This window comes from Streptomyces sp. x-19 (genome assembly GCF_046549115.1).
GTDB classification, from domain to species: Bacteria; Actinomycetota; Actinomycetes; order Streptomycetales; family Streptomycetaceae; genus Streptomyces; species Streptomyces albulus_C.
This window is the reverse complement of record NZ_JAJPWK010000003.1, coordinates 111679-336896: the sequence shown is the minus strand read 5'-3', so window position 1 is coordinate 336896 and position 225218 is coordinate 111679. Positions and strand designations below refer to the sequence as shown.

The following is a 225218-nucleotide window of genomic DNA, read 5'->3' as shown; positions in this document are numbered from 1 at the left end:
GCCCTGCCCTGACCCGCACCACCCCCACCCCACCCCGCACCACCCCACCCAGGAGAAGCCCCCGCATGACCACCACCGTCCTCGCCGCCGGCAACCACTTCATCCGCCCCGGCCTCTTCAGCGCCGCCGTACGCGCCGCGGCCGGGGACACCCCACTGGACATACGCGAGATCCAATTCGGCTGGCCACACACCCCCTTCGGCCCGGTCGCCGAAGTCACCGAGGCATCCGGCACCGAAGACGACATGATCCAGGCCCTCCAAGGCATCGAGATCTGCGTCACCGAACACGGCCCGCTCACCGAACGCATCCTCGCCAACTGCCCCGACCTCAAGCTCTTCTGCACCAGCCGCGGCGGCCCCGTCAACGCCAACCTCGCCGCCGCCACCCGCCACGGCGTCGCCGTCTGCAACGCCCCCGGCCGCAACGCCACCGCCACCGCCGAACACACCCTCACCCTGCTGCTGGCCGCCGCCCGCGGCGTCGGCGACACCCACACCGACCTCCGCCGCGGCATCTGGCGCGGCGACTACTACGACTACGACAACTGCGGCATCGAGATCGACGGCACCACCATCGGCCTCATCGGCTTCGGCGCCATCGGCAGCCGCGTCGCCAAGGTCCTGCACGCCATGGGCGCCCACGTCCTCGTCCACGACCCCTACGTCCGCCCCGAAGCCCTCGCCGGCCTCGCCGAACAGGTCCCCCTCGACGCACTCCTCACCCGCTCCCGCATCGTCTCCCTGCACGCCCGCGTCACCCCCGAGACCACCGGCATGATCGGACCCGCCCAACTCGCCGCCATGCCCCACGGCTCGGTCCTGATCAACTGCGCCCGCGGCGCCCTCCTCGACTACGACGCGGTCTGCGACGCCCTGGAATCCGGGCAACTCGCCGGCGCCGGCTTCGACGTCTTCCCCGAAGAACCCGTCCCCGCCCACTCCCGCCTCCTGACCGCCCCCGGCGTCGTCCTCACCCCGCACATCGCCGGCGGCAGCCAACAGGTCGCCCACAAGGCCGCCGCGATCGTCGCCGGCGACGTCGGCCGCTACCTCCGCGGCGAACCCCTCCACCACCAGGCCAACGCCTGACCCGCACAACGACGGGACGGCCCGCCTCGAAAGGCGGGCCGTCCCGTCGTCACGCTTCCAGATGCGCCGCTCAGCGCCGCCGCACCAACGGGAACGGCAGCGTCTCCCGGATCGACAGACCCGTCAGGAACATCACCAGCCGGTCCACGCCGATACCCAGACCACCGGTCGGCGGCATCGCGTACTCCAGGGCCTGGAGGAAGTCCTCGTCCAGCTCCATCGCCTCCGGGTCACCGCCGGCCGCCAGCAGCGACTGCGCCGTGAGCCGCCGCCGCTGCTCGACCGGATCCGTCAACTCCGAATAGGCCGTGCCCAGTTCGGTGCCGAACGCCACCAGGTCCCAGCGCTCCGCCAGCCGCGGATCGACCCGGTGCTGACGCGTCAACGGCGAAACATCGGTGGGGAAGTCCTTGTAGAACGTCGGCAGCGTCGTCTTCTCCTCCACCAACCGCTCGTACATCTCCAACACGACGTCGCCGCGACCCATCTCCGGCTTCACCGGCACCGACGACGCCTGGCACAACCGCCGCAGCACCGCGGGATCGGTGTCCGCGTCGACCTCCTCGCCCAGCGCCTCGGAGATCGCCCCGTACACCGTCTTCACCGGCCAGATCCCCGAGATGTCGTGCTCGACCAGGCGCCCGTTCTTGTCCGCCTTCCGCGCCGTCGCACTGCCGAACGCGGCCACCGCCGCACCCTGGATCAGCTCCCGGGTCAGGTTCAGCATCACGTCGTAGTCGGCGAACGCCTGGTACGCCTCCAACATCGTGAACTCGGGATTGTGCTTGTACGAGATGCCCTCGTTGCGGAACGTCCGCCCCATCTCGAAGACCTTCTCCATGCCACCCACACAGAGCCGCTTGAGGTACAGCTCCGGCGCGATCCGCAGGTACAGGTCCAGGTCGTAGGCGTTGATGTGGGTGTGGAACGGACGGGCGTTCGCCCCACCGTGGATCTGCTGCAACATCGGCGTCTCGACCTCCAGGTAACCCCGGTCGATCAGCCCCTGCCGCAACGCCTGCACCGCCGTGCTCCGCGCCCGCACCGTCTCCCGCGCATCCGGCGACACGACCAGGTCCACGTACCGCTGCCGCACCCGCGCCTCCGGGTCGGACAGCCCCCGCCGCTTGTCCGGCAACGGACGCAGACACTTCGCGGTCAACCGCCACCGCGTCACGAACACCGTCAACTCACCGCGGTCACTGGTGCCGACCTCACCCTCGGCCTCCACGTGGTCACCGAGGTCCACGTCCGCACCGAAGCGGTCCAACAGCTCACCGGCCGCGTCCCGGGTCAACGCGATCTGCAGATCGCCCGACCAGTCCCGCAACTCCGCGAACAACACACCACCGTGATCCCGGACCAGCAGCACCCGCCCGGCGACCGTCACCGTCTTGCCGGTGCGCTCACCAGCCGCCAGCGCCCGGTACTCCTCACGCACCTGACCGAGCGTGTGCGTCCGCTGCACCCCGACCGGGTACGGGTCGGTACCCGCCTGGCGCAGCCGCTCCAGCTTCTGATGCCGCACCCGCACCTGCTCCGGCAGCGCGGCCAACTCCCGCTCCCGCCGCTCCTCCTCGGTCGCCGGCGCGGCCTGCACCAGACCCAACTCGTCCAACGACGGCAGCCCCGCGGTGCTCGCCGGCGCCAACACCCGCTTCTTGTGGCCCTTGCCCCACAGTTTGCCCAGGCTCGGCACCGCCACGAAACCCTCGGCGATGCCCGACGCCATACCGATCCGCGCCAGCGCACCGGCATCCGCGTAGCACAGGAACCGCGGGTACCACTCCGGGTGGTACTTCGAGTTCGACCGGTACAGCGCCTCCAACTGCCACCAGCGGGAGAAGAACAGCAGCAACCGCCGCCACACCTTCAACACCGGACCCGCACCGATCCGCGCGCCCTCCTCGAAGGCCGACCGGAACACCGCGAAGTTCAACGAGATCCGCCGCACCCCCAGCGCCCCGGCCTGCGCGCACAGCTGCGCGACCATGAACTCCATCACGCCGTTCGGCGCACTGCGGTCGCGCCGCATCACGTCCAGCGAGATGCCGTCCTTGCCCCACGGCACGAACGACAACAGCGCGATCATGTTCCCGTCGCCGTCGAACGCCTCGGCCAACAGGCACTCGCCGTCCTGCCCGTCCCCGAGCCGGTCCAGCGCCATCGAGAAGCCACGCTCGGTCTCGGTGTCCCGCCACGCGTCCGCCCGGTGGATGACCTCCTGCATCTCCGCATCGGTCAACTCCGCGTGCCGCCGCACCCGGAACGTCGCCCCGGTCCGCTCGACCCGGTTGACCGCCTGACGGGTGCCCCGCATGTCCCGGCCGTCCAGATCGAACTCCGAAACGTGCAGGATCGCCTCGTCACCGAGCTGCAACGCACCCAGCCCGGCCCGCGCGAACGCCTTGGCACCGTCCTCGCTCGCCCCCATGACCGCCGGCTGCCAGCCGTACCGACCCGCGACTTCCAGCCACGCGTCGATCGCCGGCGCCCACGCCTCCCGGTCACCGACCGGGTCACCACTGGCCAGACAGACACCGGCCTCCACGCGGTACGTCACCGCGGCCTTGCCACTGGGGGAGAAGACCACCGCCTTGTCCCGGCGGGTGGCGAAGTAACCCAGCGAATCCTGACTGCCGTACTTCGACAGCAACGCCCGGATCCGGTCCTCCTCGTCACCGTGCAGCGCCGCTTCCATCCGCTGCGAACGGAACAGCGCGGCGGCGGCGTTGAGCAGCGCCAGCGCGCCCAGCAGCCCGAGCAGCGTGCCGATCCAGTGCGGCGGGTGACCCTCCACGATCCGGCCGCCGACCAGCCCACCACAGACGCGGTTGGCCGCCCACAGCAGGCGATTGCCGCCACCGGCCTCCAACGAACCCGGTGCCAACGACACCACGCCCCAGCCGACCAGCACCGCGGCCACAAGACCACCGGCCAGCACCAGCGCGGCCCGCAGGAACGCACCGCGCCGAGTGATCGCGTAGAACTCCCGGTGCGAGACGAGCAGCAGCACCAGCGCCCCGGCGCACAGCGCCAGCGAGAAGCCGAACTCCCAGAACCCGGCCGCCAGGAACAGCGCGTCGGCGAGGACGTTCAGCACCATGTACGCGGCCACGAACCACAGCGCCACCCGTTTGCGCGCGGTCATCGCCGCGGCCAGGAGGAAGAGGAACGCGGCGTAGGCGAAGTTCGGCGCCACCGGGATCGTGAGCGTGTCCAGCCAGTAGATCACCGAGTGGAGCGTGCGCCGAAGGGGCCCGATCAGCGCCGTCAGGGCACAGAAGAGCCCCAGCAAGCTGAAGATGATGGCGAAGCCATTGGGGACGCGGCGCCGGAAGCGCAGCCACCCCGTGAGTTGATCCTGGTCCTGCACGGTGCTCATTCCGTCACATTAGGCTCTGAAAAGGGGTCGGCAGTCCGACACGAGGCGCGTGCTCCGCCTCCGGCCCACTGCCGCTGTGACCGGCCGACCATCGAGGCTCCGGCCCGCCCCCTCTGTTGTCTGTCCCTCACAGGGAGGGTTCGGTGACCCGTCACGGAGTCACCCACCTGGACCTTGCCATAACGCCGGCGTAAGTCCGAGTCCGGGCGTGCGATACGCGTCAGAATCGAGGTCCGCCCGGACGGCCGTACCCCGACCCACGGTGAACCGCAGCCCGTAGTCCTTGGTGAAGAAGCGTCCGCCACCGGAGTCCACGCCGTTCAACTCGGCCTGGAGGGTCACCTTGGTGCCCGGCTTCCACTCCTGCTCCGGCCGCCAGATGATCCGGTCCTTGCCTTGGACCGACTTCCAGGTCCACGCACCCGTCGTCCGGTTGTCGGTGGTCACGGTCAGTCGCCGCTCCACCGTCGCCCGGTCCCGCACCGGAAAGGCGAAGGTCAGGGTGATCGGATCATGGACGCCCACCACCTCGCCGTGCGGCCGCGGGGCGATCGTCAGCCGGTTCCGCTTGGCCACCTTCCCGGTGGTCAGCGACTCCTTGGCCTCATCGGTGGCACCCTGCGGATTCTTGGTCCGGGCGAGCACCGAGTACTTGGTGTCCGGCGCGGCCTTCGCCCGCGACGTCCACACCGTCCCGCCCGCACTGAACCCGCCGACGAGCTGCCGGCCCCGGGGATCGGTCACCGTCACCTCGGTCAGCACCCCGCCGGCCGCACTCACCCGCAGCCGGTCACCGGCCTGCACCGTCGGTTGCCCGCCGGCCGAACCGAGCCCCACCTTCACCGGCTGCTCCACACTCGCCGAGGCCCGGGTCGCGTCGCAGGCCGCGAGCGCGCCGACGCCGAGCACCGGCATCAGCGCGAGGGCGACGCACAACGACCGGGAGGGCCGGAACGGCCGGGCGGGGCTCAGGCTCATGAGCGGACTTTCCGTCGGTGTGTGGGAGGCGGCGGCAATGTCGGCCGCTAAGACGGCCAATCGCCACACTCCGTTGCGAGGAGTGAGGTGATCCATGCCACTTCTTTACCGACCCGTGGAACCGCCGTCACACACGCCGCTCCCGCATCAGCGGAGACGGGGCCGAGGCATCCCGACACCCCTCGACCATCCACCCGGGTGACCGCTCGGTGACCCGCAGTGATCACCCGTTCGGGCCACCACGTCGCGAACCGGGCATACCTCGAAATGCGCCAAACTGGCCACCGCTCGCCGTCCGTTCGGGCGGTCGTCGAGGAGGTGTGGTGTCCATGGCTGTCTCCATCTCGGTCATCCTCTTGCTGGTGATCCTGATCGTGATCTTCCTGCGCAGCGGCAAGCTGAAGCTCTCGCACGCCATCGTCTGCGGACTGCTCGGCTTCTACCTGGCCGGCAGCAGCCTCGCTCCGGACATCCACCACGGCCTCGCCAACGCCGCCGAGGTCGTCAGCAGCGTCCGCCCGTGACCCCGCCGCACCGCGTCAACACCCCGCTACACTGAGTGAGAATCCCGGGAACGATTAACTCTCCGTAATCGTTGCCGAACAGGGAAGAGGCAAGCGGGCGCCGGAGGCCGGACGGCGGCTCACCGGAGTGAGAAGACCCCCAGCGCATTGGCCACCGGTCGTTCCTTGCCGTCCGTGGGGTGGTTGCGCACCCCGACCTCGCCGTAGCGGTCCTCGGTGACGAACGTCGAGGAGCCGCCGCCGTCCAGGTCCGTCGCGTCGCGGGCGCCCAGCCGTGCCATCAGCCCCGCCAGTTCGCGGACCGTCAGGCCGGTCTGGTGCCGGCCCTTCTCGCCGTCCAGGGCCATCAGCAGCAGGGTGCGTCCGTGGTGCGCGATGCCGGCGGAGGTGCGCATGGTGACGGCGGTGGTGTCCAGGCCGGCCGTGGGGCGCCCGTCGCGCAGCACCGGGAAGCCGCCGACCGCGCAGCGCAGCCGCCCCGGGCGGTGGCCGACGAGCCGGTGGCTGATCCGGACCCGCTCGCCGAGGTGCAGCGCGCGCAAGCGTCGTGCGCCCCCCTCGCGGCCGACCAGCACCACCGAGCCCGGCGCGATCGTGCCCGCACCCGGGCGCCGGGCGGTCTTGACCACCCGGCCGTGGCGGACGGTGACCTCGGCGGTGGCGGTGTCGCAGCCCGCCCCGCGGTCGGTGTCGGTGCCGCAGACCGCCCGTTCCCGGGACACCCCGCCCCACCGGGCGGTGTACGCGCCGATGCCGCCCTGCGGCAGGGCGTACTGGTTCAGCCCGCGCAACGGCCAGTCGCCCGCGGCGCTGCGGACGGTGCCGCGCAGGGCCAGCCGGTCCAGTCGGGCCCGGCGGTCGTAGCCGATGCCGAGCACGTCCTCCGTGTTTGCGCCGGGGGGCAGTGGTGGGCCGAAGCGTTGGCCGTCGGGCACCGCGCCCTTCAGCGCCCGTCCCGAGGAGACCTCTGGGCCGACCGACGAGCCGGTGACCGCCACCCCGGGGTGCTGGGCCTCGCTGATGTTGAAGAAGTCGCCGTTGACCGCCGCGACCGCCTCCTGGTCCCCGGCCAGTTCGGACACCGGGGCCCGGGCGGCCACCGCGGCCGGATGGAGCAGGTCCACGGAGACCTCGGGGTGGGACAGGTCGACGGACAGCAGGTGGCCGCGGGCGGTGCCGCGGGGCAGTTCCAGTCGGAACCCTGAGTAGGTGACCCCGGGGGCCAGCCGCACCGGTGCGGTGCGGCTGAGGTGCGTGCCCCGCGTGACGGGGGAGGGGGCGGGTGCGGCGAGGTCGGCGGCCGCCGCCCGGGCCGTGCCCGCCACCGTGCCACCCACCAGGACGCCCCAGGCGACTGCGCCCGCCGTCACTGCGCGGATCGTGACCGTCCGGATGGTTCCCAACCGCTGCTTCACGACAGCCCCCTGACGTTGCGTCAACTGTTTCAGGTGGTGGCAGCGCTCACTATGGACCGCGGATGGCGGGATTCCGAACATCCGCGGAACGGTGCCGTGTCGCCCGCCGGGCCGGGGCGACCGGTTCGGCCCGGCGGGCGGCGGCCCTTTGCGCCGTCGGAGGTCGGCGCCGTCAGAAGTCGGCCAGGTCCTGCCAGAAGTTCGCGCCCTTGACCAGCTCCATGTAGTGGGCCCAGTCCCAGTACTGTCCGGGGTCGGTGTGGTCGGTGCCCGGGACCTCGACGTGCCCGATGATGTGCTCGCGGTCCTTGGGGATGTCGTAGCGCTCGCAGATGGCGGCGGTCAGCAGGGCCGAGCGGGCGTAGAGCGTCTCGGTGAACCACTTCGGTTCGTCGATCCACCCCTCGTGCTCGATGCCGATGCTGCGGGTGTTGTAGCCCCAGTTGCCGGCGTGCCAGGCGACGTCCCGTTCGCGGACGCACTGGGCGGTGTAGCCGTCCGAGGATCGGACGACGTAGTGCGCGGCGGCCTTGTGCGCGGGGTCCTGGAAGAGTCGCAGGGTGTCCGCGAAGGTCTCCTGCGTCACGTGGATGACGACGGTGTCGATCGGGTACTGCGTGGGGCGGTTGGCGGCGGTGTAGTTGGCGGCGTCGGCCGGGGTCCAGTGCACGGGCGGGTAGCCGAAGGGCCGTGCCCGCCGCCTGTGCGGTGTGGCGGCGCCGGCCTTGGTGAGGGGGGTGAGGGCGGCGGCTGCGGCGAGTGCGGCGGCGCCGGTGAGCAGCCGCCGGCGGGCCGGGAAGTGCTGGTCGGGTTCCATGCGAACTCCTGACAAGGACCGAGGGGGTCGCGTACATGTCACGCACGTGCCGGTGCGTTCATCATGCGCAACGGCGCGCGTGCTGCCAAGGGAATGGCCGGCGTGTCAATGGCTTGACCAAAGAAGGCCCGCGGCGGGTGACCTGCGCCCAACGCCCCTGATCGGCCGCAACGCACGTCACCCGGGTGCCGCGCCGCGCCGCGACCCCGACGGAGGGTCAGTGCTGCGGGCGGCACCCGGGTGACGGGGCGTCCGGCCGGTCGCTCAGTGTCCGATCTCGACGTCCTCCAGGACACCCAGCGCGTCGGGCACCAGCACCGCCGCGGAGTAGTAGGCGCTGACCAGGTACTTGATGACGGCCTGGTCGTTGATGCCCATGAACCGGACGGACAGGCCCGGTCGGTACTCGTCCGGGATGCCGGTCTGGTGGAGGCCGACCACGCCCTGGTTCTCCTCGCCGACGCGCAGGGCCAGGATCGAGCTGGTCTGGTCGGGGTTGATCGGGATCTTGTTGCAGGGCAGCAGCGGGATGCCGCGCCAGGCGCGCACCGGCGTCCCCTCGATCTCCGCGGTCGCCGGGTAGATGCCGCGGGCGTTCCACTCCCGCCCGATGGCCGCGATGGTCCGTGGATGCGCCAGCAGGAACTGCGTCTTGCGGCGCCGGGAGATCAGCTCGTCGAGGTCGTCGGGGGTGGGCGGGCCGCTGTGGGTGTGGATGCGCTGCTTGAGGTCGGCGTTGTGCAGCAGGCCGAACTCGCGGTTGTTGACCATCTCGTGTTCCTGGCGCTCGCGCAGCGCCTCCACGGTGAGTCGCAGCTGCTGGTCCAGCTGGTTCATCGGGTCGTTGTAGAGGTCGGCCACCCGCGAGTGGATCTTCAACACGGTCTGCGCGACGCTCAGTTCGTACTCCCGCGGCGCCCGCTCGTAGTCCACGAAGGTGCCCGGCAGCGCCGGCTCGCCGACGTGTCCCGCGGCCAATTCGATGGCCGCCTCGCCGTGCTTGTTCTGGGCCGGGACGAGTGCGGTGCGGACGTTCTCGACGTGCTCGCGCAGCGCCGCCGAACGGCCCAGCACCTCTTCGTAGTCGCCACGGGAGAGGGTGAGGACGGTGCCGCGGGTTGCCGCGCGCAGGGTGAACTCCCACTCGGCGTCCGGCGCCAGCAGTGCGGCGTCGCCGGCCGCGTCACCGCCGGCGAGGACCGCGGTCACCGTGTCGTCGCCGTACTTGCCGGTGCCGATCCGTTCGACTTTGCCGTGCGCGATCAGGATGACCTGGTCGGTGGTGGTGCCCTTGGTGGCGAGGACGTCGCCGGGGGCGACGTCCCGCTGGGTGAACCGCCCGGCGAGCTCCTGGAGCGTGGGGTCGTCGGTGAAGCCTCGAAGCGGTGCCAGTTCGCGCAACTCCTGCGGAATGACGCGGACCTCGGAGCCCTCGGTGACGAATTCGACCTCGCCGTCGCCCAGGGTGTGGGTCAGGCGGCGGTTGACGCGGTAGGTGCCACCGGAGACCTGCGTCCACGGCAGGATCCGCAGCAGCCACCGCGAGGAGATCCCCTGCATCTGCGGCGGGGTCTTGGTCGTGGTCGCCAGATTGCGGGCGGCCGCGGTGTCCAGGCTGGACCGGTGCTCCTCGGAGCCGGCGGTCTGCGGGCCGGACGTGGGGTCCACGGATGTGGTCATGCGGGGGGTCACCTGTTCCGATCGGTGCGTAAAGCGTGGAAGGCAAAACGCGGTGAAAAGCGCGGGAAATTACTCAGTGAGGCGGTGGGGCGGGCGGCACTGCCGGACCGTGCGGTGCGGCAGCCGCCCTCCGGGGATTTCCCGCTCAACGCCCGATTTCTACGTCTTCGAGGACGCCCAGGGCGTCGGGGACGAGGACGGCCGCGGAATAGTAGGCGCTGACGAGATAGTTCGAGACGGCCTTGTCGTCGATGCCCATGAAGCGCACCGAAAGGCTCGGCTCGTACTCGTCGGGAATTCCGCTGCGGTGCAGTCCGACGACGCCCTGCTTGTCCTCGCCGGTGCGCATCAGCAGCACCGAACTGGTGCCGTGCTCCGTCACCGGGATCTTGTTGCAGGGGAAGATCGGCACTCCGCGCCAGGACGGCAGTGAGTGGCCGTTGAAGTCCACCGCGTCCGGGTAGAGTCCGCGGGCGCTGCACTCCCGGCCGATCGCGGCGATCGCCTTGGGGTGGGCCAGCAGGAAGCCCGGGTCCTTCCAGACCGTCGCGAGCAGGTCGTCGAGGTCGTCGGGGGTGGGCGGGCCGCTGCGGGTGTGGATGCGCTGGGTCAGGGCGGCGTTGTGCAGCAGCCCGAACTCGCGGTTGTTGATCATCTCGTGTTCCTGGCGCTCACGCAGCGCCTGCACGGTGAGCTTGAGCTGTTCCACGACCTGGTTCATCGGGTCGCTGTAGAGGTCGCCGACCCGGGTGTGGGAGCGCAGGACGGTCTGCGCGACGCTGAGTTCGTACTCCCGGGGCTTGCGCTCGTAGTCGACGAACGTGCTGGACAGGGCTGGTTCGCCGTGGTGGCCGGAGGCGAGGGCGAGCGGGGGCTCGCCGCCGGTGCCGGCCGGCGGCGCGGACCGGTGGCCGTCGGACGCGAGGTGGTCGCGCAGGGCCGGCGAGCGGCCGATGACCTCGTGGGCGTCCTGGCGTGCCAGGGCCATCACCGTCACCCGGGTCACCGCCCGGTAGCTGAACTCCCACTCCCCGCCGGCGCCGTCGAGCGCGGCGTCGCCGAGGTGGTCGCCGCCGGCCAGGGCTTCGAGGACGGTCTCGTCGCCGTACTTGCTGGTGCCGACCCGGTCGACCCGGCCGTGCGCGATCAGCACGACCCGGTCGTGCGGCGCACCGGCCTGGGCGATCAACTCGCCGGGAGCGTATTCGTGTTGGGCGAACCTCTCGCCGAGCGCCGAGAGCACCTCGGTGTCGGTGAAGTCCCGCAGGGCGGGCAGTTCGCGCAGCTCGTCGGGGATGATCGTGACCGCGTTGCCGTCGATGTCGAAGTCGATCCGCCCGTCGCCGACGGTGTACGCCAGGCGTCGGTTGACACGGTACGTACCGCCTGAGACCTGGACCCAGGGCAGCAGCCGCAGCAGCCAGCGGGAGGTGATCCCCTGCATCTGCGGCGCGGTCTTGGTGGTCGTCGCCAAATTCCGTGCAGCGGCCGTACTCAGGCTGGAAATTTGGCTCTCTTCGGCGCTTCCGGTCAGCGTTTCGCCGGCAATCGTCACCATGTCACCTATCTCGTCGAGGCTGCGGCGTGGAACACCGGGCAGAACTCAACGAAGGCCCCCCGGCAGCTCGCCGCCGCCTCGAAGATAGCGGCGTTGATTTTATCGACACAATCGCTCGATTGGGTGGCATGGAATTGACTTTCCATGGAAAGGGTTTAGATCTTTCGGTACTGGGCAAAGTGTGCCGGGGCGATGATCACGGACGGTGCGTCAGCCGCCCAGCAGCGCCGCTCCGTCGGTCAGCGTCGCCGCCAGCCGCTCCCAGGCGTCGCCGTCCCGCTCCCGCGCCGGATGTGCCGCGCCGCGGGCCGTCCCCCAGCGGCGCGCCACCGCCGCCGGATCCTCGCCCAGCAGCAACCCGGCCGCCTGCGCCGCCGCCCCCAGCGCGACGAGTTCGTCCGCCTCCGGTACCACCACGGGACGGCCCGAGAGCCGTCGCACGGTCTCCCGCCAGGCATGTCCGCGGGCCCCGCCGCCGATCAGCAGGAGCGGCGCGTCGGGCGCGGCGTCCACTCCTGGCAGCCGGTCCAGGGCCCGCAGCAGCGTGAACACCGCGCCGTCGTAGGCGGCCTGGAGCAGTTGGCCGGCGGTGGTGTCGTGGCGCAGCCCGTGCAGCAGGCCCGTGGCGTGCGGGAGGTTGGGGGTGCGCTCGCCGTCGAGGAAGGGCAGCAACACGGCGCCGCCGCCCGGCTCCACGGCCTCCCGGTCACGGCCGAGCAGCGCCGCCACCCGGTCCACCGCGAGGGTGCAGTTGAGCGTGCAGGCCAGTGGCAGCCAGTCGCCGCGGGCGTCGGCGAAGCCGGCGACGGTGCCGGTGGGGTCGGCGGGGCGGCGGGTCGTCACCGCGTACGCCGTCCCGGAGGTCCCCAGGCTCAGCACCGGCTGCCCCGGCCGCAGGCCGAGGCCGAGCGCCGCGGCCATGTTGTCGCCCGTCCCGGCGGCCACCAACGCGCCGTGCGGCAGCGGCAGTTCATCGGTGCGCACGGTGCCCGCCGCCTCGCCGGGGAGCGCCACCCGCGGCAGCATCGACGGGGCCAGTCCGACCCGGTCCAGGACTTCCGCGTCGTACGTGCCGGTGGCCGTCGCCCACCAGCCCGTTCCCGAGGCGTCGCCGCGATCGGTGACCGCCTGGCCCGTCAGCCGCTCGACGAGGTAGTCGTGCGGCAGGCGGACGGCGGCGGTGGCGGCCGCGGCGGCCGGCTCGTGGGCGCGCAGCCAGGCCCACTTGGCGACGGTGAACGCCGGGCCCGGTACGCTGCCGATCCGCTCCGCCCAGGCCGCCGGGCCGCCGCCCTCCGCGATCAGCCGGGCGCTCTCGGGGGCCGGGCGGACGTCGTTCCACAGCAGGGCCGGGCGGACCGGCTCGCCGGCCGCGTCCAGGGTCACCAGGCCGTGCTGTTGGCCGGCGACCGAGACCGCGGACGCCTGCCGGGCGGCCGCACCACACTGGGCCAGTGCCTCGCCCAGCGCCCGCCACCACTGCCGGGGGTCGCTCTCCTTGGCCGCCCCGCCGCTGACCGTGTGCGGTGCCTGACCGCGGGCCAGTACCCGTCCGGTCTCCGCGTCCACCACCAGCGTCTTGGTCGACTGCGTCGAGCTGTCCACCCCGACGACCAGGGGTCCGGCCGACTGTGCGCCCATCGAGCACTCTCCCTCGGCGGCCGGTGGTACGGGCCCTGCCCCCGGGGCTCCCGGCCGCTTGGGGCCCCGGTGCGCTGCCGCATAGTAATGCGCGCAGCGCCGGTCCCGGGCGGCCTGTGGACGACACGCGCGGCGCGCGCCGGCCGGTCGCGGTCAGCCGCCGAACAGCTTGCGCAGGAAGCGGACCTCCGCGGTCCGTTGGGCGCCGCCGCCGCTCTCGTGGGCGTTGAACCGCCACACCTCCAACTGCTTTTCGCCCGCATAGTGGTGGTGGGCGGCGAACCCGGTGGAGGGCGGCACGACCTCGTCCCGCAGGGCGGTGCCGAAGAGCGCCGGGGCGGTGGCGCGGACCGCGAAGTTCAGGCCGTCGAAGTGGTCGAGGGTGTGCAGCGCGGTGTCGACGTGGTCGCGCTGGCCCGCGAAGTAGCGGGCCAGTTCGCCGTACGGGCCCTGGTCGGTGATGTCCAGGGCCCGCCGGACGTGCGTGAGGAACGGCACGTCGATCAGGGCCCCCGCCAGACCGGGGACCAGGCCCGCCACGGCCAGGGCGAGGCCGCCGCCCTGGCTGCCGCCGGCGACCACGATCCGGGCGGCGTCCACCGCGGGGTGTCCGTGGGCGACCTCGACGGCCCGTACGGCGTCGGTGATCAGCCGCCGGTAGTAGTAGGTGTCGGGGTCCAGCAGGCCCTGGGTGAGCTTGCCCGGTACGCCCGGGTGGGCGATGCCCACCGGGTCCGGGGTCTCGCCGGGGCGGTTGGGGCCGCTCTGGCCACGGGTGTCCATGACCAGCGTGGCGTATCCGGCCGACGGCCACAGCAGCCAGTCGTGCGGGAACATCCGGCCGCCGCCGTAGCCGAGGTACTGCACCACGCACGGCAGGGGGCCGGCCGCCGCGCGCGGGCGCAGGAACCAGCCGCGGATGCGGTGCCCGCCGAAGCCGGCGAAATCCAGGTCGTCGACGTGGAGTTGGGTCAGTCCGTCGTCGAGCGGGGTGAAGCGGGGGGCGAGGTCGTGGGCCCGGGCCTCGTCGAGGGTCCGGTGCCAGAACGCGTCGAAGCCCGGGGGCTCGGGCAGGGGAGGGCGGTAGCGGCGGAGTTCGTCCAGGGGAAGGTCGGTGAACATGGCGCACCTCCGGGCAGTGAGGCGTACACGTCGGGCACGTTAGGGTCTGTCCGGGCGATCAGGATCGGGAGCCGTCCGTCCGGGCCACGGGTCGCCAACGGTGCCCACGGGGCGGAGGGTTCGCCCCGGAACGGTCCGGATCGGTCGCCGCGTCCCTGACCCCCACCAAAGAAGCGACATTTCCGCCATGAGCTTTCCCCCGCCTCCGCCGTCCAACCAACCGCCGCACCAGCCGCCCCCGGGCGGGCCGGGCGGCTACGGCCCGCCGTACGGCGGCTATGGGCCCGGCGGGCAGCAGCCGGCGCCGGGCGGGTACGGTCCGGGTGGCCACGGACCGGCGGCGCCCCAGCCCGGGCAGCCGCCGGCCGGCCCCTACGGCGCCCCTGCCGGCGGCTTCGGCCCGCCCGGGGCCGGCGGTCCGGGTGGTTGGCAGCAGCCGCCCGCCCCGCCCTCCGGCGGCGGCAACGGCACCACCATCGCGCTGATCATCGGCGCCGGCGTGCTGATCGTGGCGCTCGTCGTCGGCGGCGTCATATGGGCCACCAACGGCGGCGGCGGGCGCAACCAGGCCCGGCCGGGCACCGGCACCACCGCCAGTCCCACCCCGGCCTCCTCGGACTCCGGGCTGCCGACGCCGTCCCCTTCGGCCTCCGCGACCCCCACCGGCCCCGAGAGCACCGCGTCCGCGCCCTCGGGACGCGGCGTCGCCTTCTACGCCCTGAAGACCGGCGACTGCTTCGACATGCCGCCGGGCGGGAACGGCGGCAACAACGAGTCGGCGCCCTGCACCGGCCCGCACGACGCCGAGGTCGTCTTCCTCTACACCCTGCCGCGCGGCCTGACCACCGAGAACGAGATCAAGGACAAGGCGTCCACGCTGTGCTCCTCGGAGCTCCAGGACAAGGCGTCCAAACAGCCCGCCGGGACCGCCGGGGGCACCTACGTGCAGTTCCCCAGTGCCCAGGGCTACAAGCTGGGCATCAAGACCGTGGTGTGCAGCCTGACGGGCAACCGCAGCGGTACCAAGAAGCTCACCCGGCCGTTGACCTGACCCGGGACGGGACCGGGAGCCGGACACCGGGCTGCGGGACGGGCGTCACGGTGCCGGGCGGAGCGGCGCTCCGGTCACCGGCCCCGGCGCGTCGGGCCCGTCCGGACCGCCCGTCCCGTTCACCTCGGCCGCCGCCGGGTCCAGCACGCGTGACAGGAACGCCCGGGTCCGCTCGTGCCGGGGAGCGCCCACCACCCGTTCCGGGGCGCCCTCCTCGACGATCAGCCCGCCGTCCATGAAGACCACCCGGTCGGCGACCTCCCGGGCGAAGCCCATCTCGTGCGTGACGACCAGCATCGTCATCCCGTCCCGCGCCAGCGAGCGCATCACCGCCAGCACGTCGCCGACCAGTTCGGGGTCGAGCGCGGAGGTCGGCTCGTCGAAGAGCATCAGCTCCGGAGCCATCGCCAGCGCACGGGCGATGGCGACCCGTTGTTGCTGACCGCCGGACAACTGCGCCGGATAGGCGGCGGCCTTGTCGCCCAGGCCGACCCGGGCCAGTTGGTCACGGGCGACCCGCTCGGCCGCGGCCCGGTCGCGGCGCAGCACCCGGCGCTGGGCGATGGTCAGGTTCTCCAACGCGGTCAGGTGCGGGAAGAGGTTGAAGGACTGGAAGACCATGCCGATCCTGCGACGCACCCGGTCGATGTCGACGTCCGGGTCGGTGACCTCGGTGCCGGCGACCGTGATCCGGCCGGCGCTCGGCTCCTCCAGCAGGTTCACGCACCGCAGCAGCGTCGACTTCCCGGACCCCGACGGCCCGATGACGCAGACCACCTCGCCGCGCGCCACCGAGAAGTCGATCCCGCGCAGCACCTCCACCGCGCCGAACGCCTTGTGCAGTCCGCGCACCTCGATGGCGTTGCCGCCCCCGACGTCGGTCATCCCGTGCCCCTCCCCGCCAGCCCCGCCACCGGTCGTCGCGCCATCCGTCCGCGCCCCCGTCCCGTCACCGGGCCCGCGCCGTGCGGGCCTCCAACCGGCGGACCACCTGGCCCAGCGGAAGGGTGATCACCAGGTAGAGCAGCCCGGCGATCAGCACCGGGGTGAGGCTCTTGTGCTCGTTCAGCGCGTCCCGCCCGAAGTTGGCCAGCTCGAACTGGGAGAGCGACAGGCCCAGCAGATACACCAGCGAGGAGTCCTTCGTCAGCAGGATCAGCTCGTTGGTCAACGGTGGCAGCACGATCCGGAACGCCTGCGGAATGACGATCGAGACCATCGCCCGGCCCTGCGACATGCCCAGCGAACGCGCGGCCTCCGTCTGGCCCTTGGGCACCGCCCGGATGCCGGCCCGGATGGTCTCCGCCATGTAGGCCGCGCCCACCAGACCCAGCGACAGCATCACGGTGACGCCCTGGTCGAGCGCGACCTGGAACGCCAGCGGCACCCCGAAGCCGAGCGCGATGAACACCAGGAGCGCGGGGATCCCGCGGAAGAACTCGATGTAGGTCACCGCGAGCCAGCGGTACGGCGGCACCGACGACAGTCGCATCAGGGCGAGCAACAGCCCGAGGGCGAGCCCGAACCCGAAACCCAGCAGGGTGTACCGCACGGTGTTGACCAGTGCGGTGGTCACGATGTCCGGGAACAGTGCCTTGGCGACGGAGAGGTCGAAGAACGCCGAGCCCAGCCGGCGCCAGTCGGCGGCCAGCGCGAGCACGGCCGCCGCGGCGAGCAGCACGCCGTACTGCACGCCGCGGACGAGCCGGGCCCGGCGCCGCTTGGACGGGCGGCGGGGCATCAGCCGAACCACTTGCGGTGGATCCGGTCGTAGCTGCCGTCCTTCTTCGCCCGGGCGAGGACCGCGTTGATGCGTTGCCGCAGCGCGTCGTTGCCCTTCCGCACGCCGAACCCGTAGCGCTCGCCGGTGTCGAACTCGGTCGCGACCCGGGTGTCCTGGTTGTGCTTCACGTAGTCGAGGAGCACGCCGTTGTCGTTGATCCCGGCGGCCACCTGGCCGGACTTCACGGCGGTCAGCAGCAGCCCGACGTCCTCGAACTCGACCAGTTCGACGCCCTGTGCGTGGGCCTTGGCGTAGACGGCGCCGGTCGTCGCCTTCTGGTAGCCGAGCTTCCTGCCCCGGAGGTCCTCGATCTTCTTCAGCGGGCTGCCGCGCTTCACCAGCAGTGCCTGGGTGGCGTCGAAGTACGGGTCGGAGAAGTCCATGACCTTCTTCCGGGCCGGGGTGATGGTCATGCCCGCGGCGGCCAGGTCGCACTTGCGGATGGCGAAGTCCTGCCCGGTCTCGATGCCTTCGAAGGGGGTGTTGATGATCTGTTGGGTGGCGCCCAGGTCCTTGGCCACCAGGTCCACCAGGTCGACGTCGAAGCCGACGACCTTGCCGTCGCGCGTCACCTGGAACGGGGCGTAGGGGAGGTGGGTGCAGGTCAGGAGCGTTCCGGGGCGGACCAGTTCCGGGCCCCGGCCCTCGCCGGCGGGTGCGGTGCTGGTGCAGCCCGCCAGGAGGGCGGTGGCCGCGACGGCGGCCAGAAGGGGCAACGCGGAGCGAGCGGTCACAGGGCCTCCAGGAGTGCCGTGACGATCAACCGGGCCGGGGGAGCAGCGAGTTGGCCTGCATCCTGCCATCGGCCGGGGGTGTTGTCGCCGGTGCGTCCGTTGCGGCTGGGTAACGCCCGCGCGGGCGGCGGCCGGCTCAGCGCAGGGTCCAGAGCCAGCCGAGCGGGGTCAGGCCCAACGTCCGGGCCACCGAACGGGAGGCGCGGTTGGTGCCGCCGGCGTTGTAGAAGAGCGCCTCCGGCCAACGGGCGGTGCCGGTCGGCCGCCGTCCGTTGCCCGTCGTGCTGCGGTCGGGTCAGCGGCCCAGTGCGGTCGCGAGTGCGGCGATGGCGTCCGGACCCACCCGGCAGCAGCCGCCGATCAGTCGGGCGCCGGCCGCGACCCAGCCGGCCACCCGGTCCGCGCGGAAGGTCGGGCTGCCGCGCCAGGCCCGCGCCGCGGCGTCCCACTGCTCACCGCTGTTGGGGTAGACCACCACCGGCTTGCCGGTGACCCGGGCCGCGATCTCCACCGCCCGGTCCGCGTCGTCCGGCGCGCAGCAGTTGACCCCGACCGCGATCACCTCGTCCGCGTCCGCCGCTGCGGCGAACGCCTCGGCCAACGGCTGCCCGGCACGCGTGCGGTCGCCGGCGACGCTGAACGACAGGTAGGCCGGGACGCCGAGGCCGCGGACGGCCCGCAGCAGGGCCTGTGCCTCGTCCGCGTCCGGCACCGTCTCCAGGGCCAGCACGTCCGGCCGGGCGGCGGCCAGCACCTCCAGGCGCGGCCGGTGGAAGCGCTCCAGCGCGTCCACGGACAGGCCGTACCGGCCGCGGTACTCGGAGCCGTCCGCCAGCATCGCGCCGTACGGCCCCGCCGACGCGGCGACGTAGAGCGGCCCGGCGACCCCGCCGGCGTGCGCGCGGGCGGCCGCCTCGCGGGCGAGTTCGACGCTGCGGCGCAGCAGTTCGGCGGTCTCCTGCGGGCCGGTGCCGCGCCGGGCGAAGCCCTCGAAGGTGGCCTGGTAGCTGGCGGTGAGGGCGACCCGGGCGCCGGCCCGGTAGTAGGCGAGGTGGGCCCGCACCACCGCCTCGGGTTCCTCGGCGAGCAGCCGGGCCGACCACAGCGCGTCGCTCAGGTCGTGGCCGTCGGCCTCCAGTTGGTTGGAGAGTCCGCCGTCGAGGACGACCGGTCCGGCGGCGAGCGCCGCGGCGAACGTCGGTGCCGGTGGCTGGGGCGTCGGGCCGGTCATGGGGACCACTTCTCCTTGTTGCGGTGCGCGGCTACTCGGGCCGGACCGCCTGGATGTCCAGCTCGACCCGGATGGTAGCGCCGATCGCGGCGATGCCCCTGGCCAGCATCTTGCGCCAGTCCAGGGTGAAGTCCTCGCGGTGCAGTTCGGTGACGGCCTGGCACGCGGTGCGGGTCTCGCCCGCGATGCCGGTGCCGATGCCCAGGTAGCGGGTGTCCAGATGGATGGTGCGGCTGACGCCGTGCAGGTGGAGCACGCCCTGCACCGCCCACCGGCCGCCGCCCTTGTGGACGAACCGTTCGCCGGAGAACTGGAGGTGGGGGAAGCGGGCCACGTCCAGGAACTCCGCCGACCGCAGATGGTCGTCGCGCATCCGCACGCCGGTGTCGATGCTCGCCGCGTCGATGGTGACCTCGACCCGGGAGTCCTGCATCCGCTCACCGATCCACAGTCCGCCCTCGAAGACGTTGAACCGGCCGTGGATCTCGGCCAGTCCGATGTGCCGGGCGGTGAAGCGGAGGGCGCTGTGGTCGGGGTCGAGCCGCCACTGGCCGGGGCCGGGCAACGGCAGCGCCGGCGCCAACTCCAACGTGACCGGGCGGGGCGCGGTCCGTCCGCCCGCCACCACCTCGGCCTCGAAGCGGGCCGGGCGGAAGCCGTCGGAGGTGGCCACCAGCCGGTAGCCACCGGGCGGCAGGGTCACGGTCAGCCGGCCGTTGGGGTCGGTCCGGCCGGCCGTCGCCTCCTGGCCGCCGGCGTCGCGGACCGAGATCGCCACCCCGGCCATGGGGAGGCCGACGGGATCGTTGACGCACAGGTCCAGCGCGCCCGCCCCGCGGGGCAGGGGCGGCTGGGCGGTGTGCGGCGAGCGGTCGCGCAGGCGGTGCAGGAAGGCGAGCGGCATGGCAGGACGGGGCCCCATCAGTCGGATCAGTCGGATCGGTCGCATCGGTCGGGCGCCGGACAGCGCGCGAGCGGGTACGCGCGCTGCCGCGGGCGGGCGCACGCGGACGCACGGGGATGCGGCCGCGGAATGAATCGCACGAAAAGGGTGCGGATTCGGTTCCATCCTGTCATTGGTGGCGACCCGAAATGACCACAAGCTGTCAAGGTCAGATCAAAGGTGACCTTTCTCGCACTGTGGGGGGATTCCCCCGGCGTCACCCCTCCGGTGGCTCCACCGCGAGGCAGGCCAACGCCGCCACCGGGTCGTCGGCCGCGGGACCGGCCGGCGCCCACCGCCCGCCCTCCTTGCGGAACGGCCACCACCGTCCGTCGCGCCCGAAGCGGAGTTGGACGTCCCCGCCGACGACCGTCCAGCGGTTGCCGGCGGCCCGTAGGCGCGACCGGGACGCCGCGTCCTCCCAGGCCGCCGCCACCTGCTCGGACAACCGGGAGACCACCTCGGGTGCCGGCGTCCACTCCTCCTCCAGGGCGGCCAGCCCGGCCGCACCGCCCGCCCGCCACGCCCGCACGGCCAGTGCCAGGCCCCGGGCACTACGCCCCGAACCCTCCGCCAGCCGCGCCTGCACCGCGCTTCCGGGCCCGGCGGCGGCCAGCCGCACCGCGTCCTGAGCGGGCGTCAGCGAGGGCGCCGCAGGGCCGTCGACGGACCCGGGGGAGAGCGCCGCCGTCAGCAGCCGGTGGGCGCGCGCCGCCGCGTCCCCGATCAGGAACTCCAGCGCGTCCGCCGCCACTCCGGGCGCCGGCGGGGTGCCGCTGCCGAGTGCCGGTGCCGGGCCGGGGACCGCGACCGGCGGCGGTGGCGGGGGCAGCGGCGGCAGGGCGTCCCGTGCCGCGTACGCCTCGGCCGCGGGGACGCCGGCCGCGTCCCCGCCGACGGCGTCCGCCGGGCCCGCCACCGCCTCGGCTCGGGCCGCGCTGCGCCGTTGGAGCTCGTCCAGCAGCTCCGTCTCGCCCCGGCCGCGCAACAGCAGCAGCACGAACGGGTCCTGGTCCAGCAGCCGGGCCACCTGGTAGCACAGCGCCGCCGAGTGCGCACAGTGGTCCCACGCCTCGCAGGCGCACTCCGGCTCCAGGTCCCCGATGCCCGGCAGGAGTTCGACCCCGGCCGCCGCCGCGTCCTCCACCAGGACCGGCGGCATGTCGCGGTCCAGCAGGGCCGCGAGATGCCCGGCCCGGTCCGCGATGACGTCCAACAGCCGGTCCCAATCCGTTCCGGACAACTGCTGGAGCAGCACGTCGGAGCGGTGCCGGGTGTGGTCGCGGTCCTGGACGACGGCGGTGATCCGGCCGGGGCGCACGGAGACCGCGCCGACCGCCCCGGCGCGGGCGTGCCGGCGGCCCAGCTTCAGCTGCGCCCCGTCCAGCGCGGTGTCCTCCAGGGCCTTCAGCCACGCCTGCCCCCACCAGGTCTGCGCGAAGCCGCGGCCGCCCGCCACCGGGAGCGCGGCGAACGTCCGTTCCGGCCCCGACCCGCCACTCCCGTATCCCGCGTCGCCGTCCACCACGTCCCCGTCCCCGTCCCTCTCCGCCACGTTCCCGCCCGTTCCGTCCCGATCGGTGCTGTCCCCGGCCGGCTCGCGCCCGTGCACCGGTGCGTGCGGCCACCCGTTCGCCCCGTTCACCGCTGGTTCCCGCGCAACGCCACCAGGTCCGCCAGCTCGGCGTCGCTGAGTTCGGTCAGTGCCGCCTCCCCGGAGCCGAGCACCGCGTCCGCCAACCGCTGTTTGCGGGTGAGAAGTGCGGCGATCCGGTCCTCGACCGTGCCCTCGGTGACCATCCGGTGGACCTGCACCGGCTGGGTCTGGCCGATGCGGTAGGCCCGGTCGGTGGCCTGCGCCTCGACCGCCGGGTTCCACCAGCGGTCGAAGTGCACGACGTGCGCCGCCCGGGTCAGGTTCAGGCCGGTGCCCGCCGCCTTCAAGGACAGCAGGAACACCGGCACCGCACCGTCCTGGAACCGCCGCACCATCTCCTCCCGTTGGGCGACCGGCGTCCCGCCGTGCAGCAGCTGGGCCGACACCCCGCGCGCCGCCAGGTGCGCCGCCAACAGCCGCGCCATTCCCACGTACTGGGTGAACACCAACACGCTGGCGCCCTCGGCGAGGATCGTGTCCAGCAACTCGTCGAGCAGTTCCGTCTTCCCCGACCGGCCGGCGAACCGCGCGGCCCCGGCGTCCGGCGCGCCGGGCGGTTCCTTGAGGTAGTGCGCGGGGTGGTTGCAGACCTGCTTGAGCGCGGTGAGCAGCTTCACCACCAGGCCGCGTCGGGCGAGCCCGTCCGTCCCGGCGATCTCGCCGAGCCCCTCGCGCACCACCGCTTCGTACAGTGCGGCCTGTTCGGCGGTGAGCGCCACCGCCCGGTCGGTCTCCGTCTTGGGCGGCAGCTCCGGGGCGATCCCCGGATCGGACTTGCGCCGGCGCAACAGGAACGGCCGCACCAGCCGGGCCAGTCGGTCCGCCGCCGCGGCCGCCTCCGGGGTGCCCGCCGCGTCGCCCTCGATCCACTGCGCGTGCCGCTGCCGGAACCGGCCCAACGACCCCAACAGTCCCGGCGTCGTCCAGTCCAGGATGGCCCACAGCTCCGACAGGTTGTTCTCCACCGGCGTCCCGGTCAGCGCCACCCGGGCCTTGGCGGGCAGGGTGCGCAGCGCCCGGGCGGTCGCCGAGAAGGGGTTCTTGACGTGCTGCGCCTCGTCGGCGACGACCAGCCCCCAGCCGGCCCCCGCCAAGGTGGCGGCGTCCAGTCGCATCGTCCCGTAGGTGGTGAGGACGAACTCCCCGTCGGTGAGGTCCGCCAGGCTGCGCTGCCCGCCGTGGAAGCGGCGCACCGGCGTCCCCGGCGCGAACTTCTCGATCTCCCGCTGCCAGTTGCCCATCAGGGAGGTGGGGCAGACGACGAGCGTGGGCCCGGCCGACTCCGCAGCGCCCTGCCGGTGCAGGTGCAGGGCGATCAGGGTGAGGGTCTTGCCCAGGCCCATGTCGTCGGCCAGGCAGCCGCCGAGGCCGAGCGACGTCATCCGGTGCAGCCATCCCAGACCGCGCACCTGGTAGTCGCGCAGGGTGGCGGTGAGCCCGGGGGGCGGCCCGACGGCCGGGTCCGGCGCACCCTCCGGGTCGGCCAGCCGGTCGCGGAGCCGGGCGAGCCAGCCGGACGCCTGGACCACCACCTGGCTGCCGTCCTCGTCCTGGGTGCTGCCGGTGAGTGCGGCACCCAGCGCATCGAGCGGGGTGACCGCGCGGTCCTTGCGGTCCCGGGCGGCGCGCACCGCCTCCGGGTCCACCAGGACCCACCGATCGCGCAGCCGCACCAGGGGGCGTCGGTCCTCGGCGAGCCGGTCCAGCTCCGCCCGGTCGATCTCCTGGTCGCCGATGGCGAACCGCCAGCTGAAGGCGAGCAGCGCATCGGCCGAGACCAGCGACGGCACCCCGTCGGACGTGCGCCCGGCCGCTTCCGGCCCGTCCGGCGGCCCCACCACGGCGCGCGTGGTGAGCGTCCGCGTCAACTCCCGCGGCCAGTGCACCCGCACCCCGGTGGCGGCCAGCGCGACGGCCGCCGGACCGAGCAACTCGGCGACCTCCTCGTCCGCCAACTCCAGGGCGTCGGGCACCGCCGCCGACAGCAGCGGCGTCAACGGCGCCCAGGCGGCGGCCGCCCGGCGCAGCGTCAACAGGGCCTCGGTCCGGGCCCGAGGCCCGAACGCCTGCCCCGCCGGGGCCGTGCCCGCCCACACCTCGGCGGCGTCCGCGACGACCGTCGGATCGGCCGCGTCGTGCACCTGGACGACGGCGGTGAACGTGGCCGCGGGCGCTGCGGCCCCGCCGGCCTCCAACCCGTGCGCCTCCACCCGCAGCGAGATCCGCACCCCGGCGTCGTGTCCGGCGGCGATCTCCGCGGCCCAGGCGCGCCGTTCCGGGACGTGCTGCGGGGCGGACGCGGCGAAGGCGGGCCCACCGGCGGCCAGTTCCGCCGCGGGGGTGCGGGGCAGCCCGTCGGCGACCGCGTCCAGGAAGGCCCGCACCAGGTGCTCGGGGGACGGCAGCCGCACCGGATCGGTGCCGGGGACCGGGGCGGCGTGGGCGTGCGGCGGCATCGCGGCGGCCAGTCCGCGCAGCCGCGCCACGTCGTCCGGGTCGAGGGGACCGGACCGCCAGGTGTCGTGGTCGGTGGGGCTGAGGCCCGGCAGCAGGCGTCCGCGGGCGGCGACGTGGAGCGCGAGCAGGGCGGCGGCGCCCCAGAAGGCCGCGGCCGGATGGGCGTGCCGGACGTCGCGTATCCGGGTGAGCAGGGGGAGCGCGGCGGCGACCGGCAGGACCAGGGCCGGCACCGTGCGCACGGTGATGCCGTCGTTGTCCGCCGGCCCGGTGGGGAGGGCGACGGGCAGCTGCTCCCGTACCACCGGGCCGTGGACGGCGGCCTCCGGGACGGGGTCGCCGTCCGGGCGCCAGAAGGCGATCCGCCCGAGCCGCGGCGGATCCGACGGCAGGAAGAGCGCCGCGCAACGGGACAGCTCGGTGAGCGGAACGGGCGTGACCGCGGGGTGGGAAGCCACTGGGGCGCGTACTCCTCAAATTTGACTACTGGAGCGTGGAGCGCCCGAGGGTACAGCACGCTCCGGCCCGTCAGGGAACCTCCGACGCCGAACCGGCGTTCAATGGGATACGACAGAGCGGCGCGCGCCGCGGAAAGGGCGTGAAGGATGTCCACACAGGCGAAGGTCGCGATCGGCGGCGTCGCGGTGGGAGTGCTCCTGCTGTGGCTGCTGCCCTTCTGGGCGGCCGTCTTGGTGATGGTCGGAATCCCGGCCGTCGCGTACCTGACGCTCGACCCCTCCCAGCGGCGCCGGCTGCGCCGCGCCAGCCGCAACCAGCTCGGCCGCTGAGCCGGCGGCCCCGGCCGGCGCCCGCCCCCTGGAGCGGCCCGGCCGGCCCGGCCGTCAGGCGGGGCGGGGCGCCAGGCCGTCCAACGACGCCAGCAGCGCCGGAAGTTCCGGGCCCCGCCCCACCGGATGCACCTGCCCGGGCTCGTCGTCCAACAGGACGAACGCGATGTCGTCGGTGCGCGCCACCATGCTCCACCCCGGCCCGTCGACCCGCAGCGTGCGGGCCTCGCCGGCGGCGAACGACGACCGGACCCGGCCGGGCGGCGGCGGGTCGGCGAGATAGCCGCGGGCCTGCGCCAACACCCGTCGCACGCCCTGATGCCGTTCCTCGCCGGGCTCCGCGAAGGTGATCTCCTCGTCCTCGACCTGGCTCCGCCACGTCGCCCACTGGAGCGCTATCTCGTCCGCGCCCAGCCGGCGCTGGGCGGGGCCCCAGTCCGTCGCGTCCGGCGGCGCCAGCGGCGTCCGGTCGCTCTCCTGCGGCCCGGGGTCGTGCGGCTGCGGCACCCCGGGTGTCGACACCGCCAGGGCCAGCGGCCACCCGGGCAGCGCCACGACGATGCCGTCCTCACCGGGCGACAGGTCGTACTCCATGCCGCAGTCCCAGGACGCGATCGCACAGGCCACCAGGGACACGTCCTCGGTGACCACGGTCCAGCGCGCCCCCGTGCCGTCCTGGCCGAGGACCAGCCCGTAGCCCTCGGCATAGGGTTCGAGACCGAGCCCCGCACACACCTCGGGATAGTCGTCGCCGAGCACGCTCGGGAACTGCGCGGGCGTCAGCAGCACCGCCGTCAAGATGAACAGTTGGTCGCTCAACTGCTCCCCGTCGGCGTTCTCGGTCGTCGGCACGCCCGGCCTCCTCGCATTGCGGTCCGCACTTTCGCCGCGCACCTTAATTGGCCGGGTACGACCTTGTCACCAGCCGTACGCTGCGACGATGCGCCGCCACGGGGCGTCGCCGGCCCACCGGACCACGACCCGTCAGGGCAACGGCAACCCCAGGAGGTCATGGGCGACCTCCCGCGGTGACTGCGCCCGCTCCCGCGCCAGGGCGAGCACCGCCCGGCAGGCGAGCTCGTGGACGCCGAAGGCCAGCGCCTCCGGCGACACCCACTCCGCCGCCTGCGCGCTGCGCTCCTCGTCGTCCTCGACGTCCGCCGCCACGTAGCACGCCGCCGCCTCGAAGAGGTTGTGCGGACGCGGCGGCGCCGGCCGCGCGCCGCGGTGGAACACCGTCCGACGCCGGCCGCCGGCAGGTCTGTCGTCGGTGCGTCTGCCGGGGTGCAGCACCCCGGCCAAGTCGCGCATGAATCCGGTCATCTGGCCCCCCGGCCCTCGTCCTTCACCGTCGTAGGAGTGTGCCCGCGGCCCGTAGTGTGGGAACTTCGGCGGAGCGAAGGGACGGACAACAGGTGCGGCGCTACGACTGGTTGACGGAGATCCGACGGCTCGATCCGGAGCGCGACTTCGCGCGGATCTACCAGATCACCGCCGCACACGAATTCCCCTGGGACGTCACCCGCGCGCTGGAACTCGCGCTCTACCGCACCTACGCGGTGCCGAGCATCGGGCGGCTGCTCGCCGAGACCGCCGAACTGACGGACCGCGCGCAGAAGCGCTACGACGACACCGCCCTGCTCCTGGACACCGTCGTGGAGCACGGCTTCGACGCCACCGACGGGCGGACCGCGATCCGCCGCATCAACCAGATGCACCGCAGCTACGACATCAGCAACGACGACATGCGCTACGTCCTGTGCACCTTCGTGGTGGTGCCGATCCGCTGGATCGAACGGTACGGCTGGCGGCGGCTGAGCGAGCACGAGAAGCGCGCCATCGCCGCGTACTACCGCACCCTCGGCCGCCACCTGGGCATCGGCGACATCCCGCAGACCCACCAGGAGTTCACCGAACGCCTCGACGCCTACGAGGCGGAGCACTTCGCCTGGGACCCCGGTGCCCGCCGGGTGGCCGACGCCTCCCTGGACCTGATGGCCGGTTGGTACGGCCCGCTCGCCCCGGTGGTGCGCGGCGCGAGCCTGGCCCTCCTGGACGACGCGCTGCTGGACGCCTTCCGCTACGACCGGCCCCGGCCCGCCGTGCGGACGGCGGTGCACACGGCCCTGAAGCTGCGCGCCAAGGCCGTGCGGCTGCTCCCGCCGCGCCGCGCCCCCCACTTCGCCCGGCAGAACCCGGAGATCAAGTGCTACCCGAACGGCTACCGGGTCGCCGAGCTCGGGACCTTCCCCGCGTCCCGGCGGGCGGGCGGCTGCCCCGTCCACCCGTCGGACGGCGACGCGCCCGCCCAGGGGGACCCGGCGGCGTCCTGAGGCGGGGCGGCCCGCCGACGGCGCCACCGGCGCACCGGGTGTGCCGGCCCCTCACCCCTGGCGGACCGCCAACGCCAGATAGCGGTCGTCCTCGTCGACGTACCGCACGAGGTCCCAGCCGCTGTCGGCCAGGAGGGGACGCAGGTTGGGCTCGGCCCGCAGGTCGTCAGGGGTGAGCGGATGCCCCTTGCGTGCCGCGAGGGCCGCCCGCCCTACGGGGTGGAAGAGCGCGAGCCGGCCACCGGGGCGGACCACCCTGGCCAGTTCGGCCAGTCCGGCCGCGGAGTCGGCGAGATGCGAGACCAACCCGGCGGCGAACACGGCGTCCAGTGCGGCGGGCGGGAGCGGCAGCCGGGTCACGTCGGCGAGCAACAGGCCCGCGCAGGCGTCGCGCCCGGCCCGCACGGCGGCCGCCAGCATCTCCGGGGTGAGGTCGGCGCCCAGCACCGTCCCGTCGGGTCCCACGGCCGTTCTGAGCGCCGTCAGGGCGCGTCCGGTGCCGCAGCCGGCGTCCAGCACCCGCTGGCCCTCCTGCAGCCCCAGGGCGGCCACCCCGCCGGCGTAAGCGGGCCCGTCGTCGGGGAACTTGGCGTCCCAGCCGGCGGCACGGGCGCCGAAGAACGCGCGGACGTCGTGCGGACGGCTGGTCTGGGGGCCGGTCATCGGTCTCCTTCGGGTGCGGTGGGACGGGCCAGCGGAGCGGTGACGGCGTACAGGGCGCCCGCGACGAGCAGGGCGGCCACCACCCCGAGGTTCATGGCTCCGAGCGTGCCATGAGCGGCGGCATCGGTGAGCAGGAAGCCCACGGCCCGGGCGAGGTGCGGATCGGCGGAGGTCACCAGGCCGAGTCCGACGACGGTGGCGACGGCGAGTGCGAGCACCGCGGGCCACCTGACGCCGGGCGCGGCGGCCGGCCCGGCACCAGGGCGGCCCGTCCGCCACCGCTCCACCAGGAACACCGCCGTCCAGGCGGCCATCGCCACCCCGACGACGGACAGGAACGCCTGGAACGTGGCGAAGAAACTCGGCGAGACGAACAGCACGTACCAGCCGCCGACGGCCATCAACACCCCGTCCACCAGCACCGCGAGGTGCCGGCGGACCGGCACGCCCAGGGCCAGCAGCGACATCCCCGAGCTGTAGATGTCCATGATCGCCCCGGACGCGAACCCCCCGATGGCGGTGAGCAGGTACGGCACCAGGAACCAGGTCGGCAGCGCCGCCGCGAGCGCGCCCACGGGGTCGGCGGCGGCCGCGGCGGCCAGCTCCGGGTCGCCGGCGTTCAGCATGACCCCGAAGACCAGCAACACCACCGGGGCGAGCACCCCGCCCAGCGTCGTCCAGCCGGTGATCGCCCGACCACTGCTGCCGCGGGGCAGGTAACGGCTGTAGTCCGCACCGCAGTTGACCCACCCGAGACCCAGGAGGGTCATCGCGAAGAGCACGCCCCCGACGGCCGTGCCCAGACCGCCCGGCCGGCCCGCCAACAGGGCGGACGGGTGGATCCGGCCGGCCATCAACACCAGATAGGCCGCGGTCATCACGGTGATGGCGGCGGTCAGGTACTTCTGCACCCTCATGATCAACGCGTGCCCGTAGACGCCCACGACCACCACCGCGACGGCGGTCACCGAGAAGCACAGCGCCTGCGCCCCGGTGGTCGGCGTCCGCCCGTCGGCCCGGGCGAAGGCCGCCGGCGAGACGCGGGCCAGGATCACCGCGCCGCCCAGGGAGGAGAGCGCCACCAGCACGGTCTCCCAACCGACGTTGGAGACGTAACTGAACAGCGTGGGAAGCTTGTTGCCCTGACGCCCGAACACGGTCCGCCCGATGGCCATCGTGGGCGCCCCGGTCCGTGTCCCGGCCACCGAGACCAGGCCGACCAGGACGAACGACAGCACGTAGCCGACGGTCCCGGTGACCACCGCCTGCCAGGCGTTGAGGCCGATCCCCATGACGTAGATCCCGTAGGCGACGGACAGCAGCGACAGCCCGGAGGCGGCCCACGGCCAGAACAGGGAGCGGGGCGTGCCGTGCCGCTCGGCCTCCGGCACCGGATCGAGGCCGTTGCGTTCGACGGTGGCGGCCGACGGACGCGCCGCCACGGACGCGGCGGGCCGCTCCGGCGACCGCGGTGCCTGCTGCTGCGTCATGGGCACATGATCCCCCATGGCCGGCGGGCGCGGGCAGGCACGTACGGGGAAGCGGGAGATGGCGCACCGGACGGCCGGACGGCACCGGATGCGGCAGCAGGGCACGGGCGCGCCACCGTCCGGAAAGCACCTCGATCGCCGATCCCGTGGCGGCTTTGTCGAATGCGAGGAAATCCCGATCAGCGGAGGGTACGGTCCTCGCCATGGATTTCCGGACGGCACCCGGTGCCGCCGCCGGCCCCATCGTTGTGCCCTGGATCCACACACCCGCGCCGTGCGGGACCTCGCACCCTGGAGGAGACGGCCGATGAACGCCGTACAAGGGACCCCGGAGGACATAGTCCCCCGCCCCGCCCCCGATGTGGCCCTGAAGATCTTAGTCGCGGGCGGTTTCGGGGTCGGCAAGACGACCCTGGTGGGCGCCGTCAGCGAGATCCGTCCGCTGCGCACCGAGGAGCGCCTCAGCGAGGTGGGCCACGCGGTCGACGACACGGGGGCGGTGGCGGACAAGACCACCACCACGGTGGCGATGGACTTCGGTCGCATCACCATCAGGGAGGGCCTCTCCCTCTACCTCTTCGGCACCCCGGGACAGGACCGCTTCTGGTTCCTTTGGGACGACCTCTCGGAGGGCGCCCTGGGGGCCGTGGTGCTGGCCGATACCCGACGGCTGCCGGACTGCTTTCCGGCCGTCGACTACTTCGAGCGCCGCGCCCTGCCGTTCGTGGTGGCGGTCAACTGCTTCCCGGAGGCCGGGTCCTACGGGGCCGACGAGGTCTCCCGCGCCCTGGACCTGGACCGCGGCACGCCCGTCGTCCTCTGTGACGCCCGGGACCGCGACTCGGGCAAGGAGGTGCTGGTCCGGCTGGTCGAACACGCCGGGCGGAGGCACACCACCCGGCAACTGGGGTCGGTGGGTTGACGGGCCGGGGCGGGGGAGCGGACGGCGCGGCACGCGACCGGCGCACCGGCGGCGCCCGCCGCTCAGTCCGCGAGCGCGGCGACCGCGACGGCCCGGTCGATCCGGACCCGCACCAGTAGCTCCCCGGGCACGCCGTTGCGGGCGCCGTACTCCTCGGCACGGTCCTCGCCCATGTAGCGGGCCGCGATCCGGGTCGCCCAGTGCCGGACGTCGGACAACTCCTCGCTCAGCGCCGCCGTGCCCTGCACGACGACGAACGAGAACGGCGGCCGTTCGTCGTCCACGCACAGCGCCACCCTGCCGTCACGGGCGAGATTGCGGCCCTTGACGGTGTCCCTGCCGGTGTTGAACACCAGGTCGTCGCCGTCCATGAGGAACCACACCGGGGCGACGTGCGGACTGCCGTCGGCCCGCACGGTCGACAATTTTCCGGTTCGCGTACCCGCGGAGAGGAACGCGAGCCGCTCGTCCTTCGTCATTGTGTGTGCCATGCCGCCATCCTCGCCGCCGGCACGAACCGGAGGCGGGTGGCACGCCGGGGTGCGGAGCCGCTTGCCGAGACGGCGGAGGTGGGACAGGCTGGCACGGCGGCTCGCCAACAGGCTGCGAACTACCGTCCGGCCACACTGCGGACGGGGATACGGGGAGGAACGGGCATGGCACTGAGCAGCGGACTCGACTGGCTGCTGGACGACCTGACCAAGCGGGTGGAGCAGGTGCGGCACGCCTTGGTGCTGTCCAACGACGGGTTGGTGACCGGCGCGAGCCAGGCGCTGGAGCGGGAGGACGCCGAACACCTCGCGGCGGTCGCCTCCGGGCTGCACAGCCTCGCGAAGGGGTCGGGCCTCCACTTCGGCGTCGGGCGGGTGCGCCAGACCATGGTGGAGTTCGACGACGGGATGCTGTTCGTGACGGCGGCGGGGGACGGCAGCTGCCTGTGCGTGCTCGCCGGCGCCGACTCCGACATGGGCCAGATCGCGTACGAGATGACGCTGTTGGTCAACCGCGTCGGCGAGCACCTGGGCGTCGCGGCCCGCCGGCCGGAGAGTTATCCACAGGCTCGACAGCAGCTTTGACGCGTGGTCACCGCCCGCGGCTATGGTCGTAACCGTCAGTGATCGACGGCGATCGAGTCGCAGGGGGAAGCACCATGATGATGACAGTGATGCACGACGGACGACAGACGCTCTCGACGGCGCGCGCCGCGCAGGAGCTGGAGCTGCGGACCGGCGAGTGCGAACTCGCCACCCAGCTCGGGGAGGTCCGTACGGTCCCGGCCGGGACCGCGGGTCGGCCGGGAAGCAGCGGACCGCCCGGCCGGCTCCGGGTGCCGGCGGAGGAGATCGTCCGGCTCCGGGCCGAACCGGACTTCCCCGAGGCGCTCCGCGCCCGACTCCGCACCGTCACCACCAATGAGGCGGCCGCCCTGCTGGGCATCGGCCCGGGCCGGGCCCTGCGGCTCACCCGCGCCGGCTGCGTGAGCCCCGTCCGCTTCTACGTGAACCGCTTCGGCGCGGTGGTCTGGCTCTACCTCGCCTCGGAGATCTCCGACTTCGCCGACCGCGAGCCGGAGCTGTTGCAGGGCAACACCCCCGCCGCGATGCGGGTGATGCTCACCAACGGGCAGGACTGGCGGGGCCGCCAGTGGCGCAGCCGCCGGGTCGCCCAGCTGTTGGGGCGGACCGACGATCCCTGGGAAGCGGCCGCGGTGATCGCCGCCGTCCTCCCGCCGGAGGAACGGGCCTCGGTCGCCGAGGACCCGCTGGAGCGTGCCCTGCTGCGCCGCCTCCGGCCGACGCTCGCCTCCGTGACCACGGCGACGCCAGCGGCCCGCGAGTCCTACGAACGGGTCCTGGCGGCAGAGGAGTTCGACGAGGTCCTGTGGTACCGCGTCAATCTCTCCCGCGCTCTGGAGTCCGCCCGCCGCGAGGATCCAGGGCGGGTCCGCCCGGCGCCCGCCGGGCGGACCGACCGCCCTTCCGACCTGCGGAACAGCCCCTCCTGGCTGCCACGGCCGCGCAGCCTCTCCCGGCAGGCTTAGCCGTCCTCACCCTCAGGCTTCTCCGGTGCTCCCGTGGTCCGACAGCACGGCGCGCGCGATCGTCGACAGGACCAGGGCCCGGTCCTCGCCGACGACGAGCCAGCCCTTGTCCAGCAGGGATTGCAGCAACGGTCGGGCCTCGTCGCCCAACGCATCCGCCACTTCGTCATCCGTGGCCGGCATACCGGCTCCGAGGCGGCGGGCGACGTGGCGGACGACGGTCTCCTCCGCTGCGGTGAGGGTGAAGTCCATGAGGCGAGCGTACGGGGGTGCCGCGGCCGCCGGGTACGCCCCTGTCCGTCGCCGAGCGCGTGGAAGAGGGTCGCTGGGCGGTCGGTTCCGGAGAGCGGTGCGATGGTCGTTCTCCGTGTCCGTCCGGAGAAGGGGAAGCCGGTCCCCGGGTGGCACGGGTCGGAGGTGTGCCAGAGCCTCGTTCAGCTGCGGGCGGTGTTCGGCCGGGAGCCGGCGGGCATGCGCGGGGTGATCGGCCGGCCGGTGGCCGCCGCCGGGGAAGCGGAGGCGGGCACCCAGCGGCGCGCGGCGTAGGACCGGCGCCCACGTCGCGCGCCGTCAGGCGACGTCGTCTGCTGACGGTCAGTTGCTGTAGACGTTCCCGACGCTGAAGTCGGCGTTGCTGAAGGGCGAGTCGGTGTCGTCCGCGCTGGCCGTGGCGGCGCCGGCCAGTACCGCGGCGGCAGCCAGGGCGACGGCAGCGATGACGATGCGTATCCGCATGATGTGCTCCTCTTGCTCTTGGGAGAGACCTTGCACCTTCACGATTGCAGCGGCGGCGAGGGCGCACTCGATGTGTTGGTCCATTGGTGCCTGCGGCGGTCCTCAGGGCAGATACGGAGCGCGAGGCACGCTGTGCGTGCCGGGCCTCGTCGTCGGCTCGCCCCGGCGCTTGCCGGGGAGCGCCTCAGGGCCCGCCGGCCAGCGCGGCGGCGTTGACCGGCGAGGTCCGAACGGCTCGAAGGGGTCGCGTCCACCGCGGTACCCGCCAGCTCCGGAGCGGCCACCGTGCTCGTCGGCCAGGATCGTGGCGGCGGAGCCGGTTCCTGGGCGGCCGCCGGGACGACCGGGCGGGCGCCCGCGGCCGGCGGCCGAGCCGGGCCGGCCTGCTACGAGGTCCTCTCCGGAGCGGTCGCTTCTCCGGAACCGTCCATGTGGCGCGGGCCGTAGGGGCGCAACAGGCCCTCCTGTACGACCGAGACCAACAGGCGCCCGGCGCGGTCGTAGATGCGGCCGCGGGCCAGGCCCCGGCCGCCGGTGGCGACGGGGGACTCCTGGTCGTAGAGGAACCACTCGTCCGCCCGGAAGGGGCGGTGGAACCACATCGCGTGATCGAGGGAGGCCATGTCGAAGCCACGCGGGCCCCACAGGGGTTCGATCGGGATGCGGACGGCATCCAACAACGTCATGTCGCTGGCGTAGGTCAACGCGCAGGTGTGCACCAGCGGATCGTCGCCGAGCGGTCCGACGGCGCGCATCCAGACGGCGCTGCGCGCATCCGCGCCCTCGATCTCCTCCGGTGTCCAGCGCAGTCGGTCGACGTAGCGGATGTCGAACGGCTGCCGGCGGGCCATCCGCTCCAGCGCCTCGGGCAGACCGCCCAGGTGCGTGCGGACCTCTTCCGCGACGTTCGGCAGTTCTTCCGGGTCGGGCACGGCCCGGCGCATCGGCAGTTGGTGTTCGAAGCCGGGTTCCGGCTTGTGGAAGGAGGCGGTCAGATTGAAGATCGTGCGGCCCTGTTGGACGGCGACGACGCGACGGGTGGTGAAGGACCGCCCGTCGCGGACCCGCTCGACCTGGTACACGATCGGCACCCCCGGCCGGCCCGGCCGGAGGAAGTACGCGTGCAGCGAGTGGACCGGCCGGTCCCCTTCCGTGGTCCGGCCGGCGGCCACCAGCGCCTGGCCGGCGACCTGCCCGCCGAAGACCCGCTGCAGGCTCTCCTGCGGGCTCCGGCCGCGGAAGATGTTCACCTCGATCTGTTCCAGGTCCAGCAGATCGACCAGCTTCTCGGCCGGATTCGTCATGACCGGTGGCCCTCCGTCGTCTCCTCCGGCGACCTCGGTCGACGCCGCCGCCTCACAGCTGTCCCACATCGGTGACCCGGACCACGGCGCGCCCCTCCTCGTCGGAGGCGGCCAGGTCGACCTCGGCCGAGATGCCCCAGTCGTGGTCGCCGTTCGGGTCGGCGAAAGTCTGCCGCACCTTCCACAGCCCGTGCGCGCTGTCCTCCTCGATCTGGAGGAGCTTCGGCCCGCGCGCGTCCGGGCCGGTGCCCAGCTCGTCGTACTCGTCCCAGTACGCGTCCATCGCGTCGCCCCAGGCGTCGGCGTCCCAGCCGGAGTCGGCGTCCAGTTCGCCGAGTTCCTCGACGTTGTCCAGGGCCGCCAGCTCCACCCGACGGAACATCGCGTTGCGGACCAGCACCCGGAAGGCCCGTGCGTTGGCGGTGACCGGCCGCACCTGATCGGCGCGTTCGGCCGCCTCCTCCGCGGTCTCCTCCGCGGGGTTGGCCAGCTGCTCCCACTCGTCCAGCAGACTGGAGTCGACCTGGCGGACCATCTCGCCGAGCCAGGCGACGATGTCCTGGAAGTCCTCCGACTTCAGGTCGTCCGGCACGGTGTGGTCCAGTGCCTTGTACGCGCTGGCCAGGTAGCGCAGCACGATGCCCTCGGTGCGCGCCAGCTCGTAGAAGGAGGTGAACTCCGTGAAGGTCATGGCCCGTTCGTACATGTCGCGGATGACCGACTTCGGCGACAGCGGGTGGTCGCCGACCCACGGGTGGCTCTTGCGGTAGAGGTTGTAGGCGTGCGACAGCAGCTCGTCCAGCGGCTTGGGGTACTCGACGTCCATGAGGCGCTCCATGCGCTCCTCGTACTCGACGCCGTCCGCCTTCATCTGGGCGACCGCCTCGCCGCGCGCCTTGTTCTGCTGGGCGGCCAGGATCTGCCGGGGGTCGTCCAGCGTCGACTCCACCACCGAGACCATGTCCAGCGCGTACGACGGCGACTCGGGGTCGAGCAGGTCGAACGCGGCCAGGGCGAACGTCGACAGCGGCTGGTTGAGCGCGAAGTCCTGTTGGAGGTCGACGGTGAGTCGGACGATCCGGCCCTCCGCGTCCGGCTCCGGGAGCCGCTCGACGATGCCGCCGTCCACGAGGGAGCGGTAGATCGCGATGGCCCGTCGGATGTGCCGCAGCTGGTTCCGGCGCGGCTCGTGGTTGTCCTCCAGCAGCCGGCGCATCGCCTCGAAGGCGTTGCCCGGCCGGGCGATCACCGACAGCAGCATGGTGTGCGTCACCCGGAAACGGGAGGTCAGCGGCTCGGGGTCGGAGGCGATCAGCTTCTCGAAGGTGTTCTCGCCCCAGTTGACGAAGCCCTCCGGCGCCTTCTTGCGGACCACCTTGCGGCGCTTCTTCGGATCGTCGCCGGCCTTCGCCAGCGCCTTCTCGTTCTCCACGACGTGTTCCGGGGCCTGGGCGACCACGAAGCCTGCGGTGTCGAAGCCGGCCCGCCCGGCGCGGCCCGCGATCTGGTGGAACTCCCGCGCCCGCAGTGTCCGCACCCGCTGCCCGTCGTACTTCGTGAGGGCCGTGAACAGCACGGTGCGGATGGGGACGTTGACGCCCACGCCGAGCGTGTCGGTGCCGCAGATCACCTTCAGCAGGCCCGCCTGGGCCAGCTTCTCCACCAGCCGGCGGTACTTCGGCAGCATGCCGGCGTGGTGGACGCCGATGCCGTGCCGGACGTACCGGGAGAGGTTGCGCCCGAACTTCGTGGTGAACCGGAAGTTCCCGATCAGCTTGGCGATCTCGTCCTTCTCGGCGCGGGTGCACATGTTGATGCTCATCAGCGCCTGCGCCCGCTCCACGGCGGCGGCCTGGGTGAAGTGCACGATGTAGACCGGCGACTGGCGGGTCTCCAGCAGCTCGGTCAGCGTCTCGGTCAGCGCCGTGGTGCGGTACTCGTACGACAGCGGCACCGGCCGGGTCGCGGAGCGCACCACCGAGGTGGGCCGCCCGGTGCGCCGGGTCAGGTCCTCCTCGAAGCGCGACATGTCGCCGAGCGTCGCCGACATCAGGACGAACTGTGCCTGCGGCAGCTCCAGCAGCGGGATCTGCCAGGCCCAGCCGCGGTCCGGCTCGGCGTAGAAGTGGAACTCGTCCATCACGACCTGGCCGATGTCGGCGTGCCGGCCGTCACGCAGCGCGATGGAGGCGAGCACCTCGGCGGTGCAGCAGATCACCGGGGCGTCGGAGTTGACCGACGCGTCGCCGGTGAGCATGCCGACGTTCTCGGTGCCGAACAGCTTGCACAGGTCGAAGAACTTCTCCGAGACCAGCGCCTTGATGGGCGCGGTGTAGAAGGTGACCTGGTCATTGGCGAGTGCGGTGAAGTGCGCGCCGGCCGCCACCAGGCTCTTGCCGGAGCCGGTGGGGGTGGACAGGACGACGTTCGCCCCCGAGACCACTTCGATCAGCGCCTCCTCCTGGGCAGGGTAGAGCGTGATGCCCTGCTGTTCGGCCCAGCTCGAAAAGGCTTCGAAGAGGGCGTCGGGGTCGGCGTTGTTCGGCAGCTGATCGATGAGGGTCACGCCCCCCATACTGCCTGCCTTCGGCCCGGATCCGAGAACCGGTGCTCCGGATGGAGATCAACTGGAGACCAACGGGCACCGCGGGGGCCCGGCCCGCGCCCTCGCAAGCCGGCCCGGGCGCACGGGGCGAGCGGCCGTGCGCGGAGCGTTCCCGGCGTGTCCCGCGCCGGGCCGAGGTGCTGGCACCCGCTCCACCCGCTGCCCGCGTGGAGATCATCTGACGCTACGCTGAGTCGCCGACCGGGCGTCAGACGCGCAGAACAAGGGGTGGGGAACAACAATGATGGGACCGGCGCACTCGCTGTCGGGAGCCGCGGCCTGGCTGGGGGTGGGGGCGGCGGCCTACGGCGCCGGCTCCCCGATGCCCTGGCCGGTACTGGTCAGCGGTGCGCTGATCTGCGCCGGGGCCGCGCTGGCACCCGACCTCGACCACAAGGCCGCCACCATCTCGCGCGCCTTCGGGCCGCTGTCGCGGTGGCTGTGCGAGGTGGTCGACGCGCTCTCGCACGCCGCCTACAAGGCGACCAAGATGCGTGGCGACTCGCACCGCTCGGGCGGGCACCGGACGCTGACCCACACCTGGCTGTGGGCGGTGCTGGTCGGTGGCGGCATGTCGCTGCTGGCGATGGAGGGCGGGCGCTGGGCGGTGCTCGGCATCCTCTTCGTGCACATGGTGCTCGCCATCGAGGGGTTGCTGTGGCGGGCGGCCCGGGTCTCCAGCGACGTGCTGGTGTGGCTGCTCGGCGCCGCGTCGGCCTGGATCCTGGCCCAGACCATGGACCAGCCGGGCAACGGCGCGAACTGGCTCTTCGGCGAGCCGGGGCAGGAGTACCTCTGGCTGGGGCTGCCGATCATGCTGGGGGCGCTGGTGCACGACATCGGCGACGCCCTGACCGTCTCGGGCTGCCCGATACTGTGGCCCATCCCGATCGGCCGGAAGCGCTGGTACGCGCTGGGCACCCCCAAGCCGATGCGGTTCCGGGCCGGCAGCTGGGTGGAGCTGAAGGTGCTGATGCCGGCGTTCATGCTGCTGGGCGGCATCGGGGCGCTGGGGGCGCTGGGCTACATCTGATCCGTGCGGGCGGACCGGGCCGCCGCCCGGCCCGCCCCCAGATCACCGGTGGCGCCCCGCTGACGAGAGCGGGGCGCCACCGTGCGTTCCGCGGCGGTTCAGCCGTGCCACGACCGCCACAGGGCCGCGTAGGCGCCGCCGGCCGAGACCAGTTCCCGGTGGCTGCCCAGTTCGCTGATCCGGCCGTCCTCGACGACCGCGATGACGTCGGCGTCGTGGGCGGTGTGCAGCCGGTGGGCGATCGCGACGACCGTCCGCCCGTCCAGGACCTTGCCCAGCGACCGTTCCAAGTGGCGCGCGGCGCGCGGGTCCAGGAGCGACGTCGCCTCGTCCAGCACCAGGGTGTGCGGATCGGCCAGCACCAGCCGCGCCAGCGCGGTCTGTTGGGCCTGGGCCGGGGACAGGGCCGTGCCGCCGGAGCCGACCTCGGTGTCCAGACCGCCGGGCAGGGCCCGGGCCCAGTCGTCCGCGTCCACCGCGCCCAGCGCCGCCCAGAGTTCGGCGTCGGCCGCGTCCGTACGGGCCAGGAGCAGGTTGTCCCGCAGTGTGCCGACGAAGACGTGGTGCTCCTGGTTGACCAGGGCGACGTGCTCCCGGACGCGTTCGGCGGGCATCGCGGAGAGTTCGGCGCCGCCGAGCGAGACCGAGCCGGACCGCGGTCCGTAGATGCCGGCCAGCAGCCGGCCCAGGGTGGACTTCCCGGCGCCGGACGGGCCGACCAGCGCCACCCGGCTGCCGGGGCGGACGTTCAGCGAGACCTGGCGCAGGACGTCGACGCCGGCGCGGTAGCCGAAGCTGACGTCCTGCGCGCGCACGTCCCGGCCGCCCGGCACCACCGAGGCGTCGGCGGGCTCCGGTTCGATCTCGCGCACGCCGACGAGCCGGGCGAGCGACACCTGGGCCACCTGGAGCTCGTCGTACCAGCGCAGGACGAGGTTGACCGGTTCGGTGAGCATCTGGGCCAGCAGCGCGCCGGTCGTCAGCTGCCCCGGGGTGAGCCAGCCGTGCAGCACGAACACCCCGCCGAGCACGACGACCGCGCCGAGCACCAGTACGTGCGTGACGTTGATGACCGGGAAGAGCACCGAGCGCAGGAAGAGGGTGTACCGCTCCCACTGGGTCCAGGTGCGGATCCGGTGCTCGGACAGGGTGATCCGGCGGGCGCCCAGGCGGTGCGCCTCGATGGTGCGGCCGGCGTCCACGGACTCGGTGAGGACCGCGGAGACCGCGGCGTAGCCGGCGGCCTCGGAGCGGTAGGCGGCCGGCGCGCGCTTGAAGTACCAGCGGCAGCCGACCAGCAGCACCGGCAGGGCGAGCAGCACGGACAGCGCGAGCGGCGGTGCGGTGACGGTGAGCCCGCCGATCAGCAGGCCGGCCCAGACCACGCCGATCGAGAGCTGCGGCACGGCCTCCCGCATGGCCTCGGCGAGCCGGTCGATGTCGGTGGTGATCCTCGACAGCAGGTCGCCGGTGCCGGCCCGTTCCAGGACGCCGGGCGGCAGGGCCACCGACCTGACCAGGAAGTCCTCCCGAAGGTCCGCCAGCATCCGTTCGCCGAGCATCGCGCCGCGCAGCCGGACCATGCGGACGAAGACCGTCTGCACGACCAGGGCGAGGGCGAACAGGCCCAGGGTGCGGCCGAGTTGGATGCTTCCGCCGTGGCCCGCCGAGAGGTCCTCGACCAGCCCGCCGAGGAGGTAGGGCCCGACCATCGAGGCGATCACCGCGACGGCGTTGACGGTGATCAGGACGGTGAAGTCCCGGCGGTGCCGGCGGAACAGCTCGGCCACGTAGGCGCGCACCGTGGCCGGCGAGCCCACCGGCAGGGTGGCGGTGGTGCGGACCGGGTGGGGATCGTGCTCCGGCGGGGCCAGGCCGATCATGCGGTCTCCTCGGGGGTGCGGTGGGGGGCGGTGCGGCCTTCCGGCGTGCCGCGGACGGCGTCCGGTTCGCGGGTGACGACGGCGCGGTACTCGGGGTGGGTGTTCAGCAGTTCGCGGTGCGGGGCCTCGCCGGCGACCTTGCCCTCCTGGAGGAACACCACCTGGTCGGCGCGGTCCAGGAGCAGCGGACTGGCGGTGAGCACCACGGTGGTGCGGCCCGCTCGGACGTCCCGCAGGCCGTCGGCGACCCGGGCCTCGGTGTGGGCGTCGACGGCGCTGGTCGGTTCGTCCAGGACCAGCACCTCGGGGTCGGCGACCAGCGACCGGGCCAGGGCCAGCCGCTGGCGTTGGCCGCCGGAGAGGGACCGGCCGCGTTCGGTGATGTGGGTGTGCAGGGGGTCGTCGGAGTCGTCGGCGGACGCCCGGGCCAACGCGGCCAGCACGTCGGTGCATTGGGCGGCGTCGAGGGCCTCGGTCTCGGTCACCCGACCGGAGGAGGGGACGTCGAGGAGTTCCCCGAGCGTGCCGGAGAGCAGGACCGGGTCCTTGTCCTGGACGAGGACGGCCCTGCGGGCGGTGTCACGCGGCAGGTCGTCCAGCGGGGTGTTGCCGAGGACGACGGAGAGCGGTCGGTCCGGGGCCGCGGGCGGGCTGCCGGGCGGGGTGCCGTCCGGCGGGTGGCCGCCGAGGCGCTCGGCGAGCAGGCCCGCCGCGTCCGGGTCGCCGCACACCACCGCGGTCAGCCGGCCGGCCCGCGCGGTCAGGCCGCTCATGGGGTCGTGCAGGTCACCGGCCGGCGGTCGCGGGTCGGGCAGGCGCCCGCACGTCGGGCGGCTCAGCGCCAGGACGCGTGCCGTGCGTCCCGCCGACGGCAGGGAGAAGGACCAGGCCATCGTGATCTCTTCGAAGTGGCGCAGCGGGTAGAGCAGGAAGGCCACCGCACCGTAGAGGGTGACCAGTTCGCCGACGGTGATCCGGCCGGCGAGCGCGAGCCGGACGCCGTCCCAGACCACCGCGATCAGCAGCAGGCCCGGCAGCGCGACCTGCACCGCGGAGATCAGCGACCACATGCGGGCACTGCGCACGGCGGCCCGGCGGACCTCCTGGGAGGCGCTGCGGTAGCGGCCGAGGAAGAGGTCCTCGCCGCCGATGCCGCGCAGCACCCGCAGGCCGGCGACGGTGTCGGAGGCGAGTTCGGTGGCGCGGCCGGCCTTCTCGCGCTGGTCGTCCGCCCGTCGGGTGGCCGGCGGCAGCAGCGGCAGGACGGCCAGCGCCAACAGGGGCGTGCCGAGGGCCACCACGAAGCCGAGCTGCGGTTGGTAGACGACGAGGGCCAGGCAGACGCCGACCGACGCCACCAGGGCCGCGCCGAACCGCGACAGCGTCTCGACGAACCAGCCGATGCGTTCCAGGTCGCCGGTGCTGACGGCGACGACCTCACCGGCCGCCACCCGTCGGGTCATCGCCCCGCCGAGTTCCGCGGTCTTGCGGGAGAGCAGCTGCTGCATCCGGGCCACCGTGACGATCCAGTTGGCCACGGCCGACCGGTGCAACATGATGTCGCTGACCGCGACCAGCGCGCCGAGCAGCATCAACAGGCCGCCCGCCAGCATCAGCCGGGTGCCGTGGCCGTCCACCGCGGCCTGCACGGCCAGGCCCACCGGCAGGGGGAACGAGGCCATCGCGCCCATGTGCAGCAGCCCCCAGCACAGGGACTGGGCCTGTCCGCCGAGCTGTTGCCGGCACAGCCACAGGAGGAATCGGCCGCCCGTACGGACGTCCGGGACGCCGGGGTCGGGATGGGGGAGGTCGCGAATGCGCATGATGTCCAAGGAGTTGTCGCGGGAGGTGGGGGGTGGGCCGCGCGCCGGGCGGGCCGCAGGAGGGGCGGGCGGGTCGTTGGCGGGGGCGGGGGGGGGAGGTGGCACGCCGCCCGGGCAGGCCGGAGTGCCCTCGCGCCCCTCGGTGACGGCCTCGGCGCGAGCGGAGGCACACGGAAGGTTCGCGCGCCGGCCGGCCCGGCTTCAAACGGTTTTTCCGCAGAAAGCCGGTCAAGCCGACGCACCTTCCGTGCCTAGCACATCGCAGGGCCGGGGCGAGGGACCGTCAGGGCGCGGTGGGAGCATGGACGTCATGCGAACAACGGGTGGTGCGGTGCGGGCGGCGGCGGTGGCCGCGGCGGTGACGGTCCTTCTGGCGGGCTGCGGTGCGGGCGGCGCGTCGGGCATGGACGGTGGTGACGGCGGCGCCAAGGGGGACGGGGCCGGCGCGCGCAAGCACCCCGGCGGACCGCCCGGTGGGGCGTCGGCGGCCACCCACCTCGACGCCGTCCCCGGGGTGGGCGGTGCCCTGCGGTCCCGGATCCCGGCCGACTCCCGGCAGGTCGTCGCGGTGTACGGCGCCGGGGTGAACTCCCCGGACGCGACGGTGGTGCTGTACGAGAAGGGTGCCGCCGGCTGGGAGAGCAAGGGGAGTTGGCCGGCGCACAACGGCCGGCGCGGCTGGACGGCGGACCACCACGAGGACGACCAGCGCAGCCCGATCGGAGTCTTCCGGCTGACCGACGCCGGTGGGGTGCTCCCCGATCCGGGGGCCCGGCTGCCCTACACGCACTCGGCGGCCTTCACCCCGCCCTCGTACTGGTCGAAGAACACCCGGCACGACTTCGACTACGTGGTGGCGATCGACTACAACCGGGTGCCGGGGACGTCCCCGCTGGACCCCACCCGCCCCCAGGGGCGGTCCAAGGGCGGCGGTGTGTGGCTCCACCTGGACCACGGGACCGGGACGTCGGCCTGCGTGAGCGTGGCCAAGTCCGCGATGGCGACGCTGTTGCGCGCACTCGACCCGGCGCGGCACCCGGTCGTGGTGATGGGGGACCGGGCGCACCTCGCCGGCTGAAACCGGGGGCGGCGGGCGATCCGTGAGCGGGGGCGGGACGGGGGCGAGGTGCCTCCTTGGATCAAGCTCCAAGATTCTTACGGAAGTTGCACCGCCTCTTTCGGGAGGAACGTCTACCGGCCATAGTGACGGACCGCGGAAATCCTCTTCCGTATCCCAGAATCCGTCCATGGAGGAGTGCCCGTGCCGCACGCCACCGGAAGTCTCGCCCGCCGCGCCGGGCGCCTGCTGCGCAAAAGCCTGTTCGTCCAGGTGCTGCTCGCCCTGTTGCTCGGTGTCCTGGTCGGACGCCTCTGGCCGCAGGCGGGCAGTTCGCTCCAACCGTTGGGCGACGGCTTCGTCCGCCTCATCAAGGCGGTCATCGCCCCGCTCGTCTTCTGCGTCGTCGTCGCCGGCATCACCAAGGCCGGTGACCTCAGGTCCTTCGGTCGGATCGGCGTCAAGGCCCTGATCTGGTTCGAGGTCGCGACCAGTGTTGCCCTGGTCGTGGGCCTGCTGGCGGGCAACGTCTTCAGCCCCGGAGCCGGGATGCACGTCGATCCGGCCTCCCTCGACAAGGGCGCGGTGGACGCCACGACCGGTGGCGGGAAACTGCCCTCCGCGGGCCAGTTCATCCTGGAGGCGCTGCCGAACAGCGCGGTCGGCGCGTTCGCCGAGAACTCCCTGCTCCAGGTCCTGGTGCTGGCCTGCCTGGTGGGCGCGGCGCTGCTGCACCTCGGCCAGCAGCGCGTGCCCCAACTGCTGCCGCTGATCGAGCAGGTGCAGGACGTGGTCTTCACCATCGTCGGCTACCTCATGAAGCTCGCCCCGCTCGCGGTCTTCGGCGCCACCGCCCACCTCGTCGGCCAGTACGGGCTGGGCGCCATGTCGACCTACGGCAAGTTGATCGCGGTCTGCTATGGGGTCGCCCTGGTCTTCCTCGTGCTGCTGGGGCTCGCCCTCAAGGCCGTCACCGGGCTCAGCCTCTGGAAGTTCGTCCGCTACACCCGGGAGGAACTGCTGCTGGCGCTGGGCACCGGCTCCAGCGAGACGGTGATGCCGCGGATGATGCAGAAGCTGCGGGCCGCCGGCTGCCGGGACGACGCGGTCGGCCTGGTGCTGCCCACCGGTTACTCCTTCAACCTCGACGGCGCGTCCATCTACCTGTCCATCGGGACGCTCTTCATCGCCCAGGCCATCGGCGTGCACCTCTCGCTCGGCCAGCAGATCACCGTGGTCCTGGTGCTGATGCTGACCAGCAAGGGCATGGCGGGCGTGCCCGGTTCGGCGTTCCTGGCGCTGTCGGCGACCGCCTCCGCGCTGGGCGTCATTCCGGCCGCGGCGGTCGCCCTGCTGCTCGGTGTCGACCGGATCATGGACTCCATGCGGGTGGCGACCAACCTGCTGGGCAACTGCGTCGCGGTGTTCGTGGTGTCCCGCTGGGAGGGCGCACTGGACCGGGTGACGGCCACGCAGGTGCTGGCCGGCGCGGTCCCGGCCGGGCCGCAGCAGCCGCCGGCGGCCACCGCCCCCGCGGAGGCGGCGGAGGCGGACGGCACGCCCGTCGCGCCCGGCGAGAAGTGAGCCGCGGGGCCCGGTGGCGGACGGCCTGCCACCGGGCCCCGGACGGCGCCTCAGGGGCGCGCCCCGGCTACTGAGCGGGCCTGTCCGAATCCATCCCCGGACGGGCCTTCCGCCACAGCCCCCGGGTGAAGTCCGGGATCTCCTGCGGTGCGCCCTGCGCCTTGATCGAGCGGTCGCTCAGCGGCAGCGGGGCGGACCAGGTGGCCGCGTCGTACACGTCGAAGTCCGGTACCAGGCCCAGCCGCAGGCACTGGGTGAGTCGGAAGACCAACATGTAGTCCATGCCGCCGTGGCCGCCGGGCGGGTTGGCGTGCTCCTTCCACAACCAGTGGTCCCACTGGGCGTACTTCCCGAAGTCGCCCCATTCGTCGTTGCTCTGGTCCGGCTCCAGGTAGATCCGCTCGGGATAGTCCTCGAAGAGCCCCTTGGTCCCGCCGAGGCTGTTGATCCGGCTGTACGGGTGCGGGGTGGAGACGTCGTGCTCCAGCCGGATCACCCGGCCCTTGGCGGTCTGCACCAGGCTGATCGTGCGGTCGCTCTCGACGTACGACTCCTTCCAACTGGGGTCGCCGGCGGGCATGTGCTGCTTGCGGTAGGCGGCCAGCCCCAGCGCCGGCGTGCCGAAGCTGGAGATCCGCACCACCCGGTCCCCGCGGTTGACGTCCATGTAGTTGGCGACCGGGCCGAAGCCGTGGTTCGGGTAGAGGTCGCCGCGCAGCCGGGTGTGCCACAGTCGGCGCCAGGGCCCCTCGTAGTACGTCGGGTCGAACATCAGGCCGCGCAGGTCGTGGACGTACGCCCCGGCGCCGTGCAGCAGTTCGCCGAAGAGGCCGGCGTGCGCCATCCGCAGCACCCGCATCTCGTTTCTGCCGTAGCAGCAGTTCTCCAACTGGAGGCAGTGTCTGCGGGTCCGTTCGGAGAGGTCCACCAACTCCCACAGCTGGTCCAGGCGCAGCGCCAGGGGGCATTCGGTGCCGACGTGCTTACCGTTGAGCATGGCGGTCTTCGCCATCTCGAAGTGCCAGTCCCAGGGCGTCGCCGCGTAGACGAAGTCGACGTCGGTGCGCTTGCAGAGGTTCGCGAAGTCGTGGTCGCCGTTGGTGTAGACGGCGGGTGCGGGCTGGCCGGCCTTGGTGACCTTCGCCGCGGCCTTGGCGACCTTGTCCTTCACCGGGTCGCAGAGCGCGACGACCCGCACGTCCGGCATGGCCAGGAACAGGTCGATCATGCTGCCGCCCCGGTTGCCGAGGCCGATGATGCCGACGCGGACCGTGCTGCGCGGCTCGAAGGGCACCCCGATCATGGTCTTGCCGCGCCGCTCGGGGGCCGCGGCGGGCTCCGTGCCCGTCGCGGGTGCCTGGGGTGCGGCCGCGGCCGCCGGTGAGGTGCCCAGACCGGTGAGTCCGAGTCCGGCGCCGGCCGCGCCGGCGGTCCACAGCACCGAACGGCGGCTGGGCCCGGACTCGTTGGGCTCGTGGTTCTGCGGTGTTGCCTCGTGCATCGGTCCTCCAAAGGAGCGGATCGTACGCGGGACAGTCGTGAACCTCGGTGAGGACCCTGACGGTTGGGTGGCCTGGGGCACAAGAGGGCCCATTGGACTCTTGGTGCGCGTACTTGGACTCTTCGTACACCTCGGGTGCCACCGGGACGTGGTGCCCCGCCCGCCCGTGCCGGTGTCTTTCGCAAGAGCCTGAAAAGCCTTGCCGAAGACCTTGACGTGTCCACGCACGAAACGGCAGGCTCCGAAGCGGAATCCCCCCATGGCGGCCTGGCGCGTGGCTGCTCTCGTGGGCGCGGTCCCCGTGCCCCATGACGAAGGAGCCGCAACAGTGCAACGACGAAGGAGCCGCGACCACGCAGCGACGGGGCGGCCGCACCACCGGCGCCGCACCCGGGTGCGGGGCGGAGCGCTGGGCGGACTGCTGGCCGCCGTCGGCCTCACCGCCCTCGCCCCCTGGCCCGTACAGGCCACCCCGCCCGGCGACCGGACCGTCACCGCCACCCTCTTCGAGTGGAAGTACGCCGACGTCGCCCGGGCCTGCACCGCCCAACTGGGCCCGGCCGGCTACGGCTACGTCGAGGTCTCACCCGCCTCCGAGCACATCCAGGGCGACCAGTGGTGGACCTCGTACCAGCCGGTCAGCTACAAGATCGCCGGCCGGCTCGGCGACCGCGCCGCGTTCGCCGCGATGGTCGGCAGCTGCCACGCCGCCGGCGTCAAGGTCATCGCCGACGCCGTCGTCAACCACATGGCCGCCGGCTCCGGCACCGGCACCGGCGGCACCCAGTACACCAAGTACACCTACCCCGGCACCTACCAGGACTGGGACTTCCACGGCTGCCGCCGGAGCATCTCCGACTACACCAACCGCGACGACGTCCAGAACTGCGAACTGGTCGGGCTCGCCGACCTCGACACCGGCAGCGACTACGTCCGCAGCACCATCGCCCGGTACCTCGACGACCTGCGGTCGCTGGGCGTGGACGGCTTCCGGATCGACGCCGCCAAGCACATCGCCGCCAGCGACCTCGCCGCCATCAAGGGCAAGATGAAGGACCCGGGGTACTGGGTGCAGGAGGTCATCTACGGCGCCGGCGAGGCGGTCCAACCCGACGAGTACACCGGCACCGGCGACGTCGACGAGTTCCGCTACGGCACCCACCTCAAGAGCGCCTTCCAGGGCCGCAACCTCGCCCAGCTCAAGTCCGTCGCCGACGGCAAGCTCGGCAGCGACCGGGCCCGCACGTTCGTCGACAACTGGGACACCGAGCGCAACGGCTCCACGCTGACCTACAAGGACGGCGCGACCTACGCCCTCGCCAACGTCTTCATGCTCGCCTCGCCCTACGGCTCCCCGAACGTCTACTCCGGCTACCAGTGGACCGACAAGGACGCCGGACCGCCGGCCTCCGGCAGCTCCGCCTGGACCGGCGAACACGCCAAGCGCGAGATCACCGGCATGGTCGGCTTCCGCAACGCGGTGGGGTCGGCGGAGCTGACCGACTGGTGGGACAACGGGGGCGACGCGATCGCCTTCGGGCGCGGCTCCGCCGGGTTCGTCGCCCTCAACGCCGGGGACGGGGCGGTGAACCGGACGTTCACCACGTCGTTGCCGGCCGGGACGTACTGCGACGTGGTCGCCGCGGACCCGTCGGCGTGCGACGGGCACACGGTGACCGTGGGGGGCGACGGGCAGACGCAGCTCACCGTGCCCGCCCACGGCGCGGTGGCCCTGCACGTCGCCCGCTGACGGCCGCCCGTCCCGACGGGCCGGGCGGCCGGACGCGCCGCCTCACGTGCCGTACGGAATCGAGGGGTTGCCGGGGCGCGTCGCCCATTCCAACGCCAGGAGGGCCGAGCGGTAGCCCCGACCCCCGGTGGCGTGGTCCATGCCGATCTCGCAGGTGCGGTTCGCCGAGAGGTGGGCGTCGAAGGGGCGGGCGGTGACCTCGGCGGCCTCCTTCGCGGTGGCCGACTCGGTCAGTTCCCGGTGGAGCAGACCGCGGTCGCCGGCGAAGGCGCAGCACCCCGCGTCGTCCGGGACGACCACCTCGCGGGCGCACGCCTCGGCGACCCGCCGCAGCCGGTCCTCGTCCCCCAAGTGCTGCATGGAGCAGGTGGGGTGGAGGACGGCGGAGCCGAGGGTGCGGTGGACCTCCAGGCGGGGGAGGAGGTCCGCGGCCCACACGACGGAGTCGACGACCGTGAGCGCGGCGTGCAGCGAGCGGTTGAACGGGGTCAGGTACGGCACCACCTCGCGGGCCAGGCCGAGCGTGCAGGACGACGCGTCCACGATCAGCGGCAGCCGCCCGCCGGCGGTCCAGCGCCAGGCCGCCTCGACGATCCGGTTGGCCATGCGCCGGTTGCCCCGCTCGTAGCCCTTGGAGTGCCAGATGGTGGCGCAGCAGGTGCCGGCGACGTCCGACGGGATCCACACCGGGCGGTCGGCGCGGCGGGCCAGCGCCACCACCGCCTCGGAGAGGGACGGCCCGTGGTGGTCGGCGGGCGCGCCGAAGATGCGGTTCACGCAGGCCGGGTAATAGACGGCGGCCGCGCCGGTCCGGCGGGTCGCGGGCGGTCGCCGGGCCGCCGGACCGGGGATCTGCGGCAGCCACTCCGGCACCAGGTCGGGCCGGATCGCCCTGCGGGCGGCGCCCGTCGCCCGGGCCAGCAGCCGGTCGTCGAGCCGGGGCGCGACGGCCAGCGCCAACCGGGCCGCCCGCTCGACGGCGGCGAAGTGCCGGGCGGCCCGCTCGGCGATCCGTTCCTCGCGCGGGGAGTGCCGCCGGTGCCGGAAGTCCTTCATCAGCGCGCCGGTGTCGATACCGACCGGGCAGGCCAGTTGGCAGGTGGAGTCGCCGGCGCAGGTGTCCACCGCCTCGTAGCCGTAGGCGGCCAGCAGCGCGTCGTTGACCGGTGAGCGGGGTGGCTGGCGCAGCATCTCGCGGCGCAGCACGATGCGTTGGCGGGGCGTGGTGGTCAGGTCCTCGCTGGGGCAGGTCGGTTCGCAGAAGCCGCACTCGATGCACGGATCGGCGACCGCTTCGATCTGGGGGATGGTCTTCAGGCCGCGCAGGTGCGCCCGCGGGTCGCGGTCGAGCAGGACCCGCGGGGCGAGGATGCCCCGGGGGTCGACGATCTCCTTGATCCGCCACATCAACTCCGTGGCGCGCGGGCCCCATTCGAGTTCCAGGAACGGTGCGATGTTCCGGCCGGTGGCGTGCTCCGCCTTCAGCGAGCCGTCGAAGCGCTCGACGGTCAGCCGGCAGAAGTCGTCCATGAAGGCGGCGTAGCGGGTGACGTCCTCGGGGTCGGCGGCGTCGAAGGCGAGCAGGAAGTGCAGGTTGCCGTGGGCGGCGTGGCCGGCGACCGCCGCGTCGAAGCCGTGCCGGGCCTGGAGCTCCAGCAGCGCGGTGCAGGCGTCGGCGAGCCGGGCCGGCGGGACCGCGAAGTCCTCGGTGATCAGGGTCGTGCCGGCCGGCCGGGAGCCGCCCACGGCGGTGACGAACGCCTTGCGGGCCTTCCAGTAGCCGCCGATCACGGCCGGGTCCCGGGTGACGGCGTTGCTGACCGACGGCACGGGGGCGATGAGCGTCAGCTCCGCCGGCACCCGCGCCGCCGCCTCCTCGTGGGCCCGCTGCGCCGCCTCGTCGGGCGCCCGGAACTCCACCAGCAGGGCGGCGGTCTCCTTGGGCAGCTCCGCCCAGTCGGCGGGGACGCCGGGCACGCTGACCGAGGCGCGCAGGGTGTTGCCGTCCATGAGTTCCACGGCCCGCGCGCCGGCCTCGGTGAAGCGCGGGACGGCGGCGGCCGCGGCGGCGAGGCCGGGGAAGAACAGCAGGGCGGTGGAGGTGTGCCGGTCCAGCGGCACGGTCCGGAAGACCGTCTCGGCGAGGAAGCCGAGCGTCCCCTCGGAGCCGACCATCAGCCCGCGCAGGATCTCCACCGGGGTCCGCCCGTCGAGGAGGGCGTCCAGGCGGTAGCCGTTGGTGTTCTTGAGCGCGTACTTGGCGCGGATCCGGGCGACCAGGTCCGGGTCCGCCTCGATCTCCGCCTTCAGGGCCAGCAGTTCGGTGCACAGCACCGGTTCGGACCGGGCCAGTCGGACGTCGGCGTCCGGGCGGGCGGTGTCGACGACGGTGCCGGACGGCAGCACGAAGGTCAGCGACTCCAGCGTCCGGTAGGAGTTGTGGGTGGTGCCGGCGGTCATCCCGGAGGCGTTGTTGGCGACCACGCCGCCCACCGTGCAGGCGACGGCGCTGGCCGGGTCGGGTCCCAGCAGCCGGCCGTGCCGGGCGAGGGCGGCGTTGGCCCGCAGCACGGTGGTGCCGGGCCGGATGCGGGCCCGGGCGCCGTCGTCCAGCACCTCGATGCCGGCCCAGTGGCGACGCACGTCGACGAGGACGTCCTCGCCCTGCGCCTGGCCGTTGAGGGAGGTCCCGGCGGCCCGGAACACCACGTGCCGGCCGTGCGCGCGGGCGTAGGAGAAGACCGCGGCGACGTCCTCGACGGTCTCGGCGAGGACCACGACCTGCGGGACGAACCGGTAGGGGCTGGCGTCGGAGGCGTAGCGCACCAGGTCGGAGACGGTGTGCCGGACCTTGTCCGGGCCGAGCAGGGCGAGCAGGTCGCCGCGCAGCGGCTCGGGGGTGCCGGCCGCCAACCGCTCGGGCACCCGGTCCGGCGCGGGGTGGGTGGTGCGGGGCCGCAGGGCTTCGGGCGTGGGCTCCAGCAGGGGCACGGTCACCTCCGGTTGGCTGCGCGACGGCCCGTCGGATCAGGCCGGTGCGGCAGAGCGGTGCGGTTCCCCCGGTCCGTCGACGAGGGTGGCGAGCAGGCCGCCGAGCAGCTCGCGCTGGGCGGCGGTCAGGGGTGCCAGGATCTCCTCCGCGGCGGCCCGACGGGCGCCGCGCAACGCCCGCAGCGCGGACCGGCCGGTGTCGGTCAGCTCGATCCGCACCACCCGGCGGTTGGTCGGATCGGGCACCCGGCGCACGGCGCCGTTCGACTCCAGCGCGTCCACCAGCGTGGTCACCGCCCGGGGCACCACCTCCAGCCGCTCGGCCAGGTCGGCCATCCGGGGCGGGGCGTCGTGGCAGTGGCCCACGATCCGCAGCAGCCGGGACTGGGCCGGGGTGAAGGGGATGTCCAGGTGGGCCATGTGGCGCTTCTGGGCGCGCTGCATCCGGCGGGTGAGTCGCACCAGTTGTTCGGCGACGTTGGCCTCGTTCGCGCTGGCCGACGGCTCGGGGGAGGGCATGACCACAGGGTACAGGACAAGATTCATTGTGAGTCTAGGTAACAATGAGCTAAGCTCGGCAAAGTTTCCGTCCTCCCGGCCGCCCACCCCCCTTCGAAGGAGCCCATGCGTCCCGAAGAACCGAACTGGACCCCGCCCCCCAAGGACCCCGACGCCCCGGTCCAGCTGCGGCGGATCCTCGCGCTGTTCCGCCCCTACCGCGGCCGCCTCGCCCTGGTCGGCCTGCTCGTCGCCGCCTCCTCGCTGGTCTCGGTGGCCTCCCCGTTCCTCCTCCGCGAGATCCTCGACGTCGCCATACCCGGCCGGCGCACCGGCCTGCTGACCCTCCTCGCGCTCGGCATGATCGCCACCGCGGTCACCACCAGCGTCTTCGGCGTCCTGCAGACCCTGGTCTCCACCACCGTCGGCCAGCGGGTCATGCACGACCTGCGCACCGCCGTCTACGCCAAGCTCCAGCGGATGCCGCTGGCGTTCTTCACCCGCACCCGCACCGGTGAGGTCCAGTCCCGGATCGCCAACGACATCGGCGGCATGCAGGCGACCGTCACGTCCACCGCGACCTCCCTGGTCTCCAACCTGACCTCGGTCGTCGCCACCGTCGTGGCCATGGTCGCCCTCGACTGGCGGCTCACCGTCGTCTCGCTGCTGCTGCTCCCGCTGTTCGTCTGGATCAGCCGCCGGGTCGGCAACGAGCGCAAGAAGATCACCACCAAGCGGCAGAAGCAGATGGCCGCGATGTCCGCGATGGTCACCGAATCCCTCTCGGTCAGCGGCGTCCTGCTCGGCCGGACCATGGGCCGCGCCGACTCCCTCACCAAGAACTTCGCCGACGAGTCCGAGCGCCTGGTCGACCTGGAGGTCCGCGCCAACATGGCCGGCCGCTGGCGGATGGCCACCATCGGCATCGTCATGGCCGCCATGCCCGCGCTCATCTACTGGGCGGCCGGCCTGGTCCTCCAACTCGGCGGCCCGGCCTTCTCCCTCGGCACCCTGGTCGCCTTCGTCTCCCTCCAGCAGGGCCTGCTGCGGCCCACCGTCTCGCTGCTGACCACCGGCGTTCAGATGCAGACCTCCCTCGCGCTCTTCCAGCGCATCTTCGAGTACCTCGACCTGCCGGTCGACATCACCGAGCCCGCCGCCCCGGTCCGCCTGCCCGCCCCGCGCGGCGAGATCCGCTTCGAGTCGGTGTCCTTCGCCTACGACCCGGAGGCCGCCCCCACCCTCGACGGCGTCGACCTGACCGTCCCGGCCGGCAGCAGCCTCGCCGTCGTCGGCTCGACCGGCAGCGGCAAGACCACCCTGAGCTACCTCGTCCCGCGCCTGTACGACGTCACCGGCGGCCGGGTCACGCTCGACGGCACCGACGTCCGCGACCTCGACTTCGACACCCTCGCCCGCGCGGTCGGCGTGGTCTCCCAGGAGACCTACCTCTTCCACGCCTCGGTCGCCGAGAACCTGCGCTTCGCCAAGCCCGACGCCACCGACGAGGAGATCGAACGCGCCGCCCGGACCGCCCAGATCCACGACCACATCGCGGCCCTCCCCGACGGCTACGACACCGTCGTCGGCGAACGCGGCTACCGCTTCTCCGGCGGCGAGAAGCAGCGCCTGGCCCTCGCCCGCACCATCCTGCGCGACCCGCCGGTGCTCGTCCTCGACGAGGCCACCAGCGCCCTGGACACCCGCACCGAACACGCCGTCCAGCAGGCCGTCGACGCGCTCTCCGCCGGCCGCACCACCGTCACCATCGCGCACCGGCTCTCCACCGTCCGCGACGCCGACCAGATCGTGGTCCTGGACGGCGGCCGGATCGCCGAACGCGGCACCCACGACGAACTGCTGGCCGCCGACGGCCGCTACGCCGCCCTGGTCCGCCGCGACACGCACCAGGTCGCGATCGACGCCCCGACCGGCACCCCGGACGACGGCCGCGCCCCCGAGGTCCTGGTCTGACCGGACCCCTCGCGGCGCGGCCGGCTCGCCCCGCCCGGAGCACGGTCCGGGCGGGCCTCAGAGCGCGGCCGGATCGACCGCCCGGGCCATCACCCGGTACCCCTCGTCGCCCGGGTGCTTGAAGTCCCCGCTGTCGTAGGCGGACCGCAGCGCCTGCGGGTCGGCCGGATCCGCCAGCGCCGCCGCGAAGTCGGCCACCGCGTCGAACGCGCCCGCCGTCCGGATCCACGCGTTGACCGCCCGGCGCTTCGCCTCCGCGCCCGGCGTGTGGTACTCCGACCCCTTGAACGGCAGGATCGTCCCCCCGACGACCCGCACGCCGGCCGCGTGCGCCCGCACGATCAACTCCCGGTATCCCGCCGCGAGTTGCTCCACCGCGTTGTCCGGGTTGGGCTTGTACGTCGGCAGGTCGACCTCGCTGAAGCCGATGTCGTTCAGCCCGACCAGCACCACCACCGAGCGCACGCCCGGCTGCGCCAGCACGTCGCGCTCGAAGCGCGCCCCGGCCGACTCGCCGAACCACGGCGAGTCGTTCAGCAGCAGGTTCCCGCCGATGCCCAGGTTGAGGACGCGCAGCGGACGGCCCTCGGCCGCCAACCGCTCGGCCAGCGCGTCCGAGTACCGCCGGTCGGCGTCGACGCTCGACCCGAAGCCGTCGGTGAGCGAGTCGCCGAAGAGCACCACGGCGTCCCGCCGCGCCGGGCCGTCGTCCGCCAACTCCACCGCGGCCAGGTAGTACCAGGACACCGACGTCTCCCCGAAGACCGCCGGGTCCACCTCCCCCAACTGCGCGCCGGCGGCCCGGTACGCGGTGGCCCACGCCTGCGCGTGGAAGGTGGCCGGTCCGGTCGGCCCGGCGAAGTGCAGCGAGACGGTCAACGACTCCAGCGCCGCCACGCTCACCTCCGCCGCGTCGCTGTGGACCTCGCCGCCGGCCGGGATCCGCACCGACGCCGCCCCGTCGAAGGTCAGCGGACGCACCGACCCGGGCGCCACCGCCGCCCCGGCGCCGGACCGGGCGATGCTCGCGCCGGACACCTCCAGCGGCGCGGTCCCGTACCGGTTGGAGAGCCTGATCCGGGCCCGGGTCCCGGAGCCGGTGACCCGCACGGTCTGCCGCACGGTCTGGTCGGCGAACCCCTCCTCGGCCCAGTTCTCGTGGAAGCCCACGCTCGGCCGCTGCACGGCGGTGGCCCAACCTGCGCTCCAGGCAAGGGAGTTGTCGTTGCTGTTCATAGGGGTGGACTGCCTCTCGGTCATCTGCTCGGTGGCGACGACCAGGAGTCTGCCGACCGGCGCGCGGGCCACCCAGACACCCGTCGGTGGTACCCACCGGATGCCTACCAACGCCGGGGTCACCCTCCGCGGCGGCCGCCCGCCGCTACCCGGCGCCCCCGAGCTCCGCACCCGCCCCGACCAGCACCACCTCCAGCGTCCGCGGACCGTGCACCCCCTCCACCCGGTCCAACTCGATGTCGCTGGTGGCGGACGGCCCCGAGATCCACGTCAACGGGCGCCGCGGGGACAGCCGCGGTAGCGCCTGAGGGACCGAGTCGACGACCTGGTCGGCCACCCGCACCACGCAGACGTGGTGGTCCGGGACCAGGGTGATCCGGCGCCGCCCCTGGTCCGGGCCGCCGTCCAGGACCAGCGTGCCGGTCTCCGCGACGGCCACCGCACACCCCGTCACCACGCTGTCCACCGCGTCGAGGTCCCGTGCGGTGTCCGCGGCCCGGTCCGGTACGACGCTGACGTCGGCGGCGGACAACCAACGCGGATCCAGCCCGGGCGGAACCACCACCGTCCGCGCCCCGCGCGCCGCCAACAACCGGCCGATCAACGCCGGCAGCTCGGCGGGCGCACAGCGGTGCACCAGCGCCCGGTAGTCCGCGAGGTTCACCGCGAGCAGCTCCACGGTCTCCTCCGGCGTCCGGGCCCCGTGCACCCGGCGGTAGTCGCGGGGCACCGGCGGATCGTAGGGGCCCTCGCCGCGCGGCACGTCGGCCAGCGCCCGCCGCACCCGCGCCAACACCACGTCCCTGCTGCTCACGTGCGACCTCCTCGCTCGGGCCCGGCGGCGCCGCCCCGGGTGCGTTGCCACCAGTCGCGGAACGATTCCGCGGGCACCGCCGGCAGCGCCCGGGTGTCGGACCAGGCGCGGCCCGGCCCCGGCAGCCGGCGCGGATGCAACCGACGGGTCCGCGCGGCCAGGCGCATCCCGCCGCGCAGCGCGCCCGGATGGTCGAAGGCCCAGGCGGCGGCGCGCATCGCGGCCCGCTCCGCCGCGTGCCCCTTGGCGGGTTTGAGCACCACCCGGGCCCCGTGCCGGGTGACCGGGCCGCCCTCCACCACCCGCTCCCGCAGGTGCACCAGCACCTCGGGGATGTCGATCGCCACCGGGCACACCTCGTAGCACGCCCCGCACAGCGACGAGGCGTACGGCAACGACTGCTCCAACGGGCCTGCCACACCGCGCAGTTGAGGGGTGAGGATGGCGCCGATCGGACCGGGGTAGGGCGATCCGTAGGCGTGTCCGCCGGCCCGCTCGTACACCGGGCAGACGTTCAGGCAGGCCGAGCAGCGGATACAGCGCAGCGCCTGCCGGCCCACGGTGTCCGCCAGGGTGTCGGTCCGCCCGTTGTCGAGCAGCACGAGGTGGAAGGTCCGCGGCCCGTCGCCGTCCGTCGTCCCGGTCCAGGTGGTGGTGTACGGGTTCATCCGCTCGGCCGTCGACGAGCGCGGCAGCAGTTGGAGGAAGACCTCCAGGTCCTGCCAGGTCGGCACGGTCTTCTCGATCCCGACGACCGAGATCAGGGTCTCCGGCAGGGTCAGGCACATCCGGCCGTTGCCCTCGGACTCCACGACCACCAGGGTGCCGGACTCGGCGACCATGAAGTTGGCGCCGGAGATGCCCACCTTGGCGGTGAGGAACTTCTCCCGCAGGTGCAGCCGGGCCGCCTCCGCCAGTGCGGCGGGGGAGTCGGACAGCCCCTCGGGCGCCGGGCGGCCCCACTTGCCCATCTCCCGGCGGAAGACGTCCCGGATCTCGGCGCGGTTGCGGTGGATCGCCGGCACCAGGATGTGCGACGGCAGGTCGTCACCGAGCTGCACGATCAGCTCCGCCAGGTCCGTCTCGTACGCCCGGATGCCGGCGTCGGCCAGCGCTTCGTTGAGGCCGATCTCCTGGGTGGCCATCGACTTGACCTTGACGACCTCGCGCTCACCGGTCTCCCGGACCAGCCGGGCCACGATCCGGTTGGCCTCGTCGGCGTCCGCCGCCCAGTGCACCCGGCCGCCCGCGGCGACCACGGACTCCTCCAACTGCTCCAGATAGTGGTCGAGGTGACGGAGCGTCCGGTCCTTGATCGCGGCGCCCGCGGCCCGCAGCTGCGCCCAGTCGTCCAACTCGGCCACCGCCCTGGCCCGCTTGTCGCGGATGGTGTGGGTGGCGTGGGCGAGGTTGGCCCGCAGCCGGGTGTCGCGGGTGGAGACGGCCGCCGCCCGGGGGAACGCCGGCATGCCCAGGAAACTTCGGCTCATCGCGCACCGCCTCGATCGCCGTCGCCCGGGAGCGCGGGGCCGGTCGGCCCCGCGTCGGCCTCCGTGCTGGCCAGGATCTCCGCGAGGTGCACCGGGCGGACCGTCGAACCCTGCCGGGCGAGCATGCCCCCGACGTGCAGCAGACAGGAGTTGTCGACCGTGCACAGTGCCTGCGCACCGGTCCCGGTCACCGCACGGACCTTGTCGGCGCCCATCGCGGCCGACACCGCCGGGTTCTTCACCGCGAACGTCCCGCCGAACCCGCAGCACTCCTCGGCGCCCGGCAGCTCCTTCAGCGTCAGCCCGCGCACCCGCTCCAGCAGCCGCCGCGGCCGGTCGCCGAGCCCGAGCACCCGCAGCCCGTGGCAGGTGGGGTGGTAGGTGACGGTGTGCGGGTAGTACGCGCCGACGTCGGTCACCCCCAACACGTCCACCAGGAACTCCGTCAGCTCGTACGTCTTGGGCACGGCCCGCGCCGCGGCCTCGGCCAGCTCCCGGCCGCGCCCCTCCGCCGCGGCCTTCGCCGCGATCCGCGGGAAGTTGTCGCGCACCATCGCGGCGCAGGAACCGGACGGGGTCACCACGTACGCGTGGTCCGCGAACGCCCGGTCGAAGCGGCGCACCAGCGGCTCGGTGGCGTGCCGGTACCCGGTGTTGAACTGCGGCTGCCCGCAGCAGCTCTGCGCGGCCGGGAAGTCGACGTCGACGCCCAGCCGTTCCAGCAGCGTCACCACCGCCCGCCCGGTCCGTGGCCGGAGCGTGTCGTTGATGCAGGTGACGAACAGTGCTACCCGCACGGTGCCTCCTCCTCGCGGTCCCCTCCCGGCGCGCCGCCGACCCGACGGCGTCCCCGGGTGTTGCGGTCGTGTTGCCGGCGCATGGCCACCGCCTTTCGGAGTGCCGACGGCCGGACTTCGCGCGCCAAGTCCCTGGCGGCCGACCGCCTCGCCGGTACATGATCACCTGTCGGATCATCCTGCCCCAGCGACGGGCCCAGGAGAAGGACCGGAAGTGGAGGACCATGTCGAGCACACCGCCCATAACCGAGGACCGGGCACCCGAGGGTGACCACCGGCCGTCGCAGCTGCGGCAACTGGCCGCCGCGTCCGTCGGCAACACCGTCGAGTGGTACGACTGGTACGCCTACTCCTTCCTGGCGGTCTACTTCGCCGACCAGGTCTTCCCCAAGAGCGCCGGGAACTCCCTGGTGCCGCTGCTGTCCTCCTTCGCGGTCTTCGCCGTCGGCTTCTTCATGCGCCCGGTCGGCGGGCTGCTGATGGGGGCCGTCGCCGACCGGCGCGGCCGGCGCGCCGCACTGACCCTCACCATCTTGCTGATGGGCGGCGGCAGCCTGCTGGTCGCGCTCACCCCCACCTACGCGGCGACCGGCGTGCTCGCGCCGGTCGTGCTGGTCATCGCCCGCCTGGTGCAGGGCCTTTCGGTGGGCGGCGAGTTCGCCGCGTCCACCACGTTCCTGGTGGAGTCCGCCGGACCGGGCCGCCGCGGCCTGTTCTCCAGCTTCCAGTACGTCTCCACCACCCTCGGCCAACTGCTCGCCTCCGGCACCGGAGCGCTGCTCGCCGCGCTGCTCACCGAGCACCAGATGGGCCAGTGGGGGTGGCGGATCGCGTTCCTCATCGGTGCCCTGCTGAGCCTGCTCGGGCTGTGGATCCGGCGCGGCGCCCGGGAGACCCTGCCACAGGCCCCCGACGCCGACCCGACGGCACGCCCCGCCGCCACCGAGCAGCACACCGCCCGCCCCGGCCTCTTCGAGGGCCTGCGCCGCTACCCGCGGCAGTCGCTCCTGATCTGCGGCATCACCGCCGGCGGCACCATCGCCTACTACACCTGGACGACCTACCTGCCCACCTACGCCCAGGTCAACGCCGGTTTCGACAAGGGCGAAGCGCTGACCGTCGGCACCCTGTCGCTGGTCTTCTTCGCGCTGATCCAGCCGCTCGGCGGGCTGCTCTCGGACCGGATCGGACGCAAGCCGCTGCTGCTCACCTTCGCGCTGGGCTTCGCGGTGCTGGCCGTGCCGCTGCTCCACCTGGTCACCGACTCCTTCGCCGCACTGCTGCTGGTGCAGTGCGCGGGCATGGTGCTGCTCACCGGCTACACCTCGATCGCCGCCGCGGTGAACGCCGAGGTCTTCCCGGCCCGGGTGCGGGCCGCCGGCATCGGCTTCCCGTACTCGCTGACCGTCGCGCTCTTCGGCGGCACCGCCCCGTACGTCGGCACCTGGTTCAAGCAGGCCGGCCACCCGGACCTCTTCCCCTGGTACGTCGCGGTGCTGTGCCTGGTGTCGTTCTTCGTCTACCTGGTGCTGCCGGAGACCGCCCGCCGGCCCCTGGACGGGTAGCCGCCGGCGGCGAACCGGGCGACCCGCCCGGGCACGCGGAAGGCGCCGCCCCCCTGGGACGAGGGGAGCGGCGCCTGGTGGTGCTGCAAGTCCGTCAGACGAGCCAGCCCACGAAGTGGACGATGCCGGCAAGCAGGCTGGTGAGGAAGTTCATCTGGCTCTGTCTCCTAGCGAATTGCGTTGTGGGACCAACTCTCCGGCCCAGCAAGGGATGTCAGCCGGAGGCGCCGTGACGGTCTGCAGCCCGTCGCTTGCGCCCCGTAAGCATCACCCGCCGCCGGGGGAACGGGGAAGCCGTTCCGTGCTCGACCACGCTTTTCGGCGAACACTCGATCCGGCGTTCGTTTGTTCCCATGCGTGCGGGGGATTGCGGCGGGCTTCGGGGCACTTCGGCTGTCGGACAAGGCGCCCGGGCGCGGCGCCGTCCCGGAGGGGCCACCGCCGGTCCGGTTCCGGGGTGCGCGGCCCACCGGCGCCGCCCCGGTGGAAGACTGGCGGTACGCGCCCGACCGGGTGCGGTGCGGGCACGTCGGACCACGGACGCGGGGAGACGCAGATGGCTGACAGACAACAGGGCCGGGAGGGCGCTCCGGGGCGGCCCCAGCGCCGGCCGGTCGTCGCGCTGTACGAGCGGATGGTGGAGGCCATCCGGGGCGGCGCCTACCCGCCGGGATCCACCCTGCCGACCGAGCCCCGGCTGGCCGCCGAGTTGGGGGTGAGCCGGCCGGCGCTGCGGGAGGCGTTGATCCTGCTCCAGGAGGACGGCGTGATCACCGTGCGGCGCGGGGTGGGGCGCACCGTCAACCACCACCTTCCGCCGCGCGGCTTCGAGTTCCTCAAGCCGGTCGAGGCGCTGCTCGGCGAGGGGCGTCAGGTGGTGACGGCGCCGCTGGCCCGCACCCGCGAGGAGCCGACCGACTTCTCCACCCAGCACCTGGTCCTGCCGGCCCACGGTGAAGTGCGCTTCTGGGAGAGCGTGATCGAGGTCGGCGGACTCCCGGCCTGCCTGACCCAGGAGTGGGCCGCGGACGAGACGGTGGCGCAGCTGCTGCCGGACGCCGTGGCGGCGTTCGACGGGCCCGCCGCCCGGACCTCGTCGATGCTGGGCCTGCTCCTGGACGCCGGCCGCGGACTGCCGCTGACCGGCAGCAGCACCATCGTGGCGACGACGCTCGGCCGGCAGCGCGGCGCCCAGCTCGGGCGTTCCGCCGACACCCCCGGAGTGCTGGTCACCCAGGTCGTCCGGCTCGACCGCACACCGCTGCTGGCGGCCAAGCACATGCTGCCGCCGGGCGCCCCGGCCCTGCCGGTGTGGCAGGCGCGCTGAGCGGCGCGCGAGGCCCGCACCCCACCCGGCGCCGGCGTGCGCCGGCCGGCTCCCGGCCGTCCGGCGCTGCGGTGGCGGCTCACCCCCGCCCTGTCCCGGGAGCCTGTCCGACAAGGTGAGGTCGCGTCCCCCGGCCTTCCGGAGCCTCGGCGGCACGGCCGGCCGCGGCGGACCGCGCCGGTCCGGCCGGCGCCTCCGCCAGAAGCCGGCGGATCTCGCGGACCGCGGCGCGCCCCGCCCGGTTGGCGCCGATGGTGCTGGCGGACGGCCCGTAGCCGACGAGGTGCACCCGGGGGTCCCGCACGACCCGGGTCCCGGCCATCCGGATCCCGCCGCCGGCCTCCCGCAGCCGGAGCGGCGCGAGGTGGTCGACGGCGGCCCGGAACCCGGTCGCGTAGAGCAGCACGTCGGCCGCGACGGTCCGCCCGTCGTCCCAGGCCACGCCGTCCGGGGTGACCCGTGCGAAGAGCGGCAGCCGGTCCAGGACGCCGCTCTCCCGGGCGTGCCGGACGGCCTCGGTCATCGGCAGTCCGGTCACGCTCACCACACTGCGCGGCGGCAGCCCCTGCCGGACCCGCTCGGCCACCAGCGCGACCGCCGCCCGACCCTCGTCCGCGCCGAACGGCCCGGAGCGGAACACCGGCGGCCGCCGGGTCACCCAGGTCGTCGCCGTCGCGACCGGCGCGATCTCGGTCAGCTGCTGGACGGCCGAGGTGCCGCCGCCGACCACCACCACCCGGGCGCCGCGGAACTCCGCCGGACCGCGGTACTGCGCGCTGTGCAGCTGCCGCCCGCGGAAGTCTTGCTGGCCGGGGAAGCGCGGCCAGAACGGCCGGTCCCAGGTCCCGGTCGCGTTGATCACCGCCCGCGCCGCGTAGTCGCCCCGCGAGGTCTCCACCCGCAGCCGCCCGTCATCGCCGTCCCGGACCGCGGTGACGCTCACCGGCCGGTGCACCCGCAGCCCGAACCGCCGCTCGTAGGCGGCGAAGTAGCCGCCGATCACCTCCGCCGACGGTCGCGCCGGATCGGCGTCGGTCAGCGTCATGCCGGGTAGCGCGTGCATGCCGTGCACCTTGTCGTAGGTCAGCGTCGGCCACCGGAACTGCCAGGCACCGCCCGGCTGCGGGGAGTGGTCGAACACCACGAAGTCCACGTCCGGGCGGTAGCCGGTGCGCCGCAGGTGGAAGGCGGCGGCCAGGCCGGCCTGACCGGCGCCGATCACCACGACCTCGATGTCCCGCACCCCGAAGTAGTTCATGCTTCTACTAACTCGGGGTGGGGGCGGGATCTTCCCACCGACCCCGAGCCGCCCGCGCCGCTCAGCGCCCGCCCGCGATCAGCAGCGGCGCCCCGCCGGGGGCCGAGGCCGGCCGGCCGTTCGCCGCCGGCACCCCGGCCAGCGGGGCCGGCCCGGCGTCCAGCAGCCCCCGCGCGGCGAGCTCCGGCCGAACGCCCTCGCCGAACCAGTACGCCTCCTCCAGGTGCGGGTACCCGGACAGCACGAAGTGCTCGATGCCGAGCGCGTGGTACTCCTCGATCCGGTCCGCCACCTCCGCGTGACTGCCGACCAGCGCGGTCCCCGCGCCGCCCCGCACCAGTCCCACGCCCGCCCACAGGTTGGGCGAGATCTCCAGCTTGTCCCGGGAGCCGCCGTGCAGCGCGAGCATCCGCTGCTGCCCGACGGACTCGCTCTTGCCCAGCGCCTGTTGGGCGGCGGCGACGGTGTCCGGGTCGAGGTCGTCCAGCAGCCGGTTCGCCGTTGCCCACGCCTCCTTCGCGGTGTCCCGCGAGAGGGTGTGCAGCCGGATCCCGAACCGGACCGTGCGGCCCTCCCGCTCGGCCAGGCCCCGAATCCAGTCGATCTTCTGCCGCACCTGCTCCGGCGGCTCGCCCCAGGTCAGATAGACGTCGACGTTCCGCGCGGCCACCGGCCCGGCCGCCGCCGACGACCCGCCGAAGAACACCTCCGGCAGCGGGTCCGGCGGCAGGGCCGTCAGCCCGCCCTCGACCTGGTAGTGCGCGCCGTCGAAGTCGAACGGCCGGCCGCTCCACACCCCCCGCACGACCTGGAGGAACTCGTCCGTCCTGGCGTACCGCTGGTCGTGGTCGAGGTGGTCCCCGAACCGCTTCTGCTCGGTCGAGTCCCCGCCGGTGACCACGTTCAGCAGCAGCCGCCCCCGCGAGACCCGCTGGAACGTGGCGGCCATCTGCGCGGCCAGCACCGGCGAGATCACCCCCGGCCGGAACGCCACCAGGAACTTCAGTCGCTCGGTGACCTGAGTCAGCGCCATCGTCGTCAGCCAGGCGTCCTCGCACCACGTGCCGGTCGGGGTGAGCACCGCCTCGAACCCCAACTGCTCGGCGGCCTTGGCGATCTGCGCCAGATACTCGACGTCCGGGGCGCGCACCCCGCTCACCGGGGTGATCCGTTCCCGCCGGACGCCCCCGTCGGTGTACGCGTGCCGGTCGACCAGGGTCCGGCCGTCCCCGCCGGTCGGCAGGAACCAGTGCAGGTGTACGGACATGTCAGTGGGCCTTTCCGTAGGTGCGCGGCGCCGTGCCCGAAGGCGGCAGACCGCCGTTGAACCGGGGATCGACCAACTCCCCGAAGTCGAACGAGCGCGGGATCAGCTTCAACGCGGCGAACGCGTCCACGATCCGCTGCTCGGAGGCGATGGCGGCCTTGTCCACGGCCACCGGCACCGCCGTCCCCCTCGTCCGCTTGACCGCGTCCAGTGCCACCTCCTCCGGCAGCCCGGTCGCCTTCGCCCACGCCTTCGCCCAGTCCGCCGGATGCTTGAACACCCAGTCCTGGGCCCGCCGCAGCCGCGCCGTGTAGTCCTTCAGAGCCCCCGCCTTCGCCCTGTCGTCCAGTGCGGCGGGCGCCGCGACCTGGAAGCTCAGGCCGTTCACCAACCCTTGACCGGTCGTCAGAATGCGGGCGCCGGACTGGTCGAGCGCCTGCGAGGTGTACGGGTCCCACACCGCCCAGGCATCCACCTTGCCCCGCGTGAAGGCGGCCAGTGCGTCCGCCGGTTGGAGGTAGTTGAGCGTGACGTCCTTCGGGCTCAGTCCCGCCGCCTTCAGTGACGCGACCAACTGGTAGTTGGCCGAACTGCCCTGCGCCACCGCGATCGACTTGCCCTTCAGCTCCGCCGGGCTCTTCAGCGGCGAGTCCTTCTTCACCAGGATCGCCTCGCCGTCCGACCGGCTGTGCGACCCCGCGATCACCTTGATCTTCGAATGCGCGGCCCCGGCGAAGACGGGGGGCGTGTTGCCGACCGCGCCGACGTCCACCGCCCCCGCGTTGACGGCCTCCAGCAGTGGCGGCCCCGAGGTGAACGTCGACCACTTGATCTTGTAGGGCAGGTCGTCCAACTCGCCCGCGGCCCGCAGCATCGCCTCCGAACCGCCCTTCTGATCACCGACGTTGAGGGTCAGCGACCCCTTGCCGTCGGTGTGCCCGCCCACGCCGCCGGTCCCGTCGGCGCGCGAGGCGCCCCCGCAGGCCGTCAGCGCCATGCCGAGGGGCAGCGCCGCCAGCGCGAGGGCGAGCCGACGGCGTCCCGCCGCCCGACCGCCGGTGAGTGCAGGTCTCATGAGAGGTCCGTCCGTTCTGCCGAGCTGTGGTGGGAAGGTGGGGAGGGGGGAAGGGGGAAGGAGAGTGGGGTCACGGGGGTCGAGGTGATGCCGGGGGCGGTGACTGGGGCGGTGACTGGGGCTCGGGGCCGTGCCGCACGCGGAGCGCGCGACCGGACGCCGCCTCAGGCAGCCACCGTCGTCCGTTCCTCCGTCGGTGCATCCGCCGCCCCCTCCCCGTCGCCGTCCGCGTCCGTGACGCCCAGACGGGCGAGGAGCCGGGTGCGCAGTGCGGCGCACCGCGGATCGGCGACATCCCGGGGCCGGGGCAGGTCCACCACCGTCTCGGACGTGATCCGGCCGTCCTCCATGACCAGGACGCGATCGGCCAGCAACAACGCCTCCTCCACGTCATGGGTGACCAGCAGCACCGCGCACCCCCGCTCCTGCCACACCTCGGACACCAGGCGTTGCGCCTTGATCCGGGTCAGTGCGTCCAGCGCGCCGAACGGCTCGTCGAGCAGCAGCAGATCCGGGTCGCGCACCAGCGCCCGCGCCAGCGACGCCCGCTGCGCCTCGCCCCCGGAGAGCGTCTTGGGCCAGGCATCCGCCCGGTGATCGAGCCCCACCTCCGCCAACGCCCGTTCGGCCGAGGCCCGTTCGGGACGGCCGGGAAGCCCCAGCAGGACGTTCCGCCAGACTCGCTTCCACGGCATCAGTCGCGGTGCCTGGAACGCCACCGCCTTGCGCCGCGGGACCCACACCTCGCCCCGGATCTCCCGATCCAGCCCGGCCAACACCCGCAACAGGGTCGACTTCCCGCACCCGCTGCGTCCCAGCAACGCCACGAACTCGCCGTCCCGAAGCTCCAGTTGAAGCCCGTCGATGACCGGTCGCCCGTCGAACTCCCGCACCAGTTCCGCGACCCGCACGGTGAGCCGCACGCCACCCGGGGCATCCGCGGGCGGCGGCGCACCGGTTCCGCTCCCGTGGGGGATTCCTGCCTCGGGGCTCACTGCCCCGTGAACGTCGGTCGCCACTGCAACAACAGCCTTTCGAGGGTACGGACGAGGAAATCGGCGAGCAGCCCGAGGACCGCGTAGACCACCAGGCACACGACGATCACGTCGGTGCGGAAGAACTCCCGTGCCTGGTTCATCAGGAAGCCCAACCCGTCGTCGGCGTTGACCTGTTCACCGAAGACCAGGGCCAGCCAGGCGGTCGCCAGCGCGTACCGCAACCCGGTCATGGCGCCGGGCAGCGCCCCGGGCAGCACCACGTGCCGGACCAACCCCCACCGGCCCAGCCCGAGCGCGTTCCCGGCCTCCACCAACTGCGCGTCCACGCCCCGAATGCCGGCGTACACGTTCAGATACAGATGGAACGCCACCCCGACCGCGATCAACGCGATCTTCGGGGCCTCACCGATCCCCAACCAGATGATGAAGAGCGGGATCACCCCCACCCACGGGATCGACCGCAACATCTGCACCGTCGCGTCGACCAGATCCTCACCCAGCCGCGAGAGCCCCGACACCAACGCCAACGCGATCCCGACGACCGCACCCAACAACAGGCCCACGAGGACCCGTTGCAGCGACACCCCCATCGCCGACGTCAACGTCCCGTCCGCGACCAGACCGCCGCCCGTCCGGGCGATGTCCACCGGCGACGCCAACAGATCCGCCGGCAGCACCCCGCCGGCGCTCAACGCCTGCCACACCACGACCAGCCCGACGGGCCCCACGGCCCGCCGCACCCACCGCGGCACCACCCACCGCCGTCCCGACACCGGCACCACCCGGGACAGCTCGACGGCCCCGCCCGGCACCACCGACGCCCCGACCGCAACCCGCCCGGCCACGGCAGCCTGCTCACCGCTCATACACACCCCAGACACACGGGCACCGGGCGAGCACACCACGCCACACCGCGAGGCCGCGCCATCGCGCACGCATCACGGATCCGGCGCCCGAGGCACCCGGCACACACAGGAAGGAAAACTCAGCGAGAACCGCAGAACGCGAACGGAGAGAACGTCAGCAACAGCGGCCGCGACGGCAACACGCGGCGGAGGCCACCCGCAGCAGGTCGATGTGACCGCGCGTGGTGAGCAGGGCTGACGTAGACATGCCGCCGAACGTAGCGCCGCCCGCAGAGACCGGTCAAACCCCCGTCTCGGCCACTGGACCTTTGTTGCCACAGCATTGCCCGCCTCCCCACCGCCACCCGCAACCGGCTACCCCCACTCCCCGCTGGTGGCGTCCGACGCGCGCCCGCCACCGTTTGGGAAGATCGCCGCATGGCTGCAACCTTCACGACACGAGAAATCGACGTACACACCGGCTCCACGGAGACGGTCCACGACCTGACCGCGGCGTGCCTGTCCTTCCTCCGGGACACCGCACAAGGCCGCGACGGCCTGCTCAACGTCTTCACGCCACACGCAACGACGGGCGTGGCCCTCCTGGAAACCGGCGCCGGCAGCGACGACGACCTCCTGTCCGCCCTCCGCGACCTCCTCCCCGCGGACGACCGCTGGCACCACCGCCACGGCACCCCCGGCCACGGCCGCGACCACGTCCTCCCCGCCCTCGTCCCCCCACACGCCACCCTCCCCGTCCTCGCGGGCGAACTCGCCCTCGGTACGTGGCAGTCGGTGTGCCTGGTGGACACGAACGTGGACAATCCGGACCGGCGGGTGCGGTTGAGTTTTCTGGGTTAGGGCATGGCGTCGCCGGGACCGTAGAGGTGAAGTCCGGCCGCACCAAACGATCTGCGGAGCGCTGTAGAGGAGCCGTCTCGGAGCTGTTGACGCAGTGATCGAGTCTTGGCTGCGGAGTCTGGTGGTACAAGGCTCATGATGGTGCTGAACTGCTGAACTGCTGAACTGCTGAACTGCTGAACTGCTGAACGGCTGAAATGGCGGACGTGGCAGGCGCTGACGGGGCGTTGGTCCGTGTACGGTCCGGATCTGGGCTGCAATCGTTGAGAGCTGGGGACTCGCTGTCAAGCGTCGCTCGCGAGGGGAAAACGCCGCGGAGGGAAGGTGGGTAACCGTGTGTTGGCTCGGCGACCTGCGTGGAGTCCGTTGTCATCGTCGGCATGGCTGATGAGCTGGCCACAAGGGGCCTCTCCGCACCGGTTCTCGGACCGAAAGCGACTCGCAGGCGATCCTCCCGCGCAGTCCCGCCGCCATCAGATGCTGTCGGGCAGCGATGTGAGCCCCCGGAGTTGAAGTATCACGCAGTGGTGCGACGAACGCGCCGGTGCGCAGTGTTGGTGTGCGATCCGGCGCGTTCGACAGATATCAGCGGTCAGTACTTGACGGTGATCTTGTTGACATTCAGGTACGTGTTGGGGGAATCGTTCCCGTTGAGGTTGGAGTAGTTGAAGTAGTACGTGCCCTTGCCCGGTTGCCCGAAGTTCGAGGTGCCGCAGGAGTTATTGTGCCGCTTCAGTACCGGGTCGGGGCGGAGGCTTATATCCTTCTTGAACTGCAGACCGGCGTACTTGAAAGCGGGCGGGTAGGTCGTGGAGCAGCCGGAGAACTGCACCGTGGTTGTGCCCGCACTGCTGTTTTTCGTCCAGTGCCGTGACTCCTTGCCGGTTGCCCAGCCCTTTGCATGAGAGGTCCAGGAGCCCTCGGCGTGGGCGGTTCCCATGGTGAGGGAGACGGCGGCCAACGGTCCAACAGCGAGTATCGCCATATTACGCATGGAAGATGCGCCTTTCTTTCTTGTTCGGCTGGTCAAAGCCAATGAGTTCGATGCGCTGGATGTGGGACCCTGGTCAGGCGTAGGCCGTACGGGATGAACGTCGGCGCAGCGTGGTCAGGCCCGCGCAGAAGAGAACGCCGGCGGCGGCAGCGCCGAGAGCGATCCGGTCGTTAGTGTCGTACAGCGGCCAGGCCCACCAGTACGGGCGCCCGCCCGGCCCGTGGCCGAAGAGGCCGCACAGCAAGGGGATTGCCATGACGGCGACCGGCGCGTAACGGGATCCGGTGCACCGGCGGATGATGAGGCCGGCTCCCAGGTAGCCGATGAGGTTACGGAACACCCCGAAGGACAATGGGAAATCCAGCAATTGCCGTTCGACGAGCCCGAATACCAGCGCCGCCAGGGCAGTGATCAGCAGGACTGCCAGCCACCACCGCGTAAGCGGGCGCACGGAGCCTGCTTCCAGGTCCTCTGGTGTGCGTTCCATGGCATACAGCAGCACGCAGGACGGGATCACCGGGAGCAGAAGCGGAACCGAAACTCCTGCGGCATTGCCGGAAAACAGAGACGGGATGGGCAGGGATGACTCCGCCAGCAGGGGTGCGAGCAGGAAGCAGAGCAACAGTGAAGCTGCACTCGCGGCCACGGCATGTACCCGCAACCACCAGATCATGACGAGGCCCTCTTCCTGTCGGATGTCGCTCCGAAGGCCGAAGGCGCCAGCTCAGGCTTCACGGAGCAGTCGCGTACAGACCGCATGTTGCGCTCGTACCAGGCGTGCTGCTGGGGGTGGGACAGCTTGCGGACCTGTTCGGCCCGTGCGACATCCTCCTCGGCCCAGTGGTCGAGGAGCTCGCTGGGCTTGAGCCCGGCGGCCATGGCCAACCACGGGTGGATCGCGGAGGCGGCGTTGGCCCCAGGGTACGGATGATCCTGGGCGCAGCGTGGGAGCTGCTCCGGCAGCACGCTGGTGGCGATCTCCTCCAGGTTTATGGTGCGCTGCGGGGCGATCGTGCCGGGGCTGTACCGCTCCGGCACCGAGACTCCCACCATATGCAGGCGCTCCTGCGCCTGTTGCCACAGGTGGGCGAACTGCTCCTGATGTGGGCGTTGTTCGGGCCAGGTGCACACCACGGGCCGTGACCCGTTGCATTGGTACAGCGCACGGTCACGTGCCTGCGTCGTCGTGAAGCCGAGCGGTACGGCGAGGGCGAGTGACCCCGCGAGCGCTGCCCCGACCAACACGCAGCTGATGACCGTGCGCCGTTGGCCTCGCCGTAGCGTCAGCAACAGTGCGACCGCTGCGATGATCCCCGCGTACAGCGTGAGCGTCGCAGCCGCACTGCGGGCCGACGGGACCTGGTCAAGGCTCGCCCCCAGGCTGACGCCCTGCCCGTTGAGGTGCCGCAGCCAAGCGGGGGTGGCGAGCGAGGCGGGCCAGAACCCCCAGAAGTAGCCGATGCCGAGCATCACGGCGGCACCGAGAAGCCTGGGCATGCGTCTCCCGACGATGTACCCCACAGCGATGTGTCCCAGTACGACCACCACGGCCATGGTCAGCAACAGCACGTTGGGGAATCCGTACCCGCCCAGCGCCTCCGTACCGCTGGCCAGGAGTGCGACCGCAAGAGCAACGACGCCCAGCACCGCGGTCGGGAGCAACTGAGCGCAGGCGATCCGGACGGGGAAACGGACAGGTGCCCAGTCGTCCACGTCCGCAGCGGCCAGGCGCGATCCTTCCCATGCGGCGCAGGCACCGCAGACGGCGGTGGTGAACCCCAGAAGGAGGAGCGAATTGGAGGTGGCAGCTTCCCAATAAGCATCCTTCCCGGCAGGGTCACTGCCGCTGAGCCACACCAACCCAGGTAGGAGAATCAAGGCCGCCCATAGAGTGGGCCCTGAGCGCAGAACAGTGGTCAGGCGCATCGCGAACTACACCTCCCCGCGGACGAGTTCGTGGTAAGCCCGTTCGGCGCGGCGTTCGGCGGGCACGTCGTGTGGAGCGCGATCGAGGAACTCCCCAACACTGCCGTGGAAGACGACGCGTCCACGGTCGAGTACCACGACCGTCGCGTAGATGTCCGCTAGGTCTTCCGTCTGATGGGTGGAGACGATGAAGGAGACGCGGTTCGCGAGTTCGCCGATCAGATCCCGGAACACCTTGCGCTGAGTGGGGTCCAGGCCGGCCGTGGGTTCATCGAGTAGCACCACCTCGGCATCGTGGATCAATGCCTGGGCAATACCAAGCCGGCGGAGCTGGCCACCGGACAACTCATGACTGCGCCGACCGGCGAGCTGACTGAGTCTGACCCTTTCCAACGCGTCACCGGAGCGGTCCCAGGCATCCCGCCGTGACAGTCCCTTCAGCCACCCCGCGTAGGCAGCCTGCTCGCGAACTGTAAGTCCTGGCACGGGCTTGATGTTCTGTGGCAACCAGCCAACGCGCTTCCGGTACGTCGCACGGTCCTTGCGTCGGGCACTGTCCAGGGGACCGAGGGCCACGGCGCCGGAGGCCGGGGTGCGAATCGATGCGCCGAGCGACAACAGCGTCGACTTGCCCGCCCCGTTGGGTCCCAGCAACACGGTGCAGCCAGCGGGGAATCCAAACGACAGGCTGTCCAGGACGGGCACGCCGGCGCGATAGCTGTACGAACACTGACGGAAGTGAAGGGGCACGGCCTCTCCCAGAGGTAGACGCGGGAGGCCGGGCCGCCGAGCATGCACGCCCAGCGGCCCGGCGCCTTGATGCGATCAGTACTTGACGGTGATCTTGTTAACGTTCAAGTAAGTCCGCGGCGCATCATTGCCGTTGAGGTTGGAGTAGTTGAAGTAGTACGTGCCCTTGCCCGGCTGCCCGAAGTTCGAGGTCCCGCAGTAGTTGTTATGCCGCTTCAGTACCGGGTCGGGGCGGAGGCTGATGTCTTTCTTGAACTGCAGGCCGGCGTACTTGAAACCCGGCGCATTCGACGTGGAGCAGCCGGAGAACTGCACTGTGGTCGTGCCCGCGCTGCTGTTCTTTGTCCAGTGCCGGGACTCCTTACCCGTCACCCAGCCACTCGCGTATGAAGTGAAGGAACCCTCCGCGTGGGCGGTGCCAGCGGTGAGGGATATCGCGGCCAGGGTTCCGGCGGCGAGGATAGTTGCCTTGCGCATGTAATGCGCACCTCCTCTAGTAACACATGATTCCGACTGATGGGCCGGTTTCACGGCTTCAGTGACAAAAGTGAGCGCTCGCTCCAGATTTGAACATGAATGATCATGATGGATCAAATTTTCGTAAAGTCTCGTTGGAGGTGCTCGTGAGCCTCCTGTCGTCTAAGGGCTCTCTCGCAACTGCCGGTCCCTGGTGGGATGAACTTGCGGTGGCTGGTGTGACAGCGTCGTCGGAGCCGTCTTGAATGGCCCCGTTCACTGGGCTGGGCCCACGGCAGCTCGCGAGCTGGTCACTGCGGTGCGGCGCGAGGGAGCAAGCGCGGTGCGCAAGGGCCGGCCGTGGAGCCTGACACAGGAGGGCCGGCCTCCTGCGGGTAGTGGCCTACTGGCATGCGAACTTAATGTGGCGGCAGCGCGCTCCGCTGCTCGGACTGTTGAAGTCAGCCGCTGACCGCATCATCGGCCACCTCGAGTCATTGCTCGTGCTCCAGCCCCGCGAGCGGTTCCACGAGGACGCCGTGCCGCTCACCGACGGCACCCTCGTCCCACGCGGGATCACACGGTTGCCGAGCAGCCGAAGGGCTACCGGTACTCGACTCCAGTAGACCGGACAGCCCGCGAGAACGATGTTCATGAGTTCGGCCATGGAGCCTGCGGGTCTCTCCATGCGGCGGGTGTACAGCAGCGCCCAGCGAAGGCGCCTCTTCTGTTCAAGGTCTCGGATTTCGGACGCGCGGAGCAGGGCCGTGTAATGCACGCGTTTTATGGTCGATGCGTCGCGCGGTGGCTCGTGGAACGAAGTCGCACTCGTGAGTTTGCCGTTCGGCGTGTCGCCATTCTCAAGTGTTCCAAGGGGACGATCGCCAGCAGCGCGCGGATGTCGCCGCCCTTGATGTCTGGCTACACCCCTCGGCAGCCCCGCAGGATGACTTTCAACACCGCATCGGGGCAGGAGAGTTGTTCAAACTGATCCACATCAAGCTGCTAGGCCACAGGGGCAAGGCGAGCGCGGTATCTGATGCCGCTGGCGTGGTAGGGGCAATCAGTCCGGCCTTTCCGATAGGGAATGATTCAGCCAAAATGTTGGGACCTTCTCTGGGGCATGCCGCATCGGCATCACGGGGCTCATTGAGGAATCCGCAGCAAGTGAGCCTATAGTGCGCCAAGTTACTGCCTAGTCACGGGGACGGGGTGAATCTGCGATTCTCGCCACGCCCTGTGGGTCAGGTGACATCCGCAGCTTCAGGCATGTCTAGTGACGCCATGAACGATCTGGGGGGCGAACGGAACGTATGGGCCGACGAAGGGCTCGCACGCAGGCTCAAGGCCCTGGCTTGCACAGCGCCCTTGCACGACCTCGATATTCGCAAGGCGAAACTGCCATGGCTGGACGGCTCTCAGTACCAGATGGCCGAAGTGGCTCTGCAGATCATTGATCACGTGGCCATCGCGATGGACTTCGACATAGGGGCGAACCACGAACAGGTCCTGCTCAGGGCCGGGGGTTTCGTCGGCTGGCAGGCACCTGACCGCCCGGCCGACGAGCACACACGCGTCGCCGGATGAGTGCTCGACTCCCTGATCAACGTACGGGACTCGGAAAGGGGTTTTCGCCGTTTCTACGGAGAGGTGGATGGCGCTGGCGCCTACGCGCTGAGGAAGTGGGACTTCAAGCTGATCGAAGAGCGTTCGGACAGCAACGGGGACCTGTATCTGCGTGCTTCCAACGAGGCGTTGAACGTTCTGGTCGGAGCGTTGGACACGGATGTGGAATCGGCTCAGATCGCCGCCGAGGTGAGGTTGCACAACCTTATCGGCAGGGGGCGGCTGGCCGACGCGAAGGCCGTGGCTGAGCAGGCCCGTATCCGCACCATTCAGTACGCGGTGATCATCCGCGCACAACTCGACGCCACGAGCCGGAATGTGGCGACGGTCGACTGGACGGACGAGGTGCCGGACCTCCTCAACGAGGCTCTTGACCACGTCGACCACCGGCTCCAGGAAGAGTCCGCGATCGCCCGGTCCGTTTCCACCGATCGTGACCAGTCCGAGGACCCGGTCCGTAGGAGACAGGCCGCCGACCTGGTCGACATCGTGGAGGACTGCATTCGCCGGCACACTCGGTTGCAGATCCGTTTGCGCGGCGCTCGCACGCTCTTCCTCGACGAACAGGACCGTCAGCAGTTCTCCGGCACTGCCCTCAGGGCTTCGGTGGACGTGTACGGCGACCTCCTTCAGCCCGTGCTCGGGCTCACGCTGGCCGATGCCTTCCATCCGGTGCGTTCCTTCTACGAGCAGTCCGTAGGGCCGACGGCGGATGACCAGCTTTGTCTGTCCACGCTGGTTCCCGCGCTGCTCGCCCCGTCTCCCGAACGAGCCCGGTTCGCGGGCGAGGAGGAGGAGCCGGAGCTCGTACCGGTCGTGGAAGTGCGCGGGTACACCGACGAGCAGCAGCGCGTGGCCGAGTCCTTGCTCGATCTGACGGACGAGGCGCGGCCGTTGTCCGAGCTGCTGGAGGAGGCCGCTGCTTTCGATCCAGAACTCCCCGACCTGCTTGCCTTGTTGGCACTACGAGCCTTCAGTCCGCAACTGGGGGCGGCGTTGAGTGAAGGAGCCGACCGTGTCCTGCTCGCCGTGTCGGCAGAGGCCCCCTTGGACAGCCAAGGGTTCAAGGGCGACGACCTGTTGCTGACGTATGCGGCATTCGACCGCGCGGCTCTGGACGCCGACCGTCTGGAGAGGAACAGCGGACGATCATGACCATCGAGACCATGGCCGAGGACGCGGAGGCCGCGGGCCGACTCATCGGCTACGGCTTCAGACCCAAAGTCCGCCCCGCGCGTGACAGCGCCTACGCGGCACTCGTGAAGCGCTATGCCGAGGATCCGGACTTCGAGACGCTCGTCACCCGGTACGCAGTGGGAATGGGGCTGAGGGTCATCGCGGTCACTTCGCGCGCTGGCATGGTGCATACCGCGCTGCCGGGGTCGGCCTTCGAGACTCGGATGGACCAGTACGCCCGGCACGTGCGGATGCGGGAGAGTCGCGAGGCCGAGCGCATCCTGTACGGCATCACGCACCTGGCTGTCGCGGCCCTGGCCTTCCCCCGGCCTGAAGACTTGGCGGATGACGGCTATCAGGGCAAGGTCCGGGTGTCGTCGATCGATCAACTCGTGCGATCGGTGTGCCGAGTGCTGGCGGAACGCGTCGCTGAGAGCGAGGAGTCGCAGGATCCGCTGGCTGAAACTCCGGAGCTGGAGAGGGCCTGGCGGGCTTACGAGCGTCGGCCCGAAGTTGCCCCCACCAAGGGTGGACGATCAGGGGCATCGGCCACCCGCAGCCTCATAGGCCGGGCTCTCGCGCACCTCGTCGACCGCGGAATGTTCCTCCAGGGCAGGGCCGACTCCGAGGGCGGGGAGAAGATCTTCGTCGCCACCCACCGCTATCAGGTTCACGTGCGCGAACTGGCCACCACGCGTGCCTACGAAGAACTGACCGCACTTGGGGTGCTGCCTCCCATCGCTGGGACCGGGACGCTCCGAACCACCCGCGCCGAGACGCTGTACGACTAGGAGAACCGCGCCATGTACGAGCTGTCCCGCATCCGGCTGAGAACCGTCGGACCGCCCGGTGCCCGCTTCCACGACGTCACCCTGGACCTCAGTGGAGCGGGACGCCCGGTGGGTGCCGAGCAAGGAGCCCTCTTCGACGCCACCGCCACGACCTACCGGCCGTCGCCCGCCAGCCTGGTCCTTCTGGAGAACGGGGGCGGCAAGTCCGTTCTTCTCAAGCTCGTCTTCTCCGTCGTCCTTCCCGGGCGTCGCCACACCGTGGGCACGACCAATACGCGCGTGCTGGAGAAGTTCGTCATGCCCAAGGACGTGTCCCACATCGTTCTGGAGTGGATGAACCCGCTCACCGGCGATCTCCTGCTCACCGGCAAGGTGCTGGCCTGGCGCAACCAGGTCGCCTCCGAAGTCTCCGACAACCTGCGTGAACGCTGGTACTGCCTGCGGCCCAGTGACGAGATCAGCCTCCGAACCCTCCCGATGGCGGTCGGTGCGAAGTCGTGCACCCTGGACACATACCGGGACGAGCTCCAGGAGGAATACGCGGCCGACCAGAAACTGGACCTGTACTGGACACGGCATCAGGGCGACTGGACGAATCGGCTGCAGCTGCTGGGCATCGACCCCGAACTCTTCCGATACCAGCGGGAGATGAACGTCGACGAAGGCGAAGCGGCGAACTGGCTCAAGCTCGATTCGGACGTCAAGTTCGTCGACTTCCTGCTGCGGGCGATCGTCAGGTCCGAGGAGATGGACGACCTTGCGGCGCTGGTATCCGAACACGTGGAGCGGCTCGCGAGCCGTGGGTTGCTCCTCACCGAGCGGGAGTTCGTCGCCGGCGCGCTCGATCTCCTGGGCCCGATCGTAGAACTGGCCGAAGCGGCCCGGCTATCGCGGCGCCGAGCGGAGCAGGCCGCCCGTGACGTCGTGGAGCTGGGTGGACGGCTTCGGGTACGGGCGCGAAACGAGCAGGGCGAGGTGCTCGGGCAGCGAGCAAAGGTCGTCAAGTCGCAAGAGGAACTCGATGAACTGACACACGCCGCCGACCGCGCCGAAACGATTGTGATCGAACTACGCCGCCACCTGGCCGACTTGAAGCACAAGCGTGCCCAGCGGGAGCTGACGGCGAGCGAGAGGGGACTGTCCCAGGCCCAAGCCCTGATGGCCGCATGGCGAGAGACCTCGACCGTGCATGAGTACGACGACAGCATCGCCCAGGTAAGGGCGCTGACCGATCTGATCGGTGCCGAGGAGGAGAAGGCTCGCCCGGCACTGGAAGAGCGCGACATAGCGGCCCGCCGCCTGGCCCGCAGTCTGTGGGCGACTGCTGACGAGGCTGCCCAAACAGCCTCCGACGAGCTGAAGCGGGCCGCGGCAGGGGAGAAGGAGAAGAGCGCGGCACAAGACCGTGCTCGCGAGGCGCATCGGGACGCCACGAAGGCCGAACACGAGGCCGCCCAGTTCGACCAATGGATCACAGGTCTGTACGAGGACATCGGCGCAGCTGTCGCCGACGGTCTGCTGCATGACGCCGCCGCATTGCCTCGGACCGTGGAGACCGTTCAGGAAGGACGTGACAACGCCGCCCAGCGCGTCACGGATCTGGAACGAGAATGGGCGGAGCTAGCAGATCGAGAGGCCCTCGCGCACGACGAGTTGCGGAAGGCCGAGGCGGAGGCAGGCGACCTGCGTGGGCGTCGTGATCGCCTCACCGCGCGCCTGGACGAAGTCCGCACACAAACAGTGCGCTTGGAGGCGAATCCCCGGCTCGCCGCGCTCCTCGACGTGCCGGACATTGACCTGGAACGCGACGTCGCCTCGCTCCTGGACGCATTGAACACCGCCCGCAGTGAGGCCGAACGAGAGCGGACCGAACTCAAGGTCGCCGAGTCCATCGACGAAAAGGCACGCCTTGCCCTGGCCGCAGGCGACCTCCTGCCGCCCGCCCAAGTAATCTCCGACGCCTGCAAGGCCCTTGAGGACGCCAAAGTGGTCGCGGTCCCGGGATGGTGTTACCTCGCTGCCATCCCCGATATCGACCGACGACGAGACATTGTGGAGCGACTGCCACACCTGGCCGCGGGTATCCTCCTCCACGATCCCGACGACATCGACCGGGCCCGGGAAGTACTCACGGCCCTGCGTCCCCAGCCGACCGTCTTCGTGCCGGTTTCGACAACCAGGACTTTCATCGACCCCGAGGCGGAACTGACAGGCGGCGTCGAGGCGGTGATTCCGCCCCACCCCGCCCTGTACGACGTGGACGCGGCGGCCGCCGAGCACGAGGCGATCGACGCTCGGCACGCCGTACACAGCGCCCGGGCCGAGGAGCTGTCCACCCGCATCGAGCTGGACGGCACCCTGACCTACGCCCTCACGGACTGGCGGACGCGCTACCCGGAGGGCAGCATCACCGCACTGACCGAAGAACACGCGGGTGTGGTGCGGGAGCACACAGCCGCCGAAGCGAAGGTGGTCGAATGCCAGGAACTGCTCCAGACGCACCAGGAACGGCGGCAGAAGATCAAGGAGGAGCTCCCGCCTCTGCGTGAGACTCGGGACTCGCTCACCAAACGGCTGGAACGTCTCAAGGAGCTCGCCAACCGTCACGGCCATCTGTCGGAAAGGAGAAGGGGATCGATGCAGGTGAGGCTTGTGCTCTGGCCGAGTGGATGCCCACGGCGTACCAGGCGAAGGCGGTCGCCCTCCTGGCAGCAGGCCGGCGCCTGGCGCAGGAGTGGGTCGGCTACCGGTATTTGACCCGCAACACGGCTTGGCACGCCGATCTTGTTTGATTGGGCCGTCGTGGTCATCCCGAGATGGGATGACCACGGCACATGTCTGGTGCGTTTAGCGGTCCGGCTAGGCTGGGGTTATTTTAACGGAGCTTCACGGACACGAACGTGGACAATCCGCGGCGGCGGGTGCGGTTGAGTTTTCTTGCCTAGGTTCTGCCTGTTTGCTCAAGGCCGCGTCCGTTTCGGCCAGCCGCGGGAGCGTTTGAGCGCGTTGGCTGCGCTTCGTCGTCCGGTCGGGCTTCGTCGCCGGTCGGATCAAGGGACGGTGTCGACCTCCACGACGCAGTGGCGTAGTTCGTAGCTTGCGATGCCGTCGATGAAACCGATGGTGGGTGGTGTTGCCATGCGTAGTCCTGGCAGGGCGAACAGGCTGGTGAGGAAGATGTCCGTTTCCAGGAGTGCGATGTGCATTCCGGGGCACTTGTGCGGGCCGTCGCCGAAGGACAGGCCGGGAGGACGGGCGCCCTCGCGCATGGCGCGTCCGGGGCGGATGTGTTGGGGGCGTGGTCCGACGGTCCGTTCGTCGAGGTTGGTGTGGTCGAGGAGGATGTCGATGCGTTCGCCGGCCGGCACCGTGAGGGGTTCGTCGCCGTTGCGGGGCACGTCGAGAGGTCCGGTGGTGCGGCGGCTGAGGCGGCCGATGACCGGGTCGACGCGGAGGATCTCGTTGAGGACCGCGAACCTGCCGGCTTCGTCCGCTGCCTGATAGTGCGTCAGCAGTTCGGCGTCGGAGAACAGGTGCCAGGCGGCCGCGCTGATGAATTCGCGGGTGGTCACCATGCCCGCCGCGGCGAAGGTGAGGCATTCACCGAGGATCTCGCTGGTCGAGCAGCCCTCGTCGAGCAGGTGGGAGATGAGGTCGTCGCGGCGACGGCGGCGGCGGGCTCGCACGGCGGGTCGTACGTCGCCCAGGTGGACGCGCAGCCAGTTGGTGCTCTGCCGGATCGTCCAGTAGATGCCGTGCAGGCTCCTCAGCCCAGGCGTCCCGAACTCCTCGGGGAAGAAGCGTTCCAGCCGTTGCTTGATGCCGGGTCGGCTTTCGGTCAGGCCGATGACGGCGCAGGCCACTTCGATCGCCACGTTGAAGGCCAGGTCGGACAGTGTGGCCCGGCCGGTGGCCGTGAGGTGGTCCAGTTGGGTTCGGGTGGCGCGGCTCATGACGTCGCGGTAGTGCTGGTCGACGTGGCGCGGTGTGAAGAAGCGGGCGGTCTGTCGACGGTGCTCACGGTGTTCCGGCCCGTCGCGGTAGAGCACCGGTCGCCGGATGCGCGAGGGGAGTCCCTCGACGCTCTCGATGCCGAGGCCGGCCTGCACGGTGGTGGTGCTGCGCAGCACGGCGCGCGCCTCGTCGTACCCACGTACCTGCCAACTGCCGTCCGCCGCAGGCGATATGGGGCAACCCGTTGCCGGCGTATCCCGCTCGATCTTGCGGCGACCGTAATCCCCGTCCTCGCTGTCCACGTGCGCACCTCCGTTGTCCGAAGACGGTGCCGGGCGCGCCGCCATCCCTCCGCGGCTCCGTCCTCGGCCCCACGCCTGCGTGTCCGTCCCGCGCCTCGGCGCGAGCGCGGTGCGTCGGATGCCGGGGCCGTGCGGTCGGCTCGGTGCATCCTTCCCGCCGAGGGCCTTCCCGTACCCTCGGCGGCGCTCGGTGCGCGCCGGGGTGATCCGTTGGTTCGGGGGGGCGCGCCGTCGTGGGCGTTCGGGTCGCCGCCGCTCTGCGACATCGAGGCGCGTGATGTCGGCCGGCCCGGCTCCTGGTTGGCGCCGGTGAGGGCGCCAACCAGGAGGTGTGGGACCGGGGCGTACGGTTCGCCGCCCATGGGGGCGGGCGGGCTCGTCGCACCGCTTGGTCTCACGTGAGGTGCGGCAGGTGGACTACCGGGCGTTCTCGGGGACGAGCGAGCCGTCGGAGGCGGTGGGCAGGGTCCGGCTGCGCAGCTTCTGGCTGGTGAGCACCTGGGTTCCGTTGAGGTCCGCGTGGACCTTGCGGGCGAGGTTCTCGATCACGTCCACGCCGGCCTGCATGCTCGCGTGGTCCGAGGTCAGGACGGCCATCCCGTAGTCGTGGCCCTGTCCGGTGAAGGCGCCCACGCTGTGCACCCGCCAGCCGCCACCGGTGCGTTGCAGCCAGCCGTTCTTCACGTGGACCGTCGCCCCGCTCGGCGCGCCGGCCGGCACCCCCCAGCGCTGACTGGGGATGACCTTGTTCATCAGGTCCAGTGCGTAGGTCCGGGAGTCGTCGACGAGGACGGGGTTCGAGGCCGTGAAGAGCTTCATCAGGGTGAGCTGGTCGGTGGCGTTGATCTGGGTCAGACCCCAGTAGCCGTCCGGATCGGGGACGGTGCGCTGCATGTCCGCCAGGCGCAGGAACTCCCTGATGCGGTCGAGGCCGAGTTGCTTCCACAACGTCGTGGTGGCGTCGTTGTCGGACTCGGTGATCATTTTTGTCGTGAGGGTGCGCTCGGTGTCCGTCAGTGCGCGGTGCTCGTCCTGGGTCTGCCGCAGCAGTGCGCCCAGCACGATGACCTTGACGGCGCTGGCCGAGTCGTGCTGACGGTCGGCGTCGTAGGTGCAACTGGTCTTGGTGACCCGGTCGTACAAGGCGATCGAGGTGCTTCCCGTCACCTCCGGGGACGTCACCACCGTCCTTATGTCGTGGGTGAGTTGGTCGGCGAGGCCGGGCTTGGCGGAGGTGCAGACGACCTGCGGGCCCGCCTGGTCCTTCGTCGAGACCGGCGCTGCGCTCGCCGGGGTGGCGGCCACGAGGGTCGAGGTCATTGCCGCGGCGAGGGCTGTCGCGGCCGACGCGCGCTGTAATCCGCGGGCGCGGATCCGTATTCGGTTGAGCAAGAGTGTGCTTCCTTGTCGCTTCATGCCTGCGGGGCCCGGCCGGTCATGGGTCCGGGCCCCGCGCAGTACGGTCGTTCATGTGTTCAACACGCCTGGTGGTGGAAGGCGGTTCCACTGCTCGGAGGTGCACATGCGGTGCCACCCCCGGTTGTGCCGCCCCGGTTGCGCCACCCCTGGTCCTGTCGTGGCCCGGGGCGTGGTGGGCGCCAGGGGTGAGGCGGCTGGCTGCGGACGCCCCCTCGCGCGAAGTAATGAGAAAGTAAAAACCCTGGTATGGTCTGACAATTCACCCAGAGGTACGGCTGAAGGACTTTGCATGACCACGCCCGTCTCCCCGGATGGTTCGCCGTCCGCGGACCCGCAGGTGCCGGAGCGCGACCCGTGGGCGCCGCCGGCCACCGAGGACGCCACTGCGCCGACGCCGGCACCGTCGTACCCGGCACCGACCTGGGGTCGGCGGCCCACCAACGGCATGCCCATCGCCGCCCTGGTGCTCGGTCTGGTGGGCATGGTGCTCGGGCTGTTCATCGTCCTGTTCTGGTTGTCGTGGTTGCCGGCCCTGTTGGCGGTGATCTTCGGTGGCGTCGGGCTGAGTCAGGTGCGTGCCGGTCGGGCCACCAGCAAGGGCATGGCGCTCGCCGGAGTGATCACGGGCATCCTGGGGTTGGTGATGGCGGCGGCCGCCGGGGTGTTCACCGTGGTGATCGTCAAGGAAGCCGTCGACGACGCCCGTCGGGAGGTCAAGGAGGTCACCGACGAGGCGAGCAGGAAGGCGGAGGCGGCCGAGAAGGAGGCTGCCGCTGCCGAGAAGGCGCGCCATCTGACCTTCGGTCAGTCGTATGCCTTCGGTGACGGCCTGAAGGTGACGGTCGCCAAGCCGGAGCCGTTCACTCCGGACGCCTTCGCCAACGGCCATGCCGAGGGCAACAAGGCGTTCCAGGTGACCATCACCGTGGAGAACACCGGCAGCAAGCGGGCCTCCATCACCACCGGACTGCCCGACGTCAACGACGCGGACGGCGCGTCGACGCAGTTGGTGATCGACGGGAGCGGGCGGCAGAAGGTCCTCGACGGCTACCTCCTCCCCGGGCGGAAGGCCGTGGGCGTCTACGCCTTCTCCCTGCCGCCCGGCGCCGCCGACCGGATGGAGGTCGAGTTCAGTCCCGACGTCGCACAGTGGGACGACGCGTACTGGAGCGGGCCCACCTCCTGAGCGGGACGGCGGGGCATCGGGGTGCCGCGGTCGGCGGGTGCCTGGCGCGTTGCGGCGTTCAGGGCCGCTCGGCGGTGCCTGCCGCCCCGTTGCCAGCGCAGAGCGAAGGGGACTCCAGGCGGTAGAGGGCCTCGGCGTTGGCGTGGGCGATCCGGTGCCGGTCCTCGGGGTCGGGCAGCGTGCCGAGGAAGTCGGCGAGCGTCGCGGCGTCGAAGCGGTGGAAGGGGTAGTCGCCGGAGAGCAGGATCCGGTCGATGCTCGTGAAGTCCAACGCGTGACGGAGCAGCCGGGGCGTCAGCATGCCGCTGGTCGCGAGGTGGACGTTGGTGTGGAAGTAGTCGGCGACGCGGCGGTCGAGGTGGGTCGCGACGTGCGAGAGGCTGTCCACGCGGTCGAGGGCGAACAGCACCATCTCGCCCCAGTGCCCCAGGATGATCTGGAGGTCCGGGTGGCGGTCGAAGGTGCCGCGCAGGATCAGTCGGAGCGCCGCGAGCCCCGCCTCGATGTGCCAACCCCAGCCGAAGGTGGCGAGCGCGAGCTCGACGGTCGGGTCGAAGCCTCGGTAGGAGGCGTCCCGGACCGCGTTCGGTGGGATCTGCGGGTGGAGGAACACCGGCCGGCCCAACGCGGCCGCGGTGCCCAGTAGTTCGTCGTAGGCGGGGTCGTCCAGCGGACGGTCGCCGCTGCGACCGTAGGACATGATCCCGATGTGTGCGGCGCTGCCGGCGGTCCGCTCCAGCTCGGTCACGGCGGCGTCCGGATCCGACATCGGGAGCGTCGTCATCGCCCGCAGCCGCGCCGGATGGCGACCGACCGCTTCGCTGGCGAGGTCGTTGGCCTCGCGGCTCAGCGTGACGGCTTCGCGGGGCGGGAGTCCGTGGGTGCCCGGCGGCGCGAGCGAGAGGACTTGCAGGTCGATGCCTGCGGCGTCCATCGCGGCGATCCGCTGCTCGCCGATGTCGAACAGTCGGGCGGGGGTGTCGCCGTGGTCGTTCAACGCCACGCTCTCGTCGCGGAACGGGGGCGGCTGGGTGCGCAGGGCCCGGTCGATGCCGGGGGTGGTCCAGTGCTCCTCGATGGTGATGACGCGCATCGATGCTCCCTTTGGCTCATGTTCTGGTGAGTGAACGTAACAGACTCGCTCAACGGTTGTAGAGTCAATTGTGTGGACGAACCGATGACACGCGCCGCCAAACGCGCCGCCACCGCCCGACGGATCCTCGAAGCAGCGCAGGCCGAATTCGGCGAGCACGGACTCGAAGGGACGACCGTGCGCGCCATCGCGCAACGGGCCGGTGTCGACCCCTCCCTGGTCATCCAGCACTACGGCTCGAAGGACGACCTCTTCGCCCTCGCCATCCGACTGGACCGCGACAGCACCGACGACGACGTCGCGGAACACCTCGCCGACGTCCTCGACGTCCGCCTCGGCGGGCTCCCGCCGGAAACCCGCGCCCTGGTCCGCTCGATGCTGACCGCGCCGGAGGCGACGCGGACGATGAAGCAGTTCCTCGACGAGCGGGTCCGCAACCTCGCGCGCACCAGCGACGCCGGCGACGCCGAACTCCGCGCGGCGCTGACCGTCAGCAGCATCCTCGGGCTCACGATCGCGCGGCACTTCCTCGACCTGGAGGCGCTCGCCGACATTTCCCCGCGGCAGCGGGAGGAGGTGCTGCGGCCGTGGCTCACCACGGTCCTCGGCGCGGACGTGGCCGCCGCGGAACGGCCGCCGCACGCCCGCTAGTCGAGGATGCCCCGGTCCCGGGCGGCGGTGAGCCAGCTGGGGAACTCGCCCAGCAGCCGGTCGTAGAGTTCGGCGTCCGGCAGCTCGCGGGGCGTGGCACCGGCGGGGAAGAAACCGGCGTTGTCGACGACCCGCCGGCCGGGCACCGGGAGTTCGTCGAGTCGGCGCAGGAAGTCGAACTCCCGGTGATCGGGGTCGCCGAAGCCGATGAACTGCCAGAACAACGGCAGCGCGGCCGCCTTGCACAGCCACTTCTCGGCGGCGGCCCGACTGGTGGGGCCGCCGTCGGTCTGGAACACCACCAGCGCCGGGGCGCTCGCCCCGGAGGCCAGGTAGTGGTCCAGTACGGCGTCCATCCCGGCCTCGTAGTGGGTGCGCCCCATGTGGCCCAACTGCTCGTGGCAGGCGGCCACCCGGCCCCGGTAGTGATCGAGGCTGATCTCGTGCACCCCGTCGACGTCGGTGGAGAAGAAGACCAGCGGGACGACCGCGTCGTCGTCGAGGTGCGCGGAGACGGCCAGGACCTGCTCGGCGAGGTGCTGCATCGTGCCGTCCTTGTAGTACGGCCGCATCGGACCCGAGCGGTCCAGCACCAGGTACACCGCGGCCCGCTGCCCGTGCAGCCCGTGCTTGCGCAGGCTGACCCCGGCCTGCTTGTAGAGGTTCACCAGCGGCGGCGCCGTCTGCTGCACCTTCTCCAGACCCAACGGACTCATCGATCGTGCTCCTTTCCCTCCCGGGAGCCTACGCACCCCGGGCGGCGCGGCGACACGGGGACGCCGGGCGGGGCCGCGTCCCGGTGCGGCTCAGGGAGCGGCACGTCCGCCGGTGGTGCCTCGGCGGGCGAGCAACTCCTCCACGGCCTGTTCCAGGACGGCGGCCCTGCCCTCCGGTGGGCTCCGCTTGACCAGGGCGTTCAGGCGCTGGGCCGCCTCGGTCGTGGGCAGCAGACCCACCAGGAGGGCCGGCAACAGCAGGCGCCTGGCGAGGACTTCGTCGGCGGAGCTGAACTGGGGCCGCCGCACCACCGAGACGTTGACCCGGACGGCGTGTTCGTTGCCCGGGACGACGCCCGGCCGGTCCGTTTCGATCGCGGCGTAGCGGAATCCGTGCGCCAGGTCGCAGGCGGAGCAGCCGACGGGGCCGCGGCTCAGACGGTCTCCGCACGTCGAGCAGCGGAGCCGGTCGAGCGCGGCGTCCACCACCCGCCAGTCATGACGGTCGGGTTCCGACACCACCAGTTCCGCCAGTGCCACCTCCTCGTCGTGCGGCGCGCTCGGGTCGGTCGGGTGGTCACCGCCGAGGTCCCACCGGCGCAGGAACGCGGCCCACGCGGCTTCCAGGATGCCGTCCACCAGGTCGCGACAGGCACCGCAGGCCGGTGCACCGCCGTACGCGTACCCGCCGCACTCCGCGCAGCGCCGCGGGGCGGCCCCGACCGCCGGTCTGCCCGTCCCCGACTGTGGCTCGTCCGTGCTCACTGCGGCGCCGGGGCGTCGCGCGGGCCGTCCGCCGGTGCGGTCGCGATGGGGACGCCCGCGGCCGGCACGGGCGGGTGCGGCAACCGGCGGGCGAGCGGGAGGACGACGGCGCCGACGGCGAAGCCGTAGCAGGCCACCAGGCCGTGGCCGTTCTCCTGGGCGAGCCACATCGCGAGTCCGGCCGCGGGCACGGCCAGCGCCAGCAGTCGCTCCTTGGCCCGGGGGCCGGACAGCAACAGGGCCGCCGCGAGGGTGGCGGCCAGGAAGTACGTCGCGCCGGAGCTGCCCGCGAAGTTGCGCGGGTCGGTGCTGCGGGCGGTCTCGCCGAAGAGCGCGTCGATGCGTTGGGGCAGCAGCACGCCCGCGGCGAACAGCACCAGCATCAGCGGGCCGCGCCAGAACCACTGCGCCAGCGCGGCGATCACCGCCAGGGTGACGATGTTCCAGGCGCCGCCGGAGAAACCGCCGTTCTGCAGGAACACCGAGGTCACCACGCGCCACCAGCCGGACTTGCGCGGATCGCCGTCCAGGGCGTCCATCGCGCCGGACCAGGCCAGTTGGAGCACCACGGCGGCGACGGCCACGACGGTGAGCGCGATCGCCGCCCACGGAACCGGCCGGCGCCGCACCGTTCCCTCACCCACCAACAACAGACCGCACTTGAACGTCAGCACCATCAGCGCCGCCGTCGTGAGGTTGAAGACTATGGCGTCCACGTCACGCATCCCCCGTTGAAAAACCCTGGTCACAGGCTGGCAGTCACCCTAGTCCACGGTGCGCGCGCCCGGTCCGGGGATGGGGAGACCGGTCACGACCGGCACCGTGCGGCGGGCCGTCGGCCGCTAGGCGCACAGGGCGGTGTCCAGGAGGGACAGGGCGTGGTCGGGCGTCTTGGGGGCGGGCGCGGGGTCGGCGGTGACCGCGACCGAGACGGCCCGGCCGTCGGCGGTGACGCCGGTGCGCGTGCGGTATCCGGGGATGTCACCGCCGTGGCCCCACACCACGCCGCCGCACCGCAGCGGCGTGCCGATCAGCCCGAGCCCGTACCTGGCGCCGGGCCACAGACCGGCGGCGGGGACCGTGCGGCGCATCTCGACGAGCTGCGCGGGACGCAGGAGCGCGCCACCGAGCAGGGCGCGGAAGAAGCGGTTGCGGAAGCGGGCCGGCGCGAACCGGCCGGACGCGGCCAACTCGCCGCCGTCCTCGGGGATGTCGGCGGCCGACGGCAGCCGCAACCCCGGTGGCGTGGCCGGGTCGAACCGTTCGTAGCAGTCCTGGACCCGGGCGAAGAACGACGCGCTGCCGCCGGCGACGTGGTGGGTGGAGGCGGTGGCCAGCGTGCCGCCGGGGCGGAGCGCGTCGGCGGACTTGGCCACCCGGACCGCCGGGTCGATCCAGTGGAACGAGGTGGCCGCCAGGGCCACGTCGAAGGGCTCCGCGGGCAGCGGCCACTCCTCGAACGCATCGACCACGACCCGCGCCCGGGGGAAGCCGACCAGCTTGCGGCGGGCCACCGCGGCCAGCTCGGCGCCCAGCTCCACGGCGGTGATCCGGTAGCCCCGCGCCGCCAGGGGCAGGGTGGCCTGCCCGGTGCCGCAGCCGATCTCCAGCATCCGCGGGCCCGGATGTGGAGCCGCCGGCCCGGCGAGGCCCGCCAGCTCGGCGAGGTCGTCGAACATGCGCGGTGGATAGCCCGGGCGGATGCGGTCGTAGAGGTCCGCGTCCTCGGTGAACGTTCCGCGCAGCCGCTCCCGGTCCGGTTCGGTCACGCGCCCACCCTGCGAGGACGGCCGTCGGGCACGGTGGCGGCCGCCGGCCGCGGCGTCCCGTTCAGCGCAGCTTGGCGCCGTACACGTGCTCCACCGGCATCGTCATCAGCACCCGGCGGTCGGACACCATGGCGGCGCGGTACTCGTCCCAGTCGGGGTGCTCGCCGGCGGCGCGGCGGTAGTAGCGCACCAGCGCCTCCACCTCGGGGCCGTGCGGGTCCGTGCCGGGGCCGATGAGCGTGGCGGTGCCCTCGGCCGTGGCCCAGGAGGTGCCGTCGGCGCTGGTGACCTCCAGGGTGGCCCGGGGGTCGCGCCGCAGGTTCGCCGTCTTGGCCCGTCCCTCGGTCATCGAGACGTGGAGGAGGCCGGTCTCCGGGTCGTAGAAGGGCATGACGGGGGAGAGCTGCGGCCGGCCGTCCGCCTTGATCGTGGCGAGCACGCCGAGCCGGCTCTCCGCGAGGAGGGTGCGCGGGTCGAACGGGGTAGCGGTCATGTCTGGGCAAGGCCCGGCCGCCGCCGTCTATTCCCGACGGACCGCCCCGCCGTCAGCGGCCGCCGTGGGCCGTCAAGCGCCCGGCGCCGGACGGTCGTTGGCGGGCAGGGCGCAGGCCGGCGTGCCGCCGGGCATCCGGTGCCGGTTGTCGGCGATCACGCGGTAGACGGCGTGCGCGAGCCAGCGCACCGGGGGGAGGGTGAGGACCGCGCCGGCGACGGCCCAGGGGCCGCCCGCGCTCAGCAGGAGCTTGGCGACGGCCTGGGCACCGCCGTGGACCGCCCCGGCCGGGGTGATCCACAGCACTTCGTGCTCGGCGCGCTGCTGGGTGACCCCGAGTTCCGGCAGGTCCGCGAACTGCCAGGCGGTGATCCGGCAGCCGGGCCGCAGGTGCCGTTCGGCGAAGTTCACGGAGGTGGTGCAGAAGCCGCAGTCGCCGTCGTAGACGAGTACGGGGCGGGTCCTCGGGTTCTTAGGGGTCGGCATGTGCCCATCATGGCGGAGGGGCCCGTCGCCGAGCGCGACGGGTGACGGTCGGTGGTCGTGGGGGAGCGGTGAGCCGGCGTCGCCCGCCGTCGCGGAGTGGTTACGCCGCGCCCTCGGTGCGCTTCTTCTCCTTGATGCGGACGGTCTCCTTGCGGACCTCCGACTGGGTGGCGCGCTCCTTCTGCAGCCACTCGGGGTTCTCCGTCTTGAGCGCGTCGATCTGCTCGGTGGTGAGGGCCTCGGTGACCCCGCCACGGGCGAGACCGGAGATGGAGACGCCCAGCTTCGCCGCGACCACCGGGCGCGGGTGGGGGCCGTTGTCCCGCAGCTCGCGCAGCCACGCGGGCGGGTCCGTCTGGAGGGCGTTGAGCTCGGTGCGGGAGACGACGCCCTCCTGGAACTCTGCGGGCGTGGCCGGGAGGTACACGCCCAGCTTCTTCGCCGCGGTGGCGGGCTTCATCGTCTGGGCGGTCTGGTGCGACTTCATGGTTCCAGGGTATCTAGCGTGCGCACCGCCGCTGACCACGGCCTCCGGCCACGGCGGGTAACCTGGCGGGGTGACAGGCTCGGACGCATCCCCTTCGTTCCGGCTCGCGTACGTTCCCGGAGTGACACCCGCCAAGTGGGTGCGGATCTGGCACGAGCGCCTGCCGGAGGTCCCGCTCACCCTGGTCCAGGTGTCGGCCGGCGAGGCCGCCGACGCGCTGCGGGACGGTGGTGCCGACGCGGGTTTCCTGCGCCTGCCGGTCGACCGCACGGACCTCAGCGCGATCCCGATGTACACCGAGACGTCGGTGGTCGTGGTGCCGAAGGACCACCTCGTGGCCGCCTTCGACGAGGTGTCCGTGGCCGACCTCGCCGACGAGGTCGTGCTGCATCCGCTCGACGACACCCTGGACTGGGCGCAACCGCCGGGCCGGCCCGCGTTCGAGCGTCCGGCCACGACGCCGGACGCCATCGAACTGGTGGCGGCGGGCATCGGGCTGCTCGTCGTCCCGCAGTCGCTCGCGCGCCTGTACCACCGGCGGGACCTCACCTACCGGACGGTCACCGACACCCCGCAGTCCCAGGTCGCGCTGTCGTGGCGCGAGGACCGGACCACCGACCAGGTGGAGGACTTCATCGGGATCGTCCGCGGGCGGACCGTGAACAGCAGCCGGGGCCGTCGTCCGGCCGAGCCGGCCACGCAGCGGGCGGCCGGCAAGAAGGACCAGCAGTCCGGGAAGAAGGCTCAGAAGGACCAGCCGGCCGGCAAGGGCGGCGGGGCGGCGCGGGGCAAGGCGCCGGCCGGGCGGGGCGGCGCGCGGCGCGGGGCCGGTGCCCCCAAGGACGGGGGCCGGCGCGGTCGGCCGCGCCGGCGGTCGTAGCGCACCGCGGGACTGCCCGCAGTCCGACGGCTGCCCGTCGGACCACGGGGTTCGGCATCCCGGGGGTCAGCGTCCCTGGGCGGCCTTGACGTTGTCGCCGAAGGTCCAGCCCTTGGCGCCGTCCCAGTTCAGGGACCACGTCATCAGGCCCTTCAGCCCGTTGTGGTAGGTGTTCCACGCCTGGGTCACCTGGCCCGGGGCCAGGTAGCCGCCGCCGGCGCCCGGCTGGGCGGGCAGGCCGGGGACCTGCTTGTCGTAGGGGACCTTGATGGTGGTGCCCTGGACGGTCAGCCCCTTGTCGAGGCAGTCGGTCTGCCGGGTGAAGCCCTCGACCGTGCCGGCCTCGTAGGAGTCGCCGGAACACCCGTACATGCTGCCGTTGTAGTACTGCATGTTCAGCCACCAGAGGCGGCCGTTGTCGGCGTACTTCTTGATGATCGGCAGGTAGGCGCCCCAGATGGAGCCGTAGGTCACGCTGCCGCCGGTGACGTAGGCGGTCTCGGGGGCCATGGTGAGGCCGAAGCCCGCCGGCATCTGGGCGAGGATGCCGTCGATGATGCGGATGAGGTTGGACTGCGAGGGCGACGGCTGGTTGATGTTGCCGCTGCCGCTGAGGCCGGTCTCGATGTCGATGTCGATGCCGTCGAAGTTGTACTTCTTGAGGAGCGGCACGATCGTCGCGACGAAACGGTCGGCCACGGCCGTGGAGTTGAGGTCGATGCCGGCGGTGGCGCCGCCGATGGACATCAGGATGGTGGCACCGTCGCTCTTCGCCTGGCACATCTCGGCCGGCGTCGGCACCTTCACCGTCGCGTCCATGCCGTCCTCCCAGAGGGCGGTGCCGTCCGAGCTGATGACGGGGAACGCGGCGTTGAGGACGTTGTAGCCGTGGGCGCGGATCTGCGGGTCGGTGATCGAGGTCCAGCCGAACGGCGGGTGGACGCCGTTGGCCGCGCCGTCCCAGTTCTCCCAGTACCCCTGGAGGACCTTGCCGGTGGGCTTCGGCTTCACCGCGCAGGTGTCGCTCCGGGGGGCGGCGGTCGCGGGCGCCGCGACGCCCAGCATGGGCAGGAGGCAGGCGGCCGCCAGGCCGGTTTTCAGCAGACGCGCTATCCGACCGGTCACGTTGTGCTCCCTTCGAGCCATGACGGGGCGTCGTCAGCGGCGGGGGGATCGGGGGGTGGTGCGCACACCGTAGATTGGTCCATACCTTTCGTCAATGGGTCTGGACCGGAAGGGAGTTGGTCGAGCGAACGCTCGGGGAGAGGCGCTTGGGGTCCGGGTGCTCCGGGTGGGGCGCGCCGCCCGTAGGGGCTCAGGAATCCGTGCGGCGGGTGCGGCGGGCGCGGGAGGCGGCGTGGATCACCAACGGGAGGTAGGTGCCGGGGAGTTCGCCCGGAGGGAGTTGGTCCGGTTCGACCAGGCTCTGCGCCAGGGAGCCCTCGTGGAGGGCGGTGACCAGACGGGCCAGGGAGCCGAGATCGACGGTGGGCCGACGCCCCAGTCGGTCGAACAGCACGGCCAGGAGGCGCGCGATCTCCTCACGGAGGCGGCGGTCGTGGTCGGCGAGGGTGCGGGCGGTGTCGGGATGGCGGATGGCGTGGAGGGTGAACTCCGTCGACAGCAGGTACCAGCGGCGCTCGGCCTCGTCCAACACGCTGGTCCGGGCGATCAGTGCGTGCAGCGGATCCTCGGCGTCCTGCATCTCGTCGACGGCCGCCGCCAGTCGGTCGACCACGCGCCGGGCGTGCAGGTCGAAGAGGGCGAAGAACAGCTCCTCCTTGGTGCGGTAGTTCGAGTAGAACGCACCCCGGGTGAAGCCAGCGCGGTCGCAGATCTCCTCGATGGAGGCGCCGTGGAAACCGCGCTCGGTGAAGGTCTCCAGCGCCGCGTCGAGCAGTCGCGCGGTGGTCTGCGGGCGGCGTTTGGTCGGTCCCTTGGGCAACGCATTCCTCCACAGGTCTGGACACGCCGACGTGACCTGCGCACGCTACAACACCGTATGCGATGCATATCCGTATGCGATGCATATCCGTATCCGATGCGGATCGGTGTCCGCCACGGGTCGGTGTCCGCTACGGGGCAGAGTCGGGGTGGGGCTGGTGGCTGCGGAGGGGGCGGGGCTTCCGGCGACGTCATACCGGTGGACGGCTGCCGTACCTGGGGTCTACCGGCACGGCCCGGCAAGTCCCCACCACGGGTTGACGTCGGAGGTCCGCCGCGTCGGGCACCGTTGAGGCATGAACACAGCGACTCGACAGACCAAGTCCCCTCGTCGGCAACGGCGACCGTTGACTGGCGCGCACCGCCCGCCGCCGACGCCCCGCACCGGAACAGGCGCTCCTGCGTCCGCGCGCATCGGTACGACGCGGGCGGCGCCGGACGGCTCGGCCGCGGGTAGCCTCCCGCCATGGGCCTCTTCCGACGCAAGCCCCGCCCGGCCGCCGCCCCGCCGTCGACGCCGGACGCTGCGGAGTCCCGCGACGACGTGTTCGCCGGAGGGCTCGAAGCGGTGCGGCTGTTACTGATACCGCGGGTGCGGCGCGCCGACCAGTTACCGGATCGGCAGGACTGCGTCGTCCGTGAACTCGGCGGGGGTTTCCTGGCCGTTCTGGGAGCGCGTACCCCCTCGGGCCTGTACTTCCTGCGGACCGGCCAGACGCACCAGTGGGGCGCCGACCCGGCCGAGCTGTGGTCGGTGGGGTTGCACAACCTCCGTCGCGAACCACGGGAAGTGACGGTGTTTCAACCAGATGCGGGGCCCGTCTACCAGGTCAAGGGTGGCGCATGGACCGCGACCCAGCTCCTGCGGGCCGAGGAACTGGTCGAGGTGGCGACACCGCACGGCTGTGTCGTCGCCATGCCCGGCGAGAACCTCCTCGTCCTCCACCCGCTGATCGACGTCAACAGCTATCTGCGGATCATGGAGTTGCAGAAGATGCTGCCGCGGCTGTGCGGGCCGCAGGGCGGGTTCAGCGACGGGCTGTTCCATTGGCACCGGGGCGTGCTGGCACCGCTGCGGGTCGTTGAGCAGCACGATCCGGACGGGACGCTTGTGCACAGCATCCAGGGCGGCGCGGAGCTGGCCGCGATCCTGCGGGCGCTCGGCAACGTCCCCGGACCGCCGTCCGACCGGAGGGACTCGGCCTGACGGGCACCTCGACCTGACGAGCGGTGCCGCGCGACTGCGCACCACCGCCCTGCCGTCAACTGCCCTTCTTCATGAGGCGGGTGAGCGCCGCGCCCGCTCCGTGGTCCACTCCGTCCCCTCCGCGGCCTTGGCCGCCAGCTCTCCCGCATAGACGTCCACCGCCGATTCCAGAAGGAGGGCATAGGTCGCCACCGCCGCCCGGCCGCGCCGCCAACCGGACACCGCGGGCACCGCCGCCACCAGCAGCGCGGGCCACCAGGCGAGCGCCACGGCCGCGAACAGCACCGACCAGGTGGCGAGTTGGGCGGCCGCCTCGATCCGACGGCGGGCCGCGGTGACCTCGTCGCGCACCTCCTGCGGGAGCACCAGCCACAGTCGCGGCCACACCGCGGCGAGGTCCAGTCCGTACTGGTGCAGCACGCGGAGGTCGGCGCCGGCGACGCGGTCCCCCATCCAGGTCGGTCGGGTCGGCCGGGCCGGGGCGATCGCCTCCCGGTCCTCCGCCGCCTGGTCGATCGCCCGCGCCTCGGCCGGTTCCCGGGGTGCCGGTAGTGCGGCCCGGAGCTCCACCACCCGTCGCTGGGCGCTCTCCCAACGGGCCTCGCGGCGGGCCACCAGCACCCGGGCCGGGCGGTTCAGGGCCTGCGGCCACTGCCCGAGCCAGAGCCGCAGCGTGCCGCCGGCCGCCGACTCCACCGCGACCCCGACCGCCGCCACCGCCAACAACAATCCGCCGACGTAGAGGAGTTGGACCGATGAAGGACGGGACGCGAACGCGTCCGCCCACTGGACGACGCGCTGTGCCAACCGCGCACGGTCGAACGGATGCCGCTGTCCGAGCGTCAGCCCCAGCAACGCGGTGCCCGCCAACAACAGCCCGGGCAGGGCGAGCCGGCCGACCCACCGCTGGGCGAGCTGCCGGCCCAGCTCCCCCAGTACCGGCATCACCGGAGGTGGCCCATCGGATCAGTCCGCCAGCAGCCGCATGGCCGCGCCGAGCACCAGGCAGTGCGGCCGCTCGCCGCCCGGCTCCCGGACGACCGCGCGCCCGCACCGGCCCGCCGGGCAGCCGTACCGTTCGTCGTGACTGTGCCCGGAACCCAGCCCCGCGACGGTCGCGGCGCCACCCCAGGCGTCGCGGTCCTGACCGGCCGGCGCGATACCCAACCGCGCCAGCAGCGGTGCGGCCGGCGCCCCGTCGCGCACCGCGGTCAGGCCGTCCGCGAGCGCCTCCGCCAGCGGGGTGCCGTGCACCGCCCGGCGCAGCGCGCCGAGTTGGGAGCAGAGGGCGGACATATCGGGATCGTCACGACCGTCCGCCAGTGACGTCGAGGCCATGGGCTGCCCTTCCGGTCGGGCTTATGCTGTGCTGCCTGAAGAGGCCGTCGGGACCGCACGGGGGAGGAACTCCCCGCGGGACCGCAGGGGTGAGAATCGGACACCCCATTCTCGGGCCAACGGGGGCGTGATGCGAGAGCTTTCACGGGATCCGGCGCGTGATCCCTCACGGAACGGTTCGCGGGACCAACTGCTCGTCGCGGTACGGCAGGGCATCGCCGCCGCCCGCGACACCGGTGACCTCGGTCCTCTGCGGGCCCTGGAACGCCAAGGGGCCCTCACCCGGCTGGTGATCAGCATGGACGATGCCCGGTGGCCGGACCTGGCCGCGCTGCACGCCGTCGGCATGGCCCGCTGGCTGCAGTACGTCACCGGGGCCGAGGGCGCTCACCAGGCCGAATGGGAGGCGTCCCTGCAACCGCTGTCCTGCGTGTACGCCGGCGAACGGGACGCGGTGCCGCCGGAGGCCGCCGCCGTCCTGGAAGCGGTGCGGTCCGGGCGCCGGTTGAGCGGCCCCCGGATTCCGTGGGAGGTGCGCCGCTGGGTGCTGTCCGGACTGCGGCTGCGCGAGGAGTTGTCACCGGACTTCGTCGAGGTGGTCCGCGGGCTCGATCCGCGCGGCGGCCAGCCGCACCGCGACGCCCGCGCCCTCCGCCCCTTCCTCGACCGGACACCGCGCCACCTGCCGTCCCGGGTGCGGGCCCTGCGCCTGCTGACGGTCACCCTCCAGATGGGGTACCGGGCCACCGGCGACGCCGCGACCTTGGCCGAAGCGGTACGGCTCGGCCGGGAACTCCTGCTGCTCGTCCCGGCCGGCGGGGCGCGTTGGGCCGACGCCGTGGCCCAGCACGCCCGCGTGGTCGGCGACCACTACCGGCACACCAACGACCGACGGGACGTCGACGAGGCGGTCGACTGCGGCCGCGAAGCGCTCCGGCACACCCCGCCGGACAGCGAGTGGCTGGCGTCACGGCTCGACGAGTTCGGCCTCCACCTGTCGCTGCGGTACGACGTCAGCGGCGCCGCCACCGACCTCAACGCGGCGATCGACGCCAGTCGCGGAGCGGTGCGGGCCACCCCCGCCGGGTCTTCGGACGCGACGTCCTACCGGGCCCGGCTGGCCGGTCTGCTGGTGAAGCGCCATCGGGTCACCGGGGACGGGGCCGCGCTGGACGAGGCGGTGCGACTGGTCCGCGGGGAAGCCCAGCCGCTTCCGCCGCAGGGCCGTGGCGGGGTGCTGCTCGACCACGCCGAGGTGTTGCACGCCCAGTACCGACGGACCGGGTTGGCGAGCGTGCTGCACGACGCCCTCGCGCTCTACCGCGAGGCGGTCGACGACCGGCGGGCCCGTGGCGGCAACCCCACCGACCTCGCGATCGCCCTCAGCCACTGGGGAAACGCGCTCTACGACCTGTGCGCCGACTTCCCGGGGGAGGACCGCCCCACGCCCGACGGGACGCCCTCGGCACAACCGTCCGCCCTGGGCGAGGCGGTCGCCGTCCACCGCGAGGCGGTGGCGGTGAGCGCGCCGGACGACCCGCAGCGCCCCGGCTACCTCAACAACCTCGCCCGCACCCTGCGCGAGCGGGCCCGCCGGGACGACGACCCGGACGCCCTCGACGAGGCGATCTCCCTGCTGCGGGAGGCCATCGAGAGCGCACGCCCCGGGCACGTCTTCCGCTCGGCCATGCTCTCCCACCTCTCCGCGGTCCTGCTGGAACGGCAACGGCGCAGCGGGGCCGACGAGCCGGAGCCCAAGCTCATCCGCGAGGCGTACGCCTTCGCCGAGGCCGCCGCCCGAAGCGCTGCCGGGCCGCCCGGCGAACTGATCCGGCTGCACCGCGCGCTGGCGGAGTTGGCGGGTTCCACCGGCCGCCACCGGGAGGCCGCCGCGGCCTACGCCCGCGCCGTCGCACTGCTGCCCCAGGCGGTCCCGCACCAACTCCACGGCAGTGAATCGGAGACCCAACTCGCCCGCCACGGGAGGGGTTTGGCGGCCGACGCCGCGGCCGCGGTCCTCCAGGCGGGAGGTCCCGACGCCCCCGCTCGTGCCTTGGAGGTCCTCGAACAGGGCCGTGGCATCCTGCTGGCCCGCACGCTCGGGCTGCACGGAGAGGAGGAGGCGCTTCGGGACGCCGCCCCGGCCCTCGCGGACCGGCTGGCGGCCCTGCGCACCGCCCTCGACACCGCCCCGACCGGTGCGGACCCGGCCGACCGCCGGCACCAACTGGCCGACGCGTGGGAGCTGGTGGTCGCCGAGGCCCGTCGGCTCCCCGGCCTGGAGGGCTTCCTCAAACCGCCACGGCTGGCCACGCTGCGACCGGCGGCCGCCGGCGGGCCGGTGGTGACCGTCAACACCAGCTCGTTGCGCTGCGACGCGCTGATCCTCACCAGCGGGGGAGTGGCCGCGGTCCCGCTGCCCGCGCTCACCCACGCCGAGGCCGCGTCCCGTGCGGAGCGGTTCGCCGAGGCGCTGCGCACCGCGGAGGCGCACGGCACCGCACTCGTGGACCGCCTCGCGGCCCAGACCTCCCTCCGCGAAACGCTGAAGTGGCTCTGGGAAGCCGCCGTGGCCCCCGTCCTCACCCACCTCACCCGGACCACCACCTTCCCTCACGCCACGGCCACCACGGCAGCCTCACCCCACCCGCCCCGCATCTGGCTCTCCACCACCGGGCCGCTGGCCCAACTCCCGCTGCACGCCGCCGGCGACCACGACGACCCCAGCGGCACCCACTCCCTCCTCGACCACGCCGTCCCCTCCTACACCCCGACCGTGGCCGCCCTCGCCGCGGCCGTCCGCACCGCCGCCCGCCGTGGCGCACGGCCCCAGCGGCCCGTTCCCCTGGTGGTGGCGATGCCGCGCACGGCCGGCTTCGCCCCGCTGGCCGGCGCCCTCACCGAGGCCCGCGCCGCCGCCGACCGCTACGGGACGGACACGGTCCTGCTGACCGGTGACGAGGCCACCCGCACACGGCTGTTGGCGGCCCTGCCGGCCAGCACCCACGTCCACTTCGCCTGCCACGCGGTCGCCGACCCGACCAGTCCCTACGGCAGCCACCTGATCCTCGACGACCAGCCGCTGACCGTGTCCGAGATCTCCCGACTCCGGCTCGCCCGCGGCGAGTTCTGCTACCTCTCGGCCTGCGCGACCGCCCGGTCCGGGCGGCTCCCCGACGAGTCCGTCCACATCGGCGGCGCCTTCCACCTCGCCGGGTTCGGCCAGGTCGTCGCGACCCTCTGGCCCGTCGAGGACACCACCGCCGCCGAGACCGCCCGACTCTTCCACACCAGCCCGCACCCCACCCCCGCCCACGCCCTCCACCAGGCCGTGTGCAGCCTGCGCGCGAACGCACCCCTGTTGCCGAGCCGATGGGCGGGCCATGTCCACATCGGGCCGTAGCGCACAGCCACGAGAGGGCTCGGCGACGCCCCACCGGGCGACGCTCCACCGGGCGACGCCCCCCCGCGAGGCGCCGCCCGGTACTGCCGGCCACCGCCCGGGTCCGCCGGGCGCCACCCCGCGCGGACCCGCTGCGGTCGCCTTTCAGTTCAACCGCAGCGGCAGCGAGGCCAGCCGCCAACTGCCCGGCAACGGGACCCGCTGGAGGTCCTCCGGCGCCACCGCCAGCGCCACGTCCGGATAGTGCGCGAGCAGCTTCCCGAAGGCGACCTCGGCCTCCTGACGGGCCAGGGTGGCGCCCAGGCAGTAGTGCATGCCGTGGCCGAAGCCGACGTGGTTCTCGGCCCGGCCCGCCGGCTGGCGGGTGAGGTCGAGCCGGGCGGGATCGGCGAAGTGGCGCGGATCGTGGTTCGCGGCGACCAGGACGGGCGTGACGGCCTCGCCCTTCTTGATCCGCACGCCGGCCAGCTCGACGTCCTCGGTGGCGTACCGCATCTGGGTCAGGTGCACCGGACCGCACCAGCGCATCAGCTCGTGCACCGCCCGGGGCAGCAACGCCGGGTCGGACTTGAGCAGTTGCAGCTGGTCGGGATGGGTGAGCAGGGCGGCGACGCCGTTGGTGATGAGGTGGGCGGTGGTTTCGTGACCGGCCAGGACGAGGGTCAGGACCAGTGTCACCATCTCGACGTCGCTGAGGCGGCTGCCGTCGTCGTCGTGCACCCGGATCAGCTCGCTGAGCAGATCGTCGGTGAGTGCCGTCCGCCGTTCCCGGATCAGCGCGTGGATGTGGTCGATCATCTCCGGGAACGTCTCGGGGTGCAGCTCCGGCCGCAGGGAGACCAGGTGTGTGCTCCATTCCCGCCACTGCGGCCGGTCGGCCTCCGGAATCCCCACCAGTTCGCAGATGACGGTGATGGGCAGCGGATAGGCGAAGTGCGGAATGAGGTCGACGACGCCGTCCACGGCGTGTTCGGGCAGTCGGCGCAGCGCGTCTTCCGCGATGTCCGCCACCCGGGGACGCAGATCGGTGATCTTGCGGGCGGTGAAGGCCCGGGAGACCAGCCGCCGGAGCCGGGTGTGGTCGGGGGCGTCCATGTTGAGGATGGTGCCGGAGAGGTACGCCCGGTAGTGCTCGGGCAGTCCCATGATCTCCAGCAGCCGGTCGATGGGCGTGTCCGCGCTTCCGCCGCCCGCCGAGTGCGCGGGGCTGTTGGCGAACCGCTGGTCGCGCAGCACCTCCCGGGCCTCCTCGAAGCGGGTGATGAACCACACCGGCGTGTCGTCCACGAACCGGCCGCGGACCACCGGACCCTGCTCGCGCAGTGCGCCGTAGCCGGCGAACGGGTCGGTGAGCAGGGCCGGTTCCATCACGTTCGGTTCGCCGGGGTGCTTTCCGACGAACTCGCTGAACGGGGAGTTCGTTAGTTCGGTCATGTCGCTCTCCTGTGGCGTGCAGTGAAATGAGCTGGGCTCGAAGGCGAATCGAAGGCGGAACGCGCCGCGGTCGTGCGCGTCGGCCGGCAGTTCAGCCCCGCAACTGCCGGCGCATCTCCCGTGCGCTGTGCTCCTCCGCCTGCTCGTACAGCGGGAGGACGTCGCGCCTGGCGGCCACCAGCGCCTCCTCCACGGTCCTGGCCCGGGGAGCGGCGGGGCGGCCCGGCGGCCCGGCGGCCTGCGCAGCGAACCCCTCCGCGGGCATGTCCACCGCGCTGCGGATCGTCGCGGCGAACAGGTCGGCCCGCACCTCCGGCGTGTCGGGCGCGTGGTCCGCCAACATCGCCTCGGCCATGAAGAATCCGGTGGCCGTGGACATCAGCACGTACTTCTGGTGCCGCACGTCGATGTCGGTGCGCACCAGCCCGTGCTCCCGCAGCACTGCGAGATAGCGAAGCAGGATCCCGTCGTTGAACGCCATGAGTTCGGCGAGTTCCTTCTTGGCGACGTCGTTGAGCCGGCCGAGGACGTCGACGTCGTCGGTGTAAAGGGCGCGCAGTACCGGTTCTTCCAGGAAGTCCAGGTAGTAGCCGCGCATCATCCGGCTCGGCAGGATCTCCCGCGGATCGGCCCGCATCCTCGCCAACTGGGCGTGCTGGCTACGGGATTTCGCCCTCAGCACCACGGCCAGCAGCAAGGCGTCCTTGGTCTTCCAGTGCAGGTAGACGGTGCCCTTGCCGACCGCGGCCCGGCGGGCGATCTCGTCGATCGTCACCCGCCGATAGCCCCAGGCGACCAGGAGTTCCCCGGCGGCCTCCAGGATGCGCTCCCCGCGCTCGGCACGCTCCACGCGCCCTCTCCCTCCCCGTGCGTGACCAGATTTTGAATCTGGTCATGCGGTCAAAGGTAGGGAGCGAGCGGCCGTCGGATAAGGCGGTTTCCGGTCACGCGCGGCCGGCGGCACCGCAGTTGGCCGATGGCTTGTCCGGGCCGGAACGGCGGGAGAGCATGACCCCGTTCGCCGCTTCCCGCGCCGACCGCTCCCCGGCGGTGACGGGACCGAATCGAGGAGAACGCCATGCTCAAGACCTTCGCCGAGTTGTCCACGCCCCTGGTGGCCGACGCCTGCGTGCGGCTCGGCGTACCACTGCGCACCGCCCCGCCCGGCATCGGCGCGGTGGTTCCCGGCCACCGGATCGCCGGGCGGGCCCTGCCGACCCGCCACTACGGGAGCGTCGACGTCTTCCTGGAGGCGTTCACCGACGCTCGACCGGGCGACGTCCTGGTCATCGACAACGGGGGCCGCCAGGACGAGGCGTGCGTCGGCGATCTGCTGTGCCTCGAAGCACAGGCCGCGGGGCTGGCCGGCGCGGTGATCTGGGGGCTGCACCGGGACACTCCGGAACTGGTCGGGATCGGACTGCCCGTCTTCAGCTACGGCCGAACCGCGCCGGGCCCGGTCCGGCTCGCCGAACGGGAGCCGGACGCCCTGGTCAGCGCGCGCTTCGGCGCCCACCTGGTTACCGCCGACGACCTGGTCCTCGGCGACGACGACGGGGTGCTCTTCGTCCCCGCGGACCGTGCCGACGAGGTGCTCGCGACGGCACGCACCATCTGGGAGACGGAGCGCGCACAGGCCGACCGGATCCGCACCGGGCAGACCCTGCGTCGGCAGACCGCCTTCGACGACTTCCTCGCGCGTCGCGCCGCCGACCCGTCGTACACGTTCCGTCAGCACCTCCGGCGCATCGGCGGCGCCGTGGAGGAGTAGTCGGAACGCGCACGACCCGGTCGCGGGTCGGTCGAGCCGGCCGCGGGCGTGGGGCGGGCAGGGCGCTCCGGATCCGGCGGAGGAACGGGGCCGCCGCCGCGCGGGGTCGGAGCGTGAGCCGAGGCCCCGCAGACCTCGGGCATGCGCCCCTGCCTGAGGTCGTACCTGGGGGTGATGTCGGGGTGCACCCCTCGGGTTGATGCCGCCCGGCGCCGGATCGCGGACAGTGGAACACGTCACGACGCGGCACGGGCCCGCGCCGGGCACACGCAGTCAACCGTTCGGAAAGAGGGAGCGTCATGAGGAGCAGGTTCAGCGGGTTACGGGCGGTGCCGCCGAGGGTCCTCGCGCGGTGGCTGCCTACGGGTGGGGAACATGCTGCCGATGGCGTAATCGTCGGGTTGGCTGCCCGGGCGCGTCAGGCTGTGGGCCTTGAGCACGGTCGTGACAGGAGTCCGTGACGGGAGCCCGAGTGAACAGGTCGCGTGAGTGGGTCGTTGAGCGGTGACGCTGAGGACGAGGGGCACGGGGCCGGCCGGCCCGGTCCCGACGGCACGGTGGGAGCCGCCGTCGTGAGGCCGCGGGGCCAAGCCCGCCCGGGCCAGCGGCTCACCGGACTCGTGGACAGCAACGGGTTCGAGGCGCCGCGGGTCCCGCCGTGGATGCGGTGGCTGCCCGGCCTCTACGTCCTGCTGGTGCTGCTGCTGGAGTTCGTCACGCCCACCCAGTGGGCGGTCAGTTCGCTGCTCATCGCGGTGCCCGTGCTGGCGGCCTTCACCCACGGCCCGATCGGCGTCGCCGTCGTCACCGTCTTTGCCGTCGGCCTGGAGGGCGTGCTCGCGGGGACTCCGTGCTGCACGGGCCACAACATCCATCAGTTATGGGGGAACCACTATGTCGCGACGTACATCTCCACCTTGATCGTAGGGATCATGGGCGTGGCCCTGGCCGGGTATCGCCAGCGTCAGCGACGACGCCTGGTGCAGGTCAACTCGGTGGCGGAGGCGCTGATGCGCACGCTGTTGCGGCCGGTGCCGCACCGGGTCGGCGGGGTGCTGGCGGCCGGTCTCTACCGGTCGGCCGAGGTCGGCACGATGGTGGGCGGCGACCTCTACGACATCCGGGCCACCCAGGCCGGCGAGCGGGCCATCATCGGTGACGTCCGGGGCAAGGGGCTCCAGGCGGTCCGTACCGTCGCCGACATCCTCGGCAGCTTCCGCGAGGCGGTCTACGATCCCGGAGACCTCCTGGCGGTGGCGACCCGGATGGAACGGCGGCTGGCCCACGAGGCGGCGGAGATCCCCGACGACGAGCTGTTCGTGACCGCGGCCCTGATCGAGTACGACGCCGGCGCCCGCCAGCTGACGATCATCAACCACGGGCACATCGAGCCGGTGCTGATCTCGGACGGAGAGGTGGTCGCCCTCACGGGGCCGCCGGCCCTGCCACTGGGGTTGGGCGGGCTGGCGGCCGAAGTCCCCGTGTCGTACACGCACCCCTTCGGTGAGGGGGACGTGCTGCTGCTCTGCACCGACGGTCTGATCGAGGCACGCGATCAGACGGGCGCGTTCTATCCGTTGCTGGACCGGCTGACCCTCCGGTTCGGGGGCCGGCCCGCGCCCGGACCGGCCGACGTCATCGACTTCCTCAACACCGACCTCCCTCGCCACACCCGCGTACTCCACGACGACGTGGCGATCCTCGCCGTCGCCCCGTGCGGCCGGGAATCCGAGCCCGCGTAGAGCGGCTGACCCGCACCGCGTCCGGGGCGGGGCCGCCAGCGCGTCAGCAACGGGAAGACCGGGCGGGCACGGTGAACGGCAGGCGAGTCCAACAGCATCGCCGAAGCGGAAGGAAGCAAGGAGAGCGGACGAGCAGGGAAGCCGCGGGGAGCAGCAGGGCAGGGAGAGGGAACGGGGAGGGGAGGGGAGGGTAGGGGTGATGACGGTGCGGCCAAAGGCACGGATCGCAGAGGAGCGCAATCCGCTGCCGTCGGCACGGCCGGGGCGCCATGGGAGACCAGGGACTCGGGTCGCTTACGGGGGCGGGGCGGAGGACCCTGGAGACGTAGTGCTGGAGACGTAGTGGGGGTCGGGAAGAAGTTGTGAGGTGTCCGATGAGCACGCTCGAAGAACACATCGACATCAACGTTCCGCTGGAGACGGCGTGGGCTTGCCTCCATCGTGCGGAGACCTATCCACGGTTCCTGAACGGCGTCCGCCAGGCCCGAGCGGCGGGTGAACGGCGGGCGCGCCTGGACGTCGACGCGGGTGGCCGGGCGCAGGAGCTCCAGGTCGAGATCGTCGACCGGGAGATGGAGAACGTGATGACGTGGCAGACCACGAGCGGTCCCGATCTGGCCGGGACGTTCTCGCTGCTGCCCATCGACCGCGGGCACACCCGGATCCAGGCCCGGTTCGAGTACGACCCGGGCACGATCAAGGAGACCTTCGGCGGGCCGCAGGGCTTCGCGCAGGCGGTCGCCATCGAGCGGGGTGTCCGCATCGATCTCCAACAGTTCAAGGAGCTGGTGGAAGCCGAGCGCGCGGCCACGTGAGTCGGGCGCACGCTGCCGGACGTCAGACGAGGTGGCGTTCGGGCATCGGGCGTTCCACCCCGTCCAGTTCCAGGGTGCAGCGGGGCGCGGTCGGGACGAGCCGTGGCTCGCGGACGCGGACGCGGAAGAGCCGGACGGGGTCGTCGGGGAGTTCGCCGGTGAGGAGGTTCAAGCCGGTGTCGTGTGCCTCCTGGTAGGCGACGACCTTGCCGTTGACCAGGAGTTCTATCTCGCCGTCGCGCCCCGGGCCGATGTTCACGGTGATCGAGTGGCCGCCCTGATCGAGGTGGAAGTGGTGACTGCGTCCCATGGCTCTCGCCTCCCGTGGCCAGGCGGCGCGCGGTGCGACCGGCGCCCGCGTCCGACGGCTGCGTGCCTCGGGACGTCGGGTACGTCCCGACGTCCGCACTTCCAGGGTAGGGCGTGTCCGACGGGTCGGGGTCAACGAGGCCGCGGTGTCCGGTGCGGTGCATCGCAAGGCGCCGTGCCAGGGCGCCGCGGACGACCCGGCCCTGACCCATCGGACACGCCCTGGTCGTGTTGCGCGGGCCGGTCCGGTTCGAGGACGAGGAGGAGGGGAAGGCGAGTGACAATGGGGGGTGAGTGCCGTGCCGGGTGGTTCGCGGAGTGCGGGGCGCGAGGCCCCGCCCGGAGGAAGCACCGTCCGGGCCGGCGGGAGACGCTGATGAACGGCTCGGTCCGGATCGGGCGTGTGGTCGGGGTGCCGCTGCGCATGCACTGGAGCGTGCCGCTGCTGGTTGTGCTGTTCGCGTACGGCCTCGGGCGGCAGACGCTGCCGGTGATCGCTCCGGGGCGCTCCGCCGTCGTCTACGCCGTGGCCGGGGTCGTCGGGGCCGCGCTGCTCACCGGGAGCCTGCTGCTGCACGAGACGGCGCACGCCGCGATCGCGCGGCGCAAGCAGATCTCCGTGGAGGACGTGACCCTGTGGGCCTTGGGCGGGATGACGCGGATGGGCCGGCCGCAGACCGCGGCCGCGGCCTTCGCGGTCGCCGTCAGCGGCCCCCTGACCAGTCTGCTCATCGGGGGCGTCGCGCTGGGGGCCGGGTTCGGACTCAGTGAGCTGTCGGGGTGGGCGGTGCCCACGGTCGTTCTGGTGTGGTTGGGCTGGGCCAACGTCTTCCTGGGGGTGTTCAACCTGCTGCCGGCCGTGCCCCTGGACGGGGGGCGGGTGGTCCAGGCACTGATGTGGTGGCGCACCGGCGACCGGGACCGCGCGGACCTGGTGGCCTCCCGGGGCGGTCAGGTGATGGGCGGGTTGATGGTGGCCGCCGGCTGGTTCCTCGTACTGCGCGGCGCGGCGAGCGGGCTGTGGTTGGCGTTCATCGGGCTGTTCATCATGGTGGTCGCCGGGGCGGAGCGTCGCCGGGCGTCACTGCAGGCGTCGCTGCGCGGGTTGCGGGTGAGCGAGGCGATGTCCAGTCCGGTGGTGACCGGCGCGGACTGGTTGACCGTCCAACGCTTCATCGACGAGGTGGCCGTGCAGACCGGGCACTCCGCGGTGGCGCTGTTGGATTTCGAGGGGCGGCCGAGCGGCCTCGTCCAGCTCCGCAGGCTCGCGGCGATACCGGTCGCCCAACGCGCGGAACTCCGCGTGCGGGACGTGGCGACGCCGCTGTCGCAGTGCGCGGTGGCCACGCCCGACGACCTGCTGACCGAGGCGTTGGAGAAGCCGTCCCTGCGGACCGGGATGCGGATCCTGGTCGTGGACGCGGGACACCTGGTGGGGATCGTCACCGCCAAGGACGTCTCCCGGATGATGCAGCGGCGCACGCTGAGCGGACGGACGGGCGCCGGGTGAGCGCGCGGTTCCCGGCAGGACGGCGCACCCACGGCGCAGCTCCGTCGGGCGCCGGCAGGGACGGCGGTCACCGCCGCCGGCAGTGACCGGCCGGCGGCGACCGGGACAGGGACGACGGGGACAGGGACGACCGGAACAGGAGCGACGGGGACAGGGACGACCGGGACGGGAGCGACCAGGAGGGAGCGACGGTGAGGGAGACGGCGACGCGGTACGTCACGGTGACGGCGCTCAGCCACACCGGTCTGGTCCGGGAGCACAACGAGGACAGCCTGGTCGCCGGTCCCTGGACGCTGTGCGGCACGGTCACCGCCAACCCGCAGACGCTGCTGTTCCCGCTGGGCAGTCCCCTGGTGGTGGCGGTCGCCGACGGCATCGGCGGGCAGCCCGGCGGTGAGGTGGCGAGCGCGCTGACCGTGGCGCACCTGGCGGCGCTGGGGCCGTCGCTGGACAGCGAGGAAGCCGTGCGGGAGGCGCTGACCCGCTGCAACCGGGCGGTGTACGCCGCCGCCGAACGGAACCGCGCGCTGCTCGCGATGGGGACCACGGTGGCCGGCGCGGTCGTCCTGCCCGACTCCCTGCTGGTCTTCAACGTCGGCGACAGCCGGGTCCTGGAGGCGGACGGCGACGGGCTGCGTCAGGTGAGCGTGGACGACAGCCCGCCGCTCCAGGCCGGGCAGCGGACCACGTCGCTGGTGACCCAGGCGATCGGTGGCGCGGCCCGGTTCAGTGCGATCGCGCCGCACGTGCGGCGCGTCCCGTTGGACCGCGAGCGGCGGTACGTGGTGTGTACGGACGGGCTGACGGACCCGGTCCTGGAGGAGGAGATCGCCGCGATCCTGCGTGCCCACGACGGTGCACGGGCGACCTTCGAGCTCTGGAAGGCGGCCATCGAGGCCGGCGCCCCGGACAACATCACGATGGCGTTGGTGGGTGTCGGGGAGTGACGCGCGGGTGCGCGCCCAACTCCCCTTCTTCCGCGTTCTCTTGAGGGGAATTCGGCTGCGCGGGGAGCACCGCGGCGTCGGCCGGTTCGCGCGGGTCCACCGCCGTGCCCCGATCCTCGGGCCGAGACGGCGGCGCGCGGTGCCATCGGGCCACCGGCGTGCCGCGAGGCCGCCCGCGTCGCCGCCGGTCTATCCCCGGTCGCGGGGGAGCGCCGGCAGCCGCAGTCGATTTCCGGTGTCGTCGTCGAATTCCGCGCAGAACGCGCCGAGGGCGTCCTCCAGATGGGAGAAGGAGCGCGCGGCGAACAATACGGGCTGATAGCTGGAAATGCGGTACTGCGTACTGGCTGCGGCACACATGTCCAGTTCGCGGACTTCCCGGCCCTCGTGCGCGGCGATCTCCCCGTACGAGGACAACAGCGCCGCGCCGAACGCTTTCGGGGCGCCGGATTCGGTGACCAGCCCGAATTCGAGGGTGTACCAATACACCCGGCTGAGGATGTCCAACGCCTCAGGGGTCCGGACCCGGTTCGCGGCCCGCCCGATCACCCGGTAGAGCTCGGCGATGCGCGGTGACGACAGGTGGATCCCGTGTCCGAACACGTCGTGCAGCACGTCGGGTTCGGGGGTGTACAGCGGCACGGCCGGATGGCGGACGAACTGCACCGCGTGGAAGTAGCCGTGCTCCATCGCGCCCAGGAACCGCTCGTTGGGCACCACCCCGCCGGCCAGCGTGAGCGCGAAACCGGTGCGGGCCCGCAGCCCGACGGTCACGTCGGCGTGCTGCGGCACCCGCTCGGCCGGCACGTCCGTGTCCTCGCCGGCCTCCAGCACCGCCCGGCAGGCGTGCGCCCGGTGCGCCGGGGCCAGCGCGTCGTGCACCGTCCGCCACGTCCGGTCCTCGTCCTCGGTGTACGCGACGTCCGCGTACGGCGCCCCCACCGGATGGTTCTCGGCGCGGGCGGCCAGGGCGTCGCGCCGTCGCCGGTACTCCCGGTCGCAGCGCCCGGGGTGGTCGTTGGCCCGGCCCAGCCGCCCCTCGGTGGAGATGGGGGTCCGCTTCCGCATCGTGCTCATGGCCCTGTACCTGCCCCGCGGCCGGACGAAGATCACCTGACGTGGCGGACGTTTCACGCTGCGCCGCGGACCGGGCTCCACATGCGAGGCGAACGGCCGTCGGGCCGCCCCCGCCGCTTTCGACATCTCAACGCTTACCGCGCAACCCGTGGCGTTATTGCTTCGTTTCTTGACGATTCCACCTCTGGTGACGTTCACTCAGCCCTTCATGGGCCGAGTCAGGGCGGCCCCTGTGGAGGTACTTTTCATGAGGCCGATGAAGGCAATGGGCGCAGTGAACGTGATGAATGCAACAATACGTCGCCGCGTCGTCGTCAGTGCGCTGACGCTTTCCCTCGCCGCCCCCTTGGCGGCCTGCGGAAGTGATCATCAAGAAGCGCCCGAAGGGAAGGACCACATCGGCCTCCTCCTTCCCGAGAACAAATCCACCCGGTACGAGAAATTCGATCACCGCATCATTTCCCGACGCATCGCGGCGCTCTGCCTCGCCTGCAAAGTCGACTACGGGAACGCCCGGTCCAGCGCCGAGACCCAGCGCACCCAGTTCGAGGACATGGTGAAGAAGGGCGTCAAGGTCATCATCCTCGACCCGGTCGACGCCCGGGCCGCGAAGGACTGGGTGGACTCCGCCGCACGTCAGGGCGTGCAGGTCATCGCCTACGACCGGCTCGCCGAGGGCGACGTCAAGGCGTACGTCTCCTACGACAACGAGAAGATCGGCCGCCTCCAGGGCGAGGCGATCCTCGCCGCCCTGGGCCCGCGTGCAGCCAGCGCCAACGTCGTCATGTTCAACGGCTCCCCGGACGACCCGAATGCCCCGTCCTTCAAGAAGGGCGCGCACGCCGCCCTGGACGGCAAAGTTCGTAAAATCGTCTACGAGAAGGACGTTCCCGAATGGTCCGCGGCGATCGCGAAGAAGGACATGACCGACGTCATCAACTCCCTCGGTCCGCAGGGCTTCGACGCGGTCTACTCGGCGAATGACGGGATGGCCGACGGAATCACCGAGGCGCTGAAGTCGGCCGGTCTGAAGAATGTTCCGGTCGGCGGTCAGGACGCCGAACTCCCCGCATTGCAAAGGTTGTTGAACGGCACTCAGACGTTCACCCTCTACAAGGAGGTGCGGCCGGAGGCGGAGACCGCCGCACAGATCGCCTTCCGCCTGCTGCGCGGGCAGAGCATCACCTCGCTCACCTCCACCACCGCCGACAGCCCGAGCACGGCCCACGTCCCCGCCAAGCTCTTCAAGGCCACGGTGGTCACCAAGGAGAACCTCAAGGACACCGTCGTCAGCGACGGCGTGGTCCGCACCGACTGGCTCTGCACCCCGGCCCTCGCCGCGGAGTGCGCCACCCTCGGCCTCACCTGAGCCGTCCCCGGGGTCGGCCGGGGCACCCCGCCCCGGCCGGCCCCGGGCCCACCGCGGTCACCCGGACCGGTCGGCCCGCCCGATCCACGCGTACGCCGTCCGCGCGCTGAACTCCCGCTGGCCGCCCGGGAACACCAGTCCCGCCCCGGCGAAGCCCGGATCGTCGGCGCCGCCGGCCACGTAGGGCACCGCGATGCACCGCATCCCGGCCCGGCGCGCCGCCACGACCCCCGGCGCCGCGTCCTCCACCACCACGCACGCCGCCGGTTCGACCCGCAGTCGGCGCGCGGCCGCCAGGAACACGTCGGGCTCCGGCTTGCCGTGCGGCACCTCCTCGGCCGACACCACCGTGGTCAGCAGCGCGTCCAGCCCGGTGCCGGCCAGCACCGTCTCGATCGCGGCCCGGGACGACCCCGACGCCACCGCCATCGGGTGCCCGCCCGCGGCCAGCCGCCCCACCAACTCCCGCATTTGGGGGAACACCGCGGTCCCCGCCCGCGCCAGCTCCAGGTAGAGGCGGTTCTTCCGGGCCAGCAGCTCCTCCACCGGCGCGTTGAGCCCGTACTCCCGCGCGAGGATCTCCAGGGTCTCGCGAGTGCCGATCCCGATGAAGCGGGCGTGCCGCTCCCAGGTGAAGTCCGTGACGCCGTACTGGGCCAGCAGGCGCCGCCCCGCCTCGAAGTAGGTGGGCTCGCTGTCCACCAGCGTCCCGTCCAGGTCGAACAGGACGGGCGCCGGGCCGCCGCGCGCCGCCCCGTCCGGCACCGTTCAGCCCGCCCGGCCGGCCGTGCCGCCGACGGCCTCGACCAGCGGCAGCATCCGGTGCGGCACCCGCTCGCGCAGCGCCATCTCGGTCCGCGTGCGGACCACCCCGGGCAGGCTGATCAGCCGCTGGATGACGTCCTCCAGGTGGGCGGCGTCCCGGGCCACGACCCGCGTCAGCAGGTCCCCGCCGCCGGTCGTGGAGAACGCCTCGATGATCTGCGGCACCTCGGCCAGTGCGGTGGCGACCTCCTCCAGGTGCCCCTGGGTCACCTCGATGTGCACGAAGGCCAACACCGGATGGTCCAGTGCGGCGGGCGAGAGCCGCGGGCCGTAGGCGGTGATCACGCCGTCCCGCTCCAGGCGGTCGAGCCGGGCCTGCACCGTCCCGCGGGCGACTCCCAGCACCCGGGCGTACTCGCGCACGCTCGTGCGGGGCTGCTCCAGCAGCAACCGGAGGATCTTCGCGTCCAGCGCGTCCACGGCCATCGGCGCACGGCCTCCTCGCGGTCCGGGGTGTCGGAAGGACGGTCGGAGCGTCCCGGGCATAGATCCATTATCCAGGCGCGAGGCCCCGCCCGTCACCGCCCTCAAGAACGATCTTTCGTGGTGATTTATCCACTTAACGTGGAGGCCGCCGACCCGCCGCAGGGTCACCACCGACGTCTGGAGCCCCGATGACGCACGAGGCGCAGCAGCGCAGCACCGACCACGGCGACGGCCCCGGCCGGCCGACACCCGAACTCGCCGCGGTGGCGGCGGAACTCGTCGCCATGGCCGCCGCGGACCAGCAGGCCGCCCCACGCGCCAACGCCGCAGACTTCGCCGACCAGTTGGCCTGGCGTCGGCTGACCGCCCGGCACGCCGACCGGCTCACCGAGATCGTCGACGCACACGGCTGGCCCACCGCGGACCGCTTCGGTGCGGACGCCGCCCGCGGCGCCTGGCTGATAGCCCAGCACGCCGACCGGCAACTGGAGGTCCAGCGGCGCGCCGTGCACCTGCTCGAACGCGCCGTCGCGGACGGCCTGGCGAGCCCCGGGGACCTGGCCTTCCTCACGGACCGCACACTGGTCAACGACGGGCGCGAACAGATCTACGGCACCCAGATCGCCGGGGTCCGCGCCGGTGCGCCGGTGCCGTGGCCGTGTCGCGAGCCGGAGCGGATGGACCAGCTGCGTGCCGAGGTGGGCATCCCGCCGTTCGACGAGTACGTCGCCCGGTTCGCCTGAGTGGCGGCCGGCACCCCGGCCCGCGGGCCCGCGGGGAGTCCCGGACGGCGGTACCGGCCGCTCGGGGCTCCCCCCGTTCGGGGCCGCCTCAGGTGAGGGTCAGCGTGGCCTTCTGGTCGGCGGCCGAACTGCCGCCCACGTAGAGGTCGACGGCGCCCGGCTCCAATCGGAGTTCGCCGTGCGGGTCGTTGCTCCAGAACCCGAGGTCCGCGGCGGCCAGCCGGAACCGCACCGTCCGGCTCTTGCCCGGCGCCAGCGTCACCCGCTGGAAGCCCCGCAGCCGGCGGACCGGCTGGGCGATGCTGGCGACCCGGTCGTGGACGTAGAGCTGGACCACCTCGTCGCCGGGCCGGGAGCCGGTGTTGGTGACGGTCGCGGCCACCTCGACGGTGTCGCCCTCGCGCAGGGCGCCCACCGGGATCCGCCCCGTGCTCAACTCGGGCGCGCCGGTGCGGAAGGTGGTGTAGCTCAGGCCGTGGCCGAACGGGAACTGCGGGCCGTCGGGCAGGTCGAGGTACTTCGAGGTGTACTTGTCGTCGGGGGAGTAGGGGCGGCCGGTGTTCTCGTGGTTGTAGTGGACGGGGATCTGTCCGGCCGACCGCGGGAAGGAGACCGGCAGCTTGCCGCCGGGGTTGACCGCGCCGAACAGCACGTCGGCGAGGGCGGGGCCGGCCTCGATCCCGGGATGCCAGGCCACGAGCACTGCCGGCGCGCGCTCCACCCAGTCGGCCACCGTCAGCGGCCGCCCGTTGACCAGGACCACCACGAACGGTTTGCCGGTCCCCGCGACGGCCTCGACCAACTGCCGTTGCGCGCCGGGCAACCCGATGTCGCTGCGCGCGGCGGCCTCCCCGCTGAGCGCCGGGGGTTCACCCACCACCACGACGGTTACCTCGCAGGCTTCGGCGGCCGCGACGGCCGCCGGGATGCCACTGGTGTCGTCGCCCTGCGGAGCGACGCCGCGGGCGTGCCGCACGGTGCTGCCCGGCGCCGCCCGCCGCACCGCGTCCAGTACCGTGCCGGCCGGGAACTTCTCCGCCGCGGGCGGCATCACCCACGTCCCGAGCAGGTCGGTGGAGTCGCCGAACGGCCCCACCACCGCGAGCGAACCGACCGAACGGGCGAGCGGCAGCACCCCGCGGTCGTTCTTCAGCAGCACCATCGACCGGCTCGCCGCCGCCCGGGCCGCCGCCCGGCTCTTTGCGGACGGCGCGCCGATCGCCCCGCCCTCGTCGGCGTACGGGTGCGCGAACAGCCCGAGCGCGAACTTCAGGCGCAGCACCCGGGCGACCGCGTCGTCCACCCGCCGCGCGCTGATCCGCCCCTCCCGCAGGAGCCGCTTGCCGTGGGTGACCAGATGGGTGCTGGTCATCTCCATGTCGACCCCGGCGTTGAGCGCCAGCCGCGCGGCGTCCGCGCCGTCCTCGGCGACCCCGTGCGGGATCAGCTCCTGCACGCCGTTCCAGTCGCTCACCACCATGCCGTCGAAGCCCCACTCCCGCCGCAGGAGGTCGGTGAGGGTGTGCGGGTTGGCGTGTGCCGGGACGCCGCCGATCGTGTTGAACGCGGCCATCACGGTGGCCGCCCCGGCGTCCAACGCGGCCTTGAACGGCGGGAGGTAGAGGTTCCGCAGTCGGGACTCGGAGACGTCCACGGTGTTGTAGTCCCGGCCGCCCTCGGCGCCGCCGTAGGCCACGAAGTGCTTGGCGCAGGCGGCGATCCGGTCGCCGGCGGACAGTCGGTCCCCCTGGTAGCCGCGGACCTTGGCGGTGGCGAACGCGGCCGTCAGGTACGGGTCCTCGCCGTTGCCCTCGGCGATCCGGCCCCAGCGCGGTTCGTGCGTCACGTCCATCATCGGCGCGAAGGTCCAGTGCACGCCGTTGGACCGGGCCTCGCGCGCCGACACCTCCGCGTCCCACACGGCGACCTGCGGATCGAAGCTCGCCGCCTGCGCCAGCGGGATCGGGAAGGTCGTCCAGAAGCCGTGGATGACGTCGAGCCCGAACAGCAGCGGGATGCCCAGCCGTGACTCCTCGACGGCGATCCGCTGGAGCGCGTTGCAGGTCCGGGCGCCGAAGATGCTGAGCACCGAGCCCAACCGCCCGGCCCGCGCGGCCTCTTCGACGGCCTTGGTTCCCGGCCCGCCCGGCCCGGTGTCGTAGGCCCAGGGGAGTTGCTGCAACTGCCCCAGCTTCTCTTCGAGAGTCATACGCGCCAGCAGTGCGTCGACCTTCCGGTCGTACGGTCCCGGCCGGCGCCCGGACGGTGCCGGTGCCTCGGCGGCCCCGGCCGCGGCGGCGCGCGGGACCGCCTGTGCCGGGGACGGCCCGGTGCCCGTCAGGCCGGCGGCCGCTGCGGTACCACCCGCGGCGGCCAACAGGGAACGACGTCGCAGCCCACCCATGCCTTCACCTTTTTCATCCATCGAGGGGTAAAGGTTCTCTCAAGGCGCCAAGAGCTGAAGTGACGGTAAGTGGCCCGCAGTTGGTCGTCAAGGAGGCGTGCGCGGGCCCGTCCACCGCGTCGCGCCCCCGGCCCGAAGAGCGCGAAGAGCCCGGAGTGGCCCCCGGCCGGTGCGGCGGCGATGATGCACGGCATGACCGACGTGCCCGCTGCCCCCGCCGCCCCCGCCGCCGTACGCCTCGACGACTTCACCGGCGCCGACCTGACCGAGATCCTCGGTCCCGGCCCCGACCCCTTCGGTGTCGCCGCCACCGGCCTGACCTGGCTGCCGAAGGAGGAACACTTCGGCATCCGGCTCGACGGGCGGCTGGTGGCCCACGCCGGTCTGCGCCGGCTGCCCGTCGACCTCGGCGGGACACCGACCCCGGTGATCGGCGTCGGCGGGGTCGCCGTGGCGGCCGACGTGCGCGGCCGGGGGCTGGCCCGACGGGTGGTGGCGGCCGCCCTCGACCACGCCCGCACCATGGGGCCACGGCACGCCCTCCTCTTCTGCCGCCCGGCGCTCCTCCCGCTCTACCTGCGACTCGGCTGGCGCGAGGTGCCGGCCGAGGTGCGCGTCGAGCAGCCCACCGGACCCGTCGTCATGCCGCTGCGCACCCTGTGGACCCCGCTGCACGACGGCGCCGCCTGGCCGCCCGGCCCGGTGCGGGTGCGCTCGCTGCCCATGTGAGGCGCACCGCCACGGGGCACCGGGTCACGGCCCTTTGCCGGCGAGCATGGCGCGGGCGAGCCGGGCCGCGGTCCGGTGCCACTTCCCGGCCTCCTGGAGCATGGTGTGGCGCCCCCGCGGCATCGTGAGGAACTGCACGTCAGCGCCGGCCAGTCGGGCACGTTCACCGTACGCGCGCGAGTCCTGGTAGCCGGTGACGCGGTCGTGGACGTCGTGCAGCAGCGCCAGGGGCTTTCCCCGGAGGTGGTCCACCGGGTCCTCGGGCGGGCACCAGGGCGCGAGGGCGACGATGCCGTGGACCGCGGGGTGGCCGCCGGCGTGGAGCGCCGCCCGCCCGCCCATGGAGTGGCCGACGAGGACGATCCGCAGCCCGGGGTGGTCGGCCACCAGTGCCTCGATGGCCCACCGGGCGTCGCGGGCGGCGTCCGCCGCCGCGCCGTTCCAGCCGCGGCAGCGGTAGCGCACGGACGCGAGCAGCGGTGCTTCCCCCGCCGCCGCCCGGGCCACCGCGCGCCGGAACGGCCGCATGCGCAGCGCGGGGAGGTTCAGCAGCGGCGGCGGTCGGGTGCCGTCGGCCCGGCCGCCGTGGAGGAACAGCACCGCGGAGCGCGGGGCGGCCGGGCTGCGGTGGACGACGAGCGGCCGGTGCGCCGGGTCCGACGACGGACCGTGGGTGCGGGTGGCGCGGTCGGCGGTGGTCATCGGTGTGGTCCCTTGCGTCGCGGGGGGAGCGGGAGGAATCCACTGGTGCGTGCCCGGTAGGCGGCGTAGCCGGGACGGTGCGCCAGGTGGTTCTCCGGCAGGCGTTTGCCGCTGCCGCCGATGAGAAGGTACGACATCACCAGCGGTGACGCGCACGCGGCGGCGGCGGCCTGCCAGTCGCCGCAGGTCAGGGCGAACAGCCCCCACCAGACGAGGAAGTCGCCGAAGTAGTCGGGGTGGCGGGTCCAACTCCACAGCCCCCGGTCCATGATGAGCCCGCGGTGGCGCGGATCGGCCTCGAACCGGGCGAGTTGGAAGTCGCCGACGGTCTTGAAGACGAACCCCGTCGTCCACAGCAGCACGGCGACGACCGCTTCGCCGCCCAGCGGCGCGGCAACGTACTGCGCGGCCTGGACGGGGAGGGAGACCAGCCAGACCAGGCCGGCCTGGAGGAGGTAGACGGTGCGCAGGGCGTACAGGGCGGGGTTGCCGCGGGCCTTGGCGAGCATCCGCGCGTAGCGTCATCTCCACGCTCACCACGGCGTCGTGGGAACCGGTGGCGTGCCGGTAGTCGCAGAGTTCCACCGTCACCCGGTCCGCGCATCCGGCGTCCGCGATCCGCCGCCGGGCGAGGTCGCGCTGCTGGTCGGAGAGGGTGAGGGTGACGACGTCGGCGCCGCGCCGGGCGGCGCGCAGAGCCAGTTCGCCCCAGCCGGTGCCGATCTCCAGCAGCCGGGTGCCCGCGCCGACCCCGCCCAGGTCCAGGAGCCGGTCGATCTTGCGGTGCTGCGCGGCGGCCAGCCCCTCCCGGTCACCGGGGAACCCGTCGAAGACCGCGGAGGAATAGCTCACGGTGTCGTCGAGGAAGGCCGCGAACAGGCCGTTGGACAGGTCGTAGTGGCGGTGGACGTTCTCCCGGGCGCCGGTCAGGGCGAACGCCTGCTGATCGCCGCGGGCGACCCGGTCGAGCAGGGATTCCAGGGCGCCGGGCTGGGGCGCCGGGGACGGGGTTCGCCGCGGGCTGCGACGTGCATGAACACCTCCGGGGGGAGACACGGTCACCCTTGGTTCGGCGCCGGGCGCAGCGTGGATCGGTCGGGGACGGAAGGGAGTGCGGCCGACGCTAGCGGCGAACTGCGGGGGCGTCGCGCAGGCCCGACCGGAGGGCCGCCGCACGGGGCCCTCCCGGCGCGCGGGACGGCCACGCGCGCGGGCCGCGCGGCCGACGGGCTCGCACCCGCTCCGCGCGCCGCGTGCGGTGAGGAGTGCTCCATTGGCCTCCCAGTGGCAGCCCGCGAAGATCTAAAACTGTGCCATTGGCCCAATTAATTAGTTGACTGTTGAGCAATCGGCCGTGTCGATGCTGAGATGTACGAGTCGATGGCGCTGCGGGATCCCCCGCGGCGCCTTTCTCATGTCGTGGTGCACCTGTGCACGGAAGGGGCGGGGCAACTTGCTGAAGAAGGCGTTCGTGGCGCCGGATCCGGGGCGGATCCGGCTGCGGTTCGCGGCCCGGGCCGTGATCGGGGTCGGCTGCGCCGTGGCGTTGTGCGGAGCGGCCGGACACTCGCTGGTCGCGGCGATCACCGGCGGCCTGGCCGCGCTGCTCGCCTTGTTCACGGTGACCGATCCGACGGTGCGCGGCCAGGCCGTGACGACCGCGCTGCTGCCGCTCGTCGGGCTCCCGGTGCTCGGCCTCGCGGCTCTGCTGCACGACGTGCCCGTCGCACGCGACCTGGCGTTCCTCGCCGTCGTGGGGGCCGGGGTGTACGCGCGGCGGTGGGGGCCGCGCGGGCACGCACTGGGCGTCTTCGCCTTCATGATCTTCTTTGCCGCGCAGTTCCTGCACACCGTCCCCGGCCAGCTCCCCGAGCTGTACGCGGCGGTACTGCTCGGCCTCGCGGCGTCGTCGGCGGTGCGGTTCGCCGCCTGGTGCTACGAACGGCGGTTGCCGGCCCCCGTCGCGCCGCCCGCGCCGGCCGGCGGGACGGGGTTCGCACGGATCACCACGCGGCAGGCGGTGCAGGCGACCGTGGGCGCCGCCCTCGCGCTCGGCGCCGGGCAACTCCTGTCCGACCAGCGCTGGTACTGGGCCGTGGGCGCCGCCTGGTGGGTGTTCGTGAACACCACCTCGCGGGGCGAGACGATCGTCCGCGGGTTCCGGCGGTTCCTGGGAACGGTGCTCGGGGTCGCCCTCGGCTTCGCCGTCGCCGTCCCGCTGCACGACGAACCGATCGCGGCCGCGGCGGTCGTCGCCCTCAGCGTCTTCGGGATCTTCTACGCCGCCGCCGTCTCCTACACCTGGATGATGCTCGCCGTGACGGTGCTGGCGAGCATGCTCTACGGGCTGCTCGGCGTGCTCGACCCGGCGCTGCTCGCGCTGCGGGTGGGCGAGACGGCCGTCGGCGCGGCGGGCGCCCTGCTCGCGGTGCTCCTCGTGCTGCCGGTGACCACGCACGCCGTCACCGACGACCGGGTCGAGCAGGCCGTGCGGTGCGTGCACGCGTGCACGGCCGCGGCCGCCGCCCGGCTGGCCGGGGACGCGGCGGCCGACCCGGCGCCGCGGGTCGCCGAACTGGAGGCGATCCTCGGTCGCGTGCGGCTGTCCCTCGTCCCGCTGCTGCATCCGCTCAGCCCTTCGCGGGCGCGCAAGCGACGGGCCCGGCAGATCGTCGCGCTGCTCGACGCCTGCGCGCGCGAGGTGCGCGGGCTCGCCTCGATCGCCGCCGACCCGGTGGCCTCGCACGACGCCCGGCTCGTCGCGGCGTGCTGGCGGGTGGAAGCCGCCGTCGAGGCCCTCACCGACGCCCCGATCGACGCGCGCCGCCGGCAGGCCGGAGCCGAGACCGTCGCGCACGCCGCCGACGGCGAACCCGTCCTGGCCCACCTGCACGCCCTGGAACAGGCGCTCCTCGCCCTCGCCGGGCCCCTCGGCAGGTCCGGCCGCGTGACGGCGGGGGCCTGACCACCCGCGGCCCCGCGACGCGGACGGCGACACCCGCCCGCGTCGCGCCGGCCGGCCACGGTCCACTCCCGGCCACTCCCGGCGCCGCACCCACCCGTCCTGTTAGCGTCGCCCGGATAGCGCGAGGCCGTCCCAGAGGGGGCCGCGGCGGGCACGCCGCCCCTCAAGGACGGCCCGACGGGCAGGCGGACGAAGGGCGGCGACCCATGGCGACGACGCAACCAGGGACCGGGCGGACCACCGGCGGACCCGCCGACGGCGCGGGCCTCCGCGCCTACCTCGGCTCCTTCACCGCGGCCGGCGGCCACGGCATCACCACCGCGGCCGTCGACCCGGAGACCGGCGCGCTGACGCCGCTGCACTCCACCGACGCCGTCCCCAACCCCTCCTACCTGGTGCCCGACCGGGCCGGCCGTCGCCTCTACGCCGTCAGCGAGACCCCGCACGGCGCCGTCGCCGCCTTCCGCCTCACGCCCGAAGGGCCGGACCTGCTCGCCCCCGCCGTCCCCGTGGGCGGCGCCGACCCCACCCACCTCACCCTGACCGCCGGCCACTTGGTCACCGCCAACTACAGCTCCGGCGACGTCAGCACGCTCCCCGTACGGGACGACGGCACCCTCGACGGCCCGGCGCGGGTCCTCGCCCACCAGGGCAACGGCCCCCGGACCGACCGCCAGGAGGGACCGCACGCCCACGCCGTGCTGCCCGACCCCAGCGGTCGCTGGCTGCTCGGCGTCGACCTGGGCACCGACTCGGTCCGCACCTACGCCCTCGCCCCCGCGAGCGGCACGCTCACCCTGCACGACGAGGCGCCCCTGCGTCCCGGCAGCGGCCCCCGCCACCTCGCCTTCCACCCGGCCGGCCACCTCGCCTGCGTCATCAACGAACTCGACCCGACCCTGACGCTCTGCCGCTGGGACGCCGACCGGGGCACGCTGACGCCGCTGGGGGAGACTTCCCTGCTGCCGGTCGGCGCCGCGGGCACCGACCCGACGTTCCCCTCCGCGCTCGTCATCTCCCCGGACGGCCGGTTCGCCTGGGCCGCCAACCGCGGCCACGACAGCATCGCGGTGCTCTCCCTCGACGCCCGGGCCGGGACCGCCACCCTGCACGCCACCGTGCCGTGCGGCGGCCACTGGCCGCGCGACCTCGCGCTCCACCCCGACGGGCGCCACCTCTACGCCGCCAACGAACGCTCCGGCGACGTCACCTGGTTCACCGTCGACCCCGAGACCGGCCTCCCCGTCCACGGCGGCTCCGTCGCGGCACCGGCCGTCTCCTGCGTGGTCTTCGCCTGACGGGACCCTGCCGGGCGCACCCCGGACGGCCGGTCGGCGCGGCCGTCACCCCTCGGGGAAGCGCCCGCCGAAGTACACCTGGGTCTCGGTGAGCCGCCCGTCCCGCACCGTCATCACCTCGACGTTACGGTGCCGTTCGCCGCTCAGGAGCTCGTACGCGTAGCGGACGAAGACCTGGCCGTCGCCGAACGGGACGGCGTCCAGGACCACCTGGGAGCGGACCCGGTCCGCGGTGGGGAAGCAGACCTCCAGGAACGCGGCCCGGTCGATGTGGTCGTCCTGCGGACTGGTGAAGACGAACTCCTCGGCGAGCAGCCGCTCCATGGCCGGCCGGTCCTGGGCCAGGTACGCGGCGAAGCAGGCGCGGGCGACGTCCTCGGGTGCGGTGGTGTCCGGCATGGTGTCCTCCTCGTGGTGCTGACGGGGTGGGCCATGACGGTAGACGGGGCGGCGCGGCCCGCTTCATCGGCCGCGCGGGAACGGGGGCCGCCGGGCGGAGCACACAGGGGCGCACGACGGCCGCTGAGCGCCCCTACGCCGCCCGCGGCCGGCCTGCCGTCGCTCCCCGGTCCACGCCGCCCGCCCGGCCCGCCCAGTGGGCGTCTGCGCCGCTCAGCGGGGGTGCGGGTGGCGGACCGGGGCCGGAGCGCGCGACGGGCCGCCCCGCGCGTGCGGCGCGGGACGGCCCTCGGTGAACGGGTGCGGGGCTCCGGTCGTCCTGCCGGTGCCGCGCGACGGTGACGCAGGCTTACCGGACGGCCGCCCCCAGCCCCTGACCCGGCAGGGTGATCCCCATCTTGGCCGCGTAGTTCGACAGCACCAGCCGGCCCACCGCGCCGTACGCGCCCAGCGCCTCGGCGGACGCGCAGCCCGCCTCCGCCGCGGCCGCCCCCAGCAGGCCGTCGGCGAGTTCCGGGCCGATCAGGTACGGGGCCAGCGCCAACTGCTGCGAACCGGAGGTGCGCAGCTGCTCGGCGGTGCGGGCGATGGCGCCCTCCTCGTCCAGGCCGGCGGCCAGCACCGGCACCGCCAGCCGGGCGGAGAGCAGCATGCCGGTGATGCCGGCGGCCTGCACCGCCTCCTCGCCGCCGACGGTGGCCAGGATGATGCCGTCCGCGGCGGTCGCGACGGTGAACAGCCGCGCCCGGTCGGCCCGGGCCAGACCGGCCTCGGACAGTCGGACGTGCAGCGCCTCGGCGAGGAGCGGGTGCGGGCCGAGGACGTCGGTCAGTTCGGCCCCGGAGCCGCTGTTCATGATGGCCTGACGTATCCGGCGCAGCAGGGCGCTGTCCGGCCCGGCCAGCAGCGGGACGACGACCGCGCCGGGACCGGGATCGGGCTGGCCGGCCTCGACCGCCCGCGCCTTCTGCTCGGCGGCGGCCTGCGTCAGCACCGCCTCCAGCGACGGGAACGCGTCGTCCCCGCCGTCGACGTAGCCGATCCGGGCGTCGAGGCCGGGCAGTTCGGACCGGGCGATGCTGGAGACCTCCTCCGCCAGGCTGCGCGAGGCGGAGGAGGGTGCGCCGGGCACGGCCAGCACCAGGGCGGGTGCGCCCTCGGGTGCGGCGAGCGGTTCCGGCTTGCGGTGGCGGCCGGGCTGCCGGCGCGGCATGCGGACGGGCAGGCCGGGGGCTGCGGCGTCGATACGGGGCGAGCCAGGTGCGGGCCCAGTGGGGGAACTCATGGCGCCGCATGCTAACGCCTCGTCGTGCCCGGCTGCCGAGGGAGGGTTCCGCCACGAGGTATCCGTCCCGATTTATCCCGCGCGTCGGGGTGGCGAGTCCGTCACATGCCCTGTGATCTGCAACAACTTCCCGTCGACGGGGAGCGTCAGCCGGTCCTCGGCCAGCGCCGCGGCGATCGCCAGCGCGCCGTCGAGCGGGCTCCCGAGGGCCTCGGCGGGCCGGGCTCCGGGGAGCCGTGCGGCGAGCGCCGCGCGCAGCGGGTCCCGCAGCGGGGCGCCCAGGGCGAGCAGGCCCCCGGTGAGCGCGACCGCCGCGTCCGGGACCGGCGGGCAGACCGCGGCCGCGGCGTCCGCGACGTGGCGCGCGGCGTCGGTCAGGATCCCGGCGGCGACCGCGTCCCGCGCCGCGCACCGGGCGACCTCGGGGGCGAACGAGGCCAGTACGGCGGGCCGGTCGGGCCGTGGATAGAGCGCGGCGGGCAGTCCGGCGACCGGTCCGAACACCGCCTCCGCCCGGGCCAGCAGCGCCTGTGAGCCGCCGGGACGGCCGTCGTGGGCGCGCAGCGCCGCCTCCAGCCCGGCCCGCCCGATCCAGGCGCCGCTGCCGCAGTCGCCCAGCAGGTGCCCCCAGCCGTCGGCCCGGCGCCAGCCGCCCGACGGTGTCAGGTCGGTGCCCAGGGCGACCAGGCCGGTGCCGGCGGCGACCACGACGCCCGGCCGCTGGCCGAGCGTCCCGGCGTAGGCGGTCACCGCGTCCGCGGCGAGGGCGAGGCGCCGCACCCCGAAGGCGTCGGACAGCGCCCCGGGCAGCCGGGCGCGCAGGGCGTCGCCGAGGGTGCCCATGCCGGCGGCGCCGACGCACCCCGCGGCGAACCCGACCGCCCCCACCTCCCGCGCCAACTCCGTTGCGGCCGGCAGGAGTTGTTCGAGCATGTGGTCCGCGTCGATGCCGGCCGGGCCGGTGTGGACCGGTTCGTGCGAGGTGAACGCGGCGGCCGGCCGGGGCCGTCCACCGTCCGGCGCGATCCGGGCCACCGCGATCCGCAGGCCGGACCCGCCCGAGTCCACGCCCAGCACGTGGTCGCCGGCGCCGTCGCCCACGGGCTCAGCCAAGGCCGCGGGCGTCCTGCTTGAGGGCGGTGTCGACGGTCAGCGCGGTGGCCACGACCAGGCTCAGCAGCGGGTCGGGCAGCTGCCGGTGGATCTGCAGCACGTAGTTGTCCGCGGTGGTGAACATCGTCTTCGCCAGGCCCTCCCAGGTCTTGGTGATCCGGGCGATCTCGGTCTCGGTGTGGTCGACGATGGCGAAGTTCCAGGCGCGCCAGTTCTCCGCCTTGATGGCGCCGACCTGCTGGCCGTTGACCTGCATCGCGAAGTTGATCTTCCCGATGGCGTTCTGCTGGACGATCTCGCCGACCGGCTGGCCGTCCGGACGTGCCACCAGCACCTTGGACTTGATCAGCTTCGCGGGCCGGGTCAGCACCAGCTGGGGCTGGCCGTAGGCGTCCCGGATCTCCAGCTTGTGGGTCATGTACTGGTCCAGGCTGGAGACCACCCGGAGCACCTTCTTCGCGGTGCTCTGGCCGATCTCGACGACCGAACCGAGGGTGTTGCCGTGCTGGTCGTAGACCGCGTACTCGTTGCTCACCTCGATGAGCTTGGCCTTCTGGTTGACCACCAGCACGGGCTCGGTGAAGAGCGAGCCGCCGCCCGGCCCGGTGGGGGCCACGCCGGCCTGCTGCTGCGCCTGGTGCCGGATGCCGGCCTGCTGCTGCGCCTGGTGGTGCGCCTCGGCGGAGTGCGCGCCCGGCTGACCGGCCTGCCCCGGCATCTGCTGCGGGTACCCGCCCTGCTGACCGTACGGGGCGCCGCCGGGCTGCTGGCCGTACGGGGCCTGGGCCGGCTGTTGCTGCGGCGCGTACTGCTGGGGCGCCTGCTGCTGGGCGGGCAGCGGCTGGCCGGGGTGACCGGCCTGTGCCGCGGGCTGGGCCTGCTGACCGGGGTGCGTGTGACCGGTCCACTGGGCGCCGTCCCACCAGCGGAGCAGGTGGGGGGTGCCCTGCGGGTCGGCGTACCAACCCGCAGGGATGTTCGCATTCGTCATGCGGGGAACACTATCCCCCGCCCCCAAGGCCCGCTCCGGCTCAGGGCAGGCGCCAGTCCACCGGCTGGGCGCCCTGCCCGACGAGGAGCTCGTTGACCCGGCTGAACGGCCGCGAGCCGAAGAACCCGCGGTCGGCGGACATCGGGGAGGGGTGGGCGGACTCGACCGCCGGGAGGTTGCCCAGCAGCGGTCGCAGATTGCGCGCGTCGCGTCCCCAGAGCACCGCCACCAGCGGGCCGCCGCGCGCCACCAGGGCCCGGATGGCCTGCTCGGTGACCTGCTCCCAGCCCTTGCCGCGGTGCGCGGCGGGCTTGCGCGGGGCGGTGGTCAGCGCTCTGTTCAGCAGCAGTACGCCCTGCTTGGTCCACGGGGTGAGGTCGCCGTTGGCGGGCCGGGGCAGCCCGAGGTCGGAGTGCATCTCGCGGAAGATGTTCTCCAGGCTCCCGGGCAGCGGGCGGACGTCCGGCGCCACGGAGAAGCTCAGCCCGACGGCATGGCCCGGGGTGGGGTAGGGGTCCTGCCCGACGATGAGCACCCGCACCTCATCGAAGGGTTGCTGGAAGGCGCGCAGCACATTGTTGCCGGCGGGGAGGTAGGTCCGGCCGGCGGCGATCTCCGCCCGCAGGAAGTCGCCCATCGCGGCGATCTGTCCGGCGACCGGCTCAAGTGCCTTGGCCCAGCCTGGTTCGACGATGTCTTGGAGAGGTCGTGCAGCCACGGGGTCACCCTACTGGCCGAGGCCCGCCCCCCTTCACCTTCCGGCCAACCGCCGCTCAGCCCACCGCCGCCGCCCGCACGCACAGCACGTCGGGCAGGTGGGCGGCGAGTTGCCGCCAGCTGTCGCCGTCGTCGGCGCTGGCGTAGAGCTCGCCGTTGCGGTTGCCGAAGTACACCCCCGCGGGGTCGGCGTCGTCGACGCAGAGGGCGTCCCGCAGCACCGTGCCGTAGTGGTCCTCGGCCGGCAGCCCGGCGTCCAGCGGCTCCCAGCTCGCGCCGGCGTCGCAGGTGCGGAAGACCCGGCAGCGGTGTCCGGCCGGGACCCGGTCGATGTCCGCGGTGATCGGGAAGAGGTAGGCGACGCCGGTCCGGTGGGGGTGCGCGGCCACCGTGAAGCCGAAGTCCGAGGGCAGTCCGGAGCCGATGTCCGACCAGCTCGCCCCGGCGTCGTCGCTGCGGTAGACGCCCCAGTGGTTCTGGAGGTAGAGCCGGTCGTGCTCGACCGGATCCGGTGCGATCTTGTGGACGCACTGCCCGAACTCGGGGTGCTGGTCGGGCAGGAAGACGGCCTTGACGCCCTTGTTGGACGGCGCCCAGCTGGCGCCGCCGTCGTGGCTGCGGAACACCCCGGCCGCGGAGACCGCGACGGTCACCGCGGCGGCGTCCCGCGGGTCGGTGACCACGGTGTGCACGGCCAGCCCGCCGCCGCCCGGCACCCACTTCGTGCGGCTGGGGTGCTCCCACAACGCCCGGACCAGCTCGAAGGTCTCGCCGCGGTCCGCGGACCGGAAGAGGCCGCCGGGCTCGGTGCCGGCGTAGACCACCTCGGGCGCGGCGGGGCCCGCGGGGTGCAGCTGCCACACCCGCTCCAGCGAAGTGCCGGTGTGCTTCGGGTACGTGACGGCCGGTCGGGCCGGCTCGCGCCAGCTCTCGCCCAGGTCGTCGGAGTGGAAGACCGACGGGCCCCAGTGCGCGCTGTCGGCTCCGGCCAGCACCCGCGGCCGCGGACCACGGGTGTCGATCGCGAGGGAGTACACCGCCTGCGCGGGGAAGTGCGGGCCGCCCAACTGCCAGCCGCCGCGCCGCCGGCGGCCGAGGAACAACCCTTTGCGGGTGCCCACCGCGAGGAGCACGTCTGTCATGCCGGAACACCTCCAGGACGCCGTTGTCTCAGCTGGTCGTCAGTGTGCACCCGGCCACTGACAACGGCGCGCCGGTCGGTGTCCGCGCAGGTCAGACGGCCCGGTGGTACTGCTGCGGGAGGTGCGTGGCGGCGCCGAGTTCGCGCGCCGCGTGCTGGGCGAAGCTCGGCGAGCGCAGCAGTTCCCGGCCGAGCAGCACCGCGTCGGCCTGGCCGTCCGCGACGATCTTCTCGGCCTGCCGGGCCTCGGTGATCAGGCCGACGGCGCCCACCGCGAGGCCGGCCTCCTTCTTGACCCGCTCGGCGAACGGCACCTGGTAGCCCGGTGCGACCGCGATCTTCGCGTCCGGGGCGTTGCCGCCGGTGGAGGTGTCCAACAGGTCGACGCCGTGCTCCCGCAGGTCACCGGCGAACCGCACGGTCTCGTCGGCGGTCCAGCCCTCGCGGTCGTCGCTCGCGTCCTCGCTGAGCCAGTCCGTCGCCGAGATCCGGAAGAACACCGGCAGCTCGTCGGGCCAGACCGCGCGCACCGCGTCGACGACCTCCAGGGCCAGTCGCGTCCGGTTCTCGTACGAGCCGCCGTAGGCGTCGGTGCGCCGGTTGCTGTAGGGGGAGAGGAACTGGTTGATCAGGTAGCCGTGCGCGCCGTGGATCTCGGCCACCTGGAAGCCGGCGGCCAGCGCCCGGCGAGCGGTCTCGGCGAACTTCCCGACCAGCTCGGCGATCTGCTCGGCGGACAGCTCGGCGGGGGTGGTGGACCGCTCGGTGAACGCCAGAGGGCTCGGGCCGACCGGCTGCCAGCCGTACTGCTCCTCGGGCCGGAGGGTGCGGCCGCGGTCCACCCAGGTGCGTTCGGTGGACGCCTTGCGGCCGGCGTGCGCGATCTGGATGCCGGGAACGCTGTTCTGGGCCTTGATCGCGTCGGTGATGCGGCGGAACGCCGCCGTCTGGGTGTCGTTCCATAGCCCGAGGTCGTAGGGGCTGATCCGGCCCTCGGGGCTGACCGCGGTCGCCTCGGTCAGGATCAGGCCGGTGCCGCCGGCCGCCCGCGCCGCCAGGTGCTGGAAGTGCCAGTCGCCGGGCGCGCCCTCGGCCGGACCTTCGGGGGCCGCGGAGTACTGGCACATGGGCGCCATCCAGAGGCGGTTCGGGATGGTCAGCGACCGAAGGGAGAGGGGTTCGAAGAGTGCGCTCACGGCAGGCTCCTGTACCTGGACGGGTGGGGACGATCGACCCCACGTTCATACGATAGGCATCGTAGTACGGCAGGTGTCAAACTACGAAGGGTCTCGTACAATGGGGCTTCGGAGGCTGCGGCGACCCCCTTCCGGGGCATCTCGTGCGAGCGTGCCGCCGGTCCAACAGAACCGCAGGTCAGGAGCCACCATGTCGACCGATACGCCAGCCGCCGGGCCCGTCTCGGGCGCCCGGTCGCTCCCGCATCCGGCCCTTGAGGAGATCCGGCTCGCCCAGGTCCTGCACGCCCTCGCGGACCCGATGCGCCTGCGGATCGTCTGCGCACTGGCCGCCGCCGAGGGCGAGTTGAACTGCGCGGACATCGAGCTCCCGGTCAGCAAGTCGACCTGCACGCACCACTTCCGGGTGCTGCGCGAGCACGGCGTGATCCAGCAGATCTACCGCGGCACCGCCAAGATGAACGGCCTGCGCCGGGGTGACCTCGAAGCGCTGTTCCCGGGTCTGATCGACGGCGTGCTGCGGGCCGCCGGCCTTCAGGAGCGCCGCCTCGGCGAGCTCTGAACGGGCCGGCGCCCGAGGCGTCGTCCCCCGAGGCGCGCGTGCCTGCCCGCCCGGGCCTGCCCGGGCGGTGAACTCCCGCCTGCCGCCCGGCGGGAGGGAGTTCACCCGGGGCGGCTCAACGCCCCACCATCACCGACCGCGCCGCACGCAACAGCTCCGTCCAGTCCGCCAGCTTGACCGTGCCGCGCCCCAGACCGCGCCCCCACTGCGCTTCCGCCGCCTCGATGGCCAGCCACCCCCGCCAGGGCACCGGCCGCGCCCCGGCCCGCTCCAGTGCCGCCACCGGGTCCACCGCGACCGTCCGCCGGGCCACCTGCGCCGCGTCCGCCAGCAGGGAGGTCGCGGTCTCCTTCGCGCACGGGCGGTTGGTGCCGATCACCCCCGTCGGGCCGCGCTTGATCCACCCCGCCACGTAGACGCCCGGGTACGGCTCCCCGTCCCACAGCACCCGCCCGGCCGCGTGCGGCACCGTGCCCGTCGTCTCGTCGAACGGCAGACCCGGCTGCGGCGACCCCTGGTAGCCGACCGAGCGCAGCACCAACTGCCCCTCGATCTCCTCGTACTCGCCCGTTCCCGTGACCCCGCCGCGCCCGTCGGGCACGGTCCGCTCGAACCGCACCGCGCGCACCCCGGCGGCCGGATCCCCGAGGAGCTCCACGGGCCGCAGGAAGAACCGCAGGTGGATCCGGCGGGCCCGGCCCATCCCCGCCGCCCGCTCCACCGGCCGCTCGGCCCAGTCGCGCAGCACCTCGACGTTCCGCCGCACCGGGGCCGGCAGCCCGGCCGGATCGCGGTACGCCGGGTCCAGCGCCAACTCCTCGGGGCGGACGAGCACCTGCGTGCCGGGCAGCGCCCCCAACTCCCGCAGCTCCTTGGTGGTGAACTTGGCCTGCGAGGGGCCGCGCCGCCCCACCATCCACACGTCCTCGACCCGGCTGTCGGCGAGCGCCCCGAGCGCGCCCTGCGGCATGTCGGTGGCGGCGAGTTCGGCGGGGCCGCGGGACAGCATCCGGGCCACGTCCACCGCCACGTTGCCCACCCCGATGACCACCGCCGAACGGGCGGTCAGCGCGAAGCCGTCGCTCGCCGCGTCCGGGTGCGCGCTGTACCAGGCGACGAAGTCCGTTGCCGGGTGGCTGCCCGGCAGCTCCTCGCCGGGGACGTTCAGGTGCCGGTCGGTGGCGGCCCCCACGCAGAACACCACCGCGTGGAACATCTCCCGCAACTCCCGCAGCCCCACGCCGGCGTCGCCCACCGCGACGTTCCCCAGGAAGTGCACCCGGGGGTGCTCCAGCACCGTCCGCAGGTTGTTCTGCAGCGACTTGATCTTCTCGTGATCGGGTGCCACGCCGTAGCGCACCAGGCCGTACGGACAGGGCAGCCGATCCAGGACGTAGACCTCGATGTCCGGGACGGTTTCCTGCTCGACCAGCGTTTGGGCGGTGTAGACACCGCTCGGTCCGGAACCGATCACTGCGACACGAAGCACGGGTGGCCCCTTCCGCGGAGTACCCCCAGCATCGCACCGGCGGGCGTGCGGCGGGAGAGCTGCGCTATCGGGGTTGCTCCCGGTCCGCTGAGCGTGCCGCGCCCCGTGGCCGGGTGAGCGGGGGGCTAGGTTTTGTTTGTGTCGGAAAGTGAGTTTTATACCGATAACCACCGATATAAAGCGCAGGGCGGGGCATTGGAGTGGCCCGATTGGGAGCTTCAGGCGCATGGCTCGGCCGCGTCCGAACTGGGCCCCTGGTTCAGCGCCCGGCTGACCTTCCCCCACGGGGCCCGCATCGACGTCCTGGTGACGGCCACCGGCGACCGCCTCACCGTCGAGGACGTCCGCGCCGACCCGCCCCTGACACTGGACGCCCTCGCCTCCCTCGCGCACTGGATCGAGGGCCCCCTCGACGACGCGTGTCGCGCGGCCACCGGACGCCCGCCGAAGGACCGCCCCGGCGCCGTCGCACCGTCGGGCCCGGGGCCCGGACCGGCCCCCCGCGCCTCCGTGGGGGAAGCGGGCCCGGCCCGGCCCCGGGAGGCCCGCGCGGACACCGCCCCGCCGAGGGGCGCGGTCGTGCACGGCGCCGGCCGCCTCTGCGGTACGGACGCCGCACCGGCGGTAGGGAGCCCGGTGACCGGGACCGCCGAGGCGCCGGCGACCACCCCGACCGACGCAACCTCCGACGTCGTCGCGCCCCCGGCGCCGGACGCCGCACCGGGGCCGGAACCCGGCCCGCCCGCCACCCAGGAGGGCCTTGCCACCGAGGACGGCCTCGCCGCCCAGGAACCGGAGGCGACCCCGCCGCCCGCCGCCCGTTCGGCCGTCCCCGTGCGCTCGCGCGCCGGCGAACGCCGCAAGATCGCCGCGGCCGCCTACCGCGAGGCCCAGCAGGAGGGGCGGGATCCCGTCCTGGCCGTCATGAACGCCACCGGCCGCAAACGGCGCCGGGCCCTCCGCCTGATCGCCGGCGCCCGCGACGCCGGCCTGCTGACGCCGCGGCACAACAAGCGCTAGCGGGGCCGGTCGCGGCCGGTCCGGCGGCGGACGGCAGGGCGCGGGAGCGCGGTGCGTGTCGGGCCGACCCGCGGGCGGGGCGCGACGGGTGGCGGCGCGACGGCGGGGCGGAGCCCGGTCCGCCGTCGCCGCGCCTCAGCCGGCCGGACGCCCCTGCGCCGCCGCGTTCTCGGACGGCTGCTCGCCCGGTGGCACGCCCATTTCCCAGGCCAGCCCGTACCGCTGGAACAGCTCGGCGCGCAGCCGTACCCGGGGCATCTGCGCCCCCGGGAGCAGCATGGGCACCACCGACCCCATGAGCAGGGCCCGCAGCAGCGGGTAGTCGGTGTCCGGGTCCGCCGACCCGTAGGCCACCACCGTCTCGCGCAGCAGCTCGGCGAGCCGCTGTTGCTCCGGGCATTGGATGAACCCCGGCGACGTGAGGATGCCGGCCATGTGCGTGCGCATCAGCAGCGGCTCGTCGTGGGCCAGCCCCAGGATCGCGTCGATGGCCCGGGCCATCAGCTCCCGTCCGGCGTCCGGTCCGGTCGGCCGCGGCTCCCGCTCCAGCGCGGCCTGGAGGGTGCGGTGCATCAGCCGGTGCACCGCCGACTGCAGCAGCTGGTGCTTGCTCGGGAAGTAGTACGAGATCAGACCGCGCGCCGCCCCCGCGCGCCGGGCGATGTCGCCGAGCGTCGTGGCCTCGTATCCGTGCTCGCCCACCAGCTCGACCGTCGCCTGCAGCAGTCGTTCGCGGGAACGCCGCCGCAATTCTTCATTGACCGATGCGCTGCGGGGGGACATCCTGTAACTCCTGCGTTGACTGGCTGAGAGCCAATATACTCAGCACAGGATCGGATGCCCGCCCGTCAGGGCGACGAATCCGGTCAGGCTGCCTGATTCGGGCGACGCGGGGGATCGCCCGAATCCGGTGGACGCGGGGCCGGGGTCGACCTCGTGGCCGGTGTCTTCGCAGGCCGAGGGGCCGGCCCTGGTGCGCGTCGGACGGTGGGTTCCGGCGGGACACGCTGCGGCTCGATCCGGTGCGGTCGTGCCCGCTCGGCGCTGCCGGCCGCGTGAGCCCGGCGGCGGCTTCCACAGGGAGCCCCCGCCTCGTGGGGCAGGCCGGTGCTGACGAAGGGGTGCCGGTGCGCGCCCGCGTCGTACGTTCCCGGGCCCCGGTCGGTCGTTCCGGCGGTTGTCGGAGCGCGACGGCCCGCATCCGTCGTTCTGGCAGAGAGTGTTCCGGGCGCTGTTCGAGGGGGTCCCCGGGCGCCGCGGGCGTCCCTGCGCGGTGCGCCCTGTCTTCCACGTCCTCCCGGCGCACGCGTGCGCGCGGAAAGTGCGCACGTCCTCTCCGGCGGCGATGTGGGCGGAGCATGTCAAGGTCGCCAGGGGACGGACAATCCGGTGTCCTTGGAGTTCTGCGGAAATTACCAGTCGGACGGCTGGTATTGGCGCGGATCGACGGGCTTCAGTAATGGCTGACGGCGATGATCCTTCTCGGGCGGGCGCTTCGGTCGTTCTTTGGGCGGGTGGGGGCGCGAGGGGGGCTTGGTGTCCTGCGCGCCAGTGGCTCGTTTTTCTGCGGGTGGGGTGCGGCGCGGGAGCGGTGCTCCGCGGATAAGCGGGGTGTCATGTCGACGGCGGGTTTATGCCGGCGAGTTGTCGGCTCGGGTCTGAGGTGCGGAGCGTGCCGGACCAGGGGTGCGGTCGGGGGCGAGAGGGGCGCCGAGGGTGTGCTCGGCTCGGCCGTGGACGTGCCGTGCCGGCGGGCGTGGAGCGTGCCGCACGTCCCGGGCCTGCGCTGTCTCGAATCAGCCGAAAGCGGAGAGCGAGGTGGGCGGGAAATCCGCTGGGAGGCTTGCCGCTTTGCGGGGCGCGGAGAGGAACGGGGGAACGGATCGCGCCAGTTGGGCATGAGTGACTTGACCATCTCTTGATCATTATCCGGAGTCCGGAGAGAATCACGTCAGCATCGTCCCACCGCGTCGGCCTTACCAGAGGTGTGCCCTACCCCATTCCCGCCCCCACATTTCCTACTGGTTCACCGACGGTTTAGCCGACCGGAAAATCCTTGCCGCATCGGTTGTTCCCGCGCTCACCCACGGCGTGGGACCTGTCAGGAAACCCATGCCAGTGAAGCGCATATCCGTAACCGTCCACACGTCCGATCCGCTGACCGAAACCGGAATTCTCAGTTTCCTACGCGACGATCCCTGCCTCGAAGTCATCGGCCGCGAGGAGACCCGGGCCGGTGGGGTCGCCGTCGTCCTCACCGGCCGTCTGCACGAGTTGGCGGCGACCAAACTGCGCCGGTTGTCGCGCAGTACCGACCAGGCCGTCGTGCTCATCGCCGAACGACTGCGGGAGCCGGAGATGATGGCCGTCGTCGAGTGCGGGGTACGGGTGGTCGTCTGGCGTCACCAGGCCACCGCCCCCCGGCTGGTGGAGGCGATCCACACCGCCGCGCGCGGCGAGAGCCAGATCCCGCCGGACCTGCTGGGCCGCGTGCTGGCGCAGACCAGCCGCCTGTACCGGCACACGATGAGCGACGGCGACCAGCCACCGACGCTGGGGCTCACGCCCCGGGAGGTGGACGTCATCAAGCTCGTCGCGGAGGGGCTGGGCACCCGTGAGATCGCGGACCGGCTGGCCTATTCGGAACGGACGGTCAAGAACGTCCTGCACGCGATGATGACGCGCATGCAGCTGCGCAACCGGGCCCACGCGGTCGCCTACGCCCTACGGGAGGGCCACATCTGAGCGGTCGTCGATCCTGGTTCGCCGGGGCCGGGGGCGCGCAGCCAGGCGGCGGTGTCGGGCGGCAGGCCCCGGTCGGGAACGGGACCGCTGGCGAGGAGGAGGGCGTGCTCCGCGGGCAGGCCGACCGGCCGCTCCCCGAAGTTGACCACGCACAGCAGGTCGCCGCGCCGGAAGGCGAGGACGTCGGGCCCGCTGGGCAGCCACCGCATCGGGGCGTCCGGCGCGGCCGGGCCGGTGCGGCGCAGCCGCAGGGCGGCGCGGTACAGCTCCAACATCGAACCCGCGGCACCGTCCTGGGCCGCCACCGTCAGGTCGCTCCACCGCTCGGGTTGCGGCAGCCAGGGCTCGGTGCCGTCCGGGGCGAAGCCGAACGGCGGGGCGGTGCCGGACCAGGGGAGCGGGACCCGGCAGCCGTCGCGCCCCGGGTCGGTGCCGCCGGAGCGGAAGTGGATCGGGTCGCGCAGCCGGTCCGCGGGGAGGTCCTCGACCTCCGGCAGGCCCAGTTCCTCGCCCTGGTAGAGGTAGACGGAGCCGGGCAGGGCCAGCGTGAGCAGGGCGGCGGCCCGGGCGCGGCGGGTTCCCAGGGACAGGTCGGTGGGGACGCCGTGGGTCTTGGCGGCGAGGTCGAACGAGGTGTCGGCGCGGCCGTAACGGGTGACGGTGCGCGTCACGTCGTGGTTGCACAGCACCCAGGTCGCGGGGGCGCCGACGCCCGCGTGGGTGGTGAGGGTCGCGTCGATGCGGGCGCGCAGCGGTCCGGCGGCCCACGGGCTGCTCAGGAAGTCGAAGTTGAAGGCGGTGTGGAGTTCTGCGGGGCGCAGGTAGCGGGCGAACCGCTCGGGGGCGTCGGGCAGCCAGAGCTCGCCGACCAGGACGCGGGGGTCGGGGTAGGAGTCGGCGAGGGTGCGCCACGAGCGGTACAGGTCGTGGAGTTCGTCGCGGTCGATGTAGGGGTGCGGCCGGGGGGTGTCCGTCAGGTCGGGCAGGTCCGGGTCCTTGGCCAGGGCGATCGCGGTGTCGATGCGCACGCCGGCGGCGCCCCGGTCGAACCAGAAGCGCAGCACGGCCTCGTACTCCGACCTGACCTCGGGGTGGCTCCAGTTGAGGTCGGGCTGCTCCGGGGTGAACAGGTGCAGGTACCACTCGCCCGGGGTGCCGTCGGGGGTGGCGGTGCGGGTCCAGGCGGGGCCGCCGAACTCGGAGGTCCAGTTGTTGGGCGGCTCCTGGCCGCCCGGACCGCGGCCCGCGCGGAAGTGGAACAGGGCGCGCTCGGGGCTGCCGGGGGGCGCGGCGAGCGCCGCGCGGAACCACGGGTGGGCGCTGGAGACGTGGTTGGGCACGACGTCGACGAGGGTGCGCAACCCCAGGTCGCGCGCTGTGGCGATGAGCCGCTCGGCCTCGTCGAGGGTCCCGAAGTCGGGGTGGATGCCGCGGTAGTCCGCCACGTCGTAGCCGCCGTCGGCCATCGGGGAGGGGTACCAGGGCGTGAACCACAGCGCGTCGACGCCCAGTCGGGCCAGGTACGGCAGGCGGTCCAGGACGCCGGCGAGGTCGCCGGTGCCGTCGCCGTTCCCGTCGGCGAAGCTGCGCGGGTACACCTGGTAGATGACCGCGTGGCGCCACCAGTCGGCCCCGGGGGCGGAACCCGTCGGGAGGGAGTCCTTCGCCGTGGTGGTCGGCGCCCCGGGCGGGGGCCCGGAGCTCATCGGGCGGTCCACGGCGCGCGGGTCAGGTCCACGGCCCACAGGCCGGGCAGCACGTGGTCGGCCGCGGAGTAGTCCAGGGAACGGGTCAGCCCGGTGGGGACGGCGGTCACGGTGATCCCGGCGGCCCGCGCGGCGGCGACCCCGGTCAGCGAGTCCTCGAAGGCGACGCAGCGCGCCGGCGGTACGCCGAGGCGGGCGGCGGCCGCCAAGTAGACGGCGGGATCGGGCTTGCGGCGCGGCACCTCGTCGCCGCCCACCACGGTGTCGACGTACTCCTCGATGCCGAAGTGGCCCAGCCAGCGCCGCACCCACTCGGCGTCGGCGGCCGAGGCGACCGCCACCGGCAGCCCGGCGGCGCGCAGCCGCGTCAGCAACTCCCGCACGCCCGGCAGGAGGCGGACGTGCTCGGGGGTCATGAAGCGCTCCCACAGCTGCGACAGGCGCTCCTGGAGCGCGGCGTGGCCGTGGGGACCGGTCGTGCCGCGGTCCGCGGCGTCCGACGGGCCCGATCCGGCCGGTGCGCCGGCGGAGTCCAGCAGGACGTCGAACAGACGCGGGTAGCCGTCCGGCCGCCCGCACACCTCCTGCGCCCACATCCGTGCGGGCAGGGTCGCGCCGTGCTCCTCGAACAGGGCCGAGCAGGCCAGGTAGTCGGGCCGGATCGTGTCGACCAGGATGCCGTCGTGGTCGAAGATGACCGCCTCGGCCGCGTACGGCGCGGACGGCTGCGGAGCCTCGGGGGAGGGCATGGGGGAGTGGGTCACGGCGGTCACAGCTCCCGGACGACGCGGGCGGGGTTGCCGACGGCGAGCACCTTCGGCGGGAGGTCCTTGGTGACGACGCTGCCGGCGCCCACCACGGTGTCCGCGCCGATCGTCACGCCCGGCAGGACGGTCACGCCGCCGCCGAGCCAGACCCGGTCCCCCACGGCGATGGGCTTGGCGTACTCCCACATGGTGCGGCGCAGGTCGGGATCGAAGGGGTGGTTGGCGGTGAAGAGCTGGCAGCGGGGGGCGACCAGGACGTCCGCGCCGAGGGTGATGGGGGCACAGTCCAGCATCATCACGTCGAAGTTGACCCTCGTCCTGGGGCCGAGCTCGATGAAGAACCCGAACTCGCACAGGAAGCGGGGCATCACCCAGCCGCCCGGTTCGATGCGGCCCAGCAGGTCGCCCAGGAGCCGCTCGCGGGTGCGGACGTCGCCGAGCGCGGTGCTGTTGACCTGGTCCAGCAGCTCCATGCAGCGCTGGCGGTAGGGGAGCAGGTCGGGGTCGTGGGCCGAGTACAGCTCACCGCTGGCGAGCCGGGCCTTGATCCGGTCCAGTGCGGCGTCCTGGGCACGGGCGGACGGCTCGGTGGCCGTGGTCGGCCCGGGGGGCGTCGCCGGTGGCGTGGGGAGGCCGGGGGCGGGCGGGGTGTCGGGGGGCGTCGGTTTCATCGGGTGCGGGGTGCCTTTCTGCGGGCGGGTGTCCGGGCCGCTCAGTGACGGCGCAGCCGGAGGGTGATCGGCCGGTGGTCGGAGGCTGCCGGCCGCTCGCCCTCCGGGTGCAGCCGGGGGTCGTCCAGGGCCCGGTACGCGATCAGGTCCGGGGCGAGGGAGGGGGTCAGCAGGAACAGGTCGATGCGCCGGGGCGCCTCGCCCGGCGGGTGGAAGCCGAACGTCGGTGAGCGGTCGCCGCGGTGGGCGCCCGCGTCGACGAACAGCGGTTCCTCCGCGGTGCCGAGCAGGCGCCGCAGCGGGGCCCGGTCCGCGTGGTCCTCGCCGGGCACCGTGTGGTCGGCGCGCCGGTGGCGGGGCGCGGTGGACCAGTCCGGCTCGGCGTCCCCCGGCGGCACCGTGTTGGCGTCCATGGCCAGCAGCGTGGGGTGGGGCGCCTCGGGGTCGGCGTACTGGCGCAGGTGGTCGGATTCGATGCGCCGGTTCGTCGCGCTGAACGGGTCGAGGTGGGCCACGACGAACCGCACGGGCGTCGACCGGCCGGGCAGCTGCAAGGTGGCGCTGCCGTGGCCGTGCCACTGGGCGAGTTCCGGCGCGACCTCCTCCACCGCGACCAGGTCCACGTCGTGCTGCCAGAACACGGCCAAGTTGCAGCCGGTCTTGGCGGGGAAGAGCACGCCGTCCATGTCGAGGGCGGACTTGGCGTCCTCGAAGAAGGCACGGTCGTTGAACTGCCAGGCCCACCCCTCGGTGGTCATCAGCACCCGGGGGCGGTGCTCCCGCACCAGGTCCCGTTGCAGGTGCCAGCGTTCGTCGCGGCCGTGGTAGCGGTCGACGCCCGCTTCGTAGAGGTTCCAGAACATCACCAGGTCGTCGGCGCCGGCCGCGTCCCGGCCCGGCTCTTCGGGGTGGCTCATTTGATGCCCACGACCATGGACTCGGGGCCCTCCAGGTGCTCGACGTACGTCTGGGAGAAGCCCGCCTCGCGCAGCCACGCCCGGCACTCGGCGCCGGTGTAGTCGAAGCCGCCGGGGACCTCGGCGTGCATGATGAGGCTGAGGATCAGCCCGATGGCGTTGCTGCGCCGCTCGTCGTCGATGAGCGTCTCGTAGACCAGTACCGCCCCGTCGTCCGGCAGCGCCCGGTGGGCGGCGCGCAGCAGCCGCAGCTTCTCCTCCTGCCCCCAGTTGTGCAGGACGTGGCCGAAGACCAGCACGTCGGCGGAGGGGAGCGGGTCGTGGAAGAAGTCGCCCTCCTGGAAGGTGACGCGGTCGGCGACCCCGAGGCGTTCGGTGTACTCCGCGAAGCCCGCCCGCGCCGGGGGCAGGTCGAAGCCGACGGCGGTCAGGTGGGGGTGACGGGCCAGGACGTGGCCGGGCAACGCGCCCTCGGCGCACCCGATGTCGGCCAGCGAACGGTAGCGCTCCCAGGGGAACTTCTCCGCGATGGCCCGCGCCGGGCCCATGCTGAGCGCGGTCATGTCCTTCTGGAAGGCGCGCACCGAGTCCGACGCGGCGTACATGGCCCGGTAGAAGTCCCGGCCGTCCCGGGCCTGGCGGGCGGCCCGGCCGGTGCGCAGCACCTCGGTGAGGTCGTCGGCGAGGCCGGCGCACTGGGTGAGGAAGCTGCCGCCGAGGTAGCTCGCCGGCCGGTGGCGGTCCAAGTACTCCGCCGCCTCGGGCGCGTTGGCGTACCGGTCGTCGGAGCGCACCAGCAGCCCGAGGGCGACCAGGGCGTCGAAGAAGTCGGTGGCGGGCCGCGGGTGCAGGCCCAGTCGGTCGCGGAGCACGGGGCCGGGCAGCGGCTCCTTGGCCAGTTCGGTGAAGACCCCGACCTCGACGGCGCTGAGCATCGTCTTGGTCTTCCAGTGGGCCCACATCAGGTCGGTGACGGGCTGTGGTGAGGTCATGGGGAGGTCTCCAGTTCGTTGTGGGGTGCCGGTCGTGGTGCCGGGGGCACGGGCCTGCGGGCCAGGCGGGCGGCGGCGGCGATGGTCAGACCGCACAGCAGCGTCAGACCGGCGAGCGCGAGGGGGATCGTGGCCCGGCTGCCGGGGGCCGCCGCCAGGCCGATGAGGTAGGGCAGGACGGTGCTGCCGACGAGGTTGGCCACCAGCAGTGCGGAGTTGACCCGATGGGGATCGGGAAGCAGGGTGTTGGCCCACGCCAGCGCGGTGGGGAAGACCGCGGCCAGGGCCAGCCCGGCCAGTCCGTACGCCGCCGGCGCCAGGGTGCCGAGCAGGGTGGCGGCCAGCGCCCCGGTGGCGGCGAGCAGGCACAGGCCGATCAGCCGGGGGTGGTGGAGCCGGCGCGCCGCCACCGGCAGGACCAGCCGGCCGACGGTGAGCCCGGCCCAGAACAGTGCCGTGGCCCGCGCCGCGTCGGCCGGGGCGTATCCGGAGGAGGTCAGGTGGGTCGACTCCAGCGCGCCGATCCCGGCCTCGACGCCCGCGTACAGCAGCGCCAGCAGGGCGAGGACGGCGAGCAGCGGGCCCGACGGGCGCCGGGCGGCGGCCCCGTCGGGACGGTCGACGGGCTCCCCGGTGGCCGCCGCGGCCCGGAACAGCAGCAGGGACAGGGCGCCGGCGACCAGCAGCAGTCCGGACGTCCCGCCCCACTGGCCCACCAGCAGCGGGCCCACCGTGGCCCCCGCGCCGAAGCAGGCGTGCAGCACGTTGAGCAGCAACGCCGGCCGGGGCCGGGAGGGGTGGGCGAAGTAGCTGTTCAGGTGCAGGATCAGCCCGCCGTAGCCGGCACCGGCGACCAGGGCGAAGCCGCACAGCAGGCCCCAGGTCGGCGCCAGGGCCATGCCCGCGCTGCTGCCCGCGAACGCCAGCAGCAGGGCGGGCGGCAACGTCCGGCCCAGCAGGCGGCGGGGGCCGATCCCGCAGAGGACGATGGCGAGCAGCGCGCCGAGGTTGTAGAGCACGACCAGTTCCGTGCCGCTGCCGTCGTCCAGCCCGTAGGCCGACCGCAGCAGCGGCAGCGCCGCTCCCAGCGCGCCGGTGACCACACCGAGGAGCAGGGAGAGCGCCAGCGCCGCCGCGATCAGCGGGTCGCGCCCGGGCCGGGGGGTGGGCCGGGTCACCGGCGGTCGCCCAGCGGCACGGGGCTCAGGTGCAGCGGGCCGAAGAGGGCCGCCGCGGACGGCGAGAAGGGCGCCTGGACGAACACGCCGAGCCGCAGCTCCGGGTCCGCGAAGCCGTGGAACGTGCGGACGAACCGCCAGTCCTCCTGCGGCCGTTGGCGGAAGAGGACCGCGTGCCGACGGCCCTCGCGGGTCACCAGCAGCTCGGCGGCGGGGCCGTCCAACGCGGGGCCCATGGCCTCGTCGGACGCCGGGCGGGACAGCACGGTGACCACCGCCCAGCCACCGGCCTTGGTGCGCTCCACGCACACCTTCAGCCAGCCGTCGTCGCCGTGCAGCGCCAGGCCCGCCGCGTCCCCGAACGCCGAACCCTCGACGCCGATCCGGGTCCGGGCGGTGAAGTCGCCGGTGACGGTCCGTTGCAGCAACGGCAGGGAGTCGGCCTGGTACGAGCCGGGCAGGGCGTACAGGTCCGCGCCGCCCGGGGCCTCGATGTGCAAGGACTCCCCGGTGCGCGACCAGGACCGCGGCCGGCCCCGCCACTGCCAGCCGGTCCCGGTCCCGGTCCCGGCCCCGGCGTCGGAGGCGTCGCCGACTCCGACGCCGGGCCACGGTGCTGTGGTACCGAGCGTCACGGGGCCGTCATCCCGCCGTCGACGCTGATCGCCTGACCGGTGACCTTGGTCGCCCCGGCCAGGTACACCACCAGCTCCGCGAGGTCCTTGGGGGTCTGGAACTCGCGCTGGGGGATCATCGACCGCATCCGCTCCCAGCACTCGTCCTCGGTCTCGCCGGGCCGGACGAACTCCGAGAGCAGGTAGCGCCACATGTTGGAGCGGACGATGCCGGGGCAGACGGCGTTGACGCGGATGCCGTCGCGGGCGACCTCCTGGGCCAGTGCCGCGGTGAAGCCGACCACCCCGAACTTGCCGGCGCAGTAGTGCGCGACCTTGGCGAATCCCGAACGCCCCGACACCGACGAGAAGTTGATGATGGCACCGCCGCCGGAGTCGCGCAGCAGCGGCACGGCGTGCTTCGACGACAGGAAGACGCCGTCGAGGTTGCCGGACACCACGCGCTGGAACTCGGCCAGTTCCATCTTCTCCACCGGGCAGACGTGGGTGACGCCGAAGGCGTTGACGACCACGTCCAGGCGGCCGGCCTGCTCGGCGAGGTCCGCGTACAGCCGACTGACCTGGTCCTCGTCGGTGGCGTCCGCCTGCGCCGCGGTGACCTGGAGCCCCTCCTCGGTCAGTCGGGCGGCGAGCTTCTGGGCGTCGGCGTAGCCGCTGACCTGCGTGGACTGGTAGTGGTTGTACTGCGAGGGCAGGGTGTCGGTGTCGGCGACCACGACGTGCGCCCCGCGCCGGGCGAGTTCCTCGACGACGGCCGAGCCGATGCCCCGGCCACCACCCACGACCAGTGCCACCTTGTCGGCGAATCCCGTTGCGAAGTCCATGTTCCTCATTCCTTTCCGGCGTTCGCGCGCACCGGCTGCGGCGCGAGGCGATAGGTCAGCGGCGGTAGCACCAGGGCGTCCAGGAGCCGGGGGAACGCCCGGTAGTCGGCGAGGTTGCGGCCCGGCCGGTCGACCAGGTCGTGCAGTGCGGCCCACTCACCGGGGGCCGTGCCGTCGGAGCCGTGCTCGGCGGCGTGGGCGTCCAGCGCGTCGTGCACGGCCCGGTCGCGGCGCCCGAAGAAGTCGGTGAACAGTCGCTCGGCCTGCGCCACGGCGCGTTGCGGGTCGAAGTCGGCGCGGGCCGGTACGCGCAGCGCGTCGGGCAGCGTGGTGTCGTGTTCCAGGGCGTGCGCGTCCGGTGCGCCGGCCAGGGCGTGCAGGAACGCTTCGTCCTGGAAGGGGGCGGCGCTGCGGATGGCGGCCGGTGCGTAGTCGCGGTGCAGGAGCTTGCGGGTCAGGGCGTCCTCGTCGATCCGCCCCAGCGGACCGACCCGGCTCATGGTGAACTCGCTGGTCGTGTCGAGGACGGTGGGCACCAGGTTGCGGGCGGGCAGCAGTTCCACGGCGGGGCCGACGTCGGCGGCCACCACCGGTACGCCGTGGGCCAGTGCCTCCAGCACGACCCGGCCGAGGGTCTCCCGGGAGGCCGTGCTGGGGAAGAGCAGCACGTCGATCCGGGCGAAGAAGTCGGCGAGCTGGTGTTGTCCGAGGACGCCGAGCAGGTCGACGGCGCCGGGCGGGACGCCCTGCCCGGACAGGGTCGTGCGGACGGCGTCCGCCTCCCAGCGGGGGTGGTTGGGCTTGCCCGCGCACACCAGGCTCGCCCGCCCGCCGCTCTCGCGGTGGCAGCGGGCGAAGACGTCCACCACCTGGTCGAAGTTCTTGGCCAGCGACAGCGCACCGAGGTAGCCGATGCGCAGTGCCTCTCCCGGCTCCGGCGCGGGCACGGGCCCGTTGCGGGGCAGCCGGTCCAGCATGGGGTAGGCCACCGCCGAGTTCTCCTCGGTGACGGCGGGGAAGTGGCGGACGAACAGGCGCCGGGTGTACTCCGTGGGGAAGAGCACCAGGTCACCGGGGCGCACCAGCGGCGCGCACAGCTCCTCCTGCGCCCAGTAGCCCGACCACAGGGCGGTGTGCACCTCGCGGACGATCCGGAAGCGGCCGCCGGTGCGCTGCCGCCAGTGGTGGTAGAGGAAGGCGTACGGTCCCGATCCGGCGTACACCACGTCGCCGGGGCCGGCCGCGGCGACGCACCCGGGACCGCCGGTCAGGTCGTGCCAGGCCACCGACTGACGCCGGGTCAGCAGCTCGGCCATCTCGCGGTGCATCAGGATGGCGCCGTCGACGATGCCGTCGGTCTCCGGGGCGCGGTAGTCATGCGTGTGCAGTCGCACGGGCGCCCTCCTCGATGCCGTCGGCCGTCGTCGTGGTGGCGCCGGGCCGGCCGGCGAGGTCGCGCAGCAACGCGTCGAGCTGCTCGGGGCCCATGCCGTGCAACCGCAACTGCCGGTCGTGCACGCGGTTGGCGATGTCCTGGCGGACGCCGTGCACCCGGGCGGGCAGCAGGTACGTGCTGCGCAGGCGCTCGCCGAAACCGCCGTGCACGCCGTTGTACTCGACGATCAACAGGTCGTCGCAGGCGCCGAGTTGGGCGAGCGTGCGGGCGTCCAGGTCGGGGTCCAGGGCCGCGCAGTGCAGGTGCGGCACGCCCAGGCCGCGGTTGGCCTCGGCGACGAGCACTCCGGCGTAGCCGAAGGTGACCACGGCCGCTCGCGGCCGTCCGTCGCCGGGCGGGGTGAGCCAGGTCCCCCCGTCCACGTCGCCGGCGCAGTCCGCCGGGGGCGGGTCGAACTTGGCGTCGACGGTGCTGATCACGTGGGTGGTGTCCGGGTGTCGGTCGAGGCGGTCCAGGCAGGCGGCGAACTCGGCCGCGGTGACCGGCTCGTAGACCCGGGTGTGCAGCAGCTGCCCCAGCAGGTTGGTGGCGTTGTGGGCGCCGCCCCAGGCACCCCAGCTGCGCCCGGCCAGCACCAGCAGGTTGCGTACGCTGGTGGTGGCCTCGGTGAGCATGCTCAGGGAGTCCATGTAGTACATCGCGTCAGTCGCGACGACCTTGACGGTCTCCTCCGGCAGGGACAGGGTCAGTCCCAGGCTCAGCGTCTCCGCGAGCCCGGTGTTGGTGTAGGGGACCTTGCCGCGCAGTCCGAAGCGGGCGGCCATGTCGGCGGTGAAGACGGCCAGTTCGCGTCCGGTGCGCTCCCGGTAGGCGGCCAGCGCCGCGCCGGAGGTGTTGGCGAAGGAGACCTTGGCCGGGCGGGGTGCGGTGGCCGGCGCGGTGGTGGCGGGTTTGAAGCTGTGGTCGCCCTTGCGCGTGCGGCACACCAGCGCGGCGGAGGTCGGCGCGGCCAGCAGCGCGCCGAGGGAGTCGCGGACGGTGGCGGTGTCCAGGCCGTCGACCTCCTCGACCCGGTCCAGGTAGCTGGCCAGGTAGCCGCGGCTGAGCGGCTTGAGGAGCGGCTCGATGCCCTTGTCGTTGGTGTCGACGACGAGGACCAGGTTCTTCAGGTCCGCTTCGTGGGCGAAGCGCAGGCACTCGAAGACCACGCCCTCCTGCAACTCGCCGTCGCCGGCCAGGCAGACCACCTTGCGGTCCTCGCCGCGGCGGGTCAGCTCCCAGGCGAGGCTGACGGCCTGGGCCACGCCCACCCCCAGGCTGTAGCGCATGGTGTTGGTGAAGCCCAGGTCCTGGTGGACGACGCCGGTCAGGCCGCCCTGGTGGAGGGTGGCCAACGGGGCGAACGGGAAGGTGCCGCGGACGTAGTGCTCGGCGTAGAACGCGGGGGCGATGTGCCCGCGCCCGACGATGAGTTCGGCCGGTCCCGGCCCGTCTTCGGGCACCAGGCCGAGGTCGAAGCAGGCCCGTACGAGCGGCAGCGACGACAGGTTGCTCTGGTAGTTGCCGGACCCGGCGATCTCGTGCATCCGCAACAGCACCCGCGCACTGTCGTCGTAGAGCCGCTCGGGCACGGCGGCGGCCAGTTTGCGCAGGCTCTCCAGCAGCGGGCCGGTGTAGCCGCCCCGGGCGAGCTCGTCGAGTTCGCGCTGCACCACGGCCCGCTCCGGCTCGGTGAGCCGGGGCGCCGCGGCCGTGGCCGGGCCCTGCACGAGGGCGTGCAGGGCGCTCATCGGGCCGCCCCGCAGACCTCGTCCAGGGCCTCGCCGAGGATCCCCAGGGCCTCGTCCACCTCGGCGCGGGTGGTCACGAACGCCGGGGCCAGCACGAACCAGTCGTCCTGACCGCGCAGGATCAGGCCCCGCTGCAGACAGGCGCGGGCGACCCGTTCGCCGATCGGGCCCTGCCCGCCGTCGTCGGCATCGGCGAGCTTGGCGCCGTACAGCAGGCCGATCGCGCGCAGGGTGCCGCGCCCCGTGACCAGTTGCCGCAGTCGGGGCTCGATGTACTGCGCCAACTCGCGCACCTTGGTGAGGTAGTCGCCGTCGTGGAACAGCCTCACCGCGGCCAGGCCCGCCGCCGACGCCATGGGGTTGGCGGCGTAGGTGTGGGAGGGGGCGAAGGCGCGCGCTCCGTCGGCGTCACCGAGCACGGCGGCGATCCGCTCGCCGATCAGGACCGCGGCCAGCGGCGCGTAGCCGCCGGAGATGCCCTTGCCGACGCACATCAGGTCGGGGGTGACGCCGAAGGTCTGCGCGGCGAAGGGCTGGCCGGTGCGGCCGAAGCCGGTGACGATCTCGTCGAACACGAGCAGGATGTCGTGCCGGTCGCAGATGTCGCGGAGCCGGGCGAAGTAGTCGGCCGACGGGATCGCCATCCCGCGCAGGTGGATGACCGGTTCGATGACCAGGGCGGCCACCGAGTCGGCGCCCTCGGCCTCGATGGTCCGCTCGATCATCTCCGCGGCCAGCGCGGCGGACCGGTCCGGTGCGACGCCCCAGAACTCCTCCAGGCAGTCCGGCGGCCAGACGTGGACGACGCCGGGCAGCCCCGGGCCGAAGCGGCTGACGTCGGGCCGGCCGGTCAGGGTGAGCGAGCCGAAGGTGGCCCCGTGGTAGCCGTGGTAGTGGCTGAGCACCTTGACCTTGTCGGGCCGGCCGTGCGAGCGGTGGTAGAGGCGGGCCAGCCGGATGGCGGCCTCGATGCTCTCCGATCCGCCGTTGACCAGCTTGGCGGCCGTGATGCCCTCGGGGGCCAGGTCGACCAGGGCCCGGGCCAGGTCGAGCGCGGCCTGGTTGGCGCCGTGCAGCGGGGGGTTGAACGGCATGGTGTGCAGCTGCTGTTGGACGGCCTGGGCGATGGGCTCGCAGTCGTACCCGAAGCAGGACACGAACACGCCCGACATGGCGTCCAGGAAGCTGCGCCCGGTCGCGTCGGTCAGGCGGACGCCCTTGGCGGAGCTGAAGAGCAGCGAGTCTGTGGAGTGGGGGACCTCGAAGCAGTAGGCGGACAGGTCGGTCGGCCACGGCGAAGCCGCGGACTCCTGTGCGGGCATGCGGGAACTCTTTCTGTGCGGGGGATGAGCAACGGAGCACTCTGCGGAGGCGACCGCAGTGAGTGACGAGGCGTCAGAAAGATGGGGGAGGACGGTGCCGGGTCGCCGCGCGGGCCCGGTCAGTGGCCGTCCGGGTACCGGTCCGGCGTCCTCACCGGGCGGGCGCCGACGGGGCGGGAGCGGTCAGCAGGCGGTGGATCTCCCCGCGGCGCGCCGGCGACAGCAGGTCGAAGTAGCCGAGCCAGACGGGGCTGAGGATGTTCCGTTCCAGGATGTCCTTGGCGATGTCGACGATCACCGGCAGTGAGTGGGCCACGAGCAGCGGCATCAACAGCCGTTCCTCGCCCGGCCGCAGCAGCCCGCGGTCGGTCGCGGTCCGGGTGAACGCGGTCAGCGACCGGCGCCGTTCCGCGGGCTCGGCGATGCGTCCGGCGGCCTCGGCCAGCCAGGCCAGGTCCAGGAGCCGGTCGCCGACGTGCACGTTGTCGAAGTCGAGGACGCCTTGGACCCGCGGCCGGCCGCGGGGACCGTCGTCGGTGAGCACGAAGTGGTGGTGGTGCAGGTCGCTGTGGACGACCGCGGGTCGGGGCACGGGGTCCCCGACGGCGGGCACGTCGGCCTGCCGTGGGAGGTGTCCGGCCGCCACCGTCTCGCGCAGCACCGAGGCCGCTGCGCGGTGCCAGTCGCCCTCGCCCTCCTCGGCCAGGGGCAGCAGCCGCTCCTCGGCGTCCCGGAGCGCCGTCGGCCAGTGCTCCTCGTCGACCAGCCGGGGCAGCGGGATCGGTGCCAGTTCCTCCGACCACCCCGGCGGCAACCGGTCCAGGGCGGTGCGCAGGTCCAACCCGGTGCGGACCACCTCCCGTGCCTCGGCGGGGGTGAACCACGCCACGGAGGCGCCGTCCAGGCAGGGGCTGAGTTCGCACACCAGGCCCTGGCACCACACGCTGGTGGCGCCGTCCGCCGCCGGCACGGCCGCCGGAACGGGGACTCCCAGACCCCGGCAGTGTGCCGCGATCCGCTCCTTGAGCGGGTAGAAGCGGCGCTGTCGCGCGGCGTCGGGGTTCAACTGGACCTTCAGCACATGACCGTTGCCGGGCAGGTCGACGTGCCACAGTCCGGCGGTGTGGCTGAGCGGCGCGGCCCCGTCGGACACGAGAGGCCGGACCGGCAGTCCGGCCCAGGGCCCGCCCCAGGCCGCCGCCAGCACGCCGCGCACCCACTCCGCGCTGCCCGGCGGCGCGTCACCGGGCACCGAGAGGACCTCCCGGTCGTGCTCCTGCCGTTCCTGACTGTGCATGTCGTCCCTGTTCGCGAGGCGGCTACGGGTGCCACTCCACCGCATTCGTCCGCCTCCGGACCAGATCCGAACGGTCCCTTCCCCGGGGCAGGGGCCGCTGCCCGATCGACGCCCCCCTGCCCGCCGACCGACCCGTCCCGCGCCCGGCCGCGGAGTCCTGCCCGCCCCGCCCGGCGTCCGCGGCCACCCCGTGCCGCCGCCGGTCGCGGCTGCGCACGGTCGATGGCCTGACGGTCCTCGACCGGCCGGCCACCCGCCCTGCCCTCCCGTCAGGACCGAACGGCCCGCCGGCGTTGCCCGAACGGTCCTCGCCCGGCTGCCCGATCGTCGGCGACGGCCCCGGCCGCAGCCACCCCGCCCACCCGGCAGGCGGCCGTGCCGGCCCGCCGGCCCCGCCCCGAGCGGGCGCAACGCACGGCACCTGGCGGGCCACGCCCCAGGGCAGGCGCCGTTACGCGCCCCTCAGCGGCCTGCGACTACCGGTCGGTCCCCGCACCGGGGTCGTCGAGGAGGCGCGCGATGTCGCGCACCAGCGCCTGCGGGTCGACGCCCTTGGCGTCCACCTCAAGGGTGCGGCCGTCCCGGGTGCTCAGGGTGATCCGGAGGTCGGAGCGCCGTTGGGCGATCCAGGTGGCCAGGCAGTTGGCCAGCACCGCGCCCACGCCTCCGGAGCCGACGGCCACCGCGAGCACGTCCAGCGCCCCGCCCATCTCGCCGGGTGCGGGCGGGGAGTGCACCGCCCGCACCCGGCCGCGCAGCCCGTCCTCATGGCGCAACCAGTCCATCAGGGAGGGCAGTTGGTCCGCGGCGCCCGGTAGGCGCAACCACAGTTCCGGTACTCCGTCGGTCATCACGCGACCATCCTGGCCGATGCGCGCGCCGCCCGGTCGTGGTCCGCGAAAAACGGTCGTGCCGCAGTGCTGTCGGAGTCCGGGCGGGGCGGTCGCGGCTCCGGACGGCGCTCCCTGCCACCTCACGCCAACGCGGACTGTTCGGGGGCGACCTCGGACGCGTCGAGGTGCCAGTGCAGGTCGCGGACGTCCGGTTCCAGGGAGAGTCGGGCGATGACCTGTTCCAGGGCCTGGGCGAGGTCGCCGGAGACGGTCACCGAGGCGCGGATGCCGGTGGTGTCCTCGGCGTCGCGCCGGGCCCGCAGGCCGATGGGGGTCAGGCCGGACGAGGTGAGGGCCTGGAGCAGGAGGGCGCGGATGTGCGTCTCCGCGCGGCGCTCGCAGACCACGTGCACGGTGGCGAGGACGGCCGCGTCGGGGTCGGATCCGGACGCCGGGGCCCGGTCCAGGAGTCGTCCCGCCGGGCGCAGCACGAGGTGCACGGCGAGGACGGCGAGGGTGCCGAGGACGGCGAGTTCGAGGCGCCCGGAGGCGGCCAGCACGCCGACCGCCGCCGAGCACCACAGGGTGGCGGCGGTGTTCAGGCCGCGCACCCCCGCCCCGTCGCGCAGGATCACCCCGCCGCCGAGGAAGCCGATGCCGGAGACCACGTACGAGGCGACGCGGGTGGGGCTGCCGGAGTCCCCGACGGCGGTGCTGTAGAGGACGAAGAGCGTGGCCCCGGCCGCGACCAGGGCGTTGGTGCGCAGTCCCGCCATCCTGGCGCGCCACTGGCGCTCGACACCGATGAGCGCTCCGCAGGCCACGCCGGTGGCGAGTCGGACAAGGAAGTCGACGACGGTCAGGGTGTGCATGGGAGCACCTCCTCGGGAACGGGTGGGGTGGGGGACGGGTGTCGGCGCCGGGCCGGAAACCTCACTGGCCGAGCGCCACTTGGACGAGCTTGACGACGACCAGGACCATGGCGAGCAGCAGGTACGTCCGCAGCGCGGTCAGGCCGATCTTGTGTCCGGTGGAGAGCACCGGCCGGGTCAGCTCCGCCAGGGGCGGCATCCGCCAGTCCTCGCGGCCGGTGCGGTCCACCGGACGCCTGCCGCGCGCCCAGCCCTTGCGGCGCCGCCGCAGTTCCGCGTACCCGAGCGCCAGCACCCCGGCCGCGCCGCAGCCCGCCATGAGGGTGAGGATGCTGCCCGCGTCGATGTCCGGGAAGAGGACCGCGGCGGTGAGGATCACCGAGAGGGTGACCAGGACGCCGACGACGGCGGCGGTGAAGGCGTTGGTGCGGGGGCCGTTGACCCACGGGCCGAGCACCGCCCGGTCGTTGCACAGGAGCAGCAGGAAGACGGAGGCGGACGGCAGCAGCACCCCGGCCAGGGTCTGCACGCCCTCGGTGAGCAGGCCCAGCGGCGACCCGGGGATCAGCACGATCGTGGCGGCCGCGGCGACCAGCCCCGCGTAGACGGCGTAGAAGCCCTTGGCGCCGCCGACGCCGCGGTGCAGGGAGTGCCGGATGCCGAAGACGTCGCCGATGGCGTACGCGGTGGACAGGGACACCGCGAAGGCGCCGATGATCGAGGCGTCCAGCAGGGCGATGGCGAACAGCACCCCGGCGAGCTTGCCGGCGTGGGCGGTCAGGCCGTGCGCGATGCCGGCGGTGTCGGTGAAGGCTCCGGCGCCCGCGGTGCCGGCGAAGGCGGCGGCGGTGCACCCCATCAGGGCGGCGGCGCCGAGCACCACGATGGCGATGCCGATCCACAGGTCGGCCTTCTCGTAGCCCATGAAGCGCGGGGTGATCCGCTTGTCGATGACGTAGGACTGCTGGAAGAAGAGCTGCCAGGGCGCGACGGTGGTGCCGACGATGCCGATGATCAGCAGCATCACCGCGGACGGTCCGCCGGGTCCGCCGGGCAGGTGCGGGACGACGAAGTCGTGGGCCATCTGCCCGGTGGACGGGTGGACCAGGAAGTACAGCGGGACGAGCAGCAGGGACGCCGCGCACAGGGTGATGGCGATCCGTTCGAACCTGCGGAACGACCCGGTGAAGGCGGAGGCGATGATGACGGCCGCGGCCAGCAGGACCGCGCCGACCTTGGGCAGCCCCAGGTACCCGGCGGCGAGGGTGATGCCGATGAACTCCGTCACCAGCGTCAGCGCGTTGAGCAGGAACAGGTCGATGACGGAGAAGGCGCCCCAGAACTTCCCGAACCGCTCCAGGATGAGCCGGGCGTGCCCCACTCCGGTGACGGCGCCGAGCCGGAGCACCATCTCCTGGTTGACGTAGAGCACCGGGACGAGCAGCAGCAGGGTCCACAGCAGGTGGGTGCCGTAGTTCTGGCCGGCCTGGCCGTAGGTGGTGAAGGCACCGGCGTCGTTGTCGCCGACCATCACGATCAGGCCGGGGCCGACGACGGCGAGCAGGGTCTTGAGCTTGGCGGACAGGCCCCGGCGCGGGGCGGTGTCGTCGTGCCGGATGGTGCCGAGCGCGCCGCGGATGTCACCGGTGTGCGCGTCGTCGAGCACGGCGGTGGGGTGCGGTGCGGGGGCCGTGGTGCGGACGGTGGTCTCGGTCATGGCGACCTCCCAAGTCCCCCGGGCGGGGGAGGTGTTGGGGGCGCGAGGCAGCCGTCTTCCCTGCGCGGGAGCGCAGCACGGCGACCCGTGTCGGCGCATGGCCGTACGGGGGCGTGGTGCGGCGGGGAGGCCGCGCAGGGAAGGTGGCTACCGCGTGCCGGAAGAATGCGAGGGCAAGCGGAGGTGGGGCCGATGATGGCCCGGACTACTGCAATCCATGTCTCTCGCCTCCTTCCGGCCGGGGCGCACGGGACGCGCCGTCGTCGATCCGGCAAGGAGCGGCCGGTCACCGTCGACCGGCTCACCCCCACTCGTCAGAGCTTTGGCACGTCACGGCGTAGCCCCGGGTGGGGCAGCCACTTGGGGTCACCCCTTGGGCCGGGGAGACCTGTCCTGATCCGGAGCGTCTCTCGACGGGTGGGATCAGTGGCCTGTGTCCGTGACGACGCCTCACCGAACGAGGTGCGTGCTTCGTCAAACCTCTAGGAGTCTAGACCCTGTCGATGGACACTTGCGCAATCGCGCAAGTTTTTGACCGACTCTTAACCCCGCGGCGGACCGCCCGGCCGCCCCGGTCCGACGTGCTGGACACCGCGTCGACCTCGGGTGAGCATGAGCCGCATGTCCCAGGACCCCGAGCCCGGCACGCCGGGCGAATCCGGTACCGAAGCCGAGCGGTTGGACCGCATCGAGGCGCTGCTGGCGCCCGCCGTCGCGGGGGTGGCGGAGGCGGGGCACCGGCTGCGCCCGGCCTGGCGGCGGGTCACCCGCGGTGAGCCCCGCTGGCCCTCGACGTGCGCGGTGCTGCTGGCGGCGGCGTTGCAGTGGCTGCTGCCGGAGCGGTTGGCGATCCATCCGGAGTGGCTGCTGCCGGGGCTGGAGATCGCGCTGCTGCTCGTGCTGGTGCTGGCCGACCCGTACCGCATCGAGCGGGTCTCGTGGCTCTACCGGGGGGCGGGGCTGGTGCTGATCGCGATGATCAGCACCGCGAACGGCTGGTCCGCGGTGCACCTGGTGATCGGCCTGGTCCGCGGTACGGAGGGCAGCGACGCCGGACCGCTGTTGGCGACCGGCGGCAGCATCTGGGCCACCAACGTGATCGTCTTCGCGCTCTGGTACTGGGAGTGGGACCGCGGCGGGCCGGTCGCCCGGGTCCACGCGGTGCGCCGCTACCCGGACTTCCTCTTCCCGCAGATGGCGACGCCGGAGCTGGCCCCGGAGCACTGGGAGCCGCAGTTCGCCGACTACCTGTACCTGTCGTTCACCAACGCCACCGCCTTCAGTCCCACCGACGTGATGCCGCTGACCCGCTGGGCGAAGCTGCTGATGCTGGTGCAGTCGGCGGTCTCGTTGCTGACCGTCGTCCTGGTGGTGGCCCGGGCCGTGAACATCCTCAAGTAGGCGGCGCCGGCGCCCCGTTGGTCGACGTTCGCGGGTGTCTCGGGGTGTACCGGACGCACGGCGAGGGTATGGCCGCGTCATGACACCGCGATGAGGTCGGCGTGAGAAGTCGATGAATATGTGCTCAGTTGCGCAATCATTTAGACAAGGCTTGACCGGTTGACCCGTGACCGATCGGGATCACGGTCCTGACCTGCGGTTTTGTCGGCGCGGGGGAGTGGTGCCGAAAACAATCCCCGGCCGGAGTCAATTCTTTCCCACGCCGTGGTCAGGCGCCGCGGCCGCTTTCCCGGCGCTGCCTGCCCAAGCGCCCGATGGCCGCATTCACAGCACGTTCGAATTGCGGAACAGATCGCCCGGCAGGCGAACCCCCTGCCTGAGCAGCGACATCTCTAGGGGCGAACGTCCGAGGGTCATCCACCCACCGGCACCGAACAGAGGCATATCGATGTCGTCGCCCCTTCTCGAATCGTCCTTCGAGCCGTCCGAACCAGTGCCCCAACGGGCCCTGTACCGCACCGCCGGCACCCCGGCCCCGCGGACCCTGCTCGACGTGCTCGATGCCACCGCCGCCGCACATCCCCAGGCGATCGCCCTCGACACGGGCTCCGAGGCGCTCACCTACCGCGACCTGTGTATCGAGATCGAACGCCGCGCACGGCAGCTCAGGGACCGTGGCATCGGTCCCGGCGACCGGGTCGGAGTCCGCGTCCCCTCCGGGACCGCCGAGCTGTACCTGTCCATCCTCGCCGTCCTGCGCAGCGGAGCGGCCTACGTGCCGGTCGACGCCGACGACCCCGACGAGCGGGCCGCCACCGTCTTCCGTGAGGCCGCCGTCTGCGCCGTCCTCGGCCCCGACGGCCCGCTGCCCGGCCCGGCCCGGCCCCTCGGCGACCCGCGTTCCGCGGGCCCCCACGACGACGCCTGGATCATCTTCACTTCGGGTTCGACCGGCGCGCCCAAGGGCGTGGCGGTCAGCCACCGCTCCGCCGCCGCCTTCGTCGACGCCGAGGCCGCCCTGTTCTGCCAGGACCGGCCGTTGGGCCCCGGCGACCGGGTGCTGGCCGGGCTGTCCGTCGCCTTCGACGCCTCCTGCGAGGAGATGTGGCTCGCCTGGCGGTACGGCGCCTGCCTGGTGCCCGCACCCCGCGCGCTGGTCCGGGCCGGCCACGAACTCGGCCCCTGGCTCGTCGAGCGCGGCATCACCGTCGTCTCCACCGTGCCCACCCTCGCCGCGCTCTGGCCGGACGAGGCGATGCGCCGGGTCCGCCTGCTGATCGTCGGCGGCGAATCCTGCCCGGCCGGGCTCGTCGACCGCTTCGCCGGACCCGGCCGCGAGATGTGGAACACCTACGGCCCGACCGAGACCACCGTCGTCGCCTGCGCCGCCCGCCTGCTGCCGGGCGAGCCGGTCCGCATCGGCCTGCCCCTGGAGGGCTGGCAGCTCGCCGTCGTCGACCGCACCGGGCAGCCGGTGCCCTTCGGCGCCGAGGGCGAACTGCTGATCAGCGGCGTCGGCACGGCCCGCTACCTCGACCCCGCCAAGGACGCCGAACGGTTCCGGCCCGATGACGCCCTGGGGGCCGCCCGCGTCTACCGCACCGGAGACCTGGTCCGGGCCGAACCCGAGGGCCTGCTCTTCGTCGGCCGCGCCGACGACCAGATCAAACTCGGCGGCCGGCGCATCGAGCTGGGCGAGATCGACGCCGCCCTGGCCGCCCTGCCCGGCGTCCGCGGGGCCGCCGCGGCCGTCCAGACGACGCCGGCCGGCACCCAGGTGCTGGTCGGCTACGTCGTTCCCGAGCAGCGCACCGCCGACGGTTCCAGCTTCCAGCAGGACAAGGCCCGCGCACTGCTCCAGGAACGCCTGCCCGCGCAGTTGGTCCCGGTCCTCGCGGAGGTCGAGTCCCTGCCCACCCGGACCTCCGGCAAGGTCGACCGCAAGGCGCTGCCCTGGCCGCTGCCGTCCGCCCCGGTCGACTCCGCCACCGGCGATCCGGCCGCGGCGCTGGACGGCACCACCGCCCGGCTCGCCGGGATCTGGCAGGAACTCCTCGGCGTCCGGCCCGGCCCGGACAGCGACTTCGTCTCCCTCGGCGGCACCAGCCTGGTCGCCGCCCGCATGGCGTCCCAGCTCCGCATCCACCACCCCGGCGTCTCGGTCGCCGACCTCTACCGCCACCCGGTGCTGCGCGACATGGCCGAGCACCTCGACTCGCTCGGCGGCCCGGTGGACGAGGTCCGCCCGGTCCGCCCCGTCCCGCGCCGCACCGGACTCGTCCAACTCCTCGTCCAGACCGGCCTGTACGGCATCGCCGGCCTGCGCGGGCTGGTCGGGCTCGCGCTCGCGGACAATGTCCTCGGCCTGCTCGCCCCACAGGTCTGGGCCCCGCACACCGCGTGGTGGCTGATCGTCGTCGGCTGGGTGGTGCTCTACAGCGCCCCGATGCGCTGCGCCCTCGGCGCACTGGCCGCCCGCACGCTCGCCGGCACCATCAAGCCCGGCGCCTACCCGCGCGGCGGCGCCACCCACCTGCGCCTGTGGACCGCCGAACGCGTCGTCGCCGCCTTCGGCGTCGCCTCCCTGCTCGGCACCCCCTGGGCGCGGCTCTACGCCCGGAGCCTGGGCTGCACCACCGGGCGGAACGTGGCGCTGCACACCATGCCGCCGGTCACCGGCCTCGCCGAACTCGGCGACGGCTGCAGCGTCGAACCCGAGGCCGACATCTCCGGCTGGTGGCTCGACGGCGACACCCTGCACATCGGCGCGGTCCGGATCGGCGCCGGCGCCCGCGTCGCCCACCGCAGCATGCTGATGCCCGGCGCCGTCGTCGGTCAGGGCGCCGAACTCGCCTCCGGCGCCTGCCTGAACGGTGAGATCCCCGACGGCGCCTCGTGGTCCGGCTCCCCGGCCCGCCCGGCCGGCGCCGCCGAGCGGATGGCCGGCGCCGCCTGGCCCGCCCCCGCCTGGCAGCGCTCGCGCCGCTGGAGCGCCGCCTACGGACTGGCCCTGCTGGGCCTGCCGCTGCTGGCCCTGCTGTCCACCGCGCCCGCCCTGGTCGGCGCGTACTTCCTGCTCCGCGACAGCGGCACCCTCGCCACCGCCGCGCTCCGCCTGCTGCTGGCCGTTCCGGTCTTCACGCTCCTGACCACCGGCTGCTCCCTCCTCGTCACCGCCGCCGTGGTGCGCCTCCTCGGCCGCGGCATCACGCCGGGGCTGCACCCCGCGAGTGGTGGCGTCGCCTGGCGCGCCTGGTTGGTGACCCGCCTCCTGGACGGCGCTCGCGGCAGCCTCTTCCCGCTCTACGCCAGCCTCGGCACCCCGCACTGGCTGCGGCTGCTCGGCGCCAAGGTCGGCCGGCACGCGGAGATCTCCACCGTGCTGCCGCTGCCCTCCCTGCTGCACGTCGAGGACGGCGCGTTCCTCGCCGACGACACCCTGGTGGCGCCCTTCGAACTCCGCGGCGGTTGGCTGCGGTTGGGGACTGTCCGGATCGGCCGCCGGGCCTTCGTCGGCAACTCCGGCATCGTCGACCCCGGCCACGACGTGCCCGACCACAGCCTGGTCGGCGTGCTCTCCAACGCCCCCGCCGACGGCGAGCCCGGCTCGTCCTGGCTGGGCCGGCCCGCCATGCCGCTGCCCCGGGTGGCGACCCAGGCCGACCCGACGCGCACCTTCGCACCGCCGCGCAAGCTGGTCCGGGCCCGTGCCGCCGTCGAGCTGTGCCGGGTGCTGCCGCTGATGTGCGGCCTGGCGCTCGCCGAGGGCGTGTTCCTCACCGAGCAGGACGCCTTCGCCCAGGGCGGCCTCGGTCTCGCCGCACTGGTCGGCGCCCCGCTGCTGCTGGCCTCGGGCCTCGTGGCGCTGCTCGTCACCACCCTCGCGAAGTGGCTGCTGGTCGGCCGCTTCACGGTGAGCGAGCACCCCCTGTGGTCGTCGTTCGTGTGGCGCAACGAGCTCTACGACACCTTCGTCGAATCGCTCGCCGTGCCGTCGATGGCCGGCGCGTTCACCGGCACCCCGGTCCTGAACTGGTGGCTGCGCACCCTCGGCGCCAAGATCGGGCGCGGGGTCTGGTTGGAGAGCTACTGGCTGCCGGAGACCGACCTGATCACCGTCGCCGACGGCGTCAGCGTCAACCGCGGCTGCGTCCTGCAGACCCACCTCTTCCACGACCGGATCATGCGGCTGGACACCGTCCGCCTCGCCGAGGGCTCCTCGCTCGGCCCGCACGGCATCGTGCTCCCCGGTACCGAGGTCGGGGCGCGCGCCTCGATCGCACCGTCGTCCCTGGTCATGCGCGGCGAGAGCGTCCCGGCCCACACCCGGTGGGCCGGCAACCCGATCGCCGGCGAACGCCCCACGCGCCCCGTCCCGGCACGCGCGGAGGGAGGTGCGGCCGCGTGACCCGATGCAGTCGGCGCGCCCTGATCCGGGGCGCCGCCCTGCTCCCGTTCGCCGCGACGGTCGCGGACGGCCCCGCCGGGCCGCGCCCGGCCCGCTACTTCCCGCGGCACGGCACCTACGCCCACGACACCGTCTCGTACGACCTGCACCTGGACTACCGCCCGGCCGACGGCGGCCTCGACGGGCGGGCGCGCATCGAGGCGGTGGCCAACGAGCCCCTGGACCGGGTGGAGTTGGACCTCTCCCGGCTCACCGCGCACACCGCCATGATCGACGGGGTCCGGGTCCGCGCCCGCCAGCAGAACGGGAAGCTGTACCTGGCCGCCCCGCACCCGCTCGCCACCGGCGCGCGGTTCACGGTGGACGTCGGCTACCGCGGTCGGCCCCGGCCGGTGCGCTCCCCGTTCGGCCCGATCGGCTGGGACCGCACCGGCGATCCGCACGACGGGACCATGGTCGCCTCCCAGCCGCTGGGCGCCCCGTCGTGGTTCCCCTGCAACGACCGCCCCGACGACAAGGCGGCCTTCACCTTCCGGATCGGCGTCCCGCACGGCCAGCACGCCCTCGCCAACGGCACGTTGCTCGAACGCCGCCGCAGTGGCCACCGCGAGTGCTGGACCTACCACCACCCCGGCCCGATGGCCCCGTACCTCGCCGCGCTCTACACCGGCCGGTTCCGCCACGACAGCGGCACCGCCCAACTCGGCCCGGGCCACCCGACGATCGCGCTGCACAACTCCTACCCGGCCCGGATGGCCGAGGACGCCGCGCACGACCTGGCCCGCCAGCCCGAGATGCTCCGGGCGTTCAGCGGCCACTTCGGGCGCTACCCGTTCGAGGCGTACGGGGCGGTGGTCGTCGACGCCGAACTCGCCGCCCCGGTCGAGAACCAGACCCGGTCGGTGTTCGGCAGCAACCACATCGACGGGGCCCGCGGCGCCGAAACCCTGGTGGCCCACGAGATCGCGCACCAGTGGTACGGCAACAGCGTCAGTCTGCGCGACTGGCGCGACATCTGGCTCAACGAGGGCTTCGCCACCTACGCGGAGTGGCTGTGGTCCGAGCACATCGGCGAGGACTCCGCCGACGAGATCGCCCGCCGGGAGTGGCGTTCGCTGCGCGACCGCCCCCAGGACCTGCGGGTCGCCGACCCCGGCCAGCGCCGGATCTTCGACGACCGGATCTACGTCCGCGGCGCCTGCACGCTGCACGCGCTGCGTCGGGCCGTCGGCGACGACCGGTTCTTCGCGGTGCTGCGCGGCTGGCACGGCGAGCACCGCGGCGCCAGCGCCGACACCGCGGCGTTCGTCGCCCACGCCGAACGCTGCGCCGGGCACCCGGTCCGCCCGCTGCTGCACACCTGGCTGTACGACAAGCCGCTGCCCGCGCTCGCGGCCTGAGCGCTCCGCGTGCCCGGTGGCGGACGGATCCCCGTCCGCCACCGGGCACGGCCGGTTCAGTGGCGGCGCCGCACCTTCAGCGCCGTGTCGATCCGTTCGAGCGGCTGCCCGTCGGGGCCGTCCTGCATCCGCGTGAACTCCTCGCTGAGCTGCACCTCCCACGCGTCGGCGGGTAGCTCCAGCGCCGCCAGCACCTCGTCGGTCGTGGGGAACTCGTCCACCGGGTGGCCGTGGCCGTGGCCGTGCTCGTGGCCGTGGTCGTGCTGCCACGGCGGCGGGCCGGCGTGCCCGACGATCAGGAGCACCCCGCCCGGCGCCACCGCGGCCACCGCGGTGCGCAGGATGCGCTCCCGGAGGACCTCGCCGGGGTTGTGCAGGAACTGCGCGGAGACCAGGTCGTAGCTGCCCTCCGGGAAGGACAGCGACAGGTCCCGCCGCTGCCAGTCGATGCGGTCGGCCACCCCGGCCGCGGCCGCCTGTTCGGCCGCCCGGCCCAGGGCCACCCCCGACACGTCGACGGCGGTGACCCGCCAGCCCTGCGTGGCCAGCCAGATCGCGTCCGCCCCCTCGCCGCAGCCCAGTTCCAGCGCGGTGCCCGGGGCCCGGTCGCTGACCTCGCGGACCAGCGTCGCGTTGGGGTTCCCGCTCCAGATCCGGTCGCGCTCGGCGTACCGGGCGTCCCAGAACTCCTCGTCGGGGACCGTGGTGCTGCCGTTGCCGTGGTTCATGGTGGTGCACTCCTCTTGGTCCGGTGACGGCAAAGCCTCGGCCGTACCTCGGCCATCCGGCAAAGTCCGTTGCCGATACCGCAACGAATCGGAGGGAGCCCCCGTTTAAAGTTCGCCCTCGACCGCCCCGCCCACGTCATGGGCGACGTGCACCGCGGCCTCCTCGGCGGACGCCGCGCCCCCGTCGACGCCGACGTCGCGGGCGACGACGTCGTTGCTGCCGCCACCGCGCCAGAACCCCTCGTCGAAGCTGACGATCCGCCCGGCACGCTCCTCGCCGACCTGGTCGTCGTAGGGCTCGCCGGCGCCGCCCGGCAGGTCGCCGATGCCGTCGCCGTCCGGCGCGCAGACGTCCGGCAGTTCGAGGGAGAGCCGGTGCGCCAGCGATTCGCGGTCGTGCTGCTCCTGCGCGGTGGTCCCCTCGTGGTTCACCACGAACGGGCGCTCCGGCGGCGAATACCCGGTGTCCAGCGCCTCGTCGAGCCCCGGCTCGTCCAGGGCGTCCTCCATGTCGAGGTCGTTGGGATTGTCCTGCGGATCGAATCTGGGCGGCTGGTAGACCTCGTCGCCCATGGCGTCGTCGGACATTGCCGCCCTCCTCTTCTCCTCCGCGTGGACGGTGCGTGCGCCCTTCGTGGCCATTGTCCGCCACCGCGGGCCGCTCGGCCTCAGGAGCGCCGGTCCTCGGTCCCCAGCCCGAGCGACTCGGCGATGCCCTGCACGTTGGCGTACCGGTGGTGGGCCGGCAGTCGCTCCGCCATCGAGACCAGCAGGTCGGGCGCGTGGTTGCGGCGCAGGGCGCGCAGGACGTCGTTGCGCTCGGCCGGGTAGACGCTGCGCCCGAGGTACTGCGCGAGTTCGGAGCGCAGTCCCACGTCGCGCTCGGACATGCCGTGCGGCGTGCCGCCGCGGTAGACGCTCTCCGGCGACGGCGCCGCCGTCGGCTGGTCCTCGCCGGCCGGCTCCAGCTCGCGGTTCTCGTCCGTGCGCAGTGAGCGGTCCAAGGTCAGCTGGCCCCGAAGCTGCTTCTTCATCATGTCGTCCCGGGCGGGACCGGTCTTGTCCATGCCGTGTTCCATGACCATGGCTGCCTCCGTTGCCTCCGGTTCCAGTCTCCCCGTTCCCCCCGCCCTGACAACACGGCGCCCGCCCGCCCCACGTGCCGCCCGTGGCCCGGACACGGAACCGCCCGCCGCCCCGGGTTTCCGGGGGCGGCGGGCGGGCGGCGGGCGGCCCGCGCCGTCAGCCGGTGGCCTCGGCGGCCGTCGGCTTCGGGATCAGGAACGACGACGCGATGGCGAGCGCCAGGATGACCACCCCGGCGATCATGCCGGCGGTGTAGCCGCCGGCCGCGGTCGGGTCGGCCGGCGTCAGCGCGGTCTTCACGGCGTAGAGCGCGGCGAAGCTCAGGCCCGCGCCGAGGTTGAAGGCGCCGGCGTTGAGCCCGGGCAGGAAGCCGGGGTTCTCACTCGGCGAGAGGACGATGCCCAGCCCGTTGAGGACGATGTTGGCCACGCCCGCGTAGGTGATGCCCACCAGCAACGAGGTCACCAGCAGCAACACGTGCGACTGGCTGTGCATGGTCAGCAGCATCAGCACCACCGACCCCACGGCCCCGACGAGGCCCAGCCGCAGGATCCGGCCGTAGCCGAAGGTCGCGGCCAGTCGGCCGGCCACCGGCCCCATCGCCAACCCGGCGAGCGCGTACGGCGACAGCGTCCACCAGGCGGACTGCTCGGCGGTCATCCCCAGTCCGGCCTGGGCGTCCTGGGCGAAGGCCGGGATCAGGCCGTTCATCACCGCGAACACGCCGGTCATGGTCAGCACCGTGGTCAGCAGCAGCGACCAGGTGGCCCGCTGCCTGAGGTGGTGGGTGGCGACCAGCGGCTGCCCGCTGCGGTTCTCGGTCCGCCAGAACAGCGCGAACGCGGCGGCGGCCACGACGACCAGCACGGCGATCATCGCCCAGTTGGCGGCGGCCAGCTTGCCCGCCTCGTTCAGCGCGATCAGCAGTGCACCGACCGAGACGACCAGCAGCGCCACGCCGGGCCAGTCCATCCTGGACGCGGCGGCGGCCTTGGACTCCGGGGTCAGGGTGGCCACCAGGACGGTCGCCAGGGCCGCGACGCCCGCCATCGCCCAGAAGACCGACTGGAAGCCGTGGTGGTCGGCGAGGTAGCCGCCGGCCAGCGAGTCGACGCCGGCGATGCCTCCGTTGACGGCGGTGATCACGCCCAGCAGGGTGCCGTACTTCTTGGGCTCCTTGACCTCGACCCGGAGCATGATCAGGCACAGCGGCACGACCGGCCCGCTCACGCCCTGGATGATCCGCCCGGCGAACAGCATCGGGATGCTCGTCGACAGCGCGGCGACCACGCAGCCGACGGCCATCAGGACGAGCATGCCGGCCAGCACCCGGCGCCGGCCGAGGACGTCGCCCAGGCGCGGCAGGAACAGCGAGAACAGCGCCGCGGAGGTGAAGAACGCGGTCTGGGTCATGCCCACTTCGGCGGAGCTGGCACCGAGCGAGTCCTCGATGCTCTTCAGCGCCGGGCTGAGCATGCTGGCGTTGAGCTGGAAGGCGAAGCACGCCACCAGCAGGGCGGTGACCAGCACGCCGATCCGTACGCCGGATCCGCGGCCGGAGACCTCGGTGGAACGCGGTGTGGTGGAGACGTTCATGCCCGGCCTTCGCCGATCCGCTCCAGGGCGTCCACCACGAGGTTCCAGAAGCGCTCGTGGTCCAGCTTGACCGCGACCTGGGTGTGGCAGTCCGCCGGCGCCGGCGCCCGGAAGTCGGTCACCGTCATGCCCAGGGTCAGCGCGCCGCGCAGCTCGATGTCGACCGGCGCCTTGCGGACGGTCATCACGCCCGGGTCGATGACGTACGCCACCGCGCAGGGGTCGTGCACCGGCGGGTGGTCGAAGCCCTGGTTCTCCCGGTACGCCTCGCGGAAGAAGTCGAGCAGCTCCAGCACGAACCGGGCCGGCGCGGTGCCCACCGCGGCGATCTTCGCCTCGACCTCGGGGGTGGCCAGGGCCTGGTGCGTGAGGTCCAGACCGACCATGGTGACCGGCCACTTCTCGTTGAAGACGATGTGCGCGGCCTCGGGGTCGATGATGATGTTGAACTCGGCGACCGCGCTCCAGTTGCCCTCGTGGTAGCCGCCGCCCATCAGGACGACCTCGCGCACCCGCTCGGCGATCCGCGGCTCCTTGCGCACGGCCATGGCGATGTTGGTCAGCCCGGCCGTGGGGACGATGGTGATCTCGCCCGGCTCGTGGGACATCACGGTGTCGATGATCAGGTCGACGGCGTGCCGGCGGTCCAGCTCGAAGGCGGGCTCGGGCAGGTCCGGCCCGTCGAGGCCGGTCTCGCCGTGGATGTCGGGGGCGGTCTCGATGGACCGCACCAGCGGCCGCGGGTTGCCCGCGGCGAACGGCACGCCGGTGATCCCGGCGATCGTCGCCACCGACAGCGCGTTGCGGGTCACCTTCTCCAGCGTCTGGTTCCCGACCACGGTCGTCACGGCGACCAGTTCGACGTCGGGATTGCCGTGGGCCAGGAGCATGGCGATCGCGTCGTCGTGCCCCGGGTCGCAGTCGAGGATGATCTTTCTGGCCAACGGAAGAGCCCCTTTGCTCTGCGGAACGGTGAAGCGGGGTGAACTCGATCTCTGGGGCGCGCCGCAACAGGCCACTACCTCGGGAAAACGTTCTCCGGAAATTTCGCTCATGTTGCGCGGAGATGTCAATGAATCGTCAACGAAGTGTGAGGCAGACGACCCGTCTACCCGCTGGTTTCGAAGGGCACAGAGCTGGTACGCCTGTGTACCGGCGGTGATAACGATTGCCGCCGATGTCCGGGACAGTGCGGTGCGCAGGGCCGCCGTTCCGTAGTGGAAGGGCACACCGTCGTGGCCGAAGTGACCTTGCGGGACGTCGCCCGGGCGGCGGGCTGCTCCGTCGCCACCGTCTCCCGCGTGCTGGCCGGTACCCGCCCGGTCGGCGCCGAGACGTCCCGCGCCGTACGGGCCGCGGCCGACCGGCTCGGCTACCGCCCCAACGAGGTCGCCCGGGCCCTGCGCAGCCGCTCCACCGGCACCGTCGGCCTGGTCCTGCCACAGATCACCAACCCCTTCTTCCCCTCCCTCGTACGGGAGTTGGAACACGCCCTGCACGCCGAGGGCCGGGCGGTCCTGCTCGCCGACTGCGACGACGACCCGGCGACCGAAGCCAACCGGATCGCCGCCCTGTTGGACCGCCGGGTGGACGCCCTGCTGCTCATCCCGGTCGACGAGCGGCGCAGCCGGGACGCGGTGGCCACCGCCGCGGCGCGGGTGCCGCTGGTCCTGCTGGACCGTGGCTGCGGCCCCGGCGTGGCCGATTCGGTCGCGGTCGACAACGCGGCCGGGATGGCGCTCGTCCTGGACCACCTCGCCGCCACCGGCCGCCGCCGCCCCTGCTTCCTCGGCGCCGCCGGGACCGCCTCCGCCGCGGTCGAACGGCACGCGGCCTACGCGGCGGGGGCGGCCGTCCTCGACCCGGCCGCGCCGCGGCGCACGGTGCTCGGCGACTTCTCCGTGGAGTGGGGCCGGGCCGCCGTCGACCGGATCTGGCCGGCCCGGCCGGACGCGGTGGTCTGCGCCAACGACCTGATCGCGGCCGGTGCCCTGCAACGCCTGCGGCAACTGGGCGCCGACGTCCCCGGCGAGGTCGCGGTCACCGGTTTCGACGACGTCCCGCTGGCCGGGCTGGCCGACCCGGCGCTCACCACCGTCCGCCAGCCGGTGGCCGAACTGGCCGCCGAGGCCGCCCGGTTGCTCGCGCACCGCCCCGCCGCGGCCTCGATCCCCGGCCCGCGGCGACCGGTCCGTACCGTCCGGCTCGCCCCGGAATTGGTGGTACGGGGGTCCAGTGCGCCGGCCGGCGGGGCCGATGACCCGCGCGCGACCCCTTGACCGTACGCGGTCAGCGCGTTAAGTCTAGACCAATTGCTCGGCACGCCCTCGCGTCAACCACCCCCCTACGCGAAAGGGTTGACATGAACAAGAAGAGAAGGCTGGCCCTCGCCATAGGCGCCGGCATCGCCCCCCTCCTCGTCGTCAGTCTGCCGGTCAGCCCGGCCAGCGCCCACGGGTACGTCTCCTCGCCGCCCAGCCGGCAGGCCCAGTGCGCCGCCGGCACCATCGACTGCGGCCCGATCAAGTGGGAGCCGCAGAGCGTCGAAGGCCCCAAGGGGCTGACGAGTTGCAGCGGCGGCAACAGCCAGTTCGCCGACCTCGACGACGACTCCAAGCCGTGGAAGGTCACCCCGATCAGCAGCAGCCAGACCTTCACCTGGCGCTTCACGGCCCGGCACGCCACCAGCAACTGGCAGTACTTCGCCAACGGCCAGAAGGTCGCCGAAATCAACGGCAACGGTGCCCAGCCGCCGGCCGAGGTCTCCCACACCGTCAACTTCGGCAACGTCAAGGGCAAGCAGAAGATCCTCGCGGTGTGGAACATCGCCGACACCGCCAACGCCTTCTACGCCTGCATCGACGTCAACATCGGCTAGCGGCGTCCCCGCGGATTCCGCTTCCGCTCCGCTCCCCTCCGCCCCCCGTCGTTCCCCCTCCGCTCACCGTCCCCGCCGTCGCCCCGTGTCCCGTCCCAGGACGCGGGGCGACGCCGCGGTCAGGGGCACCCGTTACGATCGGCGCATTCAAGGGCCGATGCGGGTGGCCGCAGCCGGGAGGACGAGATGGGTCTGTTCCGCCGAGGACCGAAGCGGGATCCCCGCGAGCTCGCACGCGACGAGGAGTTCAGCTTCTTCTCCGAGCGGGAGGGGAGCGTCTTCAGATCCCAGGTCCGGCAGGCGTTCGCCGAGCGCGGCCTGGAGGTCACGGCGTACGCCGGCGCGGTCACCGACTCGGGCGGCCGCCAGTTCGGCCTGGGCAACCTGGCCGCCGTCTGCCACCGCGACCGGCGCGGCGAGCGCAGCTGGCCCATGCTCATCCGCGACCACGTCGGCAAGGTGCTGCGCACCATGGACGGCCCGCAGCCGCTGGAGATCCTCTCCCACGACGAGATCCGCGCCTGCCTCTACCCGCGGATCGTCGCCCAGGAGACCCTGCCCGCCTCCGACTCCTTCCACTACGGCCACGAACCGGCCCCCGGACTGTGCGAGGTGCTCGCCCTCGACCTGCCCGAGGCCGTCCAGATGCTCAGCGCGGACTCCCTCGCCGACCTCGGGGACGTGGCCGAGCTGCGGATCCGGGCCATGAACAACCTGCGCGCCCTGCCGGTCGAGGGGCACGAGACGGTGCGCCGCGGGGACGGCTCGGCCTTCGAGGTGCTGCTCGGCGACTCCTTCTTCACCGCGAGCCGGGTGCTCGTCCTCGACGACCTGGTCGAGCGCCTCACGGGCACCGCCCTCACCCGCGACGGTGCCCTGGTCGCCCTGCCCTTCCGCCACCAGCTGGCGTTCCACCGCATCCACGACGCCCAGGTCATTCCGGCGCTCCAGGCCATGGCCCAGTTCGCCGCGGCCGGGCACGAGGACGCGGCGGGCGCGATCAGCCCCCGGGTGTTCTGGTGGCGCCGCGGGATGATGACCCCGCTGAGCGAACCGGACGGCGACGGCCTGCGGGTGGTGGTCGACATGGAGTTCCAGGACATGTTGGAGCGCCTGGTCCAGGACGAGCCGTAGCGGCTCCGGGCGGCCGGCCGGAGCCGGCCCGCTCCCGTCCGCCCGACATCCGTCCACCCGAACTCCGCCCGAAAACTCCGCCCGAGAAATCCGTCCGAGAAATCCGCGCCGGACGGGAACCCCGCCGGTCCGCGGCCCGTTCTACTCAGTGAGGCCCCGCGTTCTCCCCCGTACGCGGGGCCTCACTACGTCCGCCGCCGCGCGGGCCGCCTCATCCGCCGAGCTGCGCCCGTTCCTCGTCGGTGAAGAGCCGGGAGCGGATCAGGAAGCGCACGCCCTCCGGTGCCTCCAGTGAGAAGCCGCTGCCCCGGCCCGGTACGACGTCCACCGTCAGATGGGTGTGCCGCCAGCGGGCGTACTGGTCCGCGGACATCCAGAAGCCCACCGGCTCCGGCACGCCGTCCACCACCAACTTCTCCAACAGCACGTCCGACGCGCCGGTGCGGAACTCCCCGGCCGGATAGCACATCGGCGCGCTCCCGTCGCAGCAGCCGCCGGACTGGTGGAACATCAGCGGCCCGTGCTGGGCGCGCAGCGACCGCAACAGCGCGGCGGCGCCGTCGGTGAGCGCGATCCGCGCGGCGCCTCCCGGGAGGCCGGTCCCTCGGTCGTCCATCTGTCGCCCCTTCGTCGGCCGGTCACGGTGGGCGCGGTTCCCCTGCCGGGCGGGGGAGTGCCCCGCCCGGCAGCATGGCAGAAGCCCGCCGCGCCACGGAATACGGCGGCTCACGGCGCCCGGCCACCGGTAGGGCGCGCCGCCGCCTCACCGGTGGCCGAGCGTCCCGTGCTACATCCGGTGCGCCAGCAGCGCGTCGGCGATGGCGACCTGGGCCGGGTCCAGCGCGGACTCGCCGTCCTCGACGTCCCACAGGGCGTTCTGCAGCACCCGGCCGAGCGTCCAGCCCGCGGCCCGTTCCCGATCCAGGCCGACGACCTCGGTCAGCAGGTCGAAGCGGCGCAGCACCGCGCCCGGCACGTCGCCGGTGGCCACCACGTCGTCCCACCGGTTGCGGAGGGCGGGCAGCAACTCGAAGCCGGGGTCGCCGGCCAGCGGCTCCGGATCGATGGCCAGCCAGGGTTCGCGCTGCCCGGCCAGCACGTTGTCGTAGTGCAGGTCCCAGTGCAACAGTCGGTCCCCGCCGGCGCCGAGCAGGTCGGTGACGGCGACCGCACAGGTGCGCACGAGTTCCCGTTCGGCGGGGTCGCGGAGCGCGGGGACGGCCTGCGGTGTCCGGTCGACCATGGCGCCGGCGAGGTCGGTGAGCCGGCGCAGCCCGGCCGGCGCGGGCACCGCCACCAACCGTGCCAGCAGCGCGGCCAGGATCCGCAGCGCTTCGGTGTCGTCGGGCAGGGCCGACAGCGGTCGGCCGGCGTCCAGCCGTTCCAGCAACTGGGTGGCGCTCGGCGCGTCGTGGTCGAGCAGCCGCACGATGCCGTCGCCCCGCCAGGCCCGCAGGCCCGCCGCGGCGCCGGTGTTCTCCTCCCGCGGCTGTTGGAGCTTGAGCGCGGCCGGCGTGCTGTCCGCCTGCCGCACCGGCAGGACGAGCGAGGCCATGCCGAACCGGGCGGGGCCGTCCGGTCGCAGTGCCCAGCGGTCCAGGAACTCGGCGCCCAGCGCGGGCAGCGTGGCGAGCCAGGCGCGCTCCGAGGCGCCGTGCGCACCGTAGGACGTCAAGAACGCCTCGGGGACGTCGATCAGGGCCGACGTGGTCATGGGGAATCTCCTTCGTGGATCCGGATCCGGCGTGCGGTGCGGGAACGAAGGAGTCGGCGGGGGTGCCCGGGCTGCGGGCGCGCGTCAAAGCATGCGTCCACCCTAACGCCGCCGGTCGCGGGAGCGCCCCGGCCGGTCGCCCGGCCGGGTTCGCCGCCGCGTTCCCCGTGCGGCGCGGCGGCGCAACGCCCTTGTGCCGGGCGGGAGTTACCGCGTGCCGTGCCCTGCGGAGCCGGGCCTCGAACCCTGGGCGGGGATGCGGGCCCCGGCCCAGCCCTGCACGGCCGGCTCGTCCAGCGATTCCACCCACCAGTCGGCCTTCGCGTTCTGTGGCCCGGAGGGTCGGGGGCCGACCCCGATCACCCGCAGGCCCGCCGCCGCGGCGGCCTCGATGCCGCACTGGGAGTCCTCGACGGCCAGTGCCCGGTCCGGCTCGACGCCGCAGAGCCGGGCCGCGGTGAGGTACACGTCCGGATGCGGTTTGGGTCTGGTGGTGGTGTCGGGCACCACGACGTGGTCGAAGAACCGTCGCAGTCCCGCCACGTCGAGGCAGGACTCGACGACTTCCAGCGGGCAGTTGCTGGCCACCGCCAGCGGGGCGAACTGGGCGGCGGAGCGGACCAGTTCGGGCGCTCCGGGCATGGTCGTCGGATGCGCCGCGACGAGCTCGCGGAAGCGTTCCAGGAGCGATGCGGTGAGTTCGTCGGCGAGTTCGGGGCGGCCGACGGAATCGGCCATCAGCCGTCCGCACGCGGTGTAGTGCAGCCCCCGGGCCTGTTCGGAGAAGCCCGGCGCGGGGGAGTAGCCGTAGGCGTGCAGTACCGCGTCACGGGCGTCCACCCAGTGGCGTTCGGTGTCCATCAACGTGCCGTCGCAGTCGAAGACCACGGCGGCTGGGGTCCAGGAAAGGATGCGATGTGCTGTCATCCGAGGTTCCGTTCCGATGGGCCCGGAGGGCGACGGCATGACCGGTCGAGCGCGTGAGGCGTGACGGGGTCGGTGCGTGGCCGCGGCAGCGGGCTGAGGGGTTCCGACGGCGGGCGGCTCCCGGACAGGGGAGACCTGGGCGCAGCGTCGGAAAATAACGATCGTTACGTTACGGACGGCAATGCGTCAGGGTCAATAGATCGCTAAATGTCCATATTTTAAGCCTTATGGGTAACTGAAGGTGCCGTAGGCCGTTGGTGTGCCGCCCTGGACGACGCGGAACACGCACGTCGCGTGGTACCGGGCGCACAGCACGCGCGCGGCCGGCGCGAGTTCGGTGAACCGCACCGCTCGCAGCCGCCCGGCGTACGGACGGGTGAGGGCGCCCCCGCTGCGGTAGGCGACGGCCTGCCGGGCGGCCTCCAGGAGCACCATCCCGGGCACGTGGTCGCCGGGGTGGTCGAAGAGGAAGGGGTGCAGCGGGTCGGCCGGCGCCACCAGCAACCCGTCCGCGTCCTCGGCCAGCACCGCGTCCTGGGGGTGGTTCACGGTCAGCGCGGCGGGCTCCGGGTGGTGCGCCGTGGTCGGCGGGGCGGCCGGCGCGCCGTCGCGCGCGCCCCGGGTCCGCAGCGCCGCGTAGCCCGCCCCGTCCACGAACCGCACCCCGCCGCCCGCCTCCCCGAAGACCACCCCGTGGGCGGCGAACGTGACGTCCAGCCGCAGGCCGGTGATCGTCCGGTCGCGGGTCCGCCGGACCGCGCTCACCCGGGCGAGGCAGGTGACCTCGGTCGCGCCCGGCCCGGCCGGCGGCTCCCTCTCCGGGATCAGCCGGAAGTGCAGGTCACTGATGATCGCGTGGCGTGCCGCCGGCACCCCGTGGAACCGCAAGGGGATGTACAGCCCCAGCTGGCGCAGGGTCTCCACGAGGACCAGCGGGCTGTTCCGCTGCGACCCGTCGCGGGGGAACGTCGAGTGCGCCCGCGGCCAGGACGCCGCCGCCTCGAAGACGTCCGGGGCGGGCGTCGGCCGGGCGTCCGTGAGGAGGACCTCGGCCACGGAGGTCCGGTGCACCAACTCCCGTTCGACGGTACGGGACCGGCTGAGCGGTCCTTCCTCTCCGAACGGGGCGACGGATGACGTATTCATATGACCAGGGAATATCGAAATTCGAACACTCGCACCCGTGAATTGGAAGTGGCCGGGCGCGGTAGATTTCTTCCAGGTGGCACGAGAACGACATCTGAGGTGTACGTGCAGATCCGGGCGAAGACGACGCGCAGGTTCCTTCTGGAAGCGGCCGCAACATTGTTCGATGAGCGGGGTTATGCCGGCACGAGCATCAGCGATATCAGTGCGCATTCCGGCCGCACCAGCGGCGCGATCTATTTTCACTACGCCAGCAAGGAGAAGCTCGCCCTCGCCATCGTCGAGGAGCACTTCGCCACCTGGCCGCGACTGATCGGCCGGCACCGCCAACCCGGTGTGCCGGCGCTGGAGAAGCTCGTCGCGCTGAGCTTCGAGGTGGCGCGCGCCTTCCGCGACGACATCGTGGTCCGGGCCGGCGCCCGCCTCTGGGCGGAGCGCAAGGCCATCGAGACCCAACTCCCGGCACCGTTCCTGGGATGGATCGAGGCCGTCACCCAACTCCTGGAGGAGGCCGCCCGCGACCGCGAACTCGCCGTGGGGGTGCCCCCGGCCACCACGGCGCACACGGTGGTCTGCGCCTTCTTCGGCCTGCACACCGTCTCCGACGCGCTGGAGGGGCGGCGGAACATCGAGGGTCACCTGGACGACCTGTGGCTGTTGCTGCTGCGGGGGTTGCAGGCCGAGCCGGACCCCGCCGCCCTGTTGGACCGGGTCCACCGGCGGGCCCTGGCCGCCCGCCCGGCGCCCGAACCCGCCTGAGCGACCGGCGGATCCGCCGGTCGCTACGACCGGCCGCCGCCGCGCAGGAAACGCCGCAACCTGGTCAGCGGCCAGGTGTTGATGACGTCGTCCTTGGTGAGCCAACCGCGCTGCGCGGTGCCCACCCCGTAGCGCAGGTAAGGAAGATGCGTGGTGGCGTGCGCATCGGAATTCACCGCGAACTTCACACCGTGCCGTTTGGCGCGCAGGATGTCCTCGTCCCGCAGGTCCAACCGCTCGGGATGCGCGTTGATTTCCAGTGCGGTACCGGTCCGTGCGCAGGCGGCGAAGACCGCGTCGAAGTCGGCGTCAATTCCCGGGCGTTTGCCGATCAATCGCGTGGTGGGATGTCCGAGGATTGCGACGTGCGGATTCTCGCAGGCGCGGATCAGCCGACGGGTCAGCGCCTGCCGGCTCTGGTGGAAGTGCGAATGCACGGAGGCCACGCAGAGGTCGAACTCCGCCAGGAAGGCGTCGGGCCAGTCGACGTCCCCGTCCGGTCCGATGTTGAGTTCGGTGCCGTGCAGCAGGCGCATCCCGCGGTGCTTCCGGTCCAGTGCGCGGACCTCGTCCCGCTGCGCCAGCACCTTCTCCTCGGTCATCCGCTGCATGGCGAGGTCCGGGGCGTGGTCGGTGACCGCGTAGTACGCGTAGCCCCGGGCGGCCGCGGCGGCGACCATGTCGGCCAACGAGGACAGCCCGTCGGTCAGGTCGGTGTGCGTGTGCAGATCGCCCCTGACGTCGCCCTCCACCAGCAGTTCGGGCAGTTCCCCGCGGAGCCCGGCGGCGACCTCGCCCCGGTCCTCCCGCAACGGCGGCGGGATCCAGGGCAGTCCGAGCCGGGCGTAGACCGCCTCCTCGGTCTCCGAGGCCACCAACTCCCCGCTCTCGCCGTCGAACAGCCCGTACTCGGACAGCTTGAGCCCGTTGCGCACCGCGATCGCCCGGGTGCGGATGTTGTGGCCCTTCGACCCGGTGAAGTACTGCAACCCCGCGCCCCAGGAGGCCGGCGGCAACACCCGCAGGTCGACCTGGAGGCCCTTGGTGGTGCGGATCGAGGTCTTCTTGGCGCCGTGGGCGATCACCTCGGCGGTGTACGGGAGCTCCGTCAGCGCGGTCATGAACGGCGCCGACCGCTCCGCCGCCACCAGCACGTCGACGTCCCCGATGGTCTCCCGCATCCGGCGCAACGACCCCGCGTAGGTGCACCGCTCGCACCCGGCGATCCCGGACAGCTCCCCGGTGATCCGCTCGGCGACGTCCATCGCGGCACTGATCAGGATCCGCCCGTCACCCGCCTGCTGCAGCAGCGCGATGCCGTGCAGGATGTTCTCCTCGGTCCGCTCGCCGAACCCCTTCAGGTCCCGCAGCCGCTCCGCGTGGACGGCGGCCAGCAGCTGGTCCACCGAGGTGATGCCCAGCTCCTCGTGGAGCACCATGGCCTTCTTCGGCCCCAGCGTGGGGATGGCGATCAGCTCCCGCACGCCCGCGGGGACCTCCGCCCTGGTCTCCTCGATCGCCGACACCCGGCCGGTGCGCAGGTACTCCACCACCTTCTGCGCGATCGACGCCCCCACGTGCGGGATCTTCCGCAGCCCCGGCACGTCGAGCTGTGTGACGTCGTCGGGGTGCCCCCCGATGGCCCGGGCGGCCTTCTCGTACGCCCGGGCCTTGAAGGCGTCACCACCACTGATCGCGATGAGGTCGGCGTACTCCTGGAGCAGCGCCTCGACCTCTTCGTTGGCGCGGACCATGTCTCCAGGGTGCGCCCGGGTGGCGGGAGCGGCACGGGAAGCGGAACCGGGACCGCGTCCCGCCGCCCGGTCCGGCGGACCCGCCGCTCCGTGCGCCCGGCGTCCCGCGCCACCTCGGCGCGCCGGGGAACGGCGGGCCGAGGCGCCCGTGCAAGTCCCGCTCCGTGCTCCGTGGTTCGTGCGCCGGCTCGCGGGGCTCCGGTCACGACGCCAGGAGGTTCTCCGCGGTCTCGCGCAGGGTTGCCCTGATGGTGCGGGGTTCGTCGAGGTGGCCGCCGACCATCGCGCCGTCCCGCAGGACGACCAGGGCCCGGGCCACGCGCTCGGGGTCGGGATGGCCGGCGTCGCCGACCACCGTGCGCAGCACGCCGTGGAACCAGCGGCGGTGCTCGGCGATGCGGACGCGCACCGGGTGCGCGGGGTCGGGGTACTCCGCGGCGGCGTTGAGGAAGCCGCAGCCGCGGAACCCCGGCCGGCAGAGGTTGTCGCCGATCATGTCCATGATGGCGAGCAGGGCGTCACGGCCCCGGTGGGCGGCGAGGATGGCCGCCACGGTGTCCTCCACCCCGGCCCCGCGGGCCTCCAGATAGGCGACGACCAGCCCTTCCTTGCCGGCGAAGTGGCGGTAGAAGGTCGCTCTGGTCACCCCCGCCTCCGTGACCAGCTGCTCCACGCCCACGGCATGGATGCCCTGGGTGTAGAACAGCCGCCCCGCGGTGTCCAGCAGGCGTTCTCTGGGGTGGGTTCTGTCGGTGGCTCCCGTGGTCATGGGCACCAGCCTAGGGAAGCGGCGAGGAGCCCCGGCAGGTCAGGGGCGGGCTGCCGCGCACCCGTCGCCGTACGTGGTGACCAGAGGCTTCGTCTCGTCGACGACGTAGGTGGACAGCATCATCGTGGTCACCGTGCCGACGTTGCGGGCGTTGTGGATGGCGCCGGACGGGATGAAGAACGGGTCGCCGGTGCGCAGCCGCAGGACCTCGCCGTCGTCGAACACCATCAGCACGTCGCCGCGGACGAGGTAGCCGACCTCCACCCCGGGGTGGCTGTGCCGGCCGGACTCCTTGCCCCGGGGGATCCGTACCAGCGTCTGGACGGTCTCCCAGCCCTTGGCGGGGGAAGGGTGGCGCTGGAGCACGGTGCGGGTGACACCGGCGGTCGGATCCGTGGGGTCCACGGGACCCGTGGGATGCGTGTGGTCCGCGGGGTCGTGGCCGTGCGCGCCCCGGGGGCCGTCGCCGGCGGCCGCTGCGGAGGCGACCGTCGCGGAGAGGGCGGTCACGCCGAGTGCGCCGGCGGCGGCCGCGCTTCCGTTACGGATCAGGGTGCGGCGGTCGATCATCAGCGGTCTCCGTTCCGAGTGAGCAGAAAGAACGATCGTTCTTTCTGCTTCGGTAGCGTGTCGCGTGATCACCGGGAGCGCAAGGGGGTTGCGCGTTTTTCTTGGACTTGCCTGTCCGTCAAACGGCGCTGAGGTGCGCGGAGTTGGCGTGCGTCACCTGTTTGACCGGTGATGCATGCTGTGTCACAGTCATCCGGCACGCCCACGGCGAGCACCGGGACCCCCGGTGCGCGTGGGTTCCCCTACGAGGCGTGGGGCGTTCGCGGGCCGGCACTTCGAGACGCACGGAGGGCTTCACATGATCAACAGGCGTACGTTCGGCAAGGCGCTGGGCCTGGGCGCCGGCGGCGCGGTCGCCGCGACGCTGGTGGGGCCGTCGGGCACCGCGCACGCCGCGACCGTGGCGGACCCGCGGGCCGGTGCGGTCGCCGCGCCCGGCGCCGGCTCCCGGGGGCGCAGCGCGTTCCCGCCGCTCAAGACGGTCCGGGCCGGCCTGTTGGAGGTCGGCTACGCCGAGCTGGGGCCGCGGCACGGGCCGCCGGTGATCTGCCTGCACGGCTGGCCGTACGACATCCACAGCTTCGAGGAGGTCGCGCCCCTCCTGGCGGCGGCGGGCCACCGGGTGATCGTGCCCTACCTGCGCGGCCACGGCGCGACGCGCTTCGTCTCCCCGGCGACCTTCCGCAACGGGCAGCAGTCGGCCCTCGCCCTCGACATCGTCGCCCTGCTGGACGCGCTGGGGCTGGAGAAGGCGGTGCTCGCCGGATTCGACTGGGGCGCCCGGACCGCCGACATCATCGCGGCGCTGTGGCCCGAGCGCTGCACGGCCCTGGTGTCGGTGGGCGGTTACCTCGTCGTCAACCTGGAGGCGAACCTCCAGCCGCTGCCGCCGGCGACCGAGCGCGCCTGGTGGTACCAGTACTACTTCGCCACCGAGCGGGGCCGGGCCGCCATGGAGGACCCGACCAAGCGGCACGACCTGGCCCGGGTGGTCTGGGACACCGTGTCCCCGACCTGGCACTTCGACGATGCCACCTTCGAGCGCACGGCCGCCGCCTTCGAGAACCCCGACTACGCCGCCGTCGTGGTCCACAACTACCGCTGGCGGCTGAGCCTCGCCGAGGGGGAGCGGCGCTACGCACCCTACGAGCAGCGGCTCGCCGCCCGGCCGACCATCGCCGTGCCGACCATCACCCTCGACGCCGAACTCGACCCGTTCACGGCTCCGGGCGACGGATCCGCGTACCGGGACCGGTTCACCGGCCCGTACCAGCACCGGACGCTGAAGGGCATCGGCCACAACCTGCCCCAGGAAGCGCCCGAGGAGTTCGTCCGCGCCGTCCTCGACGCCCCACGCCTGTGAGAGGTCGCCGACGGGGCGAGTGGCACACCGCCACCGCCGTATCACCGCATTCGTAAGGGAGTTGGCCGGCATGCAAGGAAACCAAGAGAACGGGCGACCGGCGATGCAGGACCACGGCGCGCAGGACGAGGGCGCGGCGGCGCGCCGGGCGCGGTTCGGTGCACTGCCCGAGCGGATCGCCCCCGCCGACCTGGTCGAGAGCAAGGCGGCCGCGCCCAGGGACCCGGAGCGGGACGGCGGCGGGCTGGGGACCAGGCACCTCCTCACCTGCCTGGCGTGGGACCTGGTGCTCTGAGGCGTGCCCTCCGCCGCCCCGGCGGCGGAGGAAAAGCCTTTCGAGCGGCCGCGCGGAGCCTGCTACGGTCGCCGCGGCAGTGATCCTTCGAAGCGGAGTCCAGACATGGCGGGCGACGACGACATCTCCGGGTGATACCCGGAGCCGATCGACCACCGGCAGGCGCGCCTTCCGCAGCGCCGCCGTCGTGGCCATCGAGTCGTCCCCTTTTCCTGTCTCAGGCGCAGCGCCCTTCGCGCGGTGGCTTCCGCATCGCGGTTTCCCCGTGGAGCGCCCTGCCCGCTCTTCCCGCGAGGTCCTCCCATGTCCGACGCTTCCGTCATCTGCTCCCAGCTGACCTTCTCCTGGCCCGACGACACCCCGGTCTTCGACGGCCTGTCCTTCACCGTCGGCGCCGGCCGCACCGGTCTGGTCGCGCCCAACGGCCCCGGCAAGAGCACCTTGCTGCGACTGATGGCGGGGGAACTCGTCCCGGACGGCGGCAGCATCAAGCGCGCCGACGGCCGGATCGCCGCCCTGTCGCAGCGACTGGACCTGCTCGACGCCGACCGCACCGTCGCCGAGAACTTCGCGGTGTTCGCCGCACAGCGGCCGGAGGCGGAGCGGATGAACCTGCTCGCGCGCTTCCTGTTCCGCGGCCCCCGGGCACACCTCCCGGTGCGCGTCCTCTCCGGCGGCGAACGCCTGCGCGCCACGCTCGCCTGCGACCTGTGTGCCGAACCTGCGCCGCAGCTACTGCTGTTGGACGAGCCGACGAACAACCTCGACCTGGTCGGCGCGGCCCAGTTGGAGAGCGCCCTGGCGTGCCACCGCGACGCCTTCGTGGTGGTCAGCCACGACGAGCGGTTCCTCGACCGGATCGGCGCCGACCGGTGGCTGCGGATCGCCGACGGCGAGCTGACCGAAACCGGGGCGCCGCACTCGTGAGCCGCCGACGTACCGCTCGCGCCCACGCCCGAGGTACCGCACCCGGTGGGCCCGCAAACGACCACGTCGGACGGAACGCCATGCCCCACCCCGCCCTGCTCGCCCACGACATCGTCCGCACCCTCGGCACCCGCAGGGTCCTCGACGGCGTCGGCCTCACCGCCTCGCCCGGCCACCGCATCGGCCTCATCGGCGAGAACGGCGTCGGCAAGTCGACGCTGCTGCGCATCCTCGCCGGAGCCGACGAGCCCGACGCGGGCCGCGTGGTGCGCCCGCCCGATCTCGGCTTCCTGCACCAGGAGATGCCGTTCGACTCCGGGGCGACCCTCGCCGACGTGCTGGCCGACGCGCTGTGCGAGGCGCACGAGGCCCTCGCGGAGCTCGATTGCCTCGCCCAGGAGATCGCCGGCACCCCGGAGGACGACCCCGGCCACGCGGAACTGCTCGACGCCTACGCGCGCCACCTCGAACGCGCCCAGCAGCGCGAGGCGTGGGACGCCGACCGGCGCGCCGCGCTCGTGCTGGACGGGATCGGACTCGGCGCGCTGCCGCACGGGCGCTCCCTCGGCTCCCTCTCCGGCGGCCAGCGCGGTCGCCTCGCGCTGGCCGCGCTGCTGGTGCGCAGGCCGTCCGCGCTGCTGCTGGACGAGCCGACCAACCACCTCGACGACGGCGCCGCCGCGTTCCTGGAGGAGCAACTGCGCGGCCTGCCCGGAGCCGTCGTGGTGGCCAGCCACGACCGGGCCTTCCTCGACGCGGTCTGCACCGACGTCATCGACCTCGACCCGGCGGTGGCCGGGCCGGTCCGCCACGGCGGCAACTACAGTGCCTACCTGGCCGAGAAGCACGCCGAGCGGGAGCGCTGGCTGCGGCGGTACGCCGAGGAACAGCAGGAGTTGACGGAGCTGCGCCGCTCGGCGGAGGTCACGGCCCCGCTGGTCGCCCCGGGGCGCCCGCGGCGCGACAACGAGAAGATGGGGTTCGGCCACCGCTCGGGGCGCGTGCAGAACCAGATCTCACGGCGGGTGCGCAGCGCCCACCGCCGGCTGGCGGAACTCGAACGCGACCAGGTCGCGGCGCCGCCGCAGCCGCTGCGCCTGCGGCACGCCCCGCTGGCGCAGCCGTCCGCGGAGGGCACCCTGGTCTCCCTGCGCCGGGTGCGCGTGCCGGGCCGGCTCGCCGTCGACCGCCTCGACGTCTCGGCGAGCGAGCGGCTGTTGGTCACCGGCGACAACGGTGCGGGGAAGTCGACGCTGCTGGCCGTGCTCGCCGGGCGGCTCGAAGCCGGCGGCGAGGTGCGGCGCCGGCGGAACCTCACCGTCGGGATGCTCTCCCAGGACACCGCCTTCGACCGCCCGGACCGCACCGCCCGGGAGACCTACGAGGGCGTCCTCGGCGGGGAGCGGGCCGAGGCGGTACCGCTGGGCATGCTGGGGCTGCTGCACGAGGCGGACCTCGACACACCGGTCGGGCACCTGTCGGTCGGGCAGCGCCGCCGGCTCGCACTGGCGCTGCTGGTGGCCCGGCCGCCGGCGCTGCTGCTGCTCGACGAGCCGACGAACCACCTCTCCCCGCGGCTGTGCGACGAGTTGGAGTCCGCGCTCGGCACGGGGCCCGGTGCGATCGTCCTGGCCAGTCACGACCGGTGGCTGCGGCGGCGCTGGCCGGGCCGGGAACTCCGGCTGGACGTCGCGGAGGGGGCCTCGGTGCGCTGACCGAGGCTCCTTGCGGGCACCGTGGTCACCCATCAAGATGGTGACGTGAATCGGGAACATGTCTTCGTGTGCGGCAATCCGGCCCTGGACTTCGCGGCCACGCTCCGGGCGCGCCGCACGGCGCGGTTCGAGATGTTCGCGACGCCGGACCGCCTGGACGCGTGGTACCTGGAGTCCGGCATCGTCGACGCCGTCTCCCCGGCCCGGCCGGCCGACGTGGAGCGGGCGACGACCGTACGGGAAGCCGTCTACCAGCTGATCACGGCCCGGCGTCGCGGTGCGGACTTCGACGAGGAGGCGCTGGCCGTGGTCAACGACGCGGCCCGCCGGGCCCCCGCGGCACCGCAGCTGACCCACGCCGGCCGCCGGACGGCGGCGACGCAGCGCGAAGCGCTGTCCACCGTCGCCCGGCACGCCGTGGAACTGCTGAGCGGCCCGGACGTCCCCCTGCTCAAGGAGTGCGGCAACCCCGAGTGCACCCGCATCTCCATCGACCGCTCGCGCGGCAGCCGGCGCCAGTGGTGCGGCATGGAGTCCTGCGGCAACAAGATCAAGGCCGCGGCGTACCGCGCCCGCCGGAAGACCGCGACCGTCACCACGGGGTGACCCCGGCGCCGGCGCGGGTCGGCTCAGCCGAGCGCGAGGCGCTGGCCGGGGCGGAGCCGGTCGGGATCGGTGCCGACGGTGCGGGCGTCGGCGCGGTAGAGGTCGGTCCAGGTGGTGCCGTGGGCGGCGGCGATGGCCTTCCGGCCGGCCGTCGTCCCCGGTGGAGGCCGGCGCTTCACCCGATGCGGTGATGATCGGTGCGCGGTGTCCACCGGGCGGCAGCGGGCCGCGCCGGCCCCGCAGGGCCGGGCGGCAGCGGAACCCCGGCGCCCCGCCCGGCAGCCGCAGCCGCGCAACGCGACCTTCCCGGCGAGAACTTTCCGCATCCGCGGAATTACGCTTCGTGTCCATGCGGGCTGGGTCACTCACGCGAAGCGGCTGCTCCGTGCCGCGGGCCGGCGCGGTGCTCGCCGTGCTGCTGACCGCGCTGCTGCACGTCCTGGGGTGCGCGCACGGTCCGACCGCGGACCCCGCCCTCCGCGCCGACGCCCCGCTGTACGCGTCGTCCGCCCCCCACCGGCAGCTCCCGGCGGACGGGCCCCGGGCGGCGACGGCCGGGCGCAGCGCACCGGCACCCGATCAGGGGCCGCACGGCTGCACCCTGGACCCACCGACCGTCCAACCGTCGAGGGACGGCGGTCCGGTGGCCTGGCCCGTGGTCGCATCCCTGCCCGCCGGGCCCGCCGGCCTGCGTCCAGGCGTCCCGCCGTCCGCACTCCACCCGTCCCGCGCGCCGTCCCCGGTGTCGTCCGACGGTTCGACGCGGGCGCTCCTCGGCGTGTGGCGGAACTGATCGGTTCCCCGTCGCGCCCGCATCCGTCGGGCCGCGCCGCGACCGACCGTCTCCGTCCCCCTTCCGCGTCCACCGGCCGGCCGCCCCCACGGCGCCGACCGTAGGAGAGCCACGCCATGCACCAGTCCACCCGGACCGATCCGTCCGTGTCCGTGCCGTCGGCACCGTTCCCGGCCGACGCCAAACACCCCCTGCACACCCCCGCCGGCCTCGTCGGCGACACCCCCGTCCTGTGGATCGGGGAACCCTTCACCGCCGGCGGCCGCGGCTTCTGGGCCAAACTCGAAGGCCACAACCCCGGCGGAATCAAGGACCGCACCGCGCTGCACATGGTCCGCGCCGCCCTGGGCCGCGGTCAGCTCCGACCCGGCGCCCGCATCATCGAGTCGACCTCCGGCACTCTGGGCCTCGGCCTGGCCCTGGCCGGCGCGGCCTACGGCCATCCGGTCACCGTGGTGACCGACCCCGGCATGGAGCCGTTGATGACCGGGCTGCTCACCGCGCACGGTGCCGAGGTCGACGTCGTGGCCGCGCCCCATCCGGAAGGCGGCTGGCAGGAGGCCCGCCGCCGGCGCGTCGCGGAACTGCTCGCCGGCCGTCCGGACGCCTGGTGCCCGGACCAGTACAACAACCCGGACAACGTCGCCGCCTACGCCCCGCTCGCCCGGGAACTCGTCGCGCAGCTGGGGCACATCGACACCCTCGTCGTCTCCGTCGGGACCGGCGGCCACTCCGCGGGCATCGGCGCGGTCCTGCGCGATCGCTTCCCCCACCTGCGGATCGTCGGGGTGGACACCACCGGCTCGACGATCTTCGGTCAGCCCGCGGCCGCCCGCCTGATGCGCGGCCTGGGTTCCAGCATCCACCCCCGCAACGTCGCCTACGGCCTCTTCGACGAGGTCCACTGGGTCGCCGCCCCGGAAGCGGTGTGGGCGGCCCGCCGCCTGGCCCGCCACCACTACGCCACCGGAGGTTGGAGCGTCGGGGCGGTCGCCCTGGTCGCCCGCTGGCTGGCCCGCACGCTGCCCGGGGAGGACCGGATCGTCGCCGTCTTCCCCGACGGGCCGCAACGCTACGTCGGCACGGTCTTCGACGACGCCTACTGCCGCCGCCACGACCTGCTCGGGCGCCCGCCCGCCGACGGCCCCGACGAGATCGACGACCCGAAGGAGCGCACCGTCACCCGCTGGACCCGCTGCACGCACGTCACCGACCCCCTCGCCCGCCCCGAAGGCCACGACCTCGTGGGAGCCGCCCGATGATGCACCTGTGGCAGCAGACCCGTTCGTTCCCGCCCGCCGCCCGGCTGTTGATGGCCAATCAGTTCGCCATCAACCTCGCCTTCTACATGCTCATGCCCTACCTGGCCACCCACCTGTCCGACGGTCTCGGGCTCGCCGCCTGGGCCGTCGGCCTCGTCCTCGGCGTCCGCAACTTCTCCCAGCAGGGGATGTTCCTCATCGGCGGCACCCTCGCCGACCGCTTCGGCCACAAGATCCCCATCATGGCCGGGTGCCTGCTGCGCACCCTGGGCTTCGGCCTGCTCGGCTGGGTCGACGACCTGCCCGCCCTCGTCGCGGCCTCCGCCGCGACGGGCTTCGCCGGCGCCCTGTTCAACCCGGCGGTCCGCGCCTACCTCGCGGCGGAAGCGGGCGAACGCCGTGTGGACGCCTTCGCCACCTTCAACGTCTACTACCAGGCCGGCATGTTGCTCGGACCGCTCGTCGGACTCGCCCTGCTGGCCGCCGACTTCCGGCTCGTGTGCACGGTCGCGGCCGCCCTCTTCGCCGCCCTCACCCTGTTGCAGTGGCGGGCACTGCCCGCCCGCCACCGCCCCACCGGGAACGCCGCGCCGGACGGCGTGCTGGCGCAGTGGCGCGGCGTCGTCACCAACCGGCCGTTCCTGCTCTTCTCCGCCGCGATGATCGGCTCGTACGTGCTGACCTTCCAGGTCTACCTCGCGCTGCCGTTGGCCGCGACCGACGCCCTGGGGGCCGATGGCACGACGGTCACCAGCGGGCTGTTCGTCGTCTCGGCCGCGGTGGCCGTGGTGGGCCAACTGCGGCTGACCGGCTGGGCCAAGGACCGTTGGCAGCCCAGCGACGCCCTGGTTCGCGGCCTGGCCGCGATGGGCCTCGCGTTCGTGCCGCTCGCCCTCAGTCCGCGGGGCTCCGCGACCGCCGTGCTCGTCTCCCTCGTCGTCGCCGTGGTCCTCCTCGCCGCCGGGTCCGCGATCGTCTACCCCTTCGAGATGGACACGGTCGTCGCCCTCTCCGGCAACCGTCTGGTCGCCACCCACTACGGCTTCTACAACACCGTCTCCGGACTGGGCATCACCCTGGGCAACCTCGGCACGGGCGCCCTCTGGGACGTCGCGGGGCGCCATCACGCCACCTGGCTGACCTGGGCGGCCCTGACGGCCACCGGGACGGCGTGCGCCGCGGCGGTCGCCGCCCTCGCCCGCACCGGGCGCCTCGCCGCCCCGCAGCCCCGGCCCGCCGCGGTGTGAACCACGACCTCCGGGCGGCCCGCCTCACGGGGCAGGCCGTTCGGAGGGACCCTGCTCGGGGAACGCGCGCCGTTCACCGCTGATCCGCAGCACCACCCTGGACCCGTACCGCCCCAAGAGGTGCCGGCGGTCAGGTCCGCAGACCGGCGTCTCGTGCCAGCAGTGCGGCCTGCACCCGGTTCTCGCAGTCCAGTTTGGCCAGGATCCGGCTCACATACGTCTTGACCGTGGCCTCGCTCATGTGGATCCGCTGACCGGCGTCCGCGTTGGACAGGCCCTCACCCAGCAGTGCCAGGACCTCCAGCTCACGGCCCGTCAGGGTCTCCAGCCGGCGCCGGGCCTGCTCGGCACGGTGCGCGTTGCGGCCGGACGCCAGCGAGTCCACGACGTGGCGGGTGGCGCCCGGGGACAAGTACGCGTCTCCCACCGCGGCAGCCCGTACCGCACGCATGAGCTCCGCGGGCGCCGAGTCCTTGAGGAGAAATCCCGCGCCGCCCCCGGTCAGGGCGCGCAACACGTTCTGCTGCTCCCCGAACGTCGTGAGGATCAGCACCCGCGTGTCCGGGACGGTCCGGCGCAGCTCGGACAGGGCCGTCAGCCCGTCCATGACCGGCATCTGGATGTCGAGCAGGACGACGTCCACCCGCCGGGTCCGGGCCAGTTCGACCGCCTCGCGGCCGTTGGCCGCCTCCGCGACGACGTCGATGTCGTCGGCGGAGGAGAGAATCATCCTGATGCCCGCCCGAATGAGCGGCTCGTCATCCGTGACGAGAACCCTGATCACGACTCTCCTGAGCGGTCTTGAGCGGCCATACCTGCGGACCCCATCATCCCCGACCGAGCCGCCTGCCCGGGCACCACGGTGCCGGTCCTCCTCAGTTCCGCACTTCGAAGGTCTTCTTCTCGATCAGCTCGCCGTCCTTGAAGCAGAACCGGAAGACGGGGGTCGTGCTCCAACTGCTGCCGAATTCCGTGGAGTTCAGGCTGAGGCACTTCGCTCCCGCAGGCACGGGGGGCGCGCCCTTGTCGAGGTCCCTGGTCAGGAGGGAGTCCCCGTCGGGCAGTTTCCTGCGGACCTCGGCCTCGGACTGGCCCACCTTCACCGCGTCGTACTGCTTCGGCTCGATCATGGCTTTGTCCGTCTCGCCCACGAGGAGGATCCCCCCGACGACTACGGCGATCACCAGCAGCAGCCCGAAGGCTGCGGCCACCCCGCAGCCGATGGCTATGCCGCTGCGCCTCGTGTTCGTACCCATGGCCTTGACCAGCTCCCTCGGCAGACCGATCCCGTCGATGACCGGATCACCCTCGCCGACGAGGCCCACCGGGCTCTGCTCCCGAAAGTCGCCCGTCGGATCGACGAACGTCGTCGCCGCGACGCCGCGCACGGGGCCGGGGCCACCGCCCTCCGGCGAGGTGTACGGGAGCACGCCGGCCAGCCGGAAGCCACCGTCAGCAGTCGGTCCCGCGTACACCATGCCCCCGAGGAGCCGCGTGCGCTCACCGAGCCCGGTCAACCCCTGCCCCCCGCTCACCACGCTCCGGCCGGGGTCCGCCGCCCCGTGTGCGGGGCCGTTGGCGACCTCCACCACCAGCGAGTCGGGCTCGTACCGCAGCTCGACGGTGATCGGGGCGCCCGGGGCGTGCTTGTGGGCGTTGGTCAGGCCCTCCTGCACGATGCGGTACGCCGCGTGATCGCCGGTCGGGGAGAGCGGACGCGCCTCGCCCGCGCCCCGCAGCTCCACGGCCACCCCCGCGCCCCGGGACGTCGCCACCAAGCCCTCGATGCCGGCCACCCCGCGCGACGACACCGTGGCGTCCGCCACCCCCGCGGCCGCAGGGTCCGGGGCGGCCTCCCCGCGGCCGGGGACCTGGGTGCCGTCCCGCAGTACCCCCACCACCTCGCGCAGTTCGTGCATCGCGGCCACCGACGCCTCGCGCAACACCCCCACGGCCTCCCGCTGCCGCCCGGTCAGCTCGCGGTCCACCTCCAGCGCGCCCGTGTGCACCGCGATGAGCGCCAGTTGATGCCCGAGGCTGTCGTGCATGTCCTGTGCGATGCGCTGACGTTCCCGCATCCGGGCCTGTCCGGCGATCATCGCGCGCTCGCGCAGCAACTGGGCGTTGTATTCCCGGAGCGTGTCGGTCAGCGCGCGGCGCTGCGACCAGTAGCGGCCGGCCAGGCCGGGTACGACGATCGTGACCAGCATTCCCAGGATGCCGAGGACCAGGTACGACAGTGAGAAGTGCGGCAGTTCGTGCAGGATGCCCAGGCCGAGGATCATGACGTACACCAGGCCGAAGACGCCCATCGCCTTGCCGACCCCGTCGATCCGCCGCCCCGCCGACCAGGCGACGAGGAGGACCAGCGGAGCGAGACCGTCGAACGTGACGGAACCGGCGGCGGTCACCAGCAGCACGGTCGCGGGCAGCACCCGGCGCAGCGGCGACAGCACCCCGGCCGCCAGTCCGATGGCGACCAGCCGTACGGCGCCGCCGTGGCCCAGGGCCTCGATGCCCGCTCCCAGCAGCCCGAACACCAAGGCCAGCAGCGATTCGCCCACGATGCGCCGGACAGGCCACATGCCGGGGGCGACGAGCGCCCTGCCCGGGGCGGTCAGCCGACGGGGCGCCGAACGCAGCCGCGCCGCCAGTGCCTGGCGGGCCGATGCTCCAGGGGTCGTAGATTCCACACGCGTCACGCGGCAACGGTAAGCCGCCCGGTCGGACACCGCACCGGCCATTGGTCGCGACGGCCAACGACGAAAGTCGCGCCCCGCGCAGTGGACCCGGACACCCTCAGTAAGGTGCGACTGTCCAACTCGCGCCTCAGGTAAGGGTGTTGCATGTCGATCCCGGGAAGATCCCGCGTGCCACCGCAAGGCGGTCTTCGTCACCGAGGACGCCCCCTGGCGCGCCGTCCAGGACCGCGTCCACGTCGCGCAGGCGTATCTTCGGCGCATGGTTGAGCACCGCATGATCGACGTGAACGGGATCCGGCTGCACATCGCCGAGGAGGGGGAGGGACCACTGGTCGTGCTGCTGCACGGCTTCCCCGAGTCCTGGCACTCCTGGCGCCACCAGTTCGGCCCGCTGTCCGCCGCCGGCTTCCGGGTCGTCGCCCCCGACCAACGCGGATACGGCCGCAGCGACCACCCCGAGGACGTGGCGGCCTACAGCATCCTCCACCTCGTCGGGGACGTGATCGGGCTGATCCACGCACTGGGCGAACGGGAGGCGTTCGTCGTGGGACATGACTGGGGCGCGCCGGTGGCCTGGCACACCGCGTTGCTGCGGCCCGACGTGGTGCGCGGGGTGGCGGGGCTGAGCGTGCCGCCGCCGTTCCGCGGGGAGCGCCCGCCGCTCGCGGCCATGCAGGAGCGGTTCGACGGACGGTTCTACTGGAACTACTTCGCCCGGCCCGGGCTCGCCGACGCCGAGTTCGCCCGGGACCCCCGGACCGCCCTGCGCACACTGCTCCACTCCGCCTCCGGTGACGCCCCCGGCGCCGGCCGCCCCGACCAGGCCCTGGTGTCCGATCCGGCCCGGGGCTGGCTCGCGGACATGACCGACCCCGGGGAGCTGCCGGAGTGGCTCACCGAGGAGGACCTGGACGAGCTCACCGCCGGCTACGCCCGGGGTTTCACCGGCGCGCTGAACTGGTACCGCAACCTGGACCGCAACTGGGAGCTGACCGCTCCCTGGCACGGCGCCGTCGTCACCACCCCCGCGCTGTACGTCTACGGCGACCGGGACCTGGTCGCGACGTTCCCGGGCACGCCGCAACTGATCGCGCAGTTGCCCACGTTGCTGCCGGGTCTGCGTCGTCCGCCGGTCATGCTCCCGGGCTGCGGTCACTGGACCCAGCAGGAGCGGCCGCGGGAGGTGAACGCCGCGCTGGTCGAGTTCCTGACGGGGCTGCGGGGCTGAGGCCGGCGGCGACCGCTTCCACTGCGCCGACGTCCTGCGGCGTGAGGTCGAGGTCGGCGGCCTCGTCGTCGCCGGGGCCCGCCGCCTCGCTTCGGGCCCTGCGCCGGTCGTTGAGGAGCGAGAAGCCGACGGCGGAGAAGTAGAGCACCCAGATCGGCGCGGCCAGCGCCAGCATGGTCAGCGGGTCCGTGCTCGGCGTCGCCACGGCCGAAAAGATCGTGATCCCCATGACCATGCCGCGCCATCGGCCGAGCATCCGCCGGCCCGACAGCACTCCGGTGAGGTTCAGCATCACCAGCAGCAGGGGCATCTCGAAGGCGAGGCCGAAGACCACCACCATGCGGGTGACGAGGTCGAGCAGATCGTCCAGTGGCAGCAGGTTGTCCACGCCGTGCGGGGTGAACCCGATCAACACCCTCGCGGTCGTGGGCAGTACCCGGTAGGCGAAGAAGGCGCCGCCGAAGAACAGCGGGACGCCCGTACCGACGAACGCGTAGGCGTATTTCCGCTCGTGCCTGTGCAGACCGGGGGCGACGAACGCCCACAGCTGGTACAGCCATACCGGCGAGGCCAGTACGGCGCCGGCCATCAGGGACACCTTCAGCGCCAGGGTGAAGGGCGTGAGCAGGCCGTTGATCGTGATCCGCGCACAGGTGGTGTCGGCGGTCCGGGCCAGCACGGCGAAGGACGTCGGGCAGCCGACCGAGTCCAACACCGGCTTGGTGCTGAAGTTCACGATGCCCTTGTAGTGGAAGGCCGCGGCGATCGTGACGACCAGGATGGCGAGGAGGGCCTTGGCGAGCCGGTTGCGGAGCTCACGAAGGTGCTCCGCGAGCGGCATCCGTCCCTCGGGACGCTTCTCCTTGTTGCGGATTGACTGAGGCACGCCATGTCCTCGTCTCGTGCGGCGGACCGGGGGCTGCCGGCCCGGAATGGGTAGGTGAACGTCGACGAGCGCTGCGCCGGCGAAGACGCCGCCCGTCTCAGTGACCGGTCGTGCCGTCCGTGGGCGCGGTGCGGGCGGTGCGGGCGGTGGGGGCGTCTTCGGCGGCGCCCGAGACGGTCCGCGGTTGCGGTTGCGGTTGCGGTTGCGGTTCCGGTGCGGGCTCGGGCGCGGGCGCGGGGCGTGGCGCGTCGGAGACGCCGTCGTCCTTCATGGCCTTGGTCTCGCTCTTGAGGATCCGCAGGGACTTGCCCAGTGCCCGGGCCGTGTCGGGCAGCTTCTTCGAGCCGAAGAGCAGCACCACCACCGCGACCAGGATCAGCAGGTGCCAGGGTTCCAGCGCATTGCGGAACATCGTCACACCACCTCTTCGCACGCGGCCGTCGTACCGGCGGCGACGTCCAGCCAGGCATCACGGGTGAGTTGGCCGACCGTCGCCGCCCGCACGGTCGTCGGGCAGATGGGGCGAGGCGGGGGGAGTGGGCCGGCCGCCGCCGGGGCGGCCCGGGTGTGGATGTCCTTGTGGGCCATGGTCCTGCTCCTCGTCGGGTCGGGGTCGATTCGGGTCGATTCACGTTGTGGGGCGCCCGGCCGTCGTCCAGGCGGCGTACTCCTGGCGGACGTAACGGCGGTGGTCGGGGGCGAGGGCGCGCGTGTCGGGGTGGTGCGGGCCGGCCACCAGGTCGGGATGGCGGCGGTCGTGCCGGACGAGTTGCCCGGCGGTTTCGACGGCGGCTGCGACCGGGCCGGGGCCGGGGTCGTCGAGGGCCATCCGGTCCATGAGGGCGGCCCGTCGGAGCAGCCAGACGCGTTCGGAGGTCGTCGCAGCGACCAGGGGACCGGTGACGGTCCTGGCCTGGCGGCCGTCGCGTGCGGCTCCGAGCGCGAGCACCTGGTGCATCTCGCGGCGCAGGTCCGGCGCGTGCGCGTACGCCTCGTGCGGGGGCGGGGCGCTGATGGCCGCGCCGCTGTTCGGGGTGGCGTACATGCTCACACCTCCGTCGGTATGCGGGGGTCGTCGGGCGATGCGGCGTCGTAGCCCTTCGCGGTGGCGGTTCGCCGCGCCGCGGTGCGGACCTGGGCCGGGGGCCGCGATGCGTGCGGAACGACCGGCCCGGTCACGACGAGCACCTGAGGCAGGCGCGGACTTGGCGGCCGCTGCGTGTCTGGTGGACCTCGGTCGACTGGGCGAGGCACTGGACGATGCCGGTGCCGCGGCCGTGTTCGTCGGGGGCGAGGTCGGGGCGGCGCCGTTCCACCGCCGTGCCGGAGTCGGTGACGACGATGTGCAGCGTGCCGTCGTCGAGGACGAGCAGCACGGTCATGCGCTCGCGGCCGTACTGGGCGGCGTTGGCGGCGAGTTCGTCGACGATGAGGACGGCGGAGTCCCGCTCGCGTGCGGGTACGTGCCACGTCTCCAGCAGATCGGCCGTGAAGTGACGAGCGGCGGAGACGTGCGCCTCCTGCGCGGGCAGGGCGAGCAGCGCCTCGTGGCGGCAGGGCCGACCGAGCGGCGAACTCGGGCTGGGGGAATCGGTCACAAACATGGTCTTCTGGCTCTTCTGTGGAGGTGCGGAGAGCGGAACGGGGGAGGGGGGACCGCCAACGGCTTCGGGGCTGTCGGTGGGCCGGATCCTGAAAGGCCCGCTCATCCAGTTCCACGGATGACGCACGCCGAACGGTTCGAGCTGTTCGCCCTTTTTGTTCGACTGCTTGCGCGGGACGATTCCCTCGGTGGCCGGGCCGGGTTCACTCGCCAGGAGGAGGCGAGTTGAGGCTGCCGGCCGTTGGGCGAACCGCCCCCATGCCTGTGCTCGCGTGCGGGACGGGAGCACTTCGTCCGGGCCCTCGCCGAGGCCCGGGGCGTCGTCACCGACCACCCGCGGCGGGAGCGCACGCCCCATCGGAATCCGTGCGCTCCCGCATCAAGTCGGTTGAGGAACCGGCCGGTTCATCGGATTCGGCGCGGCGTCTCCTCGCCCTCCCGTGCCGCCGTGCCCGCACCCCGCGCCCGTAGTCACCCCGCCGGGCGGCCGGGCCGCGGGGCGACCTGACCACCCCGACACCGACCCCGCCTCACGCCTCGCGCCTCATGCCTGGATCGTGACCATCCTCTGACCGTTGCCCGTGAGGATCTCGAAGTGGTCGATGGCTCCCGGCGACATGGCGACCGCCCCGGGGATCGTGGTGCCGGGAGGGTACTCGCCCGCCCGCCAGGTAGCGCCGTCCGCCCTGGCTCCGCCGGCTCCGACCGCCTGGAGCCGGCAGGTGATTCCGGCGGGTGCCCCCTTGGCGGAGACCTGGAGGACACTGCCCCAGGCAGAGGGCGAGACCTTCACCGAGGCGGAGACGCCGGTGGTGGGATCGCTTCCGGCGAAGGTCCGCCAGGCAGCCGGTGCGGTCGGCCCGGGCGGCGTCGCCTGACTGCTCACGGACCCGATGGCCGCCAGCCACGTGCCCCCGGCCGCTGCCGCGATGAGCGTCAGCGAGGCGGCGGCGCCGGCCAGTTGCAGACGCCAGGTCCTGCGGCGCCGGGCCGCGGCCTGCTGGAGGAGCCTTTCCAACACGCCCCCCGCGGGCGCCGTCGACACCTCGGGCGCGGCGGGTCGTTCGGACGGGGCGTCCCGCACGCTTTCGGTTGCCCGTGCCACCAGCCGGTCGGCCAGGTCCCCGTCGGCCGTCGGCACCGTCCGGCCTGAGGCTTCGGCTTCGGTCACCGTCGCCAGCAGTGCGGGCAGTCCCGCCAGTCGGGTGTGTTCGGCTCGGCATGCGGCGCATTCCGCGAGGTGGACGCGTACCCGTTCGCTTTCTGCCGCGGGCAGCGTGCCGAGGACGTATCCGCCCAGTGCCAGCCGCAGGGCGTCGTGTTCCGCACTCATGGTCGCCACCTTTTGCCCGCCACGGTCATGGCTCGATGCCCCGTTCCCGCAGCGCCAGCCGCAGGGCGCGCAGGGCGTAGTGCGTCCGCGACTTCACGGTGCCCAGCGGGATGCCCAACACGTGTGCGGCCTCCGCCATGGTTCGGCCCCGGTAGTAGGTCTCCAGCAGGACGGCGCGGTGGTCGGGGGACAGTGATCGGACGGCCTCGGCGACCGCCCAGCTCTGGAGTGCCTGCTCGATCTGGTCCTCGCCCGGCGTCTGCTCGGCGGCTCGCTGAAGGGCTTCGCCGCCGGCCTCGGCCGGTCTGGCCTGCCGGGCCCGGTGGGCGTCGATGACCAGGTGCCGAGCGACCGTGCACAGCCATGCCCGAGCCGGGCCGAGTGCGGGGTCGAACGCGGCGGGGTGCTGCCACGCCCGCAGCAGCGTCTCCTGCACCACATCCTCTGCCCATTGCCAATCTCCTGAGGTCAGACGCAGCACGTAGTGGAAGAGGGCTCCTGCGTGCTCCGCGTACAGAGTGCGCAGCAGTTCCTCGTCTGCGGTCGAAAGCGCCCCTTTACCAGAGACACGGTGCGCGGAGCGATTCGGATCGGTCCTCGGGCCACGTTTTCGGGAACTCCATGGCATAGGCCGATCATCGCGCACATGTACCACTTTGTCCCGTAACGCATAGTGCGGTGCATGTGACGTTCCGCCTGCCCCGCGGGCGAGGTGTTCCCGCCGTGTTCCTGCCGGCTCCCGCGGCATCAACCGGCTCCCATGGCCACCGGCGGCATCAAGTGGGCCGAGCGTGCGCGGCACCCGAGGGGGCGACCAGCCCGGGGTGATGCCAAGAGTTCCGACAAAAAGTGCACATCCGTCGAACCGTGGGACTTCCGTCGTCCGTGGAGCTGGACAAGAGCCGACTCACGCGCAACGCCTCATCGATCCCCGATGCGGCGAAGGACGGATCGGAGGCGGCCGACATGCACCACACGACGGACGCGCTCCTGGCGCCCGCCGAACTCATCCCGGCGGAACTGCCGCCTGCCGCCCGCGCCTTCGCGGCCCGCAAGAACGGCTGTGCAGCGCGGGGCATGTCGAGACGGGCCACCGGTCCGGGGCGGCACCCGCGCTCGTCCGCCGGGTCCGTGCGGGGAGCGCGCCCGTGAGCACGGCATCCACCACACCTTCCCGCGGTGGCGTGCGCCGATCCGGCGCGGTCCCCGTCGCCGCCTGATCAGTAGGGAACGGACACCATGTACCTGAACTTTCGCTCACCAGGCCGGCGAGCACGCGCCGCGGCCGGGCTGGCTGTCGCCGCCGTCGCCACTGCCGGCGCGGTGGGGCTCCTCGCCTCCTGCGGGCAGTCGTCGCCTTCCTCGGCCGGCGGATCCGGCGCCATCACCGCCGGACCGGGGCAGCACCGGACGGCGGGGATGCCCGGCGCCGTGGGGACGGGGAAAGGCGCTGCTCCAGGCGCCTCACCGATGCCCGGTATGAACATGCCCGGGAGTCCCTCCGGCACGGGCGCGCCGGCCGCGCCGGTGACCGGGAACGCGGTGGCGATCCAGAACTTCGCCTTCTCCCCGGCCACGCTGAAGGTCAAGGCGGGCACGACGGTGACGTGGACCAACCAGGACACCGACGCCCACACCGTCACCAGCGCCGGATCGGGCGGCCCGTTGCACTCGGCCGCCCTCGTCACCCACGCCACCTACAGCTACACGTTCACCAAGCCAGGCACGTACGCCTACCTCTGCACCATCCATCCGTTCATGACCGCCACCGTGGAGGTGACCCCATGACCGACTACGACGCCCGTCGCGACGGAGCATGCGCCGACGACACCGGTCGACCCACTGCCGAACACGGCATGACGCGACGTCAACTCCTGCGACACGCCGGATGGTTCGGCGGTGCCGTGGTGCTGACCGTGGCGAGCGGGGAGGTGATAAGCCACATCGCCGGCTCCCCGGACGCCAGCGCCGGTGCCGCCGCTGCGGGCAGCGGCGCCCTGCGGTTCGTGCAGGTCTCCGACAGTCACATCGGGTTCCAGGGCCCGGCGAACACCGACGTGGTCGGCTCCTTCGCCGAAGCGATCCGGCAGGTCAACTCGCTGGGATTCAGACCCGACTTCGTCATGCACAGCGGCGACCTGACCCACCTGTCCACGGCCGGGCAGTTCGACCAGGTCAAGCAGATGATGGCCGGAATGAGGACGGACCGCGTCTTCACCGTGCCGGGCGAGCACGACTCCATCGGAGACGCGGGCCGCGCCTACCGGCGGACCTTCGGCACCGGCACGCTCGGCGACGGCTGGTACAGCTTCGACACCCACGGCGTGCACTTCATCGCCCTGGTCAACACCCTGAGCCTGGAGAAGCTCGGCCACCTCGGCACCGAACAGATCGACTTCGTCCGCAACGACGTCGCCGGACTGTCGTCGGACACCCCCCTCGTGGTCTTCAGCCACATCCCGCTGTTCGCGATGTACCCGAAGTGGGGCTGGAGCACCGACGACGCCCTCCAAGTCATCGCCCTGCTGCGCCGCTTCTCCTCCGTCACCTGCCTCAACGGGCACGTCCACCAGCTGTTCACCAAGACGGACGGCAACATCACCTTCCACTCCGCCACCACCACCGCCTACCCCCTGCCCCAACCGGGCCGCGCCCCCGCCCCCACCCCGCAGGTCGTCCCCGCCCGGCAGCTCAAAGAGGTACTCGGCATCCGCAGCGTCGGCTACCACCGAGGCGACCGCGAACTGGCCATCAAGGAACAGAGGCTGGCATGAACACCCACCGGTTCCTCGCCCCCGCCCTGCGGTCGACGACCGCCGCGACCCTCGCCACGAGCGGATACGTGCACGCCCAGCTGTACATCGACGGGTACCGCTCCATCCCCGTCATCGGCCCCCTGTTCCTGCTCCAGGCCAGCACGTCCTTCGCCTGCGCCGCCCTGCTGCTGATCGGGACTCCACCCCTGCTGCTGAGGACCGCCGCGGCAGGCGTCGCGCTCGGCGCCCTCGGCGGCTTCGCCGCCTCGCGCACCGTGGGAGTGTTCGGATTCACCGAGCACGGTCTGCAGCCCACGCCACAAGCCGCCCTCAGCCTCCTCGCCGAAGTCGGCTCGCTGCTGCTCCTGGCCATCTGGCAGGTGACCCTGACCAGACGCCCCCACGCCCCCCGACCACCCGTCACGGCCCCCACCCGGACCACCCGGCCCCCCACCCGCACCCCACCCGACTGAACCGCCCTCACGAATCTGCTGCCCCACGTCCGCGAGCTTCGCGTGGCGGACCGTGATCCACCTGCCGGAACGCCTCGGTCACGCAGTACTACTCGGGCAACCGGTACCTGTGGTGGGCATCCGGCCGCACAGGCAGGGACTCACGTTGCCGATCGCGGCGGGGGCAGCCCAAGGGCCAAGGGCCGTCCAACGGGACTGCCGTCAGTTGTACCTGTGCCACGTGAACTGCATGGTGTCGCCGTCCACGGCGGTAACGGTCGACAAGGTGATGCCGTCCGCGTCGACCATCATGATCTGGTCGTTGTTCGCATCGAGATAGCCCACCCAGTTCACCGGGTTCGCCGTTTCGGCCAGGGGGTACTTCATGGTGGCGGTGCCGTAGGTCGCCAGATCGGAGTGACCGCCTTGTATGGTCGGCCGCTCCATGATCCATGCTGTTTGGGAGCCGCTCACGGCAGTCGAACCGCGTGCGGTCATGACGCGGGTGTACTGCCCCGTTGTCTGGTTGGCGAGGGAGAAGAGCCCGAATCCGCCGTTCATCACGGGCCCTGAATTCTCGTCGGCGGCAACCATGACCGAGCGCTGAATCGCATCGCCGATCCTGACGGGGAAGTTCGCTATCTGCTGCGCGGCCCACTGCTGCGGCAGGAAGCACGTCCATGCGAAATAGACGCTCGTACAGACCGGGACCTCCTGAGTCGGGTCCACGATGCCGTCCGACTCCGTCCCGGCCTGGATGAGGTCGACGGTCCCGGTCCCGTCCAGGCCGATCCAGAAGGCACTGTGCGTATACGGGTTGTAGGGGCCCGCACCGCCGCCGGGGACGTTCCAGTTCCCGTACACGTAGTCGTACGTGCCGGGGTCGCCCATCAGCTGGAAGCCGCTCCAGTTCGCCGACTCCTGCAAGGACCGTGGCTCGATGTTCCGGTCCCGCCCGTCCAGGCTCCGATGCGTGCGGGTGACGTCAGGGCGGGGGACCAGATGCGGCTCCACGAAGGTGAAAGGGGCCGAGACGAATCGGCACCAGGCGACGAAGGCGGCGGGCGCCAGGTCGGGACTCGGCCGCGGCGGGTATCCGCGCGTGAAGAGCTCTTCGTCGCTGAGACCCAGACAGTCGTCCAGTCCCAGGGGAGGAATGGTGCGGCCCTCTCGCACGTGCGAGGTTCGCCCTCTGGCGGGTGGCGGCGGCATCTTTTCGGTCGGTTGGGTGGTGGCCCGGAGATCCACCACGTGCTGCATGCCGTCGCCATCGGTTGCCGCGTCGATGAACAAACGGGCTGTCTCACTGCTCTCGCCCAATGGCCGAACCGAGAATTCGAGGATTCCGTCGGGGCCGGAATACGCCACGAGATAGGGACCGTCGTCCTGCTCCGTCCGCACCCTGCATCGGGCGTCCGGCAAGGTGGCAATGCTGATGGGGGTCTCCAGTCCGGGCGGCACCGTGTACCGGTAGAGCCGTTCGACCTGGAGCTGATGAGTAATTGACACGGCAACCAACCCCTTCGCCGAGCAGTCCGCTACTGCGGCAGCTCCTGCTGCTGGGGGCCGGGTGTGATCAGGACGGTCTCGAACTCCGCGCAGACCTGCTGTCGCAGCGTCCCTCTCCTTCATACAAGCACGCGTCCGGACGACTGTCGAACGGGCCGAGATCCGGTGGTTTGTGAGCACGGCAACCCACCTACCGGGAGCCGCGCACAGCGACCAAGAGGCGTCCCGCCACCACCTGTTCACTGCCTGGCCCGCTCGACGGGTGACCATTGAGGCCGCGCCCCCATGCCGCCTGAAGCGCGTCCGGCTCACTGAGTCCGTCGTCGTGGCGTCGTCCGGATGAGTCCCGTTCCGGACCCCGCGGATGCCTCGTACACCCGGCATACCGCGACGATCCCCAACCGTCCGCCCCTACGACAACACACCTTCAGGGTCAGTAGGCGGGCTGCGGGGCGGGCGTTGCCGGAGCGGCCGCGACCTTGCGGGTCTCGCGCATGATCAGCAGGCCGTTGACCACCATCAGCGTCGCGGTCAGGCCGTGGACGCCGAGCGCGGTGGCCACGGGGCCGTGGTGGGCCAGCACGGTGGTCATGTCGCCGTACGCGGCGAGGGCCTCCACCAGCAGCGCCCAACCCAGCGCCCGGCGGTGGCCCGTCACCAGCAGGATGCCCAGGACCAGGGCCAGGACGACGTCGCGGATTCCCTTGATGATCAGGAAGCCGCCGCCGTCGCCGGACGGCCAACTCGGCAGCCCGAAGCCCGGCGCCGTCGTCTCCGGGCTCAGGATGAACTCCACCCCGAACCAGAGGATGAAGAGGATGAAGGCGGCGGCCAGGAAGGTGTTGATCTTCTTCAGCGACATGGTTCTTCTCCTTGCGAGTCTGCGTCAGCTTGGTGCGCTTCGTGCTGGTGCGCTTCGTGGAGCTTGCTGCGAGCCTGCTGCGTCGTGTGGGGCCTGATCGGGCCGCGCGGGCGCGACTGATCGAGGGGCGCGGTGTGGCGGGATCGCAGTTGTGGGATCGCCGTAGTGGGTGGTGCCGCCGTGCTGGATGCGGGCGAGGGCGGCATCGAACTCCGGCTCACCGACTTTGAACGCGTGGTTCCACGGTCCTGGTGGCCCCCTTCATGAACGCGGCCTGCCTCCGGAATTCGGTACGTCCTCCCGCTATCGGTCAGTGGGTGTCGCTGGCGCCCGAGTCCGGGGGAGACCAGCGGAGTTGGAGGGCGTGGGTGTCCGGGTCCTGGGTGGAGGGTGAGGTGGCGGTGCCGCACTTCGGGTGCACGGCCGGGTGGTTCGGGCCGGCCTGCCCGGTGGGTGCGCCCGCGGGCTCAGGTGAGGGCGGTGACCAGCAGGGCGAAGGCGGCGATGATGACGGCGACGCGGACGTAGTGGTAGCGGTCCCAGCGGTTCATCTGCTCCTTCCAGTCGGCGGGCCGGTTCTCGGGGGTCCAGGTCTTGCCCTGGTTGTTGATCGGGACGAGCAGCAGGAGCGACATGATCACGCTGAGGATCAGCAGTCCGGCGGCGGTGACGACGAGGCCGGTGCCTTCGTGGTGCCATCCGGCGATGGCCCAGACCGCGGCGAGGACGAGCGAGCTGATGTACCAGACCGGCATCACGGCGCCGAGCATCCGGCCCCCGTGGGAGCGGGCGAGCTGGTCGCTGTCCTCGGGGAGGGCGTTGAAGATCCGGTTCATGACGAAGGCGACGGAGAACTCCACCCCCACCATCAGGCCGACGCTGACGATGGTGATGACCTGAAGTGCGGTGAGCATGATGCCCCTCCCGAGATCTAGCGTTGCTAGCTGATGAGGCGACGCTAGTACTGCTGCCGCTCGATTGTCTAGCGGTGCTAGGATCGAATCATGTCGGTACAGGAACGCAAACAGCGCGAACGGGCGGAGCGCGAGCGCCTCATCGTGGCGACGGCGCGCGAACTCGCCGAGCAGCAGGGCTGGGACGCGGTCACCACCCGCCGGCTCGCCGAGCGCATCGAATACAGTCAGCCCGTCCTCTACAGCCACTTCCGCGGGAAGCGCGAGATCATCGGCGCCGTCGCCCTGGAGGGCGCCGCCGAGATGGCCGCGGCGGTGCGGGCCGCGGCCTCCACCGTGAACGGCCCGCGCGAGCGGGTCGCCGCCCTGGCCCGTGCCTATCTCGACTTCGCCGCACACAATCCGGCGGTCTACGACGCCCTGTTCCAGCTCGACGGCGGCCTGGCGTTCGCGCAGGAGGACACCCCGGAGCCTCTGAAGGACGCCTTCGCCGCGCTGCTGGAGAGCCTGGGCGAGGTCGCCGGGGACGGCGTCGACCCGGGGCTGTTCACCGAGGTGTTCTGGGCGGCCCTGCACGGCCTGGCCACCCTGACCCGGGCGGGACGGCTGCCACCGGAGTACATCGAGCCGAGGGTGCAGCTGCTGGTGGACCGGCTCGCCGCCACGGCCTGATGCACCGTCCCGGCGGGCGGGCGGCCGGGTCCCTCGGGCTCCGCCGGTGCTGGGACCGGTCCCGGAAGGCCGATCCGAACGAGTTCGCCCTGACGCGCTTCAAGGTAGGCCAGGACATCGCTGAGCGAGATCACCTACCGCACTCTCACGCCAGCCGCAGCCGCACTGTTGGGACAGACCGGGCCGCGCTCGCCAACCGCTGCCGACAGCGCGAGTACCACCGTCAACGGCTACAGGCACGAGCTGAACCAGGCCAACCGATTCGTCGGCGACCGGCTCCTCCTCCCACTCCACTCGGGGCGGTGAGGGAGTGGTCGCACGACGTCGTTCATCGGCGCTGGGCCCATGCCTCGTCGTCGGCATGGGCCCAGAGCTGCGGTGCTCAGATGTCCGGGGCGGCGGAGCATCGGGTGGCGAGGGTTACTTCCGGGTGTAGACGACCCGGTCCGCCAGGCGTTCCTTCTGGCCAGGCGGGGTGAAGTAGAGATCGAACGTGTGCCGATCGGCGGAGTCGATCCTCACGACAGTACGCATGGGGATGGTCTTGCCCTGGTACTCGGGGCCGAGAATGCCCGGGTCGGTGAATTCGCCGGGAATGGTGATCTCAGAAGCCGTGCAGCTGCCCGGCGTGCCCCGGTAGGTCATGGTCGTCGGCGTGACGCTGTCGAAAGTGGTCCACTCGTAGCGCCGGTCGATGTTGGAGTAGCCCATGATGCCGACGCGGTAGTAGGGCTTGCCCGCGAGGGTGCCCTCGGTGCGCTCCTCCAGGAAGCGGTCGCCGGTCTTGTTGATCCAACGGACCTTCACCTTGATGTCATGGGAGACGACCGGCTTGCCGTCCTTGCTCAGGACGTAGTTGTACTTCGTGGCCTTCCATGTGCCGACCAGAGGGTCGAGCACGCGGTGGCGCGGACCAGGGGTGAGGTTGTCGTCCGGGGTCGCGGTGGCCGTGGGGCCAGTGGATCGCGCGGCGGCCGATGTCGCGGGTGACGCGGCGGAGGCGGTGAGCGTGCCGGTCAGGCCGACGGCCGCAGCGAGCACACCGGCGACGAGCCAGTTCCGTCTGCTGAGTTGATGGTGCCTGTGCATGGGAAGTCCTCCGTTGGTACATCAGTACGTGCCGCGCCAACGGGACATGATTCACAATCCGTAGTTTCGGGAGAACCGATTAACCGGATCGTCTTGAAGCACGAGACGGGGTGCACGAGACAGGGTGGGTGCCAGAGTGGCAATCCCTCGGAAGCGTGGAGGAGGCTTCCTTCGTGCGGCTCGGTCTTGTGAACGGGCCTCGGCACGCTGTACGCGGTGCGGGCGCTTGCGAGGCCGCCCGACTCCCGGTCGGCACACCTGATCGCTTCCAACACCGGTTGAACTGCGGAGCGTCACACCGCTGGCCGGCAGTGCCCCACGAGAGACAGACGCTTGTGCCGCTGCTCGACGCCGAGATGAATCTCGGCCGCCAGCCCACCCCGGCGGGGGCGGGTAGGCCCGGCAGACTGTGGAGGCGACGTTCACCGAGATCCACTTTCGCAACAGCTCCCAGTCACGCGGGACCTGCAAATTGAGCGTATACACCGAATGTATATTCGCGACATGTCCCTTGATCTTGACTCCCCAGCGCTCGCCTTCGCCGAGCGAAGAGCCACCCCGGCCCCCGCCGGAGCGCACCGGTGGACGACCTGGCTGGTTTCCGGGGCGCCCGCTCTGCTGGCACTCGCACTCGGCTTGTGGGGGTTGCCCCGCCAGGGCGCCATATGGCGGGACGAGGCCGCGACATGGGAGGTGGCCCAGCGGTCTATATCCGAGATCTGGCACATGACCGGGCGGGTGGATATCGTCCACGGTCTCTACTACCTGCTGATACACACCGTGTTCGAGGTCTTCGGAGCGAACCTGGCGGGGCTGCGGCTGCCCTCGGTGCTGGGCGCGCTCATCGCTGCGGCGACCACCGCGGCAATCGGCCGCAGGCTCGCCGGCCCCATGGGCGGCCTCTCGGCAGGTCTGGTGCTGGCCTTGCTGCCGGTGATGCAGCGGTACGCGCAGGAGGGGCGCTCCTTCGCGCTGGTGGCTGCCGGAGTGGCGGTGGCAACCTGGCTGCTGGTCGGGGCGGTGTTCCCGGCGGGCCCTGCCGGGAACACCGCCTCGCGCGACGGGCGTGGGCGCAAAACCGGATGGGCGTGGCGCTGGGGTGCCTATACGGCGGTCATGCTCGCTACCGCACTGCTCAACTGGTTTTCACTCTTCGCGTTGGCGGCTCACGGCGCGACCGTCCTGATCTGCAGGCGCGGCAGCCAACGTGCCTTGCTGGCAAGGTGGTTGGTGACAGCCGCCGTGATCGTGGCGGGAACGCTGCCACTCGCACTCGCCAGCCGTCTGCAGGCGAAGCAGGTGGCATGGATACCGTCAGTCTCGGCGGCCAGCTTGCTGGGGGTGACCGTGATGCTGGTCGTCGCCCTGGTATGCGCCCGAGTGCCGCGCGGCGTGCGTACCGTTCCGTCGCCGGTCTCGGTGGGGCTGTCGCTGCTCGCCGTCCCGCAACTCGGGCTGCTGCTGGCCTCCTGGCTCGTCAAGCCGCTCTATGTCGACCGCTACGTACTCTTCGCATACATCGGGCTGTCGCTGCTCGTCGGTCCCGCCGTCGCCCGGGCGGTGCAGGCGGCGCTGTCGTACGGCCGGGCCCGCGGCCGTCGCTGGGGACGGGTGCGTGGCGAGTCGCTGCTCGCCGGGGTCGTGGCGGTCGTGTTCCTGGCGCTGCTGCCCTTGGAGTTGGGCCTTCGGGCACCGAAGAGCAGGACGGACGATGTGCGGGTTGCCGCCGACAAGGTCGCGGCGCTGGCGGGCGCAGGTGATGGCGTCGTGTTCATACCCGACCAGCGGCGTGACGCCGCACTCGTCACACCGTCCTCGTTCAGCAGGCTCGACGATCTCGCGCTGGCCAAGGGCCCGGTCACTTCCGGAACCCTGTATGGCGTAGAGGCCGCACCCGAACGCATACGGGCCGCCATGCTGACCCACAAGCGCATCGTCGTGGTCAGCGACAGCAGTTCCTCCCCGGAGGCGTCAACGCCTCGCGACCTGGCCAAACTCACCACACTCGCCCAGCACTTCACCCTCATCACCTCCGGCGAGGCCGGGGGTCGCCGGGTGACGGTGTTCGAGAGGACCCAGTGAGGGCTGGGTCGAGCTTGACTCTGTCGGTGATCTTGGAGCGGTTGCAGATCTCCCTTTCTCGTTGCCGGTGGCCGGTGTCCGGCCCATAGGACACCCATGTGAGACAAACGCTGGCATCTTGTCGCGTTGAAGCAGTCAGGTTCTCACTGGTTCTCGTTCGTGCTGGCGGATCGACTCGTGGCAAAGACCGTCGCACGTCTACGAGACGGCAGGCCCGTGCCGCTCTCCCCGATGAGCGCGGAGCCATCAGGGCTGCGGATCTCTGCCCGTTACTACCCCTGGTCTGAGACCTCGGTCATCCGACCGGAAGGCGCCGGATATCTCATTTGTGACCTCTAGAACAGGCCAGTGCTGCGGATCGGACGGAAGAACGGGAACATCGCCCTGCTGTCCGGAATCGCCACCGCTATGAGGAGCAACTGACACGGTCCCCCAGCAGGCGCCCTGGTCTGCAAGCCCTGCCTGGCAACTACAGTGCAGCACTAAGGTGTTCGACGTGACAGAAGCGAACGGGGAATTGATCGGCGGCCGGTACCGACGGATCGAGCTGATAGGTCAGGGCGGCATGGGCCGCGTCTGGCGGGGTCGGGACGAGACGCTCGGGCGGGACGTCGCCATCAAGGAAGTGATATTCCCGCAGGGCATCACCGCCGAGCAGCGAGACGTCCTGCTCCAGCGTGTGACACGGGAGGCGCGCGCCGCAGCACGGCTCAACCATCCCGGGATCATCACGGTGCACGACGTGGTCGAACACCAGGGCGCGCCCGTGATCGTCATGGAATACGTGACCGGCATCTCCCTGGCCTCGTCGATCGCGCAGAGCGGAGGGCTGCCGGTCCGCACAGTCGCCGAGATCGGCACGAAGATGCTGCAGGCATTGAACCGCGCCCACGCATCCGGCATCGTCCATCGCGACCTCAAACCGGACAACGTCCTGCTGATGGACGACCGGGTCATCATCACCGATTTCGGCATCGCACACATGGCGGACTCGACCACGGCGCTCACCCACACAGGCACGATCATCGGCACACCGGCCTACATGGCGCCCGAGCAGTTGGCGGGCAAGGCTCCCTCAGCCGCCACCGACCTCTGGGCGTTGGGCGCCACGCTCTACAGCGCCGTCGAGGGTCAGCCCCCCTTCAGCGCCGAGACCTTCACCGCACTGGTACTCGCCGTGATCACGGAGGACCCGCGCCCTGCCCTGCGTGCAGGGGGCCTGTGGCCGGTTCTTGCGGCCCTGCTGACGAAGGATCCGGCGCAACGTGCCACGGCCGCGCAAGCGCAGGCCGCGCTGGAGCAGGTGGAACGGACAGGAGCGGCCGTTCCCGTTCCGATTCCCACTCAGGTCGATTCCGCGCCGTCGCCGGGGCCGCACGCGGCACACCAGCTGCCAACCCAGACGGGCACCCCGTTCGCACCGCCCGTCTCCCCGGGGTCCGGCGGAACCCCGGCATCCGGGGCGCCCAGGACTCTCGGGCGGCGCAGCGTCCTGTGGCTCGGCCTGGGCGGGGCCGCGGTGGTGGCCGGCGGCATCGGGATCGCCCTGAAGACCGGCGACCACACCCCACCGAAGCCCAAGGTGAACCCGTGGGAATACGCCGTCGAGGGCCCGCGCCATGACGGTAATCCGCCTCCGTTCGCCGTGGCCGACGGCGCCCTGTACGTCTCCACCGAGGAGACCATCGTCGCCCTGGACGCGCGCACCGGACGCAAGCGCTGGAAAGGCCCCTCCGACTTCTCCCGGGAGTACAGGTACAGGAGCCCCCTCGTGGCCGCCGACGGGGCGGTGTACGCGTCCGGCCAGATCGGCACCACGTATGGCCTGTGCGCACTGGACGCGGGCGGCAGGAAGAAGTGGTTCTGCTCCTTCGCCGACTCCGACCACAGACCGGTCGTGACCGACGGAATCGTCTACATCACGGCGTACGGCCATGTGTACGCCGTGCATGCGGACAACGGGCGGAAGCTGTGGAGCCATCCGCTGGGGGGCAAGGACTCCGGCGGTCTGGCGGTGGCCGACGGCACCGTGTACGTCAGCGGCGGCAAAGCCCTGTACGCGCTGGACGCGGCCAGCGGCGCCGGGAAGTGGGCCTTCCCTCTCGACTACGGAACACGCCTCGACCAGCCACCCGTCGTGTCCGGCGGACTCGTGTACGTCCTCGACGATGTCACGAACCTGCACGCGCTCCACGCCGCCGAGGGCACCAGGAAGTGGTGGCTCAAGTTCGACGGGCAGAGCCTCCGCGCCGCGGGCGACATGCTCTACGTCACCGGCGGCGACGATGCGGAAAACGGAATAGTCCACGCGCTCGACTCGTCGACGGGGAAGAGGAAGTGGGGCCACAAGGTGAACTCCAGTCAGCTGTCGCCCACGCAGCTCGCACTGGCGGGTGACCTGCTCTTCGTCGCCAGTACCGAGGACAAGGACGGTACCGTCTACGCCGTCGACACCGGTGACGGCTCCCAACGCTGGTCCACCGGGATTCTGGAGAAGCTGGGCAGCGACATGGCGGCCGCCTACGGATTCGTGTACGCCTCCGTCAATGGCCGTGTCGTGGCCCTCGACGCGGCCACGGGGACGGCGCCGACCTGAGCACGAGCACGACATCGACGGGCGGCACCAGCACGCCGGGGAACAGCCCTGCGGGATGATGCCGGGCGGCCCTGTGCGGGGCGTCCTTCTGACCTGCTCGGAGATGAACCAGCGGTCGTGCCGGGGCAGCCGTGCCGCGACGTGTGCTCGGAAACGGCCCGGCCTCCAACCGGAGCCCACTACCCCCACGACGTCCTCGTCGCGGCCCTCTCCGGCTCCTGCACCGCAGCCCTCGTCATGCTGCTCGCACGCCCCCTGGGAAGCTGTTCCACGCAACGGATGGGGGCGTCGTCGAGGTTGCGTCGCGTCTTGCCGAGGTTGAGGCGGATGTGCAGGGCCTCGTCGAGGCGCACATGGACGCGATGCTGGGCGTGAGGTTTCTGGCGAGCGAGTACGTCATCGGCTGCGATGGCGACGGTGGGCGCATCGATTCGTTGGGCATCGACGAGAACGGTGCACCGGTCGTCGTCGAGTACAAGCGGGGCACTGACTCCGGCGTGATCAACCAGGGTCTGTACTACCTGTCCTGGCTCCTGGCGCACCGGGACGCCTTCCGCGCCCTGGTCCGTGAGCGACTGGGAGCGACGGTCGCGTCCCAGATCCTGTGGAGCGCGCCGCGGCTGATCTGCGTTGCCGGCGACTTCACCCGCTACGACGCCCACGCGGTGCGAGAGCACCGGCGCAGCATTGACCTGGTCCGTTACCGGTACTACGGCGACGACCACGTCGGCCTGGGAGATCGTGGCTTCCGTCACCGGGCCCTCGGTGACGGCCGAGCGGAGCCGTCGTTGCGCGGCCGGGCAGCGGGGTGTTCGCCAGCCGGGCGGAGCGCTGGCGGAGCTGGCCGAGGCGGTCGACCAAGTGCTGCTCGGCGTCGGGGACGGTGTCACGCGGGTGCAACGCATGCAGTACGTCGCCTACCCGCGACTGTGCAACTTCGCCTGCGTCACCCCGCCGCAGCAGACCAAACTCCTCGTCTACCTCAAGGCCAACCCGAAGAAGGTCGAACTCATCCGGGCGGTCGGTGGCACCCCACCCGAGCGCCTGGGCCATGGACGCCCACGGTGCGCGGCCCGGCCCGAACAGACTCTCCGGCTCGCCATGCTGGGCATGCGTGGGTGGCGGGGGCGCAGCGGTGCGGGATCGCGAGGCGAGCAAAATGGCGCGCCTGCGGGTCTGGGGCACGCCGTAGTCGGCGGCGTTCAGGATCCCGGCCCACGCACTGTAGCCCCGGGCGCGCAGAATCGCCGCGTACTGGCGCCACAGCGGAAGTACGTCGGGGACTTCTTCCATGACCACCCATGCCGGCTCGCCGTGTTGGTGGAGGGCATGGAGGTAGCGCGTGGGCTCGGCCGCGAGGAGCGACCGGGTGTCCCGGCAGGAGGCGAGCAGCTCGGCGCGAGTGTCGCGGCCGGCGGCGAGGTCGGCGACTGTCTGGTGGACGAGGGGTTGGTCCACCAGGCCGAGCCGTCGGCCGGCTGCGGACCATGCCTGGCACGGCGGGCTCGCGATCAGGCCGGTGGCCTTCCCCGCGAAGGGCCGGACCGGATACCGCGCGACGTCGGTGCGGATCGTCAACTGCCCTGAAGCCGCATGGGTTTTGCAGGCCCATTCGTCCCACTCCAGTCCGACGTCGCGGGCACCGAGCACGGTCAGCGCGTGGCTCCATCCGCCGGGGCCGTTGTGTCGGCAGAGACTGTGTCCCTCGCAGGCCGTGTCGCTTTACATCGGGTCTGGACCTTCGGCTCGTGTCGCGTTGCGGTGGCCCAGCGTGTTCCTTTTCCTGCATGGGCTGAGTGACTGAGATCACGCTCAAATGGGGTTGGTGCGTCAGCTGGAACGCTAGGCGAACGTACGGCATTGAGCACAGGGATCCTTCCGTGGAGAGGGCAGTTGATCGAAAAATGCGTAGCTTGTTGCTGAGAGCGTCGGGATACTGTCGCGGTGTCCCTTCCCGAACTGCCTCGACTGCTGCGGCCTCGCGCCCTGGAACCCGGAGATCTCGTCGTTATCGCGGCGCTGTCCGGACCGCTCCATGCCAGATACGCGCTCGATCTCCAGCAGGCGGTGGCCGAGCTCGAGGGGATGGGTTTCCGTGTGCGTCTCGCGCCGCTCCTCGAAGCAGGGCGGCACCGTTGGTGGAGCGCTGCGCGGCCGGACGAGATAGCCGAGGAGTTCAACGGTCTGCTGCGTGATCCCGAGGTGCGCGCGATCGTCGCGCACGACGGTGGCCAGACGGTGTTCGGGTATCTCGACCTGATCGACTTCGACGCGGTCAGGGCCGATCCCAAGCCGATCCTCGGCTACAGCGACATCTCGCTGCTGCACCTGGTGCTCTACGCGCGCACCGGTCTGGTCGGGTTCCATGCCGATGTGGCCACGCCCGGTCTCGGCGGGCACTGGCAGAGAGCGTCCGCGGCGCGCCGGAAGGAGCTGGGGAGGCTGTACTCGACGCTGCTGACCGGCACGGAGCCGATCGGTGTGCTGCCCGCCGGTCCGTCGTGGGAGTGCTGGCGTGCCGGGCGTGCCGAAGGTCCGCTGGTCGGCGGGGTCATCAATCGCATTGCGCTGGCGCAGGCGACGCCCTTCGCGCTGCCGCTCGAATGCTTCGACGGCGCGGTGCTGTTCTGGGAGGAGCTGGGCGGCCACGCATCGTACGTGTGGAGCTATCTGCAAGTACTGCGGCACAGCGGCATTCTTGATCGGATCGCCGGCATGGTCGTAGGCGTTCCGGAGGCGATCGACGGGCTCGACTCACCCGACGGCTCCCCGACCCTGTCCGAGATCGTCCTCGATGTCCTCGGAGACCGTGACATCCCGGTCCTGGGTCACGTCGACTTCGGACACGCCGGCCCGAATCTGCCGATGCCGGTCGGTATCCGCGTCGCACTCGACGCGCAGCAACGGACGCTGTCACTGCTCGAACCGGCGGTACAGCCACTCACGGGGGACCGGCCCGGACGGCTGAGTAACGCGGATCAGTGAGGTCCTTCATGGGGCCTGCCCGACCTGTTGGTCAGACGGATGCCGATTGACTATCGGGTGACCGTAACCCGATCGGTGGCCACGCTGTAAGAGCTCTTTGGTGCGTACGGCGAGGGAACACAGCAGACCGCGCTGACGGGTTCCCTCGCCGTACTCGAACCGTCGGTAGACGTCCGGCTCAGCTGCACGATCCGTACGGGGCTGTTCCGGGGCGGGCGGCGGGCAGGCGGCGGACGTTGCCGAGGGCTGCGGCCTGTTCCCGCAGACGCACGATCTCGTCGTGCTGTGCGGCCAGGCGCGAGACGGCGAGTTCCTTGAACGTGGTGAGCTCGGCAACGGCCTCGTCCCGCTGCGTCAGGCGTTCCTTGAGTTCGGCGACCTTGGTCTTGAGCCGTTCTGCGCGATCCGCGGGTCGACGACCTCTCTGGCCTCCCGCAGAGTACGAAGGCGCCGCTCGAACTCTTCGGCGAGGTGCTGGTAGGGGCCGGGGCGGGTGGTGCCGTCACGGTTCTTCTTCGGGTAGAACGCGGTGCGGGTCACGCCGGCTTCGGTTGCCAGTGTCTTCAAGTCGCAGCTGCCGCCGGGCGGGACCCTAGGTGTTCCGTCCGGGGACGTTGTGGACGCGGCTGGCGGGTGGTGCGCTAAGGATTGGGATGGATCCCCGGTTTCGCTAACCGGGGATCGTCGGGTACAACGCGTCCCGCGCCTTCCCTGCCTTGCCGGTGTGCGAGGGCAGATATCGTGATCTTGGTCTCCTTGTGTGTCTGTTGGGTCTAGTCAGCATGAATCGTGACTTTTGTTGGTGAGGGTGGATTCCGGGGCGCCGACGATGTCGCTCCGACCAGCGATTTCTGTAGCAACCAGCAGTGACAGGGGGGCGTATGCCCAGACTCTTCTCCTTCCGCGACCGGTCGCGGAAGAGACCATCTCCCTCGTGCGGACGGCGGTCCGGGGCTGCCGCAGCCGCGGCGCTCGTCCTCAGCGGCTTGCTGTCCCTTCCGGCGACGGCGCCCGCCGTCGCTGCCGACGCCAAGGCCGGCGGTCAGGGAGCGGTGCGGCCGGACCTCTCCTCGGCGAACCGCACGGCGCCGCTGGCCGGCCTGCCCGACTGGTCGAAGGTGGGCTACCGAGGCGGCCGGGCGCTGCCGGGGGATCAGCAGCTGACCTCGCGTGCGGAGTGCCGGATCTCTGCGGAGAAGCTGGCCTCCGACTACGGCGTCGTGGCCGACGACGGCAAGGACGACACCGGCGGACTGCAGCGCGCCGTTGACGACATCAAGTCCCGCTGCAGCGGCTCGGCGGGCTTCGAGCAGCTCTCGCTGGTGTCGCTGCCCGCCGGGCGGATTGACGTCACCCGGCAGATATCCCTCGACGCGAACTTCCTGGTGCTGCGGGGCCAGGGTTCGGGGGAGGGCGGCACCCGTGTCGTCTTCCGGCCCGACACCAATACCCGCTACGACACTCTCAGTGCCGACGGTGGCCGCTGGGAGCAGAACACCATGACACACGGCGAGGGCAAGAACGCCGGCAAGGGCGGCTGGATCTGGCCGGGGCGAGGGCTGTTCCGCGTACAGACCCGTGACGTCGCCGACCGCTACAAGAACGAGTGGCAGTCCGCGCCCGCCAACCGCAAGGACCTCTTCGAAGGGTCCGTCAATCAGCACTGGGCCTCCGGTGTGAAGGTCCGCAGCAGTCCGGCGCACCCGGGCTACTCCGCCCGCCAGGGCGAACGCGTCCTGCACCTCGACCCCAAGGCCCCGGCCGGCAAGTTCACGGTCGGCGGGCATGTGTGGGTCGGCGCGGCCAACAGCCTGAAGTTCTACGAGCAGCAGGGCGTCGGCGGCGACGAGTACGCCGCGCGGCGGGAGAACCTGCACATGCGCCAGCAGGTGTTCGTCGTCCAGGAGGTGGACGAGAAGGCCGGGACCATCACGCTGGACAAGCCCCTGGAGTACGACCTTCCGGTGGACTCCACGTCGGACGGCTCCGATCCCATCGACGGCAAGGCGTTTCCGAGCAAGGTCACGCCGCTGAACATGGTCCAGGGTGTGGGCCTGGAGAACTTCTCCTTCACCCAGGACATGTCCGGGCTGCCCAAGCTGGGCGGCAGCAGCTACAGCCTCAAGCCCGAGGACGCCGTGCACAATTACGGCAACCTGGCGCCCGAGTACGCGATGCACGGCATCGTCTTCAAGTGGGCCGCCGACTCCTGGGCCCGCGGGGTGAAGTCCGAGATGGCCGGGTCCCACCCCATCGTCACCGAGGTGGCCAAGAACCTCCAGATCGAGGGGAACACCTTCGACGGGGCCTGGAACAAGGGCAAGGGCGGCAACGGCTATCTGCGCGGCAGCCGCGTGTGGGACTCGCTGTACGCCTACAACACCAGCCGCAACCTGCGGCACTTCACGTTCCAGTGGTCGGCCAGCAACAACGTCGCCCTGCGCAACGACATGGACTCGGACCTGAACCTGCACGGCGGCTGGGAGCGGCGCAACCTCTTCGAGGGCAACACCGTCCGCGTGCCCTACGAGCACGCCCCCGGCAACTGCAGTGCCAACTGCGGCGGTGAGGGCGGCGAGCAGGACAAGGGGATGACCTGGTACCCGATCTGGTGGGCGGCCGGTCCCAAGGCCGTCAAGTGGTCCGGCTCCTCCGGCCCGCAGAACGTCTTCCACGACAACACCCTGCTCAAGCAGACCACCAAGGGCGGAGAGTTCACCCCCTTCACGCCGTACTCGTCCGCGGCACCCGGCGGCGGCGGAGCCAAGGTCTTCCAGTTCGGCTCCGACTCCAACGACCCCGCCTCGTTCAAACCCCTCGCCTCGGGCGGAGGGCCCATCGCGGACTGGGGCGGACACGAGACCGCCGACTACCTCGGCTCCGGCGTCTACGCCCGGCCCGTGGCACAGGCGTCGCTGCTGCTGGGCACCACCGCTGAAAGGCAGTGGGGGCAGGAGAAGCGGATGGTCACCTGGAACATGCAGGGCTCCGGCAGCTCCGCAGACAACAACACCTACGACAGCAAGTACAACTACGTCGCCAACCTGCTGCGCACCCCGGGCAATGTCCTCAGCGAAGGTTACGACGTGGCCGTGCTGCAGGAAGCGGGTCAGGAGCCGGGCAGCGCCCGCCACGTGCGCGACATACCGCAGACCACCGGGCACCAGGTGCGTGAGCTCAGAGTGGGGGGCGATCGCGCGGCCAGTGGCTACAACCTGTACTGGCTGGAGACCGACCCGGGAGCGGGACGGGTGAACCTGGCCGTGGCCACCCGACATGACGTGCAGGAAGTCCTGGTGGTGCGCAACAACATCCCCACCGCCCGCCCGGCGCTGGGGGTGCGTATCGGGCGCACCTTCTACTTCACGGCACACGCGTTCTCCGGCAGTAACGGCAACCCCGGCGGCTCCGACGCCGGTCCACTGCTGCGAGCCATCAACGAGACCATGTCATCTGCTGAATACCGCGATTACGCATGGGTCGTGGGCGGCGACTGGAACCAGCTTCCGAGAGAGCTGGAGGCGCGCCTGCGCAACTATGAGCGTGCCCCTGCGGTCCACGTGATGGACGCAGGCGGTATCACGCGGCCCGCGAGCCAGCGGGAACTCGACTACGCCGTGGTTCCCAGCATCATGCAGATGGGCATCCGTCAGCTGGGTGTGCTGAATCAAATGCCCTACTCCGACCACCTCCCGGTGGGCTTCGCGCTCCATGTGCCGGACGGGAGCGGCGCGCCGAACCGCATGCCGTCCAGGAGCCTACCGACTGGCTCGTTCGCACTGCTCAACGCGCAGACCGGCAACGTGGCGGATGTGCAGGGCGGCTCCCGGGAGGGTGGAGCGGCGATCCTGGACTACGGCTACAACGGCGGCGACAACCAGCTCTGGAACCTGGCGCCACACCCGCAGTACCGGGGCTTCTACTACATCAACAACCTCCACAGCAGGCAGCACATGGGCCAGCGTTCCGGCGAGCGCAACGGTGTGATCGTGCAATGGAACGAGTTCAGCGAGGACCAGTTGTGGCTGCCGGTGGAGCGGGCCGACGGCACGTGGGTCTTCGTCAACCACGTGACACGCCAGCTCCTCACGGACTTCGGACCGGGGCAACAGCTGGTGGGCCATGACCCCATTGAGGCCAACGGCGGCCAGCAGCAGCGCTGGTTCCTCGTGTCCCGCGACGAGATGAACGACCGCCAGCGAATCCAGTCTTCCGGCGGAGGGCAGGGCGGAGTCGTGGACATCCGGGGAGGCTCGACTGCCGATGGGACCCCGGCGATCCTCTATCCCCAGAACGGCGGCGACAACCAGGAGTTCATCCGGCTGCCCGCGGGCACGGTACGCGGTCGGCAGTGCTACTACCTCCTCAACGGCAACAGGTATCTCAACTCCACTGGCTACGGCCACACACCGGTCAATACGGCCGAGATCAACGTCAGCCATTTCCAGATGAACAACGACCGCTACCGGTGGTGCGAGGAACGGGACGGCGGTGCCGGGGAGATCACCCTGGCGAACCCCACTGACAGCGGATTCCTCTACCTGAACGGGCTCAGCTACAACCACCAGCTGCACCTCGGCCCCGTCCGGCAGCACTGGGAGTGGGTGAAGACCGGCTAGCCAGCCCGGAGCACCTCAGGCTCGCCTTCGAGACCCGGCACCAGGCAGTCGGGGCGCCATCACGACAGCATCGGCCAGATCGCTGCGAAGGAGTCGGGGAGCCCGTGCCCAAGCGCATCGATGTCAACTCTTCGGCCGCGGGCCGAGCCAAGTCGCCGCACAGGACCACGGCCAAACGGACCCCCGGTCAAGTGCTGCGTGAGGCCAGAGCCCGTGACAGCGAAGTCAAACGAGCTCGGGTACTCAAGACCCTCAACGAGATGGCCGCGACGGGAGAGAAGACCACCTTCCTCAGACTCGCTCGCACAGCGCGGGTCTCGAACTGGCTGGTATACGCCGAGGGACTGCGCGAACACATCGAGGAAGCGATCAAGAAGCAGAGCGGTGCTGCACAACGGGAGGCAGAGGCGGGCTCGGACGTCTCGGCCGAGTCGCTGGCGGCCGACCTGGAACTGGCCACGGCAGAGCTCAGAATCTTGCGCGCGGAGCGGGACCAGCTCAAGGCGGCCATGTCGCGGCTGCGGGAGACCGAGGCCGAGCGTGATCAGTTGCGTGAGTTACCGAAGGAGACCGAGGAGAAACTGAAGTCCACGCTCAAAGAGAGCCGCTCGCCTTCAAGTCACCGCGTGGGGAAGTGATACCAGAACCGGAGATTCGCTGGCCCGCACGGCGGTAGCGTCGGTTCCATGATCGTATGGCTCAACGGAACCCACGGCGCAGGCAATCCGTGACCTGGGCCCTCTCCCGGCTCCTGATGTAGTCCGTCACCCTCGGGTGGGATCTGATGCCAAGCGGGCCGGGTGTTGCCTGGCTGTACGCCAATTCGCGCTGTCCCCGATGGCAGGTGAGTGGCGGCGCCGCAGTCGTGGGAGCCGACCCGGACAATTACGAGAGATCGAAGGGGGCGGGGGAGTGGCCTTCCCAGATCTGGCGGGATGTCCGTTCGGGGTAGGGCAGAGTCTTCGACTCGGTGTCCAGGACGCGGGTGAGGTGCCCGCCGGGCCGGTGGGCGGACCAGCCCGCGTCGCCGGTGGTGACGAAGCGGACCCATGCCTCCTGGAGTTCGCGGGAGAGCGCGACGGCCTCGGGAGTGGGCTCCTCGCCGATGAGCTGGGTGCCGACGGGGCTGTCCAGCGTGCCGAACGCCAGGGGAACGTCGAGGCTGTGGCAGGCGCCCAGGATGCCTCCGAGGGCCGGGGCAGCCCAGCACAGTTCGAACAGGTACGAGGTGCCGCCGGCTGCGGCGTTCGCCTCGGCCAGCTTCTGTGACGGCATGCGGAAGAGGGCGTCGGAGTACACCGTCTCCACCAGCTCCTCCGGGCCTGCCTGCGGGAACGCGGCACGGTAGGCCCGCGCGCCGTCCGGCTGCGGGGCGAGCAGTTCCAGGGCCGCGTGGGCGTCCTCCTCGGTGAAGGTGCCGTACCGTCCGCTCATGACGCTGAAGTACCGGAATTCGTCCCGGGTGTGGCCGACGAGCAGTTCGGTCCCGCTCGCACGTGCTCCGGTCAGCGCGAGCCAGGGCGTTTCCGGGAGGACCTCGCCGTCGACGACGGGGCACAGCGCGGTGCCGGTCTGCGTGAGGCGTCCCCAGCTCTCCCGGTGCGCGTGGAGGCCGGCGTTGAAGGAGGTGAGCTCGGCGGCGAGGTGCCATGGGTCGATGTCGCGCAGGGCCTCGGCGGTGGGGGCCGCCGCGCCGAGCCGGTCCGCGAACGCGGCGGTGACCTGCCGTGCCAGCGCGGGGGTGCTGTGCAGCCCCGGCACCGAATGGGCGATGGCCCGCCGGAACAGGCCGCGCGCGGACTTCATCGTCAGCAGGGCGGCGACCGAGCCCGCCCCGGCGGACACCCCGGCCACGGTGACCCGGCCGGGGTCGCCACCGAAGGCGGCGATGTTGCGCTGCACCCACTCCAGCGCCGCGATCTGGTCGAGGAATCCGCGGTTGGGCGGCGCGTCGTCGAGGAACGCGAAACCCTCCGCGCCCACGCGGCAGTTGACGGTCACCACGACGACTCCCGCCTCGGCCAGCGCTGCCGGGTCGAACATCGGGTCGCTCGACGCTGCCGAGAGGTAGCCGCCCACGGGGATCCACACCAGCACCGGCAGTCCCGCCGCGCCGGGATCCGGAGTGCCGACGTTGAGCGTCAGCCAGTCGGTGCCCTGCGGGGACACGTCGATCGGCAGCGACAGCGGCACCACGGGGCCGAACTCGACCGCCTGCCTCGTCCCCTCCCAGCGGTGCGGCGGCGCGGGCGCGGCGAAGCGGAGCGCTCCGACCGGGGGCTGGGCATAGGGGATGCCGCGGAACACCGCGTGCCCCTGCCGCCGACGCCCCTGCACCACGCCTTCCGTGGTCCGTACCTTTGGCTGTTCGGACATGACGACTCCTTCCCTCGAGTGGACCTCAGGATTATGGGTCAGATGTATTATGTCAACCGTATTGGAACAGGCCCGGGGTGCGAGGGAGGGGCCGGCGATGCCGAAACAGGTGGATCACCGCGGACGCCGCGAAGCGATCGCCCGCGCACTGTGGCGGGTGGTGGAGCAGCGCGGCGTCACACAGCTGACGATGCGCGTGGTGGCGCAGGAGGCGGGCATGTCACTCGGGCAGCTGCAGCACTACTTCGCCTCCCGGACCGCCATGCTCTCCTTCGCCATGGACTTCGCGTCCGAGCGGACCTCGGTGCGCGTCGACCAGGGGCTCGAAAAGCTCGGTGACCGACCGCACCCCCGTGACGTGCTGCGACTGACGCTCGCGGAAATGCTCCCCCTGCATGCCGACGCCCGCGCGACCAGCCGGATGAGCGCCGCCTACGTCCTGGAGGCGCTGCACGACGAGGCCGTGCACGAGCAGGCGCGCCGCGGCCTCGTCCAAGGGCGGGCCCTCGTCGAGCAGTTGGTCCGCCAGGCGATCGCCGACGGGCACATCGACTCCGGCCGTGACCCGGCGACCGAGACCAACCTGCTCCTCGCCCTCACCGGCTTCACCTCCCTGATCGAACTCGACGTGATCGAGCCCCAGGACGCGCTCGCCGCGATCGACGTGCATCTGGACCGGCTGTTCAGGAGTACGTGACCTGCCCCCGGACACGGGGGCAGGTGGGGGCGACCCCGCAGGTCACGGCGAAGCCGTTGGACACCGAAACACGGAACCTACAAATCGGGCGGCCGCTGTCACCTGCTGCCGTCAATGACTCAAAGCTGATGACGGCGGCGCGTGACGGTGAGCCCTTCGATGAGCACACGGGTCTTCCGGCGTCCGAGCTGCGAGCTATCAAGCAGCGGACGGCGTGGTGCGACCTTGCCCACGAATACCTCGACCAGCGGTGGGACCGTACCCCGGGAAACACCTGCCGTACCCTTGCCGATGCATTCGCCACCATCAGGCCTCACCTCCGCCTCGCACAGTGCCATCTGCCCAAGACTGGTTGGGGGATGCTCAACCTGTCAGGTGGCTTCATCGCCGCAGGTAAGGAGTGGACGGACGACGGCGCGGTGCACGAGGTGCACTCGCTCAAGCGTCGCGCGGCTACGGTGACCCGGCCTGTGCCCATTCCGCCGCAGTTCGTGCGCGTCCTCCGTGCGCACATCGAGCGGTTCGGCGTGGCGCCTGACGGACGGCTGTTCCGGAACCAGGCCGGCAACTACGTGGACGCCGCCGCGTATGGCAAGACGTGGGCGCGGGCACGGGAACACGTCCTGACCCGCACGGAACTCGCCTCCGGCCTGGCCAAGCGGCCCTACGACCTCCGGCACGCCGGGATCTCGTTCTGGCTCTACTCCGGTGTGGACCCGGCCGGATGCGCTCGCCGCGCGGGCCAGAGCATCGAAGTCCTCTTCCGCCACTACGCCAAGTTCCAGGACGGGGTCCGGGAGCAGGCCAACTGCCTCATCGAGCAGTCGATGAAGGAGTGGGGCCGCGTCAGCCAGGGTCTGGCGCTCGACGGGTGAGTTGGGGTTTTGGTCCGTGACTGGTCCGGAACAGCTGGTCAGGAGCGGGATAGCGGTGGGAGAAACTGGAAGTTATGACGCAAAACGGGCCCTGGTCTGAGTAGGCCGAGTGGAAGGCGCCTGACGGATAAAAGCCCAGTTCAGGCGCCTTTTCTGGGGCCTCTAGAAGAACCCGAGCTTCTTCGGCGAGTAGCTCACGAGGAGGTTCTTCGTCTGTTGGTAGTGGTCCAGCATCATCTTGTGGGTTTCGCGGCCGATGCCGGACTGCTTGTAGCCGCCGAAGGCGGCGTGGGCGGGGTAGGCGTGGTAGCAGTTGGTCCACACCCGGCCCGCCTGGATGGCGCGGCCCGCGCGGTAGGCGGTGGAGCCGTCGCGGGTCCAGACGCCGGCGCCGAGGCCGTAGAGGGTGTCGTTGGCGAGGGCGATCGCCTCGTTGAAGTCGGTGAACGGGGCGACGGCGACGACCGGGCCGAAGATCTCCTCCTGGAAGATCCGCATGTCGTTGTTGCCCTCGAAGACGGTCGGGCGGACGTAGTAGCCGCCCTCCAGTTCGCCGCCGAGTTCGGCCCGGGTGCCGCCGGTGAGGACCTTGGCACCTTCCTTCTGGCCGATGTCGAAGTAGGAGAGGATCTTCTCCAGTTGGTCGTTGGACGCCTGGGCGCCGACCATGGTGTCGGTGTCCAGCGGGTGGCCCTGGACGATCTCCTCGGTGCGGGAGACGCCGGCGGTCAGGAAGTCCGCGTAGTGGCCGCGCTGGATCAGCGCACGGGACGGGCAGGTGCACACCTCGCCCTGGTTGAGGGCGAACATGGTGAAGCCTTCGAGGGCCTTGTCGTGGAAGTCGTCGGCGGTGCGCGAGACGTCGTCGAAGAAGATGTTGGGGCTCTTGCCGCCCAACTCCAGGGTCACCGGGCGCAGGTGCTCGGAGGCGTACTGCATGATCAGCCGGCCGGTGGTGGTCTCGCCGGTGAAGGCGATCTTGGCGACCCGGGGGTTGGACGCCAGTGGCTTGCCCGCTTCGACACCGAAGCCGTTGACGATGTTGACGACGCCCGGCGGCAGCAGGTCGGCGATCAGGCTCATCAGGAAGTGGATCGAGGCGGGGGTCTGTTCGGCGGGCTTGAGGACCACGGTGTTGCCGGCGGCCAGGGCCGGGGCCAGCTTCCAGGTCGCCATCAGGATCGGGAAGTTCCAGGGGATGATCTGCCCGACCACCCCGAGCGGCTCGTGGAAGTGGTAGGCGACGGTGTCCTCGTCGATCTCCGAGAGGGTGCCCTCCTGGGCACGGACCGCGCCTGCGAAGTAGCGGAAGTGGTCGATGGCCAGGGGGATGTCGGCGGCCAGCGTCTCGCGCACCGGCTTGCCGTTCTCCCAGCTCTCGGCGACCGCCAGTTCCTCCAGGTGCTGTTCCATCCGGTCGGCGATCTTGTTGAGCACGCCGGCCCGTTCGGCGGCGGAGGTGCGGGCCCAGGCGGGGGCCGCCGCGTGCGCCGCGTCCAGGGCCCGCTCGACGTCCTCGGCCGTGCCGCGGGCGACCTCGGTGAACGGCTGGCCGTTGACCGGCGTCGGGTTCTCGAAGTACCGGCCCTGGGCGGGCGCGACGAACTCACCGCCGATCCAGTGGTCGTAGCGGGGCTGATAGCTCATCACGGCATCTGCGGAACCGGGGTTCGCATAACGTGCCATGGGGCGGCCTCCCAATCGATCGCGCGGCGCGGCCCGACGCTCCGTGCGGCGGGCGGTGGGGGGAGGGTAGGGCCGCGGACGTTGCGCCGACGTTGCGCGGGGGAGTGGCGGCGCGGGGCCGGCGACCGGAGCGGGTCACCGGGGTGTCGGGGGTTCGGAATCCGCGGGGAGCGTGGGCGCCAGACCGTATTCGGAGCGCAGCCGTCCGGCCGCCGCGACGCAGGCGGGGCGGACCGCGGAACGCTCCGGCAGGGCGGCCACCAGCGCCTCTCGGACCTCCAGGTCGTGCTCGCCCCAGGGTGTGAGCGACCAGGCGCGCAACTGGTCCGGGTCGGCGGCGGCGAGCAGGGCCCGGCGCATCCGGTCCTCCAGCGCGGTGCGCAGCCGGCGGATGCCCGGCGCCTCGGAGCAGGGCAGCAGCGGGCCGCGGTAGGTGTCGAGCGCCGCGGTGAGGTGATAGGCCGTCACATGCCGTTCGGTGGCGTGCAGATCGGTTTCGACGGGGGCGCCCAGGCGGTAGGGGCGGGAGTGCAGGAGCGGTCCCACCAGTTGGCGCAGTCGGCACAGTTCGGCCCGCAGGGTGACCGGACGCACCTCCCGTTCGCCGTAGAGGAGCACGGCGAGCTGATCGCCGGTCAGGCCCGCCGGATGGTGGGCGAGGAGCACCATGATCTCGCTGTGCCGGCGGCCCAGTCGCAGCCGCTCGCCGTCGCGCACCAGCAGCGCCTCGTCGCGGCCGAGCGCGGTCAGGAACGTGCCCGAACTCCGGTCCTGCGCGGCGAGGTGCGCCTCGGCGGCACGCGCGGTGGCCTGCACCAGGGCGAGGCTGTGCGGACTGGCCAGGTGGTCGCCGCCGGTGATGTCGACGGCGCCCAGCAGTCGCCCGGTCCGCAGGTCGTGCAGCGGTGCGGCGGCGCACGTCCAGGGCTGCACCCGGCGGTTGTAGTGCTCGGTGGCGAAGATCTGGACGGCGTGGTCGGCGGCCAGCGCGGTGCCCGGTGCGTTGGTGCCGGCGTGCCGCTCGTCCCACCGCGCACCGGCCACGAAGTTCATCCGTTCGGCGCGGCGCAACACCCCGGAGTGCCCCTCCACCCACAACAGCCGTCCGTGCGGATCACAGACCGCCAGCAGGTGCGCCCCGTCCTGGGCGATGGTGCCGAGCAGTTCCCGGAAGACCGGCATGGCCCGGGCCAGCGGATGGGCCGCACGGTAGGGGCGCAGTGCGGCCTCGTCGAGTTCGACGGGGACCTCGCCGTCCGGTGCGGCGCACGCCCGGGCCGAGCGGCGCCAGGAGTCGGCGACCACCTGTCGGACCGGTGGTGCCACCGTCCCGTCGGCCAGGAACGCCTCGTGCGCCCGGCGCACCGTGCGGAGGCGTTCGCCGGGATCGGCGCCCGCTTCCATCGCCAGCCAAGGGTTGAGCACGCGTCACCTCTTTGATGCGGTTCCGGCCCCGTACGCCGATGCTGCTCGTGCCGGGCAGGGGCGTAAACCCCGCATCGGAACGGATCGGTTCAGCCGCCGCCGGTGGGGTCCGTGGCGCCGGCGCCCGCCCGGAGCCGCAGGCCGTCCGCCACGATCAGGTCCGACGTCACCAGTGCCTGCTCGGCGCTCACCCGCGTCATGTAGACGAAGGGCGGGACGACGGGCGGCACGGGGAGGGTGTCGGGGGTGAAGGTGAGGCAGAGGATCCCCTCGATGCAGCCGCTGAACTTGGTGAGGTAGAGGGTCACCGCGCCCTTGAGGTTCAACGCATCGGCGTTCAGGCCGAGTTGGGGGCCCTGCCGGTCGTGGGTGGTGAGGCGGTAGTCGGTCAGCGAGGCGGCCTTCATGCGCAGCACCATCACCTTGAGCGGTCCGCCGGCGGTGGGGACGGTGGTGACGCCGGCCAGGGTGAAGCCCTGGGGGGCGAACCGCGTGGTGGTCACGGTCGGCGGGACGGGGGGTGCCGGCGGCCCGGTCGCGGCGGCCCGTTGCGTCGGGCCGCCGACCGCGGTGAGCAGGGCGAGCGGCAGACCGACGGCCAGGGCCTTGCTGCCGGTCCCGCGGCGGCGTGCGGACGTCCGGTCCGCCGGGCCCGTGGCGGTCGGGCCGGTGTCCTCGGGACCGGCGTCCGGCGGCCCGGCGGCGGGTGCGTGCGCCGGCGCGTCCGGTCCGTCCCGTACCGGCGTCCACCCGAAGCCCAGCGCACTGCCCGCGATCCCCAGTCCCATTCCCACGAGGAACCCGCCGAGGTTGGTCGCGGCGAACGAGAGCACCGACAGGATCAGCGCATTGATGCTCACGTAGTGGTGCGCGGCCGGCGTGCACCACAGGAACACCCCGGCCACCATCAGCGCCAGTCCGATGCCGAGCGCGGCCAGTCCGCCCAGTCCCAGGCTGACCAGGACGGTCAGCGGGGAGAGTGGCACCAGTACCAGTTCGGCGCCGCCCAGCAGGAGCAGCAGTCCGGCCCAGAACGGCCGGGTCCGGCGCCACCGCCGGAACGCCGTCCGCCGCTCCGGCCAGGGCAGCGTCCGATCCAGCCGGGCACCCCACCGCGCCCGGCGCGCCCTCAGAAGCACGCCGTGCCGTCCAGGCTGACGCTCACCCGGAGTCCCTTGAGCCGGAAGTTGCCCCCGGTGGCGGACCAGGCGTGCGACTTGACGCCGGCCACCTCGATGTTGCCGGCCTGGAGTCCGAACTTTCCGCTCGGTCCCTTGACGCCGGGCACCGAGTCGAGCGTGCCGGCGTCCCGACCGATCTGGGCGGTGCCGAACCGGGCGTCGCCCACCAGGTCCTCCCCGTCGATGATGAGGTTGTCGGCGCGCACCGCACCGGCCGGCCCGCCCGCGGTCAGTTTGAACACCACGGTGCCGACCGGGGTCGTGACCCGGGCCGCCTGGCAGATGTCGGTGAGGTTCGCCTTGCCGATGCCCAGGAGGGCGACGGGGTGGCCGCGGTCGTCGGCGTCGCGGTCGGTGTGCACGTACGAGGCGAGCCCTTCGCTGGTCAGCTTGCCCGACGCGACCTGGAAATTGGTCCCGGACACCGCGAAGGAGGCGGCCAGTGCGCCCTGGGCCATCGCGGTGGCCAGTGCGCCCACGGCGAGGACGGCGGGCACCGCCACCGCCGCGGTCTTCTTCCAGGAGGTTCGCCCTTCGGGCGCCCTGCCGTTCGGTGTGCTCACTGCGTCCTCCCCGGGGCAGTGGTCGAATGCGCGAGGGAAGTGCTTCATGGAGCTGTCTGCGGGGGCCCGCCGCAGGTCCGAATGCGCAGATGACGTTCTGTCATACTGCGCAAAACTCTTGGCAGTTGGAGACTAGGGCGGATTTTGAATAAGAGTCAACAGCGCGGACACGCGGCCTCGCGGAGCCCCCGCGGCACCGCGCGTTACCAGGCACGCCGCGCCGAACTGATAGCCACCGGGAAGAAGCTGTTCGCCGACACCTCGTACGACGCGCTGTCGATGGACGACATCGCGCGCCAGGCCGGGGTCGCCAAGGGCCTGATCTACTACTACTTCACCAACAAGCGCGGCTACTACCTGGCGATCATCGAGGACGCGGTGGCGGAACTCGTCGAGCGCGCCGGCAGCACCCATGACCTGCCGCCCGTCGACCGCGTCCGGCGCACCGTCGACGGCTATCTGCGCTACGCCCAGCACCACCAGGCCGCCTACCGCACGATCGTCACCGGCGGCGTCGGCTTCGACGCCGAGGTGCTGGCCATCCGGGCCCAGGTGCGCGCCCGGCTCCTCGGCACCATCGCGCGCGGTGCCTGGGACCGCGAGGAGATCCCGCCGCTCGCCCGCACGGCGCTGACCGGCTGGCTCTCCAGCGTCGAGGGCGTCACCCTGGACTGGATCGAGGAGCAGGAACTCCCCCGCGAGACCGTGGTGGAGCTGCTCGTCCGGGGGCTCGGGGACACCCTCCGACTGATCGAGGAGTACGAGCCGGGCTGCCCGGCGCCGCCCCGCCCACCGGCTTGACTGCCGCGCCCGGCCGCACACGGCCGAGCGGGCGGGAGGCCGGTGCCTCCCGCCCGCTCGGGTTCCCCGTTTCTCAGGATGGTCCGTTGACGGGGCGTCGCCCCGGGGCCACCGTGGTCGCGGCTACTTGATGGCCTTGATCAGCTCGCCGTCCGAGGTGTCCCCGCTCAGCTCCCAGAAGAACGTCCCGGCCAGTCCCTGGGCGTCCTTGTAGGCCATCTTGGTGCCGATGGTCTGCGGGGTGTCGTAACTCCACCACTGGTCACCGCACTTGGCGTAGGCGGTGCCGCCCACCGTGCCGGTGGCCGGGCAGCGGCCCTTGATCACCTTGTAGTCGTCGATGCCCGCCTCGTACTTGCCCGGCGCCGCGCCGGTCGCGGTGCCGCCCGGGGCGTCCTGGGTGACGCCGGACCAGCCGCGTCCGTAGAAGCCGATGCCCAGCAGCATCTTGTCGGCCGGCACGCCCAGCTTCTTGAGCTTGGCGATGGTGTCGGTGGTGTTGAACCCGGCCTTCGGAATGCCGTTGTACGACGTCAGCGGGGAGTGCGGGGCGGTCGGCCCCTTGGCGTCCCACGCGCCGAAGTAGTCGTAGGTCATCGGGTTGTACCAGTCGACGTACTGCGCCGCGCCGCCGTAGTCCGCGGCCTCCATCTTGCCGCCGTCCGAGGCGTCCGCGGTGATCGCCGCGGTGACCAGGTTGCCCTGGCCGAACTTGTCCCGCACCGCCTTGAGCACGTTGGTGAAGGCGTCCTTGCCGCTGGTGTCGCAGGTCAGGCCGCAGGCGTTGGGGTACTCCCAGTCGATGTCGATGCCGTCGAAGACGTCCGCCCAGCGCTTGTCCTTGACCAGGTCGTAGCAGGACTGGGCGAACGCCGCCGGGTTCTTGGCGGCCTCGCTGAACCCGCCCGACCAGGTCCACCCGCCGAACGACCACAGCACCTTGAGGTTGGGGTGCAGCTTCTTGAGCTTGCGCAGCTGGTTGAAGTTGCCGCGCAGCCCGTTCGGGTCGTCCCAGGTGTCGGCCTTGCCGTCGACGCTCTGGTCGGCGGTGAACGCCTTGTCGTAGTCGGCGTAGGAGTCGCCGATGGCGCACTTGCCGCCCTGGACGTTGCCGAACGCGTAGTTGATGTGGGTCAGCTTGGCCGCGGAGCCCGAGGTCTCGATGTTCTTGACCTGGTAATTGCGGTCGTAGATCCCCCAGTTGGTGAAGTACCCGACGACCTTGTTGCCCGCCGCGGTGGTCTGGGCCGCGGTGGCCTGGGCCGCGGTGACCGGGTGGGGGCCGGTGGCGGGCGACGGGTGGGCGGAGGCGGAGCCGGCGAAGAGGGTGCCGGCCAGGGCCGCGGTACACAAGGCGGTCGCGGTGGCGATCAGCTTCCGCGGCGCTCGCATCCGGTGCGGTCTGAGCATGTCGTCTCCTCGGAGGGGGGCGAGGGTGGAGCATGGCGGCGTCCCGGCTCGCATGCCTGCCGAATTGGCATGAACGCGCGGAACGTTGGAGGAGAAGTTAGAAGGACTAGACCAGTGAGTCAATGGTTCGGACCAATTTCCCGGTGGTGCCGCACGGCGCCCGAAACGGTCCGGATCTGCCGGGCAATTGATGATCAACCAGTGACGCCAGGCCGCCGATCGGGCATACTCCTAGCGCCACTGCCGCAGGTCATCGCCTTCCGCGACCCGGGACGCGATCATCAGCGGGGCACGACGGAATCCGGCGCCGCCGCCCTACCCCCGCGCGCGGTGCCGCAGCGCCCGAAAGGGAGGAGAGCGCCGCCATGACCGACTACGTTCCCCCGCCGGTGGACCGCAGGCTGCCCACCGAGGAGGCCCGCGACCTGATGGCCCTGGTTCGCGAGCTCGCCGAGCGTGAGATCCGGCCGCCCGCCGCCGAAGAGGAGGAAGCCGGTCGCTTCCCCCGTGCCCTGTTCACCCTGCTCTCCGAATCCGGCCTGCTCTCCCTGCCGTACGCCGAGGAATTCGGCGGCGGCGGCCAGCCCTACGAGGTGTACCTCCAGGTCCTGGAGGAGCTCGCGGCCGCCCGGCTCACCGTCGGCCTCGGCGTCAGCGTGCACACCCTGGCCTGCCACGCCCTCGCCGGATTCGGCAGCAAGGAGCAGCGCGCCGCGCACCTGCCGGCCATGCTCGGCGGTGGCCTGCTCGGCGCGTACTGCCTGTCCGAGCCCGCCGCCGGCTCCGACGCCGCCTCCCTGACCACCCGCGCCACCCGCAGCGGCGACGTGTGGATCCTGGAGGGCACCAAGGCGTGGACCACCCACGGCGGGGTGGCCGACTTCTACACCGTGCTGGCCCGCACCGGCGGCAGCGGCGCCCACGGCATCACCGCCTTCCTCGTGCCCGGCGACGCCGAGGGACTCGGCGCCGCCAAGCCCGAGCGCAAGATGGGCATGAAGGGCTCCCCGACCGCGCAGTTGCACTTCGACGGGGTCCGGGTGCCGGACTCCCGGCGCATCGGCGACGAGGGTCAGGGCTTCGCCATCGCGCTCTCGGCGCTGGACTCCGGCCGCCTGGGCATCGCCGCCTGCGCCGTCGGGGTCGCCCAGGCGGCGCTCGACGAGGCCCTCGCGTACACCGCCGGCCGCCGCCAGTTCGGCCGCCCGATCGCGGACTTCCAGGGGCTGCGGTTCATGCTCGCGGACATGGCGACCCAGGTCGAGGCCGGCCGGGCGCTGTACCTCAGCGCCGCCCGGCTGCGCGACGCCGGCCTGCCGTTCTCCAAGGAGGCGGCGATGGCCAAGCTCTTCTGCACGGACACCGCGATGAGGGTCACCACCGACGCGGTCCAACTCCTCGGCGGCTACGGCTACACCGTCGACTTCCCGGCCGAGCGCTACATGCGCGAGGCCAAGGTGCTGCAGATCGTCGAGGGCACCAACCAGATCCAGCGGATGGTGATCGCCCGGCACCTGGCGGGGCCCGAGTCGCACTGAGCCACCGGGGCGGGGCCGGGCCGGCGCCCCGCCCCGCCGGCCCGGCGCGCTCAGTCGCCGTCCCGCCCGGACGCCGTGCCGAGCGCCTTCATGCCGGTGGCCGTTCCGATCGCCACGACCACCGCGTCCGGCCCGGTCACCAGGGTGCGGGCCACCGCCACCGCGACCGCGGACGACGGTTCCAGCAGCAGCCCCTCCGCGGCCAACCGTCGACATTCGGCCATGGTCACCTCGTCGTCCACCGCCACCGCGGTGCCGCCGGTGCGCCACAGGGCGTCGAGTCCCTGCCAGCAGGGCCGTCGCTCACCCAACGAAAACGCCACCGTCGGACCCGAGTTCACCCGCGTCCGTTCCTGCTCGGCCCGGTCCGGCCGGCGCAACGCGGCGGTGAACGGCGCCGCCGCCGCGGGCTCCGCGGCCACCAGCCGGGGCACCTCGGCGATCAGCCCGGCCCCCGCCAACTCCCGGAAACCACGAGCGATTCCGGCCAGTAGATCCGCCCGGCTGGTGGGGACCACCACCGTGTCGATCGGCCGCCCCGCGAAGTCCCGCGCCAGCTCGTGGGCGACCGACTTGTAGCCCTCGTTGGCGTACGGATTGCCACCCGGCGACGGCGTCGAGAAGCTGGTCAGCGGGTACCACCCGTGCGTCGCGACGGCCTCCGCCATCGCCGCGTTGCGCTCCGCCGTGCCACCCCCGCGCACTTGCCGTTCGGCCCCCAACGCGGCTATCTGCGCCCGGAGTTCGGGCGGCACCGCGTCGGTGGTGAACACCACGCAGCGCAGCCCGGCCCGGGCCGCGTAGGCCGCGGCCGCCGCCCCCGCGTTGCCCGAGGACGCCGCGACCACGGTGTCCGCCCCGGCCGCCAGCGCCGCCGCCACCCCCACGGACATCGCCCGGTCCTTGTGCGACCCGGTCGGATTGGCACCCTCGTATTTCAGCCACAACCCGCCGTCCCCCGTGGTGGGTCGGGCGACCGTCGCGGACGTGGTGCGCAGGCGGACGACGGGGGTGTTCCCCTCGCCGAGGGTGACCGGCGGGCCGGACACCGGCAGTGCGGCGGGCCAGCCCCACGGCCCACCCGGATACGCCGCGAGGTCCAGGCCGCTCAGATCCGCCAACGGGGGCGGGGTGTTGACGCCGACGTCGTCGCGGGCGCAGGCCGCACAGCCGGTGAAGCCGTCCGCTGCGCGTCCGCAGCGCGGGCATCGGAGGGGGGCAGGGGGCATCGTCGTCGCTCCTGGGGTCGGGTCCGGGCCACGGTGAACGAGCGCGACCGTAACAGGTGCTACCCCTTCGTGCCACCTACATACCTCGACGGTGTGGCCGCCTGCCCACATCTGACGTACCGTCATTTTCTCGTTTCCCGGTGATCCCCGTGCGACCGCGCCCAGGAGGGACCGTGTCCGACCGCCCGATCCCGCTCGACGAATACCCGATCCACCAAGCCCCGCTCTCCATGCGGCAGGTGGCGACCAGCGACCGCAACGCCTACGACCGCTGCATCTTCCACGTCCTGGACCACACCGGCCGTGCCCTGCTCATCGCCGGCCTCGGCGTCTACCCCAACACCGGCGTCATCGACGCCTACGCCACCCTCCGCCTCGGTGACCGGCTGCACGCCGTCCGGGCCTCCGACGCGCTCACCGACGACCGCCTGGCGCTCACCGTCGGCCCGCTCACCCTCACCGTCGAGGAGCCCCTGCGCCGCATCCGCCTCACCTGCGCCCCCGACCCCACCGACCCCGACGGCCTCTCCTACGATCTGACCTGGACCGCCGCCTTCCCCGCCACCTGGGAACCCCACCACACCCAGCACCGCGGCGGCCGACTGATCCTGGAGGGCCGCCGCTTCGTCCAGGCCGGCACCTGTACCGGCACCCTCCGCGCCGCCGGCGAGCAGCTCACCGTCACCGCGGGGGAGTGGACCGGAACCCGGGACCGCAGCTGGGGCGTGCGCCCGATACCCGGCGAGGACGGCGGCCGGGCCGCCGCCGAGTCGCCGACCGAGGGGTTCCACTGGATCTGGTGCCCGGTCCGCTTCGACGACCGGTTCGTCATGGTCATCGTCCAGGAGGACGCCGACGGCCACCGCACCCTCAACGAGGCGCTGCTGGTCCGCGACGGCGCCCCCGACCGGCAACTGGGCTGGCCTCACGCCGACATCAGCTACCGCCCCGGCACCCGCCACCCCGAACGCGCCGTCCTCCACCTCACCGACGCCGGCCGCAAGCCCCTCGAACTCACCGCCGAGGTCCTCACCTCCTCGCCGCTCGCCCTCGGCGCCGGCTACCCGCCCGCCGACGACTGGCAGCACGGCACCTGGCAGGGCCGCGGCTGGACCGACCGCCGCGTCTACGACCTCTCCGACCCCACCGCCCACCCCCGCGCCGCCTACGGCGTCACCGACCACGCCGCCCGCTTCACCCTCGACGGCCGCACCGGCTACGGCATCTTCGAACACGGCAGCTTCGGCCGCCACGACCCCAGCGGCTTCACCGGCTACGACTCCGTCGCCCCGGACCGCGCCCACCGCCCGGGGGAGGCCACCCGATGAGACCCGGCCCCGACGCCGCACCGGGCGCGGACCGCGCCCCGGACGCACCCGCCGACCCGCGCCCCCGGACCACCACCCGCGACCCCGAGGAACTCACCCGGCGGCTCTCCGCCTGGCTCGCCCCCCGCCTGCCCGGCGCCCGCGCCACCGGGGCCACCGTGCCCGCCTCCAACGGCATGTCCAGCGAGACCCTGCTCTTCGACCTCGACCACCCGGCCGCGCCGCCCCCCCGGGCCCGCGCCGGGCGGGGTCCCCACCTCCTGCGCCCTCCGGCTCGCCGCCGACCCCGCCGCGTACACGATCTTCCCGCGCTACGACATGCGCCGGCAGTACCGCACCATGCAACTGGTCGCCGACCGCACCGACCTCCCGGTGCCCCACGCCTTCTGGTTGGAGGAGGACCCCGCGCACCTCGGCGCGCCCTTCTTCGTCATGGCCCGCGCCGCCGGCCGGGTGCCGCCCGACGTCATGCCCTACACCTACGAGGGGAACTGGCTGCACGACGCGAGCGACGCCGAACGCGACCGGCTGGAGGCGGCGAGCGTCTCCGTCCTCGCCCGCCTGCACGACCAAGTCCCCCTCGATGCCGCCCAGTTCCTCGCCACACCCGGCACCGGAGACCCGCTACGCCGCCACGTCGAAGCCCAACATGCCTACTACACCTGGGTCGTTGACGGGCTCCCCCGCTCCCCGCTCATCGAGCGCGGCTTCGCCTGGCTCGCCGACCATTGGCCCGACGATCCCGGAGAAACGGTACTGACCTGGGGCGACGCGCGGATCGGCAACATCGTCTACGACGGTTTCGAACCGGCCGCGATCCTGGACTGGGAGATGGCGGCCCTCGGCCCCCGCGAACTCGACCTGGGGTGGATGATCTACCTCCACCGCTTCTTCCAGGACCTCACCCGGTCCGGCGGGCAGCACGGACTGCCGGAACTCCTGCGCCGCGACCGCGTCGAGGACCGCTACACCGCGCTGACCGGTCACCCGCCGCGCGCCATGGAGTTCCACACCCTCTACGCGGCCCTGCGGCACGCCATCGTGATGCTCAGGGTGGCCTACCGCCAGGTCCACTTCGGTGAGGTGCCGGTCCCGGCCGACCCCGACGGGCTGATCCTGCACCGGGACACCCTGGAGGCGATGCTCGCCGGCCGCTACTGGTGAACCGCGGCGGCCGGCTCGGACGACCTCAGCTCCGGCGGCGCGAGCGCGGCACCCGGGCCGCCCGCTCGCCGGGGCCACCGGGGTGGGAGAACGGCTGACGGCGCCAGTCCAGGCCCTCGGGCAGCGTCAACAGGATGGCTGCGTCCTGCTCCTGGGCGTCCATCATGTCGTCGGTGTCCGGGGCGTCGGCCGCCGGCCGGCCGGAGCCCTGGCACACCGTCAGCGCGAACGGGTTCCACGGCGAGGGGCACAGCGCGTGCTCCGGGAGCGTGTCCTCGTCCGCCAGCAGGGCGATCGGCTGCCCGCAGTCCGGGCAGCTCACGCGGTAGATCTCGTAGGTGTCGAAGGGGTCGTCCGCCACCTCCTCGACCGGGAACCCGAAACTGTCGCCCTCCTGGGCGCTGACCTGGGCTGCGGCGGAGTCCTGCTTCAGGCGTCGCATGATGTCCATCCCCCTCGGGTGGGCCACTGGGACCGCTGACTGCGTTCGTGTGACCGGCGGTCTCGGCCATCAGCAGCAATGCCCTTCATGCCGGGCGCATAATCGCCGGCACCCCGCGGACCCCGCGTCACCGGTGTGGCGTTGCTCACATGACCCGGTGCGTAGGCGTCCACGATCCGGCGCGCGCTGCGCACACGCGCCCGCGCACAGTAGGTTGAGCGGGTGGAGGAGTTGGACCGACAAATCGTGGATCTGCTCGTCAAGGACGGGCGGATGAGCTACACCGACCTGGGCAAGGCCACCGGCCTGTCCACCTCGGCGGTGCACCAACGGGTGCGCCGCCTCGAACAGCGCGGGGTGATCCGCGGCTACGCCGCCATCGTCGACCCCGAAGCCGTGGGCCTGCCGCTCACCGCCTTCATCTCGGTCAAACCCTTCGACCCCAGCGCCCCCGACGACATCGCCGACCGGCTCGCCGAGGTCCCCGAGCTGGAGGCGTGCCACAGCGTCGCCGGCGACGAGAACTACATCCTCAAGGTCCGGGTCGCCGCCCCGCTGGAGCTGGAGCACCTGCTCACCCGCATCCGCAGCCTGGCCGGCGTCTCGACCCGCACCACGGTCGTGCTCTCCACCCCCTACGAGGCCCGTCCACCGCGGATCTGACCCGCCCGGGAGACGACCCCCGGGCACCGGGCACCGCCGGCCAGGGGCGAAACTGTCCGGTATGAGCGAGCGCAACCCGGACAGTTCCGAGCAGCACCCCTCCCGCACCGTCCTCCTGCGAGGCGGTGAGGTGCACAGCCCCGCCGACCCCTTCGCCACCGCGATGGTCGTCGAGGGCGACCGGATCGCCTGGGTCGGCGAGGAGGGCGCCGCCGACTCCTTCGCCGACGGCGTCGACGAGGTCGTCCACCTCGACGGGGCACTGGTCACCCCGGCGTTCACGGACGCACACGTGCACACCACGGCCACCGGACTCGCCCTCACCGGCCTGGACCTCTCCGGCGCCGCCACCCTGTCCGACGCCCTGGACCGGATCCGCGTGCACGCCGCCGGCCGCCCGGCCGGCGGCGTCCTGCTCGGCCACGGCTGGGACGCCAGCGCCTGGCCCGAGGGCCGCCCGCCGTCCCGCGCCGAACTCGACGCCGTCGCCGGCGGCCGTCCCCTGTACCTCACCCGCGTCGACGTGCACTCCGCGGTCGTCACCACCGCCCTGCTCGACCTGGTCCCGGGCATCCGCGAGCGGTCCGGCTACCACCCCGAAGCGCCGCTCACCGGCGACGCCCACCACGCCGTCCGGGCCGCCGCGTACGCCACCGTCACCCCCGCCCAGCGCGCCGAGGCCCAGGCAGCCGCGCTGGAGCGGGCCGCCTCGCTCGGCATCGGCACGGTCCACGAGTGCGCCGGCCCGGAGATCTCCAGCGAGGACGACTTCACCGCGCTCCTCGCCCGGGCCGCTGAGGGCACCGGTCCGCGCGTCATCGGCTACTGGGCCGAACTGATCGCATCCGCAAAGGAGGCCGACCGGATCCGGGAGCTCGGTGCGCACGGCGCCGCCGGCGACCTCTTCGCCGACGGTTCGCTCGGTTCGCACACCGCCCACCTGCACGCCCCCTACGCCGACGCCCCGCCCGGCTGCCCCGGCGGAACCCACACCGGCACCGCCCACCTCGACCGCGACGCCGTCGCCGCACACGTCGCGGCCTGCACCGAGGCCGGGATCCAGGCCGGCTTCCACGCCATCGGCGACGCCGCCCTGACCGCCGTCACCGACGGCGTCCGGGCCGCCGCCGACCGGGTCGGCCTGGCCCGCGTCCGGGCCGCCCGGCACCGCGTCGAGCACGCCGAGATGCTCACCGACGCCACCATCGCCGCCTTCGCCGAACTGGCCCTGACCGCGTCGGTGCAGCCCGCCTTCGACGCGGCCTGGGGCGGCCCCGACGGGATGTACGCCACCCGCCTCGGCGCCGACCGGGCCGCCGGCCTCAACCCCTACGCGGCACTGCTCAAGGCCGGCGTGCCGCTGGCCCTCGGCTCCGACAGCCCGGTCACCCCGCTCGACCCGTGGGGCACGGTGCGCGCCGCCGTCTTCCACCGCACCCGCGCGCACGGCATCTCCGCCCGCGCCGCGTTCACCGCCCACACCCGCGGCGGCTGGCGCGCCATCGGCCGCGACGACGCCGGCGTCCTGGTGCCCGGTGCGCCCGCCGACTACGCGCTCTGGCGGACCGGGGACCTCGTCGTCCAGGCGCCCGACGAGCGCGTCGAGCGCTGGTCCACCGACCCCCGCTCCGGCACCCCGGGCCTGCCCGACCTCACTCCCGGCAACGACCTCCCGCGTTGCCTGCGCACCGTCGTCGCCGGTCGGCCGGTCTTCGACCGGCCGATCGAGTGACATCGCACATGCCGGTGGCGCCGGACACGGCGCCCGAAGGCGCCCGCCCTACCTGGGAAGGCTCGGCACTGACCTGGGACGACGCGAAAACGCCGGAGACGGAGCGACTGTTGACAGCAGGCGCCGGTCGGCCGGTAGGTTCGGCCGAGTCCACCACAGGACGTCCGACCGGGAGACCTCCGCGCAGCCGTCGAACGCAGCTGGGCCATGGGGCGGCGAGCCATCCGGCACACCGCCACTGGGAGCCAGGTCCAGTGCCAGGGCGATGGCGAGGTCGGTCGGCAGGTGCGACCCGGGTGGGGCCCGGCGCTCAG

Annotated in this window: 198 protein-coding genes, 7 pseudogenes and 1 riboswitch (1 of these 206 running past the window's edge); of the genes and pseudogenes, 77 read left to right on the top strand and 128 right to left on the bottom strand. The window is 72.5% G+C overall.

The genetic code is table 11. The annotated features are described in order from the left end of the window. Positions 1 to 12, top strand: the 3' portion of a protein-coding gene (locus tag ACLJT4_RS10170) for a histidine phosphatase family protein (protein ID WP_037683698.1). 618 nt of this gene lie to the left of the window's left edge; 12 of the gene's 630 nt are visible here — the last part of the coding sequence; its start codon lies beyond the left edge, outside the window; the stop codon is at positions 10 to 12. Between the two features lie 53 nt (positions 13 to 65). Further along, complete coding sequence (locus ACLJT4_RS10165; RefSeq protein ID WP_411121970.1) at positions 66 to 1091, top strand: 2-hydroxyacid dehydrogenase; 1026 nt, start codon at positions 66 to 68, stop codon at positions 1089 to 1091. A gap of 70 nt (positions 1092 to 1161) precedes the next feature. Here the strand turns inward: ACLJT4_RS10165 and lysX are convergent, their stop codons facing one another. Together lysX and ACLJT4_RS10155 are read right to left on the bottom strand one after the other, a co-directional pair. Then, complete coding sequence (gene lysX, locus ACLJT4_RS10160) at positions 1162 to 4476, bottom strand: bifunctional lysylphosphatidylglycerol synthetase/lysine--tRNA ligase LysX (RefSeq protein ID WP_411121969.1); 3315 nt, start codon at positions 4474 to 4476, stop codon at positions 1162 to 1164. 159 nt (positions 4477 to 4635) lie between these two features. After that, positions 4636 to 5454 carry an Ig-like domain-containing protein gene (locus ACLJT4_RS10155; RefSeq protein WP_411121968.1) on the bottom strand — a complete coding sequence of 273 codons (819 nt, stop codon included), beginning with the start codon at positions 5452 to 5454 and terminating at the stop codon, positions 4636 to 4638. Between the two features lie 329 nt (positions 5455 to 5783). Between ACLJT4_RS10155 and ACLJT4_RS10150 the strand changes: the two genes are divergently transcribed. Beyond that, positions 5784 to 5978 carry a hypothetical protein gene (locus ACLJT4_RS10150; RefSeq protein WP_016578626.1) on the top strand — a complete coding sequence of 65 codons (195 nt, stop codon included), beginning with the start codon at positions 5784 to 5786 and terminating at the stop codon, positions 5976 to 5978. A gap of 119 nt (positions 5979 to 6097) precedes the next feature. Here the strand turns inward: ACLJT4_RS10150 and ACLJT4_RS10145 are convergent, their stop codons facing one another. The 4 genes from ACLJT4_RS10145 to ACLJT4_RS10130 all read right to left on the bottom strand — a co-directional run bounded on the left by ACLJT4_RS10145 (position 6098) and on the right by ACLJT4_RS10130 (position 11448). Next, complete coding sequence (locus ACLJT4_RS10145) at positions 6098 to 7348, bottom strand: phosphodiester glycosidase family protein (RefSeq protein WP_411121967.1); 1251 nt, start codon at positions 7346 to 7348, stop codon at positions 6098 to 6100. A 217-nt stretch (positions 7349 to 7565) separates the two neighbouring features. Next, entirely contained in the window at positions 7566 to 8210 is a 645-nt protein-coding gene (locus ACLJT4_RS10140) for an N-acetylmuramoyl-L-alanine amidase (RefSeq protein WP_411121966.1), read from the bottom strand. A gap of 264 nt (positions 8211 to 8474) precedes the next feature. Then, positions 8475 to 9890: a family 2B encapsulin nanocompartment shell protein gene (locus ACLJT4_RS10135; RefSeq protein ID WP_411121965.1), complete on the bottom strand. Its 1416-nt coding sequence runs from the start codon at positions 9888 to 9890 to the stop codon at positions 8475 to 8477. Between the two features lie 145 nt (positions 9891 to 10035). Further along, positions 10036 to 11448: a family 2B encapsulin nanocompartment shell protein gene (locus tag ACLJT4_RS10130; protein ID WP_411121964.1), complete on the bottom strand. Its 1413-nt coding sequence runs from the start codon at positions 11446 to 11448 to the stop codon at positions 10036 to 10038. Here ACLJT4_RS10130 and ACLJT4_RS10125 point away from each other — a divergent pair. Further along, positions 11398 to 11586, top strand: a complete 189-nt coding sequence (locus ACLJT4_RS10125; RefSeq protein WP_162483929.1) for a hypothetical protein — start codon at positions 11398 to 11400, stop codon at positions 11584 to 11586. The two genes, ACLJT4_RS10130 and ACLJT4_RS10125, sit on opposite strands and share 51 nt — an antisense overlap. Before the next feature lie 72 nt (positions 11587 to 11658). On the opposite strand, the gene xylB is transcribed toward ACLJT4_RS10125, so the two are convergent. Further along, positions 11659 to 13089 carry a xylulokinase gene (gene xylB, locus ACLJT4_RS10120; protein WP_411121963.1) on the bottom strand — a complete coding sequence of 477 codons (1431 nt, stop codon included), beginning with the start codon at positions 13087 to 13089 and terminating at the stop codon, positions 11659 to 11661. Between the two features lie 153 nt (positions 13090 to 13242). Then, entirely contained in the window at positions 13243 to 14211 is a 969-nt protein-coding gene (locus ACLJT4_RS10115) for an acetylxylan esterase (protein WP_411121962.1), read from the bottom strand. Positions 14212 to 14398: 187 nt separating this feature from the next. Here ACLJT4_RS10115 and ACLJT4_RS10110 point away from each other — a divergent pair, with 187 nt between their 5' ends. Beyond that, the gene (locus ACLJT4_RS10110; protein WP_411121961.1) at positions 14399 to 15262 is read left to right on the top strand and encodes a hypothetical protein; all 864 of its coding nucleotides are present in this window, start codon (positions 14399 to 14401) and stop codon (positions 15260 to 15262) included. Between the two features lie 45 nt (positions 15263 to 15307). Here the strand turns inward: ACLJT4_RS10110 and ACLJT4_RS10105 are convergent, their stop codons facing one another. The 7 genes from ACLJT4_RS10105 to ACLJT4_RS10075 all read right to left on the bottom strand — a co-directional run bounded on the left by ACLJT4_RS10105 (position 15308) and on the right by ACLJT4_RS10075 (position 24525). Continuing rightward, the gene (locus ACLJT4_RS10105; RefSeq protein WP_411121960.1) at positions 15308 to 16147 is read right to left on the bottom strand and encodes an amino acid ABC transporter ATP-binding protein; all 840 of its coding nucleotides are present in this window, start codon (positions 16145 to 16147) and stop codon (positions 15308 to 15310) included. Between the two features lie 64 nt (positions 16148 to 16211). Further along, entirely contained in the window at positions 16212 to 17003 is a 792-nt protein-coding gene (locus tag ACLJT4_RS10100) for an amino acid ABC transporter permease (RefSeq protein WP_016574547.1), read from the bottom strand. After that, positions 17003 to 17779: a transporter substrate-binding domain-containing protein gene (locus tag ACLJT4_RS10095; protein WP_038523531.1), complete on the bottom strand. Its 777-nt coding sequence runs from the start codon at positions 17777 to 17779 to the stop codon at positions 17003 to 17005. The genes ACLJT4_RS10100 and ACLJT4_RS10095 overlap by 1 nt, the downstream gene beginning before the upstream one ends. Positions 17780 to 18074: 295 nt before the next feature. Beyond that, positions 18075 to 19010, bottom strand: a complete 936-nt coding sequence (gene mmuM, locus ACLJT4_RS10090; RefSeq protein ID WP_411121959.1) for a homocysteine S-methyltransferase — start codon at positions 19008 to 19010, stop codon at positions 18075 to 18077. Between the two features lie 31 nt (positions 19011 to 19041). Beyond that, positions 19042 to 19914 (bottom strand): YceI family protein, encoded by an 873-nt coding sequence (locus ACLJT4_RS10085; RefSeq protein ID WP_411122351.1) that lies wholly within the window; start codon positions 19912 to 19914, stop codon positions 19042 to 19044. Between the two features lie 256 nt (positions 19915 to 20170). Beyond that, positions 20171 to 21508, bottom strand: a complete 1338-nt coding sequence (locus ACLJT4_RS10080) for an SWF or SNF family helicase (protein WP_411121958.1) — start codon at positions 21506 to 21508, stop codon at positions 20171 to 20173. Positions 21509 to 21594: 86 nt separating this feature from the next. Continuing rightward, entirely contained in the window at positions 21595 to 24525 is a 2931-nt protein-coding gene (locus ACLJT4_RS10075) for a DEAD/DEAH box helicase (RefSeq protein ID WP_411121957.1), read from the bottom strand. A gap of 147 nt (positions 24526 to 24672) precedes the next feature. Here ACLJT4_RS10075 and ACLJT4_RS10070 point away from each other — a divergent pair, with 147 nt between their 5' ends. Then, positions 24673 to 24855: a hypothetical protein gene (locus ACLJT4_RS10070; RefSeq protein WP_411121956.1), complete on the top strand. Its 183-nt coding sequence runs from the start codon at positions 24673 to 24675 to the stop codon at positions 24853 to 24855. Positions 24856 to 24909: 54 nt separating this feature from the next. Here the strand turns inward: ACLJT4_RS10070 and ACLJT4_RS10065 are convergent, their stop codons facing one another. Beyond that, complete coding sequence (locus ACLJT4_RS10065; protein ID WP_411121955.1) at positions 24910 to 25707, bottom strand: hypothetical protein; 798 nt, start codon at positions 25705 to 25707, stop codon at positions 24910 to 24912. A gap of 132 nt (positions 25708 to 25839) precedes the next feature. Then, positions 25840 to 26178, bottom strand: coding sequence for a hypothetical protein (locus ACLJT4_RS10060; RefSeq protein ID WP_016572152.1), 339 nt, complete (start codon positions 26176 to 26178; stop codon positions 25840 to 25842). 92 nt (positions 26179 to 26270) lie between these two features. Between ACLJT4_RS10060 and ACLJT4_RS10055 the strand changes: the two genes are divergently transcribed. Then, positions 26271 to 27188, top strand: coding sequence for an oxygenase MpaB family protein (locus ACLJT4_RS10055; RefSeq protein ID WP_411121954.1), 918 nt, complete (start codon positions 26271 to 26273; stop codon positions 27186 to 27188). Positions 27189 to 27239: 51 nt separating this feature from the next. Here the strand turns inward: ACLJT4_RS10055 and ACLJT4_RS10050 are convergent, their stop codons facing one another. Both ACLJT4_RS10050 and ACLJT4_RS10045 read right to left on the bottom strand, forming a co-directional pair. Next, complete coding sequence (locus ACLJT4_RS10050) at positions 27240 to 27851, bottom strand: class I SAM-dependent methyltransferase (RefSeq protein ID WP_411121953.1); 612 nt, start codon at positions 27849 to 27851, stop codon at positions 27240 to 27242. Beyond that, on the bottom strand, positions 27848 to 29341 hold the full coding sequence (locus tag ACLJT4_RS10045; RefSeq protein WP_411121952.1) for a purine-cytosine permease family protein: 1494 nt from the start codon (positions 29339 to 29341) through the stop codon (positions 27848 to 27850). Before ACLJT4_RS10045 ends, ACLJT4_RS10050 begins: the two co-directional genes overlap by 4 nt. A 307-nt stretch (positions 29342 to 29648) precedes the next feature. On the opposite strand from ACLJT4_RS10045, the gene ACLJT4_RS10040 reads away from it, so the two are divergent. Beyond that, complete coding sequence (locus tag ACLJT4_RS10040) at positions 29649 to 30263, top strand: GTP-binding protein (protein ID WP_411121951.1); 615 nt, start codon at positions 29649 to 29651, stop codon at positions 30261 to 30263. Positions 30264 to 30325: 62 nt separating this feature from the next. Here the strand turns inward: ACLJT4_RS10040 and ACLJT4_RS10035 are convergent, their stop codons facing one another. Further along, the gene (locus ACLJT4_RS10035) at positions 30326 to 30754 is read right to left on the bottom strand and encodes a PPOX class F420-dependent oxidoreductase (protein WP_411121950.1); all 429 of its coding nucleotides are present in this window, start codon (positions 30752 to 30754) and stop codon (positions 30326 to 30328) included. Positions 30755 to 30919: 165 nt separating this feature from the next. On the opposite strand from ACLJT4_RS10035, the gene ACLJT4_RS10030 reads away from it, so the two are divergent. Both ACLJT4_RS10030 and ACLJT4_RS10025 read left to right on the top strand, forming a co-directional pair. After that, positions 30920 to 31339, top strand: a complete 420-nt coding sequence (locus ACLJT4_RS10030; RefSeq protein WP_016572146.1) for a roadblock/LC7 domain-containing protein — start codon at positions 30920 to 30922, stop codon at positions 31337 to 31339. 89 nt (positions 31340 to 31428) lie between these two features. Next, on the top strand, positions 31429 to 32304 hold the full coding sequence (locus ACLJT4_RS10025) for a DUF6397 family protein (protein WP_411121949.1): 876 nt from the start codon (positions 31429 to 31431) through the stop codon (positions 32302 to 32304). A gap of 12 nt (positions 32305 to 32316) precedes the next feature. Here ACLJT4_RS10025 and ACLJT4_RS10020 read toward each other — a convergent pair whose 3' ends face one another. Then, positions 32317 to 32556, bottom strand: a complete 240-nt coding sequence (locus ACLJT4_RS10020; RefSeq protein WP_275461749.1) for a hypothetical protein — start codon at positions 32554 to 32556, stop codon at positions 32317 to 32319. Between the two features lie 102 nt (positions 32557 to 32658). Here ACLJT4_RS10020 and ACLJT4_RS10015 point away from each other — a divergent pair, with 102 nt between their 5' ends. Continuing rightward, positions 32659 to 32850: a hypothetical protein gene (locus ACLJT4_RS10015; RefSeq protein WP_411121948.1), complete on the top strand. Its 192-nt coding sequence runs from the start codon at positions 32659 to 32661 to the stop codon at positions 32848 to 32850. Positions 32851 to 32898: 48 nt separating this feature from the next. On the opposite strand, the gene ACLJT4_RS10010 is transcribed toward ACLJT4_RS10015, so the two are convergent. From ACLJT4_RS10010 to ACLJT4_RS10000, 3 genes are all read right to left on the bottom strand, one after another. Beyond that, the gene (locus ACLJT4_RS10010) at positions 32899 to 33039 is read right to left on the bottom strand and encodes a hypothetical protein (protein ID WP_233656620.1); all 141 of its coding nucleotides are present in this window, start codon (positions 33037 to 33039) and stop codon (positions 32899 to 32901) included. A gap of 386 nt (positions 33040 to 33425) precedes the next feature. Next, the gene (locus ACLJT4_RS10005) at positions 33426 to 34343 is read right to left on the bottom strand and encodes an acyl-CoA thioesterase (protein ID WP_411121947.1); all 918 of its coding nucleotides are present in this window, start codon (positions 34341 to 34343) and stop codon (positions 33426 to 33428) included. A 52-nt stretch (positions 34344 to 34395) separates the two neighbouring features. Continuing rightward, positions 34396 to 36909: a DEAD/DEAH box helicase gene (locus tag ACLJT4_RS10000; RefSeq protein WP_411121946.1), complete on the bottom strand. Its 2514-nt coding sequence runs from the start codon at positions 36907 to 36909 to the stop codon at positions 34396 to 34398. Between the two features lie 280 nt (positions 36910 to 37189). Here ACLJT4_RS10000 and ACLJT4_RS09995 point away from each other — a divergent pair, with 280 nt between their 5' ends. Further along, positions 37190 to 37981, top strand: coding sequence for a metal-dependent hydrolase (locus ACLJT4_RS09995; protein ID WP_016572139.1), 792 nt, complete (start codon positions 37190 to 37192; stop codon positions 37979 to 37981). Positions 37982 to 38079: 98 nt separating this feature from the next. Here ACLJT4_RS09995 and ACLJT4_RS09990 read toward each other — a convergent pair whose 3' ends face one another. Beyond that, positions 38080 to 39864: an ABC transporter ATP-binding protein gene (locus ACLJT4_RS09990; protein ID WP_411121945.1), complete on the bottom strand. Its 1785-nt coding sequence runs from the start codon at positions 39862 to 39864 to the stop codon at positions 38080 to 38082. Further along, positions 39861 to 41687: an ABC transporter transmembrane domain-containing protein gene (locus ACLJT4_RS09985; protein WP_411121944.1), complete on the bottom strand. Its 1827-nt coding sequence runs from the start codon at positions 41685 to 41687 to the stop codon at positions 39861 to 39863. Before ACLJT4_RS09985 ends, ACLJT4_RS09990 begins: the two co-directional genes overlap by 4 nt. A 310-nt stretch (positions 41688 to 41997) precedes the next feature. Between ACLJT4_RS09985 and ACLJT4_RS09980 the strand changes: the two genes are divergently transcribed. Together ACLJT4_RS09980 and ACLJT4_RS09975 are read left to right on the top strand one after the other, a co-directional pair. Next, a complete protein-coding gene (locus ACLJT4_RS09980) occupies positions 41998 to 42765 on the top strand; it encodes a hypothetical protein (RefSeq protein ID WP_411121943.1) in 768 nt (255 codons plus the stop codon). 183 nt (positions 42766 to 42948) lie between these two features. After that, on the top strand, positions 42949 to 44328 hold the full coding sequence (locus tag ACLJT4_RS09975) for a cation:dicarboxylate symporter family transporter (protein WP_411121942.1): 1380 nt from the start codon (positions 42949 to 42951) through the stop codon (positions 44326 to 44328). A gap of 67 nt (positions 44329 to 44395) precedes the next feature. On the opposite strand, the gene ACLJT4_RS09970 is transcribed toward ACLJT4_RS09975, so the two are convergent. After that, on the bottom strand, positions 44396 to 45829 hold the full coding sequence (locus ACLJT4_RS09970; RefSeq protein ID WP_411121941.1) for a Gfo/Idh/MocA family protein: 1434 nt from the start codon (positions 45827 to 45829) through the stop codon (positions 44396 to 44398). Positions 45830 to 46223: 394 nt separating this feature from the next. Here ACLJT4_RS09970 and ACLJT4_RS09965 point away from each other — a divergent pair, with 394 nt between their 5' ends. Next, positions 46224 to 47579 carry an alpha-amylase gene (locus tag ACLJT4_RS09965; RefSeq protein ID WP_411122350.1) on the top strand — a complete coding sequence of 452 codons (1356 nt, stop codon included), beginning with the start codon at positions 46224 to 46226 and terminating at the stop codon, positions 47577 to 47579. Positions 47580 to 47621: 42 nt separating this feature from the next. Here ACLJT4_RS09965 and ACLJT4_RS09960 read toward each other — a convergent pair whose 3' ends face one another. Together ACLJT4_RS09960 and ACLJT4_RS09955 are read right to left on the bottom strand one after the other, a co-directional pair. Next, complete coding sequence (locus ACLJT4_RS09960) at positions 47622 to 50570, bottom strand: FAD-binding and (Fe-S)-binding domain-containing protein (RefSeq protein WP_411122349.1); 2949 nt, start codon at positions 50568 to 50570, stop codon at positions 47622 to 47624. A 36-nt stretch (positions 50571 to 50606) separates the two neighbouring features. Then, positions 50607 to 51089, bottom strand: coding sequence for a MarR family winged helix-turn-helix transcriptional regulator (locus tag ACLJT4_RS09955; protein ID WP_411121940.1), 483 nt, complete (start codon positions 51087 to 51089; stop codon positions 50607 to 50609). Positions 51090 to 51194: 105 nt separating this feature from the next. On the opposite strand from ACLJT4_RS09955, the gene ACLJT4_RS09950 reads away from it, so the two are divergent. Continuing rightward, positions 51195 to 53042 carry an ABC transporter ATP-binding protein gene (locus tag ACLJT4_RS09950; RefSeq protein ID WP_411121939.1) on the top strand — a complete coding sequence of 616 codons (1848 nt, stop codon included), beginning with the start codon at positions 51195 to 51197 and terminating at the stop codon, positions 53040 to 53042. A gap of 57 nt (positions 53043 to 53099) precedes the next feature. Here the strand turns inward: ACLJT4_RS09950 and ACLJT4_RS09945 are convergent, their stop codons facing one another. The 4 genes from ACLJT4_RS09945 to ACLJT4_RS09930 all read right to left on the bottom strand — a co-directional run bounded on the left by ACLJT4_RS09945 (position 53100) and on the right by ACLJT4_RS09930 (position 57379). Continuing rightward, positions 53100 to 54278, bottom strand: coding sequence for an SGNH/GDSL hydrolase family protein (locus ACLJT4_RS09945; protein ID WP_411122348.1), 1179 nt, complete (start codon positions 54276 to 54278; stop codon positions 53100 to 53102). A 145-nt stretch (positions 54279 to 54423) separates the two neighbouring features. Beyond that, positions 54424 to 55092: a LutC/YkgG family protein gene (locus ACLJT4_RS09940; RefSeq protein WP_411121938.1), complete on the bottom strand. Its 669-nt coding sequence runs from the start codon at positions 55090 to 55092 to the stop codon at positions 54424 to 54426. Then, the gene (locus ACLJT4_RS09935) at positions 55089 to 56582 is read right to left on the bottom strand and encodes a lactate utilization protein B (RefSeq protein ID WP_411121937.1); all 1494 of its coding nucleotides are present in this window, start codon (positions 56580 to 56582) and stop codon (positions 55089 to 55091) included. Before ACLJT4_RS09935 ends, ACLJT4_RS09940 begins: the two co-directional genes overlap by 4 nt. Continuing rightward, positions 56579 to 57379, bottom strand: a complete 801-nt coding sequence (locus tag ACLJT4_RS09930) for a (Fe-S)-binding protein (RefSeq protein WP_411121936.1) — start codon at positions 57377 to 57379, stop codon at positions 56579 to 56581. The genes ACLJT4_RS09935 and ACLJT4_RS09930 overlap by 4 nt, the downstream gene beginning before the upstream one ends. 224 nt (positions 57380 to 57603) lie before the next feature. On the opposite strand from ACLJT4_RS09930, the gene ACLJT4_RS09925 reads away from it, so the two are divergent. Both ACLJT4_RS09925 and ACLJT4_RS09920 read left to right on the top strand, forming a co-directional pair. Then, entirely contained in the window at positions 57604 to 58944 is a 1341-nt protein-coding gene (locus tag ACLJT4_RS09925; protein ID WP_411121935.1) for an MFS transporter, read from the top strand. 556 nt (positions 58945 to 59500) lie between these two features. Continuing rightward, positions 59501 to 60271, top strand: coding sequence for a GntR family transcriptional regulator (locus tag ACLJT4_RS09920; RefSeq protein WP_233656635.1), 771 nt, complete (start codon positions 59501 to 59503; stop codon positions 60269 to 60271). 79 nt (positions 60272 to 60350) lie between these two features. Here the strand turns inward: ACLJT4_RS09920 and ACLJT4_RS09915 are convergent, their stop codons facing one another. The 6 genes from ACLJT4_RS09915 to ACLJT4_RS09890 all read right to left on the bottom strand — a co-directional run bounded on the left by ACLJT4_RS09915 (position 60351) and on the right by ACLJT4_RS09890 (position 65982). Then, positions 60351 to 61529 (bottom strand): NAD(P)-binding domain-containing protein, encoded by a 1179-nt coding sequence (locus ACLJT4_RS09915; protein ID WP_411121934.1) that lies wholly within the window; start codon positions 61527 to 61529, stop codon positions 60351 to 60353. A 61-nt stretch (positions 61530 to 61590) separates the two neighbouring features. Next, on the bottom strand, positions 61591 to 62796 hold the full coding sequence (locus ACLJT4_RS09910) for an LLM class flavin-dependent oxidoreductase (RefSeq protein ID WP_411121933.1): 1206 nt from the start codon (positions 62794 to 62796) through the stop codon (positions 61591 to 61593). Between the two features lies 1 nt (position 62797). Continuing rightward, positions 62798 to 63871 (bottom strand): ABC transporter substrate-binding protein, encoded by a 1074-nt coding sequence (locus ACLJT4_RS09905; protein ID WP_411121932.1) that lies wholly within the window; start codon positions 63869 to 63871, stop codon positions 62798 to 62800. 164 nt (positions 63872 to 64035) lie between these two features. Next, complete coding sequence (locus tag ACLJT4_RS09900) at positions 64036 to 64890, bottom strand: ABC transporter ATP-binding protein (protein ID WP_411121931.1); 855 nt, start codon at positions 64888 to 64890, stop codon at positions 64036 to 64038. Then, positions 64863 to 65735: an ABC transporter permease gene (locus tag ACLJT4_RS09895; protein ID WP_411121930.1), complete on the bottom strand. Its 873-nt coding sequence runs from the start codon at positions 65733 to 65735 to the stop codon at positions 64863 to 64865. Before ACLJT4_RS09895 ends, ACLJT4_RS09900 begins: the two co-directional genes overlap by 28 nt. A gap of 154 nt (positions 65736 to 65889) precedes the next feature. Beyond that, positions 65890 to 65982, bottom strand: coding sequence for a putative leader peptide (locus ACLJT4_RS09890; protein WP_317623392.1), 93 nt, complete (start codon positions 65980 to 65982; stop codon positions 65890 to 65892). Positions 65983 to 66152: 170 nt separating this feature from the next. Here ACLJT4_RS09890 and ACLJT4_RS09885 point away from each other — a divergent pair, with 170 nt between their 5' ends. Then, positions 66153 to 66575, top strand: coding sequence for a YjbQ family protein (locus ACLJT4_RS09885; RefSeq protein ID WP_411121929.1), 423 nt, complete (start codon positions 66153 to 66155; stop codon positions 66573 to 66575). 592 nt (positions 66576 to 67167) lie between these two features. On the opposite strand, the gene ACLJT4_RS09880 is transcribed toward ACLJT4_RS09885, so the two are convergent. The 5 genes from ACLJT4_RS09880 to ACLJT4_RS09860 all read right to left on the bottom strand — a co-directional run bounded on the left by ACLJT4_RS09880 (position 67168) and on the right by ACLJT4_RS09860 (position 70722). Beyond that, positions 67168 to 67560 carry a hypothetical protein gene (locus ACLJT4_RS09880; protein ID WP_411121928.1) on the bottom strand — a complete coding sequence of 131 codons (393 nt, stop codon included), beginning with the start codon at positions 67558 to 67560 and terminating at the stop codon, positions 67168 to 67170. 82 nt (positions 67561 to 67642) lie between these two features. Further along, the gene (locus tag ACLJT4_RS09875; protein ID WP_411121927.1) at positions 67643 to 68242 is read right to left on the bottom strand and encodes a hypothetical protein; all 600 of its coding nucleotides are present in this window, start codon (positions 68240 to 68242) and stop codon (positions 67643 to 67645) included. Continuing rightward, entirely contained in the window at positions 68239 to 69282 is a 1044-nt protein-coding gene (locus tag ACLJT4_RS09870; protein ID WP_411121926.1) for a hypothetical protein, read from the bottom strand. The genes ACLJT4_RS09875 and ACLJT4_RS09870 overlap by 4 nt, the downstream gene beginning before the upstream one ends. A gap of 219 nt (positions 69283 to 69501) precedes the next feature. Continuing rightward, positions 69502 to 70245 (bottom strand): ATP-binding cassette domain-containing protein, encoded by a 744-nt coding sequence (locus ACLJT4_RS09865; RefSeq protein WP_411121925.1) that lies wholly within the window; start codon positions 70243 to 70245, stop codon positions 69502 to 69504. A 75-nt stretch (positions 70246 to 70320) separates the two neighbouring features. Further along, entirely contained in the window at positions 70321 to 70722 is a 402-nt protein-coding gene (locus ACLJT4_RS09860; protein WP_411121924.1) for a hypothetical protein, read from the bottom strand. Between the two features lie 245 nt (positions 70723 to 70967). Between ACLJT4_RS09860 and ACLJT4_RS09855 the strand changes: the two are divergent. The 5 genes and pseudogenes from ACLJT4_RS09855 to ACLJT4_RS09835 all read left to right on the top strand — a co-directional run. After that, a pseudogene (locus tag ACLJT4_RS09855) lies at positions 70968 to 71320 on the top strand (IS5/IS1182 family transposase); the annotation flags it as partial. Positions 71321 to 71985: 665 nt separating this feature from the next. Further along, positions 71986 to 72288, top strand: a complete 303-nt coding sequence (locus ACLJT4_RS09850) for a hypothetical protein (protein ID WP_411121923.1) — start codon at positions 71986 to 71988, stop codon at positions 72286 to 72288. After that, entirely contained in the window at positions 72289 to 73482 is a 1194-nt protein-coding gene (locus ACLJT4_RS09845) for a hypothetical protein (RefSeq protein WP_411121922.1), read from the top strand. It abuts the gene before it with no gap. Then, the gene (locus ACLJT4_RS09840) at positions 73479 to 74294 is read left to right on the top strand and encodes a hypothetical protein (protein WP_411121921.1); all 816 of its coding nucleotides are present in this window, start codon (positions 73479 to 73481) and stop codon (positions 74292 to 74294) included. Before ACLJT4_RS09845 ends, ACLJT4_RS09840 begins: the two co-directional genes overlap by 4 nt. Before the next feature lie 12 nt (positions 74295 to 74306). After that, entirely contained in the window at positions 74307 to 77051 is a 2745-nt protein-coding gene (locus tag ACLJT4_RS09835) for a hypothetical protein (RefSeq protein ID WP_411121920.1), read from the top strand. 293 nt (positions 77052 to 77344) lie between these two features. On the opposite strand, the gene ACLJT4_RS09830 is transcribed toward ACLJT4_RS09835, so the two are convergent. Both ACLJT4_RS09830 and ACLJT4_RS09825 read right to left on the bottom strand, forming a co-directional pair. Then, entirely contained in the window at positions 77345 to 78550 is a 1206-nt protein-coding gene (locus ACLJT4_RS09830; RefSeq protein ID WP_411121919.1) for a cytochrome P450, read from the bottom strand. Between the two features lie 417 nt (positions 78551 to 78967). Further along, positions 78968 to 79870 (bottom strand): serine hydrolase, encoded by a 903-nt coding sequence (locus ACLJT4_RS09825; protein ID WP_411122347.1) that lies wholly within the window; start codon positions 79868 to 79870, stop codon positions 78968 to 78970. Positions 79871 to 80258: 388 nt separating this feature from the next. On the opposite strand from ACLJT4_RS09825, the gene ACLJT4_RS09820 reads away from it, so the two are divergent. Further along, on the top strand, positions 80259 to 81155 hold the full coding sequence (locus ACLJT4_RS09820; protein ID WP_411121918.1) for a DUF4190 domain-containing protein: 897 nt from the start codon (positions 80259 to 80261) through the stop codon (positions 81153 to 81155). A 58-nt stretch (positions 81156 to 81213) separates the two neighbouring features. On the opposite strand, the gene ACLJT4_RS09815 is transcribed toward ACLJT4_RS09820, so the two are convergent. Continuing rightward, positions 81214 to 82248, bottom strand: a complete 1035-nt coding sequence (locus ACLJT4_RS09815; RefSeq protein ID WP_411121917.1) for an amidohydrolase family protein — start codon at positions 82246 to 82248, stop codon at positions 81214 to 81216. 72 nt (positions 82249 to 82320) lie between these two features. On the opposite strand from ACLJT4_RS09815, the gene ACLJT4_RS09810 reads away from it, so the two are divergent. After that, entirely contained in the window at positions 82321 to 82899 is a 579-nt protein-coding gene (locus tag ACLJT4_RS09810; RefSeq protein WP_411121916.1) for a TetR family transcriptional regulator, read from the top strand. Here ACLJT4_RS09810 and ACLJT4_RS09805 read toward each other — a convergent pair. The 7 genes from ACLJT4_RS09805 to ACLJT4_RS09775 all read right to left on the bottom strand — a co-directional run bounded on the left by ACLJT4_RS09805 (position 82896) and on the right by ACLJT4_RS09775 (position 87615). Continuing rightward, positions 82896 to 83615 carry a VWA domain-containing protein gene (locus ACLJT4_RS09805; RefSeq protein WP_411121915.1) on the bottom strand — a complete coding sequence of 240 codons (720 nt, stop codon included), beginning with the start codon at positions 83613 to 83615 and terminating at the stop codon, positions 82896 to 82898. The two genes, ACLJT4_RS09810 and ACLJT4_RS09805, sit on opposite strands and share 4 nt — an antisense overlap. Positions 83616 to 83705: 90 nt before the next feature. Further along, positions 83706 to 84380 carry a hypothetical protein gene (locus ACLJT4_RS09800; protein WP_411121914.1) on the bottom strand — a complete coding sequence of 225 codons (675 nt, stop codon included), beginning with the start codon at positions 84378 to 84380 and terminating at the stop codon, positions 83706 to 83708. Continuing rightward, positions 84377 to 85105, bottom strand: a complete 729-nt coding sequence (locus tag ACLJT4_RS09795) for a hypothetical protein (RefSeq protein WP_411121913.1) — start codon at positions 85103 to 85105, stop codon at positions 84377 to 84379. The genes ACLJT4_RS09800 and ACLJT4_RS09795 overlap by 4 nt, the downstream gene beginning before the upstream one ends. A 117-nt stretch (positions 85106 to 85222) precedes the next feature. Next, the gene (locus tag ACLJT4_RS09790) at positions 85223 to 86149 is read right to left on the bottom strand and encodes a methyltransferase domain-containing protein (protein ID WP_411121912.1); all 927 of its coding nucleotides are present in this window, start codon (positions 86147 to 86149) and stop codon (positions 85223 to 85225) included. A gap of 61 nt (positions 86150 to 86210) precedes the next feature. After that, complete coding sequence (locus ACLJT4_RS09785) at positions 86211 to 86642, bottom strand: PPOX class F420-dependent oxidoreductase (RefSeq protein WP_411121911.1); 432 nt, start codon at positions 86640 to 86642, stop codon at positions 86211 to 86213. Positions 86643 to 86714: 72 nt separating this feature from the next. Continuing rightward, positions 86715 to 87128 (bottom strand): thiol-disulfide oxidoreductase DCC family protein, encoded by a 414-nt coding sequence (locus tag ACLJT4_RS09780; RefSeq protein ID WP_411121910.1) that lies wholly within the window; start codon positions 87126 to 87128, stop codon positions 86715 to 86717. A 100-nt stretch (positions 87129 to 87228) separates the two neighbouring features. Next, positions 87229 to 87615: a DUF5997 family protein gene (locus tag ACLJT4_RS09775; protein ID WP_016579095.1), complete on the bottom strand. Its 387-nt coding sequence runs from the start codon at positions 87613 to 87615 to the stop codon at positions 87229 to 87231. Between the two features lie 70 nt (positions 87616 to 87685). Between ACLJT4_RS09775 and ACLJT4_RS09770 the strand changes: the two genes are divergently transcribed. Then, a complete protein-coding gene (locus tag ACLJT4_RS09770; protein WP_411121909.1) occupies positions 87686 to 88495 on the top strand; it encodes a LysR family substrate-binding domain-containing protein in 810 nt (269 codons plus the stop codon). Between the two features lie 66 nt (positions 88496 to 88561). Here ACLJT4_RS09770 and ACLJT4_RS09765 read toward each other — a convergent pair whose 3' ends face one another. Together ACLJT4_RS09765 and ACLJT4_RS09760 are read right to left on the bottom strand one after the other, a co-directional pair. Continuing rightward, positions 88562 to 89641, bottom strand: a complete 1080-nt coding sequence (locus ACLJT4_RS09765; RefSeq protein ID WP_411121908.1) for a chitinase — start codon at positions 89639 to 89641, stop codon at positions 88562 to 88564. A 169-nt stretch (positions 89642 to 89810) separates the two neighbouring features. Beyond that, complete coding sequence (locus ACLJT4_RS09760) at positions 89811 to 90440, bottom strand: TetR/AcrR family transcriptional regulator (protein WP_411121907.1); 630 nt, start codon at positions 90438 to 90440, stop codon at positions 89811 to 89813. Positions 90441 to 90905: 465 nt separating this feature from the next. On the opposite strand from ACLJT4_RS09760, the gene ACLJT4_RS09755 reads away from it, so the two are divergent. After that, positions 90906 to 91646 carry a hypothetical protein gene (locus tag ACLJT4_RS09755; RefSeq protein WP_411121906.1) on the top strand — a complete coding sequence of 247 codons (741 nt, stop codon included), beginning with the start codon at positions 90906 to 90908 and terminating at the stop codon, positions 91644 to 91646. A gap of 69 nt (positions 91647 to 91715) precedes the next feature. Here ACLJT4_RS09755 and ACLJT4_RS09750 read toward each other — a convergent pair whose 3' ends face one another. Then, complete coding sequence (locus tag ACLJT4_RS09750) at positions 91716 to 92591, bottom strand: hypothetical protein (protein ID WP_411121905.1); 876 nt, start codon at positions 92589 to 92591, stop codon at positions 91716 to 91718. Between the two features lie 21 nt (positions 92592 to 92612). Beyond that, positions 92613 to 92942 (bottom strand): hypothetical protein, encoded by a 330-nt coding sequence (locus tag ACLJT4_RS09745; protein WP_016577031.1) that lies wholly within the window; start codon positions 92940 to 92942, stop codon positions 92613 to 92615. 172 nt (positions 92943 to 93114) lie between these two features. Here ACLJT4_RS09745 and ACLJT4_RS09740 point away from each other — a divergent pair, with 172 nt between their 5' ends. Next, on the top strand, positions 93115 to 96387 hold the full coding sequence (locus ACLJT4_RS09740; RefSeq protein ID WP_411121904.1) for a CHAT domain-containing protein: 3273 nt from the start codon (positions 93115 to 93117) through the stop codon (positions 96385 to 96387). 144 nt (positions 96388 to 96531) lie between these two features. Here ACLJT4_RS09740 and ACLJT4_RS09735 read toward each other — a convergent pair whose 3' ends face one another. Both ACLJT4_RS09735 and ACLJT4_RS09730 read right to left on the bottom strand, forming a co-directional pair. Beyond that, a complete protein-coding gene (locus tag ACLJT4_RS09735; protein WP_411121903.1) occupies positions 96532 to 97821 on the bottom strand; it encodes a cytochrome P450 family protein in 1290 nt (429 codons plus the stop codon). Between the two features lie 91 nt (positions 97822 to 97912). Beyond that, complete coding sequence (locus ACLJT4_RS09730) at positions 97913 to 98671, bottom strand: TetR/AcrR family transcriptional regulator (RefSeq protein ID WP_411121902.1); 759 nt, start codon at positions 98669 to 98671, stop codon at positions 97913 to 97915. Positions 98672 to 98899: 228 nt separating this feature from the next. Here ACLJT4_RS09730 and ACLJT4_RS09725 point away from each other — a divergent pair, with 228 nt between their 5' ends. From ACLJT4_RS09725 to ACLJT4_RS09715, 3 genes are all read left to right on the top strand, one after another. Continuing rightward, complete coding sequence (locus ACLJT4_RS09725; protein ID WP_411121901.1) at positions 98900 to 99592, top strand: RraA family protein; 693 nt, start codon at positions 98900 to 98902, stop codon at positions 99590 to 99592. Positions 99593 to 100164: 572 nt separating this feature from the next. Further along, positions 100165 to 101334: a PP2C family protein-serine/threonine phosphatase gene (locus ACLJT4_RS09720; RefSeq protein ID WP_411121900.1), complete on the top strand. Its 1170-nt coding sequence runs from the start codon at positions 100165 to 100167 to the stop codon at positions 101332 to 101334. A 374-nt stretch (positions 101335 to 101708) separates the two neighbouring features. Continuing rightward, positions 101709 to 102149: an SRPBCC family protein gene (locus tag ACLJT4_RS09715; RefSeq protein WP_233656660.1), complete on the top strand. Its 441-nt coding sequence runs from the start codon at positions 101709 to 101711 to the stop codon at positions 102147 to 102149. Positions 102150 to 102171: 22 nt separating this feature from the next. Here ACLJT4_RS09715 and ACLJT4_RS09710 read toward each other — a convergent pair whose 3' ends face one another. Further along, a complete protein-coding gene (locus ACLJT4_RS09710) occupies positions 102172 to 102459 on the bottom strand; it encodes a hypothetical protein (protein ID WP_016572397.1) in 288 nt (95 codons plus the stop codon). Positions 102460 to 102834: 375 nt separating this feature from the next. Between ACLJT4_RS09710 and ACLJT4_RS09705 the strand changes: the two genes are divergently transcribed. Together ACLJT4_RS09705 and ACLJT4_RS09700 are read left to right on the top strand one after the other, a co-directional pair. Further along, on the top strand, positions 102835 to 103968 hold the full coding sequence (locus ACLJT4_RS09705; RefSeq protein WP_411121899.1) for a site-2 protease family protein: 1134 nt from the start codon (positions 102835 to 102837) through the stop codon (positions 103966 to 103968). A 191-nt stretch (positions 103969 to 104159) separates the two neighbouring features. Continuing rightward, the gene (locus ACLJT4_RS09700; RefSeq protein WP_411121898.1) at positions 104160 to 104915 is read left to right on the top strand and encodes a PP2C family protein-serine/threonine phosphatase; all 756 of its coding nucleotides are present in this window, start codon (positions 104160 to 104162) and stop codon (positions 104913 to 104915) included. A gap of 189 nt (positions 104916 to 105104) precedes the next feature. On the opposite strand, the gene ACLJT4_RS09695 is transcribed toward ACLJT4_RS09700, so the two are convergent. After that, positions 105105 to 105992 carry a phenylalanine 4-monooxygenase gene (locus tag ACLJT4_RS09695; RefSeq protein WP_411121897.1) on the bottom strand — a complete coding sequence of 296 codons (888 nt, stop codon included), beginning with the start codon at positions 105990 to 105992 and terminating at the stop codon, positions 105105 to 105107. 283 nt (positions 105993 to 106275) lie between these two features. On the opposite strand from ACLJT4_RS09695, the gene ACLJT4_RS09690 reads away from it, so the two are divergent. Further along, positions 106276 to 107361, top strand: coding sequence for a sugar ABC transporter substrate-binding protein (locus ACLJT4_RS09690; protein WP_411121896.1), 1086 nt, complete (start codon positions 106276 to 106278; stop codon positions 107359 to 107361). A gap of 57 nt (positions 107362 to 107418) precedes the next feature. Here ACLJT4_RS09690 and ACLJT4_RS09685 read toward each other — a convergent pair whose 3' ends face one another. Next, positions 107419 to 108126, bottom strand: coding sequence for an HAD family hydrolase (locus ACLJT4_RS09685; RefSeq protein WP_411121895.1), 708 nt, complete (start codon positions 108124 to 108126; stop codon positions 107419 to 107421). Between the two features lie 3 nt (positions 108127 to 108129). Then, a complete protein-coding gene (locus ACLJT4_RS09680) occupies positions 108130 to 108612 on the bottom strand; it encodes an Lrp/AsnC family transcriptional regulator (protein ID WP_016572391.1) in 483 nt (160 codons plus the stop codon). A gap of 188 nt (positions 108613 to 108800) precedes the next feature. Here ACLJT4_RS09680 and ACLJT4_RS09675 point away from each other — a divergent pair, with 188 nt between their 5' ends. Next, the gene (locus tag ACLJT4_RS09675) at positions 108801 to 109355 is read left to right on the top strand and encodes a DUF6624 domain-containing protein (protein ID WP_411121894.1); all 555 of its coding nucleotides are present in this window, start codon (positions 108801 to 108803) and stop codon (positions 109353 to 109355) included. Positions 109356 to 109443: 88 nt separating this feature from the next. Here the strand turns inward: ACLJT4_RS09675 and ACLJT4_RS09670 are convergent, their stop codons facing one another. Further along, entirely contained in the window at positions 109444 to 111759 is a 2316-nt protein-coding gene (locus tag ACLJT4_RS09670; RefSeq protein ID WP_411121893.1) for a glycoside hydrolase family 3 N-terminal domain-containing protein, read from the bottom strand. A 192-nt stretch (positions 111760 to 111951) separates the two neighbouring features. Here ACLJT4_RS09670 and ACLJT4_RS09665 point away from each other — a divergent pair, with 192 nt between their 5' ends. After that, positions 111952 to 112488, top strand: a complete 537-nt coding sequence (locus tag ACLJT4_RS09665) for a GNAT family N-acetyltransferase (protein ID WP_411121892.1) — start codon at positions 111952 to 111954, stop codon at positions 112486 to 112488. A gap of 24 nt (positions 112489 to 112512) precedes the next feature. Here ACLJT4_RS09665 and ACLJT4_RS09660 read toward each other — a convergent pair whose 3' ends face one another. The 3 genes and pseudogenes from ACLJT4_RS09660 to ACLJT4_RS09650 all read right to left on the bottom strand — a co-directional run. After that, positions 112513 to 113190, bottom strand: coding sequence for an alpha/beta hydrolase (locus ACLJT4_RS09660; protein ID WP_411122346.1), 678 nt, complete (start codon positions 113188 to 113190; stop codon positions 112513 to 112515). Continuing rightward, positions 113187 to 113711 (bottom strand): annotated as a pseudogene (locus ACLJT4_RS09655) (DUF1295 domain-containing protein); the annotation flags it as partial. The gene ACLJT4_RS09660 and the pseudogene ACLJT4_RS09655, both read right to left, overlap by 4 nt. Beyond that, a pseudogene (locus tag ACLJT4_RS09650) lies at positions 113614 to 114114 on the bottom strand (SAM-dependent methyltransferase); the annotation flags it as partial. The pseudogenes ACLJT4_RS09650 and ACLJT4_RS09655, both read right to left, overlap by 98 nt. 529 nt (positions 114115 to 114643) lie before the next feature. Here ACLJT4_RS09650 and ACLJT4_RS09645 point away from each other — a divergent pair. Continuing rightward, positions 114644 to 116155, top strand: a complete 1512-nt coding sequence (locus tag ACLJT4_RS09645; RefSeq protein WP_411121891.1) for an FUSC family protein — start codon at positions 114644 to 114646, stop codon at positions 116153 to 116155. A 206-nt stretch (positions 116156 to 116361) separates the two neighbouring features. Beyond that, the gene (locus tag ACLJT4_RS09640; protein ID WP_411121890.1) at positions 116362 to 117453 is read left to right on the top strand and encodes a lactonase family protein; all 1092 of its coding nucleotides are present in this window, start codon (positions 116362 to 116364) and stop codon (positions 117451 to 117453) included. A gap of 45 nt (positions 117454 to 117498) precedes the next feature. On the opposite strand, the gene ACLJT4_RS09635 is transcribed toward ACLJT4_RS09640, so the two are convergent. From ACLJT4_RS09635 to ACLJT4_RS09605, 7 genes are all read right to left on the bottom strand, one after another. Beyond that, positions 117499 to 117852 carry a nuclear transport factor 2 family protein gene (locus ACLJT4_RS09635; protein ID WP_016579184.1) on the bottom strand — a complete coding sequence of 118 codons (354 nt, stop codon included), beginning with the start codon at positions 117850 to 117852 and terminating at the stop codon, positions 117499 to 117501. A gap of 349 nt (positions 117853 to 118201) precedes the next feature. Beyond that, complete coding sequence (locus ACLJT4_RS09630; RefSeq protein ID WP_233656674.1) at positions 118202 to 119137, bottom strand: sirohydrochlorin chelatase; 936 nt, start codon at positions 119135 to 119137, stop codon at positions 118202 to 118204. A gap of 72 nt (positions 119138 to 119209) precedes the next feature. Continuing rightward, positions 119210 to 120250: an N-acetylglucosamine kinase gene (locus ACLJT4_RS09625; RefSeq protein ID WP_411121889.1), complete on the bottom strand. Its 1041-nt coding sequence runs from the start codon at positions 120248 to 120250 to the stop codon at positions 119210 to 119212. Next, positions 120243 to 121241, bottom strand: a complete 999-nt coding sequence (locus tag ACLJT4_RS09620) for a phospholipid scramblase-related protein (RefSeq protein ID WP_411121888.1) — start codon at positions 121239 to 121241, stop codon at positions 120243 to 120245. The genes ACLJT4_RS09625 and ACLJT4_RS09620 overlap by 8 nt, the downstream gene beginning before the upstream one ends. Positions 121242 to 121281: 40 nt before the next feature. Beyond that, positions 121282 to 121959 (bottom strand): uracil-DNA glycosylase, encoded by a 678-nt coding sequence (locus ACLJT4_RS09615; protein ID WP_411121887.1) that lies wholly within the window; start codon positions 121957 to 121959, stop codon positions 121282 to 121284. Between the two features lie 55 nt (positions 121960 to 122014). Next, positions 122015 to 123100 (bottom strand): WD40/YVTN/BNR-like repeat-containing protein, encoded by a 1086-nt coding sequence (locus tag ACLJT4_RS09610; RefSeq protein ID WP_411121886.1) that lies wholly within the window; start codon positions 123098 to 123100, stop codon positions 122015 to 122017. A 91-nt stretch (positions 123101 to 123191) separates the two neighbouring features. Then, the gene (locus ACLJT4_RS09605; protein WP_411121885.1) at positions 123192 to 124295 is read right to left on the bottom strand and encodes an NADH:flavin oxidoreductase/NADH oxidase; all 1104 of its coding nucleotides are present in this window, start codon (positions 124293 to 124295) and stop codon (positions 123192 to 123194) included. Between the two features lie 190 nt (positions 124296 to 124485). Between ACLJT4_RS09605 and ACLJT4_RS09600 the strand changes: the two genes are divergently transcribed. Continuing rightward, positions 124486 to 124857: an ArsR/SmtB family transcription factor gene (locus ACLJT4_RS09600; protein ID WP_411121884.1), complete on the top strand. Its 372-nt coding sequence runs from the start codon at positions 124486 to 124488 to the stop codon at positions 124855 to 124857. A 115-nt stretch (positions 124858 to 124972) separates the two neighbouring features. On the opposite strand, the gene ACLJT4_RS09595 is transcribed toward ACLJT4_RS09600, so the two are convergent. After that, positions 124973 to 126346, bottom strand: coding sequence for an FAD-dependent oxidoreductase (locus ACLJT4_RS09595; RefSeq protein WP_411121883.1), 1374 nt, complete (start codon positions 126344 to 126346; stop codon positions 124973 to 124975). Positions 126347 to 126541: 195 nt separating this feature from the next. Between ACLJT4_RS09595 and ACLJT4_RS09590 the strand changes: the two genes are divergently transcribed. After that, positions 126542 to 127366 carry a DUF6214 family protein gene (locus tag ACLJT4_RS09590; protein ID WP_411121882.1) on the top strand — a complete coding sequence of 275 codons (825 nt, stop codon included), beginning with the start codon at positions 126542 to 126544 and terminating at the stop codon, positions 127364 to 127366. 135 nt (positions 127367 to 127501) lie between these two features. Here the strand turns inward: ACLJT4_RS09590 and ACLJT4_RS09585 are convergent, their stop codons facing one another. After that, positions 127502 to 128149: a TetR/AcrR family transcriptional regulator gene (locus tag ACLJT4_RS09585; RefSeq protein ID WP_411121881.1), complete on the bottom strand. Its 648-nt coding sequence runs from the start codon at positions 128147 to 128149 to the stop codon at positions 127502 to 127504. A gap of 1329 nt (positions 128150 to 129478) precedes the next feature. On the opposite strand from ACLJT4_RS09585, the gene ACLJT4_RS09580 reads away from it, so the two are divergent. Then, a complete protein-coding gene (locus ACLJT4_RS09580) occupies positions 129479 to 130111 on the top strand; it encodes a response regulator transcription factor (protein ID WP_411121880.1) in 633 nt (210 codons plus the stop codon). Here the strand turns inward: ACLJT4_RS09580 and ACLJT4_RS09575 are convergent. From ACLJT4_RS09575 to ACLJT4_RS09505, 15 genes are all read right to left on the bottom strand, one after another. Beyond that, positions 130084 to 131817 carry a glycoside hydrolase family 13 protein gene (locus ACLJT4_RS09575; RefSeq protein ID WP_411121879.1) on the bottom strand — a complete coding sequence of 578 codons (1734 nt, stop codon included), beginning with the start codon at positions 131815 to 131817 and terminating at the stop codon, positions 130084 to 130086. The genes ACLJT4_RS09580 and ACLJT4_RS09575 overlap by 28 nt on opposite strands. Then, the gene (locus tag ACLJT4_RS09570; protein ID WP_411121878.1) at positions 131814 to 132566 is read right to left on the bottom strand and encodes an HAD family hydrolase; all 753 of its coding nucleotides are present in this window, start codon (positions 132564 to 132566) and stop codon (positions 131814 to 131816) included. The genes ACLJT4_RS09575 and ACLJT4_RS09570 overlap by 4 nt, the downstream gene beginning before the upstream one ends. Before the next feature lie 20 nt (positions 132567 to 132586). Then, positions 132587 to 133255, bottom strand: a complete 669-nt coding sequence (locus ACLJT4_RS09565; RefSeq protein ID WP_411121877.1) for a sugar O-acetyltransferase — start codon at positions 133253 to 133255, stop codon at positions 132587 to 132589. A gap of 41 nt (positions 133256 to 133296) precedes the next feature. Continuing rightward, complete coding sequence (locus ACLJT4_RS09560) at positions 133297 to 134172, bottom strand: endonuclease/exonuclease/phosphatase family protein (protein ID WP_411121876.1); 876 nt, start codon at positions 134170 to 134172, stop codon at positions 133297 to 133299. Beyond that, positions 134169 to 135164: a methyltransferase gene (locus ACLJT4_RS09555; RefSeq protein ID WP_411121875.1), complete on the bottom strand. Its 996-nt coding sequence runs from the start codon at positions 135162 to 135164 to the stop codon at positions 134169 to 134171. Before ACLJT4_RS09555 ends, ACLJT4_RS09560 begins: the two co-directional genes overlap by 4 nt. Beyond that, on the bottom strand, positions 135161 to 136342 hold the full coding sequence (locus ACLJT4_RS09550) for an MFS transporter (protein ID WP_411121874.1): 1182 nt from the start codon (positions 136340 to 136342) through the stop codon (positions 135161 to 135163). The genes ACLJT4_RS09555 and ACLJT4_RS09550 overlap by 4 nt, the downstream gene beginning before the upstream one ends. Further along, a complete protein-coding gene (locus ACLJT4_RS09545) occupies positions 136339 to 136977 on the bottom strand; it encodes a DUF1349 domain-containing protein (protein ID WP_411121873.1) in 639 nt (212 codons plus the stop codon). Before ACLJT4_RS09545 ends, ACLJT4_RS09550 begins: the two co-directional genes overlap by 4 nt. Then, positions 136974 to 137801 (bottom strand): SDR family NAD(P)-dependent oxidoreductase, encoded by an 828-nt coding sequence (locus ACLJT4_RS09540; RefSeq protein WP_411121872.1) that lies wholly within the window; start codon positions 137799 to 137801, stop codon positions 136974 to 136976. Before ACLJT4_RS09540 ends, ACLJT4_RS09545 begins: the two co-directional genes overlap by 4 nt. Positions 137802 to 137806: 5 nt before the next feature. After that, positions 137807 to 139195 (bottom strand): glycosyltransferase, encoded by a 1389-nt coding sequence (locus ACLJT4_RS09535; RefSeq protein ID WP_411121871.1) that lies wholly within the window; start codon positions 139193 to 139195, stop codon positions 137807 to 137809. Further along, positions 139176 to 140987, bottom strand: a complete 1812-nt coding sequence (locus tag ACLJT4_RS09530) for a 1-deoxy-D-xylulose-5-phosphate synthase N-terminal domain-containing protein (protein ID WP_411121870.1) — start codon at positions 140985 to 140987, stop codon at positions 139176 to 139178. Before ACLJT4_RS09530 ends, ACLJT4_RS09535 begins: the two co-directional genes overlap by 20 nt. Next, on the bottom strand, positions 140984 to 142309 hold the full coding sequence (locus ACLJT4_RS09525) for an aspartate aminotransferase family protein (protein ID WP_411121869.1): 1326 nt from the start codon (positions 142307 to 142309) through the stop codon (positions 140984 to 140986). Before ACLJT4_RS09525 ends, ACLJT4_RS09530 begins: the two co-directional genes overlap by 4 nt. A gap of 151 nt (positions 142310 to 142460) precedes the next feature. Next, positions 142461 to 143606, bottom strand: a complete 1146-nt coding sequence (locus ACLJT4_RS09520) for an aminoglycoside phosphotransferase family protein (RefSeq protein ID WP_411121868.1) — start codon at positions 143604 to 143606, stop codon at positions 142461 to 142463. A 476-nt stretch (positions 143607 to 144082) separates the two neighbouring features. Then, positions 144083 to 144457 carry an effector-associated constant component EACC1 gene (locus ACLJT4_RS09515; RefSeq protein WP_411121867.1) on the bottom strand — a complete coding sequence of 125 codons (375 nt, stop codon included), beginning with the start codon at positions 144455 to 144457 and terminating at the stop codon, positions 144083 to 144085. A gap of 122 nt (positions 144458 to 144579) precedes the next feature. Beyond that, positions 144580 to 145311 carry an MgtC/SapB family protein gene (locus ACLJT4_RS09510; protein WP_233656695.1) on the bottom strand — a complete coding sequence of 244 codons (732 nt, stop codon included), beginning with the start codon at positions 145309 to 145311 and terminating at the stop codon, positions 144580 to 144582. A gap of 61 nt (positions 145312 to 145372) precedes the next feature. Then, entirely contained in the window at positions 145373 to 147028 is a 1656-nt protein-coding gene (locus ACLJT4_RS09505; protein ID WP_411121866.1) for an NRAMP family divalent metal transporter, read from the bottom strand. A 298-nt stretch (positions 147029 to 147326) separates the two neighbouring features. Further along, a riboswitch (M-box (ykoK) riboswitch) is annotated at positions 147327 to 147497 on the bottom strand. A gap of 152 nt (positions 147498 to 147649) precedes the next feature. Here ACLJT4_RS09505 and ACLJT4_RS09500 point away from each other — a divergent pair. The 3 genes from ACLJT4_RS09500 to ACLJT4_RS09490 all read left to right on the top strand — a co-directional run bounded on the left by ACLJT4_RS09500 (position 147650) and on the right by ACLJT4_RS09490 (position 154237). Continuing rightward, positions 147650 to 148429, top strand: a complete 780-nt coding sequence (locus ACLJT4_RS09500; RefSeq protein WP_411121865.1) for a hypothetical protein — start codon at positions 147650 to 147652, stop codon at positions 148427 to 148429. 448 nt (positions 148430 to 148877) lie between these two features. Beyond that, complete coding sequence (gene pls, locus ACLJT4_RS09495; protein ID WP_411121864.1) at positions 148878 to 152837, top strand: epsilon-poly-L-lysine synthase Pls; 3960 nt, start codon at positions 148878 to 148880, stop codon at positions 152835 to 152837. After that, a complete protein-coding gene (locus ACLJT4_RS09490; protein WP_411121863.1) occupies positions 152834 to 154237 on the top strand; it encodes a M1 family metallopeptidase in 1404 nt (467 codons plus the stop codon). The genes pls and ACLJT4_RS09490 overlap by 4 nt, the downstream gene beginning before the upstream one ends. A gap of 56 nt (positions 154238 to 154293) precedes the next feature. Here ACLJT4_RS09490 and ACLJT4_RS09485 read toward each other — a convergent pair whose 3' ends face one another. The 5 genes from ACLJT4_RS09485 to ACLJT4_RS09465 all read right to left on the bottom strand — a co-directional run bounded on the left by ACLJT4_RS09485 (position 154294) and on the right by ACLJT4_RS09465 (position 158591). Continuing rightward, complete coding sequence (locus ACLJT4_RS09485; RefSeq protein ID WP_411121862.1) at positions 154294 to 154965, bottom strand: class I SAM-dependent methyltransferase; 672 nt, start codon at positions 154963 to 154965, stop codon at positions 154294 to 154296. Positions 154966 to 155070: 105 nt separating this feature from the next. Next, the gene (locus ACLJT4_RS09480; protein WP_411121861.1) at positions 155071 to 155553 is read right to left on the bottom strand and encodes a DUF5709 domain-containing protein; all 483 of its coding nucleotides are present in this window, start codon (positions 155551 to 155553) and stop codon (positions 155071 to 155073) included. An 80-nt stretch (positions 155554 to 155633) separates the two neighbouring features. Further along, complete coding sequence (locus ACLJT4_RS09475) at positions 155634 to 156050, bottom strand: DUF2795 domain-containing protein (protein ID WP_411121860.1); 417 nt, start codon at positions 156048 to 156050, stop codon at positions 155634 to 155636. A 157-nt stretch (positions 156051 to 156207) separates the two neighbouring features. After that, positions 156208 to 157647, bottom strand: coding sequence for an MFS transporter (locus tag ACLJT4_RS09470; RefSeq protein WP_411121859.1), 1440 nt, complete (start codon positions 157645 to 157647; stop codon positions 156208 to 156210). Next, a complete protein-coding gene (locus ACLJT4_RS09465) occupies positions 157644 to 158591 on the bottom strand; it encodes a nucleoside hydrolase (RefSeq protein WP_411121858.1) in 948 nt (315 codons plus the stop codon). Before ACLJT4_RS09465 ends, ACLJT4_RS09470 begins: the two co-directional genes overlap by 4 nt. A gap of 291 nt (positions 158592 to 158882) precedes the next feature. Between ACLJT4_RS09465 and ACLJT4_RS09460 the strand changes: the two genes are divergently transcribed. The 3 genes from ACLJT4_RS09460 (at position 158883) to ACLJT4_RS09450 (ending at position 161659) form a co-directional block, all read left to right on the top strand. Then, complete coding sequence (locus ACLJT4_RS09460) at positions 158883 to 159926, top strand: LacI family DNA-binding transcriptional regulator (protein ID WP_411121857.1); 1044 nt, start codon at positions 158883 to 158885, stop codon at positions 159924 to 159926. An 83-nt stretch (positions 159927 to 160009) separates the two neighbouring features. Continuing rightward, positions 160010 to 160525, top strand: a complete 516-nt coding sequence (locus ACLJT4_RS09455) for a lytic polysaccharide monooxygenase auxiliary activity family 9 protein (RefSeq protein WP_233656704.1) — start codon at positions 160010 to 160012, stop codon at positions 160523 to 160525. A gap of 186 nt (positions 160526 to 160711) precedes the next feature. Further along, positions 160712 to 161659 carry a hypothetical protein gene (locus ACLJT4_RS09450; protein ID WP_411121856.1) on the top strand — a complete coding sequence of 316 codons (948 nt, stop codon included), beginning with the start codon at positions 160712 to 160714 and terminating at the stop codon, positions 161657 to 161659. A 211-nt stretch (positions 161660 to 161870) separates the two neighbouring features. Here ACLJT4_RS09450 and ACLJT4_RS09445 read toward each other — a convergent pair whose 3' ends face one another. From ACLJT4_RS09445 to ACLJT4_RS09430, 4 genes are all read right to left on the bottom strand, one after another. Then, positions 161871 to 162275: a DUF779 domain-containing protein gene (locus ACLJT4_RS09445; protein WP_411121855.1), complete on the bottom strand. Its 405-nt coding sequence runs from the start codon at positions 162273 to 162275 to the stop codon at positions 161871 to 161873. Positions 162276 to 162446: 171 nt separating this feature from the next. Continuing rightward, positions 162447 to 163373, bottom strand: a complete 927-nt coding sequence (locus ACLJT4_RS09440) for an aminoglycoside phosphotransferase family protein (protein WP_411121854.1) — start codon at positions 163371 to 163373, stop codon at positions 162447 to 162449. 207 nt (positions 163374 to 163580) lie between these two features. Continuing rightward, a complete protein-coding gene (locus tag ACLJT4_RS09435) occupies positions 163581 to 164300 on the bottom strand; it encodes an HAD family hydrolase (protein WP_411121853.1) in 720 nt (239 codons plus the stop codon). A 225-nt stretch (positions 164301 to 164525) separates the two neighbouring features. Further along, entirely contained in the window at positions 164526 to 165446 is a 921-nt protein-coding gene (locus tag ACLJT4_RS09430; RefSeq protein ID WP_411121852.1) for a ScbA/BarX family gamma-butyrolactone biosynthesis protein, read from the bottom strand. Between the two features lie 99 nt (positions 165447 to 165545). Here ACLJT4_RS09430 and ACLJT4_RS09425 point away from each other — a divergent pair, with 99 nt between their 5' ends. Further along, positions 165546 to 166205: a ScbR family autoregulator-binding transcription factor gene (locus ACLJT4_RS09425; protein WP_020931059.1), complete on the top strand. Its 660-nt coding sequence runs from the start codon at positions 165546 to 165548 to the stop codon at positions 166203 to 166205. A 23-nt stretch (positions 166206 to 166228) separates the two neighbouring features. On the opposite strand, the gene polX is transcribed toward ACLJT4_RS09425, so the two are convergent. From polX to ACLJT4_RS09410, 3 genes are all read right to left on the bottom strand, one after another. Next, on the bottom strand, positions 166229 to 167959 hold the full coding sequence (gene polX / locus ACLJT4_RS09420) for a DNA polymerase/3'-5' exonuclease PolX (RefSeq protein WP_411121851.1): 1731 nt from the start codon (positions 167957 to 167959) through the stop codon (positions 166229 to 166231). Positions 167960 to 168161: 202 nt separating this feature from the next. After that, positions 168162 to 168728, bottom strand: a complete 567-nt coding sequence (locus ACLJT4_RS09415) for a TetR/AcrR family transcriptional regulator (RefSeq protein ID WP_411121850.1) — start codon at positions 168726 to 168728, stop codon at positions 168162 to 168164. A 39-nt stretch (positions 168729 to 168767) separates the two neighbouring features. After that, a complete protein-coding gene (locus tag ACLJT4_RS09410) occupies positions 168768 to 169298 on the bottom strand; it encodes a cupin domain-containing protein (RefSeq protein ID WP_411121849.1) in 531 nt (176 codons plus the stop codon). 298 nt (positions 169299 to 169596) lie between these two features. On the opposite strand from ACLJT4_RS09410, the gene ACLJT4_RS09405 reads away from it, so the two are divergent. The 5 genes and pseudogenes from ACLJT4_RS09405 to ACLJT4_RS09385 all read left to right on the top strand — a co-directional run bounded on the left by ACLJT4_RS09405 (position 169597) and on the right by ACLJT4_RS09385 (position 174204). Further along, positions 169597 to 170661: an alpha/beta fold hydrolase gene (locus tag ACLJT4_RS09405; RefSeq protein WP_411121848.1), complete on the top strand. Its 1065-nt coding sequence runs from the start codon at positions 169597 to 169599 to the stop codon at positions 170659 to 170661. 70 nt (positions 170662 to 170731) lie between these two features. Next, positions 170732 to 170956 carry a hypothetical protein gene (locus ACLJT4_RS09400; protein WP_411121847.1) on the top strand — a complete coding sequence of 75 codons (225 nt, stop codon included), beginning with the start codon at positions 170732 to 170734 and terminating at the stop codon, positions 170954 to 170956. 372 nt (positions 170957 to 171328) lie between these two features. Then, a pseudogene (locus ACLJT4_RS09395) lies at positions 171329 to 171883 on the top strand (ATP-binding cassette domain-containing protein); the annotation flags it as partial. Positions 171884 to 171963: 80 nt separating this feature from the next. Further along, the gene (locus ACLJT4_RS09390) at positions 171964 to 173598 is read left to right on the top strand and encodes an ABC-F family ATP-binding cassette domain-containing protein (protein ID WP_411121846.1); all 1635 of its coding nucleotides are present in this window, start codon (positions 171964 to 171966) and stop codon (positions 173596 to 173598) included. Positions 173599 to 173643: 45 nt separating this feature from the next. Continuing rightward, positions 173644 to 174204: a CGNR zinc finger domain-containing protein gene (locus ACLJT4_RS09385; protein ID WP_411121845.1), complete on the top strand. Its 561-nt coding sequence runs from the start codon at positions 173644 to 173646 to the stop codon at positions 174202 to 174204. Positions 174205 to 174227: 23 nt separating this feature from the next. On the opposite strand, the gene ACLJT4_RS09380 is transcribed toward ACLJT4_RS09385, so the two are convergent. Next, positions 174228 to 174383, bottom strand: coding sequence for a hypothetical protein (locus ACLJT4_RS09380; protein ID WP_411121844.1), 156 nt, complete (start codon positions 174381 to 174383; stop codon positions 174228 to 174230). A 170-nt stretch (positions 174384 to 174553) separates the two neighbouring features. Here ACLJT4_RS09380 and ACLJT4_RS09375 point away from each other — a divergent pair, with 170 nt between their 5' ends. The 3 genes from ACLJT4_RS09375 to ACLJT4_RS09365 all read left to right on the top strand — a co-directional run bounded on the left by ACLJT4_RS09375 (position 174554) and on the right by ACLJT4_RS09365 (position 177506). Continuing rightward, positions 174554 to 174997, top strand: coding sequence for a hypothetical protein (locus ACLJT4_RS09375; protein WP_411121843.1), 444 nt, complete (start codon positions 174554 to 174556; stop codon positions 174995 to 174997). A gap of 116 nt (positions 174998 to 175113) precedes the next feature. Further along, positions 175114 to 176259 (top strand): PLP-dependent cysteine synthase family protein, encoded by a 1146-nt coding sequence (locus tag ACLJT4_RS09370; RefSeq protein WP_411121842.1) that lies wholly within the window; start codon positions 175114 to 175116, stop codon positions 176257 to 176259. After that, complete coding sequence (locus ACLJT4_RS09365) at positions 176256 to 177506, top strand: MFS transporter (RefSeq protein WP_411121841.1); 1251 nt, start codon at positions 176256 to 176258, stop codon at positions 177504 to 177506. The genes ACLJT4_RS09370 and ACLJT4_RS09365 overlap by 4 nt, the downstream gene beginning before the upstream one ends. 130 nt (positions 177507 to 177636) lie before the next feature. Here ACLJT4_RS09365 and ACLJT4_RS09360 read toward each other — a convergent pair whose 3' ends face one another. Together ACLJT4_RS09360 and ACLJT4_RS09355 are read right to left on the bottom strand one after the other, a co-directional pair. Beyond that, positions 177637 to 178290, bottom strand: coding sequence for a response regulator transcription factor (locus tag ACLJT4_RS09360; RefSeq protein ID WP_411121840.1), 654 nt, complete (start codon positions 178288 to 178290; stop codon positions 177637 to 177639). Positions 178291 to 178381: 91 nt separating this feature from the next. Beyond that, positions 178382 to 180091, bottom strand: a complete 1710-nt coding sequence (locus ACLJT4_RS09355) for a sensor histidine kinase (protein WP_411122345.1) — start codon at positions 180089 to 180091, stop codon at positions 178382 to 178384. Between the two features lie 376 nt (positions 180092 to 180467). Between ACLJT4_RS09355 and ACLJT4_RS09350 the strand changes: the two genes are divergently transcribed. After that, positions 180468 to 181436 (top strand): alpha/beta fold hydrolase, encoded by a 969-nt coding sequence (locus ACLJT4_RS09350; RefSeq protein WP_411121839.1) that lies wholly within the window; start codon positions 180468 to 180470, stop codon positions 181434 to 181436. On the opposite strand, the gene tatC is transcribed toward ACLJT4_RS09350, so the two are convergent. The 7 genes from tatC to ACLJT4_RS09315 form a co-directional block, all read right to left on the bottom strand. After that, complete coding sequence (gene tatC / locus ACLJT4_RS09345) at positions 181342 to 182277, bottom strand: twin-arginine translocase subunit TatC (protein ID WP_411122344.1); 936 nt, start codon at positions 182275 to 182277, stop codon at positions 181342 to 181344. The genes ACLJT4_RS09350 and tatC overlap by 95 nt on opposite strands. A gap of 142 nt (positions 182278 to 182419) precedes the next feature. Beyond that, a complete protein-coding gene (gene tatA / locus ACLJT4_RS09340) occupies positions 182420 to 182734 on the bottom strand; it encodes a Sec-independent protein translocase subunit TatA (RefSeq protein ID WP_411121838.1) in 315 nt (104 codons plus the stop codon). 2 nt (positions 182735 to 182736) lie between these two features. Then, positions 182737 to 182910: a hypothetical protein gene (locus ACLJT4_RS09335; RefSeq protein WP_411121837.1), complete on the bottom strand. Its 174-nt coding sequence runs from the start codon at positions 182908 to 182910 to the stop codon at positions 182737 to 182739. 40 nt (positions 182911 to 182950) lie between these two features. Further along, positions 182951 to 183367 (bottom strand): hypothetical protein, encoded by a 417-nt coding sequence (locus ACLJT4_RS09330; protein ID WP_411121836.1) that lies wholly within the window; start codon positions 183365 to 183367, stop codon positions 182951 to 182953. A 130-nt stretch (positions 183368 to 183497) separates the two neighbouring features. Then, complete coding sequence (locus tag ACLJT4_RS09325) at positions 183498 to 183926, bottom strand: ATP-binding protein (RefSeq protein ID WP_411121835.1); 429 nt, start codon at positions 183924 to 183926, stop codon at positions 183498 to 183500. 543 nt (positions 183927 to 184469) lie between these two features. Beyond that, a complete protein-coding gene (locus ACLJT4_RS09320) occupies positions 184470 to 185258 on the bottom strand; it encodes a zf-HC2 domain-containing protein (protein WP_411121834.1) in 789 nt (262 codons plus the stop codon). 25 nt (positions 185259 to 185283) lie between these two features. After that, positions 185284 to 185886, bottom strand: a complete 603-nt coding sequence (locus tag ACLJT4_RS09315) for a sigma-70 family RNA polymerase sigma factor (protein WP_411121833.1) — start codon at positions 185884 to 185886, stop codon at positions 185284 to 185286. Positions 185887 to 186224: 338 nt separating this feature from the next. Between ACLJT4_RS09315 and ACLJT4_RS09310 the strand changes: the two genes are divergently transcribed. The 4 genes from ACLJT4_RS09310 to ACLJT4_RS09295 all read left to right on the top strand — a co-directional run bounded on the left by ACLJT4_RS09310 (position 186225) and on the right by ACLJT4_RS09295 (position 188487). Beyond that, a complete protein-coding gene (locus tag ACLJT4_RS09310) occupies positions 186225 to 186410 on the top strand; it encodes a hypothetical protein (RefSeq protein WP_411121832.1) in 186 nt (61 codons plus the stop codon). A 318-nt stretch (positions 186411 to 186728) separates the two neighbouring features. Further along, the gene (locus tag ACLJT4_RS09305) at positions 186729 to 187046 is read left to right on the top strand and encodes a plastocyanin/azurin family copper-binding protein (RefSeq protein ID WP_411121831.1); all 318 of its coding nucleotides are present in this window, start codon (positions 186729 to 186731) and stop codon (positions 187044 to 187046) included. Beyond that, positions 187043 to 188032, top strand: a complete 990-nt coding sequence (locus ACLJT4_RS09300; RefSeq protein ID WP_411121830.1) for a metallophosphoesterase family protein — start codon at positions 187043 to 187045, stop codon at positions 188030 to 188032. The genes ACLJT4_RS09305 and ACLJT4_RS09300 overlap by 4 nt, the downstream gene beginning before the upstream one ends. Beyond that, a complete protein-coding gene (locus tag ACLJT4_RS09295) occupies positions 188029 to 188487 on the top strand; it encodes a hypothetical protein (protein ID WP_411121829.1) in 459 nt (152 codons plus the stop codon). The genes ACLJT4_RS09300 and ACLJT4_RS09295 overlap by 4 nt, the downstream gene beginning before the upstream one ends. Before the next feature lie 201 nt (positions 188488 to 188688). Here the strand turns inward: ACLJT4_RS09295 and ACLJT4_RS09290 are convergent, their stop codons facing one another. From ACLJT4_RS09290 to ACLJT4_RS09280, 3 genes are all read right to left on the bottom strand, one after another. Further along, positions 188689 to 189975 carry a G1 family glutamic endopeptidase gene (locus ACLJT4_RS09290; protein ID WP_411121828.1) on the bottom strand — a complete coding sequence of 429 codons (1287 nt, stop codon included), beginning with the start codon at positions 189973 to 189975 and terminating at the stop codon, positions 188689 to 188691. A gap of 433 nt (positions 189976 to 190408) precedes the next feature. Beyond that, a complete protein-coding gene (locus tag ACLJT4_RS09285) occupies positions 190409 to 190837 on the bottom strand; it encodes a DUF4267 domain-containing protein (RefSeq protein WP_382662267.1) in 429 nt (142 codons plus the stop codon). 467 nt (positions 190838 to 191304) lie between these two features. Next, entirely contained in the window at positions 191305 to 191751 is a 447-nt protein-coding gene (locus ACLJT4_RS09280) for an anthrone oxygenase family protein (RefSeq protein WP_411121827.1), read from the bottom strand. A gap of 90 nt (positions 191752 to 191841) precedes the next feature. Here ACLJT4_RS09280 and ACLJT4_RS09275 point away from each other — a divergent pair, with 90 nt between their 5' ends. Continuing rightward, the gene (locus tag ACLJT4_RS09275) at positions 191842 to 192423 is read left to right on the top strand and encodes a TetR/AcrR family transcriptional regulator (RefSeq protein ID WP_411121826.1); all 582 of its coding nucleotides are present in this window, start codon (positions 191842 to 191844) and stop codon (positions 192421 to 192423) included. Positions 192424 to 192843: 420 nt separating this feature from the next. Here ACLJT4_RS09275 and ACLJT4_RS09270 read toward each other — a convergent pair whose 3' ends face one another. After that, the gene (locus tag ACLJT4_RS09270) at positions 192844 to 193512 is read right to left on the bottom strand and encodes a DUF1579 family protein (RefSeq protein WP_411121825.1); all 669 of its coding nucleotides are present in this window, start codon (positions 193510 to 193512) and stop codon (positions 192844 to 192846) included. A 504-nt stretch (positions 193513 to 194016) separates the two neighbouring features. On the opposite strand from ACLJT4_RS09270, the gene ACLJT4_RS09265 reads away from it, so the two are divergent. From ACLJT4_RS09265 to ACLJT4_RS09255, 3 genes and pseudogenes are all read left to right on the top strand, one after another. Continuing rightward, positions 194017 to 195594 (top strand): hypothetical protein, encoded by a 1578-nt coding sequence (locus ACLJT4_RS09265; protein ID WP_411121824.1) that lies wholly within the window; start codon positions 194017 to 194019, stop codon positions 195592 to 195594. Between the two features lie 496 nt (positions 195595 to 196090). Continuing rightward, positions 196091 to 198190: a protein kinase domain-containing protein gene (locus ACLJT4_RS09260; protein WP_411121823.1), complete on the top strand. Its 2100-nt coding sequence runs from the start codon at positions 196091 to 196093 to the stop codon at positions 198188 to 198190. 353 nt (positions 198191 to 198543) lie between these two features. Beyond that, a pseudogene (locus ACLJT4_RS09255) lies at positions 198544 to 199204 on the top strand (transporter); the annotation flags it as partial. On the opposite strand, the pseudogene ACLJT4_RS09250 reads toward ACLJT4_RS09255, so the two are convergent. Further along, positions 199205 to 199816: pseudogene (locus ACLJT4_RS09250) on the bottom strand (DNA cytosine methyltransferase); the annotation flags it as partial. 318 nt (positions 199817 to 200134) lie between these two features. Between ACLJT4_RS09250 and ACLJT4_RS09245 the strand changes: the two are divergent. After that, complete coding sequence (locus ACLJT4_RS09245; RefSeq protein WP_411121822.1) at positions 200135 to 201175, top strand: LD-carboxypeptidase; 1041 nt, start codon at positions 200135 to 200137, stop codon at positions 201173 to 201175. A gap of 354 nt (positions 201176 to 201529) precedes the next feature. Here ACLJT4_RS09245 and ACLJT4_RS09240 read toward each other — a convergent pair whose 3' ends face one another. Next, complete coding sequence (locus ACLJT4_RS09240; protein ID WP_411121821.1) at positions 201530 to 201715, bottom strand: hypothetical protein; 186 nt, start codon at positions 201713 to 201715, stop codon at positions 201530 to 201532. A gap of 446 nt (positions 201716 to 202161) precedes the next feature. Here ACLJT4_RS09240 and ACLJT4_RS09235 point away from each other — a divergent pair, with 446 nt between their 5' ends. Together ACLJT4_RS09235 and ACLJT4_RS09230 are read left to right on the top strand one after the other, a co-directional pair. Next, a complete protein-coding gene (locus tag ACLJT4_RS09235; RefSeq protein WP_411121820.1) occupies positions 202162 to 205794 on the top strand; it encodes an RICIN domain-containing protein in 3633 nt (1210 codons plus the stop codon). Positions 205795 to 205898: 104 nt separating this feature from the next. Beyond that, complete coding sequence (locus ACLJT4_RS09230; protein ID WP_411121819.1) at positions 205899 to 206432, top strand: DUF6262 family protein; 534 nt, start codon at positions 205899 to 205901, stop codon at positions 206430 to 206432. A 247-nt stretch (positions 206433 to 206679) separates the two neighbouring features. Here the strand turns inward: ACLJT4_RS09230 and ACLJT4_RS09225 are convergent, their stop codons facing one another. After that, on the bottom strand, positions 206680 to 208170 hold the full coding sequence (locus tag ACLJT4_RS09225) for a carboxylesterase/lipase family protein (protein ID WP_411121818.1): 1491 nt from the start codon (positions 208168 to 208170) through the stop codon (positions 206680 to 206682). Between the two features lie 97 nt (positions 208171 to 208267). Here ACLJT4_RS09225 and ACLJT4_RS09220 point away from each other — a divergent pair, with 97 nt between their 5' ends. Next, positions 208268 to 208867: a TetR/AcrR family transcriptional regulator gene (locus ACLJT4_RS09220; protein ID WP_411121817.1), complete on the top strand. Its 600-nt coding sequence runs from the start codon at positions 208268 to 208270 to the stop codon at positions 208865 to 208867. Positions 208868 to 209226: 359 nt separating this feature from the next. Then, a complete protein-coding gene (locus tag ACLJT4_RS09215; protein WP_411121816.1) occupies positions 209227 to 209742 on the top strand; it encodes a hypothetical protein in 516 nt (171 codons plus the stop codon). A 162-nt stretch (positions 209743 to 209904) separates the two neighbouring features. On the opposite strand, the gene ACLJT4_RS09210 is transcribed toward ACLJT4_RS09215, so the two are convergent. From ACLJT4_RS09210 to ACLJT4_RS09195, 4 genes are all read right to left on the bottom strand, one after another. After that, entirely contained in the window at positions 209905 to 211428 is a 1524-nt protein-coding gene (locus ACLJT4_RS09210; RefSeq protein ID WP_411121815.1) for an aldehyde dehydrogenase family protein, read from the bottom strand. Between the two features lie 135 nt (positions 211429 to 211563). After that, the gene (locus ACLJT4_RS09205) at positions 211564 to 212853 is read right to left on the bottom strand and encodes a GAF domain-containing protein (protein ID WP_411121814.1); all 1290 of its coding nucleotides are present in this window, start codon (positions 212851 to 212853) and stop codon (positions 211564 to 211566) included. Between the two features lie 89 nt (positions 212854 to 212942). Then, positions 212943 to 213992 (bottom strand): DUF6114 domain-containing protein, encoded by a 1050-nt coding sequence (locus ACLJT4_RS09200; RefSeq protein WP_411121813.1) that lies wholly within the window; start codon positions 213990 to 213992, stop codon positions 212943 to 212945. Next, positions 213983 to 214597 carry a DUF6230 family protein gene (locus ACLJT4_RS09195; protein WP_411121812.1) on the bottom strand — a complete coding sequence of 205 codons (615 nt, stop codon included), beginning with the start codon at positions 214595 to 214597 and terminating at the stop codon, positions 213983 to 213985. The genes ACLJT4_RS09200 and ACLJT4_RS09195 overlap by 10 nt, the downstream gene beginning before the upstream one ends. 144 nt (positions 214598 to 214741) lie before the next feature. Between ACLJT4_RS09195 and ACLJT4_RS09190 the strand changes: the two genes are divergently transcribed. Continuing rightward, entirely contained in the window at positions 214742 to 215398 is a 657-nt protein-coding gene (locus ACLJT4_RS09190) for a TetR/AcrR family transcriptional regulator (RefSeq protein ID WP_016575373.1), read from the top strand. A gap of 123 nt (positions 215399 to 215521) precedes the next feature. Here the strand turns inward: ACLJT4_RS09190 and ACLJT4_RS09185 are convergent, their stop codons facing one another. After that, positions 215522 to 216808, bottom strand: a complete 1287-nt coding sequence (locus tag ACLJT4_RS09185) for a glycoside hydrolase family 18 protein (protein ID WP_411121811.1) — start codon at positions 216806 to 216808, stop codon at positions 215522 to 215524. Between the two features lie 365 nt (positions 216809 to 217173). Between ACLJT4_RS09185 and ACLJT4_RS09180 the strand changes: the two genes are divergently transcribed. Continuing rightward, positions 217174 to 218346, top strand: coding sequence for an acyl-CoA dehydrogenase family protein (locus ACLJT4_RS09180; protein ID WP_411121810.1), 1173 nt, complete (start codon positions 217174 to 217176; stop codon positions 218344 to 218346). A 50-nt stretch (positions 218347 to 218396) separates the two neighbouring features. On the opposite strand, the gene ACLJT4_RS09175 is transcribed toward ACLJT4_RS09180, so the two are convergent. Further along, positions 218397 to 219575, bottom strand: coding sequence for a threonine synthase (locus ACLJT4_RS09175; protein WP_411121809.1), 1179 nt, complete (start codon positions 219573 to 219575; stop codon positions 218397 to 218399). A gap of 173 nt (positions 219576 to 219748) precedes the next feature. Here ACLJT4_RS09175 and ACLJT4_RS09170 point away from each other — a divergent pair, with 173 nt between their 5' ends. Beyond that, the gene (locus tag ACLJT4_RS09170; protein ID WP_411121808.1) at positions 219749 to 220903 is read left to right on the top strand and encodes a hypothetical protein; all 1155 of its coding nucleotides are present in this window, start codon (positions 219749 to 219751) and stop codon (positions 220901 to 220903) included. Then, positions 220900 to 222067, top strand: a pseudogene (locus tag ACLJT4_RS09165) (phosphotransferase family protein). Before ACLJT4_RS09170 ends, ACLJT4_RS09165 begins: the two are co-directional and overlap by 4 nt. 25 nt (positions 222068 to 222092) lie before the next feature. Here the strand turns inward: ACLJT4_RS09165 and ACLJT4_RS09160 are convergent. Beyond that, a complete protein-coding gene (locus ACLJT4_RS09160; RefSeq protein WP_411121807.1) occupies positions 222093 to 222518 on the bottom strand; it encodes a hypothetical protein in 426 nt (141 codons plus the stop codon). Positions 222519 to 222731: 213 nt separating this feature from the next. Here ACLJT4_RS09160 and ACLJT4_RS09155 point away from each other — a divergent pair, with 213 nt between their 5' ends. Both ACLJT4_RS09155 and ACLJT4_RS09150 read left to right on the top strand, forming a co-directional pair. Further along, positions 222732 to 223172 carry an Lrp/AsnC family transcriptional regulator gene (locus tag ACLJT4_RS09155; RefSeq protein ID WP_016575508.1) on the top strand — a complete coding sequence of 147 codons (441 nt, stop codon included), beginning with the start codon at positions 222732 to 222734 and terminating at the stop codon, positions 223170 to 223172. A gap of 61 nt (positions 223173 to 223233) precedes the next feature. Then, positions 223234 to 224904, top strand: a complete 1671-nt coding sequence (locus ACLJT4_RS09150; protein ID WP_411121806.1) for an amidohydrolase — start codon at positions 223234 to 223236, stop codon at positions 224902 to 224904. The last annotated feature ends 314 nt before the right edge of the window (positions 224905 to 225218 follow it).

Coding starts and splice junctions, on each gene's coding strand:
- ACLJT4_RS09780 (WP_411121910.1), bottom strand. CDS start 87,128: ATGCCGACCCCTAAGAACCCGAGGACCCGCCCCGTACTCGTCTACGAC.
- ACLJT4_RS09540 (WP_411121872.1), bottom strand. CDS start 137,801: ATGGACTTCGCAACGGGATTCGCCGACAAGGTGGCACTGGTCGTGGGT.
- ACLJT4_RS09980 (WP_411121943.1), top strand. CDS start 41,998: ATGCGAACAACGGGTGGTGCGGTGCGGGCGGCGGCGGTGGCCGCGGCG.
- ACLJT4_RS09705 (WP_411121899.1), top strand. CDS start 102,835: ATGAACGGCTCGGTCCGGATCGGGCGTGTGGTCGGGGTGCCGCTGCGC.
- ACLJT4_RS09265 (WP_411121824.1), top strand. CDS start 194,017: ATGTCCCTTGATCTTGACTCCCCAGCGCTCGCCTTCGCCGAGCGAAGA.
- ACLJT4_RS09220 (WP_411121817.1), top strand. CDS start 208,268: ATGCCGAAACAGGTGGATCACCGCGGACGCCGCGAAGCGATCGCCCGC.
- ACLJT4_RS09435 (WP_411121853.1), bottom strand. CDS start 164,300: ATGACAGCACATCGCATCCTTTCCTGGACCCCAGCCGCCGTGGTCTTC.
- ACLJT4_RS09920 (WP_233656635.1), top strand. CDS start 59,501: ATGGCTGACAGACAACAGGGCCGGGAGGGCGCTCCGGGGCGGCCCCAG.
- ACLJT4_RS09680 (WP_016572391.1), bottom strand. CDS start 108,612: ATGGCCGTGGACGCGCTGGACGCGAAGATCCTCCGGTTGCTGCTGGAG.
- ACLJT4_RS09485 (WP_411121862.1), bottom strand. CDS start 154,965: ATGAACCACGGCAACGGCAGCACCACGGTCCCCGACGAGGAGTTCTGG.
- ACLJT4_RS09370 (WP_411121842.1), top strand. CDS start 175,114: ATGCACCAGTCCACCCGGACCGATCCGTCCGTGTCCGTGCCGTCGGCA.
- ACLJT4_RS10105 (WP_411121960.1), bottom strand. CDS start 16,147: ATGACCGACGTCGGGGGCGGCAACGCCATCGAGGTGCGCGGACTGCAC.
- ACLJT4_RS09725 (WP_411121901.1), top strand. CDS start 98,900: ATGCTCAAGACCTTCGCCGAGTTGTCCACGCCCCTGGTGGCCGACGCC.
- ACLJT4_RS09390 (WP_411121846.1), top strand. CDS start 171,964: ATGCCCCACCCCGCCCTGCTCGCCCACGACATCGTCCGCACCCTCGGC.
- ACLJT4_RS09950 (WP_411121939.1), top strand. CDS start 51,195: ATGCGTCCCGAAGAACCGAACTGGACCCCGCCCCCCAAGGACCCCGAC.
- ACLJT4_RS09210 (WP_411121815.1), bottom strand. CDS start 211,428: ATGGCACGTTATGCGAACCCCGGTTCCGCAGATGCCGTGATGAGCTAT.
- ACLJT4_RS09785 (WP_411121911.1), bottom strand. CDS start 86,642: ATGACCGCTACCCCGTTCGACCCGCGCACCCTCCTCGCGGAGAGCCGG.
- ACLJT4_RS09320 (WP_411121834.1), bottom strand. CDS start 185,258: ATGAGTGCGGAACACGACGCCCTGCGGCTGGCACTGGGCGGATACGTC.
- ACLJT4_RS09765 (WP_411121908.1), bottom strand. CDS start 89,641: ATGGCTCGAAGGGAGCACAACGTGACCGGTCGGATAGCGCGTCTGCTG.
- ACLJT4_RS10085 (WP_411122351.1), bottom strand. CDS start 19,914: ATGCCGCTCGCCTTCCTGCACCGCCTGCGCGACCGCTCGCCGCACACC.
- ACLJT4_RS09620 (WP_411121888.1), bottom strand. CDS start 121,241: ATGACGAATGCGAACATCCCTGCGGGTTGGTACGCCGACCCGCAGGGC.
- ACLJT4_RS09270 (WP_411121825.1), bottom strand. CDS start 193,512: ATGCACAGGCACCATCAACTCAGCAGACGGAACTGGCTCGTCGCCGGT.
- ACLJT4_RS09530 (WP_411121870.1), bottom strand. CDS start 140,987: ATGAGCGCCCTGCACGCCCTCGTGCAGGGCCCGGCCACGGCCGCGGCG.
- ACLJT4_RS09415 (WP_411121850.1), bottom strand. CDS start 168,728: ATGACCACGGGAGCCACCGACAGAACCCACCCCAGAGAACGCCTGCTG.
- ACLJT4_RS09375 (WP_411121843.1), top strand. CDS start 174,554: ATGCGGGCTGGGTCACTCACGCGAAGCGGCTGCTCCGTGCCGCGGGCC.
- ACLJT4_RS09585 (WP_411121881.1), bottom strand. CDS start 128,149: ATGTCCCCCCGCAGCGCATCGGTCAATGAAGAATTGCGGCGGCGTTCC.
- ACLJT4_RS09775 (WP_016579095.1), bottom strand. CDS start 87,615: ATGAAGTCGCACCAGACCGCCCAGACGATGAAGCCCGCCACCGCGGCG.
- ACLJT4_RS09450 (WP_411121856.1), top strand. CDS start 160,712: ATGGGTCTGTTCCGCCGAGGACCGAAGCGGGATCCCCGCGAGCTCGCA.
- ACLJT4_RS10150 (WP_016578626.1), top strand. CDS start 5,784: ATGGCTGTCTCCATCTCGGTCATCCTCTTGCTGGTGATCCTGATCGTG.
- ACLJT4_RS09875 (WP_411121927.1), bottom strand. CDS start 68,242: ATGATCTGGTGGTTGCGGGTACATGCCGTGGCCGCGAGTGCAGCTTCA.
- ACLJT4_RS09520 (WP_411121868.1), bottom strand. CDS start 143,606: ATGCACAGTCAGGAACGGCAGGAGCACGACCGGGAGGTCCTCTCGGTG.
- ACLJT4_RS10115 (WP_411121962.1), bottom strand. CDS start 14,211: ATGTTCACCGACCTTCCCCTGGACGAACTCCGCCGCTACCGCCCTCCC.
- ACLJT4_RS09325 (WP_411121835.1), bottom strand. CDS start 183,926: ATGTTTGTGACCGATTCCCCCAGCCCGAGTTCGCCGCTCGGTCGGCCC.
- ACLJT4_RS09635 (WP_016579184.1), bottom strand. CDS start 117,852: ATGCCGGACACCACCGCACCCGAGGACGTCGCCCGCGCCTGCTTCGCC.
- ACLJT4_RS09350 (WP_411121839.1), top strand. CDS start 180,468: ATGGTTGAGCACCGCATGATCGACGTGAACGGGATCCGGCTGCACATC.
- ACLJT4_RS09885 (WP_411121929.1), top strand. CDS start 66,153: ATGGCTGCAACCTTCACGACACGAGAAATCGACGTACACACCGGCTCC.
- ACLJT4_RS09805 (WP_411121915.1), bottom strand. CDS start 83,615: ATGAGTCCGTTGGGTCTGGAGAAGGTGCAGCAGACGGCGCCGCCGCTG.
- ACLJT4_RS09405 (WP_411121848.1), top strand. CDS start 169,597: ATGATCAACAGGCGTACGTTCGGCAAGGCGCTGGGCCTGGGCGCCGGC.
- ACLJT4_RS09175 (WP_411121809.1), bottom strand. CDS start 219,575: ATGCCCCCTGCCCCCCTCCGATGCCCGCGCTGCGGACGCGCAGCGGAC.
- ACLJT4_RS09560 (WP_411121876.1), bottom strand. CDS start 134,172: ATGAGCCACCCCGAAGAGCCGGGCCGGGACGCGGCCGGCGCCGACGAC.
- ACLJT4_RS09215 (WP_411121816.1), top strand. CDS start 209,227: ATGCTCAACCTGTCAGGTGGCTTCATCGCCGCAGGTAAGGAGTGGACG.
- ACLJT4_RS09820 (WP_411121918.1), top strand. CDS start 80,259: ATGACCACGCCCGTCTCCCCGGATGGTTCGCCGTCCGCGGACCCGCAG.
- ACLJT4_RS09365 (WP_411121841.1), top strand. CDS start 176,256: ATGATGCACCTGTGGCAGCAGACCCGTTCGTTCCCGCCCGCCGCCCGG.
- ACLJT4_RS09860 (WP_411121924.1), bottom strand. CDS start 70,722: ATGCGCAAGGCAACTATCCTCGCCGCCGGAACCCTGGCCGCGATATCC.
- ACLJT4_RS09795 (WP_411121913.1), bottom strand. CDS start 85,105: ATGCGTGACGTGGACGCCATAGTCTTCAACCTCACGACGGCGGCGCTG.
- ACLJT4_RS10035 (WP_411121950.1), bottom strand. CDS start 30,754: ATGGCACACACAATGACGAAGGACGAGCGGCTCGCGTTCCTCTCCGCG.
- ACLJT4_RS09310 (WP_411121832.1), top strand. CDS start 186,225: ATGCACCACACGACGGACGCGCTCCTGGCGCCCGCCGAACTCATCCCG.
- ACLJT4_RS09695 (WP_411121897.1), bottom strand. CDS start 105,992: ATGAGCACGATGCGGAAGCGGACCCCCATCTCCACCGAGGGGCGGCTG.
- ACLJT4_RS09275 (WP_411121826.1), top strand. CDS start 191,842: ATGTCGGTACAGGAACGCAAACAGCGCGAACGGGCGGAGCGCGAGCGC.
- ACLJT4_RS10135 (WP_411121965.1), bottom strand. CDS start 9,890: ATGACCACATCCGTGGACCCCACGTCCGGCCCGCAGACCGCCGGCTCC.
- ACLJT4_RS09735 (WP_411121903.1), bottom strand. CDS start 97,821: ATGACCGAACTAACGAACTCCCCGTTCAGCGAGTTCGTCGGAAAGCAC.
- ACLJT4_RS09475 (WP_411121860.1), bottom strand. CDS start 156,050: ATGGTCATGGAACACGGCATGGACAAGACCGGTCCCGCCCGGGACGAC.
- pls (WP_411121864.1), top strand. CDS start 148,878: ATGTCGTCGCCCCTTCTCGAATCGTCCTTCGAGCCGTCCGAACCAGTG.
- ACLJT4_RS09285 (WP_382662267.1), bottom strand. CDS start 190,837: ATGTCGCTGAAGAAGATCAACACCTTCCTGGCCGCCGCCTTCATCCTC.
- ACLJT4_RS09640 (WP_411121890.1), top strand. CDS start 116,362: ATGGCGACGACGCAACCAGGGACCGGGCGGACCACCGGCGGACCCGCC.
- ACLJT4_RS09225 (WP_411121818.1), bottom strand. CDS start 208,170: ATGTCCGAACAGCCAAAGGTACGGACCACGGAAGGCGTGGTGCAGGGG.
- ACLJT4_RS09575 (WP_411121879.1), bottom strand. CDS start 131,817: ATGAGCTCCGGGCCCCCGCCCGGGGCGCCGACCACCACGGCGAAGGAC.
- ACLJT4_RS09835 (WP_411121920.1), top strand. CDS start 74,307: ATGTACGAGCTGTCCCGCATCCGGCTGAGAACCGTCGGACCGCCCGGT.
- ACLJT4_RS09455 (WP_233656704.1), top strand. CDS start 160,010: ATGAACAAGAAGAGAAGGCTGGCCCTCGCCATAGGCGCCGGCATCGCC.
- ACLJT4_RS09335 (WP_411121837.1), bottom strand. CDS start 182,910: ATGGCCCACAAGGACATCCACACCCGGGCCGCCCCGGCGGCGGCCGGC.
- ACLJT4_RS10130 (WP_411121964.1), bottom strand. CDS start 11,448: ATGGTGACGATTGCCGGCGAAACGCTGACCGGAAGCGCCGAAGAGAGC.
- ACLJT4_RS09570 (WP_411121878.1), bottom strand. CDS start 132,566: ATGCCCTCCCCCGAGGCTCCGCAGCCGTCCGCGCCGTACGCGGCCGAG.
- polX (WP_411121851.1), bottom strand. CDS start 167,959: ATGGTCCGCGCCAACGAAGAGGTCGAGGCGCTGCTCCAGGAGTACGCC.
- ACLJT4_RS10155 (WP_411121968.1), bottom strand. CDS start 5,454: ATGAGCCTGAGCCCCGCCCGGCCGTTCCGGCCCTCCCGGTCGTTGTGC.
- ACLJT4_RS09745 (WP_016577031.1), bottom strand. CDS start 92,942: ATGTCCGCCCTCTGCTCCCAACTCGGCGCGCTGCGCCGGGCGGTGCAC.
- ACLJT4_RS09955 (WP_411121940.1), bottom strand. CDS start 51,089: ATGCCCTCCCCCGAGCCGTCGGCCAGCGCGAACGAGGCCAACGTCGCC.
- ACLJT4_RS09740 (WP_411121904.1), top strand. CDS start 93,115: ATGCGAGAGCTTTCACGGGATCCGGCGCGTGATCCCTCACGGAACGGT.
- ACLJT4_RS10050 (WP_411121953.1), bottom strand. CDS start 27,851: ATGACCGGCCCCCAGACCAGCCGTCCGCACGACGTCCGCGCGTTCTTC.
- ACLJT4_RS10005 (WP_411121947.1), bottom strand. CDS start 34,343: ATGACGAATCCGGCCGAGAAGCTGGTCGATCTGCTGGACCTGGAACAG.
- ACLJT4_RS09500 (WP_411121865.1), top strand. CDS start 147,650: ATGTCCCAGGACCCCGAGCCCGGCACGCCGGGCGAATCCGGTACCGAA.
- ACLJT4_RS09305 (WP_411121831.1), top strand. CDS start 186,729: ATGCCCGGTATGAACATGCCCGGGAGTCCCTCCGGCACGGGCGCGCCG.
- ACLJT4_RS09690 (WP_411121896.1), top strand. CDS start 106,276: ATGAATGCAACAATACGTCGCCGCGTCGTCGTCAGTGCGCTGACGCTT.
- ACLJT4_RS09880 (WP_411121928.1), bottom strand. CDS start 67,560: ATGGCGATACTCGCTGTTGGACCGTTGGCCGCCGTCTCCCTCACCATG.
- ACLJT4_RS09295 (WP_411121829.1), top strand. CDS start 188,029: ATGAACACCCACCGGTTCCTCGCCCCCGCCCTGCGGTCGACGACCGCC.
- ACLJT4_RS09280 (WP_411121827.1), bottom strand. CDS start 191,751: ATGCTCACCGCACTTCAGGTCATCACCATCGTCAGCGTCGGCCTGATG.
- ACLJT4_RS10165 (WP_411121970.1), top strand. CDS start 66: ATGACCACCACCGTCCTCGCCGCCGGCAACCACTTCATCCGCCCCGGC.
- ACLJT4_RS10060 (WP_016572152.1), bottom strand. CDS start 26,178: ATGACCGGATTCATGCGCGACTTGGCCGGGGTGCTGCACCCCGGCAGA.
- ACLJT4_RS09430 (WP_411121852.1), bottom strand. CDS start 165,446: ATGAATACGTCATCCGTCGCCCCGTTCGGAGAGGAAGGACCGCTCAGC.
- ACLJT4_RS09925 (WP_411121935.1), top strand. CDS start 57,604: ATGTCGAGCACACCGCCCATAACCGAGGACCGGGCACCCGAGGGTGAC.
- ACLJT4_RS09480 (WP_411121861.1), bottom strand. CDS start 155,553: ATGTCCGACGACGCCATGGGCGACGAGGTCTACCAGCCGCCCAGATTC.
- ACLJT4_RS09895 (WP_411121930.1), bottom strand. CDS start 65,735: ATGAGCGGTGAGCAGGCTGCCGTGGCCGGGCGGGTTGCGGTCGGGGCG.
- ACLJT4_RS09710 (WP_016572397.1), bottom strand. CDS start 102,459: ATGGGACGCAGTCACCACTTCCACCTCGATCAGGGCGGCCACTCGATC.
- ACLJT4_RS10110 (WP_411121961.1), top strand. CDS start 14,399: ATGAGCTTTCCCCCGCCTCCGCCGTCCAACCAACCGCCGCACCAGCCG.
- ACLJT4_RS09915 (WP_411121934.1), bottom strand. CDS start 61,529: ATGAACTACTTCGGGGTGCGGGACATCGAGGTCGTGGTGATCGGCGCC.
- ACLJT4_RS09400 (WP_411121847.1), top strand. CDS start 170,732: ATGCAAGGAAACCAAGAGAACGGGCGACCGGCGATGCAGGACCACGGC.
- ACLJT4_RS09505 (WP_411121866.1), bottom strand. CDS start 147,028: ATGACCGAGACCACCGTCCGCACCACGGCCCCCGCACCGCACCCCACC.
- ACLJT4_RS09890 (WP_317623392.1), bottom strand. CDS start 65,982: ATGTCTACGTCAGCCCTGCTCACCACGCGCGGTCACATCGACCTGCTG.
- ACLJT4_RS09715 (WP_233656660.1), top strand. CDS start 101,709: ATGAGCACGCTCGAAGAACACATCGACATCAACGTTCCGCTGGAGACG.
- ACLJT4_RS09630 (WP_233656674.1), bottom strand. CDS start 119,137: ATGAGTTCCCCCACTGGGCCCGCACCTGGCTCGCCCCGTATCGACGCC.
- ACLJT4_RS09315 (WP_411121833.1), bottom strand. CDS start 185,886: ATGCCATGGAGTTCCCGAAAACGTGGCCCGAGGACCGATCCGAATCGC.
- ACLJT4_RS09515 (WP_411121867.1), bottom strand. CDS start 144,457: ATGACCGACGGAGTACCGGAACTGTGGTTGCGCCTACCGGGCGCCGCG.
- xylB (WP_411121963.1), bottom strand. CDS start 13,089: ATGGGCGCACAGTCGGCCGGACCCCTGGTCGTCGGGGTGGACAGCTCG.
- tatC (WP_411122344.1), bottom strand. CDS start 182,277: ATGCCGCTCGCGGAGCACCTTCGTGAGCTCCGCAACCGGCTCGCCAAG.
- ACLJT4_RS09850 (WP_411121923.1), top strand. CDS start 71,986: ATGAACGATCTGGGGGGCGAACGGAACGTATGGGCCGACGAAGGGCTC.
- lysX (WP_411121969.1), bottom strand. CDS start 4,476: ATGAGCACCGTGCAGGACCAGGATCAACTCACGGGGTGGCTGCGCTTC.
- ACLJT4_RS10040 (WP_411121951.1), top strand. CDS start 29,649: ATGAACGCCGTACAAGGGACCCCGGAGGACATAGTCCCCCGCCCCGCC.
- ACLJT4_RS09610 (WP_411121886.1), bottom strand. CDS start 123,100: ATGACAGACGTGCTCCTCGCGGTGGGCACCCGCAAAGGGTTGTTCCTC.
- ACLJT4_RS09150 (WP_411121806.1), top strand. CDS start 223,234: ATGAGCGAGCGCAACCCGGACAGTTCCGAGCAGCACCCCTCCCGCACC.
- tatA (WP_411121838.1), bottom strand. CDS start 182,734: ATGTTCCGCAATGCGCTGGAACCCTGGCACCTGCTGATCCTGGTCGCG.
- ACLJT4_RS09580 (WP_411121880.1), top strand. CDS start 129,479: ATGCCAGTGAAGCGCATATCCGTAACCGTCCACACGTCCGATCCGCTG.
- ACLJT4_RS09675 (WP_411121894.1), top strand. CDS start 108,801: ATGACGCACGAGGCGCAGCAGCGCAGCACCGACCACGGCGACGGCCCC.
- ACLJT4_RS09755 (WP_411121906.1), top strand. CDS start 90,906: ATGGGCCTCTTCCGACGCAAGCCCCGCCCGGCCGCCGCCCCGCCGTCG.
- ACLJT4_RS09180 (WP_411121810.1), top strand. CDS start 217,174: ATGACCGACTACGTTCCCCCGCCGGTGGACCGCAGGCTGCCCACCGAG.
- ACLJT4_RS09160 (WP_411121807.1), bottom strand. CDS start 222,518: ATGGACATCATGCGACGCCTGAAGCAGGACTCCGCCGCAGCCCAGGTC.
- ACLJT4_RS09985 (WP_411121944.1), bottom strand. CDS start 41,687: ATGCGCATTCGCGACCTCCCCCATCCCGACCCCGGCGTCCCGGACGTC.
- ACLJT4_RS09555 (WP_411121875.1), bottom strand. CDS start 135,164: ATGACCTCACCACAGCCCGTCACCGACCTGATGTGGGCCCACTGGAAG.
- ACLJT4_RS09660 (WP_411122346.1), bottom strand. CDS start 113,190: ATGACCACCGCCGACCGCGCCACCCGCACCCACGGTCCGTCGTCGGAC.
- ACLJT4_RS09670 (WP_411121893.1), bottom strand. CDS start 111,759: ATGGGTGGGCTGCGACGTCGTTCCCTGTTGGCCGCCGCGGGTGGTACC.
- ACLJT4_RS09905 (WP_411121932.1), bottom strand. CDS start 63,871: ATGAGACCTGCACTCACCGGCGGTCGGGCGGCGGGACGCCGTCGGCTC.
- ACLJT4_RS10025 (WP_411121949.1), top strand. CDS start 31,429: ATGCACGACGGACGACAGACGCTCTCGACGGCGCGCGCCGCGCAGGAG.
- ACLJT4_RS10140 (WP_411121966.1), bottom strand. CDS start 8,210: ATGGAACCCGACCAGCACTTCCCGGCCCGCCGGCGGCTGCTCACCGGC.
- ACLJT4_RS09330 (WP_411121836.1), bottom strand. CDS start 183,367: ATGTACGCCACCCCGAACAGCGGCGCGGCCATCAGCGCCCCGCCCCCG.
- ACLJT4_RS09445 (WP_411121855.1), bottom strand. CDS start 162,275: ATGGACGACCGAGGGACCGGCCTCCCGGGAGGCGCCGCGCGGATCGCG.
- ACLJT4_RS09470 (WP_411121859.1), bottom strand. CDS start 157,647: ATGAACGTCTCCACCACACCGCGTTCCACCGAGGTCTCCGGCCGCGGA.
- ACLJT4_RS09970 (WP_411121941.1), bottom strand. CDS start 45,829: ATGCACGAGGCAACACCGCAGAACCACGAGCCCAACGAGTCCGGGCCC.
- ACLJT4_RS09510 (WP_233656695.1), bottom strand. CDS start 145,311: ATGCACACCCTGACCGTCGTCGACTTCCTTGTCCGACTCGCCACCGGC.
- ACLJT4_RS09525 (WP_411121869.1), bottom strand. CDS start 142,309: ATGCCCGCACAGGAGTCCGCGGCTTCGCCGTGGCCGACCGACCTGTCC.
- ACLJT4_RS09440 (WP_411121854.1), bottom strand. CDS start 163,373: ATGACCACGTCGGCCCTGATCGACGTCCCCGAGGCGTTCTTGACGTCC.
- ACLJT4_RS10010 (WP_233656620.1), bottom strand. CDS start 33,039: ATGCGGATACGCATCGTCATCGCTGCCGTCGCCCTGGCTGCCGCCGCG.
- ACLJT4_RS09355 (WP_411122345.1), bottom strand. CDS start 180,091: ATGTGGCCTGTCCGGCGCATCGTGGGCGAATCGCTGCTGGCCTTGGTG.
- ACLJT4_RS10100 (WP_016574547.1), bottom strand. CDS start 17,003: ATGCCCCGCCGCCCGTCCAAGCGGCGCCGGGCCCGGCTCGTCCGCGGC.
- ACLJT4_RS09935 (WP_411121937.1), bottom strand. CDS start 56,582: ATGAGCCGAAGTTTCCTGGGCATGCCGGCGTTCCCCCGGGCGGCGGCC.
- ACLJT4_RS09815 (WP_411121917.1), bottom strand. CDS start 82,248: ATGCGCGTCATCACCATCGAGGAGCACTGGACCACCCCCGGCATCGAC.
- ACLJT4_RS10045 (WP_411121952.1), bottom strand. CDS start 29,341: ATGACGCAGCAGCAGGCACCGCGGTCGCCGGAGCGGCCCGCCGCGTCC.
- ACLJT4_RS09910 (WP_411121933.1), bottom strand. CDS start 62,796: ATGTCCGTACACCTGCACTGGTTCCTGCCGACCGGCGGGGACGGCCGG.
- ACLJT4_RS09665 (WP_411121892.1), top strand. CDS start 111,952: ATGACCGACGTGCCCGCTGCCCCCGCCGCCCCCGCCGCCGTACGCCTC.
- ACLJT4_RS09825 (WP_411122347.1), bottom strand. CDS start 79,870: ATGACCTCGACCCTCGTGGCCGCCACCCCGGCGAGCGCAGCGCCGGTC.
- ACLJT4_RS09945 (WP_411122348.1), bottom strand. CDS start 54,278: ATGAACAGCAACGACAACTCCCTTGCCTGGAGCGCAGGTTGGGCCACC.
- ACLJT4_RS09840 (WP_411121921.1), top strand. CDS start 73,479: ATGACCATCGAGACCATGGCCGAGGACGCGGAGGCCGCGGGCCGACTC.
- ACLJT4_RS10070 (WP_411121956.1), top strand. CDS start 24,673: ATGTCCACACAGGCGAAGGTCGCGATCGGCGGCGTCGCGGTGGGAGTG.
- ACLJT4_RS09600 (WP_411121884.1), top strand. CDS start 124,486: ATGTCGACCGATACGCCAGCCGCCGGGCCCGTCTCGGGCGCCCGGTCG.
- ACLJT4_RS10020 (WP_275461749.1), bottom strand. CDS start 32,556: ATGGACTTCACCCTCACCGCAGCGGAGGAGACCGTCGTCCGCCACGTC.
- ACLJT4_RS09185 (WP_411121811.1), bottom strand. CDS start 216,808: ATGCTCAGACCGCACCGGATGCGAGCGCCGCGGAAGCTGATCGCCACC.
- ACLJT4_RS09410 (WP_411121849.1), bottom strand. CDS start 169,298: ATGATCGACCGCCGCACCCTGATCCGTAACGGAAGCGCGGCCGCCGCC.
- ACLJT4_RS09990 (WP_411121945.1), bottom strand. CDS start 39,864: ATGATCGGCCTGGCCCCGCCGGAGCACGATCCCCACCCGGTCCGCACC.
- ACLJT4_RS09995 (WP_016572139.1), top strand. CDS start 37,190: ATGATGGGACCGGCGCACTCGCTGTCGGGAGCCGCGGCCTGGCTGGGG.
- ACLJT4_RS09565 (WP_411121877.1), bottom strand. CDS start 133,255: ATGAAACCGACGCCCCCCGACACCCCGCCCGCCCCCGGCCTCCCCACG.
- ACLJT4_RS10015 (WP_411121948.1), top strand. CDS start 32,659: ATGGTCGTTCTCCGTGTCCGTCCGGAGAAGGGGAAGCCGGTCCCCGGG.
- mmuM (WP_411121959.1), bottom strand. CDS start 19,010: ATGACCGGCCCGACGCCCCAGCCACCGGCACCGACGTTCGCCGCGGCG.
- ACLJT4_RS09750 (WP_411121905.1), bottom strand. CDS start 92,591: ATGCCGGTACTGGGGGAGCTGGGCCGGCAGCTCGCCCAGCGGTGGGTC.
- ACLJT4_RS09300 (WP_411121830.1), top strand. CDS start 187,043: ATGACCGACTACGACGCCCGTCGCGACGGAGCATGCGCCGACGACACC.
- ACLJT4_RS10030 (WP_016572146.1), top strand. CDS start 30,920: ATGGCACTGAGCAGCGGACTCGACTGGCTGCTGGACGACCTGACCAAG.